Below are 230686 nucleotides of genomic sequence, written 5' to 3' on the forward strand. Positions count from 1 at the left end.
GTTCCTGCTGGCGGTAGCGTTCTACGGTGAAGTGCCTGGTGCGGATAAGATGGTGACCTTTGCGTTTATTTGGGTCGCGCTGGCGATATTCGTGATGGATGCGCTGTATACGCAAAGACGGGGACGTCGGAGCTAAAGCAATGCCGGATGGCGGCTGCGCCTTATCCGGCCTACATTGATGTGCTGCTGTAAGCCGGATAAGCGAAGCGCCATCCGGCACAGCCATTACAGCCAGTTCTTGCGCTTAAAGTACAGATACGGCGCAAGCCCCGCCAGAATCATAAAGATAATCGCCCCAGGATAACCAAAACTCCATCTCAGCTCCGGCATAAACTCAAAGTTCATACCATAGCTGGAAGCCACCAGCGTCGGCGGCAGGAAGACCACGGAAACCACCGAGAAGATCTTGATGATGCGGTTCTGCTCAATGTTGATAAAGCCCATCGCCGCCTGCATCAGGAAGTTAACCTTCTGGAACAGCGATTCGTTGTGCGGCAGCAGAGATTCGATATCTCGCAGGATTTCTCGCGCCTGCTCAAGCTGATTCGCTGGCAGACGCGCCTTACGCACGAGGAAGTTCAACGCGCGCTGGGTATCCATCAGACACAGGCGTACCTTCCAGCCGATATCTTCCAGTTCAGCCAGCGTCGAGAGCGCTTCGTCGTACTCGTCGCCCTGATGCCCTTCCATAATGACGCGGCTCAGCTTTTCGAGATCGCTGTAGATGTTTTCGATTTCATCCGCCAGCTGTTCGATTTTGGTTTCAAACAGGTCGAGCAGCAGCTCGTAGGCGTTACCGTCCGCCATCTCCTGATTACGCGCACGCATGCGGTAAAGGCGGAATGCCGGCAGCTCACGTTCACGCAGGGTAAACAGACGCCCTTCGCGGATGGTGAATGCCACGGTGGAGTTACCCGCGTGATCGTCCGCATCTTCATAAAAGAAGAAGGAGTGAATATGCAGGCCGTCTTCGTCTTCAAAAAAACGTGCGGATGCTTCGATGTCTTCCAGTTCAGGGCGCGTGGCCAGGTTCTGGCCCAAATCCTTTTGCACACGGTTTCGTTCGTCGTCGTCAGGCTCGACTAAATCAACCCAGACCGAGCTGGCAAGATGATCAATCTCATCCGCCTCAAGACGCGTTAAACGATTGTTTTCCAGTTGAAATGCGCTCAGCATGACCGGGACTCCCAATGCAAAAAATTATCGGACAGCCGGTGGGCACACAGAAACTACAGGGGTTTCAGACCATTAAACAGCCTGACTCAATGCGACGGGAAATACGAGTCGCTGACAACCGCTAAGGCTATCAGCATAAGAGGATAGCCTTAGGAGTTGTTCCTGAATGACAGGAAGGTGAGCCAGCATCTACTGGGTGTGTCCAAGGCTTTGTCCTCTTAGCGTAATCGTGCGCGCATGTTACGCCAGCAAAAAAACGCCGTCAACACGCAACGAAACGCTAACCGGGATTAATTACCTTCTGTTCAGTAAGGCTAGCATATGGTTACAAAATAATGATATTTTTCTGAAAGTTATACCATTTCCAGTCTGGCGTAGGCTGCCACCAGCCATTTAATTCCTTGCCCCTGGAACGCCACCTGCAAACGGCTATGTTCACCGCTGCCTTCCAGGTTGACGATAGTCCCTTCACCAAACTTCGCGTGACGTACGCGCTGGCCGAGTTTATAGCCAGTATCGTTCTCCGCCATTGGCGTGCCCATCCGCTGATGGCTCACCGGTCGGCTGACCGTGGCGCGCAGACGAACCTCTTCCACGCAGGCTTCCGGTAGCTCGCCGATAAAGCGCGACGGACGGTGATACACCTCTTTGCCGTACAGGCGGCGCGTTTCGGCATAGGTCAGCGTCAGTTTTTGCATGGCGCGGGTGACGCCAACGTAGGCCAGACGGCGCTCTTCTTCCAGGCGACCGCCTTCATCCAGCGACATCTGGCTCGGGAACATGCCTTCTTCCATGCCGACGATAAACACCTGCGGGAACTCCAGGCCTTTCGCCGAGTGCAGGGTCATCAGCTGTACCGCGTCCTGCCAGGTGTCGGCCTGACCATCACCGGCTTCTAGCGCCGCGTGGGAGAGGAACGCCTGCAGCGGCATTAAATCTTCATCTTCTTCGTTGTAGCTGAACTGGCGCGTTGCCGTCACCAGTTCGTCTAAGTTCTCGATTCGCGTCTGGCCCTTCTCGCCTTTTTCCTGTTCGTACATCATGCGCAGACCGGAGTCCTTCACCACGCGGTCGGTCTGCACGTGCAGCGGCATATCGGCCGTTTCCTGCGCCAGCGCGTCAATCAACTCCATAAAGCGCTGTAAGGCGCTCGCTGCGCGACCGGCAAGGGCTTTCTCTTGCAGCAGTTCGCGGCAGGCCTGCCACAGCGTCAGCTGGCGGTCACGCGAGGTCTGACGCACCACGTCGAGCGTGCGATCGCCGATGCCGCGAGTTGGCGTATTCACCACGCGTTCAAACGCCGCGTCATCGTTACGGTTGGCGATAAGACGCAGATACGAGAGCGCGTCTTTGATTTCCTGGCGTTCGAAGAAGCGCATACCGCCGTAGATACGGTACGGCATGCTGGCCTGCAGCAGCGCCTCTTCCAGCACGCGTGATTGGGCGTTGCTGCGATAGAGGATGGCGCATTGCGTCAGCGCGCCGCCGTTGTCCTGCCAGGTCTTGATGCGGTTCACCACAAAGCGCGCTTCATCGAGTTCGTTAAACGCGCAGTAGAGTGAAATCGGTTCGCCGTCGGCGCCGTCGGTCCACAGCTTTTTGCCCAGACGCCCGTTGTTGTTTTCAATCAGGGCGTTCGCCGCGCTGAGGATGTTGCTGGTTGAACGGTAGTTCTGTTCCAGACGGATAGTTTCTGCACCCGGGAAATCGTTGAGGAAGCGCTGGATGTTCTCCACCTGCGCCCCGCGCCAGCCGTAAATCGACTGGTCGTCATCGCCAACGATCATCACCTTACCGGTGTCACCCGCCAGCAGGCGGATCCACGCGTACTGGATGTTGTTGGTATCCTGGAATTCATCCACCAGGATATTGGTAAAGCGTTCGCGATAGTGCTGGAGGATATGCGGCTTGTTAAGCCACAGCTCATGGGCGCGCAACAGCAGCTCGGCAAAGTCCACCAGTCCCGCACGGTCGCACGCTTCCTGATAGGCTTGATAAACCTTCTGCCAGGTCTGTTCAACCGGGTTACCGTAGCTTTGCAGGTGATGCGGACGCAGCCCTTCGTCTTTCTGGCTGTTGATAAACCACATCGCCTGGCGCGGCGGCCACTGCTTCTCGTCAAGGTTCATCGCTTTGATCAGGCGCTTGAGCAGGCGAAGCTGGTCTTCGCTATCGAGAATCTGGAAATCCTGCGGCAGATTAGCATCCAGGTGGTGCGCACGCAGCAGACGGTGCGCCAGCCCGTGGAAGGTACCGACCCACATACCTCCCTGCGAGGTGCCCATCAGTTCAGCGATACGGTGGCGCATCTCTGCCGCCGCTTTGTTGGTAAAGGTGACGGCCATGATGGAATACGGCGAGCAGTTCTCGACGCTTTGCAGCCAGGCAATGCGATGCACCAGCACGCGCGTCTTGCCGCTACCTGCCCCGGCGAGCACCAGCATATTGGTCCGCTCCGCCGCGACGGCTTCGCGCTGTTTATCGTTGAGGCTGTCGAGCAGGTAAGAAACGTCCATTGGCACCGCCGGAAAAAAAAGAGTCCCAGAAATACACTGGGAATTTATACAGAGTTGCTGATGATTATATCAGCGAGGTCAGAGATGCCAACCGGGAAATCTCGACATGCGGCAACAAACGGCTGTCCGCGGTTTGCATCAGGTCGGCATTTTCCGGTTTGATCCAGCAGGCTTGCATGCCACAGCGAATGGCACCCGCCACGTCGGTGGTCAGGTCATCGCCCACGTGCAGGATCTCGCCGAGCGGCACATTGAGCTTGTCTGCTGCCAGATGGTACATATCGGCGAATGGCTTCGAACGTCCGTCTGGACCAGCACGCAGCACAAACTGGAAGTAGTCGCTCAGGCCGAACAGCTCCGGCTGGGCATTACCGTTGGTGATCGCCACCAGCGGCCATTTTTGGCCTAGTTTCGCCAACGTGTCGTGGGTTTCCTGCGGTACGTCAATCCGGCTGCGCCACTGAGCGAAGTTCGCCATCGCCTCGTCGGCTCCGGCTTTGGCTTCCTGAGCTGTCAGTCCAAGCTGACGCATACCGGACTCCAGCGCACGCCAGCGCCACTCGGTGACGTCATGGTAGATTTCAGGCTCTGTCTTTAACAGCTCGTCGCGCCACTGCTGTAACGTACGGGCGTCGAAGTTTGCCAGCGCCGGATGGTAGCCGCGCACAAAGGCCACCGACTCCTGCATCGTCCGGTCAATCACCGGGCGGTTATCATAAAGAGTGTCATCAAGGTCAAACGTCAGCGCGGCAATAGCGCCCAACGGCCGATAAAAACGCATTATTTCTCCCGTTTGGCGCGCGGATGCGCCGCATCGTACACCGAGGCAAGGTGTTGAAAATCAAGATGGGTATAGATTTGGGTGGTCGATAGATTGGCGTGGCCCAGCAGTTCCTGCACCCCGCGCAGGTCACCGCTCGACTCAAGCATGTGGGTGGCAAACGAGTGGCGCAGCTTGTGGGGATTCACGTGGCTGTTCAGCCCCTGCTTAATGCCCCATTCAGCAAAGCGCTTTTGCACATTACGCGCCGAAATACGCTTGCCGAGCTTCGAGAGAAACAGCGCGTCCTCGTCACTGCCAAACAGCCCGCGCAGGTCGAGCCAGTGCTCAATCCACGTCACGGCGTTGCGGCCAATCGGCAGGCGGCGCTCTTTGCTGCCTTTCCCCATCACCCACACTTCGCCGGTATCGAGATCCAGATGTTTAATATCCAGATTTACCAGTTCAGAAAGACGTAGCCCCGCGCCGTACATCACCTCCAGCATGGCGCGGTCGCGCACCGCCAGCGGGTCATTGAGATCGATATCCAGCAGGCGATTAACGTCATCGACGTCGATATTTTTTGGCAGATGGCGCGGTGCTTTCGGCGCGGCGATGCCTTTTGCCGGGTTCGCTGGAAGCTCGCCCTGACCCACCATCCAGTCAAAGAAGCTGCGCAACGCCGACAGGCGTAGCGCCAGGCTTGCGGCGCCTAGCCCTTTGCGGCGGCTGCGGGTCGCAAAGCTGCGCACCATCGCAGCATCACATTGTTGCCAATTCTGCAGGCCCATTCCTTCGGCCAGTTCAATAATGGCATCAAGCTGACGCTGGTAGTTGAGGAGTGTGATTGGGCTAAGCTGGCGTTCTACGCCCAGATAGCGCAGAAAGCGGGTAACGGCTTGCCCTAGCCCGGTGCCGGTCATACGCGCTCGATCCAGCGTTCCAGCAGACCCGGCAGCATCAGGGCAATTTCCTGCAGCAGCTGTGTGCCCTGTCCCGGCTGATAGTGGTGCGGGTCGCGGCTGCTAAAGAGAATCACGCCTAAATCGCCGTCGCTGCCCATCATCGACATCGCCACTGAACCGACGGCTTTCGCTTCAGGAAGCACCACCAGCAACTCGGGGCCGTTAAGGGTGCCGAGATAGTGGTTGCCCTGGCCTAAGCGTTGAATGCGCAGCGGCTCAAAGGCCTGACGGGAAAGCACCAGATCGGTATGTCTGGAAGGGGCGCCAAGACGCCAGCGGTCAGAGAACAGGCGCAGCGATGCGCCCGCCAGCCCCAACTCGCGCGCCCAGCGATGGAAGCGCAGCAGGAGATCGTCCAGGCTTTCCGCGCAGGCCAGTCGGTTTTGCAGATGCAGCAGGCGATAAAACAGGCTTTCGTTCGCCGTCGCCTGTTCCATCAGCTGGCTCATGTTCTCTTCCAGCATGGCAATGTAGTTGCGCGAACGCGCCATGTGCCACTCAACCAGAGACACCATGCCCCGCACCGGATGCGGGACGCGCATTTGCTCAACGACAGCGGCATTACGTATAAAGAATTCAGGATGTTGCAACAGATAATCCACAACCGCGCCATCATTCAGCGTGGTGATAGCGTCCTGCTGTTCTTCCCCGACGTGTTTCATAAGTGAATAAATCCGTCATAGACATGTGCCGCCGGGCCAGTCATAAACAACGGTTGGCCCGGGCCTTTCCAGGCGATATCAAGTCGCCCGCCCGGCAGTTCCACGCGCACCTCTTCCGCCAACAAGCCCTGCTGGATGCCAACGGCAACCGCCGCACATGCGCCGCTGCCGCAGGCCTGAGTTTCACCGGCACCGCGTTCGTAAACGCGCAGACGGATGTGCTCCCGCTTCACTACCTGCATAAAACCAATGTTAGCGCGTTCTGGAAAACGTTCATGACTTTCCATCACCGGACCTAGCGTTTCCACCGGGGCAGTGTCGACATCATCAACCTGAATCACACAGTGTGGATTCCCCATCGAGACCACGCCGCACAATACTGTCTGCTCAGCAGCACGCATGATATAGGTCTTTTCCGCTTTGTTCGCGCGGAACGGCACCTGAGACGGCTCGAAGTTCGGTTCACCCATGTTCACGCGAACCAGTTCATCATCAGTCACGCTTAAGACCATACGGCCGTTGGCGGTGCTCACGCGGATATCACGCTTGTTGGTCAACCCTTTCAGGCGCACAAAGCGGGCGAAGCAGCGAGCGCCGTTACCGCACTGGGAGACTTCGCTGCCGTCGGCGTTGAAGATGCGGTAGTGAAAATCCAGGTCGGGGTCATAAGGCGGCTCCACGACCAACAGCTGATCGAAACCCACGCCAAGATGCCTGTCCGCCAGTCGGCGGATAAGCTCGGGCGAGAAAAAGACATTCTGCGTTACCGCGTCGACGACCATGAAATCGTTGCCGAGGCCATGCATTTTAGAGAACTGCATCATCTACTCCAGTTGCGCGGAACAGAACGGTAATATTAGTAATTAACCTGCGTCGGGCCGCCGTTATCACCACGGTCGTTACGATCCGGAGAGCTGCTCTGAATCGGTTGAGTGACGGGTTGCGTCGGCGGGGCCGCCGTTTTATCAGCCGGAGGAAAATAGAGCGGGCCCTTCAGGCCGCAGCCTGCAAGGCTAAATAATGCAAGTAACACTGCCAGCGGTCGAAAAATCTTATTCATTCTTAAGATGCCTGTAGTTCAATGCTTTCTATTTTCTATCATCGCAGGAGGAGGCGCAAAAGCAAGCGTTAAGCACCTGACTGCAACGTGATTTGTTTCACGCTATACTGCCGCCATCACTAAATAACGGGAAACAACAATGAACGACAGTGAATTTCATCGCCTTGCCGATACCCTGTGGCTGACCATCGAAGAGCGTCTGGACGACTGGGACGGCGACAGCGATATCGACTGTGAGATCAATGGCGGCGTGCTGACCATCAGTTTTGAAAACGGCAGCAAAATTATTATTAACCGTCAGGAGCCATTGCACCAGGTATGGCTGGCGACCAAGCAAGGTGGCTACCATTTCGACCTGAAGGGCGATGAGTGGATTTGCGACCGCAGCGGCGAAACCTTCTGGGACTTGCTGGAACAAGCGGCGACGCAGCAGGCGGGTGAAGAGGTGAGCTTCCGCTAAACACAACGTAGCCCGGCCGAGCAAAGCGACGCCGGGACAGCTCAGCGCCAAACCCCGGCGTCGCTTTGCTCGGCCGGGCTACAACTTAGCGTGATTTCAGGAAAAGTACTGCTGCAACAACGGGGCGTTGTTATTGTCCTGATTGGACGGCGGCGGCACGATAGCCTGGCTGCGGAACGGAATGACCTGTGCACGCCCGTCTACCTTCACAATCTGGTAGAACTGCGGCAGGTTGAAGTTGATAAAGCTTGAGCCGTAGGTGAAGCGATCGTGTGACGACGAGTAGAAGCGGCTAACGTCACGCACCAGCTCTTCTTTACTGCCCTCACAGTGGTGATACACCTCTGCGCGGTTGCTCTCGTCCAGAATATAGATATTGAAGCCCTGATCTTCGCCAGACTCCTCGAAGAAGAACTGAATAATCCCTTCGCTCGCGAAACCGTCGACCACCTGCGGCAGCTCAACGTGGTTGGTCTCAACCTGAACGGAAAGCCCGTGCAGCTTGTTGTGCGAAATGGCGCCGTAGAACTCGATGGCGTTTTCCAGCTTCTGCACCGACACGTTCAGACGTTCAAAGAACAGGCCCCAGGTCTGCCCGGAGACGCGCAGCGCTTTAAAGCGACCGGTTTCCTGACGGGTGCTGGAAAGGCGCAGTTCGATGCACTCAGACACCAGTTGCTGTACGCGAGTACGGATTAAACCACGCAGGTGCTGGCTATAGCAGAATACTTCTACGCTATCCGGCGGCGCGGCATCCTGGTGCATTTTACCGAGGATGGTTTTCAACGCTTCAATCATTGCCTGCTCGCCGTTGAAGTGCAGCGTACGCACTTCGTTCCACGAGTTGCGGTACAGCAGGTCGACGCTGCCGACCAGGCATTTCTGATCCTCACCAAAGCTGAAGGTATCGAGCTTACGGAAATCGAAATGCACCACCTGATTGCGGAAGGCCGCCGTCGGGTCATATTCGAGGTTAACGATAATCGCCAGATGGCGAATTTCGCAAGGGCTGTAGAGCGCTTTCGGCGTTGGCGCAGGCAGACGCAGCGGGAAGTGGTGCGATACGTCAGCAACCATCTCCTGCAGTTTTGCCAGGTCGACAATACCGTTGCCCTTAATAAACAGGCGCGTACGCGAGGTCAGCAGGCCGTTAAACCAGGCCCAGGCCACCAGCTTATTCAGGTAGCGGTTATATTCCAGCGGCTGATGGCTGACGATGGACTCCATGTTCGGCGCGCGGTTGTAGAGGTACCAACCCGTACGGTTGGCGCGTCCCGGCGGAACATAGATAAAGGTCAGATTTGGTTCGGACAGGTCCGGGGAGATCTGCGGGTTCACCAGCGTTACTTTACCCGGCAGCGCTTCAAACGCGGCGTACAGCTTACGCGTCAGCACGCCAATGTCCTGCGGGCTGGCGGAAACGCTCAGGTTGTTACGACGAGCGAAGCGGATAAGGTTACGGTAGCTCTGCATCATGGCATCGAGCAGTTCGTTGTGCGCTTCGCGGACCTGGTCGATTTTCCAGTTGGCGCGGTTATCGAGCATCGCCAGACGCTCTTCGCTCCAGCCCCACTCTTTCACCAGCTGGCCAACCACTTCACGACGCCAGCCAACGCAGGCGCGCTCACGGCTGAGCTTTTCGCACACTTTCAGATAGAAGCAGCGACGCACGAGGTCGAGGCGGGTTTCATCTTCAATCGCCTTCAGATACTCGGTCACGCGCTCCAGCATCATGCAGTAGGCATCGAGGCCAAAGGAGACGATCTCCCCGTCGTGCAGGCGCTGTTTAATGTCTTTTGCCAGCAGGTGCGTATTTGGGTATTCCCAGGAATAGGCTTCCAGCAGCAGGGTTTTCAGCACCGCTTTATACGGTGAGTCGATGCTCTTATAGAGCTGCCACAGGCTAGCACCGAAGTACTCTTCGGCGGAGAGCGAGCTCAATCCACCGAGGTCGAGCCATTCGTTCGGCGTCAGTACGCCCTGGGCATAAAGGGTCATCACGTAATCGTCGTAATGATCTTCTTCTTCGCCCGGTACCATATTCCACAGAATACGTTTGCCCGCGAGGCGGACCGCCGTGCGGTAAAATTCGTCGAGCAGTAAAATGTGCTGCGTTGAACCGCAGTCTTCGCCGCCGAGGCTGCCGCTTTCGTTATGACGGAAGCGGTTTTCGTCGATCAAGAAGAAGCTGACTTCAACGCCGAGCGATGCCGCCCAGCTTTCCAGCAGGCTGCATTTACGCTGTAACAATTGGCGTTCATCATTATCGAGCCACGACTGGTGGCAGACCCAGATATCCAGGTCGGAAGAGCAGCTTTGGCCTACCGATGAGGTACTCCCCATAGAGTAGACGCCGGTAATCGGCAGTTCACCTTTTGCGGAGGTCTGCGGCGGCATGCCGCGATTCAGCTCGAGCTCATCAAGATAATGGCGTTGGGTTTCATCAGGCGTGTAGAGGCAGATGCCCTTGGGAACGTTACCGTCGAGGTAACCCGGCATCAGCGGATGATGATAATGTAATAATGTCGGCAGTAGACTGTAAACCTGTTGGAAAGCAGGTCCCATGGCAGCAAGCGCGCGATCCACACGCAGTTGATTGATGGCATCCAGTCTCTGTTTCAGTGTCTCAATATAGAGGTACAAGACATATCGCCTGATGTTCAAAACCTCGACGTATCCTGTCAGAGCGGTACGGAGGTTTTAATATTTCAACAAGAAGAACCGTTACCGTTTTTTGTCCGCCGTTGTGATTATCGAATTTTGGACAAAAAATGGTTTAAAACGTGATCAATTTAACACCTTGCCGGTTGACCGTAAAGAATGTTGCACTACAACAAGTGTAGCATTGAATGCAGCTGTAAACCCCGGCATACGATCAAGACAGTGCCAGTAATGAACGGTAAACACAACCCCGTTTATGCTTACCTTCACAGGCTCTCAAGGCACGCTTCGTGCATACCCCTTAATTCCCAGCAAGAATTTTTACGAAGACCGTGAAAACTAACATCATTAGGGCAACAATGTTAGGATGGTCAATGGATGATAACGACGGTAACAAGCATGTTAGACAAAGTTTTGAGAATTGCCACACGCCAAAGTCCGCTCGCTCTCTGGCAAGCGCACTATGTACAAGAACGCCTGATGGCCTGCCATCCAGGGCTTACGGTGACGCTCGTGCCGATGGTCACGCGAGGGGACATCATCCTCGATACGCCGCTGGCCAAAGTGGGCGGTAAAGGGCTGTTCGTCAAAGAGCTTGAGCTTGCGCTGCTTGAAAACCGTGCGGACATCGCCGTGCACTCAATGAAAGATGTCCCGGTTGAGTTCCCGGAAGGGCTTGGGCTGGTGACCATCTGCGAACGAGACGACCCGCGCGATGCCTTCGTCTCCAATCATTACGCCTGCATGGATGACCTCCCGGCAGGCAGTATCGTCGGTACCTCCAGCCTGCGCCGCCAGTGCCAGTTGGCCAAGCGTCGTCCGGATCTGGTGATCCGCTCGCTGCGCGGCAACGTTGGCACGCGCCTCAGCAAGCTGGATAACGGTGAGTACGATGCCATTATTCTGGCGGTCGCGGGGCTAAAACGCCTTGAGCTCAACGATCGTATTCGTCAACCGATGTCGCCGGAAGAGTCGCTTCCGGCCGTCGGTCAGGGTGCCGTCGGCATTGAATGCCGTCTGAACGATGAACAGACCCGCGCCCTGCTCGCGCCGTTAAACCACGATGACACCGCCATTCGCGTTCGCGCCGAGCGCGCTATGAATACGCGCCTGGAAGGCGGTTGTCAGGTCCCTATCGGCAGCTACGCCGAGCTTAACGACGGTGAGCTGTGGCTGCGCGCGTTGGTTGGCGCCCCGGACGGTAGCGAAATGGTGTGCGGCGAGCGACGCGGCAAGCCGGAAGATGCCGAGCGTATGGGCATTGAGCTCGCGGATGAACTGCTGGATAACGGGGCTCGCGCGATTCTTACCGCCGTTTACGACGGAGACGCCGCCGTATGACCATCCTGGTTACCCGCCCCTCCCCGCAAGGTGAAGAGTTAGTCAGCCGTTTGCGCGCGCAGGGCCGAGTAGCCTGGAGTTTTCCACTGATTGATTTCACGCCCGGGCGCGAGCTGAACAGGCTGGCACCCGCGCTGAGCGAGCTGCGGGAAGGTGATTTAGTCTTCGCCCTTTCGCAGCATGCGGTGAGCTTTGCACACGCACAGCTCCAGCAACAGCACCTGAACTGGCCCACGACGCCTCGTTATTTTGCTATCGGCCGTACCACGGCGCTGGCGCTCCATCAGGTGAACAGCCTCGATATTCGCTACCCATTAGATCGGGAAATTAGCGAAGTGTTGCTACAATTACCTGAATTGCAAACTATTGCGGGCAAGAAGGCGCTGATTCTGCGCGGCAACGGCGGACGCGAACTACTGGCCGAGACGCTGACCGCACGCGGTGCCGATGTCTCCCTTTGCGAATGCTATCAACGCTGCGCTATTCACTACGACGGTGCCGAAGAAGCCATGCGCTGGCAGTCGAGAGAGGTCAACACCCTCGTGGTGACCAGCGGTGAGATGCTGCAACAACTCTGGACGCTGATTCCCCTCTGGTACCGCGAGCGCTGGCTGCTCACCTGTCGGCTACTGGTGGTGAGTGAGCGTATTGCAAAACTGGCCCAGGAGTTGGGCTGGCAGGATATTCAGGTTGCCGATGGCGCAGACAACGATGCGCTGCTGCGCGCACTACAATAACTCTCACAATTGGAAGCCATAATGACGGAACAAAAAGAAAACTCCGCCGTGGTTGAAGAGTCCGAAGATGCGGTGAAAACCTCGCCGCAGCCCGAAGCTCGTAAGCCGGAAAATGCTGAGAAGAAAAATAACGGCGGGAAAACCAGTCTGGCGCTTAGCGCCGTCGCTATCGCCATCGCGCTGGCGGCAGGTATAGGCCTGTACGGCTGGGGCAAACAGCAGGCCGTCACCCAGACTCAGACCAGCGATACCCTCGCCAATCAGCTGATTGCTCTGCAAAAAACGCAGGATGCGCAAAAAGAGGCGCTGGAAACCACGCTTAAACAGCAGGCTGAACAGCTGCAGGAAGCCAAAACCCAGCAGGCCGACATGGCAAAACAGCTGGATGAAATGCAGCAGAAAGTGGCGGCTATTTCCGGCACTGACTCAAAAACCTGGCTGCTGGCCCAGTCTGACTTCCTCGTGAAGCTGGCCGGACGCAAGCTGTGGAGCGATCAGGATGTCACCACCGCCGCGGCGCTGCTAAAAAGCGCGGACGCCAGCCTGGCGGATATGAACGATCCAAGCTTAATCGCCGCTCGCCGCGCGATCACCGAGGATATTGCCAGCCTCTCTGCCGTTTCACAGGTGGATTACGACGGTATCATCCTCAAGGTGAATCAGCTCGCCAACCAGGTCGATAACCTGCGCCTGGCAGACAACAATACCGATGATTCTCCAATGGATAACGACGACAGCGAGCTGTCGGCGTCGCTCAGCGAATGGCGCGTGAATCTGCAAAAAAGCTGGCAGAACTTTATGGACAGCTTTATTACCATTCGCCGCCGCGATGAGACCGCCGTTCCGCTGCTGGCGCCGAATCAGGATATCTACCTGCGGGAAAACATCCGCGCCCAGCTACTTTCCGCGTCGCAAGCGGTGCCGCGTCACCAGGATGAAACCTTCAAACAGGCATTGGATAACGTCTCGACCTGGGTACGCGCTTACTACGACACCGACGATGCCGCCACGAAGACGTTCCTCGATGAGATAGACAAGCTCAGCCAGCAGAGTATCTCCATGGACATCCCGGAAACGCTGCAAAGCCAGCCGATTCTGGAAAAGCTGATGCAAACCCGCGTGCGTAACCTGATGGCGCAGCCTGCCGTCACGACAGCGGAACCTGCTGCTGCTCCCGTGCAGCCAGCGCCAGCTCCCGCCCCAGCACAAGGAGAGTAATCGATGCTAAAAGTTCTTTTACTCTTCGCACTGTTAATTGCTGGCGTGGTGGTCGGCCCGATGATCGCAGGCCATCAGGGCTATGTGCTTATCCAGACGGACAACTACAACATTGAAACCAGCGTGACCGGCTTAGTCATTATCATGATCCTGATAATGGTGGTGCTGTTCGCCCTGGAGTGGATTCTGCGCCGTATCTTCCGCACCAGCGCCCACACGCGCGGCTGGTTCGTTGGACGCAAGCGTCGTCGTGCGCGCAAGCAGACCGAACAGGCGCTGCTGAAGCTGGCAGAAGGCGACTATCAGCAGGTTGAGAAGCTGATGTCGAAAAATGCCGATCACGCCGAGCAACCGGTGGTGAATTATCTGCTAGCCGCCGAAGCTGCCCAGCAGCGTGGTGACGAAGCGCGCGCCAATCAGCACCTTCAGCGTGCGGCTGAGAACGCGGGCAACGATCTGATCCCGGTTGAAATCACTCGCGTTCGTCTGCAGCTTGCCCGCAACGAAAACCACGCGGCGCGTCATGGCATTGATAAGCTTCTGGAAGTGGCGCCGCGTCACCCGGAAGTGCTGCGTCTGGCAGAACAAGCCTATATTCAGACCGGAGCCTGGAGCTCGCTGCTGGATATCATCCCATCCATGGCGAAAGCCCACGTTGGCGACGACGCACACCGCGCCGCGCTGGAACAGCAGGCGTGGATTGGCCTGATGGACCAGGCACGTGCCGATCAGGGTAGCGAAGGGCTGCGTAACTGGTGGAAAAACCAGAGCCGCAAAACCCGCCATCAGGTCGCGTTGCAGGTCGCCATGGCCGATCACCTGATTGAATGTGACGATCATGACACCGCGCAGCAGATCATTATCGATGGGCTGAAGCGCCAGTATGACGATCGTCTGGTGATGCTCATCCCGCGTCTGCATACCAACAATCCGGAGCAGATGGAAAAACTGCTGCGCCAGCAGATCAAAACGGTGGGCAATCGTCCACTGCTGTGGAGTACGCTGGGGCAGTCGCTAATGAAGCACGGCGAGTGGCAGGAAGCGAGCCTGGCGTTCCGCGCCGCGCTCAAGCAGCGCCCGGACGCGTTCGACTATGCGTGGCTTGCCGATACGCTTGACCGTCTGAAGCAGCCGGAAGAAGCCGCAGCAATGCGCCGTGATGGCTTGATGCTGACGTTGCAGAATAACCCGCCTGCCTAAGGTGGAGCACTAATTAAGGGGCCGAATGGCCCCTTTTTTTTGGCCGCTGTGCGGCCCCGGCGGCGCTACGCTTGGCCGGGCTACAAGCTGGACATAAAAAAACGCCTGCTCCTTTTGGGAGCAGGCGTTAAACAGGTTTAATTCGACAACATAATGGGTGCTTCACTCAACGTAATGTCCATGGTGTCTGATGAGGCAAAAGCGACATCTGTCAGTGGACGATAAGCACCGTAAACGGCTCTGCGTCATTCCTGAGTTTATGAGGCCTGAGGCGAACATAAGAGGTGGAATGAGCATCTACGCGGCGCATTATGTCACAGTCAGTTACTGATAACATCCCCTTTGTTTCACAACAGGATTAATCTGTAGAGGTAATAAAAATAGATGAGATGGGGCGAGGAGAGAAAACAAAAAACCCCGCCGAAGCGGGGTTCAAAATTGGTCGGCGAGAGAGGATTCGAACCTCCGACCCACTGGTCCCAAACCAGTTGCGCTACCAAGCTGCGCTACTCGCCGAAATACTGCTTTTTGAATTATCGTTCAATTCGGTTTTTATTCAGACATCAAGTCTTGAATAAAAAACCCTGCGCTGCAGGGTCTAAAATTGGTCGGCGAGAGAGGATTCGAACCTCCGACCCACTGGTCCCAAACCAGTTGCGCTACCAAGCTGCGCTACTCGCCGATGTACTGCTTTTTGAATTATTAATTCAATTCATTATAAAGTCGTGGTGCGAGGGGGGGGACTCGAACCCCCACATCCTAAGGACACTAACACCTGAAGCTAGCGCGTCTACCAATTCCGCCACCTTCGCAATTTCACAACTCTATCAAATAATGGGGTGGCTAATGGGATTCGAACCCACGACAACTGGAATCACAATCCAGGGCTCTACCAACTGAGCTATAGCCACCACTGTAAATCTCTTACGCGGTCTTTTAGAACCACCGCAGCTCCAGCACCGGGTAAATGGTGCGCCCGACAGGATTCGAACCTGAGACCTCTGCCTCCGGAGGGCAGCGCTCTATCCAGCTGAGCTACGGGCGCTTAGCGCCGTTGCGGGGTCGGATAATACGGACTTCCTCCCCCGCTGTCTAGTGCCTTTTTAAAGAAAATTATCGTTTGCTCATGCTTTGCGCATTTTGTCTCTTATTTCCGCAAATCTTGCACTTCCGCGCCCTGGCTCATGCCAAAAACCTTATAAACCAGCGTCACAAGAGCCAGGAAAAGCGCACCGACAAACAGCGACATCCGGGTGTCATCGTTGAACCCCATACCGATTAGCACGCAAACCAGGAACGCCATGGTCAGATAGTTGGCCCACGGGAACATAATTGAGCGGAACGGATGGCTGGCAATCGCTTCTTTGTGCGCGCGACGGAAACGCAGCTGGCTAATCAGAATCACAAACCACGGCACCATGCCCGGCAGTACGCTCGCACTATACACATAGACAAACACGCGCTGCGGGTTAGGAATGATGTAGTTCAGGCAGGAGCCAATCAACAGGATAACAATGGATACGCTCACACCCGCTGCCGGAACGCCGCTCTTGGTTACTTTCGCCATCGCCGACGGCAACTGGCGGTTTTTCGCCAGCGCGTAAAGCATACGGCCACAGCTGTACATCCCGCTGTTACAGCCGGAGAGCGCTGCCGTCAGTACCACAAAGTTGATGATCCCTGCTGCCGCGGTGATACCGATTTTCGCGAAGGTCAACACAAACGGGCTGCCGTTGGTGCCAATTTCATTCCACGGGAAGATGGTCACGATAACGAAAATCGCGCCCACGTAGAAAATCAGGATACGCCACAGCACTTTGCCTACCGCGCTGCGCAGCGTTACCTGCGGGTTTTTCGCTTCACCGGCGGTCATGCCGATAAGCTCCACGCCCTGATAGGACGCCACCACAATACACAGCGCCGTCAGGAAGCCTTTCCAGCCACCCGCAAAGAAACCGCCGTGCTCGGTCAAATTGCTAAATCCGATGGACGTCCCACCGTTGCCAAAGCCGAAGAAAATCACGCCGAGGCCAATGACTATCATCACGATAATGGTCGTGACTTTAATCATCGCAAACCAGAATTCAATTTCACCGTACAGGCGAACCGCCGCCAGGTTTGCCAGCGCAACGAGCCCCACGGCAATCAGCGCCGGTATCCACTGCACCATATCCGGGAACCAGAACTGGACGTAAACACCTATCGCGGTGATTTCCGAAATACCCACCGCCATCCACATAAACCAGTATGACCAGGCGGTGAGATAGCCGAAGAATGGGCTCATATAACGGTGCGCGTAAACGGCGAATGAACCGGTCACCGGTTCGATAAACAGCATCTCGCCCATCGAGCGCATAATGAAGAAGACGAATACCCCAGCCAGAATATAGGCCAGCAGCACCGACGGCCCGGCCCACTTCAGGGTGCTTGCCGCTCCCATAAATAGGCCCACGCCGATGGTGCCCCCAAGGGCAATTAATTCGATATGACGGGCTTCCAGACCGCGCTGGAGCTCCGGTTTATTCTCTGCCATAGATCCTCTGTGTTTGCATATGTCCGGTCGATGCCGGTTTTATTTTTTATCGAAAAATAGATGTCTGTCGGATACGGATACCGCCGTAGAAAATACGTAGATATCGTCAGGGCAGGCGAATGGTTTAACAATTTGGCTTAAATGGCAAATATAAATGAGGAATAAAGTATCGGAGTTGTGAATGCATCACGCAGATTATGTGTGATGCATCACCGGTAATACGTAGGAAATTCAGAGATTATTGGTGTAGTGCCAACGTAAATAGCGCAGCAGGCGAAGCTGGCGTTTAATCCGGCTTGGCTGGGACAGCAGGCGATAAAGCCATTCAAGTCCGAGGTTCTGCCACACCTTCGGCGCACGCTTCACATGGCCGGTAAAGACATCATAAGTACCACCGACGCCCATATACAGCGCGTCGGGGTGAACCTGCCGGCAGTCGCGCATCAGGATTTCCTGTTTTGGCGAGCCCATCGCTACGGTGACAATTTTCGCCCCGCTAGCGTGAATACGTTCAAACAGCGCCTGTCGTTGGTCCGGCGTAAAGTAGCCATCCTGGGTACCGACCAGATTCACGTTCCACTGCTTGCGCAGCTTCTCCACGGTCTCCGCCATCACTTCAGGCTTGCCGCCGACGAGAAACACCGGCGTGCCTTCGGCTCCCGCGCGGGCCATCAGCGCTTCCCAGAGATCCGCTCCCGCGACGCGTGAGACGTTAGCTTCGGGATATTTCTTGCGAACGGAGCGCACCACGGAAATACCGTCGGCGTATTTAAACTCCGCCGCGTTAATCAGCTCCCGCACCTCTGCGTTATCTTCCAGCGTCAGCATTTTTTCGGCGTTAATCGCTACCAGCGTGCCCTGTTTCAGATTGCCGTCCGCGTACAGGTAGTCCAGCGCATGCTGCATGTTGCGCCAGCCGATAAGCTTCAGGCCGCGCAGGGTGTAAGTCGGCGCGGTTAATGAGTCAGCCATTTTGTCCTTCTCCAACGTGCGGGGGACGTTTTAGCCGCTGATGAATCAGCCCCGCGCTTTCAAACAACCAGTACAGCAGTTTTGCCACCAGCAAACAGACCCCAAAGATAACCATGAAAAAGACGACGCGAGAGCCGAAAGAGTCCAGCCCTTCACGCGCCAGCACGATCATATTGAAGATCGCGCCAAAGCAGAAACTGTGCAGAATCGCCGATTTATAGCGGTTGGTTTCCCGATTGCCCAACATATACAGCCAGTCGAACCATTTAATAATCAGCCCCACCGCTACCGCGCCCAGCGGCACAAACCACATACCGCCCATCACCACCAGCGAACCGATGAGCGTTGGAGAGATAGCCAGCCCGGAGTGGTTGTTCAGCACTTCCCAGGTAAAGTAGTTAGCGGTGTTCAGCACGATGCTCGGCCGTGATGGCCACAGCCAGCCTGGAATAAAGACATAGAAGTCACGTACCATGGGCGCGAGCCCCTGGAAGTCAATTTTGTCGTAGTTCTGCAGCAGCAGCGCCAGGTTTTCCCACGGCGAGAAGGTATCGCGCGTCAGGTAGAGGAAGGTATAAAACGCTTCGTCGCCGCTGACGTTCATGCCGTAGCGCTTTAGCGCCAGCCAGAACATGCCGATAATCCCCATAACCCCAGCAGCCACCAGCATCCACAGCGAAATCCAGCCGCGAATAATGCCGATGAACAGGAAGATGGCGAAGGCGATGATAATGTTGGCGCGGGTACCACCGACAATCGCGTAGGTCAGCAGGCCAAAGGCCGTGGTCGCAATCAGAAAACCGATCCATCGTTTCCAGGTCGGATTGAGGAAATAGACCACCAGCATTGCCGGAATAAAGAAGTAGAAGAATCGCTTAAGCGCCACGCCCGAGACTTCACTGGAGAAAATCTGGCTATAGGAGTGCAGCTTAAACAGCAGGAAGCCGTTATGCATGAAGAACGTGCCGACCGTAAACAGCGCAATCACCATCAGCAAAACCCAGGTGATGTTCGTTTCAACCCGGTTCATGGTGAACAGCGGCCGACGCGCAGCGCTGGTCTGTGCTGGCCGCAGACGCGTTTTGTAGGTCACGTAGTAGACCGCATAGAAGCAGACCGAAATCAGCAACGTTTGCAGCAGCACGTCCGGCGGCGACACGCCGACGCCGAAACGGAACACCAGCGTACAGGTCAGCGGGAAGCCGAAGAAGAAGGTCAGTAGAAACAGCAACGAGAAGAAGACGTTGAAGTTAAAACGGACGCGGCGGAACTCAAACCAGGTTAAGGTGCCGATAAACAGCGTCGACAACAGCCAGACGGCGAACAGCCCGGTAAACTGCATTTCGCTCATACCGCTTCCCCCGCCGCCAGTTGCAGCGCTCGATGCCACGGCGCCAGATAGTTAGGTTTGAAAAAGGCGATGGCGCTTTTGTCCACCAGCGCCAGCTGGCGCTGCGCTTCACGTACCACCGGCACGGTCAGCGCATCGTCGGTGAATAGCACTGGAATATGCTGCTCGGCCATATCCTGCCAGAACGGGTTCTGACGGTTGAGCACGCAGGGGATCCCCGCCTGAATCAGCAAACAGAGCGTGCCGATACCTTGCTGGCGCGCAAAAATAAAATAGCCCAAATCGCAGCGACGCAACAGCGCAAGATAGGCGTCAAACTCTAGTTTTTCGCGTAAAATCTGCACATTTTCGTTGCTGAACAGCGCCTTTGCGGCGTCGCTTACTTCTGCAATATATAGCTCGTTATTGGCCGGGTAGCCCATCGGGACTATCACATTTACCGTATCGCCAAACTGCTGATGTACCGCTTTCAGTGCCGCAACGTGCTCGTTGCTGCGATCGCCGGAATTGCCCACCAGAATCGTCAGCTTGCCGTCACGCGGCGCGACGTCCGCCAGCGCGTTTAGCGAAGGGTCCATGCGCGTTGGGAAATAAAGCAGCTCACCGGGCACCTGCGGGTGTCGGGTAGCAAAATAGCTGAGATCGCCACGCGTAGCGAAAACGCGCCCTACTCGTCCCTGCGCCATGCGACGCAGCGGGTAGAAGAGACGGAACTTCAGGCCACGGGAGACTTCATACAGATCCGCCCCCCAAATATGCCAGCTCACCTGCGAGGGCTTCAAGCCACCGCTGAGCAGCGCCAGCCAGATACCGGTATTAAACTGACCGTGGAAGAAAAAGCGCTGCTGCCGATTGGCCTTCGCTTTTGCCACCACCGCCTTTGCCAGCGCGGACTTATCGTTAAAACGGTCGATCGCCAGCGAAGGAAACGCCTTCGCCAGGCTTTCGTCACCGCTCACCACCATAAACTGACGGGCGTGCGCGGGCTCTGCGGCCAGCTCATCGGCAAAAAACCGTAGCACCGTCTGGTTGTGGTGAGGGATATCCGATCCCAGAATATGTATCAGTTCGGTCATTGCCGTTTACGCCAAATTAAAAATACGCCGCTACACAGCGTGAAATAGACAATATAGGTCGCCATATAGGCCTGTGCCGCGCCCAGTGCGCCGTGCGCCGGGATAAGCCAGTGGGAGAACGCCGTCAGCAGCGTAAACTGGCTCAGTTCGGCCAGGATATAAAAACGCAGCGAGGCTTTGGCTATCACTAAATAGCCATAAACGTAAGCGCCTACTTTCAACACGTCGCCGACCAGCTGCCATGCAAACAGGTCACGCATCGCGACGAACTTCGATGAAAACAGCAGCCAGATAGCAAAATCGCGCAGCAGCCAGACGGTCAAGCTTGCCGCCGCCACCGCAGGCACCACAAACTTCAGCGAGCGGCCAATTTCACGGCCAATATCCTGCTTTGCGGTCAACCGCGATAACGTCGGTAACAGATAGACGCTGAACGAGGCGGTAATAAATTGTAGGTAAGCATCGGAGATACTGCTCACACCCTGCCAAATCCCGACTTCGTCCCAGCTGTAGTGCTCCGCCATCAGGTTTCGCATCATCACGTAGGCTACCGGCATCGTGACGGAAGTAATCACCGCCATCAGGGTAAATTTACCCAGTTGACCGGCCAGCAAACGGTCCCACTGTGGCTTGAGATAGCCCCAGGGAATGACGCCGCGTTTGGTGAGCATCACCGCCGCAGGAATCACTATCAGCGCCGGCACCAGCGCCAGCCCCAGCAGCGCGCCCTGATAGCCACCAAAACGATAGCAGGCGTAATAGGCCACCACGCCAATCAGACTCCCGGCAATCAACGACAGCGCGTTACCCGCCGCATCGCGGAAGCCTTTCATCAGCGCCAGCAATAGGTTCGCCCAGGCAATACCTAACTGCACCAGCGCGACCAGCCGTACCAGGCCTTGATAATAAGTATGACCAAACAGCCCCTGACTTATCGGCGCTGCCGCGAGCAAAAAGATCACCGCCAACAGCGTGGAGAAGCCAAGCACCATCGCCGATGAGGTGCCCACCACCTGGCGCAGCCGCACCGGGTCATCGTGATGCTGGGCGACAAGTTTCGTCACCCCGTTAAAAATACCCGCTCCAGCAAGCACACCGAGCACGGTGACCAACTGGCGGAAGTTACCTGCCTGTCCGACGCCTGACGGACCAAACGATACCGCCAGCAGCTTGACCACCAGCAGCCCCACGCCAATTTTGACTAGCGTGGACGCGGCGGTCCACACCGAAGCTTTTGCCAGTGACATATCAGGCGAAATAGCTCAGCAGAGTATTAATAACCGTACGCTGGTCGACCGGCGACAGGTTGTAGAACAGCGGCAACCGAAGTAAACGCTCACTTTCTTGCGTGGTGAAACGATCTTCACCGTGGAACTCGCCAAACTTCTCTCCAGCCGGGCAGGAGTGCAGCGGAATGTAGTGGAACACGGCGAGGATTTCAGCCTCTTTCAACCAGCTAATCAGCGCGCTGCGGTCTTCTACATCGCGCAGTTTGATGTAGAACATGTGCGCGTTATGGCTGCAGTTTTCCGGGATAACCGGCAGGTCGATGCGCCCGGCATTTGCCAGCGGCAGCAGCGCGTCATAGTAGGTTTGCCATAGGGACAAACGCTGTTTATTGATACGCTCAGCGGCCTCCAGCTGTGCCCAGAGATAAGCGGCCTGCAGGTCAGACATCAGGTAGCTGGAGCCGATATCGCGCCAGGTGTATTTATCCACCAGGCCACGGAAGAACTGACTGCGGTTAGTGCCTTTCTCGCGGATAATTTCCGCGCGTTCTACCAGCGCGCGATCGTTAATCAGCGTCGCGCCGCCTTCACCACCGGCGGTGTAGTTCTTGGTTTCGTGGAAGCTAAAGCAGCCGATATGGCCAATAGAGCCCAGCGCACGACCTTTGTAGGTCGACATCACGCCCTGCGCGGCGTCTTCCACCACGAACAGATTGTATTTTTTCGCCAGCGCCATGATGGTGTCCATCTCGCAGGCCACGCCCGCATAGTGCACCGGCACGATAGCGCGGGTTTTATCGGTGATAGCCGCTTCAATCAGCGTCTCATCGATATTCATGGTCTCTTTATGCACGTCGACAAACACAATTTTCGCGCCGCGCAGCACAAAGGCGTTGGCGGTGGAGACAAAGGTGTAGCTCGGCATAATCACTTCATCACCCGGCTGGATATCCAGCAGGATCGCCGCCATTTCCAGCGACGCGGTACACGACGGGGTCAGCAGCACCTTGGCGCTGCCGAAGCGCTGCTCCATCCACTGCTGGCAGCGACGGGTAAAGCCGCCGTCACCGCACAGTTTCCCGCTGCCCATCGCGGATTGCATGTAATCGAGTTCAGTACCCACTACCGGTGGGGCGTTAAATGGAATCATGGAGTCACCTGTATAGCCAGTACGCGGTGCTAACCACGTTAGCGCCGCTATGAATATAGCGTTGAAGTGCTGCGGTATTGCCGGCTTGCGTCGCCACCCGTAGCGTCGAAAGGCCGCGGGTATGCGCCCAGCATACCGCCGCCTGCATCAGTTCTGCACCTGCACCGCGACCAGCCAGTAGGCCGATTCTCGCGTCACAGGCGTTTAATTCTCGTAGGGAAACAAAGGCGCGGATAGCCCCGCGTTCATCGCGAAATACCAGGCACTGGTTATCAAAGGTGCCTTTCACCGCGTTTTCAATCCACTGCGCATAGAAACGGCCGCTCGCCTCTGGCGCATACCACGGCGCACGGAAACGGCTTTGGGCAAAAGCTTGGGCGGCAAGGCTGCGCAGCGCGGGAATATCATCGTCAGTGGCAACCTGCGCCAGAGTGGTTCCCCCGGTGGTTACCGGCAGCGCCAGATCAACTTCACCCTCAACCAGCCGAAACCCCAGATGCTGAAGCGCATCAAGGTAATCCACCTGATGCGCGGCTATTTTCGCCTGTACCCGAGACCATTGTGCTAATCGTTCAGCGGTCAGCGGCGGCGCGTCGTCGGCCACGCGAACCATTGCACTGTTCACGCCGAAGAATTGGTTTTCCCACGTCAGGGAGTCAATATTGGCGCGGACGAGCACGAAGCAGCTCCAGCAGATACTGGCCGTAACCAGTTTTCGACAGCCCGGCGGCGGCGCGCTTTACGCCTTCATCGTCGAGCCAGCCGTTGCGCCAGGCGATCTCTTCCAGGCAGGCAATTTTAAAGCCCTGACGTTTTTCTACCGTCTGCACGAACATGCTCGCTTCAATCAGGCTGTCGTGCGTGCCGGTATCAAGCCAGGCAAAACCACGGCCGAGCAGCTCAACGGTCAGCTTGCCGTCGTCCAGATACATCTGGTTGATTGAGGTGATTTCCAGCTCGCCGCGCTCGGAAGGCTTCACGCGCTTGGCGTACTCCACCACCTTACTGTCGTAGAAGTAGAGGCCGGTGACCGCCCAGTTAGATTTTGGCTGCTTTGGTTTTTCTTCCAGCGAGAGCGCGTGGAAATTATCGTCAAATTCCACCACGCCAAAGCGTTCCGGGTCCATCACCTGATAGCCAAACACCGTCGCCCCTTCGGTACGCGCCGCTACATGGCGTAGTTTCGGGCTAAAGCCCTGACCGAAGAAGATATTGTCGCCAAGTACCAGGCACGACGGCTCGCCGTTCAGGAAGGTTTCACCGATGATAAACGCCTGCGCCAGGCCGTCCGGACTTGGCTGTTCGGCATACTGCAATGAAATACCAAATTCGCTACCGTCACCCAGTAGACGCTGGAAATAACTCTTGTCTTCCGGCGTGGTGATGATCAGAACTTCACGTATACCCGCCAGCATCAGCACCGACAGCGGGTAGTAGATCATCGGTTTGTCGTAAATCGGTAGCAGCTGTTTTGATACGCCGCGGGTGATCGGATGCAGGCGCGTGCCCGACCCGCCAGCAAGAATAATGCCTTTCATTGCGTTCCTCCTCCGGGGTGATTAACCCTTCAGACCCAGACGTTCACCCTGATAGCTGCCGTCCTGTACCTGTTTCCACCAGCTTTCGTTGGCGAGGTACCACTGCACGGTTTTACGCATGCCGCTTTCAAAAGTCTCTTCCGGGGTCCAACCCAGTTCGCGGGCAATTTTCGCCGCATCGATGGCGTAACGTAAATCGTGACCAGGGCGATCGGCAACAAACGTAATCAGATCATGATAGTGCGCTATGCCCTGCGGTTTTTCCGGCACCAGCTCTTCGAGCAGGGCACAGATAGTCTCAACCACATCGAGATTTTTTCGCTCGTTATGACCGCCAATATTGTAGGTCTCCCCGATAGCGCCTTCGGTGGCGACGAGGTAGAGCGCACGGGCGTGATCGTCAACATAGAGCCAATCGCGGATCTGCTGGCCATTGCCGTACACCGGCAGCGGTTTCCCGGCCAGCGCGTTGAGGATCGTCAGAGGGATCAGCTTTTCAGGGAAATGGTAGGGGCCATAGTTGTTTGAGCAGTTGGTAATGAGCGTCGGCAGGCCGTAGGTACGCAGCCAGGCACGAACCAGATGGTCGCTGCTGGCCTTTGAGGCCGAGTAAGGGCTGCTTGGCGCATAAGGGGTCGTTTCCGTGAAGAAATCGTCCACTGAATGCAGGTCGCCGTACACTTCATCGGTTGAAATATGATGGAAGCGAAATGCCGCTTTACCGTCGGTATCCAGCGCAGACCACCAGGCACGCGCGGCCTCGAGCAGCGTGTAGGTACCGACGATATTGGTTTCGATAAACGCCGCCGGGCCGTCGATAGAACGGTCAACGTGGCTTTCCGCCGCCAGATGCATCACCACATCCGGGCGGTACTGCTCAAATACGCGGTTCAGCGCGGCGCGATCGCAGATATCAACCTGTTCAAAGGCAAAGCGAGAGTCCTGCGCCACTGGCGCCAACGATGCCAGATTGCCGGCGTAGGTCAGTTTGTCCACCACCACCACGCTGTCCGACGTGTGGTTGATAATATGGCGCACAACCGCCGAGCCGATAAAGCCTGCGCCACCGGTTACCAGAATTCGTTTCAACGCCAGACTCCTTTTGTATCAACCACGTACTGCTGGGTAATCGCGTCACCGCTAACAGTTTTAAATTGGGCGTGATCCACCAGCATCACAATCACGTCAGCGCTGGCAAGCGCGGTCTCAAGCGACACCAGCGTGCACAGGCCGTCGAGTTTTTTCGGCAGCTGATGAATGTTTGGTTCCACCACCAAGGTTTCGCCGCTGTGCCATTGGGCAATCAGCTGCGCAATTTCCATCGCCGGGCTTTCGCGCAGGTCGTCAATGTTTGGCTTAAACGCCAGACCGAAGCAGGCAATTTTCAGCTCGCTGGCGCGTTTATCGCTGGCTGCCAGGCAGTCAGCAACGTTGGCCTTCACGTTGTCGATAACCCAGAACGGTTTATGGTCGTTCACCTCACGAGCGGTGCGAATCAAACGCGCCTGCTCCGGGTTTTGCGCCACGATAAACCACGGGTCGACGGCGATACAGTGCCCGCCGACGCCAGGGCCTGGCTGAAGGATATTCACGCGCGGGTGGCGGTTCGCGAGGCGAATCAGTTCCCAGACGTTAATTCCCTGATCGGCGCAGATAAGCGACAGCTCGTTAGCAAAAGCAATATTCACATCGCGGAAGCTGTTTTCCGTCAACTTGCACATCTCGGCGGTACGGGCGTTAGTCACCACGCACTCGCCCTCAAGGAAGATGTTATAGAGCTCGCTAGCACGCGCGGAGCAGACCGGCGTCATTCCGCCAATTACGCGGTCGTTTTTAATCAGTTCCACCATCACCTGCCCCGGCAGCACGCGCTCCGGGCAGTAGGCAATGTTGATATCCGCTTGCTCGCCCGCCTGCTGCGGGAAGGTCAGGTCCGGGCGCATCTCGGCCAGCCAACCGGCCATCAGCTCGGTCGCGCCCACCGGAGAGGTGGATTCGAGGATCACCAGCGACCCTTTTTTCAGTACCGGAGCAATCGAGCGCGCCGCGGCCTCAACGTAAACCATATCCGGCTCGTGATCGCCTTTAAAAGGCGTTGGCACAGCAATCAGATAGGCGTCTGCGGCTTCCGGCGTGGTCGTTGCGCGTAAGTAACCAGCGGCCACCGCCGTTTTCACTACCCTGTCGAGATCGGGCTCAACAATATGAATCTCGCCGCGGTTGATGGTATCGACCGCGTGCTGATTAATGTCTACACCCACCACCTGCTTTTGCCGTGAAGCAAATGCTGCTGCAGTTGGAAGGCCGATATAGCCCAGACCGATCACCGAGAGGGTTGAGAAACTCATAGCGTTACCTGATTATTTTTTAATGCTGACAAGATACGTTCGCATGCCCGGCCATCCCCATACGGGTTATGGGCCCGGCTCATCCTTTGATATTCTTCTTCGTCACGCAGTAGCCGCGTAACTTCATTCACAATGCGCTGGCTATCCGTCCCCACTAAACGGACCGTACCGGCATCGATGGCCTCTGGGCGTTCAGTGGTTTCGCGCATAACCAACACCGGTTTGCCAAGCGATGGCGCTTCCTCTTGAATGCCACCGGAATCGGTCAAGATAAGCCAGGCATGGTTCATCAACCAGACGAACGGCAAATACTCCTGCGGTTCAATCAGCATGACGTTATCAACATGGCCCAGAATTCGGTTGACCGGTTCACTGACGTTCGGATTCAGATGCACCGGATAGACAATCTGTACATCTGGGTTAGACGCGGCGATTTCCGCCAACGCGTGGCAAATCTTTTCAAAGCCCTGCCCAAAGCTCTCCCGACGATGCCCTGTCACCAGGATCATCTTCTTCCCGGTATTCAGGAAAGGGAAACGTAGGGAGAGGTCTGTATTCAGCGCCTCATCGTTCATCACCCGATCGCGCACCCAGAAGAGGGCATCAATGACCGTATTGCCAGTGACAAAAATGCGTTTATCGGAGAGATTTTCCCGCAGCAGGTTCTGGCGCGAGTTTTCGGTTGGCGCAAAATGATACATTGCCAGATGTCCGGTCAGCGTGCGGTTGGCCTCTTCCGGCCACGGCGAGTAAAGATCTCCCGTGCGCAGGCCCGCTTCCACGTGGCCGACCGGAATACGCTGATAGAACGCCGCCAGGCTTGCGGCGGCCGTCGTAGTCGTATCGCCATGCACCAATACAACATCGGGTTTGAAAGATTCAAGAACAGGTTTTAAACCCTGCAGAATCCGGCAGGTTATTTCCGTTAACCCCTGCCCTGGACTCATGATATTGAGGTCATAATCCGGAACGATGGAGAAGAGGTTTAGCACCTGATCAAGCATTTCCCTATGCTGTGCGGTAACGCATACTTTTGCCTCAAAGTGAGGATCCTTTGCGAGCGCATGAACCAGAGGCGCCATTTTGATCGCCTCCGGACGCGTGCCAAATACAGTCAGTACTTTCACATCGATTCTCTTCTATAGATGAAACAGGCCCATCGCCCTTCATCAAATGATGGGTATTTACTGCGTGCGACGACGCGCCAGTGCTACCCCAGCACCAACCAATGCGCCGACAATGCCCCACATGACCATCAGGAATACACGACGTGGGCTAGTGCGTTTTACCGGTTCCTCTGGCGTACGCAAATACCGGTATGTCTGAAAACTTGGCGCCAGCGTTGGCCCGACATTAAGGGTCGTTAGCATAGCCCTCCCCTGATCGTAATCAAGGTCAAACGTTGGCCCCACCGCCTGCAGGTTTTCCAGACGCGCTTGCAGCATCGGGCGACCAAGCAGTGAGAGCTCAGAATCCGGCAATTCATCAGCCGGAATATCGGTTACGCTGCGGTTGATGTTGTGCTGCTGCGCGATTTTCAGCGCGGCTTCAATGCTGTGCAAACGGCGGTTAAAAATCGCCTGAGCGACCTCTTCCTGGCGTTTCACCTGAGCTTTTACCTGAATAGTGCGGGCAGCCCAGGCGCCTTTGAGTTCATCATTCAGGTGCCCTGCGGCGCGCTGGCTGGCGAAGGCAACATACTGACGCAGCAGGTTATTCGCATCCGGTGCCGTTTCCGCTGTGAGCTTCACGCTATCGCTGATGCTTTTCAGGGCATCGCCGGGAATAAACTGAATGTCGTTAATCAGATCGTCGAGCTGTGCGGCATCGGCACGAGAATTCCCCACCATCCGCTGCTTGTAATAATCCGTCTGCAGCCAGAAGTCACGGCGGGTATCCCAGGACGCCAGCTGCATGACAAACTCTTTGTAGACTTCATCCATAACCGAAGGCGGCGTGGCGGTAGTCGGATTAACCTTTACGTCCAGGTTGCGCAGGAACTGCTGCTGCGAATAGTAGCCGCCAAGCATATTCACAGTCGGACGGTCGGTGATTGCCGTGGTGCTCCACTCCTGTCGGGCGAAAAAGGTATAAATCAGCACCACGGCAGCAAACAGCACCGCGCAGCCGATAATCCAATGTTTTCCCGACCACAACGCGCGAAACAGGCCACGAATATCCAGTTCATTCTCAGCACTTGCCAACGGTGCTTCCGGTAATGGTTGTGTCATTACTACCCCAGTTTTACTTGGTTAATTTTGGATTATTTTCACTGTTTCGGCGCATTCTGCGCTTCATGCGTTTAATAAAACGCGCCACTTTCCAGGCCCGTTTGATGCAGTAACCATAGAGGCCAAACGCCAGCAGGAACAGTATCAGCATGGCCCATTCAGGTACAACACGGGTGTATTCAGCGGCGACGCCAATCGCCGCAAGCAATGCGGCGGCGAGCGTAATCAGTACCAGCGCCTGACGAGAAGTGAAGCCCGCACGCATAATCAGATGATGAATATGTTGACGGTCAGGAGAGAACGGGCTCATCCCTTTGCGTAAACGGCGATACATGATCGCGACCATATCCATTAGCGGAATGGCGACAATCCACAGCGCCGTCACAGGGCTTATCGGGTGGTGTTTACCCTGAGTCGTTTCAAGCAGAATCCAGATAACCGTGAAGCCAATCAGCGTACTGCCGGCATCACCCATAAAGACTTTATAGCGACGCCCCAGGACACCCAGGTTCAGCATGATGTAAGGAAGGATAGTGGCGATCATCGCGAAGCACCACATGGCGAGGCTGGTCTGGCCATCAAACCACAGAATCAGGCCAATTGCGCCGAAGCTGACGCACGACAGACCGCCAAGCAGGCCATCGATGCCATCGACCATATTGAAAGCGTTAATCATCCCCCAGACGGCAAACAGGGTCAGGAAGAAACCAAACGGCCCCAGCACCAGCTCCCACGAACCGAACAGATAGCCCAGACTTTGCAGATACAAATGACCTGCCGTCATCATGACGATGCCTATCACCGCCTGAACGGTGGCACGGATTTTGACGCTGATGTCGTAACGGTCGTCCAGAGCGCCCACCAGCACCAGTACACCGGCACAAGCAAGGTAGAGGAAAGCGTACGGGATATAATAATTAGCAATCGCGAAGGTCAGGCAGATCCCAGCATACACAGAGATACCGCCCACAAGCGGGATAAGCCCCTGGTGACGTTTACGAAAGTTAGGTTTATCCACCAAACCGATCTTTTTAGCCGCTTTACGGGCAAAAAAGAGAAATACGGTGGTGAACAAGAAAATACTGATCAAGTCAGTACCGACGGTCAGTAAACTCACAATTTATACTCGCTGAGAATATTAATAGCGAAAGTATACCCACGATAGCAGCGCTTCAGAAGAGGAAGCCTGATGAATATTGGGAAAACTTGCCTGATTTATAACCGATTTTGCAAACTAACTATCATTGTAGCTGTAAACCACAATTATTCGTGAAAAAAATGTTAACCCCCATTGCCTAAACTCCTAAAAACAAAAACGCCACACAATTGTGTGGCGTTCGTCGGCAAAAATCCGATTTTACGAGCGTTTCATCATATCGAAGAAATCGTCGTTAGTTTTGGTCATTGCCAGCTTATTGATGAGGAATTCCATCGCGTCAATTTCACCCATTGGATGGATGATTTTGCGCAGGATCCACATCTTCTGCAGCTCTTCAGGCGTAGTGAGCAGCTCTTCTTTACGGGTACCAGAACGGTTGTAGTCGATAGCCGGGAAGACGCGTTTTTCCGCAATCTTACGAGAGAGGTGCAGTTCCATGTTGCCGGTACCTTTGAACTCTTCATAGATAACTTCATCCATTTTAGAGCCGGTATCGATAAGCGCGGTCGCGATGATAGTCAGGCTACCACCCTCTTCCACGTTACGCGCAGCACCGAAGAAACGCTTCGGACGATGCAGGGCGTTGGCGTCCACACCACCGGTCAGGACTTTACCTGAAGCAGGAACCACGGTGTTGTACGCACGCGCCAGACGAGTGATGGAGTCGAGCAGAATGATAACGTCTTTCTTGTGTTCAACCAGACGTTTCGCTTTCTCGATAACCATTTCGGCAACCTGAACGTGGCGAGATGCGGGTTCGTCGAAGGTAGAAGCAACCACTTCACCTTTAACCAGACGCTGCATCTCGGTCACTTCTTCCGGACGTTCGTCGATCAGCAGAACCATCAGTACGCAGTCTGGGTGGTTGTAGGCGATGCTCTGCGCGATGTTCTGCAGCAGCATGGTTTTACCGGCTTTCGGCGGCGCCACAATCAGACCACGCTGACCGCGACCGATTGGCGATGCCAGATCCAGGACGCGAGCGGTTAAGTCTTCGGTAGAACCGTTACCACGTTCCATACGCAGACGAGAGTTTGCGTGCAGCGGGGTTAAGTTCTCGAACAGGATCTTGTTGCGCGAGTTTTCCGGCTTATCGTAGTTAACCTCGTTAACTTTCAACAGCGCAAAGTAACGCTCACCCTCTTTCGGAGGACGAATCTTACCTGAAATGGTGTCACCAGTGCGGAGGTTGAAACGACGGATTTGGCTAGGGGAAACGTAGATATCATCAGGGCCGGCGAGGTAGGAGCTGTCTGCGGAGCGGAGGAAACCAAATCCATCCTGCAGTATCTCCAGCACACCGTCGCCAAAGATATCCTCGCCACTCTTCGCGTGCTGCTTCAGGATGGCGAAAATGATGTCCTGCTTGCGCATACGTGCCTGGTTTTCCAGACCCATATTTTCGCCGAGAGTGATCAGCTCAGAAACCGGCGTGTTCTTTAATTCGGTAAGATTCATAATGGTGTGGGTTCTTAAACTCGGGGTAAATCTCGAACTTAATTTGTGAATGGTATGGCAGGGTCATCCGTGCCTGTTTACGGCCATCAACTCATGTCTGTTCGCTGCCTGGTCACAGGAGAGTACGCAGAACTGAAACGACAAGACGGAAAAGAGTGACGAGCCTGGAATTTTTCAACCTCTGACGCTGTTAACGACAACGGGAGGTTTGGGTCAAACAGATTCAAACAAGGTATGTTTAAAACGAAGTCAAAGTTAACTTAGCACGACTGATGGCAAGCGTCCAGAGTTCCGCTCAAATTAAGAACACAGGAACCCTGAACGCTTACGTTGAATCTCTTACGCCAGATTAGCGTCGAGGAACTCTTTCAGTTGGCCTTTAGACAGTGCGCCAACTTTAGTTGCTGCAACTTCACCGTTTTTGAACAGCAGCAGCGTAGGGATACCGCGGATACCGTACTTCGGTGCAGTACCTGGGTTCTGATCGATGTTCAGTTTAGCAACGGTCAGTTTACCCTGATACTCCTCGGCGATTTCATCCAGAATCGGGGCGATCATTTTGCACGGACCGCACCACTCTGCCCAGAAATCGACGAGTGTCAGCCCGTCAGCTTTAAGTACGTCCGTGTCAAAACTGTCGTCAGTCAGGTGAATAATTTTATCGCTCATATATAACTCCACAGGAATAAGCCTGGTGTGTTGGTGTAGCATTAACCAACGAGGTGTTGATGTTGACTTCGCCAACAAAGGTTGACGTTATTTCACCGGATACGCTTTCTTAATGCAATAGTAAGCTGATATTCTACCACACTATGAGCAAAACACATTTAACTGAACAGAAGTTTTCCGACTTCGCCCTGCACCCTAAAGTGGTTGAAGCCCTTGAAACCAAAGGGTTTTATAATTGCACGCCCATTCAGGCGCTGGCTTTGCCGCTGACGCTTGCTGGACGTGATGTAGCGGGACAGGCGCAAACCGGTACCGGGAAAACGATGGCGTTCCTGACGTCGACGTTTCATTATCTTCTTTCTCACCCGGCAATTGCTGACCGCCAGGTGAATCAACCGCGCGCCTTAATTATGGCGCCAACCCGTGAGCTGGCAGTACAGATTCACGCTGACGCAGAGCCGCTGGCTCAGGCGACCGGCCTGAAGCTGGGCCTGGCCTACGGCGGTGACGGCTATGATAAACAGCTGAAAGTGCTGGAAAGCGGCGTCGATATTCTGATCGGCACCACTGGCCGTCTCATTGACTATGCAAAACAGAACCATATCAACCTGGGCGCGATCCAGGTCGTGGTGCTGGACGAAGCGGATCGTATGTACGATCTGGGCTTTATTAAAGATATCCGTTGGCTGTTCCGCCGTATGCCTGCGGCCAACCAGCGTCTGAACATGCTGTTCTCCGCTACCCTTTCTTACCGCGTACGTGAACTGGCGTTCGAGCAAATGAACAACGCCGAATACGTGGAAGTTGAGCCAGAGCAGAAAACGGGCCACCGTATTAAAGAAGAACTCTTCTACCCTTCCAACGAAGAAAAGATGCGTTTGCTGCAAACGCTGCTGGAAGAAGAGTGGCCGGACCGCGCAATTATCTTCGCCAACACCAAGCACCGCTGTGAAGACATTTGGGGCCATCTGGCTGCCGATGGTCATCGCGTCGGCCTGCTGACCGGTGACGTGGCGCAGAAAAAACGTCTGCGTATTCTGGAAGATTTCACCCGCGGTGATATCGATATCCTGGTCGCGACCGACGTTGCGGCACGCGGCTTGCACATCCCTGCCGTCACGCACGTCTTTAACTATGACCTGCCGGACGACTGTGAAGACTACGTACACCGTATCGGTCGTACCGGTCGCGCGGGCGCAAGCGGTCACTCAATCAGCCTGGCTTGCGAAGAGTATGCGCTCAACCTGCCGGCTATCGAGACCTACACCGGTCACTCTATTCCGGTGAGTAAGTACAACCCGGATGCGCTCTTAACCGAGCTGCCGAAGCCGCTGCGTCTGACGCGCGTTCGTCAGGGTAACGGTCCGCGTCGTTCGGGCGCTCCGCGTAATCGTCGTCGTTCAGGTTAAATAAGTTATGCTCACTTCCACCTCGCTATACGCAGCTATCGATCTCGGTTCCAATAGTTTTCATATGCTGATTGTTCGCGAGGTGGCGGGCAGCATCCAGACGCTGACGCGCATTAAGCGCAAAGTGCGTCTGGCCGCCGGACTTAACCGCGACAACACTCTTTCGACGGAAGCAATGGAGCGAGGCTGGCAATGCCTGCGCCTGTTTGCCGAACGTCTTCAGGATATTCCCCCAACGCAAATTCGTATCGTGGCTACCGCGACGCTGCGTCTTGCCGTTAATGCCGATGTGTTCATCGCCAAAGCCCAGGAAATCCTCGGTTGCCCGGTGCAGGTTATCCGCGGGGAAGAAGAAGCGCGCCTGATTTATCAGGGCGTGGCGCACACCACCGGCGGCGACGATCGTCGTTTAGTGGTCGATATCGGTGGTGCCAGTACCGAACTGGTCACCGGCACCGGTGCGCAAACCACCTCGCTGTTTAGCCTCTCGATGGGCTGTGTGACCTGGCTTGAGCGCTACTTTACCGACCGTAACCTGGCCCAGGAACACTTCGACGAAGCGGAACGTGCCGCACGTGAAGTGCTTAAGCCCGTTGCCGATGAACTGCGTCACCACGGCTGGAAAGTCTGCGTCGGTGCCTCTGGTACGGTGCAGGCGTTGCAAGAAATCATGATGGCGCAGGGGATGGATGAACGCATTACCCTCGCCAAGCTTCAGCAGCTAAAACAGCGCGCCATTCAGTGCGGCCGTCTGGAAGAACTGGAAATTGAAGGGCTGACGCTTGAACGCGCGCTGGTCTTCCCTAGCGGGCTCGCCATTCTTATCGCCATTTTCACCGAGCTGGATATCCAGTGCATGACCCTGGCCGGCGGCGCTCTGCGCGAAGGGCTGGTCTACGGCATGCTGCATCTGGCGGTCGACGAGGACATTCGCAGCCGCACGCTGCGTAATATTCAGCGTCGCTTTATGGTTGATATCGAGCAGGCAAATCGCGTGTCTCAACTGGCGGCGAATTTTGTCGAACAGGTGAAAGATAGCTGGGATCTGGAGCCATTAAGCAGCGAACTGCTGTTAAGTGCCTGCGCATTACATGAGATTGGCCTCAGCGTCGATTTCAAACAGGCTCCGCAGCACGCAGCCTATCTGGTGCGCAATCTCGACCTGCCGGGCTTCACGCCTGCGCAGAAAAAGCTGCTCGCCACCCTGCTGCTGAACCAAACCAACACCGTCAATCTGCCAACGCTCCACCAGCAGAACGCCGTGCCGCCGCGCGTCGCGGAGCATCTCTGCCGTCTGCTGCGTCTGGCGATTCTCTTTGCCAGCCGTCGTCGTGACGATCTTCTGCCAGCGATTACGCTGACCGTCGACGGGGAAAATCTGACCCTGACGCTGCCGGACAGTTGGCTGGAACAGCATCCGCTGGGGCGTGAAATGGTCGATCAAGAATGCCAGTGGCAAAGCTATATCCACTGGCCGTTACAGGTTGCTGGCGTCGGGCTACCGGATAGCTTGTAACACCGACTTCGGAAAGGTGCTGTGCATATTCCCGGCGTCGCTTCGCTCGGCCGGGCTACTGGTTAACCCTTTTTCGCTTTCGCCAGCATTTCACGAATATTGGCGACGTTCGCCTGCCCTTTATGCATGCGCTCTTCGGGCGTAATCACTTTTCGCTCCTGCTCCCACATCACATCGTCCTGCGGTAGCTCCAGCAGGAAGCGGCTCGGTTCAGGGCGTACCAACTCGCCATACTGGCGGCGTTCTTTGCAAAGAGTGAAAATCAGCTCTTTCTGCGCGCGGGTGATGCCCACGTAGGCCAGACGACGCTCCTCATCGACGTTATCCTCATCAATGCTGCTCTGGTGCGGAAGCAGCCCTTCTTCCATGCCCACGAGGAAGACGTACGGGAACTCCAGCCCTTTCGAGGCATGCAGCGTCATCAGCTGAACCTGATCCAGTTCCTCTTCACTTTCACCGCGCTCCATCATGTCGCGCAGGGTAAAGCGAGTCACCACCTGAGTCAGCGTCATCGGCTCTTCCAGCTCGCTACCTTCCAGCATTTCCGTCATCCAGCTAAACAGCGTATTGACGTTTTTCATACGCATTTCGGCGGCTTTCGGGCTCGGCGAGGTTTCAAACAGCCAGGACTCATAGTCGATGCCGTGAATCAGATCGCGTACGGCGGCAATCGGCTCGCGCTCCGCCAGACGCTGGATTTCGCCCAGCCACTGGGTAAAGCGAGTGAGAGATTCATAGCCACGCCCGGTTAGCGTCTGGCTCAACCCCATATCAAAGCTGGCGGTAAACAGGCTTTTGTTGCGGGTCATCGCCCACTCACCGAGCTTTTGCAGCGTTGCCGAACCAATCTCACGCTTCGGCGTGTTGACGATACGCAGGAATGCGCTGTCGTCGTCCGGGTTGCTCAGCACGCGCAGATAGGCCAGCAGGTCTTTAATCTCCGGGCGGGAGAAGAACGACGTGCCGCCAGAAATTTTGTACGGGATGCGGTTCTGCATCAGGAATTTTTCAAACACCCGCGACTGGTGGTTGCCGCGATAGAGAATGGCGTAGTCCTTGTACTGCGTCTTATTGACGAAGTGATGGGCGATAAGCTCGCCGGTGACGCGCTCCGCCTCGTGCTCTTCGTGGTTGGCGCTCAGCACTTTAAGCTCCGGGCCGTAGCCCAGTTCGGAGAACAGACGTTTTTCAAACACATGCGGGTTATTGGCGATCAGAATGTTTGCCGCTTTAAGAATGCGCCCGGAGGAACGGTAGTTCTGCTCCAGCTTAATCACCTGCAGCGCCGGGAAGTCCTGGCTCAGTAAGACCAGGTTTTGCGGACGCGCACCGCGCCAGGAGTAGATTGACTGATCGTCGTCGCCCACCACGGTAAACCGCGCACGCTGCCCCACCAGCAGCTTCACCAACTCGTACTGGCTGGTGTTGGTGTCCTGATATTCATCCACCAGCAGATAGCGAATCTTGTTCTGCCAGCGCTCACGCACCTCTTCATTACGTTGCAGCAGCAGCGTCGGCAGCAGGATCAGGTCGTCAAAGTCCAGCACGTTACACGCTTTCATGTGCGCGTCGTACAGGCTGTAGCAGTGGGCAAAAATACGATCGCGCTCACCCTTCGCACTGGCCGCTGCCTGCGCCGGGGTTTTTAGATCGTTTTTCCAGTTGGAGATCGTCGAGATCAGCTGCTGGAAGAGCACCTTATCGTCTTCGATAAGCCCTTCGGTCAGATCTTTAAGCAGCGCAGTTTGATCGGTATCGTCGAACAAGGAAAAGTTCGACTTCATCCCCAACGCCGCATACTCGCGCTTAATGATATCCAGCCCAAGCGTGTGGAACGTGGAGATCATCAGCCCACGCGCTTCTTTGCGCCCCAGCGTTTGCGCCACGCGCTCTTTCATCTCGCGTGCGGCCTTGTTGGTAAAGGTCACCGCTGCAATATGTCGTGCCTGATAACCACACTGGTGGATCAGGTGCGCAATTTTATTGGTGATAACGCGGGTTTTGCCGGAGCCAGCACCCGCCAACACCAGGCAAGGGCCAGTGACAAATTCGACGGCTTGTTGTTGTCCGGGGTTTAAACGCATAGGGGCATTGCTCAATCTGTAAACACGGGGGTGTGGATTGTAGCAGAAAGTCAGGCTGAGATTTACCCGCCGAATGGTAAAGTGTTGGGTAGCAAACCAACGATAAGAGTGACCTTATGGCAAAGAGCGCGGCAGCCCTGCACATCCTGGTAAAAGAAGAAAAACTGGCGCTGGAGATCCTCAGCAAACTGGAGCGAGGAATCAGCTTCGATCATCTGGCAAAACGCTATTCCCGCTGCCCTTCCGGGCGCAACGGTGGCGATCTTGGCGAGTTTAAGCAGGGGATGATGGTGGGGCCATTCGACGCCGCCGTTTTTAGCTGTCCGCTACTTAAGCCTTTCGGGCCGGTTAAAACCAAATTTGGCTATCACATCATCAAGGTGCTGTATCGGCGATAAGCCATGCTAAAATCGCCAGCCTTACAGACTCGCTTATAGAAAGGCTCGATCATGGCAAAAACAGCAGCAGCAGTGCATATCCTGGTGAAAGAAGAGAAACTGGCTCTGGATCTTCTGGAACAGATTAAAAACGGCGCCGATTTCGGCAAGCTGGCGAAGAAGCACTCCATCTGCCCATCGGGCAAACGCGGCGGTGACTTAGGTGAATTCCGTCAGGGCCAGATGGTTCCGGCGTTCGATAAGGTGGTCTTCTCCTGTCCAGTGCTGGAGCCAACCGGCCCGCTGCACACTCAGTTCGGTTACCACATTATTAAAGTGCTGTACCGTAACTAAGGTGCATCCCGGCGTCGCTTCGCTCGACCTGGCTACCGGTCGTTTGTAGCCGAGCAAAGCGACGCCGGTTTTTTTATTTCTGCGATTGCAGCGTCTGCTGGGCGTTATGTTTCATCACATGGGTGCTAACCGCCGCCTGGAATACCTTAAACATCAAGCCGTTAATCAGCGTGGTGATCGTAATCACGATAAATGCCGTCATCACCCAGTCAATCAGCGCAAAGCCACTGTTCAACAGCGTCGGGCGATATACCGCCATCCCGCCAAATACCACCCAGTGACTTAGGCAGTAGAAGCAGTGGAACAAGTGCCCCATCAGCGCGTTCTTTTTGGTCGTCCATTCACGAAACGCGGCAAACAGCTCCGTCTGCGTCACCGTCATCGAAATACTGCTCGCCGCCATCGCAATCATCAGGCAGGTGGTTAAATTTTCAATCATGGTCGTGGCCTTTGTCGTTGAAGTAGCTAATAAATTCGCTGCCGATATCCTGTAGTGTCAGGCGCTTAAAGCGATCGAGGATCAACGTCTGCGCATCGGCGAGCGTCTCTGACATCACCCGGTTTACCCCCTGTTCCACCAGGCACTGCGGGTTTTCGCTGCGGTTGCCCAGCGCAAACAGCGCCGGTTCGCCGAGCGCCATGTAGATATCGTAAAGCGTGATTTCACTGACCGGTCGGCACAGCCGCCAGCCGCCGTGGTGCCCCTTCGTGGCACAGACAATGTTGTTTTCCCTGAGCCCAGCAAGCAGCTTGCGGATGAATGCCGGATTGCCGTCGATAAAGGCGGCCATCTGTTCGGATGTCAGAGGTTTGTCCATCTGCTCCAGATGAAGCAGGATGTGAAGCGTCGCTGAGAATGAGTTGTTTGTTTTCATGTAACTTACAATATTACATAAGATGAGTGTGAGCAATCCCAGAAAAAATAATCTGTACGAATAAAAGCTATCAATATGATAACTAGATGAATTTAGATGATGAGAGAGTGGACTGAGCGATCCCGTCAAGCGCAGATAAAAAAACGGCCCGGTCGCGAGGCGCTGACCGGGCCGGATGATAACGAGGTTTTATTAGCCTGCTACTGCGATACGCTTCATATCGGTCATGTAGCCGCGCAGTTTCTTACCAACCTGCTCGATAGCGTGGCCACGAACCGCTTCGTTCACGTCGCGCAGTTGGGCGTTATCTACCGCACCTTCGGCAATCGCTTTGCCCAGGTCACCGGTCTGCAGAGTGGTCATGAACTCTTTCAGCAGCGGTACGCAAGCGTAAGAGAACAGGTAGTTACCGTATTCTGCGGTATCGGAGATAACCACGTTCATTTCGTACAGACGCTTACGCGCGATGGTGTTCGCGATCAGCGGCAGTTCATGCAGTGATTCGTAGTAAGCAGACTCTTCGATGATGCCAGAATCAACCATGGTTTCGAACGCCAGCTCAACGCCCGCTTTCACCATCGCAATCATCAGAACGCCTTTATCGAAGTACTCTTGCTCGCCGATTTTGCCTTCAAACTGCGGTGCGGTTTCGAACGCGGTTTTACCGGTCTCTTCACGCCAGGTCAGCAGTTTCTTATCGTCGTTAGCCCAGTCAGCCATCATGCCGGAGGAGAATTCACCGGAGATGATGTCGTCCATGTGTTTCTGGAACAGCGGCGCCATGATCTCTTTCAGCTGTTCGGACAGCGCATAAGCGCGCAGTTTCGCCGGGTTAGACAGACGGTCCATCATCAGCGTGATGCCGCCCTGCTTCAGCGCTTCGGTGATGGTTTCCCAGCCGAACTGAATCAGTTTTTCTGCGTAAGCGGCGTCGGTGCCTTCAGCCACCAGCTTGTCAAAGCACAGCAGAGAACCAGCCTGCAACATACCGCACAGGATAGTCTGCTCGCCCATCAGGTCAGATTTCACTTCTGCAACGAAGGAGGATTCCAGTACGCCAGCACGGTGGCCACCGGTTGCTGCAGCCCAGGCTTTAGCGATCGCCATGCCTTCGCCTTTTGGATCGTTTTCCGGGTGAACTGCGATAAGGGTTGGAACACCGAAACCGCGTTTGTATTCTTCACGCACTTCGGTACCCGGGCACTTCGGTGCCACCATCACAACGGTGATGTCTTTACGGATCTGCTCGCCCACTTCGACGATGTTGAAACCGTGGGAGTAACCCAGCGCTGCGCCGTCTTTCATCAGCGGCTGTACGGAACGCACAACGTCGGAGTGCTGTTTGTCTGGCGTCAGGTTAACCACAAGGTCAGCCTGCGGGATCAGCTCTTCGTAGGTACCGACTTTGAAGCCGTTTTCGGTCGCTTTACGCCAGGAAGCACGTTTCTCAGCGATCGCTTCTTTACGCAGGGCATAGGAGATATCCAGACCGGAGTCACGCATGTTCAGGCCCTGGTTCAGACCCTGAGCGCCACAGCCGACGATGACCACTTTTTTACCCTGAAGGTAGCTTGCGCCGTCGGCGAATTCTTCGCGGCCCATGAAGCGACATTTGCCCAGCTGAGCCAGCTGCTGACGCAGATTCAGTGTATTAAAGTAGTTAGCCATGATGGTGTACTCCGTGATGTTGTGTGTCTTATTGTTCGGTTCGCGTTTCAGCGAGAATGAACCCACATTACAACAGGAAATTTATTGCGGAAATTGATATATTCACAACGTCATATTGCAATTTATGCAACGTCAAAAACCGGAGACTCGTCTGTGGATTTACGCGATCTGAAAATGTTCCTGCATCTGGCGGAAAGCCGCCATTTTGGCCGCAGCGCGCGGGCGATGCACGTCAGCCCATCCACGCTTTCACGCCAGATTCAGCGCCTTGAGGAAGACCTCGGCCAGCCGCTGTTTGTCCGCGATAACCGCACGGTGACGCTGACCGAAGCCGGTGATGAACTGCGCGTTTTCGCCCAGCAGACGCTGTTACAGTATCAGCAGCTGCGCCATACCCTCGATCAGCAGGGGCCGTCTCTTTCCGGTGAGCTGCATATCTTCTGCTCGGTCACCGCCGCCTACAGCCACCTACCGCCAATCCTCGACCGTTTTCGCGCCGAGCATCCGTCGGTTGAAATCAAGCTAACCACCGGCGACGCGGCCGATGCAATGGAAAAAGTCGTCACCGGCGAGGCCGATCTGGCGATTGCCGGTAAGCCCGAAACGCTGCCCGGCGCGGTGGCATTTTCCATGCTGGAAAATTTGGCCGTGGTGCTGATTGCCCCAGCGCTGCCCTGCCCGGTACGCAACCAGATTTCGGTGGATGAGCCTGACTGGTCAACGGTGCCGTTTATCATGGCCGACCAGGGGCCCGTGCGCCGCCGCATTGAGCTGTGGTTCCGTCGCCATAAAATCAGCAACCCGTCGATTTACGCCACCGTGGGCGGCCACGAGGCGATGGTGTCGATGGTGGCGCTGGGCTGTGGCGTGGCGCTGATTCCCGAAATCGTGCTGGAAAATAGCCCGGAGCCGGTGCGTAACCGCGTGATGATTTTAGAGCGCAGTGATGAGAAGACCCCGTTCGAGCTAGGCGTCTGCGTGCAGAAAAAGCGGCTACATGAACCATTGGTGGATGCATTCTGGAAGATTGTGTTAGAACGCAAAATCACAGAATAGCATTGATACATCCAGCCCCCAGTCATGCCCCTGGTTCGGGAGATTAATTGGTATCAAAGGTGCCAGGTGTAAACAAGCTCCGCAGGTAAAATCGTCACTAAAGAAACCGGACCTTACAAGAGGGAGTGACGATGCTGAAACCCAAAAAGATCTTCAACAACACCGATAATATTCGTAGCGAAATCATGGAAGGGCTGGTGTACGCCGGGCGCGGAAAGATCCACGCCCTGCCAGACTACTGCGCGGTTTACCGTACGATGGCACAGAATGGCCAGACCGTTATCGTCAGCGGCGGCGGCAGCGGCCATGAGCCGACGTTTGCCGGGTTCGTCGGCGAAGGCGGCATCGATGCCTGCGCGCTGGGCGAAGTCTTCACCTCCCCCTCTCCCGACCAAATCATTGAAGCCAGTCGGGCTGTTCATCAGGGCAACGGCGTGCTGTTCCTCTACGGCAACTACTCCGGCGACGGCATGAACTTTGATATCGCGGCTGAAATCCTTGCGGAAGAAGGCATTGAGTGTCGCACCGTGCGCGCCACGGATGATATTGCCTCCGCGCCACCGGAAAGAATGTCCGACCGCCGCGGGGTGGGCGGGCTGGCATTTTTATATAAGCTTGCCGGTGCCGCGGCTCAGTTCGAGCACTACGGCTTGTCTGAGCTGGAAGCGCTGGCGAAAAAAGCCAACCGTAACACCCGCACCATTGGTGTCGCATTGAGCGGGTGCGCGCTGCCGCAGGCCGACGCCTTTAACTTCACGCTGGCCGATAACGAAATCGAACTGGGTATTGGCATTCACGGTGAGCCAGGGCTGTGCCGTATTCCAATGCCGCAGTCTGATGAGCTGGTCGAGATGATGATTGAACGTCTGTGCAACGACCTACCTTTCGCACAGGGCGACAGCGTATGCGTGAGCGTCAACAACCTCGGCGCACTAAGCAACACCGAGCTAATGGTAGTCACCCGCAAAGTCGGCATAGCGCTAACGGCGCGCGGCATCAAGACCTATGACGTACAAGTCGGTCACTTCTGTACCTCGCTGGAAATGTCCGGTTTTTCCCTGAGCATGCTGCGGTTGGACGACGAGATGCAGCGCCTATATGACCATCCAATCCGCACCCTCGGCTGGAGAAACTAAGATGAACACCACACAATTTATCGCCTGCCTGCAGTACGTTTCTGAGGGGATGATCGCCAGCGAACCGAGGCTGACCGCGCTTGACCAGGTTATTGGCGATGGCGATCACGGTATCGGTATTAAACGCGGCTTTACCGCGCTTAACACGCTGCTCGCCGCACCAGAATTTACCGCCACCGATATTGGCGATGCCCTGTTGCAAAGCGGTACCCGCCTGATGACCAGCATGGGCGGCGCATCCGGGGCCATTTTCGGTACCCTTTTCCGCGCCGGGGGTAAAGGTCTGGCAGGCCCCGCTGAGCTGGATGCCGCCACCCTCGCCGAGTGGTTGGCGATCGGTATGCAGGCCATCCACCAACGCGGCGGTGCCGAGCCGGGAGATAAAACAATGGTAGATGCACTGGCCGCCGCCGCCGAACAGGCCAAAGCAGATATCGCACTACCACTGCCGGATGCGCTCACCCACTGCGCACAGGCAGCCATGGCAGGCGCAGAAGGCACCAGCGCCATGGTTGCCCGCTTTGGGCGGGCGAAAAATCTGGGTGAGCGGGCCATTGGTCACTGCGACCCTGGTGCAGTGTCGATGGCGCTGATCCTGCAGTTTATGGCGGAGTTTGCTCACCAGAAGCACTGATCGGTAGAGCCGGATGAGGGGTGTCTGTACCGACTCCGGCCTACTCAATGACTGCTTTTATGAGCACGATGGGCGTCGTGGCCGTCAATATAAAGAACGCGCTGGATTAACCAGAGAGAGACGATTTTATCAGCCGCTTTTTTTGCATCTGTAGTAGAGAAATTTTTCTCTGTTTGTAGCCAATACTCCATATCCTTGCGAGCACGAGGGATCTCTTTCAATAGCGCTTTACGTTCCTCCAGCGGCCACAACTTTTCATCCCAATCCCCGGTTCGGATATCATTTTCAAGGTCAGCATAGCTGGCAATAAGCTCAGCTCTTTCTGGATGAGTGTTTTCTGGGTCAGACTGCAGGTATTTTTTTGGCAGTACACTCACACGCAGATCCAACAAATCCCAAGAAACATAAAATGAGTATTTAATTGACCCCTTACTATATTGAGATCGTTCGACTGCAGGCTTAATAGCTTTGCGCAATTGGTCCCACGCAGATGATTTGAAAAACGAACCCTGAGGTAAACATATTGGGGAAAAGGCATCCCTGTATGAGGCATGTTGAGGGCCAAAAGCCTTAAGGGCTGCCTCTCCATGCCGTTCAAAGACAAAACAGTGCACATACTTTCTCTGCGTGCCACCAGTGGATTCTTTCTCGTAGCTAGCCGCTTCAATGCCTCTCCGCAACAAATCAAGAGTAGACGTCGTATCTATGGCGGGTACATCGGTTATGTGACGACCTATCACCTCATCAAGAGCATGCTTTTGGTACTGAATGGCCTCGTCAGAAGTCACCCCGCTGTCTGGTTCGAATTGATAGAGATAAACCAGCCAGGCCGATGCTAGCGATGAATGATATTTTCGTAGCGTTTGCGCCGCACTCGCAGGAGTAAAGGGAATAGAACGGATGACATTGTCTAAAGAAGTGGCTCCCGCAATATGAATAAGCGCGAGTTCACGACTTCGCTCCTCAATGCTTTTCATTAGACAGCGGAATAACTCCGCTGGCTCTTCTGCGCAGGCATTTCGTGTTTTTAACCACATCAGTTGCTCTTTACGTAACTCATCCCCCTCGATAACAGGCAAATTAGCGATTGCCCGCTGAAAGTTGCGGTCTAAAGAGTTGTTTGAAACGCCGAGGGCAGATGAACTGCAGATGGCATGCTCAATGTCAGTGCTGGCTTTTGTACAATCAAGAGAAACAGCAAGGGTTGGCGGGGAGAAAAAGTAAAAAAATAATAAGGCTAAAAGAGCAGAACGTTGAGTCATTATTGAAAATCCTTTTCCATAGCATTCGCATCATAATCAGTAAGCAAAATTCGTCGTTCGACGAATACCAAACCACGACAGCCTCTCCATGACCAGCGTAAAAAAGGTTCGTATCCAGACATGAATCCTTTTGCTTTGCGGCCAACACAGAGTCTGACGGCTAAAATCAGTGGTAGATTCAGTATTGGCGCTCCTTTTCTGTATAATGTCGCGATCCATTGTAGTGGGGGGCTTGTTAACCATCGCGTTAAGCAAGCCAGAACAGACGGTGTCATTGCGCACTTGACAGCGAAAATACAAACTTAATTAGCCATCATTATGATAATCAAACCAAAAATTCGTGGATTCATCTGTACAACGACCCATCCGACTGGCTGTAAAGTCAACGTGGAAAAACAGATCGAGTACGTTAAGCAAAACGGGAAAATCGAGAACGGTCCTTCCCGCGTGCTGGTGATCGGTGCTTCCACCGGTTACGGCCTTGCATCCAGAATTTCCGCAGCGTTTGGCAGCGGTGCCGCCACTATCGGCGTATTTTTCGAAAAACCAGGCACGGACACCAAACCGGGTTCCGCGGGCTGGTATAACTCTGCCGCTTTCGATGAAGCAGCAAAGCGTGAAGGTCTGTACGCCAAAAGCATCAACGGTGACGCGTTCTCTGACGAATGCCGCGATGAAGTTATCAAGCTGATCAAAGAAGATCTGGGTCAGATCGACCTGGTCGTTTATTCACTGGCTTCTCCAGTGCGTAAAATGCCAAAAACCGGTGAAATCGTTCGTTCTGCGCTGAAGCCAATCGGCGAGGTTTACACCTCTAAAGCGATTGATACCAACAAAGATCAGATCATCACCGCCAGCATTGAGCCGGCAACCGAAGAAGAAGTGCAGAACACCGTTACCGTAATGGGCGGCGAAGACTGGGAACTGTGGATGGGTGCGCTGAGCGAAGCTGGCGTGCTGGCTGAAGGCGTAAAAACCGTAGCCTACTCCTACATCGGTACCGACCTGACCTGGCCAATCTACTGGCACGGCGCGCTGGGCAAAGCGAAAGAAGACCTCGATCGCGCTGCAGGCGAACTGCGTAACCAGCTGGCTCCGCTGAACGGTTCCGCGAACGTTGCGGTACTGAAGTCCGTTATCACTCAGGCGTCTTCCGCCATTCCAGTGATGCCGCTGTACATCTCCATGGTCTTCAAGCTGATGAAAGCACAGGGGATTCATGAAGGTTGTATCGAGCAGATCAACCGTCTGATGACCACCAGCCTGTACGGCGATAAAGTGGCGCTTGATGACAACCAGCGTATCCGTATGGATGACTGGGAACTGCGTGAAGACATTCAGCAGGCATGCCGCGACCTGTGGCCGCTGATCACCACTGAAAACCTGGCGCAAGAAACCGATTATGCAGGCTACAAGCAGGAATTCCTGAACCTGTTCGGTTTTGGCCTCGACGGCGTGGATTACGACGCTGACGTGAACACCGAAGTTGAATTCGACGTGATCACGCTGTAATTTTCTGCCGCAGTAACAAAAGCAGACGACTGATAAAACCCTGGCCGAAAGCCAGGGTTTTTAACTAATAAAATCTGGACTTAATAACGGCCACTCCTGTACGATTCAATCCAGTTTCAAATATATAATATCAGTTAAGAATTGAATGAAATTAATAAATACCATTCAATTAAATAATATATCAGTGGATAGATTATATTTCCGCATATTGATTTACAGTATGAATTAAAAGAAATACTTCCATTAAATAGTTAGAGCCTATCCTAATAGACATTATTATTGCAGCCAGTTTAAACATGGGCGCATACGTACTTCGCAGGGCTTTAAAGCCCCACCGGCTTTGTGCGAGTGCCTTTTGGTTAAAGTTGCGAATAGAGTGGCTCATTAGGATGGGCTCTGAATCATGCTCATGGATTGGAGCTTAATATTATGCACACAGCAAATCTACATCGGCCGGACCATTCGAGTATTTTATCAGAGCCATTTAAATATATTCCGGAACTGACCATTTCAGCCTCCAAAGACATAGCTTCATCTGTTCCACGCCCATTTATATCAGCAATCATTCCATGTCTGAATGAAGAAATGACGCTTGCCATCTGCATTAATAAAATAATGGCAGCCTTTAACCGTCGAGGTATTCAGGGTGAAGTTATCGTGGGGGATAATGGTTCAACGGACAAATCCGTTGAAATTGCAAAATCACTGGGCGCCCGGGTCATCCACCAGCCCGTCAAAGGCTATGGTGCAGCAATAAGCGCGGCGGCCAGAGCGGCAAAGGGTAAGTATCTCATCATGGCCGATGCCGATGACTCCTACGACTGGAGCCAGATTGATATTTTTGTCGATGCACTGGAAAGCGGCGCAGACTTCGTGATGGGCAATCGATTTGCCGGAGGAATAGAACCAGGAGCCATGCCTCCTCTGCATCGCTATCTGGGTAACCCGCTGCTCTCAGGCATCGCCCGGCTGCTTTACCACTCTCCCATTCGTGATTTTCACTGCGGGATGCGGGCCTTTACCCGCGAGGCATTCCAGAAGATATCTGCCCACGCGACCGGAATGGAATTTGCCTCCGAAATGATCATCAACGCGCATCGTGCGGGCCTCACCATCCGTGAAGTGCCGATCAAGCTCTATCCGGACAAACGCAACCGCCCGCCTCATTTACGCTCGTTTCGCGATGGCTGGCGGCACTTGCGCCTTCTCATTGCCCATGCTCCGGATAGGCTATATTTGGCCCCAGGGATGACGCTGCTGCTGCTCGGAATTATCGGCCTTGCGCTGCTTGCCACAGGCCCCATCGAAATCAACGGCTACTATTTTGGTATTCATTTCGTGGCCCTGGCGACCATGTCAACCTTGATTGGTCTTATCTCAATTCTGCTAGGCGTGCTAGCGAAGGTCGCTATCGCCATTTACCACCCGGTTGCACAAAGTCCGATGATTGGCTGGTTGAGGCGATCGCACCCTCTGGAATGGCTGGTTTTCGGCGGATCGGCTCTTGCCATATCGGGTTTTTGCGCCGACCTCCTTTTGGCTTTTCAATGGCTTTTTACCCGCGGTTCAATGGAGCAGTCGGTACATGCTGTTTTTATCATCAGCACCGTTTGTATCGCTGGTGTGTTAATGGTGCTGGCCGGATTCGTACTGCAGCTGCTGCTGGATATCCTGAACCGACAGGTTTCAGAGATATCAACAAAAGGGTCAGCGGTATGAAAGGGGGAAAGGTCATCGCCTCTCCCTTATCAGCAGCCTTCTTGTCTCAACAAAGGCGGCTACGATGAATATTCGAACCTCTTTTGCCTATCTCTGCGTCTCTGGCACTTGCTTCCTCGGACATAACGGCATCATGATTGCGGCGGAGCGTTTCTACGCGGCGCTCTGGTTAGCCGTCCTGTTATCTTTCGTTATCACCGTTATTATCGGCTATATATTGCACAGCACATTCACCTTCAAACAGCCGCTCTCACTACACGCTTTTGGGCGTTATGCCCTCGGCATGCTGCTGAATATCCCACTGGCTTATGCCACCACCTGGTTTTGGTATCACTGGCTGGAATTTCCAATGCTTGTAGCCGCGCCGCTAGCTTCGTGCTGCATGATCGCGCTGAATTTTTTCCTTAGTCGCTGGGCGATTAGCGCATCAGGCCGTAAGACGCATGTGCCCTTATCCTCCCCAATCGTCTGGAAATAACAATGCGGCAGGAGAAGATTTTACCTTGAATATCCTGACGATAAGCCATTTCTACGAAGCGCACGGCGGTGGAATTGAACGCGTTGCCGGGCACTTGTGTCGTCGGTTCGCCCGCCTGGGCGCAATGCCACAATGGGCGGCCAGCGCTGGCGATGCTTTACCTGACGGCGATATCAAAATCATCGCGTTACGCTGCGTCGACCCGCTGGAAAAACTCACCGGTTTGCCCATGCCATTCCCCGGCCCCGCGGCCATTTATGCGCTGAGAGATGCCGTACGCCGAAGCGACGTGGTGGTGATCCACGATGCGCTTTATGTGACGTCAATCCTTGGCATGATAATGGCCAAGCTCCACGGGAAACCCGTTGTTTTGATTCAGCATATTGCTGCGATTCCTTTCAAATCCCTCTCGCTGCGTCTGCTGATGCAACTGGCAAACCTGATCGTTACGCGCCCCATGCTATGGGCTGCTGATGTCCGAATCTTTATTAGCGATACGGTACGTTACGACCTGCTCGGAACACCTGCACGCTATCCCTATAGGTTGCTGTTTAACGGCGTTGATAGCGCCATTTTTTATCCCCCTACCTCCATAGAAGCCGGACGAAATCCACGAGCAAACTACCATTTCCCTCCCTGTGCCCAGCGCATACTTTTCGTTGGTCGCTACGTTGAAAAGAAAGGATTGGCGGTATTACGCGTCCTTGCAGCAGCCAGGCCGGAGTGCCAGTTCTTACTGGTCGGAAGCGGCCCACTTAGACCCGCAGAATGGGGGTTGGACAACGTTTACGATCTTGGCGTTCAGGCCCCCGACGCGCTGGCGGAACTTTATCGCGGCGCAGATTTGCTGCTATTGCCTACCGTCGGTGAAGGCTATCCCCTCGTTATTCAGGAAGCGATGGCCTGCGGGCTACCGGTTGTCTGCGGCGCTCCGGCACATAGAGCGGACCCCGAGGCGGCAAGCTGGCTACGTGGCGTGAACATCGACCTTAGCGATCCAAAGGGTTCGGCGCAGCGTTGTTCTGCCGCAATAGATAGCTGTCGGCTGACCCACCGCGAACGTGAAGCGATGATCCGTTACGCCAGGGAGCGCTATAGCTGGCAAACCATGGCACAGGAAATACTCAGGCTGGCGCAAAATGCCGTCAGGGCGAAGGACCAAACCGGAAGAGAATAAAATGGATACATCCAGTCTTCACCTTCTTCGCGGCAACCCGCGAAACGCCACACTGCTTCTCGGCGTGAGTATCGCCTTTAAAGTGGCGCTTATTTTCATTTTTGCCTGGCATATTCGTCTGGTCATGGATGAGTTCGCCCAGCTTGGTTACGCCAAATATTTTGCCAATGGGCTATTCGATACCATTCAACCGCCAAAGGCCGTAGGCTTTGCCGTGTTTTATAAACTGGCTCACCTGATTGGTTGGAACGCAACCTCGATTATTCTTGTCGGGAGAATGCAAACGGCTCTGCTCGCCTGCGGAACCCTACTGCTGGTTTACGCCTGCGCGCGGGCCTTGGGTGAACAGCGTTTACGTTCACTACTGATTGTTCTGGTGTTACTGTGCTTTACGAATTTTATGGAGCGCATCTTCCGCACCCGCTCAGAGCCCCTGGCGCTGTTTTTCGCTCTGGCTGCCGTTCTGGTGATACTGCGTAGCACTACCCTCAACGCAAGAAGCATTATCATCGCCGGGATCCTCAGCGGGATGGCGTTTTTGATTACCCAAAAATCAGCGTTCTTCAATCTGGCTCTAGGGCTTGGCTTAGTGATGGACGCTACATTACGCAAAGATTTCATCATGGCTATCGTTCGCGGTTTTTACCTGACCGTTGGATGGATGCTTCCCGCACTAGCCTATTGTTTGATATTCGGCGGCAGCGACCCGCTGCGTATCGCTGAAGGTTTGATTTTTGGCCCGGTAGAAGTAGCAGTAAACGGCAGCGAAGCCTATGACGGACTGCGCGCGTATGTCTTACAAACCCTGGTAGACAATACGGTTCTCTATCTACTCTGTTTTAGCGGCATGATAATCGCGGTGAAACGCTTTCGAGTCTCACCTGAAAAAAAACGTATCGTGCTGATATTTTCGCTCGTCATAACCACGCTGGTGTTCGCTCATAGCCAGCCATGGCCCTATGTATTTATTATGGCACTACCCTTTATATCGCTTTGGTCTCTCACCCCGCTAGATTACATCCTCACCCATAGCGGTAGGCCGATTTTGAGGTTATTTTTCCTGACGATAACCGCATTAGCCCTACTTTCAAGCTACTTTACCAATCTCAGCTACCTGAAAATTGACAATGTACAGCAGCTTGAAATAGTTAGCCGAGCAGAAGCATTGCTCAAGCCTGATGAAAAATACTTTGATGGTATAGGGATGTTACCCAACAGGCTGGAACCGACAACCCTATGGCTCGATAACTGGTATGTATTAAAGACGCTACGGGAAGGGAAAGGCTCCGAAGCCTGGCAGGTGCTAACCCAATCCCCACCGAAAGTTATTTTATGGTCCAACCGATTAACTAAGATCTATTCTGTTATCGCCGAAGCCATCGACAACAGCTATGTCCAGGTGGCACCGAATATCCGGATGGCAGGGCAACGGCTGCACGTAAACCGCCAGACGGTATTCAAGGTGCCGCTAACCGGAAGATATCAGCTTTACAGCGAAACCGGCGCGCCAGTATCTGCACAAATTAACGTGGATGGGATCGCACTCACTCCGCCCATAATCCTGTCGGCAGGCCGCAAAACCATCACCTTGCTCAATGGCCCGGAGACAGCGCTGCTGTTACCCGAAGGTTCCTACATAGGCCTTTTCAAAGAAGGGGATGATAACCGCGACCTGTTTGCTAATGTCTATTATCGGTAAGCACGATTAACCGCCGCGCTAACGGCGGTTTTGGTGAGGCTAATCGAAACCAAAGCCTTCGGCGAACAGCACCTTCAGCTTCGCCATCGCCTCCTGCTCGTCGCTGCCGCTGCAGATGATCTCAAGCGATCCACGCCCTTTGATCCCGGCACCCAAAATGCTCATGATGCTTTTTCCTTTGATGGTTTTGCCATCATAGATCATCTCGATCCGCGACTGATACTGTGCGCATGCCTTTGCCAGTACGCCCGCCGGGCGCGCATGAATACCGTGCAGATTGCTGATTTTCACCACTTCTTTCAACATAATTGCGGTTCCTTACTTACTGTCCGTTTGCCGGGTACATAGCCTGAACGACGTTAAAATAACCCTGAATCAGAAGCTGGGCGACCATCGCGCCCGGGTCGACGAACGCACGGGACCGATCGCCGTGAATGGCCGCACGCCCGTGCTTCGCCACCATCGTGGTGGTCTGCTGCACGCCCTGCTGCGCCGCTAGCAGCGCTTCTCGCGCCACGCAAAGCGGGTCGCCATGGTCACGCAGCGCCACCAGTGCCGGGGCCATGCCATCAAGAAAGGTCTTTTCGCCCGGCTGTGCTTTGCCGCGCTGTTGTACACCTTCATACCAGGCCTGGAAAAAATCACCCGCTTCCCGCAGCGTCATCGCCTCCCGCCCCTTAAAGACTTTTCCCGCCTGCATCAGACCGGAGGCCATCAGCGTACCCATCGTTGAGGGTACCGCCGAGGCCATGGCTTTACCCGCCAGATAGAAAAATCGCCCCAGGTCTGGTTCATCGCTGTGTTGTGCATAGTCCGAGGCCGCAGCAAAACCATCGCTCATGGTAAGGCCCAGATCGCCGTCGCCTACCACGCTGTCCAGTTCAGTCAGCACTGTCTTGTTGCCCTGCATCACCCGTGCCCACTCGGCAAAGAGCGGCCGTAAGCTCTCGCTGCTTAATGTCATAGCGACTCCTTAGGCAGGAAACTGCCGGAACATCGGCGTGTCGGCCTGCGCGTTCAGCAGAGCCTTAAGCTCATCGTCTACCGGCATCAGGCTAATGGACATGCCGGTCATCTCCATCGCCGTGGCGAATTCCCCCACCCACACGCGGAAGACACGGATGCTGCTCTGCGCCAGAATCTGATGCACATGGCGATACATCAGGTACAGCTCTTCCAACGGCGTTGCACCGAGCCCGTTTATCAGCACCGCCACTTCATCGCCCTGCTGGCAGGGGGAATCGGCAATCAGCCAGGACATCATCTCTTCGGCAATATTTTCAGCACTCAGCTGCGGCCCGCGGCGGATGCCGCTTTCACCATGAATGCCCATGCCAATTTCCATCTCATTGTCGCCAATATGAAAGCCTGGCTTGCCGATACGCGGCACGATGCACGGCGACAGCGCCACGCCTAGCGTCCGCACGCGATCCCCGGCCTTCTGCGCAATACGCTGAACGGTGTCGAGATCATCCATTCTGGCCGCCGATGCGCCAGCACATTTGTAGACGAAGAAAATACCCGCCACGCCGCGCCGCGTGGTGGCATTACCGCTCGGCAAGGCACCTGCGGAATCATCGGCGGCAACGACCGTGCTGGTGCGGATATCGCTTTTCAGGTCGGCCATTTCCGCTGCCATGTCAAAATTGAAAATATCGCCGTTGTAGTTGCCGTACAGGTAGAGCACGCCCGCGCCGCTGTCTACCGCCTGCGTAACGGCCAGGATTTGCTCCGGCGACGGTGACTGGAACACATCGCCAATGGCGCAACCGTCCAGCATCCCTTTCCCAACGTAGCCAAGGAACAGCGGCAGATGCCCGGAACCGCCGCCGGTGACAATCCCCACCTTGCCGGGCACCGGACGCGCCGTGGCAAGGCAGTGTAGATCCCCCTTCACAAAGCGGAATTTATCGGGATGCGCCAGATAGATTCCTTCCAGCATCTCCGGGATAAAGTCCTCCGCCTGATTCAGAAATTTTTTCATGCGTTCTCTCCATGAATATCCCGCCCAAACAGGCGGGCACGTCAATTAGCGGGCAAATTTGATCTGTGACGGGTAGGCCCAGCGTTGTAGCTCCTCCGGGGAGAAAGATTCTGGCTCCTTACCACCGTTAATCACCAGCGCGTGGTAGTAAATCTGTGCCATCTCCTCCAGATAAGCGGATTTCAGCACTGCTTCATACGGGTCTTTATCCACGCCGATTGCGCCGTGTTTTTCCATCAGGATGGCATCAGCACGCTTGATAGGTTCGATCACGCTGTCGGAAAGCGCCGGTGTGCCGGGGCGGCCGTACGGTGCGACTGGGATCACCCCGTCTTTCAGGTTGAGAATCGCGCACTCGTACACTACCGCCGGGATAGGCTTATTCAGCACAGCAAAAGAGGTCGCGTAGAGGGAGTGCGTGTGGGAAATCGCGAACACATCCGGGCGCGCTTTATAAATCTCGATATGCATCAAGCATTCGCTGGTTGGGCGCAATCCCGCTTCGCTTTCAATCACATTGGCTTCAACGTCCATCACCACGATATCGCGCGGCGTTAAATGCATTTTGTCGATTGTAGTGGGGGTCACCAAAATAAGCCCTGTTTCTTTATCCCGTACGCTAGAATTACCTGCTTTATGTTTACACAGTCCCCATTGCTGAGCAGTTCTGGCCATTTCAACGACGTGTTTTTTCTGAATGTCTAACATAATATTTGTCCTGTATACGGTTATAGGGGCGAGCGATGTCACGACAATAGTTGCCGGGAAATAACGTTGCAGCTTTTAAGCTGCAACGGCGTTTAATTAATGATTACGAATGTCGGGCGAAGTCTTTTATCAGTACATATTCATCCTGTGCACGGCGAATAATATTGCCGCCATCATAGAATTCGAGAAATTCATTTAATTGCGCGAGCGCCTTAAGATGTTTTTGTGGATTATTCGTCGCCAGGACTATAATAATATCGGCCTGCATATAACTGGCGAAATCAATCTTAGAAGGCAGGCGCAATAGCGCCATCCCCGTCTCCAGCGCGCCATCATCGACGCCCGCGTGGGCAATAATCACACCCTCGGCCAGCATGATATAGGGCTGCTCATCGGCAATTTTATCCAGCATAATTTGCAGATAGCGCGGTTCAATCACCCCACTTTTCAGCAATGATGCTGAAGCCTGAGTAATGGCCTGCTGCCAGCTGCCGGGCAGCGACGTGATAAATTGAACGTGTTCGCGATGCAGTAGGTCCGTTAGTGACGGCGTTGGTGGTTCAATATTACCTACCACGTTCGCGGCGCTGCTCTCATCATAGATGTAGTTGGCAAGCGCGTGCTGTAGCCCTTTATGGTCAGTGATATTACCGAAGCGTTCGAAGATAAGCAGCAGTTGCTCTATCTGGATGATGTTCGGGTCTACGCCCTGTAGCGCGCCGATCACATGATTGCGGAACGCACTTTTGTGAATGCTGCTGATGGACGGATTCACCACGAACACCATCTTATTGGTGTTCAGGTGCGTGGTTGAGAAGACCACGTCGTAGTGTCCGGTATAACGCTCAAACTCACGCCGTGACATCACTTCGGTAAAGTGCAGCTCCGGAAAAAGGACCTGCAGCGTCAGAAACAAATAGGTGGAAATCGTCGCACTGTTTTCACACACCACCACCGCCGTTTTCTGTAGCTTAATCTGATGGATAACCCCTTCTCGGGTCAGCCAGCCGCCAAAGAGTACCGTTAAAAACGCCATCTCTTCGTCCGGAATTTCGCAGTGCAGCACCGTCTCGAACGGCACCGCCGCCCGGCGAACCATCTCGTGCAGGTGGCTGAACTCTTTCACCACCAGATCGTAAACGCTGCTGGTATTGGCCAGATGATAGCGAATACGGTAATAGGCTGGTTTCCAGTGCTGATAGATTTTTTCAATCAGCTCATTTTTCTCTTTGATGGTAACGCAGCTTATTTTCTCAAAATTGTCGACCACCGCCACCACGCTTTCAAGCAGCAGCGTATCAAGATGGAAATATTTATCGGCGACACTTTGAATATTCGAACTTTGGATCAGTGCCGTCAGGAAAACCAATTCATTCTCGCTATTGATATTGATTTTACTGATAACGCTCTGCATCAGCGTAAATTCTCTGCTGCCAATAATATCGGTATAGCTGCTCGGAATATTGACCAGGATTTTCTCCGAATCAATACGATGCAGGACAAAACAGATAAAATAAATAAGCTCCTGAAGCTGGCGGTCGGTAAACTGAATTTTGAATCGCTTTTCAATTTCACTGAAAACGTTGCCAACCTTTTCCAGATAGTCACTCATCACATTGTTGTAGTGAGCGATAATATTTTTTGCGACCGGTATTTCCAGCACCCGACGCAGGCAATGTAGCAACAGGTAGCGTTTTTCCAGCTCCTCACCCAGAATGTGGTAGCCGTTGCCCCGGTCGTAGCTTATCTCCAGCCCGTGCTCAATAACCTCGGTACGGACTTTTTTCAGGTCATTGATAATCGTGTTCTGGCTAACGCCCAATGAAGAAGAGAGATGTAACAATGACAGCCGTTCATTGCGGGTCAGCAGCATAAAGATAATCATCTGCCCACGTTCTTCTTCTGAGTAGAGATAGCGATGCTCGGTTTCCGAGGTCTGATTCTGACGAAAATGCTCGATTACATGGCGTGGGATATTCAGCTTCCCGGTTTTCAGGCGGTTGATCCGGTCGAAGTGGTTCGACTCCAGGTAGTCATTCACCTTTTTCAACGTATAGCTCAACTGTTTGCGCGTCAGGCAAAACTGCGCTTCAAGCTTCGTCCCCGTGATACCGGGATCGTTCACAATGGCATCCAACACTGCAACCACGCGTTTATCCATAGCCATGCTAACTCTCCTGCAATGAAAAGCCTGGCGGCGGCACCTGCCGCCAGACGTGAACATGAAACCCAGCGTTACGCCTGCTGAACCTTCGCCTGCTGTTCGGCTTCCTGCTGCGCAAGATTGCTTTCACGACGCAGTTCGCGGGAGTAGAAGAAGTAGCCGCAGCCCCACCACAGCGCAAACACCAGCGGGATGAAGTTGCCTTCCAGGAATTTGAACAGGAAGGAGAAGGCATAGGTGAAGACTGGGGCATCAATCGAGCTGTTCGAAATCAGCTGTCCTGTCGGGATGGTGATAGCTTTAGTGGCCAACCCAAGGTCGGTAATCATTGGCGCGAACTGTGTGCCGACAAACAGGAAGAACGGCACGCCAATAATGCTCAGGATAACCATACGCAGCGTATTACCGCGCGTCACCAGATAGGCCGGAACAATCAGCGCAATATTGATGATGCCAGCAAACGGCAGGATCTTATTTCCTGGGAGAATCAGCGCCCACAGCAGAGTGAACGGGATGGCGACGATAATAGCAAACCAGATTTCGCTCGCGCCGCCCATAAACGGCCAGTCAATACCTACGAACAGCCTACGCCCGGAGAATTTCTTGTTCATATAGTCGCTGATCGCTTCAGAGATTGGCGATAGCGCTTGCATAAAGAGCTTGGAAATCATCGGGAACAGCACCAGCGCCGTCGAGGCCTGCACGCCCAGCATCAACGTTTTCGCAACGCTGTAGCCCGCGATGACCCCAAACAGGATCCCCAGGATAAAGCCAATAATGTGGTTTTCAGCAAAAACCCCGACTTTGGCACGCAGCGCGCTCGCATCCATCGGTTTATTACAGACCGGGATTTTGCGCAGCAGTAGATCGAACGGGTAATAGATGGCACCAAAGAAGACCATACGGTGCGTACAGGTCACTCCCGGGATCCCCGTAAGCTTCTCGATACGATGCTGGTGAATATCTCCCGCGTTCAGTTCCATAATGATCTGGAAAGCAGCAACGATGAACGCCAGTACCAGACTCCAGACCGGGCCAAACAATGGGGTGGTGACGCTCACCACGATAAACGCGGTAAAGATTTTCCCCCACACGTTCCAGAGGTCGGCGTTGAACGTATTGGTCTTGTTCAGCATCAACATCACAATGTTGACGCCAACCTGAAGCGGGAACATGGCGAACGCGTAGGGCCAGGCCCACGAGATATTGGCCATCGTCGTCCAGCCGCCATCGACGATGCTTAACTCAAGGCCGGTACGGTTCATCATGGTCTGTGCGGCAACACCGATGGCATCGACCATAAAGCCAATCAGCATGCTCATCCCAACGAAGGCCACGCCAAGCGTGATGGCTGCCGAAGCTGCATCGCGGAATTTCATCCGCACCACCAGCCCGGCTAATAACATAATAAAGGGCACAAAAACCGGTGCGCCTAAATTCAGAATATAATTTATAACTACACCAAGAAAGTCCATAGCACTTCTCCACTAAAATAATTAGATACTCTATGGCTTTCGAGTTGCGGGAAGGCGGCAAGTGAGAGAATCCCGATGAGCTTACTTTAGTAAGTGATTCGGGTGAAAGAACGCAGCCAACGCACCTGCAGCTTGAAAGACGACGAGTATACGGATTAAAGAGCTACATCTTATTTACAGGCATCAATGACCTTTTGTAATTCTTGTTCCATTCCCATGCCGGTCAGAAAGGCAATCCCGTTAATTACCGGGATAGGATATTGCTTATCAACTTTGGTAATGGCGATATAAGCCGCACTATCTTTTATATGACTATCAAGCGATTTCAGATCGATGACTTCAACTTTGATATGCGACTGCTGGCGTTCATTCAATAAGCGGGTCACTTTACTGGCAACCGTTTGTGAGGTAGCAACGCCGCTTCCACATGCAACAATGACTTTTTTCATCTTATAAATCCTTATCTAATTGCAGTCTTGATGTGAGGGTACAGAGAAAGGTTTCTACATCGTCTATTTCGCGTAAGGTCTGAACAACCTCTTCATCCGCAAGGCAGTCCATGAGCTTTTGCAGCGCCGTCAAGTGGCTACTGTGGTCAACAAAGCCAAGTAAAACAATAAAATGAACGTAAAGCGTGTTGTCATCATTGCCCATTTCTTGCCAGGCAATGGGCGTAGACAGCCGCGTTACGGAGATAAAGGGGCGAATAATGTGCTGAGGGTCGGTATGAGGAAGCGCGATAGCCACCGGCAGCGTCGGCAGCGCGGTAGGATATGCCTTTTCACGGGCGATGATGGCGTCAAGAAAAGAGTCCTGGACGTAGCCTTGCTTTTTCAGCAGCAAAAATATCGAAGAAAAAAAATCAGTGGAATTATTATAATGTTTATCCAGAAATGTGAGCTGAGGCGTAAAATATTCACATCCTTGCGCACTTTTATGCGGGGCATCAATTATATCCGTTCTCATCCGAATATCCTCTCTAACCGCTAAGAATTAACTAGAGACAATGTTAATTCAGGAGCAGCAAGTGGGCGACAAATATCGCCCCCAAAAGATGTGCGCAGGCTGGCGCAACGCGGTGAGCGTTTTATTATGAATTACGTCACATTTTTATCGTTGAAATTCGTTGGCAACGAAATAATTCGGTGGGTTATGGCAAATAAAAGGAGATTGGGAGATAACCCGGATAGGTTATCTCCCGCTAAGCGGCGCTTAACCCGCCAGGAAGAAGCGGAACGCCGGGTTATTTGTCTCGTCGTGGCAATCGTAGCCCAGCTCATTGAGCCGCGTTTCAAAATCGGGCTCATGTTCGCCCAGCTCAAACGCCGCCAGTACGCGACCATAGTCCGTGCCGTGGCTGCGATAGTGGAACAGAGAGATATTCCAGTGCGTACCTAAGGTATGCAGGAATTTCAGCAACGCGCCCGGGGATTCCGGGAACTCGAAGCTGTACAGACGTTCCTGTAACGGCTTAGACGGACGACCGCCGACCATATAGCGCACATGCAGCTTCGCCATTTCATCGTCGGAGAGATCGACCACGCTGTAGCCGCCCTCGTTGAGCAGCTGCAAAATCTCTTTGCGCTCTTCCAGACCCCGGCTCAGACGGACACCGACAAAAATGCAGGCATTTTTCGCGTCGGCAAAACGGTAGTTGAACTCAGTGACCGAGCGCCCGCCCAGCAGCTGGCAGAACTTCAGGAAGCTGCCCTTCTCTTCTGGAATGGTGACCGCCAGCAGCGCTTCACGCTGCTCCCCCAGTTCGCAGCGTTCGGAAACGTAGCGCAGGCCGTGGAAGTTAACGTTCGCACCGGACAGCACGTGCGCCAGACGCTCACCGCGAATGTTGTGCTGGGCGATGTATTTTTTCATGCCCGCCAGCGCCAGCGCCCCGGAAGGCTCCGCCACCGCGCGCACATCTTCGAACAGGTCTTTCATCGCCGCGCAGATAGCGTCGCTATCCACGGTGACGATATCGTCGAGATACTCCTGGCACAGACGGAAAGTTTCATCACCGATGCGCTTCACCGCCACGCCTTCAGCAAAGAGGCCCACGCGCGGCAGGTCGACCGGATGACCGGCATCCAGCGCCGCTTTCAGGCAGGCTGAATCTTCTGCTTCCACCGCAATCACTTTGATTTGCGGCATTAGCTGTTTAATCAGCACCGCCACGCCCGCCGCCAGACCGCCGCCGCCAACCGGCACAAAAACACGGTCGAGGTGAGCATCTTGCTGTAGTAATTCGAGCGCCAGCGTGCCCTGCCCGGCAATCACCATCGGGTGATCGAACGGCGGAACCCAGGTAAATCCCTGCTGCTGTGCCAGTTCAATGGCTTTAGCTTTGGCTTCATCAAAGTTCGCGCCGTGCAGCAGCACTTCGCCGCCAAAACCGCGTACCGCATCCACTTTGATGTCAGCAGTCGCTACCGGCATGACGATAAGCGATTTCAGACCAAGACGAGCGGAGGAGAACGCCACGCCCTGCGCATGGTTGCCTGCGGAAGCGGTGATCACGCCGTGCGATTTCTGCTCGGGCGTCAGGCCAGCCATCATCGCGTAAGCCCCGCGCAGCTTGAAGCTGTGCACCGGCTGGCGGTCTTCGCGTTTAACCAGAATCACGTTATCAAGGCGCGAAGAGATCTTTTCCATTTTCTGCAGCGGCGTCACCTGTACCGCTTCGTAGACCGGTGCGCGAAGCACCGCTCTGAGGTACTCGGCCCCCTCAGGGGAGCCGGATAGGGGTTGTGAATCTGCCATGATTAGCCACCCAGTTTCGATTTATCGCGCACGGCGCCTTTGTCGGCGCTGGTTGCCAGGCTGGCATAGGCGCGAAGGGCAAAGGAGACCTGACGTTCACGGTTTTTCGGGGTCCACGCCTGTTCGCCGCGGGCTTCCTGCGCTTCACGACGCGCGGCAATTTCTGCATCGCTCAGTTGCAGCTGAATACCACGGTTCGGAATGTCGATGGCAATCATGTCGCCATCTTCAATGATTGCGATATTACCGCCGCTTGCTGCTTCCGGAGAAACGTGGCCGATAGAGAGGCCAGACGTACCACCAGAGAAGCGGCCGTCGGTAATCAAGGCGCAGGCTTTACCAAGACCCATTGATTTCAGGAAAGTGGTTGGATAGAGCATTTCCTGCATGCCCGGACCGCCTTTCGGCCCTTCGTAGCGAATCACCACCACGTCACCTGCCACCACTTTGCCGCCGAGAATCGCTTCTACCGCGTCGTCCTGGCTTTCGTACACTTTGGCCGGGCCGGTGAATTTGAGGATGCTGTCATCAACGCCTGCCGTTTTCACGATGCAGCCGTTTTCCGCGAAGTTACCGTACAGCACGGCCAGACCACCGTCTTTGCTGTAGGCGTGCTCCAGAGAACGGATACAGCCTTCGGCACGGTCGTCATCCAGCGTGTCCCAGCGGCAATCCTGCGAGAACGCTTGAGTGGTACGGATACCGGCTGGGCCTGCGCGGAACATTTTTTTGACCGCGTCGTCCTGGGTAACGGTGATGTCGTACTGCTCCAGCGTCTGTGGCAGTGAAAGACCGAGAACGTTTTTCACATTGCGGTTCAGCAGGCCTGCGCGGTCCAGCTCACCGAGGATCCCCAGCACGCCGCCGGCGCGGTGTACATCTTCCATATGGTATTTCTGGGTACTTGGCGCCACTTTACACAGCTGCGGCACCTTGCGGGACAGCTTGTCGATGTCGCTCATGGTGAAGTCGATTTCGGCTTCCTGCGCCGCCGCCAGCAGGTGCAGAACGGTGTTGGTGGAACCGCCCATGGCGATATCCAGCGTCATGGCGTTCTCGAACGCCTCTTTACACGCGATGTTGCGCGGCAGCGCGGAGGCATCATCCTGTTCGTAGTAGCGTTTGGTCAGCTCAACGATGCGCTGGCCTGCGGTGAGGAACAGTTCTTTACGGTCTGCGTGGGTGGCCAGCAGCGAGCCGTTGCCCGGCTGCGACAGACCCAGCGCTTCGGTCAGACAGTTCATTGAGTTGGCGGTGAACATACCGGAACAAGAGCCGCAGGTTGGACAAGCGGAGCGTTCTACCTGCTCGCTCTGCGAGTCAGAAACTTTCGGGTCTGCGCCCTGAATCATCGCATCGACCAGGTCGAGCTTGATGATTTTGTCAGAGAGCTTGGTTTTCCCGGCTTCCATCGGGCCGCCGGAAACGAAGATAACCGGAATGTTCAGGCGCAAAGAAGCCATCAACATCCCCGGGGTGATTTTGTCGCAGTTGGAGATACAAACCATCGCATCGGCGCAGTGCGCGTTAACCATGTACTCCACGGAGTCGGCAATCAGCTCGCGGGACGGCAGTGAATAAAGCATGCCCCCGTGCCCCATGGCGATACCATCATCCACCGCAATGGTGTTGAATTCTTTGGCAACGCCGCCGGAGGCTTCGATCTGCTCTGCAACCAGTTTACCGAGGTCGCGCAAGTGTACGTGGCCCGGCACGAACTGGGTAAACGAGTTTACGACGGCGATAATCGGTTTACCGAAGTCATCATCGGTCATCCCGGTGGCGCGCCACAGTGCGCGGGCGCCCGCCATGTTGCGGCCGTGGGTGGTAGTGGCGGAACGATATTTAGGCATGCTTTAGTACTCCCAGTCTCTGTCTCGTGAATGGGGCGGTGCGTGCCACCCCATTTTTATTCTTAGTTATTAACCTGATCCAACCAGCCCCATTTATCTTCGGTTTCACCGGTGAAGAGGCCAAAGAATGCTTGCTGAATGCGCTTAGTCACTGGGCCACAGCGGCCTTCACCTACCTGGATACCATCGACGCTACGTACCGGCGTGATTTCAGCGGCGGTACCGGACATGAACACTTCGTCAGCCAGGTAGAGGGATTCACGAGACAGTACCTGCTCGCGGACTTCAATACCGATATCTTTCGCCAGCTTGATGATCGCATCGCGGGTAATACCAGGCAGCGCAGAAGAGGTAAATGGAGGGGTAAACAGAATGCCGTCTTTCACTTCGAACAGGTTTTCGCCCGCACCTTCGGACAGGAAGCCGTTCACGTCCAGCGCGATACCTTCCTGATAACCGTGGCGGCGCGCTTCGCTGCCAACCAACAGTGAAGAGAGGTAGTTACCGCCCGCTTTTGCCGCGGTTGGGATGGTGTTCGGTGCCGCACGGTTCCAGGAAGAGACCATGGCATCGATCCCCTGATCCAGCGCTTCCGCGCCCAGATAAGCCCCCCACGGGAACGCCGCGATGATCACGTCGGTTGTGTAACCGTCCGGCGGGTTAACGCCCATACCCACATCACCCACGAAGACCAGCGGACGGATATAGGCGCTGGTCAGATTGTTTTTACGCAGCACTTCACGGCAGGCTTCCATCAGTTCGTCAACGCTCTGAGAAACCGGGAAGCGATAGATTTTGGCGGAGTCACGCAGGCGCTGCATGTGCTCACGGTGGCGGAAGACAACCGGGCCTTTGTGAGAATCGTAGCATCGGATACCTTCAAACACGGAGGTGCCGTAGTGCAGCGCGTGGGACATAACGTGTACTTTCGCGTCTTCCCAACGTACCATCTCACCGTTGAACCAGATGTAATCCGCTTTTTTCGTCGTCATTTCTCTTCCTATTGCGCTCAAGCGCGAATCTGTTGTTGTGATGTGCTTGTACACTGCTGAACGGCAACCGAGGCCACGTCCACCAGTTTATTTAATTGACTAAACAGTAAGTCGACCGACCGTGGGCTGGCAACGGTCAATTCGATATTTATGTTCTGTGCATCGCTTGCCGTTTCCATATTCATCGCGCAAATCTGAAAGCCGCGATGGCGAACCACACGTAAGACGCGTTCTAAGGTTTCCGGGTTGAAGCGGGCCTGCACGTTGACCTGATGTTGCATCATGATAATTTCTCCAGCATTTGTGAGTTGCTGGCGCCAGGCGGCACCAGAGGCCAGACATTCTCAAGTTCGTCGATTGAGACATGAAGCAGGTACGGGCCTTCGCTTGCGAGCATGGTGTCGAGCGCCGCTTCTACCTGGTCTTTACGGGTGATGTGTTGGCCAGGGATGCCGAAGGCGCTGGCCAGCGTGAGGAAATCGGGGTTATCGGTCAGGGTGGTTTCGCTATAACGTTCATGGAAGAACAGCTGCTGCCATTGTCGAACCATCCCTAACCGCTGGTTGTCGAGCAATACGATCTTCAGCGGTAACTGCTTGCGTTTTACGGTGCCCAGCTCCTGTACGTTCATCATGAAAGAGCCGTCACCGGAGATACAGATAACCGTATCGTTCGGGCGCGCTACCTGTGCACCCACGGCAGCTGGCAGACCGAAGCCCATGGTGCCTAAACCGCTTGAGGTGATGAAGTTTTCCGGACGGGTGTAGGTCATGTGCTGAGCGGACCACATCTGGTGCTGGCCAACGTCAGTCGTCACCACGCTTTCCGCCGGTTTACGATCGGAGAGCTGTTTCAGCAGCAGCGGCGCGTAGATAGCCTCGCCCGGATGATCGTAACGCCATTCATGCTCGGCGCGCATCGCCGCATTATGTTCGCACCAGGCACCGATCGTCAGCGGCTGCTGCAGCGCGGGCAGCAGTGCATTCAGGTCACCCTGCAGGGCAACGTGCACCTGGCGCAATTTGTTCATTTCTGCCGGGTCGATATCCATATGAATAACTTTGGCGTGCGGCGCGAAGGTGTTCAGCTTGCCGGTCACGCGGTCATCAAAGCGCGCGCCAACGGCGATCAGCAGGTCACACTCTTGTACCGCCAGGTTGGCCGCTTTGGTACCGTGCATACCCAGCATGCCGAGGTAGTACGGATAATCCGCAGGCACGGCACCCAGACCTTTCAGCGTGCAGGTTGCCGGCATTTGCGTGACCGCCATAAATTCGCGCAGCGCCGGAACCGCCTGCGCCATTCCCACGCCGCCACCGACGTACAGCATTGGCTTCTGGGATTCGGCCAGCATCTGCTGCGCCAGTGCCATTTCGCTGTGCGGGAAGGTGTCGTCGCTTTCTACGGTGGAGAAGTACGGGTCCAAATCGCCTTGTGCAATCTGAATATCTTTAGGGATATCAACCAGAACCGGGCCAGGACGGCCTGAGTTTGCCACCTCAAAGGCTTCCGCAATCACACGCGGGAGCTCTTCCAGAGATTGCACCAGGAAGCTGTGTTTGGTGCAGGCCAGCGACAAACCGAGGACGTCCACTTCCTGGAAGGCATCGGTACCGATAAACGGTGCAGCAACCTGACCAGTGATAGCAACAACGGGAACAGAGTCGAGCAGCGCGTCCGCCAGGCCGGTGATCAGGTTAGTCGCCCCTGGGCCAGAGGTGGCGATACAGACACCGGTTTTACCGGTAGAGCGGGCATAACCAATGGCTGCCATCGCCGCTCCCTGCTCGTGTCGACACAGCAGGTGCTCTACGCCGCCGTCATACAGCGCGTCGTAAACTGGCATAATGGCACCACCTGGATACCCAAATACCGTTTCGACTCCCTGCGCTCGCAACGCATGTACCACCCACTGTGCGCCATTCATAGTTAGTTCCCCGCCATAGATCGTAAGAAACAGAATTTTGTGCTACTCGTCATTCTCTGCTCCTCGTTATTGTTTTTTAGTCATAAAAAAACCCCCGGACCTTTCGGTGCGGGGGTCTTAGTTCGTTAAGGCTTGATTTCTAAGCCTTTCCTCGTCCAAGTGCAGCCCCGCACGGTGGGATAATAATCACCACCACGCTAATCACGACCAGGCTAATCACTCGTAGAAGGGCTGTCATTTTTGTCTATTCTTGCATCTTGTTCGAAGGAATACCTACAGAGTTACCACAGACATCACAAAATGCACAAGTTTTTTTTATGACGACATTGATTACCACGCTAAGAATCTTTAGAAAAAGATTTGTTTTATATAGAAAAATTATGAAATGAAAATATTTCACCATTTGGCGTTCACCGGGCACAAAAACGGGCGTGGCTGGGCTGCAGCATAAAAAAATGCGGGCATGCTTCCGTGAAAAATGAAAATGCATGAAAAGTAGCGAAAAAACCGGAATAAGCCGCGTAAATTCAAGAAGTGACAGATTAATACGACAGCATGCCGATGCATAATGCTCTTCATCAGGGAGGAGTTATGTCACTATCCGTCGTCTATACGCGTGCAGCGCTCGGCGTGAATGCGCCACTCATTACCATTGAAGTGCATATCAGCCAGGGGCTGCCGGGGCTGGTGATGGTGGGTCTGCCGGAAACGACCGTCAAAGAGTCCCGGGATCGGGTTCGCAGCGCAATCATCAACAGCGGTTATACCTTCCCGGCGAAAAAAATCACCATCAACCTGGCTCCCGCCGACCTGCCGAAAGAAGGCGGTCGATATGATTTACCTATCGCTATTGCGCTCCTGGCGGCTTCTGAGCAGCTTAGCACCCAGAAACTGGGTCAATATGAGTTCGTGGGGGAATTAGCGCTTACAGGCGCATTACGCGGCATTCCTGGAGCCATCTCTGCGGCAATGGAGGCCATCAACGCCGGGCGGCAGATAGTACTTGCTGAAGACGATGCCCCGTTGGTTGGGCTGCTAGGCGGCAACGATTGTCTTATCGCAAGCCATCTTCTGGAAGTGTGTGCGTTTCTGGAAGGGAAGCAGGAATTGCGCCTCCCACCTGCGGAGACACCTGTAATTACCGAGGCGGCTGACGACCTGAGTGAAGTCATCGGGCAGCAGCAGGGGAAGCGCGCGTTAGAGGTGACGGCGGCGGGCGGGCATAATTTATTGCTGATAGGCCCACCGGGCACCGGCAAAACCATGCTCGCTTCCAGGCTCAGAGGTCTACTACCACCGCTTAACGATCGCGAGGCGCTGGAAAGCGCCGCTATCATCAGTCTGGAAAATAGTCGCCGCGTGCAGGCCGAGTGGCGCTGCCGCCCTTTTCGCGCACCGCACCATAGCGCCTCGTTAACGGCAATGGTGGGCGGAGGGTCAATACCTGCCCCTGGAGAGGTCTCTCTGGCCCATAACGGCATTCTATTTCTGGATGAACTGCCGGAGTTTGAACGTCGGGTGCTGGATGCGTTAAGAGAGCCTATCGAGTCGGGTAAGATCCATATTTCACGGACGCGCGCCAAAATCACCTACCCTGCTCGCTTCCAGCTGATTGCTGCCATGAATCCCAGCCCAACCGGACACTATGAGGGAAAGCACAATCGCTGCACGCCAGAACAGACGCTGCGCTATCTCAACCGTCTGTCAGGGCCTTTCCTCGACCGTTTCGATTTATCGCTCGAGATACCCATGCCTCCGCCAGGATTGCTAAGCCAACCCGTTCGTCTCGAAGAGAGTAGTCGGGAGGTACAGCGTCGCGTGATTGCTGCCCATCAGCGTCAGTTTACTCGGCAGGGGAAGCTTAATGCCCATCTCGGTAGCGGTGAGGCAAGGCTGCATTGCGCCCTTTGCGATGAGGATTCACGGTGGTTGGAACAGACGCTCACACAACTGGGGCTTTCGATACGTGCCTGGCAGCGGCTACTTAAGGTTGCACGCACGTTGGCCGATATGGAGGGCGTTGACGCCATCGAGCGTCGACATTTGCAGGAAGCGTTAAGCTACCGTGGGATTGATCGCATGCTTAGCCACCTGCAAACCTTACTGCAATAAAAAAGGGGCCGAAGCCCCTTTTTCTTAATCGTCGCTTTCAGTGTAGTCGTCAGCGCCTTCCATCTGCGGTTTACCACCGGACAGCGTATGGAAACGCTTAGGGCGCTTAATGCGAGTCACATACTTGTGCCATACACGTTCAGCTTCTGAAGCCGGTTCACGCTCACCGCGGCATACCGCGACGAACTGGTGTTCCTCATCGGTTGCAGGCTCACGCTTGCCAAGATCGAGTTCGTTAAAGGCAAAGCCATAACGTTCCAGCAGCTGCGCCTCTTTGATGGTGAAGTCACCATGACGAGAGAACCCGCGCGGATAATTTTTATTATCGAAAAAACGATTAGTCGTCGTAAAGCTTTCCGCCATCCTACACGCTCCTAATTCTTTGGCCGAGCTATTTATGGCGCGGAGTATTAGATACGCTTGACAGAGTGTAAAACAAAAGATTTAAATCATTACGACAAAAAATTTTGCGGAGAAAGCTGTGGATACCGAATTGCTGAAAACTTTCCTCGAAGTGAGCAGAACTCGCCACTTCGGGCGAGCCGCAGAAGCGCTCTATCTGACACAATCTGCGGTGAGCTTTCGTATTCGTCAGTTAGAAAATCAGCTTGGTGTTAATTTATTTACCCGTCACCGCAATAACATACGGCTGACGGCAGCGGGAGAAAAGCTGCTCCCTTACGCAGAGACGTTGATGAGTACATGGCAGGCAGCTCGTAAGGAGGTTGCCAGCACCTCACGGCACAACGAATTTTCGATTGGGGCCAGCGCTTCACTGTGGGAGTGTATGCTCAATGAGTGGCTAGGAAGGCTCTACCAGGCGGATGATGCCCTGCAGTTTGAAGCACGAATTGCGCAACGACAGTCTCTGGTGAAACAGTTGCATGAGCGCCAGCTCGATCTACTGATCACCACAGAAACACCAAAGATGGATGAATTCAGCAGCCAGCTGCTGGGACATTTTACTCTGGAGCTGTTTTGCGCGTCACCGGCCACCATCAAAGCCGATCTCAACTATCTCCGTCTCGAGTGGGGCGCGGATTTTCAGCAGCATGAAACCGGGCTTATTGCCAGCGATGATATTCCGTTGTTAACCACCAGTTCGGCGAGTCTGGCCTATCGACAGCTGCTGCCGTTAAAGGGTTGTACCTGGTTGCCAACGTCGTGGGCACAGGAACAAAACGGCCTATATCCAGTTGCTGATGGTTCATCAATTTCACGGCCTTTATACGCGATCTGGCTGCAAAATAGCGACAAACAGGCGCAAATTCGCGACATATTGAAAAACAACGTTTTTTGATAACCAAGGGAAATGAGTGGCCCGGAGTGAACAGCGATGGGCCTTTAAGAAAGGCAAATTTTGGGCAAAAAAAATCCTTTGCCTAAGCAAAGGATTATATATGGCAGGGGCGGAGAGACTCGAACTCGCGACACCCGGTTTTGGAGACCGGTGCTCTACCAACTGAGCTACGCCCCTAAAGACTTCTTAATTTTTTTTATCATTAAGCCTGCTAATGTAGCAGGCTTAATTTCAAATAAGTGGCGGAACGGACGGGACTCGAACCCGCGACCCCCTGCGTGACAGGCAGGTATTCTAACCGACTGAACTACCGCTCCACCGAATTTCTTTGTCACTACCCGGATTATTCATCCCGGTTTACTGCAATTTGATGCCTGGCAGTTCCCTACTCTCGCATGGGGAGACCCCACACTACCATCGGCGCTACGGCGTTTCACTTCTGAGTTCGGCATGGGGTCAGGTGGGACCACCGCGCTACAGCCGCCAGGCAAATTCTGTTATCAGACCGCTTCTGCGTTCTGATGTAATCTGTAATCAAGCTGAATATCGATGTCTTTTTCGCCAAAACATCTTCGGCGTTGTAAGGTTAAGCCTCACGGTTCATTAGTACTGGTTAGCTCAATGTATCGCTACACTTACACACCCAGCCTATCAACGTCGTCGTCTTCAACGTTCCTTCAGGACTCTCAAGGAGTCAGGGAGAACTCATCTTGGGGCAAGTTTCGTGCTTAGATGCTTTCAGCACTTATCTTTTCCGCATTTAGCTACCGGGCAATGCCATTGGCATGACAACCCGAACACCAGTGATGCGTCCACTCCGGTCCTCTCGTACTAGGAGCAGCCCCCCTCAATTCTCCAGCGCCCACGGCAGATAGGGACCGAACTGTCTCACGACGTTCTAAACCCAGCTCGCGTACCACTTTAAATGGCGAACAGCCATACCCTTGGGACCTACTTCAGCCCCAGGATGTGATGAGCCGACATCGAGGTGCCAAACACCGCCGTCGATATGAACTCTTGGGCGGTATCAGCCTGTTATCCCCGGAGTACCTTTTATCCGTTGAGCGATGGCCCTTCCATACAGAACCACCGGATCACTAAGACCTGCTTTCGCACCTGCTCGAGCCGTCACTCTCGCAGTCAAGCTAGCTTATGCCTTTGCACTAACCTCCTGATGTCCGACCAGGATTAGCTAACCTTCGTGCTCCTCCGTTACTCTTTAGGAGGAGACCGCCCCAGTCAAACTACCCACCAGACACTGTCCGCAACCCGGATTACGGGTCTACGTTAGAACACCAGCCATTAAAGGGTGGTATTTCAAGGTTGGCTCCACACGAACTGGCGTCCGCGCTTCAAAGCCTCCCACCTATCCTACACATCAAGGACCAGTGTTCAGTGTCAAGCTATAGTAAAGGTTCACGGGGTCTTTCCGTCTTGCCGCGGGTACACTGCATCTTCACAGCGAGTTCAATTTCACTGAGTCTCGGGTGGAGACAGCCTGGCCATCATTACGCCATTCGTGCAGGTCGGAACTTACCCGACAAGGAATTTCGCTACCTTAGGACCGTTATAGTTACGGCCGCCGTTTACCGGGGCTTCGATCAAGAGCTTCGCGTTGCCGCTAACCCCATCAATTAACCTTCCGGCACCGGGCAGGCGTCACACCGTATACGTCCACTTTCGTGTTTGCACAGTGCTGTGTTTTTAATAAACAGTTGCAGCCAGCTGGTATCTTCGACTGATTTCAGCTCCATGAGTAAATCACTTCACCTACATATCAGCGTGCCTTCTCCCGAAGTTACGGCACCATTTTGCCTAGTTCCTTCACCCGAGTTCTCTCAAGCGCCTTGGTATTCTCTACCTGACCACCTGTGTCGGTTTGGGGTACGATTTGATGTTACCTGATGCTTAGAGGCTTTTCCTGGAAGCAGGGCATTTGTTACTTCAGCACCGTAGTGCCTCGTCATCACACCTCAGCGTTAAAAGAAGTCCGGATTTACCTAAACTTCCCGCCTACATGCTTAAACCGGGACAACCGTCGCCCGGCTAACATAGCCTTCTCCGTCCCCCCTTCGCAGTAACACCAAGTACAGGAATATTAACCTGTTTCCCATCGACTACGCCTTTCGGCCTCGCCTTAGGGGTCGACTCACCCTGCCCCGATTAACGTTGGACAGGAACCCTTGGTCTTCCGGCGTGCGGGTTTTTCACCCGCATTATCGTTACTTATGTCAGCATTCGCACTTCTGATACCTCCAGCATCCCTCACAGGACACCTTCGCAGGCTTACAGAACGCTCCCCTACCCAACAACACATAGTGTCGCTGCCGCAGCTTCGGTGCACAGTTTAGCCCCGTTACATCTTCCGCGCAGGCCGACTCGACCAGTGAGCTATTACGCTTTCTTTAAATGATGGCTGCTTCTAAGCCAACATCCTGGCTGTCTGAGCCTTCCCACATCGTTTCCCACTTAACTGTGACTTTGGGACCTTAGCTGGCGGTCTGGGTTGTTTCCCTCTTCACGACGGACGTTAGCACCCGCCGTGTGTCTCCCGTGATAACATTCTTCGGTATTCGTAGTTTGCATCGGGTTGGTAAGTCGGGATGACCCCCTAGCCGAAACAGTGCTCTACCCCCGAAGATGAGTTCACGAGGCGCTACCTAAATAGCTTTCGGGGAGAACCAGCTATCTCCCGGTTTGATTGGCCTTTCACCCCCAGCCACAAGTCATCCGCTAATTTTTCAACATTAGTCGGTTCGGTCCTCCAGTTAGTGTTACCCAACCTTCAACCTGCCCATGGCTAGATCACCGGGTTTCGGGTCTATACCCTGCAACTTAACGCCCAGTTAAGACTCGGTTTCCCTGCGGCTCCCCTATTCGGTTAACCTTGCTACAGAATATAAGTCGCTGACCCATTATACAAAAGGTACGCAGTCACACCCCGAAGGATGCTCCCACTGCTTGTACGTACACGGTTTCAGGTTCTTTTTCACTCCCCTCGCCGGGGTTCTTTTCGCCTTTCCCTCACGGTACTGGTTCACTATCGGTCAGTCAGGAGTATTTAGCCTTGGAGGATGGTCCCCCCATATTCAGACAGGATACCACGTGTCCCGCCCTACTCATCGAGCTCACAACACATGCAATTTTGTGTACGGGGCTATCACCCTGTATCGCCGGCCTTTCCATACCGTTCCACTATCACACATGCTGATTCAGGCTCTGGGCTGCTCCCCGTTCGCTCGCCGCTACTGGGGGAATCTCGGTTGATTTCTTTTCCTCGGGGTACTTAGATGTTTCAGTTCCCCCGGTTCGCTTCATTACGCTATGTATTCACGTAATGATAGTGTGTCGAAACACACTGGGTTTCCCCATTCGGAAATCGTCGGTTATAACGGTTCATATCACCTTACCGACGCTTATCGCAGATTAGCACGTCCTTCATCGCCTCTGACTGCCAGGGCATCCACCGTGTACGCTTAGTCGCTTAACCTCACAACCCGAAGATGTTTCTTTCGATTCATCATCGTGCTGCAAAAATTTGAGAGACTCAAACACACCTCAGTCTGTTCTTATTACGGAGAACAGAGTTCAGTGTGCTGTTTCAATTTTCAGCTTGATCCAGATTTTTAAAGAGCAAAACTTCGCAGTGAACCTTTTCAGGTACACTCTGAAGTTTTCTTGGGTTTGTTGCAGTAAAGGATGGTGGAGCTATGCGGGATCGAACCGCAGACCTCCTGCGTGCAAGGCAGGCGCTCTCCCAGCTGAGCTATAACCCCATCGCAAAATGCTAATCTCTGTACCGACAATTCTTGCGAATTTGGTAGGCCTGAGTGGACTTGAACCACCGACCTCACCCTTATCAGGGGTGCGCTCTAACCACCTGAGCTACAAGCCTGCAGAGATTTTTACTGCTAATTTTCATCAGACAATCTGTGTGAGCACTTCAAAGAACGCTTCTTTAAGGTAAGGAGGTGATCCAACCGCAGGTTCCCCTACGGTTACCTTGTTACGACTTCACCCCAGTCATGAATCACAAAGTGGTAAGCGCCCTCCCGAAGGTTAAGCTACCTACTTCTTTTGCAACCCACTCCCATGGTGTGACGGGCGGTGTGTACAAGGCCCGGGAACGTATTCACCGTAGCATTCTGATCTACGATTACTAGCGATTCCGACTTCATGGAGTCGAGTTGCAGACTCCAATCCGGACTACGACATACTTTATGAGGTCCGCTTGCTCTCGCGAGGTCGCTTCTCTTTGTATATGCCATTGTAGCACGTGTGTAGCCCTACTCGTAAGGGCCATGATGACTTGACGTCATCCCCACCTTCCTCCAGTTTATCACTGGCAGTCTCCTTTGAGTTCCCGGCCGAACCGCTGGCAACAAAGGATAAGGGTTGCGCTCGTTGCGGGACTTAACCCAACATTTCACAACACGAGCTGACGACAGCCATGCAGCACCTGTCTCAGAGTTCCCGAAGGCACCAAAGCATCTCTGCTAAGTTCTCTGGATGTCAAGAGTAGGTAAGGTTCTTCGCGTTGCATCGAATTAAACCACATGCTCCACCGCTTGTGCGGGCCCCCGTCAATTCATTTGAGTTTTAACCTTGCGGCCGTACTCCCCAGGCGGTCTATTTAACGCGTTAGCTCCGGAAGCCACTCCTCAAGGGAACAACCTCCAAATAGACATCGTTTACGGCGTGGACTACCAGGGTATCTAATCCTGTTTGCTCCCCACGCTTTCGCACCTGAGCGTCAGTCTTTGTCCAGGGGGCCGCCTTCGCCACCGGTATTCCTCCAGATCTCTACGCATTTCACCGCTACACCTGGAATTCTACCCCCCTCTACAAGACTCTAGCCTGCCAGTTTCGAATGCAGTTCCCAGGTTGAGCCCGGGGATTTCACATCCGACTTGACAGACCGCCTGCGTGCGCTTTACGCCCAGTAATTCCGATTAACGCTTGCACCCTCCGTATTACCGCGGCTGCTGGCACGGAGTTAGCCGGTGCTTCTTCTGCGAGTAACGTCAATCACTAAGGTTATTAACCTTAATGCCTTCCTCCTCGCTGAAAGTACTTTACAACCCGAAGGCCTTCTTCATACACGCGGCATGGCTGCATCAGGCTTGCGCCCATTGTGCAATATTCCCCACTGCTGCCTCCCGTAGGAGTCTGGACCGTGTCTCAGTTCCAGTGTGGCTGGTCATCCTCTCAGACCAGCTAGGGATCGTCGCCTTGGTGAGCCATTACCTCACCAACCAGCTAATCCCATCTGGGCACATCCGATGGTGTGAGGCCCGAAGGTCCCCCACTTTGGTCTTGCGACGTTATGCGGTATTAGCTACCGTTTCCAGTAGTTATCCCCCTCCATCGGGCAGTTTCCCAGACATTACTCACCCGTCCGCCACTCGTCACCCAAGAGCAAGCTCTCTGTGCTACCGTTCGACTTGCATGTGTTAGGCCTGCCGCCAGCGTTCAATCTGAGCCATGATCAAACTCTTCAATTTAAGTTTGATGCTCGTGAATTAAACTTCGTAATGAATTACGTGTTCACTCAGAGACTTGGTATTCATTTATCGTCTTGCGACGTTAAGAATCCGTATCTTCGAGTGCCCACACAGATTGTCTGATAAATTGTTAAAGAGCAGTGCCGCTTCGCTTTTTGTCAGCGGCGCGGGATGTGCATATTACGCTTTCCCGCTTCAGAGTCAAGCATTTAATTTCGCTTTTCTCTGTCGAAGTTCTCAGGAGAACCTCGCTGACCCGGCGGCTTGCTTGCCGTTGTTCCGTGTCAGTGGAGGCGCATTATAGGGAGTTCTGAGACGTTGACAAGCCCTGTTTAAAAAAAACTTTTCAACCGTCTCTTTTTTGCTCAAATCAGGCTGAAACAGGCAGTTTTTCGAGCGTTTCAAAGCCGTAGCGCTGTAAAACGGGTAAAAGTTGCTCAGTTTCTGTCGTCAACGCCATGCAGTAAGCCAGATTCGCCTCGCTGGATTTCGCATCCGGTGCTTCATGTTCTAACAACCAAGCCGTTCGACGTGCAATGGCTGCGCCGGAATCCACCAGGCGGGTACCTTCGGGAAGCACCTGCAGCAACTCATCCTGTAATAGAGGGAAATGGGTGCAGCCGAGCACGACGGTATCCGGTGGTTCCTGCATGCGCAGCCACGGACGCAGAATACGGCGCAGCTCTTCCAAAGGAACCGGCTCCCCGTGCAGCTTCGCTTCCGCCAGCTCCACCAGCTCGGCAGACCCCAGCATCTCGATACGGCATTCATTAGCAAAGCGTGAAATCAGCTCGTGGGTATAAGGACGTTTTACCGTGCCCCGCGTCGCCAGCAATCCTACGATACGATTAGCCGACAGACGTGCCGCCGGTTTAATGGCAGGCACGACGCCCACAACCGGGAAGGCAAACTTGTCGCGTAGCGCTGGTAAAGAGACCGTGCTGGCCGTGTTACAGGCGATCACCGCCAAAGCCAGCGGGTAGCGGGCCTGTACCGCGGTGACGATTTCAATAACGCGCTCAACGATAAACTCCTCGCTCTTCTCCCCATAAGGGAAAGCGACGTTATCGAATGCGTAGATGTAATGGAGATCCGGCAAGAGATGCCGGATCTCATCGTAGACCGACAACCCACCGACACCGGAGTCAAACACCAGTACGGTAGGACGTGGTTCAGAAGGTGTAGCTGCCAGACAAGGTGTATTCCCGTCCTGCAGTTTGGTAGCCATATGCTGTCTCGTAGTCTTTATCGAACAGGTTGGCTATTTTACCACGAACGGTCAGGTGTGAGGTGACAGGATATGACAATCCGATATCCCACAGGCTCACGCCACCCATTTTAACCCGACTAGAGGTGCTTGTTGTCTCGTCGTAGTTGTTGTCATAACGCTGCCCCAAATATTGGTAAGCGATATTCCAGCCGAGATCGTAAACCTGCCCGGTGACTTCATACTTCACCTGCTGTTTCGCGCGACGAGCAAGTACCTGATTGGTTTCGTCATCACGCGGATCAACATACTGCAGCGTAAGGTGATGTTCGACCGGGCCAGTTGTGATGTTCCCCGTCCACTCCACGCCTTTAATGGTGGCCGACTTCACGTTGATGTACTGGCTGTATTGGCTCGAGCTTTTATAATCAATCAGATTTTGAATTTCATAGTGGTATGTAGAGAGCCTCCAATCCAGCGGCCCCGTAATACCGTCAATTCCTGCTTCCCACTGTTTAGATTCTTCAGGCTTCAGATTCGGATTGGCAATGATGCCTCGGTTACTTCCATATGCATAACGCGTTGCACCATACTGCTGCCCCAAAGAAGGTGCCAGGAAGCCGGTACCATAAGAAAGCGTTGCGCGATAACCATCAACAAATTCCCAACCCGCTGCGGTTTGCCACGTTCCGTGCCAACCAAACTGCTCATCGTGGTCCTCACGGCCCGATGCCTCCAACGTAACGGAATCAATCTGCTGCTGCCCGGTCAGGTAAAGACCCGTCGTATCACGTTTATAGGCATCGGTTTTTGTCGTGCTGCCGGAAACCAGTTTTTCCTGCTTCCAGTCAACGCCACCGCTAATCGCCCCGTGCCCAACCTCAAGGTTGTTCCCCCACTGGATATAGCGCTGTTCCATATCATCCAGCGTGGCTTGGCCCGCATAGCGGCCGAGGTTATTCGTGTAGTTATAGTCTTTAAGATGCTGATAGTTAGCGATCAGTTGGGAGGAGTAGATGCCGGAGTTATAGCGCAGCCCCGTATCCCAGGATTGATTGTAGTTCTGAGCTTCGTCATTACCTTCGGGAGAACCATACATCGTATTCTGATCGTAATCGCTGTTAGCCGTGTACCCATAACCACGGAAGAAGCCCGAGAAGTTTTCATCAAACTTATGCTGCACGGCTCCCCAGAACAGTTTATTGCGATAGCCATCTCGGTCACTGTCGCCGCTGTAAGCCGAATCAGGGACAATATTAAACCCCTTGGTCGTCTGATAAGCGCCCGCCGCCGTTATCATCGTGTCGCCAAAGCGCTTATTCACCGCGCCGTCATAGGTCTGGTAACCATTTGAACCCACCCCGGCATTGATTTGTGCGCGTTCATCGTCACTCATGGTAATGATGTTAACTACACCGCCGATAGCACCCGATCCATAAACCGCAGAACGCGGGCCACGGATATACTCAATACGCTGCACCAGTGAGACCGGAATCTGTCCAATATCGACGCCGTTGGAAACACCTGGCCGCGCCATTGGGATCCCATCAATCAGCACCAGCACATGACGCGCTTCGGTGCCACGCACATATAGAGAAGAGCTATTTCCCATCCCGCCTGTCTGCGAAATATCGACTCCCGGCAGGCGACGCATCACATCATTCAGATCTTTGGACTGCCAGCGCTGAATATCATCACGAGTAACCACATCAGTAGGGGCCAGCACCGTATTTACCGGCTGTTGAAAACGGGTTCCCGTCACCACCATCGAGTCAGAATTGCTGTCTTGCGCCCAGCCGGAAAATGCCGTGACGGATAATGCCGTCATCAGCGAAGCTTTTTTAATCATTTTTAAAAGCATCCAAATAGAAAAGGGATGCCGCAGGTTTTATCAGTTGCTCGCGACGATAAAACCCCATGCGACGTTATCCGGCAGGTCTTCGGGCTTGGAGGCTATATAAAGAGGCGATGACTTCCCACGGCACGCCGCAGTGTCTGCATTAAATGCGCTCATCTCTTACCTTCCTAACCGCTGCGCGTCAGCCCCAGATTTACACTGGGTTCCCTTTTAACTCACAGGACCGGTACGGGGATGCTACATTTAGTTACATATAGATGTCCAGACTGCTATTTATGATTTTCACCTTCATCGGCGCTGGACATCCCCTGAACAAGCCCTACAATCCCCGCGTACTTTTATTATTCAGGATGCATCATGACCCCCGAACATCTCCCAACCGAACAGTACGACGCTCAGCTCGCCGAGAAAGTCACTCGCCTGCAAACGATGATGACGCCGTTTAGCGCTCCCGCGCCGGAGGTGTTTCGCTCGCCGGTCAGCCACTACCGTATGCGTGCGGAATTCCGCATCTGGCACGACGGCGATGACCTGTACCACATCATGTTCGACCAGCAGACCAAGAACCGCATCCGCGTAGACGCTTTCCCTGCGGCAAGCCAGCTCATCAACACCCTGATGACCGCCGTGCTCGACGGCGTTCGCGATAACCGCGCGCTGCGCCACAAGCTATTCCAGATTGACTACCTCACCACCCTGAGCAATCAGGCGGTGGTCTCGCTGCTGTACCATAAAAAGCTCGACGACGAGTGGCGCGAACAGGCCGAAGCGCTGCGTGACGCGCTGCGCACACAGGGGCTGAACGTGCACCTGATTGGCCGCGCAACCAAAACTAAAATCGCGCTGGATCAAGACTATATCGATGAGCGCCTGCCGGTTGCGGGCAAAGAGATGATCTATCGTCAGGTAGAGAACAGCTTCACCCAGCCGAACGCCGCGATGAACATTCAGATGCTGGAGTGGGCGCTGGATGCTACGCAGAATTCCAACGGCGACTTGCTGGAGCTGTACTGTGGCAACGGTAATTTTTCGCTGGCGCTGGCGCGCAACTTTAACCGCGTACTGGCGACCGAAATTGCCAAACCGTCCGTGGCGGCAGCGCAGTACAACATTGCGGCCAACCAGATAGATAACGTGCAGATTATCCGCATGGCGGCAGAAGAGTTTACTCAGGCGATGAACGGCGTGCGGGAATTTAACCGTCTGCAGGGCATTGATCTGAAAAGCTACCAATGCGAGACGATTTTCGTCGACCCACCGCGCAGCGGCCTGGACAGCGAAACCGAGAAGATGGTGCAGGCGTATCCGAACATTCTGTACATCTCCTGTAACCCAGAGACGCTGTGCCAGAACCTGGAAACGTTGAGCCAGACGCACAATATTTCACGCCTGGCGCTATTCGATCAGTTCCCGTATACCCATCATATGGAATGCGGTGTGCTGTTAACGAAGAAGTAAAACTGAACGTAGGCCGGATAAGCATCGCGCCATCCGGCAGTTTCTGAGCAGATTGCCGGATGGCGGCATACATGCCTTATCCGGCCTACAACTTACTGCTGTTCCTGCTTGCGGCTACGCATCTTCACGCCAATCCAGAAGACCATCGCCACCGACAGTACCGCCGGGAAGAAGTTAGAGCCGATGTCCGGGTACTCTGCGCGCACCACGGTGCTGTACAACAGCACGCCAAGAATAAAGCAGGCGGCCGCCAGGCCCGGTAACCCGACCGGCATTGTACGGTTCCGATAACGTTGATGCAGGCAGTACACCGTCAGCACCAGCGCAATAATTGGAAATATAGAGAAAGGTACGATGGAGCTGAACAGCGCCGCAAACGTCCCGTTGATCGATAAGCCAGCCAACAGCGCCAGCAGCAGCGTACCTTTATCTTGACCTGACTGTTTCATTGCTCGTCTACCACCTTATTCGGACTGATGTGTCATCTTCTCTTGTTCACGGCGATACCAGTAGTATGCGCCCTTGGAGATCATCCGTAACTGCAGCACCAGCCGCTCTTCCAGCTGTCGACGCTGCTCAAGGCCTACATCCAGAGCCTCCGCTCCCGCGCTAAATACGATAGTCACCATCGCCTCAGCCTGCGCTTCCGTAAAGGCTCGAGGCATATGGTTTTCGATTTCCAGATAGTCGGCAAGTTCCGCGATAAAATGCTGAATCTCGCGGGCGACCGCCGCGCGAAATGCCGCAGAGGTGCCTGAACGCTCGCGCAGCAGCAGGCGGAAAGCGTTCGGGTTATTGCCAATAAATTCCATAAAGGTCGAGACGGAAGTGCGGATAACGCTGCCGCCTTTGGCGATACGCTGGCGTGCCTGGCGCATCAACTGACGCAGCATCAGACCGCTCTCATCGACCATGGTCAGCCCAAGCTCATCCACATCGCGGAAATGACGATAAAAGGAGGTTGGCGCAATCCCAGCCTCGCGCGCCACTTCGCGCAGGCTCAAGCTGGCAAAACTACGCTCGGCACTGAGTTGACTAAATGCCGCTTCCACCAGCGAACGCCGGGTTTTTTCTTTTTGTTGCGCTCTAACACCCATCACGATGACTGAATCCTTCCACAAGCCGTGTTGGCACTATACCAGAGATTAAAACGAATCGACTTACGCAGCTTTGTTAATGATTGTTTACATGCTATTTATGCTATTTCGTATGAAAAAAGCCCAACGATAATTGGGTTATTACTTCGATGATGTTATGATTCTGTTGCTTTTATGTATAAGAACAGGTAAGCCTTACCATGCCACATTCCTACGATTATGATGCAATAGTAATTGGTTCCGGCCCCGGCGGCGAAGGCGCTGCTATGGGTCTGGTGAAGCAAGGAGCCCGTGTCGCCGTTATTGAGCGTTATCATAATGTCGGCGGCGGCTGTACCCACTGGGGTACCATCCCGTCCAAAGCCCTTCGCCACGCCGTTAGCCGTATTATCGAATTCAACCAGAACCCTCTCTACAGCGACCACAGCCGACTTCTCCGCTCCTCATTTGCCGACATCCTGAATCATGCCGATAGCGTTATCAATCAGCAAACTCACATGCGTCAGGGCTTTTATGAGCGTAATCACTGTGAAATGTTGCAGGGTGACGCTCGCTTCGTCGATGAGCACACCATCGCGCTGGAGTGTCCGGACGGTTCCGTCGAAACATTCACCGCCGATAAGTTCGTGATTGCCTGCGGCTCACGCCCGTATCGCCCGGCCGACGTCGACTTTACCCACCCGCGCGTTTACGACAGCGACTCGATTCTCAGCCTGCACCACGAACCGCGCCACGTGATTATCTACGGCGCAGGGGTTATCGGCTGCGAATATGCGTCTATCTTCCGTGGGATGGAGGTTAAGGTTGATCTCATCAACACCCGCGACCGCCTGCTGGCCTTCCTCGATCAGGAAATGTCAGACTCCCTCTCTTACCACTTCTGGAACAGCGGCGTCGTTATTCGCCACAACGAAGAGTACGAGAAGATTGAAGGCGTGGACGATGGCGTGATCATGCACCTGAAGTCTGGCAAGAAGCTCAAAGCCGACTGCCTGCTGTTCGCCAACGGCCGTACCGGTAACACCGATTCGCTGTCGCTGGAAAACATCGGGCTACAGGCCGATGGCCGTGGCCAGTTGAAAGTGAACAGCATGTACCAGACCGCGCTGCCGCACGTCTATGCCGTTGGTGACGTTATCGGCTATCCGAGCCTGGCTTCGGCTGCTTACGATCAAGGCCGCATTGCCGCGCAGGCGTTAATGAAAGGTGAAGCAAGCGCGCACCTGATTGAAGATATCCCAACGGGTATCTACACCATTCCAGAAATCAGCTCTGTCGGCAAAACCGAACAGCAGCTCACAGCAATGAAAGTGCCGTACGAAGTCGGTCGTGCCCAGTTTAAACACCTGGCGCGAGCGCAAATCGTCGGGATGAGCGTGGGTAGCCTGAAGATCCTGTTCCATCGGGAGACCAAGGAGATCCTCGGCATTCACTGCTTTGGCGAGCGCGCGGCCGAAATTATTCATATCGGCCAGGCGATTATGGAGCAGAAAGGTGGCGGTAACACCATTGAGTACTTCGTTAACACCACCTTTAACTACCCGACCATGGCGGAAGCCTATCGGGTAGCAGCGCTAAACGGCTTAAACCGCCTGTTTTAACGCTTTGTCAAAATGGCCGTCCATCGTTTCACGGACGGCCTCTGCCAGCTGCTCATAGCGACCGCGCAGAGGCGATCCCGGACGATAGACCAGGCCAACGGTACGGCGTGGTTCCGGCTTAATGCACGGCAGGTACACCACACCGTCGCGTTGGCGCTCCTGCGGCACGGCTAGCGCTGGCAGCAGCGTAATACCGCTACCCGCCGCCACCATATTGCGCAGCGTTTCCAGACTGGTTGCGCGGAAGTGGGTATCTTCATCCGCACCCGCTTCAAAACAGAAGCCCATGGCCTGGTCACGCAGGCAGTGTCCGTCTTCCAGCATCAGCAGCTTCTCACCGGCCAGATCCGACATCGGCACGCGATCGCGCTCCGCCCACGGGTGATCGGCATAGATCGCCAGCATCATCGGCTCGTCGAACAGCGGCACCTCAATAAAGGCTTCGCTCTCTTTCACCAGCGCCAGAATCGCACAGTCCAGTTTGCCGCTGTCGAGCTGCGCCAGCAGTTGATGGGTCTGCGCTTCATGCAGATACATTTCGAGCTTCGGGAAGGTCTGGTGCAACATTGGGATAATATGAGGCAGCAGGTACGGGCCAACGGTTGGGATCAGGCCGATATGCAACGGGCCGGACATGGTCTCCCCCTGCTGGCTTGCCATCTCCTTCAGCACTTTGACCTCGCGTAACACGGTACGCGCCTGATCCACCAGCAGCAGCCCCGCCTGGGTGAACAGCACTTTGCGGCTGGTACGCTCCAGCAGCATGACGCCCAGTTCATCTTCCAGCTTACGAATCTGCCCACTCAGGGTCGGCTGGCTGACATGGCAGGAATCTGCCGCCCGGCGGAAGTGCCGGTGTTCAGCTAACGCCACCAGGTATTCAAGATCACGAATATTCATTATTCATCCTCCATCGCCACGATAGTTCATGGCGATAGATAGAATAGCAATGAATGATTATCCCTATCAAGGGTTCTGTTCAATAATACACCACAGAAACAGGTGGCCCTTGTTTAACCCTTGAAGTCGTCACACTGATTCGGAGTTTCTCTCAAACTCGACAAATAAAGCCAACATGAACGTTTGCGGGCCCCGTGGCCCGCGTTTTTTGGCCGTAAAAAACCCGGCGTCGCTGCGCTCGGCCGGGCTACAAAGACAAAGATTACGCGAGGCGTGCTTTCGCGTCGCTAATCGCCTGCGCCACCTGCTTCGGTGATACGCCGCCTTTCGCTGCACGCTTATCGAGGCAGGATTGCAGCGACAGAATCGGGTAGACATCTTCGCCAATCACCGCGCTGAATTTTTGCAGGTCGGCCAGCGCCAGATCTTCCAGCGGTTTGCCCTGAGCAATAGCTTCAACCACCGCTTCACCGACAATATGGTGCGCTTCACGGAATGGAACGCCTTTCGCCACCAGATAATCTGCCAGTTCGGTGGCGTTCGCATAACCCTGCTGCGCCGCTTCCTGGCACCGTGGACGTTTCACCTGAATACCGTCCAGCACCAGCGCCGCCATATGCAGGCAGTCCATCCAGGTATCGAGCGCATCAAATACGCCCTCTTTGTCTTCCTGCATGTCTTTGTTGTAGGCCAGCGGCAAGCCTTTTAGGGTCATCATCATGCCGGTCAGCGCACCCTGTACGCGGCCACACTTGCCGCGGATAAGCTCGAGCGCATCCGGGTTTTTCTTCTGCGGCATCAGGGAAGAACCTGAAGTCACGCGGTCAGACAGCTCAACAAAGCCTGCTTCACCGGTATTAAAGAAGATCAGATCTTCAGCAAAGCGCGACAGGTGCACCATGCCAATAGACGCATCAGACAGCAGTTCCAGCACGTGGTCACGGTCAGAAACGCTGTCCAGGCTGTTACGGGTCGCGGACGCAAAGCCCAGCCAGCCTGCCAGCTGCTCACGGTCGATTTCATAGGCGGTACCCGCCAGCGCGCCGCAGCCCAGCGGGCTTACGTCGAGACGCTTAAGGGTATCCTGCAGGCGGCTTTCGTCACGCGCCAGCATCTCAACGTAGGCCAGGCACCAATGCGCGAAGGTTACCGGCTGCGCGCGTTGCAGGTGCGTATAGCCCGGCATCACCGCATCCTGGTTTGCCTGTGCGGTGTCGACCAGCGCGCTTTGCAGCTGGCGGATTGCCGTCAGCAGCTCAGCAACGGTATCTTTGCACCACAGTTTGAGGTCGGTCGCGACCTGGTCGTTACGGCTACGGCCGGTGTGCAGCTTTTTACCCAGTTGACCCACTTTGTCGATAAGCTTGCCTTCAACCCAGCTATGGATATCTTCAGCATCGCTTTCCAGAATCTGCTGCGGGTTTGCCCGCACTTCTTCCAGCAGCACGCCCAGCGCGGCTTCCAGTTGAGATTGCTCATCCGCCGTCAGAACGCCAACCGTCACCAGCGCTTTGGACCAGGCAACAGAGCCAACGATATCCTGCTCCGCCAGGCGATAGTCAAAGCGTAAAGAGTCATTGAACTGTTTGAACCGCTGATCCGCTGCCTGAGTAAAACGCCCACCCCAAAGTGCCATAACATGCTTCCTTAATTTCTTCGATTTCACTGCCGGATGGCGCTACGCTTATCCGGCCTACAGGTTCTGTTCACGTAGGCCCGATAAGGCGTAGCCGCCATCGGGCGCATAAATAGTTAAGCCAGAATACGCGTACCGATCGGCGTGCCGTTAAACAGCGCCGGCAGCTGCTCCGCGTGACGCCATGAAGCGATATCTACCGGACGACCCAGCGTACGTGCCGCATCAAGCGCCGCGTTCACCTTCACAATCATCCCATCGGTAATAATGCCCTGCTCGATCAGCTGTTCAGCCTTCGCCGCCGTCATTTCGGCAATACGCTGGCCTTTACCGTCGAGAATACCGCTCACATCGGAGAGCAGAATCAGGTCTGCGCCAAGCGTTGCCGCCAGCGCGGTTGCCGCCTGGTCAGCGTTAACGTTCATCAGTTGCCCTTCGGCGGTCACGCCAATCGAGCTCACCACCGGCAGGAAACCGCCTTCCAGCAGCAGATTAATCAGTTTAGGTGAACCCGGCTGCGCCAGGCCCACGTGGCCTAGTTCTTCATCCAGCTTCGTCACCTGCACGCTGTCGCCATCGCCGAGGAACAGGCCAACAGAGGCGATATCATGCTTCTTCGCCCACGCCAGCAGCGTTTTGTTGGCGGTACCCGCCAGCGCGCCGGTAATGATGTCGATTTGATCGGCAGGAGTGACGCGCAGACCATTTTTCTTTTTCACCGGCAGGTTGAGCTGCTTCATCAGCTCATCCACCACGCAGCCGCCGCCGTGGACAATCACCAGCAGGCGCTGATGCGACTCGCGGTAGTTGACCAGCGCGGTAAACAGGCGCTCCAGCGCTTCTTCGCTATCCAGTAACACGCCGCCCAGTTTGATAATTAATGGATTCATCGTCGTCACACCTTAAATAAGAGACTGCGTCTCAGCAAAGCCGAAACGGATATTGGCGCACTGCACGGCCTGTGCGGCAGCGCCTTTCAATAGGTTGTCTTCGGTCGCCACGACGATCAGGTGCTCGCCCTGCACCGCAAAACCGATATCGCAGAACGGCAGGCCGACCACGTTTTTCAGTGCCGGAACGCCCTTCTCGTATAAACGTACCATCGGCTTGTCACCGTAGGCCTGTTGTAAGGTTTCCGCCACCTGCGCATGGGTCACGCCCGGCTTCAGACGGCAGGTAATGGTTTCCAGAATGCCGCGCGGGAAGTTGCCCAGATGCGGGGTGAAAATCACCTCTGCGCCCAGGTGGCTAGCGATTTCCGGCTGATGGCGATGGGTGAACACGCCGTACGGTTGCAGGCTCACTTCACAGAAGCTGTTGGAGATTGCCGCTTTACGCCCTGCGCCGCTCACTCCGCTGGTTGCGTTAATCACCGGCCATTGCGTGAGATCCAGCAAATTCCCATCAATCAACGGTTTTAAGGAAAGCTGCGCCGCCGTCGGGTAACAGCCCGGCACCGCAATCAGGTTCGCCTCTTTCAGCGCCTCGGCGCTCCACTCGGCCAGGCCATACACCGCCTGCGCCAGCAGCTCAGGATGCTGATGGGTAAACCCGTAGTATTTTTCATAGAAGGCGCCGTCGTTCACACGGAACGCACCGGAAAGGTCGAACACCACGCAGCCTGCCGCGAGGAACTGCGGGGCCAGATCGTGACTCACTTCGTGGGCGGTCGCCAGGAACACCACATCAACACCGGCGCTGAACTCACTGATATCGGACATCGGCTGCAGCGGCAGATCGACAATCCCTTTCAGCTGTGGATGCAAATCGGAGATTAACTTTCCTGCATCATTGCTTTGCGCTGAGACCGTCAAAGCGGTTATGTTCATATGAGGATGGCGATTTACATAGGTCACAAGCTCTGCGCCAGCGTAACCGCTCGCGCCCACAATCAGCGTATTCAACATCGGGGCCGTTTACCTTCTTATGTCTGTTTGCCTGATTAAGCGTTTTCTATTCACCCTACCGTTGGTGGGTTTTCTTACGCCTAATGATAATGTATTTTTATTCACAAATACTGCATGAATATTGATACTATCATGACCCGAGGTGTGTCAACAATGAAAAACAATTTACCCCCATTTATCGAGATTTACCGTGCGTTGATCGGCACTCCTTCCATCAGCGCAACCGAAGAAGCGCTCGATCAGAGCAATGCGTCTTTAATCACTCTGCTTGCTGACTGGTTCTCCTCGTTAGGCTTCAATGTCGAGGTACAGCCGGTTCCCGGCACGCGCAATAAATTCAACCTGCTGGCCAGCACCGGACACGGCGCAGGCGGGCTGCTGCTCGCCGGCCATACCGATACCGTGCCGTTTGACGACGGACGCTGGACCCGCGATCCGTTCACCCTCACCGAGCACGACAACAAGCTCTACGGTCTGGGTACCGCCGACATGAAAGGCTTCTTCGCCTTTATTCTGGATGCGCTGCGTGATGTTGACGTGACGACGCTTAAAAAACCGCTCTATATCCTGGCAACCGCCGATGAAGAGACCAGCATGGCGGGCGCCCGCTACTTCTCTGAATCCACAGCGCTTCGCCCGGACTGCGCCATCATCGGTGAACCTACCTCACTGCAACCGGTACGCGCGCATAAAGGCCATATGTCGAACGCCATTCGCGTGATGGGCCAGTCCGGCCACTCCAGCGACCCAGCGCGCGGCGTCAACGCCATTGAGATCATGCACGACGCCATTGGCCGCGTGATGCGGCTGCGCGACTCGCTGAAAGAGCGCTATCACTACGAAGCATTTACCGTACCGTATCCAACGCTCAACCTCGGCGCGATCCACGGCGGCGACGCCTCCAACCGCATCTGTGCCTGCTGCGAGCTGCATATGGATATTCGCCCATTGCCTGGCATGACCCTGAACGATCTCAACGGTCTGCTGGATGAAGCGCTGGAGCCGGTAAGCGCACAATGGCCGGGACGCTTGACGGTGAGCGAGCTGCATCCGCCAATTCCAGGCTACGAATGCCCGCCAGACCACCAACTGGTCGAGGTGCTGGAAAAACTGCTCGGTACGAAGACCGAAGTGGTGAACTACTGCACCGAAGCACCGTTTATCCAGACCCTGTGTCCGACCATCGTCTTAGGCCCAGGCTCAATTAATCAGGCGCACCAGCCGGATGAATACCTGGAAACGCGCTTTATTAAGCCGACGCGCGAGTTAATTACCCAGGTCGTGCATCACTTCTGCTGGCATTAATGTGTTCTGCCCGGTGGCGCTACGCTTACCGGGCCTACCCCCACCCGTAGGCCGGATAAGCGCAGCGCCATCCGGCATCTCTAAGCCGCGATCTCCTTCACATTTTCATAAGCATTTCTTATCTGGCACGATACGAATTAACTTTCATAAATTGTCGCGATTTATTCGTTTGCTGAAGCGATTTCGCAGCAATTGACGTACGGGTTTTTACGTGGCTTTATAAAAGAGGTGTCTTTATCTCGCCCTTACGTTCCAGGGGTTGGGATATAACAAAATAAAATGAGATGGGGTGTCTGGGTTAATGAACGAACAATATTCCGCGTTGCGTAGTAATGTCAGTATGCTCGGTAAAGTGCTAGGCGATACCATCAAGGATGCGCTTGGTGAGAACATTCTTGACCGTGTAGAAACGATCCGTAAGTTGTCCAAATCTTCTCGTGCGGGCAACGAAGCCAATCGCCAGGAGCTGCTCACCACGCTGCAGAACCTGTCCAACGATGAGCTGCTGCCGGTCGCCCGCGCGTTCAGTCAGTTCCTGAACCTGGCCAACACCGCCGAGCAGTACCACAGCATTTCGCCAAAAGGCGAAGCGGCAAGCAACCCGGAAGTGATTGCTCGTACCCTGCGTAAACTCAAAGACCAACCTAATCTCAACGAAACTATCATCAAAAAAGCCGTTGAATCCCTGTCGCTGGAGCTGGTACTCACCGCGCACCCAACCGAAATCACGCGTCGTACCCTGATTCACAAAATGGGTGAGATCAACAACTGCTTAAAGCAGCTCGATAACACCGATATCGCCGACTACGAACGCAACCAGGTGATGCGCCGACTGCGCCAGCTGATTGCCCAGTCCTGGCACACCGATGAAATTCGTAAGCATCGTCCAAGCCCGGTTGATGAGGCCAAATGGGGCTTTGCGGTGGTGGAAAACAGCCTGTGGGAAGGCGTACCCAACTACCTGCGCGAACTGAATGAACAGCTGGAAGAGAACCTCGGTTACCAGCTACCGGTCGATTTCGTGCCGGTACGCTTTACCTCCTGGATGGGCGGCGACCGCGACGGCAACCCGAACGTCACCGCAGAAATCACCCGCCACGTGCTGCTGCTCAGCCGCTGGAAAGCGACCGACCTGTTCCTGAAAGATATTCAGATCCTGATTTCTGAGCTGTCGATGGTCGAGTGTACCGACGAACTGCGCGAGCTGGTTGGTGAAGCCGGTGCAACCGAGCCGTACCGCTTCCTGATGAAAAACCTGCGTACCCGCCTGCTGTCAACCCAAGCCTGGCTGGAAGCGCGCCTGAAAGGCGAGCGTCTACCGAAACCGGCGGGCCTTATCAGCCAGAACGAACAGCTGTGGGAACCGCTGTACGCCTGCTATAAATCGCTGCAGGCCTGCGGGATGGGCATTATCGCCAACGGCGAACTGCTCGATACCCTGCGTCGCGTGAAGTGTTTTGGCGTGCCGCTGGTGCGTATCGACGTGCGTCAGGAAAGCACCCGCCACACCGAAGCTCTGGGCGAGCTGACTCGCTATCTGGGCATCGGCGACTACGAAAGCTGGTCAGAAGCCGACAAGCAGGCCTTCCTGATCCGCGAACTGAATTCCAAACGTCCGCTTCTCCCGCGTAGCTGGGAGCCAAGCAACGAAACCCGCGAAGTTCTTAATACCTGTAAAGCGATTGTCGATGCCCCTGTCGGCTCAGTCGCCGCCTACGTTATCTCAATGGCAAAAACGCCGTCTGACGTGCTGGCGGTTCATCTGCTGCTGAAAGAAGCGGGCATTACCTTCGCACTGCCGGTTGCTCCGCTGTTCGAAACCCTCGACGACCTGAACAACGCCGACGACGTCATGACCCAGCTTCTGGGCATCGACTGGTACCGCGGATTTATTCAGGGCAAACAGATGGTGATGATTGGCTATTCCGACTCCGCAAAAGATGCGGGCGTCATGGCGGCATCCTGGGCGCAGTACCAGGCGCAAGATGCTCTGATCAAAACCTGTGAGAAAGCGGGCATCGAGCTGACGCTGTTCCACGGTCGTGGTGGCTCCATTGGCCGCGGTGGCGCACCGGCTCACGCTGCGCTGCTCTCTCAGCCTCCGGGAAGCCTGAAAGGTGGCCTGCGCGTGACCGAACAGGGCGAGATGATCCGCTTCAAATACGGTCTGCCGGAAATCACCGTCAGCAGCCTGTCGCTGTACACCAGCGCCATTCTGGAAGCGAACCTGCTGCCACCGCCGGAACCAAAAGAAGAGTGGCGCGGCATCATGGACGAACTGTCGGATATCTCCTGCGAGATGTACCGCGGCTACGTGCGTGAAAACAAAGATTTCGTGCCGTACTTCCGTTCCGCTACGCCGGAGCAGGAACTGGGCAAACTGCCATTGGGTTCACGTCCGGCAAAACGTCGCGCAACCGGCGGCGTTGAATCCCTGCGTGCAATTCCATGGATCTTTGCCTGGACGCAGAACCGTCTGATGCTGCCAGCCTGGCTGGGTGCCGGTGCCGCGCTGCAAAAAGTGGTTGAAGATGGCAAACAGAGCAAGCTGGAGGCCATGTGTCGCGACTGGCCGTTCTTCTCAACCCGCCTGGGCATGCTGGAGATGGTCTACTCGAAAGCTGACCTGTGGCTGGCGGAATACTACGATCAGCGTCTGGTGAAAAAAGAGCTGTGGGGTCTGGGTACCGAACTGCGCGACCAGCTGGAAGCCGACATCAAAGTGGTGCTGGATATCGCAAACGATGCGCACCTGATGGCCGACCTGCCGTGGATTGCCGAGTCTATCCAGCTACGTAACGTCTACACCGACCCGCTGAACGTTCTGCAGGCCGAACTGCTGCACCGTTCGCGTAAAGCGGAAGAAGAAGGCCAGGAACCAAACCATAACGTTGAGCAAGCGCTGATGGTCACCATCGCGGGCGTTGCTGCGGGTATGCGTAACACAGGTTAATCTCTCCCCCATGTAGCCCGGCCGAGCGAAGCGACGCCGGGAATATGTACAGTGCGGCTCCGGCGTCGGCCGGTCGACCTGCACGCCAAAAGGCCATATTCTTTGTGGCCTTTTTTTATCCTCTCGGTTAAGGTTTCTTCGTTGTTCACTACGACAGGGATCCCCATGCATTCCGACATCAACCCACTGCTTTCCCACATCGCCTCAGGTATCACGCCGCTGCAAAAAATCTGGTTTGCCGGGAATCACTCGCCGGTGCCGGAGATGGCTTTTCAGGTCGATTTTCCCCGGCTGGAGATCCTGCTTGAAGGGCAGCTCACCGACGCTGCGCTGGGTGAGTCCATGCAGGCACTGGATGCACTCTACGTTCCAGCTGGCGGCTGGAATTTCCCACAGTGGCAGAGCCCGGTCACCACGTTAAGCATTCTGTTTGGCAAACAGCAGTTGGGGTTTAGCGTGCAGCAATGGGATGGGCAGCAGTTGAAAAACATGGCTAAGCAGCACGTCGCCCGACGAGGCCCGCGCGTCGGCTCTTTCCTGCTGCAAACCATGAGTGAAATTCAGATGCAGCCGCAGGAACAGCAAACCGCCCGCCTGATAGCCACCAGTCTGATTAGCCACTGTGCCGATCTGCTCAGCAGCCAAATCCAGACCGCATCGCGCAGCCAGGCGCTGTTCGACGCCATTCGCGAATATATCGATAGCCACTTTGCCGAACCGCTGACCCGTGAATCAGTCGCCCAGGCGTTCTACATCTCCCCCAACTATCTGTCGCACCTGTTCCAGAAAAGCGGGGTGATGGGGTTTAACGAATACCTCAACCACACGCGACTGGAACACGCCAGACGGTTGTTGAAGGGCTACGACCTGAAGGTCAAAGAGATTGCCCACGCCTGTGGGTTTGTCGACAGCAACTACTTCTGCCGTCTATTTCGTAAAAATACCGACCGCTCACCGTCAGAGTACCGTCGCCAGTACCACAGCCAGCTGACTACGACAGAATAATATGCGTGTGCTGCGGCGCGGAAAGCAGCTTGCGCACCGCGGTCATGACCTTCTGCGGCTCGCGTAAAAAGGCGCTAATCCCAGACTGCACGTAGCGGCTCTGGGTAAAACGGTCTGCACCGTTCAGCTCAATATCGGTAATCAGGAGCACCGCGTCTGCACGGCGGATATCCTCTTCCGTCAGCGCATTTTCAATGCCGAGCGCACCTTGCGTTTCTATCTTTATCGTCCACTTTTCCTGCTGACAGAGTTTTTCCAGACGTTCCGCCGCCATATACGTGTGGGCAACCCCACTGACGCAGGCCGTTACTGCCACTAGCATTCTTCCGCTCGTTACCGTCATCGTCTCCTCCTTGCAGAAAACAAACGCTGGCGGGCGCAAAAAATCCTTTCGCGCCCGCCAGTTGCTGAGTTTCTATTGTATCGGGGTCAAACTTACGCGCTTTGCGCTAAGTGTGCCTCGATCTTATTCATAATAGCGTCGGCGCGTTTAACCGCATCGCTAATATTAACCCGCACGATGGTTTTCCCTGTAAAACGCTCTTCGGCCTTAATGCCGATGTCTTTGGTCAGAATCACCATGTCGGCTGCGGCTACATCGCTCGCCGTCAGCTCATTTTCCTGACCAATTGACCCCTGCGTTTCTACCTTCACGTTCCAGCCTTTCGATTTTGCCGCACTCTCCAGCGCTTCCGCTGCCATATAAGTGTGTGCTACACCGGAAGGACAAGCTGTTACCGCAATAATATTGGTCATAATCTTCTACCTTCTCAATTAGTTAATTTCAAAATCTAAATCTAAGTCGTCTTCTTTTTCGACAACCGCTTTTTTGTTCTTACGCGCCAGGCTTTTCAGGACGTTGACGCTAACCGCCGTCACTACCGCACCAACCACAATCGCTAGCAGGTAGCCCAGCTTGCCTTCAACCACCGGCAGGACAATCAAGCCGCCCCACCCGGCGTAGCACTGTGCCCCCATCAGCGCGGCGGTGACGGTGCCGCAGACGGAACCCAGCATAATGGAAGGGATGACGCGCAGCGGGTCGGCCGCCGCGAACGGAATCGCCCCTTCAGTTACCCCTACACAGCCCATGACCAGCGCGGCTTTCCCCGCTTCACGCTCTTCATTGTTAAAGTTTTTACGGTTAATCAGCGTTGCCAGCCCCAGCCCCAGCGGCGGAACGCAGATGCCGACGGCGGCAATCGCCACCACGGTATAGACGCCCTGAGAAACGCAGATCAGCATGAAAGCGTAGGCCACTTTATTCACCGGGCCGCCCATATCGAACGCCAGCATCAGGCCCATAATCACCGCCAGCACCACGATGCTGCCAGCCTGCATGCCTTGCAGCCACTGCGTCAGGCTGGAGGTCAGCAGACCCACCGGCTCGCCCAGCCCCCACATCATGACGCCCGCGGTAATAAAGGTGCCGACGATAGGAATCACGAAGATAGGCATCACCGAGCGCAGCACTTTGTGCACCGGAATTTTCTTCAGGTAGTAGACCACGATGCCGCCAATAATCCCGGCAATCAGCGCGCCGAAGAAGCCCGCACCAAAGCTATTACCCACCCATGCGCCGATGGCGCAAGGCGCCAGCGCAGAACGTTCAGCAATGGAGTAACCAATGTAGGCGGCCAGGAACGGTACCATCAGCGTCAGGCCCGCGACGCCAATATCAAATAGCTTTTTCAGGTTAGGGTCGGTTGCTACATCAGGTACGGCCCCTTTGCCGTACAGCATGACGGAGACGGCCAGTAAAATGCCGCCTGCAACAACAAACGGGATCATGTGCGACACGCCAGTCATTAAATGCTGACGGGTGTTTTTGAGTATTTGCACCAATTCTTTCATCAGTCGCTCCTGGGCTTCTTTGGCCCATGTCTATTAGGGTGTTGTGGCAAACAATAGGCAATTGGCGGCGGGACAGACAGTGGATAAAAAGTGCATTTACTGGATTTTTGTAATATCAGAAGAAAAATGCGAGCGACCTCAAAGTTAGCGCAACAACGTGGAAAATACACCAGGCGAGCAACCTGTGAGGTTGCTCGCATTTTCCAGCAGACCATACATTTGTCCAGTTTTTGACATAAATGTCAGATAGCATGGCCCTTCACAAGCCCCCTATTCTGTTACCCATATCGAATGATTTGGGAGAGAAGGTTATGGCATTGGTTGTTGAATTTGTCTGTGAATTACCGAACGGCGTCCACGCCCGCCCGGCCAGTCACGTAGAGACGCTGTGCAACACATTTAGCTGCGATATTGAGTGGCATAACCTGCGCACGGACCGTAAGGGCAATGCTAAAAGCGCGCTGGCGATTATCGGCACCGATACGCTGTCGGGCGATAGCTGCCGCCTGCTGCTGAACGGTGCGGATGAACAGAGCGCGCATCAACGCCTCTCCGCCTGGCTGAAAGAGGAGTTTCCCCTGTGCGATGCGCCGCTGGCGCAGGTTGCCAACGTAGAGCAGGAGGCACTGCCGGAGTCCTTAACTCGCCTCAACCCGACGCTATTTCGCGCGCTGCCGGTCTGCAACGGCAGCGCGGGTGGCGTGCTCACTCGCCTTGCGGCGCTGGATCTCAACAACCTCGGTGAACTGCCGCCCGCCAAAAGCGCAGAGCAAGAACAAGCAGCGCTGGATAGTGGCCTGACGCGGCTGGTCAGAACGCTGGAACTGCGGCTGTTAGACAACGACAGTACCGCCAGCGCCATCCTGGAAGCGCACCGTTCGCTCGCCACCGATACCTCGCTGCGCCAGCATTTACTGGCAGGCGTGAATAACGGTCTGAGCTGCGCGCAGGCCATCGTTGAGAGCGCCAACCACTTCTGCGCCGAATTTGCCCGCTCCAGCAGCAGCTATTTACAAGAGCGCGCGCTGGACGTGCGCGACGTCGGCTTCCAGCTGCTGCAGCATATTTATGGTGAAGACCGCTTCCCGGCACCGGGCCAGCTTACCCAGCCGTCCATCTGCGTTGCGGAAGAATTGACCCCAAGCCAGTTCCTCGAACTGGACAAAACCCTGCTCAAAGGCCTGCTGCTGCAAAGCGGCGGCACCACCTCGCACACGGTCATTCTCGCTCGCTCCTTTAATATTCCAACTCTCGTTGGCGTGGAGATCGAAGCGCTGACGCCGTGGCAGAACCAGCCGGTTTATCTCGATGGCAACGCGGGCGCGGTGATTGTTGCCCCAACGGAGGCCATCTCCCGTTACTACCAGCAGGAAGCACGCGTACAGGCCGCCATTCGCGAACAGCAAAGCGTGTGGCTACGTAAAGAAGCGCGCACCGCCGACGGCATTCGTCTGGAAGTTGCCGCCAACATTGCCCACTCCGTTGAAGCACTGGCGGCCTTTGGCAACGGCGCGGAAGCCGTCGGCCTGTTCCGCACCGAAATGCTCTATATGGACAGAGCCAGTGAACCGAGCGAAAGCGAGCTGTATAACATTTTCTGCCAGGCGCTGGAGTCCGCCGAAGGGCGTAGCATTATTATCCGTACCATGGACATCGGCGGCGATAAGCCGGTGGATTACCTCAACATTCCGGCAGAGAACAACCCGTTCCTTGGCTACCGTGCGGTACGCATTTATGAAGAGTACTCCACACTGTTCACCACCCAGCTGCGCGCGATTCTCCGCGCCTCCGCCCACGGCAGCCTGAAAATCATGATTCCGATGATCTCCTCCATGGAAGAGATTTTATGGGTCAAAGAGAAGGTGGCCGAAGCTAAACAGCAGTTGCGCAGCGAACACGTGCCGTTTGATGAGCGCATTCCGCTGGGCATCATGCTGGAAGTACCGTCGGTGATGTTCATCATCGATCAGTGCTGTGAAGAAATTGATTTCTTCAGTATCGGCAGCAACGACCTGACCCAGTATCTACTGGCGGTTGACCGCGATAACGCCAAAGTGACTCGCCACTACAACAGTCTGAATCCGGCCTTCCTGCGCGCCCTCGATTTCGCCGTGCAGGCGGTGCATCGCCAGGGGAAATGGATTGGCCTGTGCGGCGAGCTGGGCGCTAAAGGCTCGGTACTGCCGCTGCTGGTTGGGCTCGGAATGGACGAAATCAGCATGAGCGCGCCGTCGATTCCGGCGACCAAAGCGCGTCTGGCGCAGCTCGACAGCCGCGCCTGCCGTCAGTTGCTCAACCAGGCAATGGCCTGCCGTACGTCGTTGGAAGTGGAGCATCTGCTCGCCCAGTTCCGCATGAGTCAGCAGGACGCCCCGCTGATTACCCCGCGCTGCATTTCGCTCGACAACGACTGGCGCAGCAAAGAAGAGGTCATCAAAGGGATGACCGACAACCTGCTGCTCGCCGGACGCTGCCGTTACCCGCGCAAGCTGGAAGCCGACCTGTGGGCGCGAGAAGCGGTCTTCTCCACCGGACTGGGTTTCAGCTTCGCCATTCCGCACAGCAAGTCTGAACATATTGAGCAGTCGACCATCAGCGTCGCCCGCCTGCCCGCACCGGTGGCCTGGGGCGATGACGAGGCGCAGTTCATCATTATGCTGACGCTGAACAAACATGCCGCCGGAGACCAGCATATGCGCATCTTCTCGCGCCTGGCCCGCCGCATCATGCATGAAGAATTCCGCAGCGCTCTGGTTAACGCCGCCTCTGCCGACGCTATCGCCAGCCTGCTGCAACACGAACTGGAACTTTAAGAGGAAATAGCATGGAACTGTATCTGGATACCGCCAACGTGCAGGAAGTGGAACGTCTGGCCCGAATTTTCCCGATTGTCGGTGTCACCACCAACCCGAGCATTGTGGCCGCCAGCCGCGAATCCATCTGGGACGTGCTGCCGCGACTGAAAAAAGCCGTGGGCGAAAACGGCACCCTGTTTGCCCAGACCATGAGCCGCACCGCCGAAGGCATGGTCGCCGACGCGCGTAAGCTGAATGACGCGGTGCCGGGAATTGTGGTGAAGGTTCCGGTCACCGCCGAAGGTCTTGCGGCCATTAAGCTCCTGAAAACAGAAGGTATCCCAACGCTTGGCACCGCCGTCTACAGTGCCTCTCAGGGGCTACTGGCGGCGCTGGCAGGTGCAAAATACGTTGCGCCATACGTCAACCGCGTTGATGCACAGGGCGGGGACGGTATTCGTATGGTTCAGGAGCTGCAATCATTGCTGGAACTGCACGCCCCGGAGAGCAAAGTGCTGGCCGCCAGTTTCAAAACCCCGCGCCAGGCGTTGGACTGTTTATTGGCTGGATGTGAAGCCATCACACTTCCTTTAGATGTAGCGCAACAAATGCTCGGCACTCCCGCAGTAGAGTCAGCTATAGAGAAGTTTGAGCAAGACTGGAAAAACGCATTTGGTAATCTGAACCTGTAGGAGAAATGTATGGATCGCATTATTCAATCACCAGGTAAGTATATTCAGGGTGCAGACGTGATCACACGTCTTGGTGACTACCTGAAACCAATGGCCAATAGCTGGCTGGTCGTCGGTGATAAGTTCGTGCTGGGATTTGCCGAAGAGACGCTGCGTAAAAGCCTGACCGGCGCAGGCTTGTCCGTTGAAATCGCGCCGTTCGGCGGCGAGTGCTCGCAGAACGAAGTTAACCGTCTGCAAGACGTGGCAAACAGCGCAAAATGCAGCGCCATTTTAGGCATCGGCGGTGGGAAAACGCTGGATACCGCTAAAGCGCTGGCCCACTTTATGAATCTGCCGGTCGCGATTGTTCCCACCATCGCCTCTACCGATGCACCGTGCAGCGCGCTCTCCGTTCTGTATACCGATGACGGTGAATTCGACCGCTATCTGATGCTGCCGCATAACCCGAACATGGTTATCGTCGACACCAAAATTGTCGCCGGAGCCCCAGCGCGTCTGCTGGCAGCCGGTATTGGCGATGCGCTGGCCACCTGGTTTGAAGCACGCGCCTGCTCACGCAGCGGCGCCACCACCATGGCCGGCGGCAAATGCACCCAAGCCGCGCTGGCGCTGGCCGAGCTGTGCTACAACACGCTAATTGAAGAAGGCGAAAAAGCAATGCTGGCCGCCGAGCAGCACGTGGTGACTCCAGCGTTGGAGCGCGTGATTGAGGCCAACACCTATCTGAGCGGCGTCGGCTTTGAGAGCGGTGGTCTGGCCGCTGCACACGCCATCCACAACGGCATGACGGCGATTCCGGACGCGCATCATTATTACCATGGTGAGAAAGTCGCGTTTGGTACGCTGACTCAGCTGGTTCTGGAAAACGCCTCGGTGGAAGAAATTGAAACCGTTGCCGCCCTGTGCCACAGCGTCGGCCTGCCGATCACCCTGGCGCAGCTGGATATCAAAGAAGATATTCCGGCGAAAATGCGCCTGGTCGCGGAAGCGGCCTGCGCCGAAGGGGAAACCATCCACAACATGCCTGGCGGCGCGGACCCTGACCGCGTTTACGCGGCGCTGTTGGTGGCCGATCAGTATGGGCAGCGTTTTCTGCACGAGTGGGAGTAATGAAATAAAGTAGCCCGGCCGAACGAAGTGACGCCGGGATCTCCCCGGAGTCGCCGCTAACGCGTCTCGTCCGGGCTACCTTAAGCCCACAAACAAAAATCCCCGCTTTCGCGGGGATTTTTTTATTCCATCACGCCCACCTTACAGCAGGTCGAAACGGTCCAGGTTCATCACTTTCACCCATGCCGCCACGAAGTCTTTCACAAACTTCTCTTTCGCATCGCTGGAAGCATAAACCTCAGCCAGCGCGCGCAGTACGGCGTTAGAGCCAAAGACCAGGTCAGCGCGCGTTGCGGTGTATTTCACCTCACCGCTCTCACGGTCACGGCCTTCAAACAGCTCAGACGTTTCGTCAGTCGCTTTCCACTCGGTGCGCATATCCAGCAGGTTGACGAAGAAGTCAGTGCTGAGCGCGCCCACGTTGTCGGTAAAGACACCGTGGTTGCTACCGTCAAAGTTCGCACCCAGTACACGCATACCACCAACCAGCACGGTCAGTTCCGGCGCAGTCAGGGTCAGCAGCTGTGCTTTGTCGATCAGCAGAGATTCGGTGGTCGCTTCGCCCGGTGCCGCACGATAGTTACGGAAACCATCAGCGATCGGTTTAAGCAGCTCAAACATCTCGATGTCCGTCTGATCCTGACGCGCATCTACGCGACCCGGAGTGAACGGCACTTTGATGTTAACGCCGGCCGCTTTCGCTGCCTGCTCAACGCCCACCACACCTGCCAGCACGATGATATCGGCCAGAGAAGCTTTGTGCGCTGACTTATAGATACCTTCCAGCACCGGCAGAACGCGAGCCGCCGTGGCGTTCACTTCCCAATCACGCTGTGGCGCAAGCGCCAGACGAGCACCGTTCGCACCACCGCGTTTATCACCGCCGCGGAAGGTGGAAGCCGAAGCCCACGCAACCGACACCAGTTCGCTCACGGAGAGGCCGGACGCTGCAATATCCGCCTTCAAGCTTTCGATATCTTCGGCGGTCGGGTTGAAGAACGCATGTGGCAGCGGATCCTGCCAAATCAGATCTTCACGTGGCACTTCTGGCCCGATGTAACGCGCTTTTGGCCCCATATCACGGTGGGTCAGTTTGAACCACGCGCGGGCAAAGGCTTCGTTAAAGGCCTGCGGGTCGTTCAGGAAGCGGCGAGAAATTTTCTCGAAGTCCGGGTCGAAGCGCAGCGTCAGGTCGGTCACCAGCATGGTTGGTTTACGTTTTTTCGACGGGTCGAACGGATCTGGGATCAGGTCCGGTGCGTCAACCGCTTCAAACTGGATTGCGCCAGCCGGGCTGCGGGTCTGCACCCATTCGTATTTGAACAGGTTCTCGAAGAAGTAGTTGCTCCACTGGGTAGGGGTCTGCGTCCAGACCACTTCCAGACCGGAAGTGATGGCATCTTTACCCGCCCCGCTGCCGAAGCTGTTTGCCCAGCCCAGGCCCTGAGATTCAATAGGTGCCGCTTCCGGATCCGGACCGACATGCGTAGCCGAAGCCGCGCCGTGGGTTTTGCCCAACGTGTGACCACCGGCAATCAGCGCCACGGTCTCTTCGTCGTCCATCCCCATGTTACCGAAGGTGGCGCGAATCGCCGCTGCCGCAGACAGCGGTTCACCGCTGGCGTTTGGCCCTTCCGGGTTCACGTAGATGAGGCCCATTTCGGTAGCTGCGAGCGGGCGTTTTGCCAGCTCTTCCGGGTCACGGTGTGCCAGCCAGGCTTTTTCATCACCCCAGTTTACGTCCTGATCTGGTTCCCACACGTCTTCACGCCCGGCACCAAAACCAAAGGTACGGAAGCCAGAGTTTTCCAGCGCCACGTTACCCGCAAGGATATACAGGTCGGCCCAGGAAATTTTCTGCCCATATTTCTGTTTGATTGGCCACAGCAGACGACGCGCCTTATCCAGACTCACGTTATCTGGCCAGGAGTTCAGCGGTGCAAAACGCTGTTGACCGCGACCTGCGCCACCGCGACCATCGGTAGAACGGTAGGTACCCGCGCCGTGCCATGCCATGCGGATAAACAGCCCCACATAGCTCCCCCAGTCTGCTGGCCACCAGGACTGCGAATCAGTTAACAGCGCACGAATATCACCTTTCAGTGCGGAGTAATCTAATTTGCTGAATTCTTTGCGATAATCGAAGTCTTCACCCAGCGGGTTAGAGCGATTGGAATGCTGATTAAGTAAATCAACGCGAAGCTGCTTCGGCCACCAGTCCTTGCTACTGGTGCCAGCGCCGGCGCTTAAATCGTGATCACCACCGTGGTGGAAAGGACATTTACCTGCGTTCTGGATATCGTCTGGCGTGCTCATCACTATGCTCCCTTACAGTATTTATCGTTAAGATATACACCCCTGCTGATAAGTTATAGCTGAAATGACCCACGGATTTGATAGTTAATTCCTCTTATTTTTCCCTTGTCAGAGAGGAATTTCTGCGCAGGTCAGCCTTATCCTTACATAATTTGGGGTAAGTTGACTGTGATCGATCGAGAGAAACGACAAGAAACCCCTCAAAATATAAGGAGTTTCTTATTTCTAAGCAGGGAATTTGAACGCGAGCCGCTGCCCGGTGGCGCTTCGCTTACCGGGCCTACAAAATACCAATGTCGTAGGCCGGATACCGGATAAGCGTAGCGCTATCCGGCAAAATATTACGCCGGACGCACGCCCAGCGTGTGGCAAATGGCGTAGCTCATTTCCGCGCGGTTCAGCGTGTAGAAGTGGAAATCTTTCACCCCTTCGCGGCTCAGAATTTTCACCATGTCCATGGCGATGTTCGCGCCCACCAGCTTGCGGGTTTCGGCGTCATCGTCGAGGCCGTCGAACATTGCCGACATCCAGGCAGGAATACGCACGTTGGTCATGTCGGCAAATTTCTTCGCCTGCTTGAAGTTCGACACCGGCAAAATGCCCGGGATAATTTCCACATCGATGCCCGCCGAGACGCAGCGGTCACGGAAGCGCAGATAGCTTTCGACATCAAAGAAGAACTGGGTGATGGCGCGGTTTGCACCGGCTTCCACTTTACGTCGCAGGTTAAGCAGGTCCGCCTGTGCGCTTTTCGCTTCCGGGTGTACTTCCGGGTACGCTGCCACGGAGATATCAAAGTCGGCCACGTCTTTCAGCAAAGTGACCAGATCGGAGGCATACATTTCCGGCTTGCCGCTGCCTGGCGGCAGGTCACCACGCAGGGCGACGATATGACGGATGCCGTTGTTCCAGTAATCCTGGGCGATAGCACGCAGTTCGTCGCGCGTCGCATCGATACATGTCAGGTGCGGTACCGCTTCCAGACCAGTGCGATCTTTAATACCTTTGATGATGCTGTGCGTACGGTCGCGCTCGCCGGAGTTCGCCCCGTAGGTGACCGACACAAATTTCGGCTTCAGGCTGCTTAGGCGATCGATAGAGTTCCACAGGGTTTGCTCCATTTCACTGGTGCGCGGCGGGAAAAATTCGAAAGAAACGTTAATCTGCCCTGCAACTTCGGCTAGACTCTGGTTCAGCGCTTCCCGCTGGTTGGCGTGAAAAAAGCTCATACCTTACCCCTATCAATCACGTGTCATTATTGTTGTGTTGTAAACATCTATCCGTTTAGACGTCTGGATGTAAAAGTGCCCCAAAAGAGGTCAGGCGTCAATAGAAAAATCCGCGTAAAAAGTGAGTTCTCTGCAATCAAGATGAAAAATTTTCACCTCTCCAGTAAATGGAGCAGGCTGTGCTGTCAGAGAACGATTTCCCGCACATAAATAGTTTGGCAACCCTCTCACACGCTCCCCGTCTGGTCACATTAACCACACTTTCACTATGGCATAGAATTTGAGAACTAGATCTCATATTTTTCACGCATTCGCCTACTAAACAAAAATTCAATTGCAGACGTTAATGACTTGTTTCACGATAAGTAGAACGTTCTACTATAACGTTATACCTAATATAAACAGGGTTACTAAAAGCACGCACGAAGAGGCGTCTATCGGGGGAAATCAGTATGAGTCTGATTCAAAGTGTTGTTAAATCGCTTTCCAAACTGTCGATGATTGGCCGCGCGCTGATGCTGCCGATCTCGCTTCTGCCCGCGGCGGGTTTGCTGCTGGCATTCGGGGATAAATTCCATCTGCCGCTGATGATGAACGCCGGTGGGATTATCTTCGACAACCTGCCAATGCTGTTTGCCATCGGCTCTGCCGTCGGCCTGGCCTCCGAATCCGGCATCGCGGCGCTGTCCGCCGCCGTCTCCGTGTTTGTCACCAACATCACTATCAGTACCGTGCTGGGCATTACGCCGGAAATGGCGGGACAAGGCGGGAAATACGCAATGGTGGTGGGGATTCCAACCCTGCAGATGGGCGTGTTTGGCGGCCTGATTTGCGGCATCCTGGCGGCGTGGTGCTTTAACCGCTTCCACAAAATGCAGCTGCCTGAATTCCTCGGCTTCTTCTCCGGCAAACGCTTCGTGGCGATTGCCACCGCGCTGCTGTCGTTCGTGCTCGGTCTGATACTGCCATACATCTGGCAGCACATTCAGGCGGGTATCGATGCGCTGTCTGTGGTTATCAACGGAGATAATCAGGCAGCCTCGACCTTTATCTTCGGGCTGGTTGAACGTGCGCTGATTCCGCTCGGCCTGCACCACATCTGGTATCCGTCGTTCTGGTACTCCTTCGGCGACTACACCACCCACGCCGGTCAGGTTATCCACGGCGACCAGACTATCTGGTTCAAAATGCTGGAAGAAGGGGTGAAATCCTTCAGCAGCGATACCTACCAGAACGCCGGTAAATTCATGCAGGGCGAGTTCCCGCTGATGCTGTTCGCGCTGCCAGCGGCCTGTCTGGCGATGTACCACGAAGCGCACACTAAGAATAAAAAAATCGCCGCCGGTATTCTGTTCTCCGCCGCGCTGACCTGCTTCCTGACCGGGATCACCGAGCCGGTTGAGTTCACCTTTATCTTCGTGGCGCCAATTCTCTACGTCTTCAACGCCATCATGGCCGGTCTCTCCTACATGGTGATGTACCTGCTGCATGCGCATATCGCCAAGTCGTTCTCGGCCGGGCTTATCGACTACATCTCCTTCGGGATCCTGCCGTCGTTTAACGGCTACCAGACCAACTTCCTGAACGCGATTATCGTCGGTATCCCGATGGGGCTGATTTACTACTTCACCTTCCGCTTTGTGATTCGACGTTTCGACGTCAAAACGCCGGGCCGTACGGAAACCACGGTCAGCGCCAACGACAAAACCGACGAAGATCTGGCAACGGAGATTATCGACCTGCTGGGCGGCGAGCATAACATCGCTTCCGTGGGCTCCTGCATTACCCGCCTGCGTCTTGAAGTGGCGGATAAAGGGCCGGTGGACAAAGATGGGCTGAACAATATCGGCGCTCGCGGGGTCGTTTTCGTCGGCGATCACGGAATTCAGGTAATATTTGGCGCACGAGCGCAATTTATCGCAGAAACCATGTCGACGATGATTGGCAAATAATCATAAGATTATGATCGGTTGGAGGTTCCCGTTCTGATGGGAGCCTCCTTGTTTTGTGTGGATTGGCGTGACGGCTCAGGGAGCGATTTTTGAAGAAGGTCAGCATAATTGATGTCGCGAAACGAGCGGGCGTATCGGTTTCTACCGTGTCGCTGGTACTTCGCCAGAAAGGCAAAATCTCCGATGCCACCATCGAAAAAGTGCAGGCCGCCATTCTTGAGCTGGGCTACGTCCACAACGTCGCCGCCGCCAACCTTCGCGCAAACACCTCCAACCTGATTGGTCTTATTCTTCGCGACTTCAGCGACAGCTTTTCCATCAAAGTGATGGCGAGCATCGTGCAGGAACTGGAAGCGCAGGGCTATATGGTTTTTCTCGGTCAGCCGCTGAACGAGCATGAACACCTGGAACGCTGCCTGCTGTCTTTCAAGCAACAAGGGGTTGCCGGGGTTATCTATCTGGCCTCCGATTCCCGCCGCGATACGTTACCCGCACAAATTCGTCAGTGCCCGCTGCCGCTGGTTGTTGTCTCGCAGTCGCCCATTCAGGATGAGTGCAATCGCGTGCTGCGCGATAACCAACAGGCAGCAAGTCTGGCAACGCGCTATCTGCTTGAGCGCGGTCATCGCTATATCGCCTATCTCGGCGGCCTGGAAAACGACCTGATTCGCCAGCAGCGCCTCGTAGGATTTCGCAACACCCTCACCCGTCTTGGGATTACTCACCGCGAAGAGTTTAGCCCTGCCTGCGGCGACGATACCTACGCCGCCAGCGTGGCCACGCGCCAACTGCTGGAAAACAACAACGCGATTACCGCACTGCTTTGCCACTCACCGGATGCCATGATCGGCTGTATTGATGGGATTCATAAGGTGGGACGCACGGTAGGTAAAGATGTCTTCCTGACGCAGCAGGTCGCTCTGATTGGCTTTGAGGATATGCTGCACATCAACCTCACGTCACCGGCCTTTACCTATGTTTCTTCCGCCAGTGAAGAGAGCGGACGGCAGGCAGCCACGTTGATGATCCGCAAGCTCAAAGAGCCTGCACTAGAGAATCAGTCGATTACGCTTTCCGGTCAGTTAGTGACCCGTGAGTCGGCCTGAGCCATCTCCAGAAGCCAGGCAAGACGCGCGGCATTTTCCGGTAACATCACCAGGCCACATTCCACGCAGAGCGCCGTTTCATCAATCGCCCGGAAAACCACGCCCTGGCGCTGAATAGCGGCAAAAGAGGCGGGAAACAGGCTCAGCCCTTCGCCGCGAGCAATACGCGCCAGCAGCACATCATGTTCCAGAGGTTCTTCCAGGCAGGCAGGGACATAGCCAACACGACGGAAAATATCGCGGGTAGAATCGAAGAACGCTGGATTACGTTCGCGTTTAAACCAGAATAGCGGCCTGCCGTTCAGCGCGCTCAGCGTCAGTCGCTCTTGTTCCGCCTCCGCCCATTGTGCGGGCAGCGCCGCAATCAGTGGCTCCTGCCGATTTAGCCGCGTAAGACTGAGCGCCGAGGTCTCCAGCGGTAGCGCGACCAGCGCGGCATCCAGTTTCCCCCGACGTACCTGACGCACCAGCTCCGGCGAGCCATGCCGTACCACGTGCAGCGCCTCCACCTGCGCCGCCAGCACGGCTTCCAGCGAAGCAAAAACGCCCTGCTCAAACGCGGTGGTCAGCCCTATGCGTAGCGACGGTGCTTCTGCCTGTGCGAGTTGGCTTAAGGCCATATAGGTCTCATCCTGCTGCGCCAGCAGCGGGCGAATAATCTCCAGCACCCGCAGTCCATCAGCCGTTAACGTCAGCCCCTTGGTATGCCGGACAAAAAGAGTCACCCCCAGCCGTTCTTCAAGCTGGCGAATATGGCGGCTTAACGGCGGCTGCGACATATATAACCTGTCAGCCGCGCGGCGCATGTTGTTCTCTTCCGCTACCACGGCAAAGTAGCGCAGCAGGCGGATATCCAGACCATGCAAGGGAGATGTAGTCATACCGAAAAGGTATCACGGAATCGGTATTATCCAAATGGAACCACGCGCCCTATCCTCTCGCCATACGCTAACTAACGAGGGGCTTATCATGAATTCAGAACGCTATATTACCGGCCAGAAAATGCTGCAACAGGTTGATGGGAAAGGGGGGGATGCCGTTGTCGATAGCCTGAAGGATATCGCGCCGGACTTCGCCCGCTATCTGCTTGAATTTCCGTTTGGCGATATTTATGCGCGTCCGGGTCTGGACCTTCGCAGTCGGGAAATTGCCACCGTCGCCGCGCTCACCGCCATGGGTAACGCCGCACCTCAGCTTAAGGTACACATCGCCGCTGCGCTGCACGTTGGCTTAACGCAGAACGAGATTATTGAGGTGATTATGCAGATGGCGGTTTATGCGGGATTTCCGGCGGCGCTAAACGGCCTGTTCGCCGCAAAAGAGGTGTTTGCGGCGAACAATGAACGCTAATTACAACAGCTGCGCCAGACGGTTGATATCCGACTGAATCGCCCCGGCGGTCACATCGCGACCGGCGCCCGGCCCACGAATCACCAGCGGGTTATCGCGGTACCAGCGGCTTTCAATCGCAAAGACGTTATCGCACGGCAGCAGCGATGCCAGCGGGTGCTCCTGACGCACGGCTTCTACGCCAACGCGGGCTTTACCGTTCGCATCGAATCGCGCCACGTAACGCAGCACCAGTCCCATCTCCTGCGCCGCTTCCAGGCGCTGGAGCATCTGCTCGTTGAGCTCATCGCCATTTTCAAAGAAGTGGTCGATTGAGCCCTCTTCACAGTGCGCGGGCACCAGAGACTCAACGCGTACCTGGTCCGGCTCGATATCGTAGCCCGCTTCACGCGCCAGAATCACCAGCTTACGCATCACGTCTTTACCGGAAAGGTCGACGCGTGGATCGGGTTCAGTCAGCCCCTGCTGCCAGGCCTGATCCACCAGTTCGGTAAACGGCACGCTGCCGTCGAACTGTAAGAACAGCCAGGAGAGCGTCCCGGAGAAGATACCGCTAATCGCCAGAATACTGTCGCCGCTGTCGATCAAGTCGCGCACGGTGTGGTTCACCGGCAGACCCGCGCCGACGGTCGCGTTATACAGCCAGTGGCGGCCGGTTTTATCGAACGCGTCGTGGATCTGGCGATATTTATCGCTGCTGCTGGCCCCGGCCAGCTTGTTGGCGCTGATCACGTGGAAACCGTGGCTGGCGAAATCAAGATACTGATCGGCCAACTGCGGGCTGGCGGTCACGTCCAGTACCACGAGATCGTCGTACGGGTGGGCGCGCATCCACAGGAACAGCGACTCTTCATCCTGTTCAATAGCTTCATCGTCGAAGAAGGCCAGCGCGCGGCTGGCGTCGAGCCCTTCATAGTTCAGCAGGCTACGGCGGCTATCGACCACCCCGGCCAGCACAAACTCAAAACCAGTGCGGGCAGAAAGCGTGCTTTGCTCACGAGCAAACAGCTCTAGCCAGCGGGAACCAATATTGCCTTTGCCAAACAGCATCAGGCCGATACGTTTTTCCGCACGGAACAGCGACTGGTGCAAACCCTGAATCAGGCTTTCGGTTGGCCCTGCGCGCAGCACGGCGACCAGGCTGATGCCCTCTTCGGACTGCCAGGTAAACTCAACCGGCTGGCCTTTCAGCTGCTGCCAGAAACGGTGGCAGTGCAGTGGGTTACGGGTGACGCCCGCGCCTACCATTGCCACCAGCGCCAGACCCTGACGCAGGCGAAGCTCGCCCGGCAGGCCCGCTTCATCAAGAATTTTCAGCGCGCTGTCGGCCACTTCTGAGGTGTAGCAAAACTGCAGCAGCTTATGGTCAGCGTGCACGCCTACCGCCAGCGGGCGGATTTGGGCGCGCTTGAGTAATTGGTCTATCTCTTTATACGCCAGCTTGAAGTCCTGGCTTGCAGGAACGCGGAACTCAATCAGGCAGACGTCATCATGGCTGGTGACGATACGCGCGCCGGTACCGGAGGCGAGCACGCGCTCAATGCGCGTAGAGCCCTGATCCGGCGTATAGCTACAGCGTAATTGCAGGTCGATATCGCTGCCGGAAACCGGCTGCAAGGTACGAGCGTGGAGCACCGGTGCGGCAAGACGCGCCAGCTCGCTGGCTTCATCCAGACGCAGCAGCGGAAGCAGGCACGCATCTTTCACTTTACGCGGGTCGGCGCTGTACACCCCAGCCACGTCGCTCCAGATGGTGACGCGGGAAACCCCCGCCAGCGCACCGATTTGCGTCGCGGAGTAGTCAGAGCCGTTACGCCCCAGCAGCACGGTTTCACCCGCGTTGTTGCGGCTGATAAAACCGGTCACGACCAGACGTTTTCCCGGATGCTGCGCCAGAAGCTGTTGCAGCAGCGGATAAGAGAGACCTTCATCAACCTGCGGCTGCGCGGAGCGCTCAGCGCGTAAAAACGCGCGTGCATCCAGCCAGGCGGCGTCCAGACCTTGCAGCTTCAGGACTTCCGCCATCAAACGAGCCGACCACAGTTCACCATGACCGACCACTTCCGCATAGACCGCATCGCTGACGCCGTTATCCAGGAGCCCGGCCAGGCGTTCCAGGTCGTGAATGAAGTCAGCAATCATGCCGTCGGCAATCTCGGCAGGCAGCAGGCCGCTAATCAGATCGGACTGATAGCGGCGCAGCGTCTGCTGAACCTGATGCGCAGAGAGGCGGTCGGTCTGGCTGAGTTTCAGCCAGCTAATCAGCTGGTTGGTGGTGCTCCCTGCGGCGGAAACGACCATCATATCGCCGGGCTGAGAGTACTCCGTCATAATACCGGCAACGCGCAGGTAACACTTCACATCCGCCAGACTACTCCCACCAAATTTATGCAGCTGACGCTCTTTCGCCCCTGCCTGCGCAATCACACTCATGTTTACCCCTCTGCTGCGACCCGGAATCCATTTTCCAGATCGGCAATTAAGTCCTGGCTATCTTCAATACCGGTTGAGATACGCAGTAGCGTCTCAGAAATACCTGCGGCCGCGCGCGCTTCCGGGGCCATGCCCGCGTGGGTCATGGTGGCCGCGTGAGAAATCAGGCTCTCTACCCCACCCAGCGATTCCGCCAGCGTGAAGAGCGACAGCCCACTCAGGAAGCGACGCAGCGTCTGTTCGTCACCGTTCAGTTCAAAGCTCAGCATCGCACCAAACCCTTTCTGCTGGCGAGCGGCAATTTCATGCCCCTGGTTATCCGGCAAAGAAGGATGATACAGCTTTTTCACCAGCGGCTGGGTTTTCAGGAAATCGACAATCGCCTGGGCGTTGCGCTGCGCCACGTCCATACGTGGTACGAGCGTACGCAGGCCGCGCAGCAGCAGATAGCTGTCGAACGCGCCGCCGGTGACGCCGATATTATTCGCCCACCATGCCAGTTCTGTGACCGTTTCTGGATCTTTTGCAATCACCACGCCGGCGACCACATCGGAGTGGCCGTTCAGATATTTGGTGCAGGAGTGCAGGACCAGATCCGCTCCGAGCGACAGCGGGTTTTGCAGCGCTGGGCTCAGGAAGGTGTTATCCACCACGCTGACCGCACCGGCGTCACGCGCCAGTTGGCAGATTTTCGCAATATCCACCACGCGCAGCAGCGGGTTGCTTGGGCTTTCGACCAGCACTAGCTTTGGTTTTTCCGCCAGCGCCGCTTTTAACGCTTCATCATTGCCCTGATCGACAAACAGCACGCGATAGCAGCCACGTTTTGCCAGGCTGTCGAACAGACGGTAGCTGCCGCCGTAGCAGTCGTGTGGGGCAACCAGTAGGTCGCCAGGCTTGAGGAATACGGTGGTCACCAGATGAATCGCCGACATGCCCGTATTGGTCAGAACCGCGCCTGCGCCTCCTTCCAGTTCGGCCAGCGCCCGCTGAACCACATCACGCGTCGGGTTACCGCGACGTGAATAGTCATGCGCACGCGGCTCGTTAAAGCCGGTAAAGTTATAGGTACTGGAAAGATGAATAGGCGGGACAACACAACCATACTGCTCGTCGTCATTTAATCCGCTACGCACTGCGATGGTGGCCTGTTTACGGGTCATGAGGATTCGTTCCTGGCAAGGTCGGTGAAAAGTCGGACTCCAGAGTAAACATTGTTACCATAGCCGTCAATACATCTAGACTTCTAAACTTCTTTGCGTATAGATTGAGCTATTGGCAAATAGCCGTTAAAATTATATGCATTAGCGCACATCTGCGAAGCCGAAGCTCGTGTCACAGCAGGGCTCTGTACGGTAAACTACGCGCGATCACGGCCGTGACCCGGCCTGTTAACTTATGACTAGAGGATTAAAGGTATCTCATGGCTGAATGGAGCGGCGAATATATCAGCCCATACGCTGAGCACGGTAAGAAGAGTGAGCAAGTAAAAAAAATTACGGTTTCCATTCCTCTGAAGGTGTTGAAGATCCTCACCGATGAACGCACGCGTCGTCAGGTGAACAACCTGCGTCACGCCACCAACAGCGAACTGCTGTGTGAAGCGTTCCTGCATGCATTTACCGGTCAACCGTTACCTAACGATGAAGACCTGCGTAAAGAGCGCAGCGATGAAATTCCGGAAGCGGCGAAAGATATTATGCGTGAACTGGGGATTGACCCGGATACGTGGGAGTACTGATTTGCTGACAAAGCCGGGAAACGTCAACGTTTTCCGGCTTTTTTATTGGTGGCCCTGAAGCGGAACCCCAGACATAAAAAAACCGCCTCATGAGGCGGTTTTCTATAATTTGTTCAGTGTCTTAGAAGCGAGTCACTTCAGGATGCAGCTCAGACATAGAGATCAGGTAGGAAACAAAAACGTTTTTGATTGCAGTCAGCATAGTCACACCTTTACCCGTATTAATCTTGAGGTCATTTGATGTGCAGATAATAACCGCATCCGGTGTGCCCTGCAACTTTTTTGTGACCAATATCACAAAAAATAGCGTATGCAGCTGCCGTTTGGAAAAATAAAAGGCGGTAAGAGTGCCCCACCGCCTTTTCTACTCTGTATTACTTGCTGATCCCGTTGAATTTATTCAACGTTTCTTCCATTTTGAGCGTCTCTTTACGGTTCAGCGGATAGAAATAAATCAAGATAACGGCCGCCAGGAACAGACATAAGGCTGGTAGCAGGTTCGCCATGGTGTAAATATTTTCCTGCACAATACGGGTTTGTACGGCACCACCTGTTGATGAAGACTGGTAGCCAATGATCGCCAGCATAAAGCCACCAATAGCCCCAGCGCACGCCTGGCCTATCTTACGAGCAAAGAAGTTCACACCATACACGGTGCCATCCTCACGGTCGCCGGTCACATACTGGTGATAATCGCAAACATCGGTCATAAACGCCCAGATCATCAGGTTGAATAAGCCCGCCCCGAGCGTCGCCAGGAACAGGAAAACCAGATAAATTTTTGCATCGGTAATATGGCTGAAATACATCAATACGTACATCACCACCGCAAAGAGCAGCGCACCCACGCTGGCTTCTTTTTTGCCAAACCGCCTGGTGAGCCATGATGCCGATGGCGCCAACAATACCAGAGAACCAAAGGTAAACAGTAAAGCGACGGACATGGCCTCTTTATTGTGGAAGTAGTCGTTGAACAGGTACGTCATATTTGTACCTGAAAGGCCCTGGTTAATCACAATCAGCAGGTCCACAACAACTAATACGATCAGCGCTTTATTACGCAACAGCCCTTTGAGCAAAACAGAAACAGGCATGCTCTCTTTTCTCTCCACCCGCACGCGTTCTGTCGTTAAGTGGCAGGTCAGGCTTAAAAAGATAAAACCCAGCACCGCGCAGCCAATGGCAATCCAGAAAAAGTGCTGTCCGGAAATGACCTGACTGCCGTCAACCAGGGTGGTGTACATCAGGATAGGGATAAAGAAGCCGGTAGCCCCACCACCGATTGCCGACCCAACGCTACGATAGGTTGAGAGCGACACACGATCTTCCGGGTTAGAGCTAATTGCCGCTGACATTGCACCGTAAGGGATGCTGACGGTCGATAGCAGTGAACCGTAAATAAAATAGGAGCAGCAAATATAGATAATTTTCGCCGTATAAGAAAAATCATGTACAAACGGCAAAAACAGGACGACCGCAATAATACAGAACGGATACTTCATGCGACGCACCCAAGGGTTAAAACGTCCATGAGCGGTCAGTTTGGACGTATCACATAGGCGCCCAACGCCAACGTCGACAAACGCATCAAAGAGCTTGGTCACAAAATAGAGCGACCCAACAATCACACCGGAAACCCCGAGTACGTTCGTGTAATAAATCATTAAGAAACTGTTGACCAACCCGAGAATAAAACAGGTTCCCAGGTCACCACATAAATAACCAATTTTGTCTCTGAATCCGAAAGGTCTGACCGCTATATTTTTATTGCAGTCAGCGATATCTCCATCACTCGACATGATGTCAACTCCTTAGACACATTATTCACGCAAATTATGCGCACATCCTGATGCACCGTTAAATAAACGGAATACAGGAACTCATTATTAGAAGTTGTAACCGAGGCCTATACGATAACGCGTCTGGCGATCGTCGGTGGTTGTCGTGTTATAACCGGAAGAAACGTTACCGATTTCAACAAAAGGAATCCACGAATCAATGTTATAAGCGACGCGGAAGTTATATTCGTAATCATCTTTGCCGTTATTGTAGAGATCTTCGCTATCCGCAACTTTATAAATGCCGTTCAGCTCAAACATCCAATTTTCGATGTTATAACCCAACCAGGCCTCTGGACGATAAACGGTGCGGTCATCGCGTCCATCTCCGTTACGACGGGCATACTCCGTACGGTAGCGGAAAGCCGTCCACCAGTTATCATTAATATTATACTGGACGCGGATATAGGGCTTGTAGATTGCCATATCATCACCCATCTCAACGGCTATCCCTGGCTGCCAGATAAAACCCTTCCATTCAAATTGATAGCTAGCCGTATACTCTGCACTATTAGACTCCATATTGTTTAGCGCATGGTTTGACTCTTTCTCATCGGAGCGAGATACCGCTTCAACGGCGACGCCAAAACCAGTCGCAAAACGATTCGACATATACACACGATCGTAGTTACGACCATCATCATAGTACTCATGACGATAGTCTACGTAACCCGCATGCGCAGCGCCGGATAATAGTGGAAGAAGTAATAAGGCATATTTCATTTTCATGGTAATTACTCTTTAAAATAATCAGCAACCAGTCCAATCCTCGCTGAGCTATCCGCGCAATGAGTCAAGGCTATTTATTTGTATTTATTTACGCTGATATTTTATTTTGTAATTTACGGTTACACCTTTTTATTACTGCCAACCAACAATGAAAAATGGCAAAAAACTCAAGATGAATAAGATGCAGATCACCAACAACAATGATTAGTTGCTATAAATAGGTTATCAGACAAATATAATTAAAATGAATCCAATAATAAAATTTACTCAGAAATAAAAATAGCGCTGCTATAAATATATATTTTTCTTATTTATTAAAAAAAGCATTCAGCAATAAAATGGAATGAATTATAAAGATAGGCGGAAAGCCGCGCCGTTTTTCGGGCACAAAAAAAGCGCCCTGAGGCGCTTTTTTCGCTTGGCAACTTACTTGCTGCCTGGGATGCTGAAACGCTTGTTGAAGCGGTCAACACGGCCACCGGTAGCAACATCACGCTGCTTGCCAGTATAGAACGGGTGGCATTTACCGCACACGTCCAGGTTCAGGTCGTGACCAACGGTAGAGCGGATCTGCATGACGTTACCGCAAGAACAAGTTGCAGTAATTTCTTCGTATTTCGGGTGAATATCTTTTTTCATGGGGAAAACCTCGGTTAAGGCCGCGTCGCTCTTCCAGCCCTAACGCCAGACACCACGCGATGTTAATAGTATAGGTCGATGATACAAAGATGCATCAAAGGCCGCGAATCATACAGAATTTGACCAACAGATGCAAACTGATCCGCGTTCCCTTACCACAATGTGTATACTGTCTCGCCAGATTTCAAGTCAGGAAGAAAACATGCCCGTTGCTCACGTTGCCCTGCCTGTTCCGCTGCCCCGCACCTTCGACTACCTGCTGCCTGATGACCTCAGCGCGAAAGCAGGCTGCCGCGTGCGCGTGCCGTTTGGTAAACAGGAGCGCGTGGGGATTGTCGTCTCGGTCAACGAGAGCAGCGAGCTGCCGCGCGATGAGCTAAAAGCGGTCATTGAGGTGTTGGACGGCGAACCGGTCTTCTCCACTTCCGTCTGGCGGCTGCTGCTGTGGGCAGCAGACTATTACCATCACCCTATTGGCGACGTGTTGTTCCATGCGCTGCCCATTTTGCTGCGCCAGGGGAAACCTGCCAGCGCCACGCCGCAGTGGTTCTGGTTTGCCACTGAGCAGGGTCAGGCGGTGGACATTAACAGCCTGAAGCGCTCGCCAAAACAACAGCAGGCGCTGGCCGCACTGCGTCAGGGGAAGATCTGGCGCCATCAGGTCGCGGAGCTGGAGTTTAATGAAAGCGCAATGCAGTCGCTGCGCGCCAAAGGGTTTTGCGAGCTGGGCAGTATTGCGCCGGAAACTATCGACTGGCGCACCACCTATTCCGTACCTGGCGAACGTCTGCGCCTGAATACCGAACAGGCAACCGCCGTAGGAGCGATTCACAGCGCGTCCGACGAATTTTCCGCCTGGCTGCTGGAAGGCATCACGGGTTCGGGAAAAACGGAAGTCTACCTCAGCGTGCTGGAAAACGTGCTGGCGCAGGGTAAGCAAGCGCTAGTAATGGTGCCGGAAATCGGCCTGACGCCGCAAACTATCGCCCGCTTCCGCGAGCGCTTTAATGCACCGGTAGAAGTGCTGCACTCGGCGCTGAACGACAGCGAGCGCATGGCCGCCTGGCTCAAGGCCAAAAGCGGTGAAGCGGCGATCGTCATCGGTACCCGTTCATCGCTGTTTACGCCGTTTAAAAATCTTGGCGTCATTGTCATCGATGAAGAGCACGACAGCTCCTACAAGCAGCAGGAAGGCTGGCGCTACCACGCCCGCGACCTTGCGGTATGGCGTGCGCACAGCGAGCAGATCCCCATTATCCTCGGATCGGCAACACCGGCGTTGGAAACCCTGCTCAACGTACGCCAGCACAAGTATCGCCTGCTGCGCTTAACTCGTCGCGCGGGTAACGCCCGTCCGGCGACCCAGCACGTGCTGGATTTAAAAGGGCAGCAGCTTCAGGCCGGGCTCTCACCGGCGCTGATCAACCGTATGCGCCAGCATTTGCAGGCCGACAACCAGGTCATTTTATTCCTTAACCGCCGCGGGTTCGCCCCTACGCTGCTGTGCCACGACTGCGGCTGGATTGCCGAATGTCCGCGCTGCGACAGCTACTACACGCTGCACCAGGCACAGCATCATCTGCGCTGCCACCACTGTGACAGCCAGCGCCCTATCCCACGCCAGTGCCCATCCTGCGGCTCAACGCACATGGTGCCGGTGGGCTTGGGTACCGAGCAGTTGGAGCAAGTATTAGGCCCGATGTTCCCCGGCGTGCCGCTCTCGCGTATCGACCGCGATACCACCAGCCGCAAAGGCGCGCTGGAACAGCATCTGGCGGAAGTACATCGCGGTGGCGCGCGTATTCTGATTGGTACCCAGATGCTGGCGAAAGGCCACCACTTCCCTGACGTCACGCTGGTTGCCCTGCTGGACGTAGACGGCGCGTTGTTCTCCGCTGATTTCCGCTCGGCAGAACGTTTTGCCCAGCTTTATACCCAAGTTTCCGGCCGCGCCGGACGCGCGGGTAAACAGGGCGAAGTGGTTTTGCAAACGCACCATCCCGACCACCCGCTGCTGCAAACGTTGCTTTATAAAGGCTACAACGCCTTCGCCGAGCAGGCGCTGGCGGAACGCCAGACCATGCAGTTGCCGCCATACACCAGCCACGTGCTGATTCGCGCCGAAGATCACAACAATCAGCAGGCGCCAGTGTTCCTGCAACAGCTGCGTAACCTGATACAGGCCAGCCCGCTGGCGGATGACAAACTGTGGGTGATTGGCCCGGTTCCGGCGCTGGCAGCGAAACGTGGCGGCCGCTACCGCTGGCAGATACTGCTACAGCACCCTTCACGCATTCGCCTGCAGCATATTGTCACGGCGAGCCTCGCGCTCATCAATACGCTGCCGGAATCCCGCAAGGTGAAGTGGGTTCTCGACGTTGACCCAATCGAAGGTTAATGCAGAGTTGCGAGCGGGATCTAGAAATCAAACAAACATCACATTTCTGATGAAAATTCTGTAACGGATCCCCCTAACTATCTGATAAAAGTGTGTCAGATGTCAGGTCACATAGGACGTGCCTGCGCCAGTTAGCGAGGAGAAATCAGGTGAAGGCTAAAAAACCGGTTGTTGCCGCAACCATGAAGGATGTTGCCCTACAAGCGAATGTCTCTACGGCAACCGTATCTCGTGCATTGATGAACCCAGAGAAAGTCTCGCAGGCCACGCGTAACCGCGTAGAGCAAGCGGCGCTGGAAGTGGGCTACCTGCCGCAGATGCAGGGGCGTAACATGAAGCGCAATGAGTCGCGCACTATTCTGGTTATCGTTCCGGATATCTGCGATCCCTTCTTTAGCGAAGTGATCCGCGGGATCGAGGTGACGGCTGCAGCACAGGGCTATCTGGTGCTGATTGGCGACTGTGCTCACCAGAATCAGCAGGAAAAAACCTTCATCGATTTAATCATCACCAAGCAAATTGACGGCATGCTGCTGCTGGGTTCGCGTCTGCCGTTCGACGCCAGCATTGAAGAACAGCGCAATCTGCCGCCAATGGTGATGGCTAACGAATTTGCTCCCGAGCTGGGGCTGCCGACGGTACACATCGACAACCTCACCGCCTCGTTTGATGCCGTTAACTATCTTCACGAACTCGGCCACCAGCGCATCGCCTGTATCGCCGGGCCGGAAGAGATGCCGCTGTGCCATTATCGTCTACAAGGCTACGTGCAGGCGCTGCGTCGCTGTGGTATTACCGTCGACCCTCACTATATCGCCCGCGGCAACTTCACCTATGAAGCCGGCGCTAACGCACTGGAACAGCTGCTGGCGCTGCCTCAGCCACCAACCGCCATTTTCTGCCACAGCGATATTATGGCGCTGGGCGCACTCTCTTACGCTAAACGTCAGGGGCTGAAAGTCCCGGATGACCTGTCCATTATTGGCTTCGATAACATCTCGCTGGCTGAATTTTGCGACCCACCGCTAACCACGGTTTCTCAACCACGTTTCGATATTGGTCGGGAAGCCATGCTGCTGTTGCTGAATCAACTGAGCGGGCAGTTTGTTGATAGTGGTTCGCGTCTGCTGGATTGCGAACTGATCATTCGTGGCAGCACAAGCAAAATTTGATGTAAAGCAGGGTGCTTTAGGACTTGCTTGTCTGGTCAAAGCCCCGTCGCTTAAGTAACATGTCGGGCTAACTAACGGAAAAAGACAGCGAAACGATAGTGGCACAACGAGACTATGTACGCCGCAGCCAACAGGCACCTTCGCGGCGCAAGAACAGCGCTTCACGGAATACACGGAAAAAGCAAAGTAACTTTCCGGCAGTCTCTCCTGCCATGGTGGCGATTGCTGCCGCAGTTGTCGTCGCCTTTATCGGCGGTTTGTACTTCATTACGCACCATAAGAAAGAAGAGTCTGAAGCACTCCAGAGCCGCCAGGTGACCGGGAATGGCCTTCCGCCGGAGCCGGAAGAACGCTGGCGCTATATCAAAGAGCTGGAAAGTCGCCAGCCAGGCGTTCGTGCGCCAACCGAACCGTCTGCGGGCGGGGAAGTGATTAACCCGAATCAGCTAACCGACGAGCAGCGCCAGCTGTTGGCCCAGATGCAGGCGGATATGCGCCAGCAGCCAACGCAGCTGACGGAAGTGCCGTGGAACGAGCAAACGCCAGCGCAGCGCCAGCAAACCTTGCAGCGCCAGCGCCTTGCGCAGCAGGCTCAGCAACAGCAGTGGTCGCAGCAGCAGGTCGTACAGCAGCCACAAACGCGCGCGCCGCAGCCGGTTCAGCAGACGCATCAAACCCAGCAGGCGCCAAAGGCAACGGTCTCCAACAAGGCGCCGTATCAGGATCTGCTGCAAACACCAGCGCACACCGCCGCCTCGCAGCCAAAAGCGCAGAGCAATAACGGTATCCCGGAAGTGCGTGAAGTGACGCCGCCGCCGAAGCCAGAGAAAAAAGACGATCGTCGCTGGATGGTACAGTGCGGTTCGTTCAAAGGTGCTGAGCAGGCGGAAACCGTCCGTGCGCAACTGGCGTTTGAAGGCTTTGATTCCAGAATCACCACCAACAACGGCTGGAATCGCGTGGTCATCGGCCCGGTCAAAGGCAAAGAAAACGTCGATAACACCATCGCCCGTCTGAAGCTGGCAGGTCACGGAAACTGCATTAGGCTCGCCTCCGGGGGTTGAAACCCCCAAAAACTCCCCCATCTATACTTACATTCTGCCCCGTACGCGTGACTGCGATACGGGGCCTGTCTATACACGAAATCATTCGAGCTGCATCACAACATGCTTTAGCATGTTGAACAGCGCTTGCGCTGGCCCCGAAGGGGCGAGGCTGTAAGCCGAGTAACGCGGCAAGAGAACGAATCCCCAGGAGCGTACATAAGTACGTGACTGGGGTGAGTGAACGCAGCCAACGCAGAGGCAGCTTGAAGGATGATGTGTATATCTCGTATTTGCAACAAAGGGGTCTGCTCGTGACAACAATAGTAAGTGTTCGCCGTAACGGCCACGTCGTAATCGCCGGTGATGGTCAGGCCACGTTGGGCAATACCGTCATGAAAGGCAACGTGAAAAAAGTCCGCCGTCTGTATAACGACAAAGTGATCGCTGGTTTTGCTGGCGGTACCGCGGACGCCTTCACGCTGTTCGAACTGTTTGAACGTAAGCTGGAAATGCACCAGGGCCATCTGGTCAAAGCCGCCGTTGAGCTGGCGAAAGACTGGCGTACCGACCGTATGCTGCGCAAGCTGGAAGCCCTGCTGGCGGTCGCGGACGAAACCGCATCGCTTATCATCACCGGGAACGGTGACGTCGTGCAGCCAGAAAACGACCTGATTGCTATCGGCTCTGGCGGCCCGTACGCCCAGGCCGCGGCCCGCGCCATGCTGGAAAACACCGAGCTTAGCGCGCGTGAGATTGCTGAAAAAGCGTTGGATATCGCAGGCGACATCTGCATCTATACCAACCATTTCCACACCATTGAAGAATTACCGTCTAAGGCGTAAGGATCTCCCATGTCTGAAATGACCCCACGCGAAATTGTCAGCGAGCTGAACAAACACATTATCGGTCAGGACGCGGCTAAGCGTTCTGTTGCTATCGCCTTACGTAACCGCTGGCGCCGTATGCAGCTCGACGAAGAGCTGCGCCACGAAGTGACGCCGAAAAACATTCTGATGATCGGCCCAACCGGCGTCGGTAAAACCGAAATCGCCCGTCGTCTGGCGAAGCTCGCCAACGCACCGTTCATCAAAGTCGAAGCCACTAAGTTCACCGAAGTGGGCTATGTGGGTAAAGAAGTGGATTCTATCATCCGCGATCTGACTGATTCTGCTATCAAAATGGTACGCGTTCAGTCTATCGAGAAGAACCGCTACCGCGCAGAGGAGATGGCCGAAGAGCGCATTCTTGACGTGCTGATCCCGCCGGCTAAAAACAACTGGGGCCAGGCAGAGCAGCAGGCCGAGCCTTCCGCCGCACGCCAGGCATTCCGTAAGAAACTGCGTGAAGGCCAGCTGGACGACAAAGAGATTGAAATTGATCTCGCCGCTGCGCCAATGGGCGTCGAAATCATGTCCCCTCCGGGCATGGAAGAGATGACCAGCCAGCTGCAATCCATGTTCCAGAACCTGGGCGGCCAGAAGCAGAAACCGCGCAAGCTGAAAATCAAAGATGCGATGAAGCTGCTGATTGAAGAAGAAGCAGCGAAGCTGGTGAACCCAGAAGAGCTGAAGCAGGACGCAATCGACGCTGTTGAGCAGCACGGTATCGTGTTCATCGACGAAATCGACAAAATCTGTAAGCGCGGCGAATCCTCCGGCCCGGACGTTTCCCGTGAAGGCGTACAGCGCGACCTGCTGCCGCTGGTTGAAGGCTGCACCGTCTCCACTAAACACGGTATGGTCAAAACCGACCACATCCTGTTTATCGCCTCCGGCGCATTCCAGGTGGCGAAGCCGTCTGATCTGATCCCTGAATTACAGGGCCGTCTGCCGATTCGCGTAGAGCTGCAGGCGCTGACCACCAGCGACTTCGAGCGTATCCTGACCGAGCCAAATGCCTCTGTTACCGTACAGTACAAAGCGCTGATGGCCACCGAAGGCGTGAACATCGAGTTCACCGAATCCGGTATCAAGCGTATCGCCGAAGCGGCATGGCAGGTCAACGAAACCACCGAGAACATCGGTGCCCGTCGTCTGCACACCGTTCTGGAACGTCTGATGGAAGATATCTCCTATGACGCCAGCGACCTCAACGGTCAAAGCATCACAATTGATGCGGAATATGTGAGCAAACATCTGGATGCATTAGTCGCAGATGAAGATCTGAGCCGTTTTATCCTATAATCGCGGTCACTGCATTTTCATCTTTAATTGATGGGGCTGAAAAGCCCCATTTTTATTGGCTAATTATTATGACAAATACACCTGTAAGCCGCTCTCAGGCCTGGCTGGAAAGTCTGCGTCCGAAAACGTTACCTCTGGCCTGTGCGGCAATCGTCGTTGGCACCGCGCTGGCGTGGTGGCAAGGGCACTTTAACGCGGGCGTTGCCGTGCTGGCGCTAATCACCGCAAGCCTGCTGCAAATTCTCTCTAACCTCGCCAACGACTATGGCGATGCGGTGAAAGGCAGCGATAAGCCGGACCGCATCGGGCCGCTGCGCGGTATGCAAAAGGGGGTTATCACCAAAGAGCAGATGAAGCGCGCGCTGATCATCACCGTCGGGCTTATCTGCGTCTCTGGTCTTGCTCTGCTGTTTACCGCTTCACAGACTACCGGTGATTTTATCGGCTTCCTGGTGCTGGGGCTGCTGGCGATTATTGCCGCCATCACCTACACCGTCGGCACGCGTCCGTATGGCTACATTGGCCTTGGCGATGTCTCGGTGCTGATCTTCTTCGGCTGGCTGAGCGTTATTGGTAGCTGGTATTTACAAACGCACACCTTGAGCAGCGCCATTATTCTGCCTGCGACCGCCTGCGGTTTGCTGGCAACGGCAGTGCTGAATATCAATAACCTGCGCGATATCGACAGCGACCGGGAGAACGGTAAGAATACGCTGGCCGTGCGTTTAGGGCCGGTTAACGCCCGCCGTTACCACGTCTGCCTACTGATGGGGACGCTGGTCTGCCTGGCACTATTCAACCTGCTCTCGCTGCATAGTCCGTGGGGCTGGCTGTTTATTCTCAGCGCGCCGTTGCTGGTGAAACAAGCGCGTTTTGTGATGCACGAGCGCTCCCCACAGGCGATGCCGCCAATGCTGGAAAGAACGGTAAAAGGGGCATTGTTAACTAACCTGCTGTTCGTCATCGGAATTGTGCTGAGCAAGACGCTGGCTTAACTGACAAATATCAATTAACAATTGATGATTTTGCCAACAATGCGTAGAGCGCGATATACTAAAATCACTCGCAGCGACTGAGCGTTAATCCTATGAAATACGATACTTCCGAGCTTTGCGACATCTACCAGGAAGATGTCAACGTAGTAGAACCCCTGTTCTCTAACTTTGGCGGACGGCTGTCGTTTGGTGGACAAATCATCACCGTAAAATGTTTCGAGGATAACGGGTTGCTGTACGATCTGCTCGAACAGAACGGCCGTGGCCGCATTCTGCTGGTCGACGGCGGCGGTTCTGTCCGTCGCGCGCTGATCGACGCCGACCTCGCCCGCCTGGCCACTCAGAACGAGTGGGAAGGCATCGTGGTATACGGTGCGGTGCGTCAGGTCGATGATTTAGAAGAGTTGGATATCGGCATTCAGGCGATTGCCGCCATTCCGGTTGGTGCCGCGGGCGAAGGCATCGGCGAAAGCGACGTTCGCGTCAACTTCGGCGGCGTAACCTTCTTCTCCGGCGACCATCTCTATGCCGACAATACCGGCATTATCCTGTCGGAAGACGCACTGGATATCGAATAAGCGCCTTACGCGTACAAAAAAGCCTTCTCATTGAGAAGGCTTTTTTTTCACTCGAATCTGCCCGTTTCCGGGTAAACGCGACTTAGTACAGCTGTTTAGCGCATTCCAGCCAGTCACCTTTGAACGGACGCTTCATGTTTTCGATAGCGTCGATGATGTCATGGTGAACCAGTTTTTCGTTCTGAATACCGACACAGCGGCCGCCGAAGCCCTGCTGCAGCAGTTCAATCGCGTACGCGCCCATGCGGGATGCCAGGATACGGTCGTAAGGAACCGGGGAGCCGCCGCGCTGGATGTGGCCCAGAACGGTTGCACGGGTTTCACGGCCAGTTTCTTTCTCGATAAAGTGCGCCAGCTCGTCAACGTCACACATATGTTCGGTAATCGCCACGATCGCGTGTTTCTTACCTTTGGCGATGCCCGCTTTGATTTCGGCAACCAGGTCGTCGCGTTTGAATTCGATTTCCGGAACGACGATAAACTCACAGCCGCCCGCGATAGCCGCAGCCAGAGTCAGGTCGCCGCAGTAACGGCCCATGACTTCCACAACGGAGATACGCTGGTGAGAAGAAGAGGTGTCACGCAGACGGTCAATTGCTTCCACCACGGTGCTCAGGGCAGTGAAGAAACCAATGGTGTAGTCGGTGCCTTTGATGTCGTTATCAATGGTGCCCGGCAGGCCGATGCATGGGAAGCCCATTTCGGTCAGACGCACGGCACCCATGTAGGAGCCGTCACCGCCGATAACAACCAGCGCATCGATACCGCGTTTTTTCAGGTTTTCGATAGCCACGGCACGGATGTTTTCATCACGGAATTCTGGGAAACGCGCGGAGCCCAGGAAGGTGCCGCCACGGTTAATCATGTCAGACACGCTGTAACGGTCGAGCTGTACCATACGGTCTTCGTACAGGCCCAGATAACCGTCATAGATGCCCATGACTTCAATGCCTTCCGTCAATGCTGCGCGCACAACACCGCGAATGGCGGCGTTCATACCCGGCGCATCACCGCCACTTGTCAACACACCGATTTTCTTAATCATGACTACCTCTGAACTTAGGAATGCTAAAAATTAATTCTTCTGCCCGAAGCGCTCCCACAGTTGTAGGGGGGAGAGAACGACTCTATGTAGAGATAGTATATCAAGCGCTTCTTGCTGAATTGATTCAGGTCAGGCTAACCGGCGGTTATTTATACAAATAATGCCGACTTAGCTCACATTTAATACAACCACTGCGAAAGTTCAAACGTCTCTGTTTGCCTGCAGCATAACAGAGCACGGATCCTGATGAATAATCACGTCGGACCCAGGAAAACGATGCAAAATCGCCTGCTCCACCTGATCGGCAACGTGATGCGCCTGAACCAGCGGCAGGTTGTCTTCCATTTCAATATGAATCTGAATAAAGCGGGTCGGCCCTGACTGCCGCGTTCGGAGATCGTGAGCACCGCTTACACCAGGCCAGGTGGTCACGATGTCGAAAATTTCCTGACGTTCTTCATCGGGCAGCGCGCGATCCAATAACGATTGCACCGCTTCGTACCCCATGCGTAACGCGCTATATAGAATATAGATGCCAATTCCTAATGCAAACAGCGCATCGGCACGATGCCAGCCGTACCAGGAGAGGCCGAGCGCAACAAGAATCGCGCCGTTCATCATAACATCAGACTGATAATGAAGCATATCCGCGCGTACGGCCTGGCTCTGGGTTTTTCTGACCACCCATCGCTGAAACGTCACGAGGACTAATGTACTGATAAGCGCAATCACCGTCACTACCACGCCGATGCCCGGCTGGCTCATTGGCGTCGGCCGGGCCAGATGCTGGATCCCGGTCAAAAACAGGAACAGCGCCGAACCCGAAATAAACATACTTTGTGCCAGCGCCGCCAACGATTCGGCCTTACCGTGACCAAAAGTATGCTCCTCATCCGCCGGTTGCAGCGAATAGCGCACCACCAGCAAGTTGGTCAGCGAGGCGGCGATATCCACTAGCGAATCCACCAGCGCCGCCAGAATACTGACCGACCCGGTATACCACCACGCAAAGATTTTAATCACCAGCAGCACGGAAGCCATGACCGTTGCGGCGATTGCTGCACGACTTACCAGTCGTCCATAAGATTGATTCATAAACACTCCTGCTTTCGATCTGCGTAGTATAGCGGAATGTATGAGGGGTGCGCGGTGACGAATTTAAGACAAAAAAACCCCCTCATCATGAGGGGGAAGACAGGGATGGTGTCTATGGCAAGGAAAAACAGGGTTTGTTACTGGTTGCTACGGGTATTGCTACTAAACAGGTTCTGACTCGGTACTGAACCTTGCTGCATCCGTGCAACGTCACGCAGCTGCTCCATACGCTGCTGGTGATTCTCATTTAAAGCCGCTTGCTGCTCCGGCGTTAACAGGCGGTACATCTGGTTGCGTACCCGCGCCATTTCTACCTGGCGGTTAACCTGCTCCTCGGCCATTTTCTCGGCCTGGGCTCGCACGGCGGCTTCATCAAATTTTTCTGCGGTGACAAGGCGATGCATTGTCTCCACTTCGCTAACATTAACAGGTGGACGATCGTGTCGTGCCCGTTGCATCAGATCGCGCATCTGTTGGCGCTGATGTTCGGTTAAACTAATACCGTCGAACATATGGCCCTGGCCGCTTCGCAGCGTATTGCTTTCCGCTGGGTGCCAATTAACGCTGGTGACGACTTCATCGGCCTGGCTATATGCACTGAATGCCAGCGTTGAGGCCATGACGGCAGCGATAACATTGCGCATCACATGCTCCCAAAAACTTTTGTGTCGCGATTCAACGAGAGACAGTTTACGATTCAGGCTGCAAACATGCGTCAGGGGGTGTAAAACAACGTAAAGTCATGGATTCGCTGGCTCTGATGACGTAATTTCTGCCTCGGAGGGATGAAAATATGAATAAAATTTTATTAGTTGATGATGACCGCGAGCTGACTTCCTTGCTCAAGGAACTTCTTGATATGGAAGGTTTTAATGTCCTTGTTGCCCACGATGGCGAACAGGCGTTAACGCTGATTGACGACAGCATCGACCTACTTTTACTCGACGTAATGATGCCGAAGAAAAACGGTATCGACACGCTGAAAGAATTGCGACAGACACACCAGACTCCCGTCATTATGTTAACCGCTCGCGGTAGCGAGTTGGATCGCGTACTGGGCCTTGAGCTTGGCGCGGATGACTATTTGCCAAAACCGTTTAACGATCGCGAACTGGTCGCCCGTATTCGCGCTATTTTGCGCCGTTCACATTGGAGCGAACAGCAGCAAAGTAGCGATACGAGCTCACCAACCGTAGAAGTTGATTCCCTAAGCCTGAACCCAGGGCGTCAGGAAGCTAGCTTCGATGGTCAAACGCTCGAGCTGACCGGCACTGAATTTACCCTGCTCTATCTGCTGGCACAGCATTTGGGCCAGGTGGTTTCCCGTGAACACCTGAGTCAGGAAGTCCTGGGTAAACGCTTAACGCCGTTCGACCGCGCGATTGATATGCACATTTCCAACCTGCGCCGGAAGCTGCCAGAGCGTAAAGACGGTCACCCATGGTTTAAAACCCTGCGTGGTCGCGGATACCTGATGGTCTCTGCTTCATGATAGGAAGTTTAACCGCCCGCATCTTCGCCATTTTCTGGTTAACGCTAGCGCTGGTGCTGATGCTGGTTTTGATGCTACCAAAGCTCGACTCCCGTCAAATGACCGAGCTGCTCGATAGCGAGCAGCGCCAAGGCCTGATGATTGAGCAGCATGTTGAAGAAGAGCTTGCCAACGATCCCCCCAACGATTTGATGTGGTGGCGTCGGCTGTTCCGCGCGATTGATAAGTGGGCTCCGCCGGGCCAGCGTTTGTTGCTGGTCACTAGCGAAGGCCGCGTGATCGGCGCAGAACGCAACGAAATGCAGATCATTCGTAACTTTATCGGCCAGTCTGATAATTCCGATCATCCGCAGAAGAAGAAGTACGGGCGCGTTGAGTTGGTCGGGCCTTTCTCCATTCGCGACGGGGAAGATAACTACCAGTTATACCTGATCCGCCCAGCAAGCAGCTCGCAGTCCGACTTTATCAATCTGCTGTTCGACCGGCCTTTACTGCTGCTTATCGTCACTATGTTGGTTAGCGCCCCGCTGTTGCTATGGCTCGCATGGAGTCTGGCAAAACCGGCGCGTAAGCTGAAAAACGCCGCGGATGAAGTGGCTCAGGGCAACCTGCGTCAGCATCCAGAGCTGGAGGCAGGGCCACAGGAATTCCTCGCCGCCGGTGCCAGCTTTAACCAGATGGTGATGGCACTTGAGCGAATGATGACGTCGCAGCAGCGACTGCTCTCTGACATCTCTCACGAGCTGCGTACGCCGCTGACGCGTCTGCAGCTTGGCACGGCGCTTCTGCGTCGTCGCAGCGGTGAGAGCAAAGAGCTGGAACGTATTGAAACCGAAGCGCAGCGTCTGGATAGCATGATTAACGACATGCTGGTGATGTCGCGCAATCAGCAGAAAAGCGCGCTGGTCAGTGAAACCCTCAAGGCTAATCAGCTGTGGGGCGAAGTGCTGGATAACGCCGCGTTTGAAGCTGAGCAGATGGGCAAATCGTTTAGCGTCGATTATCCGCCGGGGCCGTGGCCGCTTTACGGTAACCCGAACGCGCTGGAAAGCGCGCTGGAGAACATCGTACGTAACGCCCTGCGCTACTCGCATACCAAAATTGCCGTCAGTTTCTCGGTGGATAAAGACGGCGTTACCGTCCACGTGGACGATGACGGCCCAGGCGTAAGCCCGGAAGACCGCGAGCAGATATTCCGTCCGTTCTATCGTACCGATGAGGCGCGAGACCGTGAATCTGGCGGAACGGGGCTGGGGCTGGCGATTGTTGAAAGCGCCATGCAGCAGCACCGCGGCTGGGTGAAGGCTGATGACAGCCCGCTCGGCGGGTTACGGCTCACGCTGTGGCTACCGCTTTATAAGCGAACCTAAAAACCATCGGCCTGCGAATGCAGGCCGATTTTTTTGTATCGTCTAGCCCCACAACCTTCTGCTGTTATCTTCAATCTTGCCGCTCAAACGGCGCTTCTGCATAGTTCTGCTCCAGCTGACCGACAACCCGGCTGCGCTCAGCAGACGGTGATACTGGTCGTCATCGAACGGCATATGCCAGGCAATAGCGGCGGCGTCATACACCGACACATCGCTCAGGCGCGACACCAACTCCAGCGGAGCGTCGGTGGAGACCTTACCCGGCGCAATCACCCGATACAGCCAGCCGACCTTACCGCTGCTCTGCATCAAAGATGCCATATCACTGATAGCAAAGTGGAAATTGAGTTTAAAGCACGGCGAACGCGGCTGGGTGACCTGGATCAGCGTCTCACCCCAGCGGTAAATATCACCGATAAAAACGTTGTGCTCGGTCATCCCTTCCGTTGACAGGTTTTCACCAAACGCCGGGGCGCAAAACAGGGCAGCCTGTTCGGGGAAGTCACGAATCAGGTCTTCATAATGTTCGCGGGGGAACTGGCACAGCGCGCGGTCGGGGCCGCCGTGGATTTTTTTCTCGGCCTGTTCATCACCCAACAGTCCCAGCTCGGTGAGTTCCAGTTCGCCATCCATCTGGACCTTCGCGATGGCGCTTGGGCGACTGCCGTCATAGTCACGGATTTTGCCAATAAACACGTCAACCGGATAATGCATCTGCTGCTCCTTAGGCGGATACAAAAAAAGCGAGTCATCAGACTCGCTTCTACAGACCGGCAATGCAAATTATTTTTTAGCGGCGAAACGCGCTGCTGCTTCGTCCCAGTTCACCACGTTCCAGAACTCTTTGATGTAGTCCGGACGACGGTTCTGGAATTTCAGGTAGTAAGCGTGTTCCCAAACGTCCAGGCCCACGATTGGGAAACCGGAAGCACCGGAAACGGCTTCACCCATCAGCGGGGAATCCTGGTTTGCGGTAGAAACCACAGCCAGTTTGTCGCCTTTCAGCACCAGCCACGCCCAGCCAGAGCCGAAGCGAGTTGCTGCTGCTTTTTCAAATTCAGCTTTGAAGTTATCTACGGAACCGAAATCACGCTCGATAGCCGCTTTCAGGTCACCCTGCAGGGTGGTGCCTTTTTTCAGGCCTTTCCAGAAGAAGCTGTGGTTAGCGTGGCCGCCAGCGTTGTTACGCAGAACGGTTTTCTTGTCAGCCGGCAGCTGGTCCAGTTTCGCGATCAGCTCTTCAGCAGACAGCGCAGCGAATTCCGGCAGGCTTTCCAGCGCTGCGTTAGCGTTGTTAACGTAAGCCTGGTGGTGTTTGCTGTGATGGATTTCCATCGTCTGTTTGTCGAAGTGCGGTTCCAGGGCATCGTACGCATAAGGCAGTGATGGCAGGGTATAGCTCATAATCATCTCCATTATTGTCGGGCGGCAAACCTGTAAACGCCGCGTAATCAGTTGGTTCATTATAGTTAATTAAATGATATTGAAAATGATTATCAATGCCGTAGTTTTTATAAGGTTATAACTTTAGGGCATAGATGTTTTTTTGTGAGCCTGAACAGCTAATTACACCACTTACTGCCAATGTATCTCCCTGGATGGCAACAGCCTGAAGGTTAAAAAAACGCCAAATTTTTATCCTCATCCTGTCGGAAGACGATTACTACGACAAAAAATGGATGAGGATAAAATCAATGAACCATGCAATTACGATGGGTATTTTTTGGCATTTGATAGGCGCGGCCAGTGCAGCCTGTTTCTATGCCCCGTTCAAAAAAGTTCAGCAGTGGTCATGGGAAACCATGTGGTCTATTGGCGGGATTGTTTCGTGGATTATCCTGCCCTGGGCGGTCAGCGCCCTGCTCTTGCCCGACTTTTGGGCCTACTATCGTTCCTTCAGCGCTTCAACGCTCCTGCCGGTGTTTCTATTTGGCGCCATGTGGGGGGTCGGCAACATCAACTACGGCCTCACCATGCGCTATCTCGGCATGTCGATGGGGATCGGTATTGCCATTGGCATCACGCTGATTGTTGGTACGTTAATGACACCAATTATTAACGGCCAGTTTGACGTACTCATTCACACCCAGGGCGGCCAGATGACGCTGCTGGGTGTGCTGATAGCCGTTATCGGTGTCGGGATTGTCACCCGTGCTGGGCAGTTGAAAGAGCGCAAAATGGGCATCAAAGCGGAAGATTTCAACCTGAAGAAAGGGTTGATGCTGGCCATCATGTGCGGCGTCTTCTCCGCCGGGATGTCCTTTGCCATGAACGCCGCCAAGCCGATGCACGAAGCCGCCGCCGCACTAGGGGTCGACCCGCTCTATACTGCGCTGCCAAGCTACGTGGTCATTATGGGCGGCGGCGCGTTGGTTAACCTCGGCTTCTGCTTTATTCGTCTGCTAAAAATCAAAAACCTGTCGATAAAAGCCGACTTCTCGCTGGCAAAACCGCTGATAATCAGCAACATTCTGCTTTCTGCCTTAGGCGGGCTGATGTGGTATTTCCAGTTCTTCTTCTACGCGTGGGGCCACGCCAGCATTCCGTCGCAGTATGACTATATGAGCTGGATGCTGCACATGAGCTTCTATGTGCTGTGTGGCGGTCTGGTGGGGCTGATTTTGAAAGAGTGGAAAAATGCCGGACGCCAACCCGTTAGCGTGCTGAGTCTGGGCTGCGTCGTCATCATTATTGCCGCCAACGTCGTTGGGCTAGGTATGGCAAGCTAAACCGCGAACCTCAGGCGGCAACGCGACTCCGTTGCCGCCACTGCCCTGGCGTCATCCCTATCTCACGGTTAAATACCACCGAGAAGTAGTTACTATCCTCAAACCCGCAGCTCATTGCGACTTCGCCAATCAGCATTTCCGTGTGCTGGAGCAGGTACTGCGCGTGGCAAATTCGCAGTTGGCGCAGGTAGTGGTTAACGGTCATGCCGGTCTGGCTGCGGAACTGCTGACGCAGAGCGCGTTCACTACAGCCCTGCTGCTCGCAGAAGGTATCAAGTACGAAAGGACGATTCAGGCTGCCCGCCAGCACCGTCAGCAGCTTGTCGAGCAAGGCTTCACTCTGCGTCGCCGCCTGGTTATCGGTGGCATAACGGTACCGCTTCAGGCATACCACCAGTTGGGCAAACAGCAGCTCGGACATCTCGTTGGCTAACGCGTCGTCTTTGCGGCTCTCTTGCTCCAACTGAGTCATTATCTGCCGCGCCTGCGTCATGCCGGTACTGCCTATCCGCCAGTGCGGTGCCCAATGCGAGCCGTGCAGCCCGGGAATATGAGCTACCCAATCGAGGTTGAGCTTTAAGCGCTCAGGACAGTAAATAATATTCTGTAAAACCAGATCGTTAACAGAGGCGTAAGAGTGTTTATCCTCGGCGCGAATGTAAAACAGGTCGCCGCGGGTAATACGATAGGGACGGTCGTTGAGAATGTGCAAACCGTTGCCGCGCCAGACCATCACCAGCTCGGAGAATTCATGGGTATGCTCAGCAAAGACATTTTGTGGATAGCGGTCAGCCACCGCCACGGCCTGCGCCGGGCTGGCAAAAAAATCGGCTTTTCGAAGAATTAACTGACCTGACACGCGGGCACCTCACGACTAACAACTCCTTATTATTCGCCGTTTCGAGGCAAAAAACGGTGATTGTCTTCTCGTTACTGAAGCAGGGTATCTCGCCCCTGGCGAATATCGCGTGGCGACCAGTCAAATTCGCGACGAAAAAGGGTAGAAAAGTGGTTACTGTCGCCAAAACCACAGTGATAAGCAATCTCGGTCACACTCTCATCGCTGTGGCGCAGCATATGGCGCGCTTTAATCAGGCGCAGACGGTTAAGGTAGCGCTGTGGCGTCAGGCCGGTGCAATGTTTGAGCTGGCGGTGCAGGGTACGCAAAGAGAGCGAGAAACGTTCCGCCAGCCCCTCCCAGCACACCTCTTCCGCGAAATGCTCTTCCAACCACGCCATCAGCTGATTCAGGCGCGCATCGTTATCCATCGCCCCCTGTTCCTGACTGCCTTTACGCAGCAGCACCAGCAGCTGCATAAACAGAATTTCGCGATTGGCCAGCGACATCATATCGGTGCTGTCGTTCGCCTCTTCCATCTGGCCGACGATCGCCCTCACCTGCTGTAGCGTGCTTTGGTTTACGCGCCAATGGGAAGGATAGTGACCGTCCTGCTCCTGCGGCAGCAGTTTATTCAGACCTGACAAGAACTGGAAAGCATCCGGCGCGCGATATAACACATTCGTCAGACAGAGGTTTTCCGTGTGCTCATATAAGTGCCGGTCAAAGTCGCGAACGAAGCAAACAGTGCCGCCACAAATGGTATGCGGCTGACCATTGAACACATGAATACCCGTACCGTGCTCAACAATAACAATCTCATTAAAATCATGATGATGCTCAGGAAATGCAGCCTGAGGAAGTCGAGGTTCGATAGCCACGGGAAGCTTGCCAGAAGAGAAGAAATCCACGCTGTGTAGTACGGTCATCGCGAGCCTCAACAAATGAGAAAGATTATCAGGATAGTAATATCCGATGAGCGATCTGACCTTGACGTTTTGACAGCAAACCGCGCAAAGCCGGTCGTTTTTTCAAGAAACAGCCGGAAAGATCGGGAAATGCGGTCATCATCACACCCCCTGAAAACCCTGCCATCGGCGGAATTTGTGAACTCTCTCACGTTCATCTTTGCTTTCTTGCCAGCGCCTAATTTCGCCTGTCAGTAACGAGAAGGTTGTGGCATTGCGCTTTTTCTAGACTGTCTGGCAATGACTCATAGAAGGACTCTTGCCATGACTTTTCGCCATTGTGTGGCCGTCGATTTAGGCGCCTCCAGCGGACGCGTAATGCTGGCGCGCTTTGATGCCGAACAGCGTTCGCTTTCACTGCGCGAAATTCACCGTTTCGTGAACAATCTGCATAAGCAGGAAGGTTTCGATACCTGGGATATCGACGCGCTGGAAGCGGAAATCCGCATCGGCCTCAACAAAGTGTGCGATGAAGGCATTTTGATAGACAGCATCGGTATCGACACCTGGGGCGTGGACTACGTCCTTCTGGACAAGCACGGGCAGCGCGTTGGCCTGCCGGTGGCCTACCGCGATAGCCGCACCGATGGCGTCATGGCCCTGGCGATGGAACAACTGGGTAAAGGTGAGATCTATCGTCGCAGCGGCATTCAGTTTCTACCGTTCAATACGCTCTACCAGCTACGGGCGCTGGTTGAACAGCAACCGGAGCTGGTCAGTAAAGCGGCTCATGCGTTGCTGATCCCGGACTACCTTAGCTTCCGCCTGACCGGAAAAATGAACTGGGAATACACCAACGCCACCACCACGCAGTTGGTCAATATTAACAGCGATAACTGGGATGAAGACCTGCTGAACTGGACCGGTGCGCCGCGCGAGTGGTTCGGTACGCCGACCCACCCCGGCAATGTGATCGGTCACTGGATCTGCCCGTTGGGTAATAAAATCCCGGTGGTTGCCGTCGCCAGCCACGATACCGCGAGCGCCGTGATTGCCTCACCGCTGGCAGACCACGATGCCGCCTATCTCTCCTCCGGCACCTGGTCGCTGATGGGTTTTGAAAGTAAAACCCCGTACACCAGCGAGATGGCGCAGCGCGCCAACATCACCAATGAAGGTGGCGCGGAAGGGCGCTACCGGGTGCTGAAAAACATCATGGGTCTTTGGCTGCTACAGCGCGTCCTGAAAGAACAACATGTTGGCGACCTGCCTGAGCTGATTGCAAAAACGCAGGCACTGCCAGCCTGCCGCTACCTGATTAACCCGAACGAAGACCGCTTCATCAACCCGGAAAATATGAGCGCGGAGATTCAGGCCGCCTGCCGCGAAACGGCGCAGCCCATTCCGACCACGCCTGCCGAACTGGCGCGCTGCATCTTCGACAGCCTGGCACTGCTGTATGCCGACGTGCTCAACGAACTGGCGCAGCTTCGCGGCAAACCGTTCAGCCAGCTGCACATCGTGGGCGGCGGCTGCCAGAACCAGATGCTGAATCAGCTTTGCGCTGATGCCTGCGGTATTACCGTGGTCGCGGGACCGATTGAAGCATCAACCCTCGGCAATATCGGCATTCAGCTAATGACGCTGGACGAACTCACTAACGTTGACGATTTCCGCAAAGTGGTGACCGGTAACTACGGCCTCACCACATTCACCCCCAATCCAGACCATGAAATTGCCCGCTACGTTGCGCAGTTTCAGCAAAAACGACAGACAAAGGAGCTTTGCGCATGACCACTCAACTTGACCAAGCCTGGGAACTCGCGAAACAGCGCTATTCCGCTGTAGGTATCGATGTCGAAGAGGCGTTACGCCAGTTGGACCGCTTACCGGTTTCGATGCACTGCTGGCAGGGCGACGACGTCGCGGGTTTTGAAAATCCAGAAGGCAGTTTAACGGGTGGCATTCAGGCGACCGGTAACTACCCGGGCAAAGCGCGCAACGCTACCGAGCTGCGTGCCGACCTGGAGCAGGCGCTGAGCCTGATCCCTGGGCCAAAACGTCTCAACCTGCACGCTATCTATCTGGAGTCTGACACCCCGGTAGCACGAGACCAAATCAAACCGGAGCACTTCAAAAACTGGGTTGAGTGGGCGAAAGAACACAAGCTGGGCCTCGATTTTAACCCGTCTTGCTTCTCGCACCCGCTGAGCGCAGACGGCTTTACGCTGTCCCACGCCGACCCGAAAATTCGCCAGTTCTGGATTGACCACTGCAAGGCCAGCCGCCGCGTTTCCGCCTACTTTGGCGAGCAGCTGGGGACGCCTTCGGTGATGAATATCTGGATCCCAGACGGCATGAAAGACGTGACCGTTGACCGTTTAGCACCGCGCCAGCGTCTGGCCGCCGCGCTGGATGAAGTCATCAGCGAAAAACTGGACCCGGCGCATCACATCGATGCCGTTGAGAGCAAGCTGTTCGGCATTGGCGCAGAAAGCTACACCGTGGGCTCCAACGAGTTCTACATGGGTTACGCCACCAGCCGCCAGACCGCGCTGTGCCTGGATGCTGGTCACTTCCACCCAACCGAAGTTATCTCGGACAAAATCTCCGCCGCCATGCTGTACGTGCCGCGCCTGCTGCTGCACGTGAGCCGCCCGGTACGTTGGGACAGCGACCACGTGGTGCTGCTGGACGACGAAACTCAGGCCATCGCGAGCGAAATCATCCGCCACGACCTGTTTGACCGTGTGCACATCGGCCTCGATTTCTTCGACGCCTCCATCAACCGCATCGCCGCGTGGGTTATCGGTACCCGCAACATGAAGAAAGCCCTGCTGCGCGCGCTGCTGGAGCCAACCGAACAGCTGCGTCAGCTGGAAGTTGACGGTGACTACACCGCGCGTCTGGCGCTGCTGGAAGAGCAGAAGTGCCTGCCGTGGCAAGCGGTGTGGGAAATGTACTGCCAGCGTAACGATACGCCTGCGGGCAGCCAGTGGCTGGAGAGCGTGCGCAGCTACGAGAAAGAGATTCTGAATAAGCGTAAATAATCGAGTGCGATTGCCGGATGGCGGCTTTGCCTTATCCGGCCTACGAAACAACAGCCGTTGTAGGCCCGATAAGCGCAGCGCCATCGGGCATTAAAGCAAACAGGACACAAAGACTATGCAGACCATTACCGATTCCTGGTTCGTCCAGGGCATGATTAAAGCCACCTCTGACGCCTGGTTAAAAGGCTGGGACGAACGCAACGGCGGCAACCTGACGCTGCGCCTGGACGACGCGGATATCGCGCCGTTCACCGCCGATTTCCACGCTAAACCGCGCTATATCGCCCTGAGCCAGCCAATGCCAATGCTGGCAAATACGCCGTTTATCGTCACCGGTTCCGGCAAGTTCTTCCGCAACGTACAGCTCGACCCGGCCGCCAACCTCGGCGTAGTGAAGGTCGATAGCGACGGCGCGGGCTACCATATTTTGTGGGGGCTGACTCACGAAGCTGTACCAACCTCCGAACTGCCGGCGCATTTCCTGTCACACTGCGAACGTATCAAACTGACCGGCGGTAAAGACCGCGTCATCATGCACTGCCACGCAACCAACCTGATCGCGCTGACCTACGTACTGGAAAACGACTCCGCGTTGATTACCCGCAAACTGTGGGAAGGCAGCACCGAGTGTCTGGTGGTCTTCCCGGACGGTGTCGGCATTCTGCCGTGGATGGTGCCGGGAACGGATGAAATCGGTCAGGCGACCGCCGTTTCTATGCAGCAACACTCTCTGGTGCTGTGGCCGTTCCACGGCGTTTTCGGCAGTGGCCCAACGCTTGACGAGACTTTTGGTCTGATTGATACCGCCGAAAAATCCGCAGAAGTGCTGGTTAAGGTGTACTCGATGGGCGGCATGAAGCAGACCATCACGCAGCAAGAACTGATTGCCCTCGGCCAGCGCTTTGGCGTGACTCCGATGGCCAGCGCATTAAATCTGTACAAGTAAGAACATCGCATAACCCCTGCGGGCAACGATCCGCAGGGGAAAAAATTCTGTTACCTGCAAACCAACTAACTCAAAACCGTGGAGTACAAGCAATGAAAATAAAAGCAAGCTTCATCCTCACCGTTGCCGCCCTGGCGTTGTCCGGTTCCGCTTTAGCTGAAGTGAAAATTGCCCTCGTGGCGAAGTCATTAGGCAATGGCTTCTTCGAAGCCGCGAACGTTGGCGCACAGGAGGCGGCCAAAGAGTTAGGCGATGTTAAAGTCATTTACACCGGCCCGACCACCACCACGGCCGAGGCGCAGATCGAAGTGCTCAATGGGCTGATCGCTCAGGGCGTCGATGCGATCGCAATTTCCGCTAACGATCCCGATGCCGTCGTGCCGGTACTGAAAAAAGCCATGCAGCGTGGCATTAAAGTCGTGTCATGGGATTCCGGCGTTGCCGCCGGTGGCCGCCAGATTCACCTGAATCCGTCGAACAATCAGCTGATTGGTGAAACCAACGTTAAGCTTGCCGCCGATGCGCTGAAAGCGCTGAACGTGGAGAAAGGCGATGTCGCCATTCTGAGCGCAACCCCAACCTCCACCAACCAGAATATCTGGATTGGCGAGATGAAAAAGGTGCTGCCGAATTATCCGTCCATCAACCTGGTGACCGTGGCCTACGGCGACGACCTATCGGATAAAAGCTACCGTGAAGCGGTCGGGCTGCTGAAGTCCTATCCGGACCTGAAAGTGATTGTCTCACCGTCTTCCGTCGGCATCGTCGCGGCGGCGCAGGCGGTGAAGGATCAGGGAAAAATCGGCAAAGTTTACGTTACCGGGCTGGGGCTGCCGTCTGAAATGGCCGGGGCGATTAAGTCCGGCGCGAGCAAAAGCTTCGCCATCTGGAATCCGATCGATCTGGGCTATGCCGCGACCTATCTCGCTGATGACCTGGTAAAAGGCACGGCAACCAAAACCGAAGCCAGCATGGGCAAGCTGGGCAAAGTGAAGCTCGATGCTGACGGCAACGGCGCGATGTCCGAGCCGTTCGTCTACGATGCCAGCAATATTGATAAGTTCTCAAAAATCTTCTGATGCGTTTTGTAGGCCGGATAAGCGCTAGCGCCATCCGGCAAAACGGCAGGTGCGCTATGGCTTACCTGCCCTACAAATCCCCAATGATGGAGAACGATTATGGCTACACCTTTGCTGCAGCTTAAGGGGATAACCAAAGTCTTCCCCGGCGTGCGCGCGCTTGAAAACGTACAGCTCGATCTCTGGCCCGGCAAGGTCACCGCGTTAATCGGTGAAAACGGCGCGGGCAAGTCCACGCTGGTCAAAGTGATGACCGGCATTTATCAGGCCGAAGAGGGCGAGATTCTCTACAAGGCCATTCCGATTACCCTGCCCACGCCGGACTCCGCGCACCGGGTAGGGATCACCGCCATTCATCAGGAAACCGTGCTGTTCGATGAACTCTCGGTCACCGAAAATATTTTTGTCGGCCAGTATCTGTATAAGGGCTGGCTGAAAAAGCTCGACTGGCCTGCGATGCACCAGAAAGCGCGGGAAATCCTCACCCGCCTCGACGTGCAGATTGACCCGCGCGCCATCTTAAAAACCCTCAGCATCGCCCAGCGCCACATGGTGGCGATCGCGCGCGCGTTGTCATTTGAGGCGCAGGTGGTGATCCTCGACGAGCCCACCGCTGCCCTCTCCCAGCACGAGATTCTGGATTTTTATCAAATCGTTGAACGTCTGAAGCTGGAAGGCAAAGCCATCCTGTTTATCTCGCACAAGTTTGATGAAATTTTTGAGCTCGCGGATCACTACACCATCTTGCGCGACGGCGTATACGTGGGCTCCGGCGCAATCAATGAGATAACCGAAGAGCGAATGGTCGCCATGATGGTGGGCCGTGCAATCACGCAAACCTATCCGAAAGTGGCGTGCGAAAAAGGCAGCGTGGTGCTGGAGGTCAAAGACCTTTGCCACCCGACCGAATTTGCCCATATCGACTTCACCCTGCGTAAAGGGGAGATTCTCGGCTTTTACGGCCTGGTCGGTGCCGGGCGCACCGAGCTGATGCAGGCGCTTTCCGGCGTGTCGCATCCGTCGTCCGGCGAGATCGTGCTGAACGGCAAACCGGTACGTTTTCGCCAGCCTGCTGATGCCATCAATGCCGGAATCGTCTGCGTGCCGGAAGAGCGACAAAAGCAGGGGGCGATTATCGAACTGCCGATTGCCCAGAACATTAGCCTGCCGCAGCTGAGCAAACTCAACCCGCGCGGCGTGCTCAACGACGCACGCGAATGGCAGCTTGCCGACGAATACGCCCGACGATTGCAGGTAAAAGCCTTTAGCTGGCGACAGCCGGTGGAGACTCTCTCCGGCGGTAATCAACAGAAAGTGGTGATCGGCAAATGGCTGGCAACTCATCCTGACGTGATCATTCTGGATGAACCGACCAAAGGCATCGATATCGGCTCGAAGGCCGCGGTGCATCAGTTTATGTCCGAGCTTGTTGCTCAGGGGCTGGCGGTGATTATGGTGTCATCGGAACTGCCGGAAGTGATGGGCATGGCCGACCGCATTATCGTGATGCATGAAGGGCTGATGGTCGCGGAATATCAGGCCGGTGAAGCCACCGCGGAAACCATCGTCAGTGCCGCCAGCGGCGCGGGGAAGGAGGCAGCATAAATGTGGCAATCCTTATTTAAACACCGCGAAGCGCTCCTCGCCGCGGTCATCATTTTGATGATCGGTGCCATCGGCAGCCGCGTGCCGTCGTTCGTCTCACCGGGTAACCTGGTGGAAATGTTCAACGATACCGCCATCCTAATCATCCTCGCGCTGGGACAGATGATGGTGCTGCTAACCAAAGGCATCGACCTGTCGATGGCCGCCAATCTGGCGCTCACCGGGATGATCGTTGCGCTGCTTAACTTCCATTATCCGACCGTTCCTGTATGGGCGTTACTGCTGCTAGCGACGGCGCTGGGGCTGGTGATGGGCATGATTAACGGCCTGCTGGTCTGGAAGCTCGGTATTCCGGCGATTGTGGTGACGCTTGGCACCATGAGCATCTACCGCGGGATTATCTTCCTGCTCTCCGACGGCGGCTGGGTCAACTCGCATCAGATGAGCGCCGATTTCCTCGGCCTGCCGCGAGCCTCACTGTTGGGCCTGCCGGTACTAAGCTGGTGTGCCGTGGCTGCGCTGCTGCTGGTCGGCTACTTCCTGCGCTTTAGCCGCACCGGGCGGGCGCTCTACACCGCCGGAGGCAACGCCACCGCCGCCTACTACACCGGGATCAACGCCGGGAAAATGCAGTTCGTCAGCTTCTGCCTTTCTGGCGCACTGGCCGGGTTCTGCGGCTATTTGTGGATCTCGCGCTTTGCCGTGGCCTACGTCGACGTCGCTAACGGCTTCGAACTTCAGGTAGTAGCTGCCTGCGTGATTGGCGGGATCAGCACCATGGGCGGCACCGGGCGCGTGGTGGGCTGCCTGTGCGGCGCGCTGTTCCTCGGCATCATCAACAACGCCCTGCCGGTGATCGGTATTTCGCCGTTCTGGCAGATGGCCATTTCCGGCGCGGTCATTGTGATTGCCGTCCTGCTGAACGAACGCGGCAATAAACGTAAAGGACGACTGATCCTGCGCGATGCCGCGCTGGCCCGACAAAAACAGGCGGTGCGCTCATGAGCAAAATAATGATGCCGGACGAGATTAAAACGGAAATCGCTGCGCCGTCGTTCTTCCAGCGTCTGCTGTGCTGGGAAGGCTTTTTACTGGCGGTGACGCTGCTGGTGTTTGTCGGCAACGCGCTGGCTTCGCCCTACTTCCTCAACATCTGGAACCTGTCGGACGCCACCTTCAACTTCACCGAGAAAGCGATCATCGTGCTGCCGATGGCGATGCTGATTATCGCCCGCGAGATTGACCTTTCGGTTGCTTCGACTATCGCCCTGAGCTCCACGCTGATGGGCTTCTGCGCCGCCGCTGGAATGGACACGCCATTGCTGGTTTGCGTTGGGCTAGGGGTCGGCCTGCTGTGCGGGCTGTTTAACGGGCTGCTGGTCACCCGCTTTAACCTCTCTTCCATCGTTATCACCATCGGCACGATGAGCCTGTATCGCGGTATTACCTACATTCTGCTCGGTGACAAGGCGCTGAACAAATACCCGGAGAGCTTCGCCTGGTTCGGCCAGGGCTACGTATGGGGCGCGCTGTCGTTTGAGTTTGCGCTGTTTATCGTGCTCGCCGCAGCATTTGCCTTCCTGCTGCACAAAACCAACTTTGGTCGCCGCACCTACGCCATCGGCAATAACCCCACCGGTGCATGGTTTTCGGGGATTAACGTTAAGCGCCACAACCTGCTGCTGTTCGCGCTGGTCGGGCTGATGTCTGGCCTGGCGGCGGTGCTGCTAACTTCGCGCCTCGGCAGTACTCGCCCCACCATTGCGATGGGCTGGGAGCTGGCGGTGGTGACCATGGCGGTACTCGGCGGCATCAACATTCTTGGCGGCTCCGGCAGCATGGTCGGCGTCATTATCGCCGCCTTTCTGATGGGGCTCGTCACCTTCGGGCTGAGCCTGCTTAACGTCCCCGGCATCGTCATGTCCATCATCATCGGCGCGATGCTGATCGTGGTGATTTCACTGCCGATTATTGCTCGCCGGGTGATGCAACGAAGACGAATTTAAAGATGCTCCTCACCCCACAGGATGAGGGGAAAACAGGATTTCATAAGTTAGGTATTTAAGGAGAAACACCATGAGTTTTATGTTAGCACTGCCAAAAATCAGCCTGCACGGCGCGGGCGCCATTGGTGATATGGTCAACCTGGTTGCCGGTAAGCAATGGGGAAAAGCGCTGATCGTCACCGACGGCCAACTGGTGAAAATGGGCCTGCTGGAGAGCCTGTTCACCGCGCTGGACGAGCATAAAATGTCTTATCACCTGTTCGATGAGGTTTTCCCGAACCCAACCGAAGAGCTGGTGCAAAAAGGCTTTGCCGCCTATCAGGCCGAAAACTGTGACTACATCATCGCCTTCGGCGGCGGCAGTCCAATCGACACGGCGAAAGCGATTAAGATCCTGACCGCCAACCCTGGTCCGTCAACCGCGTACTCTGGCGTCGGCAAAGTGCTGAATGCGGGCGTCCATCTGGTGGCGATCAATACCACCGCCGGTACTGCCGCAGAAATGACCAGCAACGCGGTGATCATCGATTCCGCGCGCCAGGTGAAAGAGGTGATTATCGATTCCAACATCATTCCTGACATCGCCGTTGACGATGCCAGCGTGATGCTCGATATTCCGGCTTCCGTCACAGCCGCCACCGGCATGGACGCGCTGACTCACGCGGTTGAAGCGTATGTCTCCGTCGGCGCACACCCGCTGACCGATGCCAACGCGCTCGAAGCCATTCGCCTTATTACTCTGTGGCTGCCGAAAGCCGTCGACGAGGGTCACAACCTGGAAGCTCGCGAGCAGATGGCATTTGGCCAGTATCTGGCGGGCATGGCGTTTAACAGCGCCGGTCTGGGATTAGTACACGCGCTGGCCCATCAGCCGGGTGCCACGCACAACCTGCCGCACGGCGTGTGTAATGCTATTCTGCTGCCAATCATCGAGAACTTTAACCGCCCGAACGCCGTAGCGCGCTTTGCTCGCGTGGCGCAGGCGATGGGCGTTGATACCCGCAACATGAGCGATGAAGTTGCGAGCATGGAGGCGATCGCCGCCATCCGTAAACTCAGCGCTCGCGTGGGCATTCCTGAAGGGTTCAGCAAACTCGGCGTGACCAAAGCTGATATCGAAGGCTGGCTGGATAAAGCGCTGGCCGACCCATGTGCGCCTTGCAACCCGCGTACCGCCAGCCGCGATGAAGTTCGCGAGCTGTACCTGGAGGCCTTATGATCCGTAAAGCCTTTGTGATGCAGGTGAACGCCAACGCACACGAAGAGTACCAACGCCGCCACAGCCCAATCTGGCCGGAGCTGGAAGCCGTGCTAAAAGCACACGGCGCTCACCATTACGCGATTTATCTCGATAAAGAACGTAACCTGCTGTTTGCAACCGTAGAGATTGAGTCCGAAGATCGCTGGAACGCGGTGGCGAACACCGAGGTGTGCCAGCGTTGGTGGAAGCACATGACCGACGTGATGCCGTCTAACCCGGATAACAGCCCGGTAAGCGCAGAATTGAAAGAAGTGTTTTATCTGGAATAAATAAACGGTTTGTATACCGTGCCATATAAAAAGGCCTCTGTATCCAGAGGCCTTTTTCATTTTTAGAAATAGTATTTGAAGCGGACGCGTGCGCCGTAGCGATCGTCATCAGAGGAGACTTTTTCATCACTCTGGATTTTAGAATAATAAGTCCCCAGATAAATATTAAAGTTCTCCATATTCATTACGTTTTTAATCCAATATGACGCATGGACTGTATGAATATCGTAAGTGCCTTCTTCCTGAATAATGCAGTTGTTATCACAGACTACACCCGCAAAATCGCTAATTTTATTGTGTGCGTAGATATAACCCACTTCAACATTTTTCCACCAGATATTAGTGGCCGCAGTAAAGTCATCTTCGTTAGTGGCGTCCAGATAGGCAGTGTTCAGGTTAAAGATAACGCCATTATCCGGGTCACCTTTAGTGGTATCCCAGGTCATGGTTAAACCATAGCCGGTACGGTCAGACTGATCGACAAACTCGCCTTTGCTGTTGGTATAACCGTAAGCGTTGTTCACCACGTTCGATTCCATTGCCGCGGAGAAAGAAAGCTCAGATGTTGGCTTCCAGTTCACAACCGGACGCAGATAGACGACGTTTTTATCCTGTTCCATCTTACGACCGTGATAGGTACGACCGTCTACATTCACGTTATCGCCGTCAGAAAAAAGAGTAGTACCGTCTTCAATCAGCGAGTTAAGTTCGAAGTACCAGTCATCTACCTGCTTACTCATCAGGAAGTTACCACCCGCATCGGAACGACCGCGGCCTTCTTTCATCATATAGATGTAACCCTGACCATCGGTATACAGATCATTCGCAGTATTCCCCGAATGCTCGACAAAGGTATCCTGATTCAGTGGGAACATGTCGAAAGCTTCGAAACGACCGACTTCCACTTTCCAGTCATTTTCCTGGCCGAAATTGAAGCGCGCATCATCAAGATTCATGGTGCCGTACATATCGGCCAACGGTTGTATAGAGAAGCCCGCGAACTGACCGTTACTCATCTTACGCATCCCATCAAAACCAATCAGGATACGACCGTCCATATCCCATGTTCCAATGGAGTGATCTTCATTAAGTTTGCTCAGCGTACCGCGGCGGCTTTCGCCATCCATATTGAATTCAACGTCACCGTAGATTTTGAGATCGCCATAGCCGCTCAAAACAAGGTTAGGTGTGGCCGCATTTTTCCTGGTTTCTTCAGCTCGCGTTTCACCGTTCACCGGCGTATTGCCCTGAGCAGCTTTAATTTCTTTAATTTCAGCGGCCTGCTGTACCTGCAAATCCTGGACTTTTTGCTCAGCCCGATCGGCCCGATTTTCTGCTGCTTCCAGACGGGATTCTAACTGTTCCAGTCGCTGCTCCAACGTCATTTTCGTTGTTTTAGCAAAACTAGTATTAGCCACTAATAATAATCCAATAGCGACAGCTAATGTCGTTTTCTTCATTATTCACTTTCCTTGAAATAAAGAATAACCTGGAAACCCCAAAAGAGATTTCATGCGCACTTATATAATAGTGATGAATGTTTTTATAATTCCCTTACCAGAATGAATACATTCTAAAGAGAAATTACATTTCTTAGCAGGCACACGAACACTAGCTAATAATTTTTAGCGCGTAAATAAGGGGAATGAAAAGATCGTGAGCGAGATAACATTGAGGGAAGATAAAATAATAATAGTAGGATGAACTATAAATCCAAAATATAAGATATATAAACAAATAAAAATTAAATATTATTTTGATGTTATGATTTTGAAAAATAGATGCAGAATTATATATATCTGCATCTATCCACTTTCAGTTCTGCTCCGCGACCAGAATCGCCAGCGTATCCGGCTCCAGCGCTTTAAAAAGATGTGGCTCATCAGCGGGATAGCAGATGTAATCGCCCGCATTCAGCTCTTCCGGCGCTGCGGTCAGGCCAACCAGTGCTCGGCCCTGCGTGACAATAATATGCTCAATTGAACCCGGCGGGTGCGGCTGCGAGATACGGTCTGCACCAGGCTGCGTCGTCAGCAGATAGATATCGCGGCGCGCGCCCGGTGGGCAGGTCGCGAGTAATGTGGCCTGATAGTTGGCCTGCTCGGCAATCACCTTCGTCCCCTCACCCCGGCGAATCACCTGGGTTTTGTTGGGCTGCGGCTCAAGCAGACGGGCAAAAGGAATATCCAGCGCGACACAAAGTGCCCATAAAGTTTCCAGGCTAGGGTTACCGTTCCCGGCCTCAAGCTGCGAAAGCGTTGATTTGGCAATACCGGCGCGACGGGCGATTTCGGCCAGAGATAATCCGGTTCTTGCGCGCTCACGCACCAGGCTTTGAGCAATCACGCTGATTGGCTGTGTCATACACAACTCCATCGTTTTATTTATCGAACGAAACGTTCATCTTGAACTACCACACTGATTCGTTCATTATAATGGATATATCGTTCGATATGGTAAAATTCGATGTCATTAAAAATGTTCTCCTGTCTGAAAGGCAGCACAATTAAGGCCGTCTTTCTTGTTTGTCTCGCTGTCGGCGTAGTCGGCGTCTCTTATGGTTCGCTAGCAATGGCGTACGGCTTCCCGCTGTGGGTACCGCTGCTGCTCTCGGTCTCCGTCCTCGCGGGGGCGTCAGAATTTATGTTTATCGGCATTGTTGCCAGCGGCGGAAACCCGTTGGCCGCGGCGGCGGCGGGTCTGTTAGTCAACGCTCGTCATATTCCTTTTGGCGTGACGGTGCGTGACCTGGTGGGCAAACGCGCCGCCAGTTTTATTGGCTGCCATATCATGAACGACGAAAGCGTGGTCTTTGGCTTATCGCAACCCACCCCTGAACAGCGCAAAGCCGCTTTCTGGCTCTGTGGTCTTGGCGTCGCACTCTTCTGGCCGCTCGGAGCACTTTTTGGCGCAGCAGTCGGGAGATTATTGCCCGCACCAGAAACCATCGGGCTGGATGCCGTATTCCCGGCCATTCTGCTGGCGCTGGTGATCCCGGCCTTTAAAAATCGCACCACGCTTATCCGCGCCTGCAGCGGCGCGGCGCTATCGCTTGCCGCCGTACCGTTCGCGCCGGTTGGGCTGCCGGTTCTGCTCTCACTGTTTGGTCTGCTGGCGAGGAAAAAATAATGGGTAACATGACGCTGTTTATCGCCGGAATCGCCATTCTTTCCGTGGGGACCTATCTGATGCGTCTTGGCGGCGCGAAGCTGGGTAATCGCCTGGCCTTTTCCGAGCGCTCGCAGGCGCTACTTTCCGATGCCGCCACGGTGCTGCTCTTTTCCGTTGCGCTGGCGACTACGTTTTATGAGGGGGAGCATTTCTCCGGTGCGGCGCGCGTGCTGGGGGTAGGTTTTGCGGTATTTCTGGCCTGGCGCAAAGCGCCGCTTATCGTCGTGATTATTGCTGCTGCGGTAGTTACCGCACTGCTGCGTCTGGCAGGTATCAACTAATCCGGCCTACTGCTAAAACGAAAAAAGCGCCCCTGGGGCGCTCTTTCTACAGTTGCTTAAGCTTATTTGTTCAGTTCAGCGGTCATGTGCACGCGGTTACCGGAATAAGCCTGGGTAATTTTGTAGGAGCTTGCACCAGCCTGTTCAGCCTGAGCTGCAATTTTCGCTTCTGCACCGTCAATGGTAGAGGCGGTTGCGGTCACGGTCTGAGCTGCGAAAGTACCGAAAGAAGCGGCAAGAGCGATAACTGCGACAAAAGTTTTGATGCTTTTCATGATATAAACCCTTTAAGTTGATTGTTTGTGTAAGGCGTGTTGCCTTGATGTGATAAATAATAGTCCTCACATCGTTCAACTAAAAGCGGAAGGATTTGTTGTCATCATTCAAATAAATTGATTAATATTACGGCGCTATCGCACCTGTGCATCAATCCAGTCGCAGACCTCTCCAATATCGGGCTGCACCTGTTGATCGACACAGTACACGGCCCCCAGACGCATGGGCTCGGCTCGCTCGGCCAGCAGCGCCAGTTCAGGTAGATACTCTTCTCCTGGATGACCCGGCAAGCGCTGCGCTAACCGCTGCGCGTAGCGTGCTACCGCGACCTCAGGAGGGATCTGGTTCCAGACTTCGATAACCCGCCCAACCCCGGCGTCCTGGGCTAATCGCTGCAGCATCTCTTTAGGCTGGAAACCAAACCAGGCATCAATTACCCAGACACAGCCCGCCGGAGACTGTCCCACAATCGACCAGATAGCCTCGTAGGCAGCGCAGCCGAGCTGGCGGTTGAAGGGGCGGTCGATATCGGTAAAGCGCGCCATAAAGGGCTCTTTGATTCCGTCGATTGTCAGCAGCGGCAGGCCAAAAGTCTGAGAAAGCTGCCGGGCAATGGTGCTCTTGCCAGAGGCGGGTATGCCGTTCACCAGAATGACAGTTTTACAGTTTGCCGTAAGATCTCTTTTCATAGCAGCGCCACGACCTCCTCTTTCGAGTTCGCCGCACGCAGTTTGGCCATGCGCTCATCGTTATCAAGCAGCGAGATAATGGCGCGGATCCCCTCTTCAATATGCGCATTACTGTCCTGCGCGCCGAACATAATGACAATATCAGCGGCTTCACTTTCGGCAAACCGGATCGGTTTTTCTAACAGTACCAGGCTAAAACAGTTCCGCTTCACGCCGCACTCAGGGCGCGCATGTGGAATGGCAACCCCTTCGTCAAACACGTAATACGCGCCGTGGTTCAGGGTGTTCTCAATAACGGCCTGGCCGTAATTAGCCGAGATATAGCCGTTTTCAATCAGCGGCGTGGCCGCTAGCTGGATCACCTTCTGCCAGTCTGACTCAGTGACACCAACCTGAATCGCATCGGCTTCGATGAGTAGCTCTTTTATCGTCATACCTACTCCCTAAATATTACGGCGAATAATGTTGCGTAATTCATCGATACGAATAAACAGTGCGTCAATTTCCTGTCGATGCGTCTTACTTTTGGCGTATACCGACAACGCTCGGTTATAAATCAACATTAATGCTTTCTGTATTTCACCATCACTCGGGTTACCCTGTAATTCACCTTCTAATCGGGATATTTCAGCCGACAGCAGAAGCGACTGCTCATCATAATCTTCCGATGAAGTATTTTGTTTTTTCCACAACGTTTTCAATGAGTCAAACATAGCGAATCCCCTCCCTGATGAATAACAGGGTAACGAAATATCGAGTAATAAAGAGATGTTTATTTAAATAAAGCGATCTTTTCCATTAATACATGAGTGACAGCATTATTTGCTGGAATTAAAAACTTCCGCACGCTGTCATTTACTTTGCCTTTTTCAAAGGCGGTTTTGCATTGATCAACCCACTGCACATTCATTTCTGTGCCGACGTTGACTTTGTTAATTCCCTCAGTCACCGCCAGGCGCATATCCTCGTCACTCACGCCAGTGCCACCATGCAACACCAAAGGTACGCCGGTAGCCGCGCTAATCTCCTTAAGCCGCTGGTGCTGTATTTTCGCCTTGCCAGTATACAGCCCATGCACCGTCCCGACGGAAACCGCCAGCATATCGACCCGAGTTTCATCGACGAAGCGTTTGGCATCCTCTACCGTGGTGAAACAGATATCCTCTACCGCAACGGCTTTGCCGTCTTCGGAACCACCAATGGCACCCAGTTCACCTTCCACGGTAATATTGCGTGGGCGCGCCATTTCAACCACTATGCGCGTGTTACCGATATTTTCCTCCAGGTTGAGATGGGAACCGTCATACATAACCGACGAGAACCCGGCGTTCATTGCCGTTTCAATAGCGCTGATGTCTGAGCAGTGATCCAGATGCAGGCAGGTTGGCACATTTTCACTTTCTGCCAGCGAGCTAACCGCATCGACTAATAAACGATAACCTAGATATTCCGCCGTTCCAGTGGAGATTTGGATCATTAGCGGGCTATTACTCTGCTGTGCGGCTTTGAAAAAAGCGGGCAGCATTTCAATACAGTGCAAATTAAACGATCCGATAGCTTTAAAATTTCTCTGCTGGGCAATTTTAAGAATATCGTTGAAGTTATACAGACTCATGAATGTTTTCCCCTTTCGGCTTAGCTGATTTACCGTTTACAAACCATGCCAGTGCGGCGACAAAGACAATAAACAACGCGACAAATAACCAGTTATTCTGGAAGGCATGTCCTAATACCAGCCCTGAACTAATCACATCCGAATCGCTGAACGTCACGCCGGTAAAGCCGTAACTTTCAAGCATCGGCACCAGGATGGCGGGCAGGAAGGTGATAAACAGTCCGTGCACCACTCCGCCGATCATCGCCCCGCGACGACCTCCCAGCGCATTGCCGAATACGCCCGCCGTGCCGCCCGCAAAAAAGTTAGTGAGCAGGCCGGGCAGAATCATCGCCAGACCGAACATCGGGAAGACCAGCATGCCGATGATCGAACCGACAGTGGTCGCCATGAAGCCGACAATCACTGCGTTAGGCGCATAAGGGAACAGCACCGGGCAATCCAGCGCCGGCTTGGCGTCGGGGACGATGCGCATCGCAATACCGCGAAACGCTGGCACCAGTTCATTGAGCAGCAGGCGCACACCGCTATAGAGAACAAAGACCCCAGCCACAAATTGAATGGACTGCATAAAGGCGTACATCAGGTAGTTAATCCCGTTAGAAAACTGGCCGATATACGCCGGGCCTGCCGCCAATGCCGGGATGAGGTACATCGGTACCATCACCACCGCCATGGCGAGATAGGTGTCCTGCAGAAACTTGAAGTTATCCGGTAATTCAAGATCTTCCGTAGAGCGAGAGCCTTTGCCGACCACTTTTGCGACCGCCGCCTGCACCAGGTAACCAATGGTGCAGAAGTGCCCCAACGCGACATCATCCGAGCCGGTGATACGCCGAACCACCGGTTGTGCCAGCGCGGGCATCAGTACCGCCATTACGCCACCGAAGATCCCACCGGTTAAAATCAGCGGCAGCCCCGTCAGCCCGGCTTTATAGCCGATAACTGCGCCAATAGTCGCCATCCACAGCAGCGCCTGGCCGGTCAGGAAGATATATTTCAGCGGCGTCAGACGAGCGATGATGATGTTGACGGCAAAAATCACCAGCAGGGTCAGCGCCACTTCAGATCCCAACTCACGGTTGGCCAAACCGGCAATCGCCGCGACATCGGTAATGTAGCCCTTCATACCAAAGCCCTGAGTGAAGATGTCATTCAGAAACGTCAGCGTAGCCACAATGATGTTGATACCCGCCATCATGATTAAAAAACCGAGCAGGGTTTTAAACGTGCCCTCAGCCGTCTTGCCCGGTGATTTTTTCTGTAGGATAAGCCCCAGCATCGCAATAAAGGCAATGAGTATTGAAGCCTGCCCGAGCAAATCTTTGACGATAAACTCAACGACGCTATTCATAGTCGGCTACCTGTAAATTACGTTCATTTAAAAACGCGACAATCTTTTGTTCGATCTCATCTTTGTCCGTCAGTTTATTTAATATCACCACGCGTTTTATCTCTTCTTCGCTGGCATCGGCTGTCAGAATATCGGCAAAGGTTTTTTGCGTCAGAATCATGTCAGATTTAAATGCCCCGGCCTCAGAAACCGTGGTGTGTTCAATATGTGCCGGAATTTCCAGCTTCTTTAAAACGGCCTTGGCGGTCATTTCAATAGCAAAGCTTGAGCCGAGGCCGCAGCCACATACGCAGAGAATTTTCAGCATGTAGGGTCTCCTCAAATTATATTGAGTTGTTTGGCAAGTTTATAATAATGTCCGTCGGTATCAACCAGACGTTTTTTCATACTGGCTAAATCAATCGGAATAGGTTTATTGCTTGAATTAATAATAACAGCTTTATTTTTCATACCAGATTGAATACAGCGAACCACTTCATTCGCCATAATTGTACCCTGATAAATTTCCTCACATGTTGGGTCGCCACTGCGTAAACCGTACCCAATAATAGTTTTACGAATACGGACGCCAATACGCGGTTCAAGTTGTTTTATCATGGTATCTATTGCGCCCTGAAAGCCTGGAGAGTACTCTCGTGTGTAACCTTCCGAACACAGAATGACGACACTATTTTGGCTAGCCAGTTTTTGCTTAACGCGCTTAGCAAGAGCGTCCAGAGGGATCTGCGCTTCTGGGATCAGCGCTATATCGGCGTTTGATTTTATCGCCGATTGCAGCGTTAGCTCACCGCAATATCCCCCCAGAATCTCTGCCATAAAAACACGACCAGGAAGTGCCCTACCGGTATTTCTTAGGCGCGATACTTCTTTGATAATTTGCTCACAGGCGGTAGAAAAACCAATTGTGTAGTCGCTGCCATAAACATCATTGTCGATCGTCATACCCACGCCAAAGCAGTTAATATCAAATTCGCTGAGCGTATTCAGGAATTGCAGGCTACCATCACCTCCAGCCATAATCAGCACATCAATACGTAGCGACTTTATTTTTCTCGCGATGGTTTCGTACTCACTTCTCTGTAAATTTCGTGCCGTACGTCCGGATGTAATAATAGGAATAGAGGAAATGGAAAAATCTACTAAATCTGACCATGAGACCTCTCGGTGATCTTTATCTAATAAACCCGGTATGCCGCCGTTAAATAGTGTGATCTGTGCACAGGCGAGTCTCGCGACCTGGAAAATAAAATTATTTATTCCGGAGACATCTCCGCCGCTAATGACAATACCGATTTTCATCTTCTGCCCTCACCTGTTTCCGTGAAAGCATTTTTCCCTGACTTCAAGACCTCTATTTGCAACGAAGATCACATAATTGCGATAATTAAAGCCAGACCTAATATTGACACATAATAAAAACCGGTGTTTTTTGTGATTTAAATCTCATTTTTAAAATGAGATCAAAGCGACATTTATTAGTTAAAAACTTTAATTATCAGGAAGTTATTTTATGGATTAATACCCATAAATAAAAAAATGGTTTTTAGAGTTGATGGCGCTTTTATGAGAGCGCAAAAATGTGAACATCGACACATATTTTTATCTTAAGAAGGGAGCGATGCGTGGGGATCTATGGCAGAAACAAAAAAAGCGCCTCAAGGGCGCTCTTTCGACAGGTGCTTATCGCTTATTTGTTCAGTTCAGCGGTCATGTGCACGCGGTTACCGGAATAAGCCTGGGTAATTTTGTAGGAGCTTGCACCAGCCTGTTCAGCCTGAGCTGCAATTTTCGCTTCTGCACCGTCAATGGTAGAGGCAGTTGCGGTCACGGTCTGAGCAGCGAAGGTACCGAAAGAAGCGGCAAGAGCGATAACTGCGACAAAAGTTTTGATGCTTTTCATGATGTAAACCCTTTCACTTGGTTGTTTGGGTAAGGCGTGTTGCCTTGATGTGATAAATAATAGTCCTCACATCGTTCAACGAAAAGCGGAAGGATTTGTTGTCATCATTCAAATTAATTGAATATTAATTACTCACCGATAAGACGCTGTGGATGCGTGTAGATTGTCGCTCTGCCCGGCTTACAAAAACCCACCAGCGTCAGGTTGCAGCGTTCGGCAACTTCTACCGCCAGCGTGGTGGCTGCGGAAACCGCAAACAAAATCTCGACGCCGCACATGGCTGATTTCTGCACCATCTCGTAGCTGGCACGGCTGGAAACCAGCGCTGCGCCCAACTGCCAGCGCGACCCTTCCTGCGCACGATGGCCCAGCAGTTTATCCAGCGCCACATGGCGACCCACGTCTTCATGCCCGCCCACCAGCTCACCCGATGGCATAACCCAGGCTGCCGCGTGGGTACAACCCGTCTCACGGCCAACGGGCTGAACATCGTTTAAATGCCTTAACGCATGATCGAGGTAAGCCAGATCAAAGGTCTGGCTGAAAGGCAGAGGCTGGATAGGTTTGCCAATATCGTTGAGCTGCTCGACGCCGCAAACGCCACACCCGGTTCGCCCGGCAAGCGCACGACGGCGCTCTTTCAGCCCCATAAAGCGACGGCTGGAGAGCTCAATTCTGACTTCCATGCCGTTGCAGGCCGGCACAACGTCCATCCCGAATATTTCACGCGGATGTTCAATGATGCCTTCAGACAGGGAAAAACCTATGGCAAAGGCTTCGAGGTCTTTCGGCGTCGCCATCATGACGACGTGAGAAATGCCGTTGTAGACCAGCGCAACGGGAACTTCTTCAGCGAGAATATCCTGTGTGGGTTGCATAATCTTTGGCCTTCTGAAGACAGCACGCTCGGCTGCACCAATCAGCTGCAACGAGGGTTCGACTTCATCTTTAAAATTAAACACGGCAAATACTCTGAACGACATCGAAATAAGGGGCATCTATTCCATCACAACTGGAGGGAATTGAGGCTTATTATGGATCAAGTTGTGGTGCAATAACGCACAATACGCATTTTTCGCGGCATTCTGCTACAAAACGACTGATTAAACCAGAGGTACTACCTTATGGTTATCTTCGCTAATCACGCGCGAAATCAGCGCGATATGCAGGGTTAAATGTGATAAATATCACGATTCAATGTTAACCCCGGCAAAATCCATTCACCTGTTGTTAACCGCGTTAGAACAAGCCTACCGATATTGTGGTATTCTGAACCAAAGCCCTCCAGGAACTGAGGGCATCGCAGTATTCAGAATCTTCGTCTGACTACGACGAAGAACAATTACAAGCAATGACAATGTCGAAACAAGGAGCTAACCATGCAGGTCAGCAGAAGGCAGTTCTTTAAGATCTGCGCTGGCGGTATGGCAGGAACCACGGCAGCCGCACTGGGCTTTGCCCCAGGCATCGCACTCGCGGAAACACGGCAGTATAAATTGCTGCGCACCCGTGAGACCCGTAACACCTGCACTTACTGCTCTGTCGGTTGTGGGCTTTTAATGTATAGCCTCGGCGACGGCGCAAAAAACGCGAAAGCCTCAATTTTCCACATCGAAGGGGACCCGGATCACCCGGTCAACCGCGGCGCGCTGTGCCCGAAAGGCGCAGGTCTGGTGGACTTTATCCACTCTGAAAGCCGTCTGAAATACCCTGAATACCGCGCACCTGGCTCCAATAAATGGCAGCAAATCAGCTGGGACGAAGCGTTTGACCGCATCGCTAAACTGATGAAGGCCGACCGTGACGCCAACTTTATTGAGAAAAACGAAGCAGGTACCACCGTTAACCGTTGGTTGACCACCGGGATGCTGTGCGCCTCTGCTTCCAGTAACGAAACCGGCTTCTTAACCCAGAAATTCACCCGCGCGCTCGGTATGCTCGCGGTCGACAACCAAGCGCGTGTCTGACACGGACCAACGGTAGCAAGTCTTGCTCCAACATTTGGTCGCGGTGCGATGACCAACCACTGGGTTGACATTAAGAACGCCAATCTCATCGTTGTGATGGGTGGGAACGCGGCAGAAGCGCATCCGGTGGGGTTCCGCTGGGCGATGGAAGCCAAGATCCATAATGGCGCGAAGCTGATTGTTATCGATCCCCGCTTTACGCGTACCGCGTCAGTGGCGGATTTCTACGCCCCTATTCGCTCCGGCACCGACATTACCTTCCTGTCGGGCGTGATGCTGTACCTGTTGAATAACGAAAAATTCAACCGCGAGTACACCGAGGCCTACACCAACGCTAGCCTGATCGTGCGCGAAGACTTTAGCTTCGACGACGGCCTGTTCAGCGGCTATGACCCGGAAGCCCGTAAGTACGATAAAACCTCGTGGAACTACGAGCTGGACGAGAACGGTCACGCCAAACGCGATACCACCCTCAGCCATCCTCGCTGCGTCTGGAATCTGCTGAAACAGCACATTTCCCGCTACACGCCGGACGTGGTTGAGCAGATTTGCGGTACGCCAAAAGCCGACTTCCTGAAAGTCTGTGAGTACATTGCAGAAACCAGCGCCCACGATAAAACCGCCTCGTTCCTGTATGCACTGGGCTGGACGCAGCACTCCATCGGTTCGCAGAACATCCGTACCATGGCGATGATTCAGCTGCTGCTCGGCAACATGGGCATGGCAGGCGGCGGCGTGAACGCCCTGCGCGGTCACTCTAACATCCAGGGTCTGACCGACCTCGGCCTGCTGTCGACGAGCCTGCCTGGCTATATGACGCTGCCAAGCGAGAAACAGGCTGACCTGCAAACCTATCTAACCGCCAACACGCCTAAACCGCTGCTGGATGGTCAGGTGAACTACTGGGGCAACTACCCGAAATTCTTCGTCTCGATGATGAAGACCTTCTACGGCGATAAAGCGACGGCGGAAAATAGCTGGGGCTTTGATTGGCTGCCGAAGTGGGACAAAGGGTATGACGTCCTGCAGTATTTCGAGATGATGAACGAGGGCAAGGTCAACGGCTATCTGTGCCAGGGCTTTAACCCGGTTGCGTCATTCCCGAACAAAAACAAAACGGTCGCGGCGCTTTCTAAACTGAAGTTCCTCGTCACCATTGACCCACTCAACACTGAAACGGCGACCTTCTGGCAAAACCACGGCGAGTCAAACGATGTTGACCCGTCGAAAATCCAGACTGAAGTCTTCCGCCTGCCATCCACCTGCTTCGCCGAAGAGAACGGTTCTATCGTTAACTCCGGTCGCTGGCTGCAGTGGCACTGGAAAGGCGCGGACGCCCCAGGGGATGCCGTCACCGACGGTGAGATCCTGGCCGGTATCTTCTTACGCCTGCGTAAGATGTACGCCGAAGAGGGCGGCCCGGTACCTGAAGCGGTGCTGAACATGAGCTGGAACTACTCAACGCCGGATGAACCAGCGTCTGAGGAAGTGGCGATGGAGAACAACGGTAAGGCGCTGGCCGATATTATCGACCCGGCAACCGGCGCGGTTATCGTGAAAAAAGGCCAACAGCTGAGCTCGTTCGCCCAACTGCGCGATGACGGTACCACCGCCAGCGGCTGCTGGATCTTCGCCGGTAGCTGGACGCCGGACGGCAACCAGATGGCGCGTCGTGATAACGCCGATCCATCCGGCCTTGGCAACACGCTGGGCTGGGCCTGGGCATGGCCGCTGAACCGTCGCATCCTGTATAACCGTGCTTCCGCAGACCCGCAGGGGAACCCGTGGGATCCAAAACGCCAGCTCATCAAGTGGGACGGCGCGAAATGGGGCGGCGTGGATATTCCGGACTACAGCACCGCGGCACCGGGCAGCAACGTCGGGCCGTTTATCATGCAGCCGGAAGGGATGGGTCGCCTGTTCGCCCTCGATAAGATGGCAGAAGGTCCGTTCCCGGAACACTACGAGCCGTTTGAAACGCCGCTGGGCACTAACCCACTGCACCCGAACGTCATCTCGAACCCTGCCGCCCGTATCTTTAAAGGCGATAGGGAAGCGTTGGGTAAAGCGGACAAGTTCCCGTACGTCGGTACCACCTACCGTCTGACCGAGCACTTCCACTACTGGACCAAACATGCGCTGCTTAACGCCATCGCACAGCCGGAACAGTTCGTGGAGATTGGTGAGAAGCTGGCCGATAAGCTCGGCATCGGCCACGGCGATACCGTGAAGGTCTCCTCCAACCGCGGCTATATCAAAGCCAAGGCGGTGGTGACCAAACGTATCCGCACGCTGAAAGTTGACGGTAAGGATATCGATACCATCGGTATTCCAATCCACTGGGGCTATGAAGGCGTGGCGAAGAAAGGGTTTATTGCGAACACCTTAACTCCGTCCGTTGGCGATGCGAACTCGCAGACGCCGGAATTCAAGTCCTTCCTGGTGAACGTGGAAAAGGTGTAACGGAGACGACCTATGGCTTATCAATCGCAGGACATTATCCGTCGTTCCGCCACTAACGGTTTCACTCCCGCGCCTCGCGCGCGGGATCACCAGGAAGAGGTGGCGAAGCTTATCGACGTGACCACCTGTATCGGCTGTAAAGCCTGTCAGGTGGCCTGTTCAGAGTGGAACGATATCCGTGACGAGATTGGCAGCAACGTCGGGGTGTATGACAACCCGGCAGATTTGACCGCCAAATCCTGGACGGTGATGCGTTTCTCGGAAGTGGAACAGAACGACAAACTGGAGTGGCTCATCCGTAAGGATGGCTGTATGCACTGCGCCGACCCGGGCTGCCTGAAAGCATGCCCGTCAGAAGGGGCTATCATTCAGTATGCCAACGGCATCGTCGACTTCCAGTCCGAGCAGTGTATTGGCTGTGGCTACTGTATCGCTGGCTGCCCGTTCAACGTGCCGCGACTTAACCCGGAAGACAACCGCGTGTACAAATGTACGCTGTGCGTTGACCGCGTGAACGTTGGGCAAGAACCGGCATGCGTGAAAACGTGCCCAACCGGCGCTATCCACTTTGGTTCCAAAGAGGATATGAAAGTGCTGGCGGGCGAGCGCGTGGCCGAACTGAAAACCCGTGGTTACGACAATGCGGGCCTGTACGATCCGGCAGGCGTTGGCGGTACGCACGTGATGTACGTGCTGCACCATGCCGACAAACCGAATCTGTACCACGGTCTGCCGGAGAACCCGGAAATCAGCGCTACCGTGAAGTTCTGGAAAGGCGTCTGGAAACCGCTAGCCGCTATCGGCTTTGCTGCTACGTTCGCCGCGAGCATCTTCCACTACGTTGGGGTCGGTCCGAACCGTGCGGAAGAGGAAGAAGACAATCTGGATGAGAAAGACGATGAGGTGCGCAAATGAAAAAACGTGACACCATCGTGCGCTACACGGCGCCGGAACGCATCAACCACTGGGTCACCGCCTTCTGCTTCATGCTGGCGGCGATAAGCGGGCTGGGATTTTTCTTCCCATCCTTCAACTGGCTGATGCAAATCATGGGGACTCCGCAGCTGGCGCGTATTCTGCACCCGTTTGTCGGCGTCATCATGTTTGCCTCGTTTATCATCATGTTTTTCCGCTACTGGCACCACAATCTAATCAATCGGGATGATATCTTTTGGGCGAAGAATATTCGTAAGATCGTCGTCAACGAGGAAGTAGGTGACACCGGGCGTTATAACTTCGGCCAGAAATGCGTATTCTGGGCGGCGATTATCTTCCTGGTGCTGCTGCTGGTGAGCGGTGTGGTTATCTGGCGTCCGTACTTTGCGCCTGCTTTCTCAATCCCGGTGATCCGATTTGCGCTAATGCTGCATTCATTTGCCGCAGTAGCGTTAATTGTGGTTATCATGGTGCATATCTACGCCGCCCTTTGGGTGAAAGGCACCATTACCGCGATGGTGGAGGGATGGGTTACCAAAACGTGGGCGAAGAAACATCACCCGCGCTGGTACCGTGAAGTCCGCCAGAAACAGGAAAAGTCATCTGAATGAGTATTCGCATAATCCCGCAAGATGAGCTGGGTTCGAGCGAGAAACGTACGGCGGAAGTCATTCCGCCGTTGTTGTTCCCCAGACTCAAGAACCTCTATAACCGCCGCGCCGAACGTCTGCGCGAGCTGGCAGAGAATAATCCGCTGGGCGATTACCTGCGCTTTGCTGCGCTGATTGCCCATGCTCAGGAAGTGGTGCTCTACGACCACCCGCTGAAAATGGATCTTACCGCACGCATCAAAGAAGCGAATGACCAGGGCAAACCGCCGCTGGATATTCACGTTTTGCCGCGCGACAAGCACTGGCACACGCTACTGCACTCGATGATTGCCGAGCTGAAGCCAGAGATGAGCGGCCCGGCGCTGGCGGTTATCGAGAACCTGGAGAAAGCCTCCGAGCAAGAGCTGGAGCTGATGGCGAGCGCGCTGTTTGCCTCTGACTTTGCTTCCGTGAGCAGCGATAAAGCGCCGTTTATCTGGGCTGCACTGTCGCTCTACTGGGCACAAATGGCCAGCCTGATTCCAGGCAAGGCCCGTGCGGAATACGGTGAGCAACGCCAGTTCTGCCCGGTATGCGGCTCAATGCCAGTTTCAAGCATGGTGCAAATCGGCACCACTCAGGGTCTGCGTTACCTGCACTGCAACCTGTGTGAAACCGAATGGCACGTGGTGCGCGTGAAATGCAGCAACTGCGAGCAAAGCCGCGACCTGCACTATTGGTCACTGGATAACGAGCAGGCAGCCATCAAAGCCGAAAGCTGCGGCGACTGCGGCACTTACCTGAAGATTCTGTATCAGGAAAAAGACCCAAAAGTCGAAGCGGTTGCCGACGACCTGGCCTCACTGGTACTGGACGCGCGAATGGAGCAAGAAGGGTTCGCCCGCAGCTCTATTAACCCGTTCCTGTTCCCGGGAGAAGGGGAGTAATTTCCGCGTTAAACCGGGCTATTTTTGGCCCGGTTTACAGCGCGTAGGGTAAAATCACGCCCGGAAGCCCCGCAAAATCCTTTGTGTTACGCGTCACCAGTTCCCGGCGATGAACATGCGCCGTGGCCAGAATAATGGCATCGGGCAACTTCATGCCGTACTCCTGCCGCAGATTCACACTCTGCTCAGCAATTTCTTCTGTTACACCAATAATTTCGAATGCGCTCAAGGCAATTCGCGTTCGCTGCTCCTGATGAAAGCGCTTTGCGCCTATCATGACCTCCATCCAGGTGATCAGGCTTATCGCATGTTGCGGAGGGTAGGAATCCATCGCCCGCTTCGCCTCCATCCGCCCGCTGAAGAGATCGATTAAAATATTGGTATCAAAAAGAACGGGTCTTTTCATCGCGGCCACTCTTCCCGAAGTTTTCTTTCATACTCAACGCTATCTTCTTCACACCCTTGCCAGATGCCAAGCGCGCCAGAAATAGTGAGCTCAGCCTGACTCTGCTTTTCAAGATATTGCTCAACGGCTTCACGCAGCAGTTCCGCACGAGGCAGATTTCGCTGCTGTTTAAGTATGTCGAGGCGCTTAATCACCTCGTCCGACAAATCGAGAAGTATTCTGCCCATGTCCCTTTCCACCATCATGCTCATATATGCCTCAAGTATATCATCCATGCTCAATAAGCGAACAAGATACACGCATTTTAAATGTGGTTATAGGCTGAAATGAAGAAATCGTTCGTTTTTGCGAGCCGCTATCCACAATCACTATCCCACCCAATTTCCCGTTTCCATTCGCGATAAACCAGGCTATAAGCTGTATGTTTATACAGCGAAAAGGACATCATCATGGCATTGGAAAACGGTATTGCGCGGCTAGTTGCTGAGTTTATTGCGGCCGGTCGCCCTTCTTCACGTGAGCAGAATATTGATGACCGGAGAAAGGGGTATATTGCCAGCACGGCGCTGGCAGGCGAGAAAGAGATTCGCGTCAAATCAGAAGATATCGTGCTGGAAGGGATGACATTTCGCGTCATTTCGCCGCTAAATTCAGCATCATCACTCCCCTGCATTCTCTACTTTCATGGCGGCTGTTTTGTCAGCGGTGGGTTTATCACGCACGACAACCAGCTACGGCAGCTAGCCTGGCACAGTGGATGCCGGGTGATTGCGGTGCAGTATCGTCTGGCACCAGAACACACTTTCCCCGCCGCTCACGATGACGCCGAGCGTGGCGCGAACCTGGTTTATAAATATGCTCAGCAGCTTGGTATCGACCGCAAGCATATCACGCTCGCTGGCGATAGCGCTGGCGGCCATCTGGCACTGGTCACCGCGCTACGCCTGAAAGCCAACGCGGCATGGACACCGTCAAAACTTATGCTGATTTACCCGATGCTCGACGCTACCGCCAGCTTTGCCAGCTACATCAGCAATGGGCAGGACTACATTATTACTCGCGATACGCTACTTTCAGGTTTTGAGATGTATCTGCAGGGAAACGATCCACTGCACCAGGAAGCTAGCCCACTCTGGCGCGACGATTTTAACGGCCTTCCGCCGGTGCATATCATTACCGCCGAATACGATCCGCTCCGCGATGAAGGTGAGGCGCTCTATGAACGGCTAACCCGACAGGGCGTAACCTGCACCTGCCAGCGCTATCATGGCGTTATTCACGGATTTTTCCAGCTTGGCGGCGTGAGCCAGGCGGCGCGGGATGCAATGGAGGATGTGGCCCGCAGGGTGGCAGGCCACTGAAGATAGCGAGGCTGGGAGATACCCTACTCCTCTTCGTTACCGCCCTCTTCGTACGAACCGAATGGCTTCGCAGGCAGCACGATATAGGTCCCCTCGAACACCACACCGGGGGTGTCATCGCCGAACAGCTCAACTTGCATCTGCACGCGAGCTTTGCGTCCTCGGGCCAGTCGGTCCAGGTCGCCGCTAAGCGAGCCGAGGTCTGCAATGGCGGTCGGTTTACCGGCGATAGGTTTTCGGTAGCGGATATGGGCATCGGCCAGAATAATGGTGCCGCCCAGGTGGCGCTCACGCAGCATCAGCCAGATAAGCCCCCAGCCGGTGAGCGTTGCCAGCGAAAAGAGGCTGCCGGCAAACAGCGTATGGTGCGGGTTCTGGTTGCCAGTTTCTGGCATGGTGGTAATGAATTTCTGCCCGGTGTACTGCTGGATGCGCACGCCCATCTTCTCGCTGAGCGGAATATGATCGTACCAGGCCTGCTGTAGCTGTGCACACCAGTCGCCGCGGTGCAGAATATCGTCCAGCGAGGCAACGGGTTTAATCATCAGGAAATGGCGAACGGGGGTGGTCTGCGGGGTAGTAATCTCCCCTTCGTTCTTGAATCCTAGCTTGGAAAAGAACGGCACGGCATCTTCACGTGCGCTACAGGTGACGCGTTTAACCCCTTCCTGACGCGCAACGGACTCCAGGGTCATCGCAATAAGCGTTCCCAGGCCTTTATCCTGAACGTCAGGGTGTACCGCCATAAAACGGATAGACGCTTCATTATCCGCGTTGATGTATAGCCGCCCTACGGCGACCAGCTTTCCCAGCTCATCAACCACCATCTGATGGTGCGCCATGGCATCCCAGGCATCACGCTCGGAACCTTTTGGCTGATGCAGGGGTTTACGCAGCATTTCCCAGCGGAACTGGTAATACTGCTCTAACTCTTCTTCAGTCTGCGGTACTCGGAGATGGTACATAATGGCACTCTCTTTTGTCGCCCACGTCCTAACGGGAAGCGTGGTCATACTTGTAACCAGAACGTCACGGGGCCGTCATTGACCAGCGACACCTGCATATCCGCTGCGAATCGTCCTGTTTGCGTGTTCATGTCCTGTTGGCGACAGCGTTGTACAAAATAGTCATAGAGCGCTTCGGCGCGATCTGGCGCGGCACCTTTTGAGAAGCTCGGGCGCATACCGCGTTCGGTGTCAGCCGCTAGCGTAAACTGCGACACCACCAGCACGCTGCCGCCAGCCTGCTGCACGTTCAGGTTCATCTTACCGTCTTCATCGCTGAAGATGCGGTAGCCCAGCACGCGCTCACACAGACGGTTTGCCTTCTGCTCATCGTCGTCTTTCTCTACGCCCAGTAACACCAGCAGCCCCAGGCCAATTTCTCCCGTCACTTCGTCCGCGACGCTAACGCTCGCACGGGTGACTCGCTGAATTAATGCAATCATGATTCTTCGGCTTCTTGTTGTTCTGTTTTCAATTTTCGGTATTCACCGAGAGTGACAGTTATTTCAGCACCTAGCAAGACGATACACCAGGTCCAGTAGACCCAGACAAACAAAATGGGGATCACCGCCAGTACGCCGTAAATCAACTGATAGGACGGGAATGCAGTGATGTAGAGGGAGAACGCTTTCTTACCCAATTCATGCAGCAGCGCAGCAACCAGCGCGCCAATCACCGCATCACGGTTCGGTACCTGAGTCGTGGGCACAATGCTGTAGAGCAGCCAGAACGACAGCCACGAAAGCAGCAGCGGGAAGACGCGCAGCACGTTATCAATCACGCCGTGCAGCTCGCTGGCCCAGCGTAATGAAAGTAAATAGGAGCTGATTGCGAGGCTAACACCGGCTAACAGCGGCCCCAGAGTCAGGATCATCCAGTAGACGGCAAACGAGTACACCTTTGGGCGTACACGTTTACTCCGCCAGATGGTATTCAAGGCGCTGTCGATAGAGTACATCAGCAGCAGCGCGGTAATAATCAGGCCACAGGCGCCAAAGGCAGTCATCCTGTTGGAGTTGGCAACAAACTGCTCGATATAACGCTGAATAATATCGCCGGTTGCGGGCAGGAAGTTAGCGAACACAAAGTGGCGAATCTGCAGGCTGACTTCCGAAAACATGGGAAATGCCGCGAACAGGGCAAAAATCACCGCCACCAGCGGCACAAGGGAAAGCAACGACACGTAGGCCAGGTTACCCGCCAGTGTCGTCATGTTGTCTTCTTCGATACGCCGCCAGAGGAATTTGCTCCACACCACCAGCGGCCGGGTATGATGAATCACTTTTTGATGAACGGTTTTTAACATAACGACTTCATAAAGTAGTCGGGTAGGGTTTCTCTCCCGGTCACCAGTACGCTGGTGATCCCCAACTGGTTAGCGCCCTCTATATTATCGGCGTTATCGTCAAAAAAGACCGCATCGGCGGCAGAAAAACCTTCAGATTCCAGTACGCGCTGGTAAATCCGCGCCTCCGGTTTACGCATTCCCATCTCCTGGGAAAGATAAACGTGGTCGGCGGCGGCGTAGATTTCCGGGTATTCGCCCGGCCAGAAAGTGGTGTGAAGCGCGTTAGTATTAGACAGCACCACCACACGATGCCCCTGCTCGCGCAGCGTTTTCATGATGTCGATGACTTCGGGGCGAAGGGCCACAAAAACCGCCTGCCAGCCGTGGGCAAACTGCTCGTAGCTGAGCGGTAGCTCCATGTCATGGCACATGGCTTTCGCAAACTCTTCATCCGATATTTCACCGCGTTCGTGCTGATGAAATACCTCTCCCATGGTGAAACTTTGCTTTAGCCGGGCCAGCGGCACGCGGGCGAGATCGCTCCACGTTCCCAGAACACGGTTGAAATCAATGTCGACAATCACATTACCTAAATCAAAGATATAGAGCATTTTTGCCTCCGTTCACGCCGTGGAAATTTCACTCTAGCGGGAAAGGCGAACTTTGACCATGAACAAACGCTCTCTATTTCAAAAAGAAAAACCCCGCCATATAGGCGGGGTTTCAGGTCACGACAAAAGAGAGAAATTAATCTTCTTTCGGACCACGCATAGCGCGTTTACGGTCGTTTTCAGTCAGGTGACGTTTACGGATACGGATAGAGGTTGGGGTAACTTCTACCAGTTCGTCGTCATCGATGAACTCCAGAGCTTGTTCCAGAGTCATTTTCTGAGCTGGGACAAGAGTCGTAGCTTCATCAGTACCGGAAGCACGCATGTTGGTCAGTTTCTTACCGGTCAGGCAGTTTACAGTCAGGTCGTTAGAACGGCTGTGAATACCGATGATCTGGCCTTCGTAAACTTCTGCGCCGTGGCCCAGGAACAGCTTACCGCGGTCCTGCAGGCTGAACAGTGCGAACGCAACCGCTTTACCCTGACCGTTGGAGATCAGTACGCCGTTCTGACGCTGGCCAACTTCACCCGGACGAACGTCGTCGTAGTGGCTGAAGGTGGAGTACAGCAGACCGGTACCGGAGGTCATGGTCATGAATTCTGAACGGAAGCCGATCAGACCACGGCTTGGGATCACGTAGTCGAGACGTACGCGGCCTTTTCCGTCTGGATTCATGTTTTTCAGGTCGCCTTTACGCTCACCCAGTGCCTGCATGACAGAACCCTGGTGCTGCTCTTCGACGTCCAGCGTTACGTTTTCGAATGGCTCTTGTTTACGACCATCGATTTCGCGGAAGATTACTTTCGGACGGGAAACCGCCATTTCGAAACCTTCACGACGCATGTTTTCAATCAGAACGGACAAGTGCAGCTCACCACGGCCAGAAACGCGGAATGCGTCTGCATCCGGAGTTTCTTCAACGCGCAGCGCAACGTTGTGAACCAGCTCTTTCTTCAGGCGATCCAGGATCTGACGAGAAGTAACGTATTTACCTTCTTTACCGCAGAACGGAGAGGTGTTGACGTTAAAGAACATGGTTACGGTTGGTTCATCTACGGACAGCGCTGGCAGCGCTTCAACATTCTGCGGGTCGCAGATGGTGTCGGAGATGTTCAGCTCGCCCAGACCGGTGATCGCGATGATGTCGCCAGCTTCAGCCAGGTCGCTATCGATACGCTCCAGACCCAGGTGAGTCAGCACTTTACCGACTTTACCGTTACGGGTTTTGCCTTCGCTATCAATGATAGTGATCTGCTGGTTTGGCTTCACTTTACCGCGTTTGATACGGCCGATACCGATAACACCAACGTAGTTGTTGTAGTCCAGCTGGGAGATTTGCATCTGCAGCGGGCCATCCAGGTCTACGTCTGGAGCCGGTACACGATCAACGATGGTCTGATACAGCGGGGTCATGTCTTCCGCCATATTTTCGTGATCCAGACCTGCGATACCGTTCAGCGCGGAAGCGTAAACGATAGGGAAGTCCAGCTGTTCGTCGGTCGCGTCGAGGTTAACGAACAGGTCGAATACCTGGTCAACAACCCAATCAGGACGCGCGCCTGGACGGTCAACTTTGTTGATAACAACAATTGGCTTCAGACCATGAGCAAATGCTTTTTTGGTCACGAAGCGCGTCTGCGGCATCGGGCCATCCATTGCATCAACTACCAGCAGCACAGAGTCAACCATGGACATGACGCGCTCAACTTCACCACCGAAGTCGGCGTGCCCTGGGGTATCAACGATGTTGATACGGTAATCATTCCATTTGATTGCGGTGTTTTTCGCGAGGATGGTAATCCCACGCTCTTTCTCCAAATCGTTGGAGTCCATCACACGTTCTTGAGTTTCAGCACGTGCATCAAACGTACCGGATTGCTGCAGCAGCTTATCAACCAGGGTAGTTTTACCATGGTCAACGTGCGCGATGATGGCGATGTTACGCAAATTTTCGATCACAACTTTGCCTCGGGCATTAGAAATAGCGCGTTATTGTACACGGATTAATCGCACTACAAAACAGGATCACAGAGATCCTCCGCAAACAAGTATTGCAGAGTTTCTTTGTGATCGCTTTCACGGAGCATAAAAAGGGCACCTGGACACAATTTGCACCAATATGGTGCTCATCGCTTCATGATAAGCACTATAATGGTGCAAAGACGCTATCGTGGTGCAGCCCTTTTGCACTATGGTGCGCATGATAACGCCTTTTGGGGGTGATTTAAAAGTTGGCACAGATTTCGCTTTGTATATTTCAAGGCAACAACGCCACTTTAAGCAGTGATTGAAGACCTCGTTACCACGACGACAATGATAAATCCGGGAGATGTTAAGTATGTCCGCTGAACACGTTTTGACGATGCTGAATGAGCACGAAGTGAAGTTTGTCGATCTGCGCTTCACCGATACCAAAGGTAAAGAACAGCACGTCACTATTCCTGCGCACCAGGTAAATGCCGAATTCTTCGAAGAAGGCAAAATGTTTGACGGCTCCTCTATCGGTGGCTGGAAAGGCATTAACGAATCCGACATGGTTCTGATGCCAGACGCATCTACCGCTCTCATCGACCCGTTCTTTGAAGAGTCTACCCTGATTATCCGTTGTGACATCCTGGAACCAGGTACCCTGCAGGGCTACGACCGTGACCCGCGCTCCATCGCTAAACGCGCTGAAGAGTACCTGCGCGCTACCGGCATCGCAGACACCGTTCTGTTCGGGCCAGAGCCAGAATTCTTCCTGTTTGATGACATCCGCTTCGGCGCATCCATCTCCGGTTCTCACGTGGCTATCGATGACATCGAAGGCGCATGGAACTCCTCCACCAAATACGAAGGTGGTAACAAAGGTCACCGTCCAGGCGTTAAAGGCGGTTACTTCCCAGTTCCTCCGGTTGATTCCTCACAGGACATCCGTTCTACCATGTGTCTGATCATGGAAGAGATGGGCCTGGTTGTTGAAGCGCATCACCACGAAGTTGCGACTGCTGGCCAGAACGAAATCGCAACCCGCTTCAACACCATGACCAAGAAAGCGGACGAAATTCAGATCTACAAATATGTTGTGCACAACGTCGCTCACCGCTTCGGTAAAACCGCGACCTTTATGCCAAAACCAATGTTTGGCGATAACGGTTCCGGCATGCACTGCCACATGTCCCTGTCCAAGAACGGCGTAAACCTGTTCTCCGGCGACAAATATGCTGGCCTGTCCGAGCAAGCACTGCACTACATCGGCGGTGTTATCAAACACGCTAAAGCTATCAACGCCCTGGCTAACCCGACCACCAACTCCTACAAGCGTCTGGTCCCAGGTTATGAAGCACCGGTAATGCTGGCTTACTCTGCCCGTAACCGTTCTGCATCCATCCGTATCCCGGTTGTTGCTTCTCCGAAAGCGCGTCGTATCGAAGTGCGCTTCCCGGACCCAGCAGCTAACCCATACCTGTGCTTCGCAGCACTGCTGATGGCTGGCCTGGACGGCATCAAGAACAAAATCCACCCTGGCGAAGCCATGGACAAAAACCTGTATGACCTGCCGCCAGAAGAAGCGAAAGAGATCCCACAGGTTGCTGGCTCTCTGGAAGAAGCGCTGCAGGCTCTCGATGCTGACCGCGAGTTCCTGACTGCAGGTGGCGTGTTCACTGATGAAGCTATCGACGCTTACATCACGCTGCGCACCGAAGAAAATGACCGCGTACGTATGACTCCGCACCCGGTTGAGTTCGAACTGTACTACAGCGTCTAATCGTATTTTGAGTTGTACTTTCCAGCTGTAGCGGCGCCATTGCCCTTGGGTTCTGGCGCACTCCCTGGAATTAAGTTGCCGTGGAAACTTTCAGCCCATCTCAGGATGGGCTTTTTTCTCCACCAACAACCTGATATCTCGCGCTTTTTACTCGTAAAAAGCTATACTGCACTAAAATAGTGCAAGCCTTTTCAGGAGACTGCTAAATGGCAACAGGCGCACTGCCCGATGCTGGGCAGATCCTTAATTCGTTAATCAACAGTATTTTACTGGTCGATGATGACCTCGCCGTTCACTATGCGAACCCTGCTGCACAGCAGCTGCTGGCGCAGAGCGCGCGCAAACTCTTTGGTACGCCTTTACCCGAGCTTCTAAGCTATTTCTCGCTGAACATTGGCTTGATGCAGGAGAGCCTGCAAACGGGTCAGGGGTTTACCGATAACGAAGTGACGCTGGTGATTGACGGACGCTCGCATATTCTTTCGCTGACCGCACAGCGTTTGCCAGACGGTTTTATTCTGCTGGAAATGGCGCCAATGGATAACCAACGCCGCCTCAGCCAGGAGCAGCTCCAGCACGCTCAGCAAATCGCGGCGCGCGATCTGGTACGAGGGCTCGCCCATGAGATTAAAAACCCACTGGGTGGCTTACGCGGCGCTGCACAGCTACTCAGTAAGGCACTGCCTGACCCGGCGTTGACCGAGTACACCAACGTCATCATTGAGCAGGCCGACCGCCTGCGTAATCTGGTCGACCGCCTGCTTGGCCCACAGCATCCCGGTACGCATATCACCGAGAGCATTCATAAAGTGGCAGAGCGCGTCGTCAAGCTGGTCTCTATGGAACTGCCGGAGAACGTCACGCTGGTGCGTGATTACGACCCAAGTTTGCCGGAACTTCCGCACGATCCAGACCAAATCGAGCAAGTTCTGCTGAATATCGTGCGAAATGCACTGCAGGCGCTTGGCCCGGAAGGGGGCGAAATTGTCCTGCGCACCCGCACCGCATTCCAGTTAACGCTGCACGGCGTGCGTTATCGGCTGGCCGCCAGAATTGATGTCGAAGATAACGGCCCCGGTATTCCATCACATTTGCAGGATACGCTGTTTTACCCAATGGTCAGCGGCCGCGAAGGCGGCACCGGGCTGGGTCTGTCGATAGCGCGCAGCCTTATCGATCAGCACTCCGGCAAAATTGAATTTACCAGTTGGCCAGGCCATACCGAGTTCTCGGTTTTCCTGCCAATCAAAAAATAAGGTGTGTTTATGCAACGAGGGATAGTCTGGGTCGTTGATGACGATAGCTCCATCCGTTGGGTGCTTGAACGCGCGCTCACCGGCGCAGGATTAACCTGCACCACGTTTGAAGGCGGAAAAGAGGTGCTGGATGCGCTGGCCACCAAAACGCCTGACGTGCTGATGTCCGATATCCGCATGCCCGGTATGGACGGTCTGGCGCTGTTAACACAAATCAAGCAGCGCCATCCGATGCTTCCGGTCATCATAATGACGGCGCACTCAGACCTGGATGCCGCCGTTAGTGCCTATCAACAAGGCGCTTTTGATTATTTGCCAAAACCGTTTGATATCGATGAAGCCGTAGCACTGGTAGAGCGGGCGATTAGCCACTACCAGGAGCAGCAGCAGCCGCGCAACGTGCAGGTCAATGACCCGACCACCGATATCATTGGTGAAGCACCAGCGATGCAGGATGTGTTCCGTATTATCGGTCGTCTCTCACGTTCGTCTATCAGCGTGCTGATTAACGGCGAGTCCGGTACCGGTAAAGAGCTGGTTGCTCATGCGCTGCATCGCCATAGTCCTCGCGTCAAAGCGCCGTTTATCGCGCTCAACATGGCGGCCATTCCAAAAGACCTGATTGAGTCCGAGCTGTTTGGTCATGAGAAAGGGGCGTTTACCGGTGCCAATACCGTTCGTCAGGGCCGATTTGAGCAGGCCGACGGCGGCACGCTGTTCCTTGATGAAATCGGCGATATGCCGATGGACGTCCAGACCCGTCTGCTTCGCGTACTGGCCGACGGCCAGTTCTACCGCGTGGGCGGCTATGCGCCGGTGAAGGTCGACGTGCGCATCATCGCGGCAACGCACCAGAACCTCGAACAACGCGTTCAGGAAGGCAAATTCCGCGAAGACTTATTCCACCGTCTGAACGTCATTCGCGTCCATCTGCCGCCGCTGCGCGAGCGTCGGGAAGATATTCCGCGCCTGGCGCACCACTTCTTGCAGGTTGCCGCGCGCGAGCTGGGCGTTGAAGCCAAGCTGCTGCACCCGGAAACCGAAGCGGCGTTAACGCGTCTGGCCTGGCCGGGCAACGTGCGCCAACTGGAAAACACCTGCCGCTGGCTTACGGTGATGGCCGCCGGGCAAGAGGTGCTGATTCAGGACCTTCCGAGCGAGCTGTTTGAAGCCAGCATGCCGGACAGCACCACGGCAACCTCGCTGCCGGATAGCTGGGCAACGCTGCTGGCGCAATGGGCCGACCGCGCGCTGCGATCCGGTCATCAAAACCTGCTTTCCGAAGCACAGCCGGAGATGGAGCGTACGCTGCTGACCACCGCGCTGCGATACACGCAGGGACACAAACAGGAAGCGGCTCGCCTGCTGGGCTGGGGTCGCAATACCCTGACGCGTAAGCTGAAAGAGTTAGGAATGGAGTAAGGCCAACGTGAAGTGTAAATATTGCTCGATTCGCGCAAGTTGCTGCAATTTTATACTTTACTGTTTCGATGAGTCAGTATTATTCAGCCCGCAAATTCGAGGGGACGATAATGTTTGAATCATTGATTAATTTGGCTTCAAGCGGCGCCGCCGGTCATTCACCACAGACGGCCGTTGCTGCCGTGCTGTGTGCCGCGCTGGTTGGGCTGTTTAGCTAAGCCGGATGGCGCTTGCGCTTATCCGGCCTGTAGGCCCGGTAAGCGTAGCGCCGCCGGGCAATATCAACGCTAAATCACCCGCGAGAACTGCTGCATCCGCGCTTTCTGCCGCAGATAGGCATCAAAGCACATACAGATATTACGAATTAACAGGCGACCCTTCGCCGTCACCTTAATCCCTTTATCATCTACATCCACCAGCCCATCCTGCGCCAGCGGTGCCAGAAGCTTCAGGTCTTCGGCAAAGTAGTCGCTGAAATTCAGCGTCCACTGCGTTTCTATCGCCGCGAAATCGAGGCTGAAGTTACAGATAAGCGCTTTGATCACATCGCGACGAATACAGTCATCGCGGGTTAACGCGATGCCGCGCCACAGCGCATTACCCTGCTCGGCAACCTGCTGATAATAGAGTTTCAGCTCTTTTTGGTTCTGCGCATAGCAGTCGCCAATCATGCTGATCGCCGATACGCCCATACCCAGCAGGTCGGTATCACCCTGAGTGGTATACCCCTGGAAATTGCGATGCAACACGCCTTCACGCTGGGCCACGGCCAGTTCGTTATCCGGACGAGCAAAGTGGTCCATACCGATAAACTGGTAGCCTGCCTGCGTCAGAGAGCCGATGGTTTCCTGCAAAATATCCAGCTTTTGCTGTGCCGACGGCAGGTCGGCATCTTTGATTTTGCGCTGTGCGGCGAACAGCGTCGGCAGGTGCGCGTAGTTAAACACGCTTAAACGGTCGGGGTTCAGCTCAGCGACGCGCTGGAGCGTGAAGGCAAAGCTCTCCGGCGTTTGCTTCGGCAGGCCGTAGATAAGGTCGATATTGGTCGAGGTGAAGCCAATTTCGCGCGCGTGGTTGAGCAGCGCAAAGATAAAGTCTTCATCCTGCTCACGGTTCACCAGCCGCTGCACTTCTTTGTTGAAGTCCTGTACGCCCATGCTCAGGCGGTTAAAGCCCTCGGCGCGCAGGTGGTCGATAACGTCCAGCTCAATTTCGCGCGGGTCAACTTCAATAGAGATTTCAGCATCGGCATCAAAGTGAAAATGCTCGCGCAGCAGCGTCATCAGGCGGCTAATTTGCGCCTTGTTCAGATAGGTTGGCGTACCGCCGCCCCAGTGAAGCTGGCTGACGTGACGGCCGGTAAACAGCGGCGCGCGCTGGCGGATTTCCTGCTCCAGCACATCAAGATATTGGTCAGCTTTATGCTGCTGGCGGGTGACGATTTTATTGCAGCCGCAGAAATAGCAGAGCTTGTGGCAGAACGGAATATGCACGTACAGCGACAGCGGACGCTCAGGGTAACGCGCGACGGCGTGGTGAAACTCAGGCTCGCCAAAGGCGTCAGAGAATTCCAGTGCGGTGGGATACGAGGTATAGCGCGGCCCGGAATAGTTATATTTCTGGATCAGGGCCAGATCCCAGTCGATTAACTGCTCAGACATGCTCACTCCTTCCGATGGTGTCGAGAACGACGACGGCGTGCCGGTCTGGCTCCATTTCGGAGCAACAGCCGGTTGCGCAGCCACTTTTGACGCCGCGACAACCGTCGTAGTTTAACGAATAACCACACCAGATAACATACAACCAAAAGGGTTATAAGCAGGACTGGCAAGCCAATCGGGTGCAAACGTTAGTTTCCGCCTCTCAGCAGACGCATCATGTCTGCCTTGCCCTCTTCTTCCTCTTCTTCTTCGTCATCATCGTAAGAGAGGCCGAGTTGCTGCATCAGTTCATCGATGCGATCCAGTTTAGCGTCGACCCATTTCTGCTCTTCAGCAGTCAGGGTTTCGTCATTTTCCAGACGTTCCAGCAGCGCATCCAGGCGCTCATCACTCTCCAGCATATCCAGCTCGGCCTGCGGTGAAAGCATAGGTTTCTCGCTCTTCGGTTTGGGCTGTTTAATGACCGGTGCGTCAGTAACGCCCAGCGCAATTGGTTTTTTACTGCCAATACGAGGATCTTTTTGCTGCTTTTGCTTATTGGAGCCGGATGCACCGTTAGAGCCAGTCGCACGGCTACCTGCCGCGTTACCACGGTGCTTTTTATCGTTTTTACGTTCGCGAGCTTCCAGGTCCAGTTCTTCGCGCGTTTTACGGCGCTGTTTGCCCGGAGCTTTACTGCGCGGTGCAGAGGTTGGTTTTTTCATGATGTCTGTCTTTAAGCCGTTTTATTCAGTATAGAATTGAGCCGGAATCTAGCAGAAAGCAAACAAAGAAAAAAGGCGACAGAGTAATCTGTCGCCTTTTTTCCTGACTCACAACCCTCTACGGGTTATACATTCCATGTTGGCTCTCAACGCGCCCTGTCTATCCGTTAGCTCTATAACAGTCCCTGTTATGGTCCTTATCCGTGTTCAACGTCTCCAGACGTTCGCCTTCCTGGCTAATTCCTTCGGTCTTCGCCTCCTGGCGTTCCTGACCGCTCATCCTGAGTCTGAATTCCTTCCGGCTCCCTTGCCGATGCGTGCTACTTTACCTTGTTGGATTAAACTAACAAGCAACGAAACGGTGGAAGATGAACAATTCAGAATATTGCCCAACATTAACTATATGATTCCAAATAGTTTGAATATTATGTCGCCTCCGTTTTCTCCTAAATTTCGCATAGTAGCAATGGCAAATGTCTTACAAACGAAGGGGCATCGTCTTACAGTCGATGCTCAACGAGGAAAACCAGTCTTTTTTTGCCGATCGGGTATAATCGCCCACATTGCCTTATTTAACGGAGATGACCGTTTTGACTAACTGGAATTATCAACAGACGCACTTTGTGACCAGTGCGCCTGATATCCGCCACTTACCTTCCGATACCGGAATCGAAGTGGCATTTGCTGGCCGTTCTAACGCGGGGAAATCCAGCGCCCTGAATACGCTGACCAACCAGAAAAGCCTGGCACGTACTTCAAAAACGCCCGGCCGTACTCAGCTGATTAACCTGTTTGAAGTCGCCGATGGCAAACGTCTGGTCGACCTGCCGGGCTATGGCTACGCGCAGGTTCCGGAAGAGATGAAAATCAAATGGCAGCGTGCGCTGGGTGAATACCTGGAGAAGCGTCTGTGTTTGAAAGGATTAGTGGTGCTGATGGATATCCGCCATCCGCTGAAGGATCTCGACCAGCAGATGATCGAATGGGCTGTCGCGAGTGAGATTCCGGTACTGGTACTGCTGACGAAGGCGGATAAGCTGGCAAGCGGTGCGCGCAAAGCGCAGCTAAACCAGGTTCGTGAAGCGGCGCTGGCCTTTAACGGCGACGTGCAGGTTGAAGCCTTTTCTTCACTGAAAAAACAGGGAGTCGATAAGCTGCGCCAGAAGCTGGACAGCTGGTTTAACGACATTCCGCCACAGGAAGAAGTCGAGGCAGCAGAAGAGTAACCCCCGCATTTATCCCGGATAGCGGCGCGCTGCGCCCTGTTCCGGGCTCGCCACATCCCGCTGATTTAACTCAATATCTTTTAAATTTATCGTGACGAAAACTTTTCTTTCGCCCAATAAAAAACGCCCCAGTCATTACTGACTGGGGCGGCTAAAATATTCAGCCAAATCCGATTACGTGAAGTAAAAGGTCTGAAAGATAGAACATCTTACCTCTGTACCCTACGAGATTAACTCTACTCTTTTTTACCCCGTACAGAAAGCACTTTTTGTAGTTTTTTTTCATTTGTTACATAACGAATTCTAATGTTCATCACAAAACTAGATAAGTTATGTTGCTTACTTACAAAAAAGAGCGTTATTCATCGGATACTTAATGAGCTTGATCCCAGTTTTCACCGCTGCCGACTTCCACCAGCAATGGCACGTCCAGAGTCGTACTGTTTTCCATTAATTCATGCACCTTCTTCGATACCGCATCCAGATCGTCTTTATGCACTTCAAAGACCAATTCATCGTGTACCTGCATGATCATACGGACGCGCGGTTTCTCGCTTTCTAACCATTTATCCACCGCAATCATCGCGCGTTTAATGATGTCGGCAGCGGTTCCCTGCATCGGGGCGTTAATCGCCGCACGTTCAGCACCTGCACGGCGAGCGCCGTTGCTGGATTTGATGTCCGGCAGATAGAGGCGACGACCATCGAGCGTGGCAACATAGCCCTGCTCTTTAGCCTGCTGGCGAGTACGTTCCATATAGTCCAGCACGCCAGGATAACGCTCGAAGTAGAGGTCCATATATTTCTGGGCTTCTTTACGCGGGATATTAAGCTGGCGAGCCAGGCCGAAGGCGCTCATGCCGTAAATCAGGCCGAAGTTAATCGCCTTAGCGCTGCGACGCTGTTCATTACTCACGCTTTCCAGCGGTAAGCCAAATACCTCAGCCGCGGTGGCGCGGTGGATATCCTTACCTTCGGCAAATGCTTTCAGCAGGCCTTCATCGCGAGACAGGTGCGCCATAATACGCAGTTCGATTTGCGAGTAGTCGGCAGAGACGATGAGGTAATCTTCAGGGGCAATAAACGCCTGGCGAATACGGCGCCCCTCTTCATTACGCACCGGTATGTTCTGCAAGTTTGGATCGGTTGAGGACAAACGCCCGGTTGCGGTGACCGCCTGGTGATAGGAGGTATGAACACGGCCAGTTTTCGGGTTGATCATCAGCGGCAGCTTATCGGTATAAGTCGATTTCAGTTTCGCCAGACCACGATACTCCAGAATCACTTTCGGCAGCGGGTAGTCGAGCGCCAGCTCTTCCAGCACTTCTTCCGATGTCGACGGCGCGCCGCCCGGCGTTTTCTTCAGCGGCTTGATGCCCTGCTTTTCAAACAGAATGGTCTGCAGCTGCTTCGGCGAGGAGAGGTTAAACTCTTCACCGGCAATTTCGTAAGCCTTTTGCTCCAGCTCTACCAGGCGCTTAGCAATCTCCTGCGAGTGCGCATGTAATACAGCAGGATCAATCTTCACGCCGTTGCGCTCAACGCGTGACAGCACCGGCACCAGCGGCATTTCAATCTCGTTAAAGATGCGCAGAGGTCCTTCATGCTTCTGCAGCTTCGGCCACATCTTCAGGTGCAGTTGGAGCGTCACATCGGCGTCTTCTGCCGCATAGCGACCGGCTTCTTCCAATGCAATCTGGTTGAAGGTCAGCTGGTTTTTACCTTTGCCAGCAATCTCTTCAAAAGTGATCGTTTTGTGTTTCAACCAGCGGTCAGAGAGGCTGTCCATATCATGGCGGCCGACAACGCTATCCAGCGTATAGGACTCCAGCATGGTGTCATAGGCGATACCGCGCAGCTCGATGCCGTAGTTAGCAAGGATACCGCGGTCGTATTTCAGGTTCTGGCCAACCTTCAGCAGCTTTTCGTCTTCCAGCAGCGGCTTGAGAAGTTCCAGTGCGCGTTCCCGGGAGATCTGGTCTGGAGCATCGAGGTAGTCATGCGCAACTGGCACATAGGCAGCGATGCCCGGCTCGGTCGCAAACGACAAGCCCACCATATTGGCAGAGATATTGTCCAGGCTATCGGTTTCGGTATCGAAAGCGAACAGCGGTGCTTTTTTCAGCTTCTCAATCCAGCTTACCAACGTGGCTTCATCGAGAATGGTGACATAGTTTTCGGATGACAATGTGGCTGCCGTTTCTTCAACTTCAACCTCAATTTCAACGTCGGCGGCTTTACCAGCAGGCTTAACGGCTGGTTTCGAGCCCTTGGCCTGCATCCAGGTGCCGGACTCTACATCGGTGATCCAGCGCTTAAATTCGTATTTTTTGAACAGCGTTAACAGCTCATCGGCCGCAGGCTCCGCAACAATCAGCTGCTCACAGCCCAGCTCCAGCTCAACGTCCGTTTTGATGGTTGCCAGCTTATAGGAGAGGTAGGCCAGATCTTTGTTCTGCTCAAGCTTCGCCGCCATGGTCTTCGCACCACGGAAGGTTAACCCGGCGATTTTTTCCGGTTCACCGTAGAGCGTATCCAGGCCACCCAGCCCTTGCAGCAGCGCCTGCGCGGTTTTTTCACCCACGCCCGGCACACCCGGAATATTATCCGAGGAGTCGCCCATCAGCGCGAGGAAATCAATAATCAGCTCCGGAGGCACGCCGTACTTGGTCACGACTTCATCCGGGCCGAGAATGGTATTGGTCATGGTATTGATAAGCGTAATGCCCGGTGTGACGAGCTGCGCCATATCTTTATCCCCGGTGCTGATGAGCACCGGACGGCCCGCTTTTTCGGCTTCACGCGCCAGCGTGCCGATCACGTCATCCGCTTCAACGCCAGAGACGGCCAACAGCGGAAGTCCCATGGCTTTCACCATCGTGTGCAGCGGTTCAATCTGCGCACGCAGATCGTCCGGCATTGGCGGGCGATGGGATTTGTAGTCTTCAAACAATTCGTCACGGAAGGTTTTTCCCTTCGCATCAAATACCACGGCGGCGTGGGTTGGCTGATACTGGAGGATCAGGCTGCGCAGCATGTTTAACACGCCGTACATCGCACCTGTCGGCTCTCCCGCACGGTTCGTCAGCGGTGGGAATGCGTGATATGCCCGATAGAGATAAGAAGATCCATCAACGAGGATGAGAGGGTTTTCAGGGATCTGAACCATAATTTCCGTGCCTGTTTATCAGATTATGGGTAAAGGATGCCACATACGGCATGAAAACATGAGTTTTTCGCCAAAATAACGCGAAAAGATTTGCAGATCCTCGCGATCGCACGCAAAACAAATTGTGGATAAGTTTGTGAATAGTTTTATTTTACTGATAACAAATGATATGTAACCAGCGATAAAGTAAAAATTACCTAAATAATTTCAATTAGTTAACTCAAGATCAAGGTTAGTGAGAGCGATCTGGTGGTAATTCACACAGTGTGGATAGACACTATGACCATTTTTCTATTCCGGTAAGACCCGTCATTTGGCGCGTTTTCTGTTAAAATCAGCCCCTTGTGCTCTTTTATATACGCACGTTATATAACTAACTATCTGAATAAACAAACTATGTCGAGATTGCTCGCTGCGATAACGTTGCCCATCAGTATCGCACTCACCATTTTATTGACCATATTGTGCTCAATACCGATTATTCTCGCCGGCATTATTAAATTGATTTTACCGGTACCGGTGATCTGGCGTTCCGTCTCGGTATTCTGCAACTTTATGATGTACTGCTGGTGTGAAGGGCTGGCAGCGCTGCTGCATCTCAACCCCTGGCTCAAGTGGGATATTGAAGGGCTCGAGACGCTCAATAAAAAGAACTGGTACCTGCTTATCTGCAACCACCACAGCTGGGCAGACATCGTGGTGCTATGCGTGATCTTCCGCAAGCATATCCCAATGAACAAATACTTCCTCAAGCAGCAGCTGGCTTGGGTGCCCTTCATGGGGCTGGCATGCTGGGCGCTGGATATGCCATTTATGCGCCGTTATTCACGCAGCTATCTGATTCGCCACCCGGAACGCCGCGGTAAAGATGTAGAAACGACTCGCCGTTCCTGCGAGAAATTCCGCGCGCACCCAACAACCATCGTCAACTTTGTCGAAGGCTCACGCTTTACGCCTGAAAAGCGCCTGCAAACCCGTTCGCCCTATCAAAACCTGCTGCCGCCAAAAGCTGCCGGTATTGCGATGGCGCTGAACGTGTTAGGCACCCAGTTTGATAAGCTGCTCGACGTGACGCTCTGCTACCCGGAAAACGATAAGACACCGTTCTACGATATGCTCAGCGGTAAACTGACGCGCATTGTGGTTCGTGTGAATCTGCGTCCGATTGACCCGGAGATGCATGGTGACTACGTGGGAGATAAGAACTTTAAGCGACGCTTCCAGCTATGGCTGAATGCGCTGTGGGAAGAGAAAGATCATCAGATTACAGACATCAAAGCAGAATACAAAAACGCCGGTCATTGACCGGCGTTTTCTTTTTTTATTTCTTCTCAACAAGCTGTTTTACGGTATCAGCATACTGAGCGACAAAGACGTCCATATTGCTGGTGTCCATGCCCTGCGGGTTCAGCTGGTATTTGCCGTTAACAAACATTGCTGGCACGCCCTGCAGCTGCAGATCGGCTGCCGCTTTTTCCTGCTGCGCGACCAGAGATTTCACCACGAAGCTGTTCCAGGCGGCGTCATAATCTTCGCCCTTCACGCCAGCGTCGGTGAAGACTTTACGGATATCCGCAACGGTCTGCACGGTCTGGGTTTTCTGTACCGCTTCAAACATCGGTGCAGTAATCTGATCTTCAACGCCCAGCGCCATCGCTACCGCCCACGCCTGAGTCAGGTCTTTGCCCAATGGGCCCAGGAACTCAACGTGGTATTTGATCATTTTAGTGCCTTCCGGCAGCTTTTTCTTCACGTTGTCAGAAACGTGCAGAACTTCTTCAAACTGATAGCAATGCGGGCAGTAGAAGGAGAAGAACTCCAGCACCTGCGGCTCACCTGCAACCGGCTTATCAATCGTAACGTATTGTTTGCCGTCGGTAATCTGAGCAGCGGATGCGCTGAATGCCAGAATCATACCTGCCAGCGCAAGCCAAACCTTTTTCATAACTCACTCTCTCCTGACTGTGTCGAATTAATACATTGGCGTTAACTGAAGAGGGGGTTCCTGTAGAACCTTCACCTGCTCTATAAAAGTTGCGATCTGCCGATGCCAGAAATCTTCCCCGGTTAACCAGGGAAAATTTTTCGGAAATGCAGGGTCATCCCAACGCCTGATAATCCAGGCAAGATAATAAACCAACCGCATTGCACGTAAAGGCTCAATCAGCGCCAATTCGTCTGAATTAAAGCTGCTGAATTCTTCGTAAGCCTCAACGATGGTTTCAAGCTGCATACGTCTCTCTGCCTGAGAGCCGTTAAGCAACATCCAGAGATCTTGAACCGCGGGGCCGTTGCGCGCATCATCGAGATCGACAAACAGTGGACCATCGCGCCAGAGAATATTTCCAGCGTGGCAGTCACCGTGTAAGCGCAAGGCATCGAAACGCCCGTGCCATAGCCCCATAACCGCATCGATCAAATCGTCGGTCGCTTTCAGGAAACGGTCTTTTAAACCAGCAGGAATGAGCGCCGAATGCTCAAAGAGAGCTCGCGGTTCAATGAGATACTCTTTAACACCAATAGAAGGACGCGCGGTAAAGCGGGATTTGCGGCCCGTCTGGTGCATACGCCCAAGATAGCGCCCAACCCACTCCATCTGATCCAGGTTATCTGATTCAAATTGGCGGCCACCCATGCTCGGGAAGACGGCAAAATAGAACCCCTCATGCATGAGCAGAGTCTGACCATTAAATAGGATAGGTGCAGCAACCGGAACCTCATCCTCGACTAGCTCCAGCGCAAACTGGTGCTCTTCAAGAATCTGCGCAGCCGACCAGCGTTCCGGACGATAGAACTTCACCACCATGCGGCGGCGATCTTCATCCTGAAACTGATAAACCCGGTTCTCATAGCTGTTAAGAGGGGTAAGTCCAGAATCAACCCGGATACCCTGCTCGAATAGGGCATCGATGATAGTATCCGGGTGGAGAGTCTGGAATGTGAAAGCCTTGTCGTTCATCCTGACATCCGATAACGATACGAATGATTCAGGATATCATTTCACAGTGATTTGAGTGGCTCTGCTTACAACCTTTTACTCTTTTATTACACCGCGAGCGCGTAGCAGCGCGGTTTTAAAGTCTTCTTCATAATCTTTCTGAATACCCGGAATGACCGCATCTTTGGCCGAGTCACGCATTTTCAGATGATAGATCAGAATATCATCCGTTAAATCGGCCAATTCGCCGTCATAGCCTGACTCCTTCGCCAGTTTCTGCAAAAATTGCAGTAAATTCAGCTCAGGCTCTTTCTGCCAGGCTGGCTGGAGGAGTTCGATAACTTCATTCAGACGTTTACATTTCATGGTCGTGCTCCTTACGCTTGATGGAGACACGTTAGCAGGGTAAACCACACAATAAAAGAGGCGATAGCGGTGAATGCACAGAGCCAGATAACCGGCGTGGTATTAGCAGGCGGTAAAGCCTCAAGAATGGGCGGTCAGGATAAAGGATTAATGCTGCTTAACGGTAAACCATTGTGGCAGCACGTTGCAGATTGTCTGTGTTCGCAGGTAAATGATGTCGTCATTAGTGCTAATCGCAATCTGGATATCTATCGGCAGAGTGGATTAACGGTCATTGCTGATACGCTGTCGGGTTATCCAGGGCCGCTTGCCGGGCTGTTATCGGTTATGCAGCAGAGAACCGCCGAGTGGTTTCTGTTTTGCCCCTGTGATACGCCGTTTATTCCCAATAATCTCGTTGAACGCCTGGTGGCAGGACGTCATGACGCGCCCGTCGTTTGGGTGCATGATGGCGATCGCGATCACCCTGCAGTGGCGCTTGCCCACCGCAGTCTCGCCCCGCAGATCGTAGATTATCTTGCTAGCGGTGAACGCCGCGTGATGGTATTTATGCGCCAGGTTGGCGGCCATTCTGTCGATTTTAGCGACATGAAAGCGGCATTTCGCAACATGAATACGCCGGAAGATTTGCAGCTCAATCAGGAAAAATCATGATTCCATTGTTGGCCATTGCCGCCTGGAGCGGGACGGGAAAAACGACGCTATTGAAAAAGCTCATACCAGAGCTTTGCCAGCTCGGGATTCGCCCTGGCCTCATCAAGCATACTCATCACAATATGGATGTCGATAAGCCGGGTAAGGACAGCTATGAACTCCGTAAGGCAGGGGCAGCACAGACTCTGGTGGCGAGTAAACAACGTTGGGCACTGATGACGGAAACTCCGGAAGAAGAGGAGCTCGATCTGGCTTTTCTGGTGAGTAGGATGGACGCATCGAAGCTGGATCTTGTGCTGGTTGAAGGCTTCAAGCATGAATCCGTCGCCAAAATTCTGCTATTTCGCCAGGATGCCGGACATGCAGTGAGCGAGTTGACTATCGATGAACATACGATTGCTGTCGCCAGCGATATTCGGCTAAACGTTGATGTGCCGGTGCTGGATTTGAATAATTTGCAGGAAATAGTGGCGTTTATTGTGGCGTGGTTAGGGACAGAATAGTAGGTAGGATAAGGCGTTTTCGCCGCCATCCGGCAGCGTGCGCCACCGCACTTTCCTTTTCCACACACGCAAAAAAGCCCATCCGTCAGGATGGGCTTCTTCACTTAATTGATGCCTGGCAGTTCCCTACTCTCGCATGGGGAGACCCCACACTACCATCGGCGCTACGGCGTTTCACTTCTGAGTTCGGCATGGGGTCAGGTGGGACCACCGCGCTACAGCCGCCAGGCAAATTCTGTTATCAGACCGCTTCTGCGTTCTGATGTAATCTGTAATCAAGCTGAATATCGATGTCTTTTTCGCCAAAACATCTTCGGCGTTGTAAGGTTAAGCCTCACGGTTCATTAGTACTGGTTAGCTCAATGTATCGCTACACTTACACACCCAGCCTATCAACGTCGTCGTCTTCAACGTTCCTTCAGGACTCTTAAAGAGTCAGGGAGAACTCATCTTGGGGCAAGTTTCGTGCTTAGATGCTTTCAGCACTTATCTTTTCCGCATTTAGCTACCGGGCAATGCCATTGGCATGACAACCCGAACACCAGTGATGCGTCCACTCCGGTCCTCTCGTACTAGGAGCAGCCCCCCTCAATTCTCCAGCGCCCACGGCAGATAGGGACCGAACTGTCTCACGACGTTCTAAACCCAGCTCGCGTACCACTTTAAATGGCGAACAGCCATACCCTTGGGACCTACTTCAGCCCCAGGATGTGATGAGCCGACATCGAGGTGCCAAACACCGCCGTCGATATGAACTCTTGGGCGGTATCAGCCTGTTATCCCCGGAGTACCTTTTATCCGTTGAGCGATGGCCCTTCCATACAGAACCACCGGATCACTAAGACCTGCTTTCGCACCTGCTCGAGCCGTCACTCTCGCAGTCAAGCTAGCTTATGCCTTTGCACTAACCTCCTGATGTCCGACCAGGATTAGCTAACCTTCGTGCTCCTCCGTTACTCTTTAGGAGGAGACCGCCCCAGTCAAACTACCCACCAGACACTGTCCGCAACCCGGATTACGGGTCTACGTTAGAACACCAGCCATTAAAGGGTGGTATTTCAAGGTTGGCTCCACACGAACTGGCGTCCGCGCTTCAAAGCCTCCCACCTATCCTACACATCAAGGACCAGTGTTCAGTGTCAAGCTATAGTAAAGGTTCACGGGGTCTTTCCGTCTTGCCGCGGGTACACTGCATCTTCACAGCGAGTTCAATTTCACTGAGTCTCGGGTGGAGACAGCCTGGCCATCATTACGCCATTCGTGCAGGTCGGAACTTACCCGACAAGGAATTTCGCTACCTTAGGACCGTTATAGTTACGGCCGCCGTTTACCGGGGCTTCGATCAAGAGCTTCGCGTTGCCGCTAACCCCATCAATTAACCTTCCGGCACCGGGCAGGCGTCACACCGTATACGTCCACTTTCGTGTTTGCACAGTGCTGTGTTTTTAATAAACAGTTGCAGCCAGCTGGTATCTTCGACTGATTTCAGCTCCATGAGTAAATCACTTCACCTACATATCAGCGTGCCTTCTCCCGAAGTTACGGCACCATTTTGCCTAGTTCCTTCACCCGAGTTCTCTCAAGCGCCTTGGTATTCTCTACCTGACCACCTGTGTCGGTTTGGGGTACGATTTGATGTTACCTGATGCTTAGAGGCTTTTCCTGGAAGCAGGGCATTTGTTACTTCAGCACCGTAGTGCCTCGTCATCACACCTCAGCGTTAAAAGAAGTCCGGATTTACCTAAACTTCCCGCCTACATGCTTAAACCGGGACAACCGTCGCCCGGCTAACATAGCCTTCTCCGTCCCCCCTTCGCAGTAACACCAAGTACAGGAATATTAACCTGTTTCCCATCGACTACGCCTTTCGGCCTCGCCTTAGGGGTCGACTCACCCTGCCCCGATTAACGTTGGACAGGAACCCTTGGTCTTCCGGCGTGCGGGTTTTTCACCCGCATTATCGTTACTTATGTCAGCATTCGCACTTCTGATACCTCCAGCATCCCTCACAGGACACCTTCGCAGGCTTACAGAACGCTCCCCTACCCAACAACACATAGTGTCGCTGCCGCAGCTTCGGTGCACAGTTTAGCCCCGTTACATCTTCCGCGCAGGCCGACTCGACCAGTGAGCTATTACGCTTTCTTTAAATGATGGCTGCTTCTAAGCCAACATCCTGGCTGTCTGAGCCTTCCCACATCGTTTCCCACTTAACTGTGACTTTGGGACCTTAGCTGGCGGTCTGGGTTGTTTCCCTCTTCACGACGGACGTTAGCACCCGCCGTGTGTCTCCCGTGATAACATTCTTCGGTATTCGTAGTTTGCATCGGGTTGGTAAGTCGGGATGACCCCCTAGCCGAAACAGTGCTCTACCCCCGAAGATGAGTTCACGAGGCGCTACCTAAATAGCTTTCGGGGAGAACCAGCTATCTCCCGGTTTGATTGGCCTTTCACCCCCAGCCACAAGTCATCCGCTAATTTTTCAACATTAGTCGGTTCGGTCCTCCAGTTAGTGTTACCCAACCTTCAACCTGCCCATGGCTAGATCACCGGGTTTCGGGTCTATACCCTGCAACTTAACGCCCAGTTAAGACTCGGTTTCCCTGCGGCTCCCCTATTCGGTTAACCTTGCTACAGAATATAAGTCGCTGACCCATTATACAAAAGGTACGCAGTCACACCCCGAAGGATGCTCCCACTGCTTGTACGTACACGGTTTCAGGTTCTTTTTCACTCCCCTCGCCGGGGTTCTTTTCGCCTTTCCCTCACGGTACTGGTTCACTATCGGTCAGTCAGGAGTATTTAGCCTTGGAGGATGGTCCCCCCATATTCAGACAGGATACCACGTGTCCCGCCCTACTCATCGAGCTCACAACACATGCAATTTTGTGTACGGGGCTATCACCCTGTATCGCCGGCCTTTCCATACCGTTCCACTATCACACATGCTGATTCAGGCTCTGGGCTGCTCCCCGTTCGCTCGCCGCTACTGGGGGAATCTCGGTTGATTTCTTTTCCTCGGGGTACTTAGATGTTTCAGTTCCCCCGGTTCGCTTCATTACGCTATGTATTCACGTAATGATAGTGTGTCGAAACACACTGGGTTTCCCCATTCGGAAATCGTCGGTTATAACGGTTCATATCACCTTACCGACGCTTATCGCAGATTAGCACGTCCTTCATCGCCTCTGACTGCCAGGGCATCCACCGTGTACGCTTAGTCGCTTAACCTCACAACCCGAAGATGTTTCTTTCGATTCATCATCGTGCTGCAAAAATTTGAGAGACTCAAACACACCTCAGTCTGTTCTTATTACGGAGAACAGAGTTCAGTGTGCTGTTTCAATTTTCAGCTTGATCCAGATTTTTAAAGAGCAAAACTTCGCAGTGAACCTTTTCAGGTACACTCTGAAGTTTTCTTGGGTTTGTTGCAGTAAAGGATGGTGGAGCTATGCGGGATCGAACCGCAGACCTCCTGCGTGCAAGGCAGGCGCTCTCCCAGCTGAGCTATAACCCCATCGCAAAATGCTAATCTCTGTACCGACAATTCTTGCGAATTTGGTAGGCCTGAGTGGACTTGAACCACCGACCTCACCCTTATCAGGGGTGCGCTCTAACCACCTGAGCTACAAGCCTGCAGAGATTTTTACTGCTAATTTTCATCAGACAATCTGTGTGAGCACTTCAAAGAACGCTTCTTTAAGGTAAGGAGGTGATCCAACCGCAGGTTCCCCTACGGTTACCTTGTTACGACTTCACCCCAGTCATGAATCACAAAGTGGTAAGCGCCCTCCCGAAGGTTAAGCTACCTACTTCTTTTGCAACCCACTCCCATGGTGTGACGGGCGGTGTGTACAAGGCCCGGGAACGTATTCACCGTAGCATTCTGATCTACGATTACTAGCGATTCCGACTTCATGGAGTCGAGTTGCAGACTCCAATCCGGACTACGACATACTTTATGAGGTCCGCTTGCTCTCGCGAGGTCGCTTCTCTTTGTATATGCCATTGTAGCACGTGTGTAGCCCTACTCGTAAGGGCCATGATGACTTGACGTCATCCCCACCTTCCTCCAGTTTATCACTGGCAGTCTCCTTTGAGTTCCCGGCCGAACCGCTGGCAACAAAGGATAAGGGTTGCGCTCGTTGCGGGACTTAACCCAACATTTCACAACACGAGCTGACGACAGCCATGCAGCACCTGTCTCAGAGTTCCCGAAGGCACCAAAGCATCTCTGCTAAGTTCTCTGGATGTCAAGAGTAGGTAAGGTTCTTCGCGTTGCATCGAATTAAACCACATGCTCCACCGCTTGTGCGGGCCCCCGTCAATTCATTTGAGTTTTAACCTTGCGGCCGTACTCCCCAGGCGGTCTATTTAACGCGTTAGCTCCGGAAGCCACTCCTCAAGGGAACAACCTCCAAATAGACATCGTTTACGGCGTGGACTACCAGGGTATCTAATCCTGTTTGCTCCCCACGCTTTCGCACCTGAGCGTCAGTCTTTGTCCAGGGGGCCGCCTTCGCCACCGGTATTCCTCCAGATCTCTACGCATTTCACCGCTACACCTGGAATTCTACCCCCCTCTACAAGACTCTAGCCTGCCAGTTTCGAATGCAGTTCCCAGGTTGAGCCCGGGGATTTCACATCCGACTTGACAGACCGCCTGCGTGCGCTTTACGCCCAGTAATTCCGATTAACGCTTGCACCCTCCGTATTACCGCGGCTGCTGGCACGGAGTTAGCCGGTGCTTCTTCTGCGAGTAACGTCAATCACTAAGGTTATTAACCTTAATGCCTTCCTCCTCGCTGAAAGTACTTTACAACCCGAAGGCCTTCTTCATACACGCGGCATGGCTGCATCAGGCTTGCGCCCATTGTGCAATATTCCCCACTGCTGCCTCCCGTAGGAGTCTGGACCGTGTCTCAGTTCCAGTGTGGCTGGTCATCCTCTCAGACCAGCTAGGGATCGTCGCCTTGGTGAGCCATTACCTCACCAACCAGCTAATCCCATCTGGGCACATCCGATGGTGTGAGGCCCGAAGGTCCCCCACTTTGGTCTTGCGACGTTATGCGGTATTAGCTACCGTTTCCAGTAGTTATCCCCCTCCATCGGGCAGTTTCCCAGACATTACTCACCCGTCCGCCACTCGTCACCCGAGAGCAAGCTCTCTGTGCTACCGTTCGACTTGCATGTGTTAGGCCTGCCGCCAGCGTTCAATCTGAGCCATGATCAAACTCTTCAATTTAAGTTTGATGCTCATGAATTAAACTTCGTAATGAATTACGTGTTCACTCAGAGACTTGGTATTCATTTTTCGTCTTGCGACGTTAAGAATCCGTATCTTCGAGTGCCCACACAGATTGTCTGATAAATTGTTAAAGAGCAGTGCAACACGGCTTTCGCTCACTGTTGCGAGGTGGCGTATATTACGCTTTCCTCTTTCAGAGTCAAGCGTTTAATTTCGCTTTTCTCTGCCGAGATTCTCAGGAGAATCTCGCTGACCCGGCGGCTTGTTTGCCGTTGTTCCGTCTCAGTGGGGCCGCATTATAGGGAGTAATTGAGATCCCGCAAGCATAAATTTAAAATAATTTACCGCTCGCTTTCTTTTTCAACAAATCGTGCAGCAATGCGTCGTAAAAAGCCTGAACTGCTGTTTTTAACACCGATTCAGCACGTCAAATGGCATACTAAAGAAAGATAAATAATAGGAATGGCATTTATGTCTCTAAGTGCACAGCAATTGGCAGCTCAAAAGAACATCTCCTGGGTCCTGGCTGAGAAAATAGCCCAGAAGATACTCACCGGCGAATATCCACCAGAAAGCATTCTCCCCGGCGAGATGGAGCTAGGTGAAATCTTCGGCGTAAGCCGAACCGCCGTTCGTGAAGCGGTTAAAACACTTTCAGCAAAAGGCATGTTGCTTCCTCGCCCACGCATCGGCACGCGCGTCATGCCACAGGCACACTGGAACTTCCTCGACACCGAGCTCATCTCCTGGTGGCTCACTACCGATAACTTCCAGGCGGTGATGAAACACTTTCTGGTGCTGCGTCGTAGCCTTGAGCCGCAGGCGTGCATGCTGGCCGCCACATTAGGTACCGCCGAACAAAAGGCCCATCTCAATACATTAATGGAAGAAATGGCCACCCTCGAGAAGGCATTTGACCGTACTCGCTGGATTGATATCGATACCTCCTGGCACGAGCACATCTATGAAATGAGCGCCAACCCGTTCCTGACCTCTTTCGCCAAACTCTTCCACTCCGTTTACCACATCTATTTCACCTCTATTACCGAGGATGAAGTGATTGAGCTTGCCAGCCACCAGGCAATTGTCGATGCAATACAGGACGGCGATGGTCAGCAAGCGTTTCTGGCATGCCAGGCTTTATTAAACGCACCGCATATCCGGGAAGCGGTATAAAGGACATCGAATGACAGAAAAGAAAGCGCGGAGTATGGCTGGCCTGCCATGGATAGCGGCAATGGCCTTCTTTATGCAGGCGTTGGATGCCACTATCCTTAATACTGCACTTCCCGCCATCGCCCATAGCCTTAACCGTTCACCGCTGGCCATGCAGTCGGCCATTATCAGCTATACGCTTACCGTCGCGATGCTTATCCCGGTTAGCGGCTGGCTGGCCGACCGTTTCGGGACCCGCCGCGTCTTTATGTTAGCGGTGAGCCTGTTCACCCTGGGCTCTTTGGCCTGCGCACTCTCTTCCTCGCTGACTGAGCTGGTGATCTTCCGCGTGATTCAAGGGATTGGCGGCGCCATGATGATGCCCGTCGCACGACTGGCGTTGCTACGCGCTTATCCGCGAAGCGAACTGCTGCCGGTACTGAACTTTGTCACCATGCCAGGGCTGATTGGCCCGATTCTCGGCCCGGTACTCGGCGGCGTATTCGTTACCTGGGCAACGTGGCATTGGATTTTCCTCATTAACATACCGATTGGCGTTGTTGGGATGCTGTATGCCCGAAAATATATGCCGAACTTCACCACGCCACGCAGACGCTTCGATTTCTCCGGCTTTCTGCTCTTCGGGCTAAGCCTGGTGCTGTTCTCCATCGGTATGGAGCTGCTAGGGGAGCAAATCGTATCGGGCTGGGTGGCCTTAATGATAGTCCTGCTCAGCATCATTCTATTGCTGGCCTATATCCGCCATGCGCGCAAACACCCTACGCCGCTGATTTCGCTGTCGCTATTCAAAACGCGCACCTTTTCTGTCGGCATTGCGGGTAACCTGGCCACGCGTCTGGGCACCGGCTGCGTACCGTTCCTGATGCCATTGATGCTACAGGTGGGCTTCGGTTATCCGGCGCTGATCGCGGGCTGCATGATGGCGCCGACGGCAATCGGTTCGATTATTGCTAAGTCGACCGTCACTGCCGTACTACGTCGTTTGGGCTATCGGAAAACACTGGTGGGGGTCACGCTGTTTATCGGACTGATGATCGCGCAGTTCTCGCTGCAATCGCCGTCGATGCCGATATGGATGCTGATTCTGCCGCTGCTCGTTCTGGGGATGGCGATGTCGACGCAGTTCACGTCGATGAATACGATTACGCTTGCTGACCTGACGGACGATAACGCCAGCGGCGGCAACAGTCTGCTCGCGGTAACACAACAGCTGTCGATTAGCCTCGGCGTTGCCATCAGCGCCGCGGTGCTGCGTTCGTATCAGAGTATCGTGGGCTCAACCATCGATCAGTTCCACTATACCTTTATTACCATGGGCGTGATTACGGCGATATCCGCGCTGATGTTCCTGCTACTGCGGCCGAAAGATGGCCGCAACTTAATAAAAGAAAAGCACTAGCCTCACACGGAGCCGCGAACCACCAGCTCGGGCGTCAGCTGCATACGCTGCTGTTTCTGCCCGGGCTGCGCGATGCGATGAATCAACACATCAATCGCCAGCTCGCCAAGTTCATCTTTCGGTTGATGAATAGTGGTCAGCGGTGGCGTCATGTAGCGCGCCAGCTCGATATCATCATAGCCAATCACCGCCATGTCCTGCGGAATACGCAAACCGGCCTGATACAGTGCCTGATAAGCACCGACCGCCATGGCGTCATTGCCGACAAAGACCGCATCCGGACGCTCAGGATGCTTCAGCAACTGTTGCATCGCCTCCAGACCGCCGCCGAATTCGAAGTTGCTGGTAATTTCATAGCCGTCCGGAATGGGCAGCTTCGCGTTATGCATTGCTTCCCGGTACCCCTCCAGCCGCAAACGCGCTGGCGTTTTATCTAATGGGCCAGCAATGCAGGCAATTCGCGTATGGCCGCGTTCAATCAGGTAGCGGGTCGCCATATCGCCGCCGAGCAGCGAGTTATCCTGAATCAGGTCGCTGTCACCGTCGAAGGGTGCCCAGTCCATCATCACGGAAGGAATAGAAGGGTAGCGCTGCATGATCTCCAGCGACGGCTGGTGCGTTTCGGTGCACAGCAACAGTAGCCCATCGACGCGCTTTTGCATCAGCGTCTCAAGATTACGATTCATTCGCTGCTCGTCGCCTTCGGTGTTGCACAGCACCAGGCTGTAGCCGCGCTCAAAACAGCTGCGTTCTACGCCGCGCACCAGCTCAGAGTAGAACGGGTTGGTACTGGCGGTGATCAGCATGCCGATGGTATGGGTTTGATTCAACTTGAGGCTACGCGCCAGTGCAGACGGCGCGTAGTTCAGCGTTTTGATGGCCGCATCAACTTTCTCGGTGACCGCCTCGCTGACGAACCTGTCTTTATTGATGACGTGCGATACGGTTGAGGTGGAAACGCCCGCCAGGCGAGCAACATCCTTCATCGTGGCCAAGCATTACCCCTGTTGACGTAAGAATTCGTCGATCTCTTCACGCCACGGAACCGATGGCTGAGCGCCTTTACGCGTAACCGCAATAGCTGCGGCTGCATGAGCAAAGCGCAGCGCCTCCGCCAGCGGCGTATTTTCCAGCAGCGCAGTCATCAGCGCACCGTTAAAGGTGTCACCCGCCGCAATGGTATCGATGGCCTGGACTTTAAAGCCCGGTACGCGGCGCCCTTCGCCCTTCACGCTGGCCCATACGCCACGGCTGCCGAGGGTGATAATCACCGTATCGATACCTTTGGCATGCAGCACCTGCGCGGCTTTCGCAGCGTCTTCATCGTTTTCTACCCGTACGCCCGTCAGCTTCTCAGCTTCGGTTTCATTCGGGGTAATGATATCCACCAGCGACAGCAACTCATCCGACAGCGCGCGCGCCGGGGCCGGGTTTAATACCACGGTGGTCTGGTGCTGGTGGGCAATCTGAGCGGCCAGCAGTACGCTGTCCAGCGGGGATTCAAGCTGCATTAGCAGCGCGTCAGCCTGGGCGATACGCTCGCGCTGCGCGTCGACTAATGAAGTTGATAATGCGGCGTTGGCTCCGGCATGGATACCAATGACGTTTTCGCCTTCACCGTTCACGAAGATCAGCGCTACACCTGTCGACTCGCCCGCCACGGCGCTCACCGGCGCGGTATCGATGCGGTCAACCTGTAACTGTTTACGGATACGCTCGCCGATATCGTCGTCGCCCGTACAGGCAATAAACGCAATATCCGCGCCGCTGCGCCCGGCAGCAACCGCCTGATTAGCACCTTTACCGCCAAAAGCGACCTGATAATGGCTACCGGTGACAGTTTCGCCAGGCGTCGGGAATGATTCAAGATTGAGAATGTGATCGGCATTGATGCTGCCAAGGACGACGAGTTTGCCTGCGGTTTTCATTTTCGGTATGTCCGGTAAGATGCGCCACCGGCTGACTAACCGGTGGCGCGTGCCCTGCTTTTATTTTTGATGTTGTCCCTCAGGCTGCGAGAGCCTGAATCGCATTCGCGTTATTACTGCTTAATTACCAGCTTCAGGTCAACAGGATATTTCGCCTGAACCTTTTCGCCTTTCAGTACTTTGTCAGCGGTTTCCACGCCGGTCGCACCGATCTGGTCAGGTAACTGCGCGATAGTCGCCGCCAGTTTGCCATCTTTTACCGCTTTCTCGCCATCTGGCGTACCGTCAAACCCAACCACCATCACATCGGATTTACCGGCGGTCTGCAGCGCACGCAGCGCGCCCAGCGCCATTTCGTCGTTCTGCGCGAAGACAGCTTTCACGTCCGGATGCGCGGTCAGCAGGTTCTGCATGACGTTCAGACCTTTAGTACGGTCGAAGTCGGCAGGCTGGCTCGCCAGAACGTTAAATTTGTGAGCAGCAACGGCCTGCTGGAAGCCTTCGCCACGCTCACGCGCTGCGGAAGTCCCGGCAATCCCCTGCAGTTCGATAACCTTTGCGCCTTCACCGGCTTTCTTCGCGATGTAATCACCAGCGATTTTGCCGCCCAGCACGTTATCGGAAGCGATGTGGCTTACGACTTCACCTTTAGAGGCAACACGGTCAAGGGTGATAACCGGGATTTTCGCCTGGTTAGCCATCTTAATAGCGTTACCTACAGCATCGGAATCCGTTGGGTTGATCAGCAGAATTTTGGTGCCACGAACCGTTAAATCCTGAACGTTTGCCAGCTCTTTCGCCGGGTTATTCTGTGAATCCAGAACCACCAGGTTGTAACCCAGTTTATCGGCTTCTTTCTGCGCGCCATCCTTCAGGGAGACGAAGAACGGGTTATTCAGGGTAGAGATAACCAGCGCAATGGTGTCTTTCGCCATCGCGTTCGCACTCACGGTGGCGCTCAGCGCAACCGCAGAAACCAGGGTAGCCAGTTTTTTCATGTTCATATCTAAGATGTCCTGTAGTGTCGTGAATTACTGCTTTTTGTTGTCCACCAGCACCGCCAGCAAAATGACGACTGCTTTAACGATCATCTGGTAATAAGAAGAAACGCCTAACAAGTTCAAACCGTTGTTCAAGAACCCAAGAATCAGCGCACCGATAAGCGTGCCGACGATACGACCTTTACCGCCTGCCAGGCTGGTACCGCCCAGCACCACCGCTGCGATAGCATCCAGCTCATAGCCGGTACCCGCCGTCGGTTGCGCAGAGGAGAGACGCGCCACTTCGATAATCCCCGCCAGCGCCGACAGCAGCCCGCACAGAGAGTAGACGATAATTTTGACTTTATTAACGCTGATACCGGAAAGACGCGTTGCCGCTTCGTTCCCGCCCAGCGCATAGATATAACGACCCAGACGGGTGTGATGCAGCATGTACCACGCGGCGAGGAAGACAATCCCCATGATCCATACCGGGGTCGGAATGCCCAGCGGACGACCAATCCCGAACCAGCCGAAGACGTCGGCGTTATCGGTAAACCCGGTATTCACCGGGCTTCCGTTGGTGTACACCATGGTCACACCACGCAGCAGCAGCATCATCACCAGAGTGGCGATAAACGCCTGAACGCGCCCTTTGGCAACGATAACGCCAGTAACGGCCCCGATTGCGGCACCTAATGCGAGTGCGGCAGCAACCGCCACCAGCGCATTAACTTCGATGCCGACAATCGACGCGGCGACCGCGCCGGTCAACGCCAGCAGAGAACCGACGGACAGGTCGATCCCCGACGTTAAAATGACCAGCGTCATCCCGACCGCCATGATCGCATTCACGGAGGTTTGCTGCAGGATGTTGAACAGGTTATTGACGGTAAAAAAGTTCGGGCTCATGGTCGATACAATCGCTATCAGCACCAGCAGGGCTATCAGCGATTTTTGCTCCAGCAGCCACGCTTTAGTGAAATAGCGGCGACCCGCCACAGACTGGGTTGTCATCTTTTTTACTCCTGGTTCACGCGGTTAAGCTTGCCCACAGCGGCAGCCATTAATACTTCCTGGGTGGCCTGCTCGCGTGAGAACTCACCGCCGAGATGCCCTTCATGCATCACAATAATGCGATCGCTCATCCCCAATACTTCCGGCATCTCCGAGGAGACCAGAATGATGCTCAGGCCGTCGGCCTTGAACTGGTTGATAAGCTGATAAATCTCTTTCTTCGCCCCCACGTCGACGCCGCGCGTCGGTTCATCGAGGATCAGCACCTTCGGACGGGTCATCAGGCCACGGGCAATCGCCACTTTCTGCTGATTACCGCCGGAAAGCAGGCCGATAGCCTGTTCCATGGAAGGCGTTTTAACGTTAAACAGGCGGATAAAGTCGCCGACCGCCTGCTGTTCATCTTTATGTTTCAGGCCGCCGCCGGCACGGCTGAAGTAGCGCAGCGCGGTTAGCGACATGTTCTCTTTCACCGACATGCCCAGCACCAGACCATCGCGCTTACGGTCTTCGGAGATATAAACGATGCCGTTTGCCAGACCGTCCTGCGGTGAACGGGTCACCACTTCATGACCGTCGAGAGTCACGTAGCCGCTGGTGCGCGGCAGTGCGCCGTACAGCACCTTCATCAGTTCGGTACGTCCAGCGCCCATCAGCCCGGCAACGCCAAGGATTTCGCCTTTGCGCAGGGTGAAGGTGACGTTTTCCACGCCCGGCCCACACAGTGCATCTACCTTCAGGCGGATCTCACCCGGCGTTTTATCAAGATGCGGGTACTGATCTTCAAGTTTGCGCCCTACCATCATTTCAATCAGACGGTCTTCGTCGAGGCTCGCCACTTCACGCTCGGCAATAAACTGCCCGTCGCGGAACACGGTGACGTCGTCGCAGATCTCGAAAATCTCTTTCATGCGGTGGGAGATATAGACAATGCCGCGCCCCTGCGATTTTAGCTCGCGGATGACGCGGAAGAGGGACTCGGTTTCCGTATCGGTCAGCGCATCGGTCGGTTCATCCATTACGATGACCTTCGACTCAAAGCTCAGCACCTTGGCAATTTCCACCATCTGCTGATCGCCAATAGAGAGGTCGCCCACCAGGCGGTCGCTCTTAAAACGCAGATTGAGTTTTGCCAGCAGGATATCGGCTTCGGCATACATCTTCTTCCAGTCGATTTTGCCAAAGCGATTCACGAACTCACGGCCGAGGAAAATGTTCTCGGCAATCGTCAGCTGCGGGATCAGGTTCAGCTCCTGGTGGATGATGCCAATACCGGCTTCCTGGGAAGATTTTGGACCGTTAAAGGTGGTCTCTTTACCCAGCCATAATAGTGAACCCGCGTCGCGGGCGTAGATCCCGGTCAGCACTTTCATCATGGTGGATTTGCCCGCGCCGTTTTCGCCCACCAGCGCCATCACGCGGCCGGAGTATACGTTCAGCGCGGCGCCAGAGAGCGCCTTTACGCCCGGGAACGATTTATCGATCCCTTTAAGTTGTAAGAGTGCGTCCATGATGGCCTCAGAAGGTGACGCCAGCACAGAGAATGATATTCGCATACGGGGAACACTCCCCGCTGCGAATCACCGCCTGACTGTCTGCGGTTTGTTGTTTGAACTGTTCATGTGAGACGTAACGAACATCAATGGTGTTTCCCTGGTGTTGCTGCAGCTGCTCAATGTGTTTGAGCAACGCTTCGTGAAGCTGCGGATTATTTTGTTGAATTTCCGCGGCGAGAATGGCGGCCTCGACCTGCATCTCCTGCGTCACCACGCCCAGCACCTGCATAAAGGTGGGAACGCCCTGGGTCAGCGCCATATCAATGCGCGCCGTGCTGCGGGGAATAGGTAAGCCCGCATCGCACACCACCAGCGTATCGGTATGCCCCAGACGGGAGATAACCGACGAGATTTCAGAGTTGAGTACCGTGCCTTTCTTCATTTTGTTTTCTTGCTCCACTAGCGAAACGTTTCGCTAGCATCAGTTTAGTCTGAAGAGCGAACATAAAACCACCATCAGGTTATAGAAATGTGATCGCCATCGAAACGTTTCGCGAATGAAGGAGAGGGGATAAAAAAACGCCCTCCGTCAAAATGAGGGAGGGCGTTGATAGCGTTAGATTTCGACCTGGGTGCCCAGTTCGATAACGCGGTTCGGTGGGATCTCGAACTGATCCGGCGCGCGAAGCGCGTTGCGCTGGAGCAGCAGATAGAGCTTGCCGCGCAGGCGCAGGTACCACGGACGCTTGCCGACAATCAGCGACTCGTGCGACATAAAGAACGACGTTTCCATCATTCGGCAGCTTAGGCCTTCCAGACCACAGCGGTGGAACACCTCTTCCACGTTTGGCGTTTCACGCCAGCCGTAGCTGGCCACCACGCGCCAGAAGGTCGGCGAAAGCTGCTCAATCTGCACGCGGCGGACGTTATGCACGTACGGCGCATCTTCGGTGCGCAGCGTCAGCAGGATAACCCGCTCGTGCAGCACCTTGTTGTGCTTGAGGTTATGCAGCATGGCAAACGGAATCACGTTCAGCGCACGAGACATATACACCGCGGTGCCCGGTACGCGTACCGGCGGTGATTTCTCCAGTGAGGCGATCATGGCCTCCAGAGAGTTACCATGTTCATGCATACGACGCAGCAGGCGGAAACGCTCGCTTTTCCAGGTGGTCATGATGGTGAACATGATCAGCGCCAGCGTCAGCGGCAGCCAACCACCGGAGACGATTTTATCGAGGTTCGCCGAGAACAGCGGGATGTCGATGCACATAAATGCCACGAACAGCAGCGCCACAAAGAACTTATTCCAGCGCCAGTTCTTCCTTGCCACCGTAGTGAACAGAATTGTCGTCAGCACCATGGTCCCGGTCACGGCAATACCGTACGCTGCCGCCAGGTTTGAGGAGTGCTCAAAGCTAACGATAACCACTACCACCGAGATATAAAGCAGCCAGTTGATAAACGGGATGTAGATCTGGCCGGACTCCATTTCTGAGGTGTGAATAATGCGCATCGGTGACAGATACCCCAGGCGCACAGCCTGGCGAGTCAACGAGAAGACCCCGGAGATAACCGCCTGAGAGGCGATAACCGTCGCCAATGCCGCAATCACCAGCATTGGAATCAGCGCCCAATCAGGAGCCAGCAGGAAGAACGGGTTCTTAATGGCTTCCGGGTGCTTTAACAGCAGCGCGCCTTGACCAAAGTAGTTCAGCACCAGCGAAGGCAGCACCACCGAGAACCAGGCCAGACGAATCGGCAATTTCCCGAAGTGACCCATATCGGCATACAGCGCTTCCACCCCGGTAATCGACAGCACCACCGCGCCCAACGCGACGAAGGAGACCGTTTTATATTGCAGGAAGAAGTTCACCGCCCAGTAAGGGTTCAGCGCGTGCAGGACATCCGGGTTCGCAATAATGCTCCGCGCACCCAATACCGCCAGCAGCAGGAACCAGATAAGCATAATTGGCGCGAACAGTTTGCCAACCATGCTGGTACCGTGCTTCTGGATAGCAAAAAGCAGCGTCAGGACAATAATCGAAATGGGGACAATCCAGGTATCGAGCGTAGGCGCGATGATCTCAAGACCTTCGATCGCCGACATCACCGAGATGGCCGGGGTAATCACCACTTCACCATAGAAGAAGCTTCCCCCAATCAGTCCGAGGATCACCAACACCGAGGTCGTTCTTGCAGAGGTATTACGCCCGGCAAGCGACATCAGCGTGAGGATCCCACCTTCACCGGCGTTATCCGCCCGCATCACGAAGGTAATGTATTTGAGTGATACTGTAAAAATCAGCAGCCAGAAAATTAATGACAGAAAGCCAAAAACCGCGTCACGTTCGACGCCAAAACCAAACTGCCCAGATAAACATTCACGAAGCGTATAAAGAGGGCTGGTACCAATATCGCCGTATACCACGCCAATTGCAGCGAGTGTAATCGCTGATAAAGATTGTTTCTTATCAGTGCTCATAGACTAGTCTTTCGTTTACGAAACAAATGTGTGCCTAGTCCCTTGGCCCACCAAAAGCGCACAGTATGCACGATTAACGTCAAAATCGTACCCCTTAATTGCGTCATCTTAACCTGCCTCAAGAAATAGCGAGGTACTATTCAGGCTATTCACCTAAAGAGTTATACGTCTATACTCAGCCAGTTAGCAGAATAAACGATGAAAGGACGCAACTTAATTATGGCGCAACCACATTTATTAGCAGAAAGAATTTCGCGCCTGAGCAGCGCGCTGGAGAAAGGCCTTTTTGAGCGTAGCCACGCCATGCGGCTGTGCCTGCTGGCGGCCCTGAGCGGTGAGAGCGTGTTTTTACTCGGCCCTCCCGGCATCGCCAAAAGCCTGATAGCCCGCCGCCTGAAGTTTGCCTTCCAGCACGCCCGCGCCTTTGAATACCTGATGACCCGTTTCTCTACGCCGGAAGAGGTATTCGGCCCGCTCTCTATTCAGGCCTTAAAAGATGAAGGGCGCTATGAGCGTCTGACCGCGGGTTATTTGCCCGAAGCGGAAATCGTCTTTCTTGATGAGATCTGGAAAGCTGGCCCGGCGATTCTGAACACCCTATTGACCGCCATCAACGAGCGTCACTTTCGTAACGGCGCCAGCGTCGAAAAAATTCCAATGCGCCTGCTGGTGACCGCCTCCAATGAACTGCCGGAAGCGGAAAGCAGCCTTGAAGCGCTGTACGACCGTATGCTGATTCGCCTGTGGCTCGATAAAGTGCAGGATAAAGGCAATTTCCGCTCGATGTTGATTAGCCAGCAGGACGAGAACGACAACCCGATTCCAGCCAACCTTCAGGTCACTGATGAAGAGTACTTCCAGTGGCAGAAGGATATCGGCAATGTGAAGCTGCCGGATGCGGTGTTTGAACTGATCTTCACCCTGCGCCAGCAGCTCGATAACCTGCCGAATGCGCCTTACGTTTCCGACCGTCGCTGGAAAAAGGCGATCCGCCTGCTTCAGGCCTGCGCCTTCTTTAGCGGCCGCGATACGATCGCGCCAATCGATCTGATCCTCTTAAAAGAGTGTCTCTGGCATGATGCAGAGAGCCGAAATCTGCTGCAACAACAAATAGATATTTTGATGACCGGGCACGCATGGCAGCAACAGGCCATGCTCAACAAGCTGGGCGCTATCACCCAGCAGCGTCTGCAAATTCAGCAGCAGCAAAGCGATAAAACGGCGCTCAAGGTGACGCGCCTGGGCGGTATGTTCAGCCGCAAACCGCACTACGAGCTGCCACCTGAGGTGCAGTCGCCTACGGTCACGCTGCTGCTGCAAAAACCGCTCAAGCTGCACGATATCGAGGTTATTCACATCACCTTTGAACGTCAGGCGCTGGCCAACTGGCTGGAGAAAAGCGGTGAAATCCGCGGCAAGCTCAACGGCATCGGCTTTGCGCTGGCGCTGAATATGGAAGTCGATGCCAGTCAGCACCTGGTGGTGCGCGATGTCAGCCTTCAGGGAACACGTTTATCACTGCCTGGAACGGGAACGACGGAGAATATGCCGGCGGAAATCCGCCAGCAGCTGCTCGCGCTGGATGAAGAGTGGCACCAGCAGCACAACCGCTTTAGCGAACAACAAAAATGCCTCTTTATTAATGAAGAGTGGCTCGGCCGTATTGAAGCCAGCCTACAGGATGTGGCCGCGCAAATTAAGCAGGCGCAGCTTTAATGCTGACTATCGATACGCTCAACGTCATGCTGGCGGTCAGCGAAGAGGGGATGATCGAAGAGATGATCATCGCCCTGCTGGCTTCTCCGCAGTTGGCTATCTTTTTTGAAAAGTTTCCTCGTTTAAAAACGGCCATCACCGACGATCTTCCCCGCTGGCGCGAGACCTTTAAAGGCCGCCTGAAAGGGGCGCCGGTTCCGCCAGAGCTGGAAGAAGAGGTTATCTGTTATCAGCAGAGCCAGCTTCTCTCTACCGCACAGTTCATCGTCCAACTACCGCAGATTCTGGCGCTGCTGACACGTTTGCGGTCACCGTTCGCCGCCCAGGCTCAGCAGCTGGTTGCCAACAACGCCACCTTTACCCCCGCGCTGCACACCCTGTTCCTGCAGCGCTGGCGCCTGAGCCTGGTCGTTCAGGTGACGTCACTTAATCAACAAATGCTGGAAGAAGAGCGCGAACAGCTGCTGAGCGAAGTACAGGAGCGCATGACCTTGAGCGGCCAGCTGGAACCTGTGCTGGTAGAAAACGACAGCGCGGGCGGGCGGCTATGGGATATGAGTGCCGGACAGCTCAAGCGTGCCGACTATCAGCTGATCGTCAAATACGGCGAGTTTCTCAGCCAGCAGCCGGAACTGATGCGCCTGGCGGAGCAGCTTGGGCGTTCCCGCGAGGCGAAATCGGTGCCAAAGAAAGACGCGCCGATGGAGACTTTCCGCACCATGGTGCGCGAACCCTCAACCGTACCAGAGCAGGTCGATGGCATTCAGCAAAGCGACGATATCCTGCGCCTGCTACCGCCAGAGCTGGCAACGCTGGGAATGACCGAGCTGGAGTATGAATTTTACCGTCGGCTGGTGGAGAAGCAGCTGCTGACCTATCGGCTGCATGGCGATGCCTGGCGTGAAAAGGTCACCGAACGCCCGGTGGTTCATCAGGATGAGGATGAACAGCCTCGCGGCCCGTTTGTGGTCTGCGTGGATACCTCTGGCTCAATGGGCGGTTTCAACGAGCAGTGCGCCAAAGCGTTTTGCCTTGCGCTGATGCGCGTGGCGCTGGCGGATAACCGACGCTGCTACATCATGCTGTTCTCAACGGAAGTCGTGCGCTACGAACTGACGGACCGTCAGGGGCTGGAGCAGGCGATCCGCTTTTTAAATCAGCGCTTTCGCGGCGGTACCGATATGGCGAGCTGCCTACGTGCGGTTATCGAGCAGCTGCAAAACCCGCAGTGGCAGGATGCCGACGCGGTAGTCATTTCCGATTTTATCGCCCAGCGGCTGCCGGATGAGGTGGTGAAGAAGGTAGGGGATCTGCAGCACAAATATCAGCACCGTTTTCATGCGGTGGCGATGTCTGCACATGGAAAACCCGGGATCATGCGCATCTTCGATCATATCTGGCGCTTTGATACCGGGTTGAGAAGCCGCCTGCTAAGACGCTGGCAGCGTTGATTTAAGCATTACAGCAGAGCAGAGACGCTCTCACGAACCTGTGCTGGCCATACGCCGCACTGCACCTGCCCGATATGGGAGAGCTGCAGCAGCAGCATCGTCAAACGAGACTGACCAATGCCGCCGCCGATAGTCTGCGGCATTTCACCGCGCAGCAGCGCCTGATGCCATTCCAGCTTCAAACGATCTTCGTCACCGGTTAACGCCAGCTGATGCTTCAGCGCTTTGGCATCGACGCGGATCCCCATAGAGGAAAGCTCGAAGGCGTCTTCCAGTACCGGGTTCCACACCAGAATATCGCCGTTCAGACCAGAGAGGCCGGACGCCGTTGGCGTGCTCCAGTCGTCATAGTCCGGCGCACGAACGTCGTGGCGCTCGCCATCAGAAAGTTTACCGCCGATACCCATCAGGAAGACCGCGCCCAGCTCTTTAGCAATCGCGCGCTCACGGCCTTTCGCATCGAGGCCCGGGTAGCGGCTCAGCAGCGTTTCGCTATGAACAAAGTGGATCTGTTCTGGCAGGAACGGTGTCAGACCAAATTCTTTGCTCACGGCAATTTCAGTTTCTTTAATACCCGCCCAGATTGCCTTCACGGTGCTTTCCAGCGTACCCGCATGGCGCTCTTCATCACCCATTACGCGTTCCCAGTCCCACTGGTCAACGTAGACAGAGTGAATGGCGGTGAGTCGGTCTTCATCGGGGCGAAGGGCCTTCATGTGCGTGTATAGCCCTTCGCCCGCGCTGAAGTCGTGTTGTCCCAGGGTTTGACGTTTCCACTTCGCAAGGGAATGAACCACTTCGAACTGGGCTTCTGGCAGTGTTTTCACTTTCACCTGAACCGCTTTCTCGCAACCAGACAGGTTGTCCTGTGTCCCATCTCCCACGCGGCTTAAGATCGGCGCCTGAACTTCTACGAGCCCTAGCTTCTCTTCCAGCTGACGGGAAAAATAGGATTTAACGAAACTAATCTGGCGTTGTTTTGCGATGTATGCGGTTTTCATTATTTTTACTCCTGCGTCCTGTTGGTATTGATTAAGCAACAAAACCGGGCACCAATTCAATAATCAAACAATAAAAAGCCTAACACACTTTTGATTCAATAAAATAACAGGCTAAAATAGAGTGAATCATCAATCTTCATAAGAAAAAGCTATGGAAAATTATCAAATCGACAATCTGGATCGCGGCATCCTTGAGGCGCTGATGGCCAATGCCCGTACCGCCTATGCCGAACTGGCCAAACAGTTCGCCGTAAGCCCCGGCACTATTCATGTTCGCGTAGAGAAGATGAAGCAGGCGGGCATTATTACCGGCGCGCACGTCGACGTGAGCCCTAAGCAGCTGGGTTATGACGTGGGCTGCTTTATCGGCATCATTCTGAAGAGTGCGAAGGATTACCCTTCGGCACTAGCAAGACTGGAAAGCCTGGATGAAGTGACCGAGGCGTATTACACCACCGGGCACTACAGCATCTTTATTAAAGTCATGTGTAAATCCATCGATGCCCTCCAGCAGGTACTTATCAACAAGATCCAAACAATTGATGAAATTCAGTCCACGGAAACCTTGATCGTCCTGCAAAACCCGATAATGCGTACCATCAAGCCCTGATCGTTTTTTTTAATCCCACATTTTTCCACAGGTAGATCCCAGCTCGTTCACAGCGTACAATGCGCCTTCTATATAAAGGTGGGCGAGCATGGCAGACATTACTCTTATCAGCGGCAGCACGCTTGGCAGTGCGGAATATGTAGCAGAGCATCTGGCTGAAAAACTGGAAGATGCCGGTTTTACCAGCAAAATGCTGCACGGACCGATGCTTGATGAAGTGCCAACTGAAGGGATCTGGCTGGTTATCAGTTCTACGCACGGTGCCGGAGACATTCCTGACAACCTGCTGCCTTTATATGAAGCGTTACGTGAGCAAAAACCGGATCTCTCCCAGGTTCGCTTCGGCGCAATCGGGATTGGCAGCCGCGAATACGACACGTTTTGCGGCGCGATCGACAAGCTGGATGCCGAACTGAAGGCCTGCGGGGCCAAACAGATTGGCGAAACGCTGAAGATCAACGTACTCGAACATGAGATTCCTGAAGATCCGGCCGAAATTTGGCTGGGATCGTGGCATCTTTTGCTCAGAGATTTGTAAAGATCGGAATTTATTGTGTGGATAACTCTGGTTAAAAGCTTGGATCAACCGGTAGTTATCCAAAGAATAACTTCTGTCTGGTTTTTGACCTGTGTATAACCCTTCGTTTTGATCCCAGCTTATACTGACCAGGATCACCGATCATTCACAGCTAACGATCCTTCTTAAACGGTTGATCTTAAAATCCGGATCGGACTTATCCACAAAGGTTGGCGATCCTAATAAGAGATCACAATAGAACAGATCTCTAAATAAAAAGATCTTCTTTTTAATACCCAAGATCCGAACCCTTTCTCCATCGACTAAAGTTGAGTAGAATCCACGGCCCGGGCTTCAATCCATTTTCAAACCGCTTTACGCGAGGCAAACCACCATGTTTTATCAGGATCCTTTTGACGTCATCATCATTGGCGGGGGTCATGCAGGCACTGAGGCCGCGATGGCCGCAGCGCGAATGGGTCAACAGACTCTGCTTTTGACACACAATATCGACACGTTGGGGCAGATGAGCTGCAACCCGGCGATTGGCGGCATTGGGAAAGGACACCTGGTAAAAGAAGTGGATGCCCTTGGCGGCCTGATGGCTACAGCGATCGACCAGGCTGGCATTCAGTTTAGGATACTAAACGCCAGCAAAGGCCCGGCCGTTCGCGCTACTCGTGCACAGGCGGATCGCGTGCTCTATCGTCAGGCGGTACGCACCGCGCTGGAGAACCAGCCGAACCTGATGATCTTCCAGCAGGCGGTTGAAGATCTGATTGTTGAGAACGATCGCGTCGTTGGCGCCGTGACCCAGATGGGCCTCAAATTCCGCGCTAAAGCGGTGGTGCTCACCGTAGGGACATTCCTGGACGGTAAAATTCATATTGGTCTGGATAACTACAGCGGTGGCCGTGCTGGCGATCCGCCATCTATCCCGCTGTCTCGCCGTTTGCGTGAACTGCCGCTGCGCGTCAGTCGCCTGAAAACCGGTACGCCGCCGCGTATCGACGCGCGCACCATCGACTTTAGCGTCCTTGGTCAGCAAAACAGTGATAATCCACTGCCGGTCTTCTCCTTCCTGGGGAACGCCTCTCAGCACCCTCGTCAGATGCCGTGCTACGTCACGCATACCAACGAGAAAACACACGAGGTGATCCGCAATAACCTCGATCGCAGCCCAATGTACGCTGGCGTGATCGAAGGGATCGGCCCACGTTACTGTCCATCGATCGAAGATAAAGTGATGCGCTTTGCCGATCGTAACCAGCATCAGGTCTTCCTGGAGCCGGAAGGACTGACGTCCAACGAAATTTATCCAAACGGCATCTCCACCAGCCTGCCGTTTGACGTGCAGATGCAAATTGTCCGTTCCATGCAAGGGATGGAAAACGCGCGGATCGTTCGCCCTGGCTACGCCATTGAGTACGATTTCTTCGACCCGCGCGATCTGAAACTCACGCTGGAAAGCAAATTCATCCACGGTCTGTTCTTTGCTGGTCAAATCAACGGCACCACGGGCTACGAAGAAGCGGCCGCTCAGGGCATGCTGGCCGGACTTAACGCCGCTCGTCTGGCTGCCGACAAAGAAGGCTGGGCGCCGCGTCGCGATCAGGCTTACCTCGGCGTGCTGGTGGACGACCTCTGCACGCTCGGTACCAAAGAACCGTACCGCATGTTTACTTCCCGCGCGGAATATCGCCTGATGCTGCGTGAAGATAACGCCGATCTGCGTCTGACCGAAATCGGCCGTGAGCTGGGAATGGTGGATGACGTTCGTTGGGCTCGCTTCAACGAGAAGCTGGAGAACATCGAGCGTGAACGTCAGCGCCTGAAATCCACCTGGATTACACCGTCATCTGAGTCTGCAGCCGAAGTGAATGCTCACCTGAGTGCCCCACTGACCCGCGAAGCCAGCGGCGAAGATCTGCTGCGTCGTCCGGAAATGACCTACGAACAGCTGACCGCTCTGACTCCGTTTACGCCAATGCTGGAAGACGCGCAGGCGGCTGAACAGGTAGAAATTCAGGTCAAATACGAAGGTTATATCGCTCGTCAGCAGGATGAAATCGAGAAACAGCAGCGCAACGAAAACACCTTGCTGCCTGCTACGCTGGACTATCGCCAGGTTAATGGCCTGTCCAACGAAGTGATCGCCAAACTCAACGATCACAAACCGGTCTCGATAGGCCAGGCATCTCGTATCTCCGGGATCACGCCAGCGGCAATCTCCATTCTGCTGGTATGGCTCAAAAAACAAGGGCTGCTGCGCCGCAGCGCTTAATGCACCGAACATTGCCCGGCGGCGCTACGCTGACCGGGCCTACAACCTAAGCCGGATAAGGCGAAGCCGTCATCCGGCAGATTATCGCTAACAGGTATTCGCCGTGCTCAACAAACTCTCTCGACTGCTGAATGAAGCAGGAATTTCCCTCTCCGATCACCAGAAAAACCAGCTTGTGGCCTACGTGGATATGCTGCACAAGTGGAATAAAGCCTACAACCTGACCTCCGTACGTGACCCTAACGAGATGCTGGTTCGCCATATTCTCGACAGTATTGTGGTCGCGCCTTCGCTTGAGGGTGAACGCTTTATCGATGTGGGTACGGGTCCAGGTCTGCCGGGGATTCCGCTGTCGATTGTGCGCCCTGATGCCCACTTCACTTTGCTGGATAGCCTGGGCAAACGCGTCCGCTTTCTACGCCAGGTGCAGCACGAGTTAGCGCTGACTAACATCACACCGGTGCAGAGCCGCGTTGAAGATTTTCCGGCTGAACCGCCGTTTGACGGTGTGATTAGCCGTGCTTTTGCCTCACTGACCGACATGGTGACCTGGTGTCATCATCTTCCTGGTGAAGCTGGGCGCTTTTACGCATTGAAGGGACAGCTGCCGGAAGAGGAAATAGCCCAACTTCCAGCGCCGTTTAGCGTTGAGAGCGTGGTGCCGTTAAAAGTTCCTCAGCTGGAAGGGGAGCGTCATTTGGTTATTATTACAGCAAATAAAATTTAATTTTTATCAAAAAAAGTAGAGAAAAAGTGGGGTCTCTGGTGTTAACAAATGCGCGACAATTAGCGCCAGCGACCTGCTATATTTAACCAGCAATTAACTTTACTTTATCTTCATCTTAACGCGGCTTTTTTTGTTAAGACTTAAAATAGTCAACATGGAAAATATCAGTCTGCTAAAAGTCAGCCCGTTCGTCTTTTTGTCATGTTAATAAATTATTATAAATGTCAATGAATGGTTTTTGTTCTGTATCGCGGTGTTTTTAAAAGAGTGGGCGAATTAAGTCTTAGATATCAGAATGATGGGCGTATCCGTTTTGCTACAATGATTTATGCGTTTTGCTCGAAAATGTTTAATATGTGATCTCGTGCACGCTTTGTAGCCACTATTTTCGGTGTATTTGCAGTTTTGTACGATCGTTCACACTTTGGCGAAAAGTAGAAAAATAGCGCGAATGAAAAATAATTAAATATTTATTCACGTTTTGGCTACTTATTGTTTGAAATCACGGGGTGTCACCGTATAATTTGACCGCTTTTTGATGCTTGACTCAGAGCATTAAAGAACGTTTTATACGACACGCGGCATACCTCAAAGGGAGCAGGAGTACAAACGTGATGTCTATGTCGTTCGTGAGTCGCAATGTTGCTCGAAAGCTTCTGTTCATTCAGCTTCTGGCAGTGATAGCAAGTGGATTGCTGTTCAGCCTTAAAGACCCCTTCTGGGGCATCTCCGCCGCGTGTGGAGGCCTGGCAGTGTTACTGCCTAATATGTTGTTTATGATTTTTGCCTGGCGTCACCAGGTACATACACCCGCTAAAGGCCGAGTGGCCTGGACGTTCGCCTTCGGGGAAGCGTTCAAAGTGCTTGCGATGCTGGTGTTACTGGTCGTGGCGTTGGCGGTTTTTAAGGCGGTATTCTTACCGCTGATCGTTACATGGATTTTGGTGCTAGTGGTTCAAATACTGGCGCCCGCTGTAATTAACAACAAAGGGTAAAAGGCATCATGGCTTCTGAAAATATGACGCCGCAGGAATACATAGGACACCATCTGAATAACCTTCAGCTGGACCTGCGTACTTTCTCGCTGGTAGATCCGCATAACCCCCCAGCCACCTTCTGGACGCTCAATATTGACTCCATGTTCTTCTCGGTGGTGCTGGGTCTGTTGTTCCTGCTTACGTTCCGTAGCGTTGCCAAAAAAGCAACCAGCGGCGTACCGGGTAAATTTCAGACCGCGATTGAGCTGGTAATCGGCTTCGTTCATGGCAGTGTCAAAGACATGTACCATGGCAAAAGCAAGGTTATTGCTCCGCTTGCCCTGACGATCTTCGTCTGGGTCTTCCTGATGAACCTGATGGACTTACTGCCTATCGACCTGCTGCCGTATATTGCTGAGCATATACTGGGCCTGCCGGCGCTGCGCGTGGTTCCGTCTGCGGACGTAAACATTACCCTGTCTATGGCACTGGGCGTGTTTATCCTGATTCTGTTCTACAGCATCAAAATGAAAGGCATCGGTGGCTTCACTAAAGAGCTGACACTGCAGCCGTTCAATCACTGGGCATTTATTCCTGTCAACTTAATCCTTGAAGGGGTAAGCCTGCTGTCCAAACCGGTATCTCTCGGTCTGCGACTTTTCGGCAACATGTATGCCGGTGAGCTGATTTTCATTCTGATTGCTGGTCTGTTGCCGTGGTGGTCACAGTGGATTCTGAATGTGCCGTGGGCCATTTTCCACATCCTGATCATTACGCTGCAAGCCTTCATCTTCATGGTTCTGACGATCGTCTATCTGTCGATGGCGTCTGAAGAGCATTAATTTACCAACACTACTACGTTTTAACTGAAACAAACTGGAGACTGTCATGGAAAACCTGAATATGGATCTGCTGTACATGGCTGCCGCTGTGATGATGGGTCTGGCGGCAATCGGTGCTGCGATCGGTATCGGCATCCTCGGGGGCAAATTCCTGGAAGGCGCAGCGCGTCAACCGGATCTGATTCCTCTGCTGCGTACTCAGTTCTTTATCGTTATGGGTCTGGTGGATGCTATCCCTATGATCGCTGTAGGTCTGGGTCTGTACGTGATGTTCGCTGTCGCGTAGTAAGCGTTGCTTTGAATTAAGTAAGAGCAATATCAGAACGTTAACTAGATAAAGAGGCATTGTGCTGTGAATCTTAACGCAACAATCCTCGGCCAGGCCATCGCGTTTGTCCTCTTCGTTCTGTTCTGCATGAAGTACGTATGGCCGCCTTTAATGGCAGCCATCGAAAAGCGTCAAAAAGAAATTGCTGACGGCCTTTCTTCTGCAGAACGAGCTAAAAAGGATTTGGACCTTGCACAGGCCAATGCGACCGACCAGCTGAAAAAAGCGAAAGCGGAAGCCCAGGTAATCATCGAGCAAGCGAACAAACGTCGCTCTCAGATCCTGGACGAAGCCAAAACTGAAGCAGAGCAGGAACGTAACAAAATCGTGGCACAGGCTCAGGCAGAAATTGATGCTGAGCGTAAACGTGCCCGCGAAGAGCTGCGTAAGCAAGTTGCTATCCTGGCTGTTGCTGGCGCCGAGAAGATCATCGAACGTTCCGTGGATGAAGCTGCTAACAGCGACATCGTGGACAAACTTGTCGCTGAACTGTAAGGAGGGAGGGGCTGATGTCTGAATTTGTTACGGTAGCTCGCCCCTACGCCAAAGCAGCTTTTGACTTTGCCGTCGAACACAAAAGCGTAGATCGCTGGCAGGACATGCTGGCGTTTGCCGCCGAAGTGACGAAGAACGAACAAATGGCAGAGCTTCTGTCTGGTGCGCTGGCACCGGAAACGCTCTCTAAGTCGTTTATCGCAGTATGCGGTGAGCAACTGGACGAAAACGGCCAGAACCTGATTAAGGTTATGGCTGAAAATGGTCGTCTTAAAGTGCTCCCGGATGTTCTCGAGCAGTTCATTCATCTGCGCGCCGCGAGTGAAGCTACCTCTGAGGTAGAAGTCATCTCCGCTAATGCGCTGAATGAAGAACAGCTTGCGAAAATCAGCGCCGCGATGGAAAAGCGTCTGTCACGCAAAGTTAAGCTGAATTGCAAAATCGATAAGTCTGTAATGGCGGGCGTTATCATCCGTGCGGGTGATATGGTCATTGATGGCAGCGTACGCGGCCGTCTTGAGCGCCTTGCAGACGTCTTGCAGTCTTAAGGGGACTGGAGCATGCAACTGAATTCCACCGAAATCAGCGAACTGATCAAGCAGCGCATTGCTCAGTTCAGTGTTGTGAGTGAAGCTCACAACGAAGGTACTATTGTTTCTGTAAGTGACGGTGTTATCCGCATCCACGGCCTGGCCGATTGTATGCAGGGTGAAATGATTTCCCTGCCGGGTAACCGTTACGCTATCGCACTGAACCTGGAGCGCGACTCCGTAGGTGCTGTAGTAATGGGTCCGTACGCTGACCTTGCCGAAGGCATGACCGTCAAGTGTACTGGTCGTATCCTGGAAGTTCCGGTTGGCCGTGGCCTGCTGGGCCGTGTGGTTAACACCCTGGGTGCACCAATCGATGGTAAAGGCGCGCTGGACAACGACGGCTTCTCCGCCGTTGAAGCTATCGCACCAGGCGTAATCGAACGTCAGTCCGTTGATCAGCCAGTTCAGACTGGTTATAAATCCGTTGATGCCATGATCCCAATCGGTCGTGGTCAGCGTGAACTGATCATCGGCGACCGTCAGACCGGTAAAACCGCGCTGGCAATCGACGCCATCATCAACCAACGTGATTCCGGCATCAAGTGCGTATACGTTGCTATCGGCCAGAAAGCGTCCACCATTTCTAACGTGGTACGTAAACTGGAAGAACACGGCGCGCTGGCTAACACCATCGTTGTTGTGGCAACCGCGTCTGAATCCGCTGCACTGCAATACCTGGCACCATATGCCGGTTGCGCAATGGGCGAATACTTCCGCGACCGCGGCGAAGATGCGCTGATCATTTACGATGACCTGTCTAAACAGGCTGTCGCATACCGTCAGATCTCCCTGCTGCTTCGTCGTCCACCAGGACGTGAAGCATTCCCGGGCGACGTATTCTACCTCCACTCCCGTCTGCTGGAGCGTGCTGCGCGTGTTAACGCCGAATACGTTGAAGCCTTCACCAAAGGTGAAGTGAAAGGGAAAACCGGTTCACTGACCGCTCTGCCGATTATCGAAACCCAAGCGGGTGACGTTTCTGCGTTCGTTCCGACCAACGTAATTTCCATTACCGATGGTCAGATCTTCCTGGAAACCAACCTGTTCAACGCCGGTATTCGTCCTGCGGTTAACCCGGGTATCTCCGTATCCCGTGTTGGTGGTGCAGCTCAGACCAAGATCATGAAAAAACTGTCCGGTGGTATCCGTACCGCTCTGGCACAGTATCGTGAACTGGCAGCGTTCTCCCAGTTCGCATCTGACCTTGACGATGCAACCCGTAAGCAGCTGGACCATGGTCAGAAAGTAACTGAACTGCTGAAACAGAAACAGTATGCGCCGATGTCAGTCGCGCAGCAGTCTCTGGTTCTGTTCGCAGCAGAACGTGGTTATCTGGCGGATGTAGAACTGGCGAAAATCGGTAGCTTCGAAGCCGCTCTGCTGGCTTACGTTGACCGTGATCACGCTCCGTTGATGCAAGAGATCAACCAGTCCGGTGGCTATAACGACGAAATCGAAGGCAAGCTGAAAGGCATCCTCGATTCCTTCAAAGCAACCCAATCCTGGTAAAGTCTGACGGCCTGTCTTAGGGCAGGCCGTAGGCATTGAGGAGAAGCTCATGGCCGGCGCAAAAGAGATACGTAGTAAGATCGCAAGCGTCCAGAACACGCAAAAGATCACTAAAGCGATGGAGATGGTCGCCGCTTCCAAAATGCGTAAATCGCAGGATCGCATGGCGGCCAGCCGTCCTTATGCAGATACCATGCGCAAAGTGATTGGTCACCTTGCGAACGGTAATCTGGAATATAAGCACCCATACCTGGAAGAACGCGACGTTAAGCGCGTGGGCTACCTGGTGGTGTCTACCGACCGTGGTCTGTGCGGTGGCTTGAACATTAACCTGTTCAAGAAACTGCTGGCGGATATGAAGGCATGGACCGAAAAAGGCGTTCAGTGCGACCTCGCAATGATCGGCTCTAAAGGTGTGTCCTTCTTTAATTCCGTAGGTGGCAACATTGTCGCTCAGGTAACCGGTATGGGCGATAAACCTGCCCTGTCCGAACTTATCGGTCCGGTAAAAGTGATGTTGCAAGCCTACGACGAAGGTCGTCTGGACAAGCTTTATATTGTCAGCAACAAATTTATTAACACCATGTCTCAGGTGCCGACGATCACCCAACTGCTGCCGTTACCGGCTTCAGAAGATGATGATCTGAAACGTAAAACCTGGGATTACCTGTACGAACCCGATCCGAAAGCGCTGCTGGATACCCTCCTGCGTCGCTATGTCGAATCTCAGGTCTATCAGGGCGTGGTAGAAAACCTGGCCAGCGAGCAGGCCGCACGTATGGTGGCGATGAAAGCCGCGACCGACAATGGCGGCAGCCTGATTAAAGAGCTGCAGTTGGTATACAACAAAGCTCGACAGGCCAGCATTACTCAGGAACTCACCGAGATCGTCGGTGGTGCATCCGCGGTATAACCAGGTTAATTCGTAGAGGATTCAAGATGGCTACTGGAAAAATTGTCCAGGTAATCGGCGCCGTAGTTGACGTCGAATTCCCTCAGGATGCCGTACCGCGCGTGTACGAAGCTCTTGAGGTGCAGAATGGTAATGAAGTTCTGGTGCTGGAAGTTCAGCAGCAGCTCGGCGGCGGTATCGTACGTACCATCGCTATGGGTTCTTCCGACGGTCTGCGTCGCGGTCTGGATGTTAAAGACCTCGAGCACCCAATCGAAGTTCCGGTAGGTAAAGCAACACTGGGTCGTATCATGAACGTACTGGGTCAGCCAGTAGACATGAAAGGCGACATCGGTGAAGAAGAGCGTTGGGCTATCCACCGCGCTGCACCTTCCTACGAAGAGCTGTCTAGCTCTCAGGAACTGCTGGAAACCGGTATCAAAGTTATCGACCTGATGTGTCCGTTCGCTAAGGGCGGTAAAGTCGGTCTGTTCGGTGGTGCGGGTGTTGGTAAAACCGTAAACATGATGGAGCTGATCCGTAACATCGCGATCGAGCACTCCGGTTACTCCGTGTTTGCGGGTGTAGGTGAACGTACTCGTGAGGGTAACGACTTCTACCACGAAATGACCGACTCCAACGTTATCGATAAAGTATCCCTGGTATATGGCCAGATGAACGAGCCACCGGGAAACCGTCTGCGCGTTGCTCTGACCGGTCTGACCATGGCTGAGAAATTCCGTGACGAAGGTCGTGACGTACTGCTGTTCGTCGATAACATCTATCGTTACACCCTGGCCGGTACTGAAGTATCTGCACTGCTGGGTCGTATGCCTTCAGCGGTAGGTTACCAGCCGACTCTGGCGGAAGAGATGGGCGTTCTGCAGGAACGTATCACTTCCACCAAGACCGGTTCTATCACCTCCGTACAGGCGGTATACGTACCTGCGGATGACTTAACTGACCCATCCCCAGCAACTACCTTTGCTCACTTAGATGCAACCGTAGTACTGAGCCGTCAGATCGCTTCCCTGGGTATCTACCCTGCGGTTGACCCGCTGGACTCCACCAGCCGTCAGCTGGATCCGCTGGTTGTTGGTCAGGAACACTACGATACCGCTCGTGGCGTTCAGTCCATCCTGCAGCGTTATCAGGAACTGAAAGACATCATCGCCATCCTGGGTATGGATGAACTGTCTGAAGAAGACAAACTGGTGGTAGCACGCGCACGTAAAATTCAGCGCTTCCTGTCCCAGCCGTTCTTCGTAGCAGAAGTATTCACCGGTTCTCCGGGTAAATACGTTTCGCTGAAAGACACCATCCGTGGCTTTAAAGGCATCATGGACGGCGAATACGATCACCTGCCGGAGCAGGCGTTCTACATGGTCGGTTCCATTGACGAAGCAGTGGAAAAAGCCAAAAAACTTTAACGCCTTAATCGGAGGGTGATATGGCAATGACTTACCACCTGGACGTCGTCAGCGCAGAGCAACAAATGTTCTCTGGTCTGGTCGAGAAAATCCAGGTAACGGGTAGCGAAGGTGAGCTGGGTATTTACCCGGGCCACGCCCCGCTGCTCACCGCCATTAAGCCTGGTATGATTCGCATCGTTAAACAGCACGGTCACGAAGAGTTTATCTATCTGTCCGGCGGCATTCTTGAAGTGCAGTCTGGCAGCGTGACCGTTCTGGCTGATACCGCAATTCGCGGTCAGGACCTCGACGAAGCGCGCGCGATTGAAGCGAAGCGTAAGGCTGAAGAGCACATTAAGAGCTCTCATGGTGACGTGGATTACGCTCAGGCGTCTGCGGAACTGGCCAAAGCTATCGCTAAACTGCGCGTTATCGAGTTGACCAAAAAAGCGATGTAACACCGGCTTGAAAGTCCAAAAGCCAGCCTGGTTTCCAGGCTGGCTTTTTTTATGTCTTGTTTTAATTTAAATGAAACTGAAAAGGTATTTTAAATATTTTGTGATTTGAGTCACAAAAATGTTGATCGATAAAAATGGGAGGAGTAGACTTCTTTTTGTGACATGAGTCACAGAAAACACCACTACTATCGCAGGATTAAAATCATGAAACTGATCAACAAAATCATCGCCCTTTTCAGCGCTATGAACATCTCTTTCGGTACTTTCAACCAGTAAGGTTGATGACCGCACTGGCCGCCTCACCTGTAGGTCAGATGCCGTTCTGTTAAGCGCTGTACCGCTAACGAAAACCACAACACATGCGGTGTAAACAGAACCAAAAATGAAGAAGGTCGCCTCACGGCGACCTTTGTATTTTGTAGGCCGGAGAGTTTCCCGGAGTCGGTGCTAGCGTACCTCGTCCGGGCTACCCAATCATGTAGCCCGGCCAAGCGAAGCGCCGCCGGGAAAGTGGTTTCTCAATCCTTAGTCAGGAAATTCCCGGTATCAAAACTCCCGTCCGCATTGCGCTTCAGCGGCTGCGGTAATGACAGCGACTGGAAATCTTCCGCGCGCAGTTCCTTCCCTTCCGTATTCATGCTTTTTCCCTTCTCGATGAAGTAGTTGGTGGCATCAACGTTCCCCACTACCGCATCGTCATATTTCCCCGGCTGGCTGCGCAGAGAAATATTGTCGCTGAACACGCCCTGAGTTGCGGCATCCCCGTACGGGCTTGGGCGGAAGATAAAGTTGAAGCGCTGGTTATCTACGGCAACGTTATTCACCACCACCAGCTTGCCCGGGTTGAAGTTATCGGTGAAACCATCGAGATGGTTGCCAATAGCAATGCTATTGCGGATTTCGTGGGCCACCGGCTGGCCTTCGCCACCGAGCTTAAAGCCGTTGCTGGTGTTATTGCGGGCAATCGAGTTCTCAATCACCACCACGCCGTTGGCGCCATCTTCAATCTTGTTGAACAGATCGAAACCGTCGTCGATGTTATCGTGGGAATAGCACCCTTCCAGGCGGTTACCTTCGCCCACGCGCATCTTCACCGCAAAACCGTCGGCGTTGATCTTACCCGGATCTTCATTACTGTAAGACTCTGAGTTCACCACGCGGTTATGGCTTGCCCAGAGCGGGCGACCGATCTTATCGGCGGAAGAGATCTGAATTCCGGTATCGTCGTTGTGATAGGCCGTGACGTTTTCGATAAGGTTATGGCTTCCCTGAATACGCAGGCTCTTGTCGGTAATATCGATACCACGAATCGTCCAGTAGTGACCGTCCAGCAACATACCGTGGATAACCGCTTTACCGTTGGCTTCCAGCGTTTTACGTCCATTCTCAAGGCCGCTTGCGGAGAGTGGGATATCCGTTTTTGCATAGTCGCCTGCTGCCAGCACCACTTTACCGCCCGGTGGCACAAGCGCGATGGCGGTGGTTAAATCCAGAGGCGCTTCTGCCGTGCCTTTGGCATCGGCTTTACCATTTGCAGCGGCGTACAGCGTGCTGTTTGCCGCTGCTTTGTGCTGGCTGACGGTAAGCTCCTGCTCAACCGGCGAACGATCGCTGCCGCTGGTGGGGGTAAATGTAATCTGGAAGCTGTTATTGTCTTTAAGCGTGGTTGGCAGGGTAAACATCTCGCCGGCTTTCACCGGTTTATTCTCCCCGATCACCACTTCGTTCTGGCGCACTGAGAACAGACCATCGTAGTTAGCTCGCGCCTGTAAGGTATAGTTTAGCCCGGCGCTCTGACTGCCGGATGCGACCTGCATCACCACCGGCCAGGATTTTGCTATAAACGGCTTCGAGGCGACGGTCTGGGCTGCCGACGTGGTCAGCGAAGCATCACTCACGGTGATTTTCGCGTTACGGGAGGCAAAGAAACCTACGTAGTACTGCTTTTTATCCTGAACCGAAATCAGATCGGCATTCGGTACCTGTTGAGTTATCCACTCTTCGCTGCCAACCGGCGCCCAGGCGGTAATAAAGCCCTCGTTGGTTCGCTCGAGCTTAAGGCGGAAGGCCGGAGACTCTCGCAGGTCAACGCCTTCCTTGTAGCTTACCTTTTTAATCTCAGAGCCCGCATTACCCCACGGTTGGGTGATGCCGTTGCGCGAGATAGCCTGTAGCTTCACGCGATAATCGTCTTTTTTATCCTGGGTCATAATGGCGTTCATCACCATATTCGATGCCGCAGGAAACTCTTCATAACCCTCTTTCAACGGCTCCTGGCGGGGAATGCCAATAATGTCGCGCACGAGTAGCCCAGCACCTTCCTGGGCCGCAGGTTTTGCCCCATTCTCCGGGCCAAACTGATCGACGGTTACCGTGGCGGAGAGAACAAAATTCTCATCGCTCGGCAGCGCGGTGTAGAAAAAGGTCAGACCGTCATGTGAGTTGGCAATCTTACCGCCACGGCTTTCAATGGTGATAGGTTTGCTGAGTGAGGCAATCTGCTCTGATGTCAGTGTCTTACCGTCAATCGTCACGTTGTTAACTCCCACTTTCTCCGGCAACACGTTAGAGGAGAAATTGAGATCAGTGGATTGTCCAAAAGCGATCGCCTTCCATTGCTGGGGCGCCTGGGCGTGTGCCGAAAGAGAGAGTGCTGCGCTACAAAGCGTCAGAGCCAGAGGTATTTTCTTTTTCATATCATCTTCCTGAATGGTTGAGCGCCGTAATTATCAACAAATCAAAACGCTGTTTCTTTTTTGTTCGTCACAATAATGAGTAAATAAAACGGCGTTTTAAATTACGGATTTCTTTATTCAGGTATCAAAAAAACAATATAAGCAGAGAGATAGCGCGCTATCTGGCGATTGAGCCGAATTCTTACAAGACAAACGCGTTTGATATGGACGAAAATAAGGGAAGAAAATCAGTTCGAAAGGGGATGTTGAACGTTTTATCATCAAGCCATTTCATGGCGAAAAATATGTAGAATTTTCAACGTTAACCCGGTTTACTTCATACTTAATCTACAGACAGGATACCTATGTCTAACCGTACCATGAGCGTTGTGATCCTTGCCGCAGGCAAAGGCACGCGTATGTATTCCGATCTCCCAAAAGTGCTGCACACCCTGGCAGGCAAGCCGATGGTGCAGCATGTTATTGATGCCGCGAATCATGTTGGCGCGAACCGGGTTCACCTGGTGTACGGTCACGGCGGTGATTTACTTAAGCAAACCTTATCCGACGATAACCTGAACTGGGTGCTACAGGCTGAACAACTGGGTACCGGTCATGCGATGCAGCAGGCTGCGCCGTTCTTCGCGGATGACGAAGATATTCTGATGCTCTACGGCGACGTGCCGCTGATCTCCGTTGAGACGCTGCAACGCCTGCGCGAAGCCAAGCCGCAGGGCGGAATTGGCCTGCTGACGGTGGTGCTGGACGATCCGAGCGGCTATGGCCGCATTACTCGTGAAAACGGCAAAGTGACCGGCATCGTCGAACACAAAGATGCCACCGACGCACAGCGTCAGATTCAGGAGATCAACACCGGTATCCTGATTGCTAACGGCGCGGACCTGAAGCGCTGGCTGGCGAAACTGAACAACAACAATGCACAGGGCGAGTTTTATATCACCGATATTATCGCCATGGCATACCACGAAGGCCGTGAAATTGCCGCGGTTCACCCGGCACGTATCAGCGAAACTGACGGCGTGAATAACCGCCTGCAGCTTTCCCGTCTTGAGCGTATTTATCAGTCCGAGCAGGCAGAAAAACTGCTGCTGGCTGGCGTGATGCTGCGTGACCCGGCGCGCTTTGACCTGCGTGGCACTCTGTCTCACGGGCGTGATGTCGAAATTGATACTAACGTTATCCTTGAAGGCAACGTGGTGCTGGGCCATCGCGTCAAAATTGGTGCAGGCTGCGTGATTAAAAACGCCACCATCGGCGACGACTGCGAAATCAGCCCGTACAGCGTGGTGGAAGATGCTCATCTGGAAGCCGCTTGCACCATCGGCCCGTTTGCCCGTCTGCGTCCAGGCGCTGAGCTGCTGGAAGGTGCGCACGTGGGTAACTTCGTCGAAATGAAAAAAGCGCGTCTGGGTAAAGGCTCGAAAGCTGGCCACCTGACCTACCTTGGCGACGCGGAAATTGGCGACAACGTGAACATCGGTGCGGGTACCATTACCTGCAACTATGATGGCGCCAATAAGTTTAAAACGATTATTGGCGACGATGTCTTTGTCGGTTCCGACAGCCAGCTGGTGGCGCCGGTCACCATTGGTAAAGGCGTGACCATCGCGGCTGGCACTACCGTAACCCGCGACGTTGCTGATAACGAACTGGTGCTGAGCCGCGTACCGCAGGTACACAAGCAAGGCTGGCAGCGTCCGGTGAAGAAAAAGTAGTTTTTTGTAGGCCTGATAAGGCGTAGCCGCCATCAGGCAGACAGGGGTGAGGAGATAACATAATCTCCCGCCCAAAAGCAGTACCTATAAAAATAACCCCACTCTCTACAAGGCTCGGGGCGCCCGGAATACGGGCAACAGGTTGACCGACAACGCATGGCATAATGCCAAAATCGGAATAGAAAACTATGTGTGGAATTGTTGGCGCAGTCGCGCAACGTGATGTAGCTGAAATCCTTCTCGAAGGTCTCCGTCGTCTGGAATACCGTGGTTATGACTCTGCGGGTCTGGCCGTGGTGGACGCCGAAGGTCATATGACCCGTCTGCGTCGTCTGGGGAAAGTCCAGATGCTGTCACAAGCCGCGGAAGAACATCCGCTGGTGGGCGGCACCGGTATTGCTCATACCCGTTGGGCAACCCACGGCGAACCGTCGGAAGGCAACGCGCATCCGCATGTTTCTGACCACATTGCGGTGGTGCATAACGGCATCATCGAAAACCACGAACCGCTGCGCGAAATGCTGCAAGCGCGTGGCTATGTTTTTGTTTCAGCGACCGATACCGAGGTGATCGCTCACCTGGTGCACTGGGAGATGGAACAGGGCGGTACGCTGCGTGAAGCGGTACTGCGTGCTATCCCGCAACTTCGCGGTGCCTACGGCACGGTAATCATGGACTCCCGCGACCCAAGCACGCTGCTGGCTGCGCGCTCCGGTAGCCCGCTGGTTATCGGCCTCGGCATGGGCGAGAACTTTATCGCTTCTGATCAACTGGCGCTGCTGCCGGTCACCCGCCGCTTTATCTTCCTGGAAGAGGGCGATATCGCCGAAGTGACGCGCCGTTCGGTCGCGGTCTTCGACAAATCCGGTGCCAGCGTGAAGCGTCAGGAAATCGAATCTAACCTGCAATACGATGCGGGCGATAAAGGTATCTATCGCCACTACATGCAGAAAGAGATCTACGAACAGCCTAACGCCATCAAAAACACCTTAACCGGGCGAATTAACCACGGCGAAGTGGATCTCAGCGAGCTGGGCCCACAGGCCGACGCGCTGCTTTCTCGCGTTGAGCATATCCAGATTATCGCCTGCGGCACTTCCTATAACTCCGGGATGGTCGCACGCTACTGGTTTGAATCACTGGTCGGCATGCCGTGCGACGTCGAAATCGCCTCGGAATTCCGCTATCGCAAATCGGCCGTTCGCCCGAACAGCCTGGTCATCACCCTGTCGCAGTCTGGCGAAACAGCCGACACGCTGGCAGGCCTGCGCCTCACCAAAGAGCTGGGTTATTTGGGCTCATTGGCGATTTGTAACGTTGCTGGCTCATCGCTGGTGCGTGAGTCCGATCTGGCGATTATGACCAATGCCGGGGCGGAAATTGGCGTGGCGTCCACCAAAGCGTTTACCACTCAGCTGACGGTACTGTTGATGCTGGTGGCGAAGATGGCGCGCCTGAAAGGGGCGGATGCCTCCGTCGAGCATGAGATTGTTCATGCGCTGCAGGCGCTGCCAAGCCGCATTGAGCAGATGCTGTCGCAGGACAAACGCATTGAGCTGCTTGCAGAAGATTTCTCCGACAAGCATCACGCGCTGTTCCTGGGACGTGGCGATCAGTATCCGATCGCGCTAGAAGGTGCGCTGAAGCTCAAAGAGATCTCCTACATTCACGCGGAAGCGTATGCCGCAGGCGAGCTGAAACACGGCCCGCTGGCGCTTATCGACGCGGACATGCCGGTTATCGTGGTTGCGCCAAATAACGAACTGCTGGAAAAACTGAAATCCAACATTGAAGAGGTGCGCGCGCGCGGCGGTGAGCTGTACGTGTTTGCCGACAAAGATGCGGCGTTCAGCAACAGCGACAATATGCACATCATCGAGATGCCGCATGTGGAAGAGGTGATTGCACCTATTTTCTACACCGTGCCGCTACAGCTGCTGGCTTACCACGTGGCGCTGATTAAAGGCACCGATGTGGATCAGCCGCGTAACCTGGCGAAGTCGGTTACCGTCGAATAAGTTCGTTTAGTTAAAACGATCCGGCTCTGCTTTAGGCACAGCCGGATTTTTTTTATCGCCAGAAGCTGTCATAAACCATGACTTTTGGGCTGTCATAAAAAGAAAATTTTGCCGTAATTTCATTGTAAATTATTTTTGTAACCAACTGATTTATAATTATTTAATAATATTATTTTTCGCATGGTTTTCGTTGTCATTAAACTGTAATAAACCTTACATATAACTGTCACCTGATTGTCCTATTTTGCTCCTCGTAGCCACTAAACAATCATTTACGGATTCTTGCAGGAGACATTATGAAAGTTATGCGTACCACTGTCGCAACTGTTGTCGCCGCGACCTTATCGATGAGCGCTTTCGCAGCTGGAGCTGCAGCAAGCCTGACGGGTGCTGGTGCAACCTTCCCGGCGCCAGTGTATGCCAAATGGGCAGATACCTATCAGAAAGAGACCGGTAGCAAAGTAAACTACCAGGGTATCGGCTCCTCCGGTGGCGTAAAACAAATTACCGCTAACACCGTTGATTTCGGCGCATCCGATGCTCCGCTGTCTGACGAGAAACTGGCTCAGGAAGGCCTGTTCCAGTTCCCGACCGTTATCGGCGGTGTCGTTCTGGCTGTTAACATCCCTGGCCTGAAATCCGGCGAGCTGGTGCTTGACGGTAAAACCCTGGGTGACATCTACCTGGGTAAAATCAAGAAGTGGGATGACGAAGCCATCACCAAACTGAACCCAGGCGTTAAGCTGCCTTCTCAGAACATCGCCGTTGTGCGTCGTGCTGATGGTTCCGGTACCTCCTTCGTGTTCACCAGCTACCTGTCTAAAGTGAACGAAGAGTGGAAATCCAAAATTGGCGCGGGCTCTACTGTAAACTGGCCGACCGGTCTGGGCGGTAAAGGTAACGACGGTATCGCGGCATTCGTACAGCGTCTGCCAGGTTCCATCGGCTATGTTGAATATGCTTACGCTAAGCAGAACAACCTGGCTTACACCAAACTGGTTTCTGCCGATGGCAAGCCGGTTAGCCCGACTGAAGACAACTTTGCTAACGCCGCTAAAGGCGTTGACTGGAGCAAATCCTTCGCGCAGGACCTGACTAACCAGAAAGGTGACAACGCGTGGCCGATTACCTCTACCACCTTCATCCTGGTTCATAAACAGCAGCAGAAACCTGAGCAGGGTGCTGAAGTGCTGAAGTTCTTTGACTGGGCGTATAAAAACGGCGGCAAACAAGCGAACGAGCTTGATTACGCCACTCTGCCTCAGAGCGTGGTTGAGCAGGTTCGTGCTGCATGGAAAACCAACGTAAAAGACAGCAGCGGTAAAGCGCTGTACTGATTACGGTAGCCCGGCGGAAACGCCGGGCAACTAGTAAACGTCGTGGCGGATTTTAAACTGGAAAGAGTGATTTATGGCTGCAACTAAGCCTGCTTTTAACCCACCGGGTAAAAAGGGTGACATGATATTCAGCGCGCTGGTAAGACTGGCTGCGCTGATTGTGCTATTGATGTTGGGCGGGATTATCGTCTCTCTTATCATCTCTTCATGGCCAAGTATGGAGAAGTTCGGCTTCGCCTTCCTGTGGACCAAAGAGTGGGATGCGCCTAACGATGTCTTTGGTGCGCTGGTACCGATTTACGGTACGCTAGTGACCTCCTTTATCGCGCTGCTGATCGCCGTTCCGGTGAGCTTCGGTATCGCACTCTTCCTGACTGAACTGGCACCCAACTGGCTGAAACGCCCGTTAGGTATCGCGATTGAACTGCTGGCGGCCATTCCCAGCATTGTTTACGGTATGTGGGGCCTGTTTATCTTTGCTCCGCTGTTCGCGACCTACTTCCAGGAGCCAGTCGGCAATATTCTTTCTAACATCCCGTTTGTCGGTGCGTTGTTCTCCGGCCCGGCGTTTGGTATCGGTATCCTGGCGGCAGGGGTTATCCTCGCCATCATGATAATCCCGTATATCTCCGCCGTTATGCGTGATGTGTTCGAACAAACCCCGGTGATGATGAAAGAGTCGGCCTACGGCATCGGCTGCACCACCTGGGAAGTTATCTGGCGTATCGTGCTGCCGTTTACCAAAAACGGGGTGATAGGCGGCGTCATGCTCGGCCTGGGCCGTGCGCTGGGTGAAACCATGGCGGTGACCTTTATCATCGGTAACACCTACCAGCTCGACAGCGTTTCGCTGTATATGCCGGGCAACAGCATTACCTCCGCGTTGGCGAATGAATTCGCTGAAGCGGAATCTGGTCTGCATGTCTCCGCGTTGATGGAACTGGGGCTTATCCTGTTTGCGATTACCTTTATTGTGCTGGCGGCATCGAAGTTCATGATTATGCGCCTGGCGAAGAATGAGGGGGCACGCTAATGACGACGCTGGAAATGCAAAGCACCGCCGCGCTGGCTGAGTCTCGCCGCAAGATGCAGGCGCGTCGACGCATGAAAAACCGCATTGCGCTGACGCTCTCAATGGCCACCATGATCTTCGGCCTGTTCTGGCTGGTATGGATCCTGATGTCCACCGTGACTCGCGGCATCGACGGTATGTCGCTGGCGCTGTTTACCGAAATGACCCCGCCGCCAAACACCGCGGGCGGTGGTCTGGCTAACGCCCTGGCGGGCAGCGGCCTGCTGATCCTGTGGTCGACCGTTATTGGTACTCCACTGGGCATTATGGCGGGCATCTATCTGGCGGAGTATGGCCGCAAGTCCTGGCTTGCTGAAGTTATCCGTTTTATTAACGATATTTTGCTTTCCGCGCCATCCATCGTGGTCGGTCTGTTCGTTTACACCATCGTGGTGGCGCAGATGCAGCACTTCTCCGGCTGGGCGGGCGTGATTGCGCTGGCGCTGCTGCAGGTGCCTATCGTTATTCGTACTACCGAGAATATGCTCAAACTGGTGCCGGATAGCCTGCGTGAAGCGGCCTACGCGCTGGGCACGCCAAAATGGCGAATGATCTCCGCGATTACGCTGAAAGCGTCTATCTCCGGGATTATGACCGGTATCCTGCTGGCTATTGCGCGTATTGCTGGTGAAACGGCTCCTCTGCTGTTTACCGCGCTCTCCAACCAGTTCTGGAGCACCGACATGATGCAGCCCATCGCCAACCTGCCGGTGACCATCTTTAAATTTGCGATGAGCCCGTTTGCTGAGTGGCAGCAACTGGCCTGGGCCGGGGTGTTGATTATCACTCTGTGCGTACTGCTGCTGAACATTCTGGCGCGCGTTATTTTCGCGAAGAAGAAACACGGTTAATTTTTTACGGCGCGGCCAACGACGGCGGCGCTGGATGAGGAAGAGATTGAGATGAGTATGGTGAACACAACTCCGGGTAAAATTTCAGTACGTGACCTGAACTTCTACTACGGCAAATTCCATGCCCTGAAGAACATCAACCTGGATATCGCCAAAAACCAGGTGACAGCGTTTATCGGCCCGTCAGGCTGCGGGAAGTCAACGCTGCTGCGTACCTTCAACAAAATGTTTGAACTGTACCCAGAGCAGCGCGCGGAAGGTGAAATTCTGCTGGATGGCGACAATATTCTCACTAATACCCAGGATATCGCCCTGCTGCGTGCCAAAGTGGGTATGGTGTTCCAGAAGCCAACGCCGTTCCCGATGTCTATCTACGACAACATCGCCTTCGGCGTGCGCCTGTTTGAAAAGCTGTCGCGTACCGACATGGACGAACGCGTGCAGTGGGCTTTGACCAAGGCCGCATTATGGAACGAAACCAAGGATAAACTGCACCAGAGCGGGTACTCTCTCTCCGGTGGTCAGCAGCAGCGTCTGTGCATCGCGCGCGGTATCGCGATTCGCCCGGAAGTTCTGCTGCTGGATGAGCCGTGTTCAGCCCTTGACCCGATCTCTACCGGGCGTATCGAGGAGCTTATCACCGAGCTGAAAGAGGACTACACCGTAGTTATCGTGACCCACAACATGCAGCAGGCTGCACGTTGCTCCGATCACACGGCATTTATGTACCTGGGCGAGTTGATTGAGTTCAGTAACACGGACGATCTGTTCACCAAGCCTGCGAAGAAACAAACTGAAGATTACATTACTGGCCGCTACGGTTGATCGGGAGAGAACTGTGGATAATTTAAACCTTAATAAACATATTTCCGGCCAGTTCAATGCAGAACTGGAAAGCATCCGCACCCAGGTGATGACCATGGGCGGCATGGTAGAGCAGCAGCTTTCTGATGCGATTACCGCCATGCACAACCAGGATAGCGAACTGGCGAAGCGCGTCATCGACGGCGATAAGCACGTCAACATGATGGAAGTGGCGATTGATGAAGCCTGCGTGCGCATCATCGCCAAGCGCCAGCCAACGGCGAGCGACCTGCGTCTGGTGATGGCGATTATCAAAACCATCGCCGAGCTGGAACGTATTGGTGACGTCGCGGATAAAATCTGCCGTACTGCGCTGGAGAAATTCTCCCAACAGCACCAACCGCTGCTGGTCAGCCTGGAGTCATTGGGCCGCCACACCGTGCAGATGCTGCATGACGTGCTGGATGCGTTCGCGCGTATGGATCTCGACGAAGCGGTGCGTATTTATCGTGAAGATAAGAAAGTTGACCAGGAATATGAAGGCATCGTGCGTCAGCTGATGACCTACATGATGGAAGACTCGCGCACCATTCCAAGCGTGCTGACCGCGCTGTTCTGTGCACGCTCTATCGAGCGTATCGGCGACCGCTGCCAGAATATCTGCGAATACATCTTCTACTTCGTGAAGGGGCAAGACTTCCGTCATGTGGGCGGCGATGAGCTGGACAAGCTGCTGGCGGGGAAAGATCCTAAAGAATAAGCGGTCCGCCGGGAACGCCCGGCGCCGCTGTTGTAGGCCGGATAAGGCGTTACGCCGCCATCCGGCATTCTGCGTAATGCTGCCTGATGGCGCTTCGCTTATCAGGCCTACGGTTTAACCGACGATGTTCCACCCGCGCGCTTTCCACAGCGCAGGCAGTTCCGCGAGATCGGTAAACGTCGTCACCTTTGGATGGTTAATCGGTTTGTTGTGCGGGTCGGCGCAGAAATAGAACACTTCCATACCCGCATCAATCCCCGACTGTGCACCAGCGGTAGAGTCGTCCACCAGAATGCATTTCTCCACATCCACGTTCATCGCTTTTGCCGCATGGTGCATCAGCGCCGGGTCAGGCTTCCAGCGTTGGATGTCGTAGCCGCTGAATAGCTTCTCCGGGAAATGATGCAACATCCCCAGCTTGCCCAGCGAATGCTGCATTTTGCTGACCGGGCCGTTTGATACGACGCACATCGGCACGCTAACTGCGTCGAGCAGCGCATTCGCCCCGGCGATCGCTTCCAGCTCGGTGTCGAACAGGCGTGCGACCTCGGCGCGGTAAACCGGTTCTAGCTCAGCTTTTTCTAACTGAGTACCGTGCTCATCGTTGATGATGTCGATAATCTCGTAGAGCTTTACGCCCTTGAAACGTTTAAAAATCTCTTCCAGATCGAGCGTGATGCCAAATGTTTTAAACATATGGACGTAGGCCCGTGAACAGATCACTTCGCTGTCTACCAGCGTACCGTCACAGTCGAAAAAAACCGCTTCAACTCCGGACATGTCATTTCCTTTTTAACAAGTTTAACGTTTACGTAATGCCGAATTGGGAGACGCAATCGTTGCCGTATAAGCAAAATCAATGAAAAAAAGTATCTCACAACCGCGCCTATTGTCGCATTTTGGTATAGGATAGCGACGAATTTTCCTTCCATGTCTGCGGAAATTAATAATGAGTCAACAACACACCACCCCGGCTTCCGGTCAGGGGATACTGGAGCGCGTGTTTAAGCTGCGCGAGCACGGCACGACAGCACGTACCGAAGTGATCGCCGGTTTCACGACCTTCCTGACGATGGTCTACATCGTTTTCGTTAACCCGCAAATTCTTGGCGTTGCTGGCATGGACACCAGCGCGGTGTTCGTCACCACCTGCCTGATTGCGGCGCTGGGCAGTATCCTGATGGGCGTATTCGCCAACCTGCCGGTAGCACTGGCACCGGCAATGGGCCTGAACGCATTCTTCGCGTTCGTGGTGGTGCAGGCGATGGGCTTGCCGTGGCAGGTAGGTATGGGTGCCATCTTCTGGGGCGCTATCGGTCTGCTGCTGTTGACGATTTTCCGCGTGCGTTACTGGATGATTGCCAATATCCCGGTGAGCCTGCGAGTGGGTATCACCAGCGGTATCGGGCTGTTCATCGGCATGATGGGCCTGAAAAACGCGGGCGTTATCGTCGCGAACCAGGACACGCTGGTTTCTATCGGTAATCTGACCTCTCACAGCGTACTGCTGGGCGTGCTGGGCTTCTTTATCATTGCGATTCTGGCCTCCCGCAATATTCACGCGGCGGTGCTGGTCTCTATCGTGGTGACTACGCTGCTGGGTTGGATGCTGGGTGATGTGCACTATAGCGGCATCGTTTCGGCGCCACCGAGCATTACCACCGTGGTCGGCCACGTTGACCTTGCAGGCTCCTTCAACCTGGGTCTGGCTGGGGTTATCTTCTCCTTCATGCTGGTTAACCTGTTTGACTCCTCCGGTACGCTGATTGGCGTGACCGATAAAGCCGGCCTGGCCGATGCGAAAGGCAAGTTCCCACGCATGAAGCAGGCGCTGTTCGTGGATAGCGTCTCCTCGGTTGCGGGCTCTTTTATCGGTACCTCTTCCGTTACCGCGTATATCGAATCCTCCTCCGGTGTGTCCGTAGGCGGTCGTACCGGTCTGACGGCGGTCGTCGTCGGTCTGCTGTTCCTGCTGGTTATCTTCCTGTCGCCGCTGGCGGGGATGGTGCCGGGCTACGCGGCTGCGGGTGCGCTGATTTACGTGGGTGTCCTGATGACATCCAGCCTGTCTCGCGTGAAGTGGGATGATCTGACCGAAGCCGTTCCAGCGTTTATTACCGCCGTGATGATGCCGTTCAGCTTCTCAATCACTGAAGGTATCGCGCTGGGCTTTATCTCTTACCTGGTGATGAAGATTGGTACCGGCCGCTTCCGCGACCTCAGCCCGTGCGTGATTGTTGTCGCACTGCTGTTTATCCTGAAGATTGTGTTTATTGACGCACATTGATGGAAATGACCCTCACCCCGCCGGGGTGAGGGTATCAAGGATTATGCTTTAACGCGCTGAATATACTCGCCAAATGCGGTCAACTGACCGGTCAAATGATCCAACGTCCCTTGTTCAATCACTTCACCCAATTGCGGGTCGACTTTATTCTGAATCACACCGCCCATAAATTCCGGCTTGTTCATCACCATCGCATCCAGGAACACCAGAATCTGACGCAGATGGTACTGGCAGCGTGCGCCGCCAATCGCGCCCATGGAGCTGGTCTGAATCAGGACTGGTTTGCCGGAAAGAGGCTGATCCGGTAAGCGAGAAAGCCAGTCGATGGCGTTCTTCAGGCCACCCGGCACAGAATAGTTGTACTCCGGTGTTACGATGACCACGCCATCAGCCTGACGAATTTGTTCTGCCAGCGCTTCGACGCTCTGCGGGAAACCGTCTTCCTGCTGGAGGTCAGCGTCATACAGCGGGATATCGCCGATGGACGGCAGGGCGGAAACGTTCATACCCGCCGGGGCAATTTTAGGCAGGGTACGAGCGACCATACCGTTGAATGAGCCTTTGCGCAGGCTTCCCAGTAACGTAACAACGTTCAACGTTTCAGACATGACTACTCCTTTCCATCTTGGCGGCTGAAATCCAGCCGAATCAGTTGAGTATAAGCGCTTTCTCCGCCGGTAGGCTGGTGAATCTCATCAGGCGTGCCGAAGGTTCATTGGCCCGGGTCTGGGCATCAGGCAGGCTACGCCAGCCGTACTTACCATCAAACTCCCAAACCTTTAGTTTGTCGATAGACGGTGAAGCCGCCAGCGACCAGACCAGTACATCCTCCGCATCGCAGATAACCTCGAGCTGGTCGGTTAATGCCGAGCGCAGACGGCCTGAGCCTGGCAGGAGCTGGAGTGTTTGCGGGGAGTCGTGGTGAACGTCGCCTGACAGCTTGAGGACGCTCTGTCGCAGCGTGATGAGCTGCGCGCGCGCTTCATGTGGATCGTTCTGGTTGTTGATCCACAGATTCTCATTACTGGTAAAGCGGTAGCTTTCCATCATCGTGGCCTGCGGCGTATTGCGCAGCGTGCGCAGCAGTTCCATATCGAGGCCGCACTGGCCTTCGGTAGTCAGAGCAACGCCGACGATGTTGCCCGCATAAGCGATAGAAAAATCAGGCAGATGGCTATCCTTAAAGTACGGTTTACCTTCTTCCTGAGTCTCGATTTCAGGCAGTTCGCTGATGCCGTACAGCATAAACAGCAATTCCGCCAGCAGCGCGCGGGAAGCCAGGTAGCGGGTCCGTCGATGGGCCGGCAATTGGCGTGCGATATTATGGCTGGTGGATGAGAGCCTGACCGATAGTAGATGTCCGTCCTTAAGGATCCCTCTTGCAAAATGCGTCGCCATTTTTCGCTCCGTGATTAATGGACTGTGGATATGACGAGATTAACATTTACGTCAGTTATGATCAGGTTTTACTGCCTAAAAATGCGATTGAAAAGGGGTATTACGAGACTTTTACACTTCGCCTTAACTGAAACGAATTATTTTTACGAATAATGAATCAGGAAACAGTGAGGTATAAGGCTTTGAGGGTATCACGGAGCCAAATAATTTTCGGGTTGTGACTATTTCGTTTATGCCAGAGAAGGGTAAACGGCACCTGCAGTTTTTCCCGTTGAACGGCATCGAACGGCAGAGGGCGAGCGACTAATGGCAGATTATGCAGCTGGTTGTAGTGCTGGCAATAACGTGGCGCAGTCGCAATCATCTGGTGGTCTGGCTGGGCGGCCATAAATAGCGACTGTTCAAAACCCGGTAGGCTTAAGGCGATATGGCGCTCGCGTCCCATCTCCTGTAACACGTCGTCCAGCGCCCAGGTATCGCTCTGCTCCCAACAGATGCTGATATGCGGGTAGCGCAAGAACGTTTCCAGATTCCACTCTTCCTGAAGCGCTGGATGGTCTTCACGCAGCCAAACCCAGGGCAGGTCGGTAAAGAGTACCTCGTAGTCTATCGACAGCGGCAGCAGGCTCAGCAGCTCGCGTGAGCGAGGGTGGCTTTCGCGTCCGGTGAAGCCAATGTCGACCTCGCCGCGAATAATCGCATCCAGCGAATCATAATCCCAATTACGCACTTTGATGGTCGCTTGGGGATAGCGTTGGTAGATCTGGCTGGAGAGTTCGTTGAACATGATCATGACTAGCGGTGTCTCGGCAACCAGATCGAACTTCAGCCCGCGCGGCGTTTCGTGATGCGGCTTATCCAGCAGTTGATTCCCCATCTGCATCCACTCGGCCAGACTTTGCTCCATGCTAACCATCAGCGGCGTTGGCGTTAGCCCTAGCGGGGTGTTCACAAACAAGGGATCGTCAAACCAGGCGCGCAGCTTCGACAGCGACTTACTGACCGCCGACGGCGTGACGTTCATCCGTTTGGCGGTTTTGGTGACGCTACGCTCCTGCATCAAAAGCTGCAGGCAGAGCAGTAAGTTAAGATCGAGACTGGTGAGGGACTTCTTCATGTGTTGGCGCAGACCGGTTAGGAGCAACTGAGATAATCAGCATGATGCTCACTATGCTACAGCCAATCAGAATCCCGATCAGCATATTCAACGCATCGAGACCGAGGATAGCCGACAGCCATATCCATAGCGACGACCCGCAAACCTGAGCAATACCCAGCGCTGAACTGGCAACGCCGGCCCGTAGCGTAAACGGCCCCAGCGCCTGACTCATGGCAACGCCAAAGCCAACCGAGAAGCCTGCGCATATTAAGGTGAGCCCGAAGAGCGTCACGGTATGCGTGCCTGCAAGCGTCAGTACAATGCCTGCCGCCAGGAACAGTACCTGTGACGTCAGCATCAGGGTTCGTGGCTTAAACAGGCTCAGGGCAAATGGTGTCGAGAACGACACTGCCATGCTGACGCCTGCGGTCATCGCCATGGTCGTGGCGTATTCGCCACGGTCGAAGCCCATCACTTCCATCAGCAGCACCGGTGAGGTGTTCACAAAAGTGAGGATCACCGACACGCTCAGCGTGGTGATGGCCAGGCGGCTGAGGAAAAAGCGGTTAACCAGCGACTCTGCTCCCGACGTATAGCCTGCCGAGGCAGGAATCGTCGCCGGGCGCGATTCTCGCAGCACAAATACCGACAGCAGGCAGACCACGATGCCCATGCCGATCATCGTGTAGAACAGGCTCTGCCACGGGTATTTGAGCATAATCAGATGCCCCATCACCGGTGCGAGCACCGGCACGATACAGGTGATGCCATTAAGCAGCGACAGTACCTTGGCTCGGAGACGATCGTCGAGCGTATCACGCAGGATTGCGAAGGCCACCACATAACAGCAGCCAGCCCCCACGCCTTGAATAAATCGGCCGACCAGGAAGGGCGTGCCGCTCTCCGCCAGCGAACAGATAGCAGAAGCGACGATGTAGATCAGCGCCCCGACAATGGCCACCGGCTTGCGACCTGATTGGTCTGCCACTTTTCCGGCGAATAGCATGGCGGTTGCCATCCCGGCCAGATAGACCGAAAACGCGATGTGCAGCTGTGCTTCGCTGGCCTGTAAATCAGCGGCGATGCGGGGCAATCCCACCAGATACATATCAATACCGGCGGGATAGAGTAAAACCAGGGCAAAACAGCAGACGAGAAAGCGTGTCATGGCGACCTCACGAGAAATGTGGCGCTCAGCATACTGGGGTGTATGAGATGACACGAGTTGCCATTTGGACAACAGTGATTTCCTGCAAGGAAACTTACTTCCAGACCCTCGCCATGCCTTCGCTTTCCGGGCGTACGGATTCGAAGCCGAATTTGGCGTACAGCTCCGGAACGTCGGCGACGAGTGAGACATAGCTGCCTTTAAACGCATGGGCATTCAACCAGGACACGAGCGCTTCCATAATTTTACGCCCCAGGCCTTTTCCCTGATGCTCAGGATCGACGGCGATATCGACGATTTCAAAATTCAGCGCACCGTCGCCGACGATCCTCCCCATGCCTACCGGTGTGCCCTGCCAAAGGATATGAACGCCGTAGCAGCTACGTGGCAGGCCGATTTCGGCCGCCGCAAGCGGGCGAGCAGACAAGCCAGCTATTTTGCGCAGGCGGCAGAAGTCTTCAGCAGATGGAGTGGTTTCAATCAGCGTGTATTCAGTTGTCATGGCGGTGGCCTGTTTAACAAGAAAAGAGGACTGTTAACCAGTTTAGCCGAAGGTGAGGGATTAGTGCGGCACGAGAGAAAAGAAAACCAGAATTAACAACATGTTAATTCTGGTTTGATAGCTTACTTACCAATACAGAAGCTGGAGAAAATCCTACCGAGTAGATCGTCGGAGGTAAACTCACCGGTTATCTCACTCAGGCTCTGCTGTGCCAGGCGCAGCTCTTCTGCCAGCAGCTCCCCGGCCCAGGCACCAAGCAGCTGGGCTTTACCCTGCTGGAGATGCTCGGCGGCATCGGAAAGCGCCTGAAGGTGACGACGGCGCGCCAGGAAGCCACCTTCCATGTTGTTTTCAAAACCCATGCTCTGTTTGAGATGGTTACGCAGCACGTCGACACCTTCGCCGGTGCGCGCGGAAAGGCGCACAAGTGAGTGGCCATTTACTTCGCTCAGCCCTAACGTCTCGCCGGTAATATCGGCTTTGTTACGCACCACGGTGATCGGCAGGTTTGCCGGCAGACGGGCGATAAAGTCCGGCCAGATATCGGCGGGATCGGTCGCATCGGTGGTGGTGCCGTCAACCATAAACAGTACGCGGTCGGCCTGCTCAATTTCCTGCCAGGCTCGCTCGATGCCGATACGTTCAACTTCATCGTTGGCGTCGCGCAGACCGGCGGTATCGATGATATGCAGCGGCATACCGTCGATGTGAATATGCTCGCGCAGCACGTCGCGGGTAGTGCCCGCGATGTCGGTGACGATAGCCGCTTCACGGCCCGCCAGGGCGTTCAGCAGGCTCGATTTCCCGGCGTTCGGGCGACCGGCGATCACCACCTTCATCCCTTCACGCAGCAGGCTGCCCTGACGCGCTTCGGCGCGAACGGCATCGAGATCGCCAATGACGTTGTTGAGCTGCGCTTCGATTTTACCGTCAGAGAGAAAGTCGATTTCTTCGTCCGGGAAGTCGATGGCCGCTTCCACGTAGATGCGCAGGTGAGTAAGTGCTTCCACAAGGTGGTTAACGCGCGCCGAGAAGGCACCCTGCAGCGAGTTCAGCGCCGAACGTGCCGCCTGCTCGGAGCTGGCATCAATCAGGTCGGCAATGGCTTCTGCCTGTGCCAGATCGAGCTTATCGTTTAAAAACGCGCGCTCGGAAAACTCACCGGGGTTGGCAATACGTACGCCCGGCAACGTCAGAATACGTTTCAGCAGCAGATCGAGGATAACCGGGCCGCCGTGGCCCTGAAGCTCCAGCACATCTTCGCCGGTGAACGAGTTCGGGCCCGGGAACCACAGCGCAATGCCCTGATCCAGCGCGCTGCCGTCGCTGTCTTTGAACGGCAGATAATCGGCGTAGCGTGGCTTAGGCAGCTTGCCCAGCACCGCCTGCGCGACATCTCTCGCCTTCAGGCCGGAGATGCGCAGAATGCCCACACCACCGCGTCCCGGTGGGGTTGCCTGGGCGACGATAGTGTCGTTTTGGCTCATGGTTTGTCTCTACTGTGTCGCAATAAAAAAGGCGGTCATTCGACCGCCTTCCATTTTAGCTCGTGCTCAACCGAATCAGGATTTTTTCTTCTCGCGGCTATGCAGGCCACGTTTTTCCAGACCACGGTAAATCAGCTGCTGCTGAATGATGGTTACCAGGTTGCTGACGATGTAGTACACCACCAGACCAGACGGGAACCACAGGAAGAACACCGTGAAGATGACCGGCATAAAGGTCATGATCTTCTGCTGCATCGGGTCGGTCACGGTGGTCGGAGACATCTTCTGAATGAAGAACATCGTCGCGCCCATGATGATCGGCAGGATGTAGTACGGGTCTTGTGCAGACAGGTCGTGGATCCACAGGATAAACGGCGCATGACGCAGTTCAACCGAGGCGCTCAGCATGTAGTACAGCGCAAGGAAGATTGGCATCTGAATAATCAGCGGGAAGCAGCCACCC

The 230686-nt window shown here is 54.3% G+C and carries 204 protein-coding genes, 11 tRNA genes, 6 rRNA genes, 1 pseudogene and 1 riboswitch (2 of these 223 running past the window's edge); of the genes and pseudogenes, 91 read left to right on the forward strand and 131 right to left on the reverse strand.

Features of this window, described 5'->3' with window-relative positions:
- Nucleotides 1–136, forward strand: partial view of an EamA family transporter RarD gene (gene rarD, locus MY052_RS23040; protein WP_248537925.1) — the end only. Its footprint begins 758 nt before the window's first position; the window shows 136 of its 894 coding nt (coding positions 759–894); its start codon lies beyond the left edge, outside the window; it ends in the stop codon at nucleotides 134–136.
- Nucleotides 137–225: 89 nt separating this feature from the next.
- Here the strand turns inward: rarD and corA are convergent, their stop codons facing one another.
- From corA to lptM, 8 genes are all read right to left on the reverse strand, one after another.
- Complete coding sequence (gene corA, locus MY052_RS23045; protein WP_035896467.1) at nucleotides 226–1176, reverse strand: magnesium/cobalt transporter CorA; 951 nt, start codon at nucleotides 1174–1176, stop codon at nucleotides 226–228.
- Between the two features lie 149 nt (nucleotides 1177–1325).
- Nucleotides 1326–1382: a YsgD/CorL family protein gene (gene ysgD, locus MY052_RS24365; protein WP_368301982.1), complete on the reverse strand. Its 57-nt coding sequence runs from the start codon at nucleotides 1380–1382 to the stop codon at nucleotides 1326–1328.
- A 147-nt stretch (nucleotides 1383–1529) separates the two neighbouring features.
- Entirely contained in the window at nucleotides 1530–3692 is a 2163-nt protein-coding gene (gene uvrD, locus MY052_RS23050; protein WP_035896466.1) for a DNA helicase II, read from the reverse strand.
- Between the two features lie 64 nt (nucleotides 3693–3756).
- On the reverse strand, nucleotides 3757–4473 hold the full coding sequence (yigB, locus tag MY052_RS23055; RefSeq protein ID WP_123651771.1) for a 5-amino-6-(5-phospho-D-ribitylamino)uracil phosphatase YigB: 717 nt from the start codon (nucleotides 4471–4473) through the stop codon (nucleotides 3757–3759).
- Nucleotides 4473–5375 carry a tyrosine recombinase XerC gene (gene xerC, locus MY052_RS23060; protein WP_035896464.1) on the reverse strand — a complete coding sequence of 301 codons (903 nt, stop codon included), beginning with the start codon at nucleotides 5373–5375 and terminating at the stop codon, nucleotides 4473–4475. Before xerC ends, yigB begins: the two co-directional genes overlap by 1 nt.
- On the reverse strand, nucleotides 5372–6079 hold the full coding sequence (locus tag MY052_RS23065; protein WP_035896463.1) for a DUF484 domain-containing protein: 708 nt from the start codon (nucleotides 6077–6079) through the stop codon (nucleotides 5372–5374). Before MY052_RS23065 ends, xerC begins: the two co-directional genes overlap by 4 nt.
- Nucleotides 6076–6900 carry a diaminopimelate epimerase gene (dapF, locus tag MY052_RS23070; RefSeq protein WP_035896462.1) on the reverse strand — a complete coding sequence of 275 codons (825 nt, stop codon included), beginning with the start codon at nucleotides 6898–6900 and terminating at the stop codon, nucleotides 6076–6078. The genes MY052_RS23065 and dapF overlap by 4 nt, the downstream gene beginning before the upstream one ends.
- A 35-nt stretch (nucleotides 6901–6935) precedes the next feature.
- Nucleotides 6936–7139, reverse strand: coding sequence for an LPS translocon maturation chaperone LptM (gene lptM / locus MY052_RS23075; RefSeq protein WP_035896461.1), 204 nt, complete (start codon nucleotides 7137–7139; stop codon nucleotides 6936–6938).
- A 139-nt stretch (nucleotides 7140–7278) separates the two neighbouring features.
- Between lptM and cyaY the strand changes: the two genes are divergently transcribed.
- A complete protein-coding gene (gene cyaY, locus MY052_RS23080; RefSeq protein WP_035896460.1) occupies nucleotides 7279–7599 on the forward strand; it encodes an iron donor protein CyaY in 321 nt (106 codons plus the stop codon).
- 96 nt (nucleotides 7600–7695) lie between these two features.
- On the opposite strand, the gene cyaA is transcribed toward cyaY, so the two are convergent.
- On the reverse strand, nucleotides 7696–10242 hold the full coding sequence (gene cyaA, locus MY052_RS23085) for a class I adenylate cyclase (RefSeq protein WP_248537926.1): 2547 nt from the start codon (nucleotides 10240–10242) through the stop codon (nucleotides 7696–7698).
- 417 nt (nucleotides 10243–10659) lie between these two features.
- Here cyaA and hemC point away from each other — a divergent pair, with 417 nt between their 5' ends.
- The 4 genes from hemC to hemY are packed head-to-tail and all read left to right on the forward strand — an operon-like array spanning nucleotide 10660 to nucleotide 14756.
- Nucleotides 10660–11601 (forward strand): hydroxymethylbilane synthase, encoded by a 942-nt coding sequence (gene hemC, locus MY052_RS23090; RefSeq protein ID WP_248537927.1) that lies wholly within the window; start codon nucleotides 10660–10662, stop codon nucleotides 11599–11601.
- The gene (hemD, locus tag MY052_RS23095; RefSeq protein ID WP_248537928.1) at nucleotides 11598–12338 is read left to right on the forward strand and encodes a uroporphyrinogen-III synthase; all 741 of its coding nucleotides are present in this window, start codon (nucleotides 11598–11600) and stop codon (nucleotides 12336–12338) included. The genes hemC and hemD overlap by 4 nt, the downstream gene beginning before the upstream one ends.
- 21 nt (nucleotides 12339–12359) lie before the next feature.
- Nucleotides 12360–13556 (forward strand): uroporphyrinogen-III C-methyltransferase, encoded by a 1197-nt coding sequence (gene hemX, locus MY052_RS23100; protein ID WP_248537929.1) that lies wholly within the window; start codon nucleotides 12360–12362, stop codon nucleotides 13554–13556.
- A gap of 3 nt (nucleotides 13557–13559) precedes the next feature.
- Nucleotides 13560–14756 (forward strand): protoheme IX biogenesis protein HemY, encoded by a 1197-nt coding sequence (gene hemY / locus MY052_RS23105; protein ID WP_248537930.1) that lies wholly within the window; start codon nucleotides 13560–13562, stop codon nucleotides 14754–14756.
- Nucleotides 14757–15195: 439 nt separating this feature from the next.
- Here the strand turns inward: hemY and MY052_RS23110 are convergent.
- The 21 genes and pseudogenes from MY052_RS23110 to trxA form a co-directional block, all read right to left on the reverse strand.
- Nucleotides 15196–15272 (reverse strand) — tRNA-Pro (locus MY052_RS23110).
- A gap of 89 nt (nucleotides 15273–15361) precedes the next feature.
- Nucleotides 15362–15438, reverse strand: a tRNA-Pro gene (locus MY052_RS23115).
- 44 nt (nucleotides 15439–15482) lie between these two features.
- Nucleotides 15483–15568: transfer RNA gene (locus MY052_RS23120), tRNA-Leu, on the reverse strand.
- A gap of 23 nt (nucleotides 15569–15591) precedes the next feature.
- Nucleotides 15592–15667 (reverse strand) — tRNA-His (locus MY052_RS23125).
- A gap of 57 nt (nucleotides 15668–15724) precedes the next feature.
- Nucleotides 15725–15801: transfer RNA gene (locus MY052_RS23130), tRNA-Arg, on the reverse strand.
- Between the two features lie 102 nt (nucleotides 15802–15903).
- Nucleotides 15904–17289: a bifunctional threonine/serine APC transporter ThrP gene (gene thrP / locus MY052_RS23135; protein ID WP_035895760.1), complete on the reverse strand. Its 1386-nt coding sequence runs from the start codon at nucleotides 17287–17289 to the stop codon at nucleotides 15904–15906.
- Nucleotides 17290–17520: 231 nt separating this feature from the next.
- Nucleotides 17521–18261, reverse strand: a complete 741-nt coding sequence (gene wecG / locus MY052_RS23140) for a lipopolysaccharide N-acetylmannosaminouronosyltransferase (protein ID WP_248537931.1) — start codon at nucleotides 18259–18261, stop codon at nucleotides 17521–17523.
- Nucleotides 18254–19612, reverse strand: coding sequence for an ECA oligosaccharide polymerase (gene wzyE, locus MY052_RS23145; protein WP_035895763.1), 1359 nt, complete (start codon nucleotides 19610–19612; stop codon nucleotides 18254–18256). Before wzyE ends, wecG begins: the two co-directional genes overlap by 8 nt.
- On the reverse strand, nucleotides 19609–20688 hold the full coding sequence (locus MY052_RS23150) for a TDP-N-acetylfucosamine:lipid II N-acetylfucosaminyltransferase (RefSeq protein ID WP_035895764.1): 1080 nt from the start codon (nucleotides 20686–20688) through the stop codon (nucleotides 19609–19611). The genes wzyE and MY052_RS23150 overlap by 4 nt, the downstream gene beginning before the upstream one ends.
- A complete protein-coding gene (gene wzxE / locus MY052_RS23155; protein ID WP_248537932.1) occupies nucleotides 20685–21935 on the reverse strand; it encodes a lipid III flippase WzxE in 1251 nt (416 codons plus the stop codon). The genes MY052_RS23150 and wzxE overlap by 4 nt, the downstream gene beginning before the upstream one ends.
- A 1-nt stretch (nucleotide 21936) precedes the next feature.
- A complete protein-coding gene (gene rffA, locus MY052_RS23160) occupies nucleotides 21937–23067 on the reverse strand; it encodes a dTDP-4-amino-4,6-dideoxygalactose transaminase (protein ID WP_035895767.1) in 1131 nt (376 codons plus the stop codon).
- Nucleotides 23068–23071: 4 nt separating this feature from the next.
- Entirely contained in the window at nucleotides 23072–23746 is a 675-nt protein-coding gene (rffC, locus tag MY052_RS23165) for a dTDP-4-amino-4,6-dideoxy-D-galactose acyltransferase (protein ID WP_248537933.1), read from the reverse strand.
- Nucleotides 23724–24605 (reverse strand): glucose-1-phosphate thymidylyltransferase RfbA, encoded by an 882-nt coding sequence (gene rfbA / locus MY052_RS23170; RefSeq protein ID WP_035895770.1) that lies wholly within the window; start codon nucleotides 24603–24605, stop codon nucleotides 23724–23726. The genes rffC and rfbA overlap by 23 nt, the downstream gene beginning before the upstream one ends.
- Nucleotides 24606–24626: 21 nt before the next feature.
- Entirely contained in the window at nucleotides 24627–25694 is a 1068-nt protein-coding gene (gene rffG, locus MY052_RS23175) for a dTDP-glucose 4,6-dehydratase (RefSeq protein ID WP_123651783.1), read from the reverse strand.
- Nucleotides 25691–26953, reverse strand: coding sequence for a UDP-N-acetyl-D-mannosamine dehydrogenase (wecC, locus tag MY052_RS23180; RefSeq protein WP_202216806.1), 1263 nt, complete (start codon nucleotides 26951–26953; stop codon nucleotides 25691–25693). Before wecC ends, rffG begins: the two co-directional genes overlap by 4 nt.
- Nucleotides 26950–28080 (reverse strand): non-hydrolyzing UDP-N-acetylglucosamine 2-epimerase, encoded by a 1131-nt coding sequence (gene wecB, locus MY052_RS23185; RefSeq protein WP_248537934.1) that lies wholly within the window; start codon nucleotides 28078–28080, stop codon nucleotides 26950–26952. The genes wecC and wecB overlap by 4 nt, the downstream gene beginning before the upstream one ends.
- Before the next feature lie 57 nt (nucleotides 28081–28137).
- Nucleotides 28138–29184 (reverse strand): ECA polysaccharide chain length modulation protein, encoded by a 1047-nt coding sequence (gene wzzE, locus MY052_RS23190; protein ID WP_202216808.1) that lies wholly within the window; start codon nucleotides 29182–29184, stop codon nucleotides 28138–28140.
- A gap of 13 nt (nucleotides 29185–29197) precedes the next feature.
- Nucleotides 29198–30301, reverse strand: a complete 1104-nt coding sequence (wecA, locus tag MY052_RS23195) for a UDP-N-acetylglucosamine--undecaprenyl-phosphate N-acetylglucosaminephosphotransferase (protein WP_202216809.1) — start codon at nucleotides 30299–30301, stop codon at nucleotides 29198–29200.
- A gap of 240 nt (nucleotides 30302–30541) precedes the next feature.
- Complete coding sequence (gene rho / locus MY052_RS23200) at nucleotides 30542–31801, reverse strand: transcription termination factor Rho (RefSeq protein ID WP_035895778.1); 1260 nt, start codon at nucleotides 31799–31801, stop codon at nucleotides 30542–30544.
- 86 nt (nucleotides 31802–31887) lie between these two features.
- Nucleotides 31888–31950 (reverse strand): annotated as a pseudogene (locus tag MY052_RS23205) (rho operon leader peptide); the annotation flags it as partial.
- A gap of 190 nt (nucleotides 31951–32140) precedes the next feature.
- Entirely contained in the window at nucleotides 32141–32470 is a 330-nt protein-coding gene (trxA, locus tag MY052_RS23210) for a thioredoxin TrxA (protein WP_002883224.1), read from the reverse strand.
- Between the two features lie 143 nt (nucleotides 32471–32613).
- On the opposite strand from trxA, the gene rhlB reads away from it, so the two are divergent.
- Both rhlB and gppA read left to right on the forward strand, forming a co-directional pair.
- On the forward strand, nucleotides 32614–33879 hold the full coding sequence (rhlB, locus tag MY052_RS23215) for an ATP-dependent RNA helicase RhlB (protein WP_035895780.1): 1266 nt from the start codon (nucleotides 32614–32616) through the stop codon (nucleotides 33877–33879).
- A gap of 7 nt (nucleotides 33880–33886) precedes the next feature.
- Nucleotides 33887–35395 carry a guanosine-5'-triphosphate,3'-diphosphate diphosphatase gene (gppA, locus tag MY052_RS23220; RefSeq protein WP_035895782.1) on the forward strand — a complete coding sequence of 503 codons (1509 nt, stop codon included), beginning with the start codon at nucleotides 33887–33889 and terminating at the stop codon, nucleotides 35393–35395.
- A 62-nt stretch (nucleotides 35396–35457) separates the two neighbouring features.
- Here gppA and rep read toward each other — a convergent pair whose 3' ends face one another.
- Entirely contained in the window at nucleotides 35458–37479 is a 2022-nt protein-coding gene (gene rep, locus MY052_RS23225) for a DNA helicase Rep (protein WP_248537935.1), read from the reverse strand.
- Between the two features lie 116 nt (nucleotides 37480–37595).
- Here rep and ppiC (MY052_RS23230) point away from each other — a divergent pair, with 116 nt between their 5' ends.
- The gene (gene ppiC, locus MY052_RS23230; RefSeq protein WP_035896545.1) at nucleotides 37596–37877 is read left to right on the forward strand and encodes a peptidylprolyl isomerase PpiC; all 282 of its coding nucleotides are present in this window, start codon (nucleotides 37596–37598) and stop codon (nucleotides 37875–37877) included.
- Between the two features lie 51 nt (nucleotides 37878–37928).
- Complete coding sequence (gene ppiC / locus MY052_RS23235; protein ID WP_003017999.1) at nucleotides 37929–38210, forward strand: peptidylprolyl isomerase PpiC; 282 nt, start codon at nucleotides 37929–37931, stop codon at nucleotides 38208–38210.
- Nucleotides 38211–38283: 73 nt separating this feature from the next.
- Here the strand turns inward: ppiC (MY052_RS23235) and MY052_RS23240 are convergent, their stop codons facing one another.
- The 3 genes from MY052_RS23240 to ilvC form a co-directional block, all read right to left on the reverse strand.
- Complete coding sequence (locus MY052_RS23240) at nucleotides 38284–38649, reverse strand: DUF1360 domain-containing protein (RefSeq protein WP_123651790.1); 366 nt, start codon at nucleotides 38647–38649, stop codon at nucleotides 38284–38286.
- Nucleotides 38642–39085 carry an Rrf2 family transcriptional regulator gene (locus MY052_RS23245; protein WP_123651791.1) on the reverse strand — a complete coding sequence of 148 codons (444 nt, stop codon included), beginning with the start codon at nucleotides 39083–39085 and terminating at the stop codon, nucleotides 38642–38644. Before MY052_RS23245 ends, MY052_RS23240 begins: the two co-directional genes overlap by 8 nt.
- 192 nt (nucleotides 39086–39277) lie before the next feature.
- Entirely contained in the window at nucleotides 39278–40753 is a 1476-nt protein-coding gene (gene ilvC, locus MY052_RS23250; RefSeq protein WP_035896549.1) for a ketol-acid reductoisomerase, read from the reverse strand.
- 84 nt (nucleotides 40754–40837) lie between these two features.
- Here ilvC and ilvY point away from each other — a divergent pair, with 84 nt between their 5' ends.
- The 3 genes from ilvY to dhaL all read left to right on the forward strand — a co-directional run bounded on the left by ilvY (nucleotide 40838) and on the right by dhaL (nucleotide 43579).
- On the forward strand, nucleotides 40838–41809 hold the full coding sequence (gene ilvY / locus MY052_RS23255) for an HTH-type transcriptional activator IlvY (RefSeq protein WP_248537937.1): 972 nt from the start codon (nucleotides 40838–40840) through the stop codon (nucleotides 41807–41809).
- A gap of 131 nt (nucleotides 41810–41940) precedes the next feature.
- Nucleotides 41941–42945, forward strand: a complete 1005-nt coding sequence (locus MY052_RS23260; protein ID WP_035896554.1) for a dihydroxyacetone kinase subunit DhaK — start codon at nucleotides 41941–41943, stop codon at nucleotides 42943–42945.
- A gap of 1 nt (nucleotide 42946) precedes the next feature.
- Nucleotides 42947–43579 (forward strand): dihydroxyacetone kinase subunit DhaL, encoded by a 633-nt coding sequence (gene dhaL, locus MY052_RS23265; RefSeq protein ID WP_248537938.1) that lies wholly within the window; start codon nucleotides 42947–42949, stop codon nucleotides 43577–43579.
- A gap of 44 nt (nucleotides 43580–43623) precedes the next feature.
- Here the strand turns inward: dhaL and MY052_RS23270 are convergent, their stop codons facing one another.
- Nucleotides 43624–44841, reverse strand: a complete 1218-nt coding sequence (locus MY052_RS23270) for a lysozyme inhibitor LprI family protein (protein ID WP_248537939.1) — start codon at nucleotides 44839–44841, stop codon at nucleotides 43624–43626.
- A gap of 318 nt (nucleotides 44842–45159) precedes the next feature.
- Here MY052_RS23270 and fabV point away from each other — a divergent pair, with 318 nt between their 5' ends.
- From fabV to MY052_RS23295, 5 genes are all read left to right on the forward strand, one after another.
- Nucleotides 45160–46353, forward strand: a complete 1194-nt coding sequence (fabV, locus tag MY052_RS23275; protein ID WP_248537940.1) for an enoyl-ACP reductase FabV — start codon at nucleotides 45160–45162, stop codon at nucleotides 46351–46353.
- Between the two features lie 429 nt (nucleotides 46354–46782).
- Nucleotides 46783–48072, forward strand: coding sequence for a glycosyltransferase family 2 protein (locus tag MY052_RS23280; RefSeq protein ID WP_081918583.1), 1290 nt, complete (start codon nucleotides 46783–46785; stop codon nucleotides 48070–48072).
- Between the two features lie 64 nt (nucleotides 48073–48136).
- Nucleotides 48137–48550, forward strand: a complete 414-nt coding sequence (locus tag MY052_RS23285; protein WP_248537941.1) for a GtrA family protein — start codon at nucleotides 48137–48139, stop codon at nucleotides 48548–48550.
- 25 nt (nucleotides 48551–48575) lie between these two features.
- Nucleotides 48576–49727 (forward strand): glycosyltransferase family 4 protein, encoded by a 1152-nt coding sequence (locus tag MY052_RS23290; RefSeq protein ID WP_248537942.1) that lies wholly within the window; start codon nucleotides 48576–48578, stop codon nucleotides 49725–49727.
- A 1-nt stretch (nucleotide 49728) separates the two neighbouring features.
- Nucleotides 49729–51426 carry a DUF7055 domain-containing protein gene (locus MY052_RS23295; protein ID WP_248537943.1) on the forward strand — a complete coding sequence of 566 codons (1698 nt, stop codon included), beginning with the start codon at nucleotides 49729–49731 and terminating at the stop codon, nucleotides 51424–51426.
- A gap of 39 nt (nucleotides 51427–51465) precedes the next feature.
- On the opposite strand, the gene MY052_RS23300 is transcribed toward MY052_RS23295, so the two are convergent.
- The 14 genes from MY052_RS23300 to ilvL form a co-directional block, all read right to left on the reverse strand.
- Complete coding sequence (locus MY052_RS23300; RefSeq protein ID WP_035896560.1) at nucleotides 51466–51732, reverse strand: HPr family phosphocarrier protein; 267 nt, start codon at nucleotides 51730–51732, stop codon at nucleotides 51466–51468.
- Between the two features lie 16 nt (nucleotides 51733–51748).
- Entirely contained in the window at nucleotides 51749–52390 is a 642-nt protein-coding gene (locus tag MY052_RS23305) for a dihydroxyacetone kinase family protein (protein ID WP_248537944.1), read from the reverse strand.
- 9 nt (nucleotides 52391–52399) lie between these two features.
- Nucleotides 52400–53410 carry a dihydroxyacetone kinase subunit DhaK gene (locus tag MY052_RS23310; protein ID WP_248537945.1) on the reverse strand — a complete coding sequence of 337 codons (1011 nt, stop codon included), beginning with the start codon at nucleotides 53408–53410 and terminating at the stop codon, nucleotides 52400–52402.
- A gap of 45 nt (nucleotides 53411–53455) precedes the next feature.
- Nucleotides 53456–54118, reverse strand: a complete 663-nt coding sequence (locus MY052_RS23315; RefSeq protein ID WP_035896398.1) for a class II aldolase/adducin family protein — start codon at nucleotides 54116–54118, stop codon at nucleotides 53456–53458.
- Nucleotides 54119–54221: 103 nt separating this feature from the next.
- Entirely contained in the window at nucleotides 54222–56285 is a 2064-nt protein-coding gene (locus MY052_RS23320; protein WP_248537946.1) for a BglG family transcription antiterminator, read from the reverse strand.
- 68 nt (nucleotides 56286–56353) lie between these two features.
- Nucleotides 56354–57757: a PTS galactitol transporter subunit IIC gene (locus tag MY052_RS23325; protein ID WP_035896400.1), complete on the reverse strand. Its 1404-nt coding sequence runs from the start codon at nucleotides 57755–57757 to the stop codon at nucleotides 56354–56356.
- A gap of 170 nt (nucleotides 57758–57927) precedes the next feature.
- On the reverse strand, nucleotides 57928–58206 hold the full coding sequence (locus MY052_RS23330) for a PTS sugar transporter subunit IIB (protein WP_035896401.1): 279 nt from the start codon (nucleotides 58204–58206) through the stop codon (nucleotides 57928–57930).
- 1 nt (nucleotide 58207) lies between these two features.
- Nucleotides 58208–58723 (reverse strand): PTS sugar transporter subunit IIA, encoded by a 516-nt coding sequence (locus MY052_RS23335; RefSeq protein WP_123651801.1) that lies wholly within the window; start codon nucleotides 58721–58723, stop codon nucleotides 58208–58210.
- 246 nt (nucleotides 58724–58969) lie between these two features.
- Nucleotides 58970–60514: a threonine ammonia-lyase, biosynthetic gene (ilvA, locus tag MY052_RS23340; protein WP_035896403.1), complete on the reverse strand. Its 1545-nt coding sequence runs from the start codon at nucleotides 60512–60514 to the stop codon at nucleotides 58970–58972.
- 2 nt (nucleotides 60515–60516) lie between these two features.
- Nucleotides 60517–62367, reverse strand: a complete 1851-nt coding sequence (gene ilvD, locus MY052_RS23345; RefSeq protein ID WP_035896404.1) for a dihydroxy-acid dehydratase — start codon at nucleotides 62365–62367, stop codon at nucleotides 60517–60519.
- 62 nt (nucleotides 62368–62429) lie between these two features.
- On the reverse strand, nucleotides 62430–63359 hold the full coding sequence (locus MY052_RS23350) for a branched-chain amino acid transaminase (RefSeq protein WP_202216821.1): 930 nt from the start codon (nucleotides 63357–63359) through the stop codon (nucleotides 62430–62432).
- A 17-nt stretch (nucleotides 63360–63376) separates the two neighbouring features.
- Nucleotides 63377–63643, reverse strand: a complete 267-nt coding sequence (ilvM, locus tag MY052_RS23355; protein ID WP_035896406.1) for an acetolactate synthase 2 small subunit — start codon at nucleotides 63641–63643, stop codon at nucleotides 63377–63379.
- Entirely contained in the window at nucleotides 63640–65286 is a 1647-nt protein-coding gene (gene ilvG, locus MY052_RS23360; RefSeq protein WP_248537947.1) for an acetolactate synthase 2 catalytic subunit, read from the reverse strand. The genes ilvM and ilvG overlap by 4 nt, the downstream gene beginning before the upstream one ends.
- Before the next feature lie 139 nt (nucleotides 65287–65425).
- Nucleotides 65426–65524: an ilv operon leader peptide gene (ilvL, locus tag MY052_RS23365; protein ID WP_001311244.1), complete on the reverse strand. Its 99-nt coding sequence runs from the start codon at nucleotides 65522–65524 to the stop codon at nucleotides 65426–65428.
- Between the two features lie 353 nt (nucleotides 65525–65877).
- On the opposite strand from ilvL, the gene MY052_RS23370 reads away from it, so the two are divergent.
- Nucleotides 65878–67398, forward strand: coding sequence for a YifB family Mg chelatase-like AAA ATPase (locus MY052_RS23370; RefSeq protein WP_035896408.1), 1521 nt, complete (start codon nucleotides 65878–65880; stop codon nucleotides 67396–67398).
- Between the two features lie 24 nt (nucleotides 67399–67422).
- Here MY052_RS23370 and MY052_RS23375 read toward each other — a convergent pair whose 3' ends face one another.
- Nucleotides 67423–67761 carry a MaoP family protein gene (locus MY052_RS23375; RefSeq protein ID WP_035896409.1) on the reverse strand — a complete coding sequence of 113 codons (339 nt, stop codon included), beginning with the start codon at nucleotides 67759–67761 and terminating at the stop codon, nucleotides 67423–67425.
- A 118-nt stretch (nucleotides 67762–67879) separates the two neighbouring features.
- Between MY052_RS23375 and hdfR the strand changes: the two genes are divergently transcribed.
- Nucleotides 67880–68698, forward strand: coding sequence for an HTH-type transcriptional regulator HdfR (gene hdfR / locus MY052_RS23380; RefSeq protein WP_035896410.1), 819 nt, complete (start codon nucleotides 67880–67882; stop codon nucleotides 68696–68698).
- Between the two features lie 101 nt (nucleotides 68699–68799).
- Here the strand turns inward: hdfR and MY052_RS23385 are convergent.
- The 9 genes from MY052_RS23385 to btuB form a co-directional block, all read right to left on the reverse strand.
- Nucleotides 68800–68875 (reverse strand) — tRNA-Trp (locus MY052_RS23385).
- A gap of 63 nt (nucleotides 68876–68938) precedes the next feature.
- Nucleotides 68939–69015: transfer RNA gene (locus tag MY052_RS23390), tRNA-Asp, on the reverse strand.
- Nucleotides 69016–69070: 55 nt separating this feature from the next.
- Nucleotides 69071–69186, reverse strand: a 5S ribosomal RNA gene (gene rrf, locus MY052_RS23395).
- 94 nt (nucleotides 69187–69280) lie between these two features.
- Nucleotides 69281–72188: ribosomal RNA gene (locus tag MY052_RS23400) — 23S ribosomal RNA — on the reverse strand.
- A gap of 210 nt (nucleotides 72189–72398) precedes the next feature.
- Nucleotides 72399–72474, reverse strand: a tRNA-Ala gene (locus MY052_RS23405).
- 42 nt (nucleotides 72475–72516) lie between these two features.
- Nucleotides 72517–72593: transfer RNA gene (locus MY052_RS23410), tRNA-Ile, on the reverse strand.
- Nucleotides 72594–72662: 69 nt separating this feature from the next.
- Nucleotides 72663–74202 (reverse strand): 16S ribosomal RNA (locus tag MY052_RS23415).
- Together the 16S, 23S and 5S rRNA genes with 4 tRNA genes alongside form the textbook arrangement of a ribosomal RNA operon.
- 370 nt (nucleotides 74203–74572) lie before the next feature.
- Complete coding sequence (gene murI / locus MY052_RS23420) at nucleotides 74573–75430, reverse strand: glutamate racemase (protein ID WP_202216823.1); 858 nt, start codon at nucleotides 75428–75430, stop codon at nucleotides 74573–74575.
- Complete coding sequence (gene btuB / locus MY052_RS23425; RefSeq protein ID WP_248537948.1) at nucleotides 75375–77258, reverse strand: TonB-dependent vitamin B12 receptor BtuB; 1884 nt, start codon at nucleotides 77256–77258, stop codon at nucleotides 75375–75377. Before btuB ends, murI begins: the two co-directional genes overlap by 56 nt.
- A 65-nt stretch (nucleotides 77259–77323) precedes the next feature.
- Nucleotides 77324–77510: riboswitch (cobalamin riboswitch) on the reverse strand.
- 114 nt (nucleotides 77511–77624) lie between these two features.
- Between btuB and trmA the strand changes: the two genes are divergently transcribed.
- On the forward strand, nucleotides 77625–78725 hold the full coding sequence (gene trmA / locus MY052_RS23430; protein ID WP_248537949.1) for a tRNA (uridine(54)-C5)-methyltransferase TrmA: 1101 nt from the start codon (nucleotides 77625–77627) through the stop codon (nucleotides 78723–78725).
- Between the two features lie 92 nt (nucleotides 78726–78817).
- Here trmA and MY052_RS23435 read toward each other — a convergent pair whose 3' ends face one another.
- Both MY052_RS23435 and fabR read right to left on the reverse strand, forming a co-directional pair.
- A complete protein-coding gene (locus tag MY052_RS23435) occupies nucleotides 78818–79174 on the reverse strand; it encodes a YijD family membrane protein (protein ID WP_035896644.1) in 357 nt (118 codons plus the stop codon).
- A gap of 15 nt (nucleotides 79175–79189) precedes the next feature.
- On the reverse strand, nucleotides 79190–79825 hold the full coding sequence (fabR, locus tag MY052_RS23440; RefSeq protein WP_035896647.1) for an HTH-type transcriptional repressor FabR: 636 nt from the start codon (nucleotides 79823–79825) through the stop codon (nucleotides 79190–79192).
- Between the two features lie 197 nt (nucleotides 79826–80022).
- Here fabR and sthA point away from each other — a divergent pair, with 197 nt between their 5' ends.
- A complete protein-coding gene (gene sthA, locus MY052_RS23445) occupies nucleotides 80023–81423 on the forward strand; it encodes a Si-specific NAD(P)(+) transhydrogenase (protein ID WP_035896650.1) in 1401 nt (466 codons plus the stop codon).
- Here the strand turns inward: sthA and oxyR are convergent.
- The 4 genes from oxyR to argC all read right to left on the reverse strand — a co-directional run bounded on the left by oxyR (nucleotide 81406) and on the right by argC (nucleotide 85866).
- The gene (oxyR, locus tag MY052_RS23450; RefSeq protein ID WP_035896652.1) at nucleotides 81406–82323 is read right to left on the reverse strand and encodes a DNA-binding transcriptional regulator OxyR; all 918 of its coding nucleotides are present in this window, start codon (nucleotides 82321–82323) and stop codon (nucleotides 81406–81408) included. The two genes, sthA and oxyR, sit on opposite strands and share 18 nt — an antisense overlap.
- Before the next feature lie 262 nt (nucleotides 82324–82585).
- Nucleotides 82586–83959: an argininosuccinate lyase gene (argH, locus tag MY052_RS23455; RefSeq protein WP_248537950.1), complete on the reverse strand. Its 1374-nt coding sequence runs from the start codon at nucleotides 83957–83959 to the stop codon at nucleotides 82586–82588.
- Nucleotides 83960–84075: 116 nt separating this feature from the next.
- Nucleotides 84076–84849, reverse strand: coding sequence for an acetylglutamate kinase (gene argB, locus MY052_RS23460; protein WP_248537951.1), 774 nt, complete (start codon nucleotides 84847–84849; stop codon nucleotides 84076–84078).
- Nucleotides 84850–84861: 12 nt separating this feature from the next.
- A complete protein-coding gene (gene argC / locus MY052_RS23465) occupies nucleotides 84862–85866 on the reverse strand; it encodes an N-acetyl-gamma-glutamyl-phosphate reductase (RefSeq protein WP_248537952.1) in 1005 nt (334 codons plus the stop codon).
- Nucleotides 85867–86019: 153 nt separating this feature from the next.
- Between argC and argE the strand changes: the two genes are divergently transcribed.
- From argE to MY052_RS23480, 3 genes are all read left to right on the forward strand, one after another.
- On the forward strand, nucleotides 86020–87171 hold the full coding sequence (argE, locus tag MY052_RS23470) for an acetylornithine deacetylase (RefSeq protein ID WP_248537953.1): 1152 nt from the start codon (nucleotides 86020–86022) through the stop codon (nucleotides 87169–87171).
- A 301-nt stretch (nucleotides 87172–87472) separates the two neighbouring features.
- Nucleotides 87473–90124, forward strand: coding sequence for a phosphoenolpyruvate carboxylase (ppc, locus tag MY052_RS23475; protein WP_123651636.1), 2652 nt, complete (start codon nucleotides 87473–87475; stop codon nucleotides 90122–90124).
- A 165-nt stretch (nucleotides 90125–90289) separates the two neighbouring features.
- On the forward strand, nucleotides 90290–91129 hold the full coding sequence (locus tag MY052_RS23480; protein ID WP_115073652.1) for a helix-turn-helix transcriptional regulator: 840 nt from the start codon (nucleotides 90290–90292) through the stop codon (nucleotides 91127–91129).
- On the opposite strand, the gene MY052_RS23485 is transcribed toward MY052_RS23480, so the two are convergent.
- From MY052_RS23485 to MY052_RS23495, 3 genes are all read right to left on the reverse strand, one after another.
- Nucleotides 91116–91472: a PTS fructose-like transporter subunit IIB gene (locus MY052_RS23485; RefSeq protein WP_115073653.1), complete on the reverse strand. Its 357-nt coding sequence runs from the start codon at nucleotides 91470–91472 to the stop codon at nucleotides 91116–91118. The two genes, MY052_RS23480 and MY052_RS23485, sit on opposite strands and share 14 nt — an antisense overlap.
- A gap of 92 nt (nucleotides 91473–91564) precedes the next feature.
- Complete coding sequence (locus MY052_RS23490) at nucleotides 91565–91885, reverse strand: PTS fructose-like transporter subunit IIB (RefSeq protein ID WP_035897728.1); 321 nt, start codon at nucleotides 91883–91885, stop codon at nucleotides 91565–91567.
- Between the two features lie 18 nt (nucleotides 91886–91903).
- A complete protein-coding gene (locus tag MY052_RS23495; protein ID WP_123651633.1) occupies nucleotides 91904–92983 on the reverse strand; it encodes a PTS fructose transporter subunit EIIC in 1080 nt (359 codons plus the stop codon).
- Between the two features lie 311 nt (nucleotides 92984–93294).
- Here MY052_RS23495 and ptsP point away from each other — a divergent pair, with 311 nt between their 5' ends.
- The 3 genes from ptsP to gldA are packed head-to-tail and all read left to right on the forward strand — an operon-like array spanning nucleotide 93295 to nucleotide 97583.
- Nucleotides 93295–95796 carry a phosphoenolpyruvate--protein phosphotransferase gene (gene ptsP / locus MY052_RS23500; RefSeq protein WP_248537954.1) on the forward strand — a complete coding sequence of 834 codons (2502 nt, stop codon included), beginning with the start codon at nucleotides 93295–93297 and terminating at the stop codon, nucleotides 95794–95796.
- 11 nt (nucleotides 95797–95807) lie between these two features.
- Nucleotides 95808–96470 (forward strand): fructose-6-phosphate aldolase, encoded by a 663-nt coding sequence (fsa, locus tag MY052_RS23505; RefSeq protein WP_248537955.1) that lies wholly within the window; start codon nucleotides 95808–95810, stop codon nucleotides 96468–96470.
- Nucleotides 96471–96479: 9 nt separating this feature from the next.
- Entirely contained in the window at nucleotides 96480–97583 is a 1104-nt protein-coding gene (gene gldA, locus MY052_RS23510; RefSeq protein WP_115073656.1) for a bifunctional L-1,2-propanediol dehydrogenase/glycerol dehydrogenase, read from the forward strand.
- 141 nt (nucleotides 97584–97724) lie between these two features.
- Here the strand turns inward: gldA and katG are convergent, their stop codons facing one another.
- Both katG and metF read right to left on the reverse strand, forming a co-directional pair.
- The gene (gene katG, locus MY052_RS23515) at nucleotides 97725–99899 is read right to left on the reverse strand and encodes a catalase/peroxidase HPI (protein WP_248537956.1); all 2175 of its coding nucleotides are present in this window, start codon (nucleotides 99897–99899) and stop codon (nucleotides 97725–97727) included.
- 341 nt (nucleotides 99900–100240) lie between these two features.
- Nucleotides 100241–101128, reverse strand: coding sequence for a methylenetetrahydrofolate reductase (metF, locus tag MY052_RS23520; protein WP_035892378.1), 888 nt, complete (start codon nucleotides 101126–101128; stop codon nucleotides 100241–100243).
- A 452-nt stretch (nucleotides 101129–101580) separates the two neighbouring features.
- Between metF and MY052_RS23525 the strand changes: the two genes are divergently transcribed.
- Together MY052_RS23525 and malI are read left to right on the forward strand one after the other, a co-directional pair.
- A complete protein-coding gene (locus MY052_RS23525; protein ID WP_035892377.1) occupies nucleotides 101581–103080 on the forward strand; it encodes a PTS transporter subunit EIIC in 1500 nt (499 codons plus the stop codon).
- Between the two features lie 89 nt (nucleotides 103081–103169).
- Complete coding sequence (gene malI / locus MY052_RS23530; protein WP_035892376.1) at nucleotides 103170–104186, forward strand: Mal regulon transcriptional regulator MalI; 1017 nt, start codon at nucleotides 103170–103172, stop codon at nucleotides 104184–104186.
- On the opposite strand, the gene MY052_RS23535 is transcribed toward malI, so the two are convergent.
- Nucleotides 104159–105067 carry a LysR family transcriptional regulator gene (locus MY052_RS23535; RefSeq protein ID WP_248537957.1) on the reverse strand — a complete coding sequence of 303 codons (909 nt, stop codon included), beginning with the start codon at nucleotides 105065–105067 and terminating at the stop codon, nucleotides 104159–104161. The genes malI and MY052_RS23535 overlap by 28 nt on opposite strands.
- 88 nt (nucleotides 105068–105155) lie before the next feature.
- Here MY052_RS23535 and MY052_RS23540 point away from each other — a divergent pair, with 88 nt between their 5' ends.
- Nucleotides 105156–105536 (forward strand): carboxymuconolactone decarboxylase family protein, encoded by a 381-nt coding sequence (locus MY052_RS23540; RefSeq protein WP_035892374.1) that lies wholly within the window; start codon nucleotides 105156–105158, stop codon nucleotides 105534–105536.
- Here the strand turns inward: MY052_RS23540 and MY052_RS23545 are convergent, their stop codons facing one another.
- Together MY052_RS23545 and metB are read right to left on the reverse strand one after the other, a co-directional pair.
- Nucleotides 105537–107969, reverse strand: a complete 2433-nt coding sequence (locus MY052_RS23545; protein ID WP_202216835.1) for a bifunctional aspartate kinase/homoserine dehydrogenase II — start codon at nucleotides 107967–107969, stop codon at nucleotides 105537–105539. It lies immediately after the preceding gene.
- A 2-nt stretch (nucleotides 107970–107971) separates the two neighbouring features.
- Complete coding sequence (gene metB, locus MY052_RS23550) at nucleotides 107972–109132, reverse strand: cystathionine gamma-synthase (protein WP_035892372.1); 1161 nt, start codon at nucleotides 109130–109132, stop codon at nucleotides 107972–107974.
- Nucleotides 109133–109392: 260 nt separating this feature from the next.
- Between metB and metJ the strand changes: the two genes are divergently transcribed.
- Nucleotides 109393–109710, forward strand: coding sequence for a met regulon transcriptional regulator MetJ (gene metJ / locus MY052_RS23555; RefSeq protein WP_202216836.1), 318 nt, complete (start codon nucleotides 109393–109395; stop codon nucleotides 109708–109710).
- 374 nt (nucleotides 109711–110084) lie between these two features.
- On the opposite strand, the gene MY052_RS23560 is transcribed toward metJ, so the two are convergent.
- The 3 genes from MY052_RS23560 to rpmE all read right to left on the reverse strand — a co-directional run bounded on the left by MY052_RS23560 (nucleotide 110085) and on the right by rpmE (nucleotide 112916).
- Nucleotides 110085–111509, reverse strand: coding sequence for an MFS transporter (locus MY052_RS23560; RefSeq protein WP_248537958.1), 1425 nt, complete (start codon nucleotides 111507–111509; stop codon nucleotides 110085–110087).
- A gap of 87 nt (nucleotides 111510–111596) precedes the next feature.
- Complete coding sequence (locus tag MY052_RS23565; protein WP_035892367.1) at nucleotides 111597–112277, reverse strand: oligogalacturonate-specific porin KdgM family protein; 681 nt, start codon at nucleotides 112275–112277, stop codon at nucleotides 111597–111599.
- Nucleotides 112278–112703: 426 nt separating this feature from the next.
- Complete coding sequence (gene rpmE / locus MY052_RS23570; RefSeq protein WP_035892364.1) at nucleotides 112704–112916, reverse strand: 50S ribosomal protein L31; 213 nt, start codon at nucleotides 112914–112916, stop codon at nucleotides 112704–112706.
- A 202-nt stretch (nucleotides 112917–113118) separates the two neighbouring features.
- On the opposite strand from rpmE, the gene priA reads away from it, so the two are divergent.
- The 7 genes from priA (at nucleotide 113119) to rraA (ending at nucleotide 121288) form a co-directional block, all read left to right on the forward strand.
- Nucleotides 113119–115314 carry a primosomal protein N' gene (gene priA, locus MY052_RS23575; RefSeq protein WP_202216839.1) on the forward strand — a complete coding sequence of 732 codons (2196 nt, stop codon included), beginning with the start codon at nucleotides 113119–113121 and terminating at the stop codon, nucleotides 115312–115314.
- A gap of 149 nt (nucleotides 115315–115463) precedes the next feature.
- Entirely contained in the window at nucleotides 115464–116486 is a 1023-nt protein-coding gene (gene cytR, locus MY052_RS23580; protein WP_035892361.1) for a DNA-binding transcriptional regulator CytR, read from the forward strand.
- A 98-nt stretch (nucleotides 116487–116584) separates the two neighbouring features.
- A complete protein-coding gene (gene ftsN, locus MY052_RS23585; protein ID WP_248537959.1) occupies nucleotides 116585–117550 on the forward strand; it encodes a cell division protein FtsN in 966 nt (321 codons plus the stop codon).
- Between the two features lie 293 nt (nucleotides 117551–117843).
- Nucleotides 117844–118374 carry an ATP-dependent protease subunit HslV gene (gene hslV, locus MY052_RS23590; protein WP_035892358.1) on the forward strand — a complete coding sequence of 177 codons (531 nt, stop codon included), beginning with the start codon at nucleotides 117844–117846 and terminating at the stop codon, nucleotides 118372–118374.
- Between the two features lie 9 nt (nucleotides 118375–118383).
- Nucleotides 118384–119715 carry an HslU--HslV peptidase ATPase subunit gene (hslU, locus tag MY052_RS23595; protein WP_123651619.1) on the forward strand — a complete coding sequence of 444 codons (1332 nt, stop codon included), beginning with the start codon at nucleotides 118384–118386 and terminating at the stop codon, nucleotides 119713–119715.
- A 68-nt stretch (nucleotides 119716–119783) separates the two neighbouring features.
- Nucleotides 119784–120710, forward strand: coding sequence for a 1,4-dihydroxy-2-naphthoate polyprenyltransferase (gene menA / locus MY052_RS23600; protein ID WP_248537960.1), 927 nt, complete (start codon nucleotides 119784–119786; stop codon nucleotides 120708–120710).
- A 92-nt stretch (nucleotides 120711–120802) separates the two neighbouring features.
- Nucleotides 120803–121288 carry a ribonuclease E activity regulator RraA gene (gene rraA, locus MY052_RS23605; RefSeq protein WP_035892355.1) on the forward strand — a complete coding sequence of 162 codons (486 nt, stop codon included), beginning with the start codon at nucleotides 120803–120805 and terminating at the stop codon, nucleotides 121286–121288.
- An 82-nt stretch (nucleotides 121289–121370) separates the two neighbouring features.
- Here rraA and pfkA read toward each other — a convergent pair whose 3' ends face one another.
- The 3 genes from pfkA to cpxP form a co-directional block, all read right to left on the reverse strand.
- On the reverse strand, nucleotides 121371–122333 hold the full coding sequence (pfkA, locus tag MY052_RS23610; RefSeq protein WP_035892353.1) for a 6-phosphofructokinase: 963 nt from the start codon (nucleotides 122331–122333) through the stop codon (nucleotides 121371–121373).
- A 201-nt stretch (nucleotides 122334–122534) separates the two neighbouring features.
- Nucleotides 122535–123428: a CDF family cation-efflux transporter FieF gene (gene fieF / locus MY052_RS23615; protein ID WP_035892352.1), complete on the reverse strand. Its 894-nt coding sequence runs from the start codon at nucleotides 123426–123428 to the stop codon at nucleotides 122535–122537.
- Nucleotides 123429–123565: 137 nt separating this feature from the next.
- Entirely contained in the window at nucleotides 123566–124072 is a 507-nt protein-coding gene (gene cpxP / locus MY052_RS23620; RefSeq protein WP_035892351.1) for a cell-envelope stress modulator CpxP, read from the reverse strand.
- Nucleotides 124073–124221: 149 nt separating this feature from the next.
- On the opposite strand from cpxP, the gene cpxR reads away from it, so the two are divergent.
- Both cpxR and cpxA read left to right on the forward strand, forming a co-directional pair.
- Nucleotides 124222–124920: an envelope stress response regulator transcription factor CpxR gene (gene cpxR / locus MY052_RS23625; RefSeq protein ID WP_035892350.1), complete on the forward strand. Its 699-nt coding sequence runs from the start codon at nucleotides 124222–124224 to the stop codon at nucleotides 124918–124920.
- A complete protein-coding gene (cpxA, locus tag MY052_RS23630; protein WP_035892349.1) occupies nucleotides 124917–126290 on the forward strand; it encodes an envelope stress sensor histidine kinase CpxA in 1374 nt (457 codons plus the stop codon). The genes cpxR and cpxA overlap by 4 nt, the downstream gene beginning before the upstream one ends.
- 42 nt (nucleotides 126291–126332) lie before the next feature.
- Here cpxA and yiiM read toward each other — a convergent pair whose 3' ends face one another.
- Together yiiM and sodA are read right to left on the reverse strand one after the other, a co-directional pair.
- Nucleotides 126333–127067 (reverse strand): 6-hydroxyaminopurine reductase, encoded by a 735-nt coding sequence (gene yiiM / locus MY052_RS23635; RefSeq protein WP_202216855.1) that lies wholly within the window; start codon nucleotides 127065–127067, stop codon nucleotides 126333–126335.
- A 6-nt stretch (nucleotides 127068–127073) separates the two neighbouring features.
- Nucleotides 127074–127694, reverse strand: coding sequence for a superoxide dismutase [Mn] (gene sodA, locus MY052_RS23640; protein WP_035892347.1), 621 nt, complete (start codon nucleotides 127692–127694; stop codon nucleotides 127074–127076).
- Nucleotides 127695–127984: 290 nt separating this feature from the next.
- On the opposite strand from sodA, the gene rhaT reads away from it, so the two are divergent.
- Entirely contained in the window at nucleotides 127985–129019 is a 1035-nt protein-coding gene (gene rhaT, locus MY052_RS23645; RefSeq protein ID WP_248537961.1) for an L-rhamnose/proton symporter RhaT, read from the forward strand.
- Between the two features lie 10 nt (nucleotides 129020–129029).
- On the opposite strand, the gene rhaR is transcribed toward rhaT, so the two are convergent.
- Together rhaR and rhaS (MY052_RS23655) are read right to left on the reverse strand one after the other, a co-directional pair.
- On the reverse strand, nucleotides 129030–129878 hold the full coding sequence (gene rhaR / locus MY052_RS23650) for an HTH-type transcriptional activator RhaR (protein ID WP_035892345.1): 849 nt from the start codon (nucleotides 129876–129878) through the stop codon (nucleotides 129030–129032).
- Between the two features lie 71 nt (nucleotides 129879–129949).
- Complete coding sequence (gene rhaS, locus MY052_RS23655; protein WP_035892344.1) at nucleotides 129950–130786, reverse strand: HTH-type transcriptional activator RhaS; 837 nt, start codon at nucleotides 130784–130786, stop codon at nucleotides 129950–129952.
- A 303-nt stretch (nucleotides 130787–131089) separates the two neighbouring features.
- On the opposite strand from rhaS (MY052_RS23655), the gene rhaB reads away from it, so the two are divergent.
- From rhaB to rhaM, 9 genes are all read left to right on the forward strand, one after another.
- Nucleotides 131090–132559 (forward strand): rhamnulokinase, encoded by a 1470-nt coding sequence (gene rhaB / locus MY052_RS23660; protein ID WP_035892342.1) that lies wholly within the window; start codon nucleotides 131090–131092, stop codon nucleotides 132557–132559.
- Nucleotides 132556–133815, forward strand: a complete 1260-nt coding sequence (rhaA, locus tag MY052_RS23665; RefSeq protein WP_202216858.1) for an L-rhamnose isomerase — start codon at nucleotides 132556–132558, stop codon at nucleotides 133813–133815. Before rhaB ends, rhaA begins: the two co-directional genes overlap by 4 nt.
- Nucleotides 133816–133930: 115 nt before the next feature.
- Nucleotides 133931–134761: a rhamnulose-1-phosphate aldolase gene (gene rhaD, locus MY052_RS23670; RefSeq protein WP_202216859.1), complete on the forward strand. Its 831-nt coding sequence runs from the start codon at nucleotides 133931–133933 to the stop codon at nucleotides 134759–134761.
- A gap of 92 nt (nucleotides 134762–134853) precedes the next feature.
- Nucleotides 134854–135840: a rhamnose ABC transporter substrate-binding protein gene (gene rhaS / locus MY052_RS23675; protein ID WP_035892339.1), complete on the forward strand. Its 987-nt coding sequence runs from the start codon at nucleotides 134854–134856 to the stop codon at nucleotides 135838–135840.
- A 99-nt stretch (nucleotides 135841–135939) separates the two neighbouring features.
- The gene (locus MY052_RS23680) at nucleotides 135940–137445 is read left to right on the forward strand and encodes a sugar ABC transporter ATP-binding protein (RefSeq protein ID WP_248537962.1); all 1506 of its coding nucleotides are present in this window, start codon (nucleotides 135940–135942) and stop codon (nucleotides 137443–137445) included.
- Complete coding sequence (locus tag MY052_RS23685; RefSeq protein WP_202216861.1) at nucleotides 137446–138450, forward strand: ABC transporter permease; 1005 nt, start codon at nucleotides 137446–137448, stop codon at nucleotides 138448–138450.
- Nucleotides 138447–139451, forward strand: coding sequence for an ABC transporter permease (locus MY052_RS23690; protein WP_248537963.1), 1005 nt, complete (start codon nucleotides 138447–138449; stop codon nucleotides 139449–139451). The genes MY052_RS23685 and MY052_RS23690 overlap by 4 nt, the downstream gene beginning before the upstream one ends.
- A gap of 70 nt (nucleotides 139452–139521) precedes the next feature.
- Entirely contained in the window at nucleotides 139522–140670 is a 1149-nt protein-coding gene (gene fucO / locus MY052_RS23695; RefSeq protein ID WP_115073660.1) for a lactaldehyde reductase, read from the forward strand.
- On the forward strand, nucleotides 140667–140981 hold the full coding sequence (rhaM, locus tag MY052_RS23700; protein WP_035892333.1) for an L-rhamnose mutarotase: 315 nt from the start codon (nucleotides 140667–140669) through the stop codon (nucleotides 140979–140981). Before fucO ends, rhaM begins: the two co-directional genes overlap by 4 nt.
- A 62-nt stretch (nucleotides 140982–141043) precedes the next feature.
- Here rhaM and MY052_RS23705 read toward each other — a convergent pair whose 3' ends face one another.
- Together MY052_RS23705 and MY052_RS23710 are read right to left on the reverse strand one after the other, a co-directional pair.
- On the reverse strand, nucleotides 141044–142441 hold the full coding sequence (locus tag MY052_RS23705) for a carbohydrate porin (RefSeq protein ID WP_248537964.1): 1398 nt from the start codon (nucleotides 142439–142441) through the stop codon (nucleotides 141044–141046).
- Nucleotides 142442–142796: 355 nt separating this feature from the next.
- Nucleotides 142797–143345: a helix-turn-helix domain-containing protein gene (locus MY052_RS23710; RefSeq protein ID WP_248537965.1), complete on the reverse strand. Its 549-nt coding sequence runs from the start codon at nucleotides 143343–143345 to the stop codon at nucleotides 142797–142799.
- A gap of 114 nt (nucleotides 143346–143459) precedes the next feature.
- Between MY052_RS23710 and MY052_RS23715 the strand changes: the two genes are divergently transcribed.
- Together MY052_RS23715 and MY052_RS23720 are read left to right on the forward strand one after the other, a co-directional pair.
- Entirely contained in the window at nucleotides 143460–144110 is a 651-nt protein-coding gene (locus MY052_RS23715) for an AzlC family ABC transporter permease (RefSeq protein WP_115074394.1), read from the forward strand.
- Nucleotides 144110–144433, forward strand: coding sequence for an AzlD domain-containing protein (locus MY052_RS23720; RefSeq protein WP_035892330.1), 324 nt, complete (start codon nucleotides 144110–144112; stop codon nucleotides 144431–144433). The genes MY052_RS23715 and MY052_RS23720 overlap by 1 nt, the downstream gene beginning before the upstream one ends.
- A 62-nt stretch (nucleotides 144434–144495) precedes the next feature.
- On the opposite strand, the gene MY052_RS23725 is transcribed toward MY052_RS23720, so the two are convergent.
- The 10 genes from MY052_RS23725 to fdhD all read right to left on the reverse strand — a co-directional run bounded on the left by MY052_RS23725 (nucleotide 144496) and on the right by fdhD (nucleotide 151145).
- Nucleotides 144496–144708 (reverse strand): YdgH/BhsA/McbA family protein, encoded by a 213-nt coding sequence (locus tag MY052_RS23725; protein ID WP_035892326.1) that lies wholly within the window; start codon nucleotides 144706–144708, stop codon nucleotides 144496–144498.
- Nucleotides 144709–144843: 135 nt separating this feature from the next.
- A complete protein-coding gene (locus MY052_RS23730; protein WP_202216865.1) occupies nucleotides 144844–145398 on the reverse strand; it encodes a P-loop nucleotide/nucleoside kinase family protein in 555 nt (184 codons plus the stop codon).
- Entirely contained in the window at nucleotides 145395–145832 is a 438-nt protein-coding gene (locus MY052_RS23735) for a PTS sugar transporter subunit IIA (protein ID WP_202216866.1), read from the reverse strand. Before MY052_RS23735 ends, MY052_RS23730 begins: the two co-directional genes overlap by 4 nt.
- 9 nt (nucleotides 145833–145841) lie before the next feature.
- The gene (locus MY052_RS23740) at nucleotides 145842–146111 is read right to left on the reverse strand and encodes a hypothetical protein (protein WP_248537966.1); all 270 of its coding nucleotides are present in this window, start codon (nucleotides 146109–146111) and stop codon (nucleotides 145842–145844) included.
- A gap of 59 nt (nucleotides 146112–146170) precedes the next feature.
- Nucleotides 146171–147013 carry a class II fructose-bisphosphate aldolase gene (locus MY052_RS23745; protein WP_248537967.1) on the reverse strand — a complete coding sequence of 281 codons (843 nt, stop codon included), beginning with the start codon at nucleotides 147011–147013 and terminating at the stop codon, nucleotides 146171–146173.
- On the reverse strand, nucleotides 147000–148367 hold the full coding sequence (locus MY052_RS23750) for a PTS sugar transporter subunit IIC (protein ID WP_248537968.1): 1368 nt from the start codon (nucleotides 148365–148367) through the stop codon (nucleotides 147000–147002). Before MY052_RS23750 ends, MY052_RS23745 begins: the two co-directional genes overlap by 14 nt.
- Nucleotides 148360–148674 carry a PTS sugar transporter subunit IIB gene (locus tag MY052_RS23755; protein ID WP_185668838.1) on the reverse strand — a complete coding sequence of 105 codons (315 nt, stop codon included), beginning with the start codon at nucleotides 148672–148674 and terminating at the stop codon, nucleotides 148360–148362. The genes MY052_RS23750 and MY052_RS23755 overlap by 8 nt, the downstream gene beginning before the upstream one ends.
- Nucleotides 148675–148685: 11 nt before the next feature.
- A complete protein-coding gene (locus MY052_RS23760; protein ID WP_248537969.1) occupies nucleotides 148686–149666 on the reverse strand; it encodes a 6-phosphofructokinase in 981 nt (326 codons plus the stop codon).
- Nucleotides 149667–150054: 388 nt separating this feature from the next.
- Nucleotides 150055–150267: a YdgH/BhsA/McbA family protein gene (locus MY052_RS23765; protein WP_035892326.1), complete on the reverse strand. Its 213-nt coding sequence runs from the start codon at nucleotides 150265–150267 to the stop codon at nucleotides 150055–150057.
- 128 nt (nucleotides 150268–150395) lie between these two features.
- Nucleotides 150396–151145 (reverse strand): formate dehydrogenase accessory sulfurtransferase FdhD, encoded by a 750-nt coding sequence (fdhD, locus tag MY052_RS23770; RefSeq protein ID WP_220182503.1) that lies wholly within the window; start codon nucleotides 151143–151145, stop codon nucleotides 150396–150398.
- 501 nt (nucleotides 151146–151646) lie between these two features.
- Between fdhD and fdnG the strand changes: the two genes are divergently transcribed.
- Genes fdnG through fdhE form a run of 4 tightly spaced genes read left to right on the forward strand, consistent with a single transcriptional unit; the run spans nucleotide 151647 to nucleotide 157170 of the window.
- The gene (gene fdnG / locus MY052_RS23775; protein WP_202216871.1) at nucleotides 151647–154697 is read left to right on the forward strand and encodes a formate dehydrogenase-N subunit alpha; all 3051 of its coding nucleotides are present in this window, start codon (nucleotides 151647–151649) and stop codon (nucleotides 154695–154697) included.
- 12 nt (nucleotides 154698–154709) lie between these two features.
- Nucleotides 154710–155612, forward strand: coding sequence for a formate dehydrogenase subunit beta (fdxH, locus tag MY052_RS23780; protein WP_035892321.1), 903 nt, complete (start codon nucleotides 154710–154712; stop codon nucleotides 155610–155612).
- Nucleotides 155609–156244, forward strand: a complete 636-nt coding sequence (gene fdoI, locus MY052_RS23785) for a formate dehydrogenase cytochrome b556 subunit (RefSeq protein ID WP_035892320.1) — start codon at nucleotides 155609–155611, stop codon at nucleotides 156242–156244. Before fdxH ends, fdoI begins: the two co-directional genes overlap by 4 nt.
- Complete coding sequence (gene fdhE, locus MY052_RS23790; protein WP_035892319.1) at nucleotides 156241–157170, forward strand: formate dehydrogenase accessory protein FdhE; 930 nt, start codon at nucleotides 156241–156243, stop codon at nucleotides 157168–157170. The genes fdoI and fdhE overlap by 4 nt, the downstream gene beginning before the upstream one ends.
- 34 nt (nucleotides 157171–157204) lie before the next feature.
- On the opposite strand, the gene MY052_RS23795 is transcribed toward fdhE, so the two are convergent.
- Nucleotides 157205–157576, reverse strand: coding sequence for a type II toxin-antitoxin system VapC family toxin (locus MY052_RS23795; RefSeq protein WP_202216873.1), 372 nt, complete (start codon nucleotides 157574–157576; stop codon nucleotides 157205–157207).
- Complete coding sequence (locus MY052_RS23800; protein WP_202216874.1) at nucleotides 157573–157821, reverse strand: ribbon-helix-helix domain-containing protein; 249 nt, start codon at nucleotides 157819–157821, stop codon at nucleotides 157573–157575. The genes MY052_RS23795 and MY052_RS23800 overlap by 4 nt, the downstream gene beginning before the upstream one ends.
- A 204-nt stretch (nucleotides 157822–158025) precedes the next feature.
- Between MY052_RS23800 and MY052_RS23805 the strand changes: the two genes are divergently transcribed.
- A complete protein-coding gene (locus tag MY052_RS23805) occupies nucleotides 158026–158937 on the forward strand; it encodes an alpha/beta hydrolase (RefSeq protein ID WP_248537970.1) in 912 nt (303 codons plus the stop codon).
- Nucleotides 158938–158960: 23 nt separating this feature from the next.
- On the opposite strand, the gene fabY is transcribed toward MY052_RS23805, so the two are convergent.
- From fabY to typA, 5 genes are all read right to left on the reverse strand, one after another.
- Nucleotides 158961–159902, reverse strand: coding sequence for a fatty acid biosynthesis protein FabY (fabY, locus tag MY052_RS23810; protein WP_185064490.1), 942 nt, complete (start codon nucleotides 159900–159902; stop codon nucleotides 158961–158963).
- Nucleotides 159903–159946: 44 nt separating this feature from the next.
- Nucleotides 159947–160384 (reverse strand): D-aminoacyl-tRNA deacylase, encoded by a 438-nt coding sequence (gene dtd, locus MY052_RS23815; protein ID WP_035892312.1) that lies wholly within the window; start codon nucleotides 160382–160384, stop codon nucleotides 159947–159949.
- Complete coding sequence (locus tag MY052_RS23820; RefSeq protein ID WP_035892311.1) at nucleotides 160381–161247, reverse strand: virulence factor BrkB family protein; 867 nt, start codon at nucleotides 161245–161247, stop codon at nucleotides 160381–160383. The genes dtd and MY052_RS23820 overlap by 4 nt, the downstream gene beginning before the upstream one ends.
- Nucleotides 161241–161840, reverse strand: a complete 600-nt coding sequence (gene yihX, locus MY052_RS23825) for a glucose-1-phosphatase (protein ID WP_248537971.1) — start codon at nucleotides 161838–161840, stop codon at nucleotides 161241–161243. The genes MY052_RS23820 and yihX overlap by 7 nt, the downstream gene beginning before the upstream one ends.
- A 136-nt stretch (nucleotides 161841–161976) precedes the next feature.
- The gene (typA, locus tag MY052_RS23830; protein WP_035892308.1) at nucleotides 161977–163800 is read right to left on the reverse strand and encodes a ribosome-dependent GTPase TypA; all 1824 of its coding nucleotides are present in this window, start codon (nucleotides 163798–163800) and stop codon (nucleotides 161977–161979) included.
- A 379-nt stretch (nucleotides 163801–164179) separates the two neighbouring features.
- On the opposite strand from typA, the gene glnA reads away from it, so the two are divergent.
- The 4 genes from glnA to MY052_RS23850 all read left to right on the forward strand — a co-directional run bounded on the left by glnA (nucleotide 164180) and on the right by MY052_RS23850 (nucleotide 168485).
- Complete coding sequence (gene glnA, locus MY052_RS23835; RefSeq protein WP_035892307.1) at nucleotides 164180–165589, forward strand: glutamate--ammonia ligase; 1410 nt, start codon at nucleotides 164180–164182, stop codon at nucleotides 165587–165589.
- A gap of 206 nt (nucleotides 165590–165795) precedes the next feature.
- Nucleotides 165796–166845 (forward strand): nitrogen regulation protein NR(II), encoded by a 1050-nt coding sequence (glnL, locus tag MY052_RS23840; protein WP_035892306.1) that lies wholly within the window; start codon nucleotides 165796–165798, stop codon nucleotides 166843–166845.
- A 9-nt stretch (nucleotides 166846–166854) separates the two neighbouring features.
- The gene (gene glnG / locus MY052_RS23845; protein ID WP_035892305.1) at nucleotides 166855–168267 is read left to right on the forward strand and encodes a nitrogen regulation protein NR(I); all 1413 of its coding nucleotides are present in this window, start codon (nucleotides 166855–166857) and stop codon (nucleotides 168265–168267) included.
- A 110-nt stretch (nucleotides 168268–168377) separates the two neighbouring features.
- Nucleotides 168378–168485: a YshB family small membrane protein gene (locus MY052_RS23850; protein WP_147281518.1), complete on the forward strand. Its 108-nt coding sequence runs from the start codon at nucleotides 168378–168380 to the stop codon at nucleotides 168483–168485.
- 69 nt (nucleotides 168486–168554) lie between these two features.
- On the opposite strand, the gene hemN is transcribed toward MY052_RS23850, so the two are convergent.
- Entirely contained in the window at nucleotides 168555–169928 is a 1374-nt protein-coding gene (hemN, locus tag MY052_RS23855; RefSeq protein WP_248537972.1) for an oxygen-independent coproporphyrinogen III oxidase, read from the reverse strand.
- Nucleotides 169929–170116: 188 nt separating this feature from the next.
- Entirely contained in the window at nucleotides 170117–170632 is a 516-nt protein-coding gene (gene yihI / locus MY052_RS23860; RefSeq protein WP_248537973.1) for a Der GTPase-activating protein YihI, read from the reverse strand.
- Between the two features lie 590 nt (nucleotides 170633–171222).
- Between yihI and yihA the strand changes: the two genes are divergently transcribed.
- Nucleotides 171223–171858 (forward strand): ribosome biogenesis GTP-binding protein YihA/YsxC, encoded by a 636-nt coding sequence (gene yihA, locus MY052_RS23865; RefSeq protein ID WP_035892382.1) that lies wholly within the window; start codon nucleotides 171223–171225, stop codon nucleotides 171856–171858.
- 160 nt (nucleotides 171859–172018) lie between these two features.
- Here yihA and spfP read toward each other — a convergent pair whose 3' ends face one another.
- A complete protein-coding gene (gene spfP / locus MY052_RS24380; protein ID WP_071892919.1) occupies nucleotides 172019–172066 on the reverse strand; it encodes a small protein SpfP in 48 nt (15 codons plus the stop codon).
- A gap of 165 nt (nucleotides 172067–172231) precedes the next feature.
- Complete coding sequence (gene polA / locus MY052_RS23870; RefSeq protein WP_035892301.1) at nucleotides 172232–175027, reverse strand: DNA polymerase I; 2796 nt, start codon at nucleotides 175025–175027, stop codon at nucleotides 172232–172234.
- Nucleotides 175028–175423: 396 nt separating this feature from the next.
- Between polA and MY052_RS23875 the strand changes: the two genes are divergently transcribed.
- Nucleotides 175424–176332, forward strand: coding sequence for an acyltransferase (locus tag MY052_RS23875; protein ID WP_035892300.1), 909 nt, complete (start codon nucleotides 175424–175426; stop codon nucleotides 176330–176332).
- Between the two features lie 16 nt (nucleotides 176333–176348).
- On the opposite strand, the gene dsbA is transcribed toward MY052_RS23875, so the two are convergent.
- The 3 genes from dsbA to MY052_RS23890 all read right to left on the reverse strand — a co-directional run bounded on the left by dsbA (nucleotide 176349) and on the right by MY052_RS23890 (nucleotide 178331).
- Nucleotides 176349–176972: a thiol:disulfide interchange protein DsbA gene (dsbA, locus tag MY052_RS23880; protein ID WP_248537974.1), complete on the reverse strand. Its 624-nt coding sequence runs from the start codon at nucleotides 176970–176972 to the stop codon at nucleotides 176349–176351.
- 27 nt (nucleotides 176973–176999) lie between these two features.
- Entirely contained in the window at nucleotides 177000–177986 is a 987-nt protein-coding gene (locus MY052_RS23885; RefSeq protein WP_248537975.1) for a serine/threonine protein kinase, read from the reverse strand.
- 75 nt (nucleotides 177987–178061) lie between these two features.
- A complete protein-coding gene (locus MY052_RS23890; protein ID WP_035892297.1) occupies nucleotides 178062–178331 on the reverse strand; it encodes a YihD family protein in 270 nt (89 codons plus the stop codon).
- A 69-nt stretch (nucleotides 178332–178400) separates the two neighbouring features.
- On the opposite strand from MY052_RS23890, the gene mobA reads away from it, so the two are divergent.
- Nucleotides 178401–178985, forward strand: coding sequence for a molybdenum cofactor guanylyltransferase MobA (gene mobA, locus MY052_RS23895; protein WP_123651580.1), 585 nt, complete (start codon nucleotides 178401–178403; stop codon nucleotides 178983–178985).
- A complete protein-coding gene (mobB, locus tag MY052_RS23900) occupies nucleotides 178982–179488 on the forward strand; it encodes a molybdopterin-guanine dinucleotide biosynthesis protein MobB (RefSeq protein ID WP_035892294.1) in 507 nt (168 codons plus the stop codon). The genes mobA and mobB overlap by 4 nt, the downstream gene beginning before the upstream one ends.
- A gap of 113 nt (nucleotides 179489–179601) precedes the next feature.
- Here mobB and rrf (MY052_RS23905) read toward each other — a convergent pair.
- From rrf (MY052_RS23905) to MY052_RS23925, 5 genes are all read right to left on the reverse strand, one after another.
- A 5S ribosomal RNA gene (gene rrf, locus MY052_RS23905) occupies nucleotides 179602–179717 on the reverse strand.
- 94 nt (nucleotides 179718–179811) lie between these two features.
- A 23S ribosomal RNA gene (locus tag MY052_RS23910) occupies nucleotides 179812–182719 on the reverse strand.
- 210 nt (nucleotides 182720–182929) lie between these two features.
- A tRNA-Ala gene (locus MY052_RS23915) sits at nucleotides 182930–183005 on the reverse strand.
- Nucleotides 183006–183047: 42 nt separating this feature from the next.
- Nucleotides 183048–183124 (reverse strand) — tRNA-Ile (locus tag MY052_RS23920).
- Between the two features lie 69 nt (nucleotides 183125–183193).
- Nucleotides 183194–184733, reverse strand: a 16S ribosomal RNA gene (locus MY052_RS23925).
- A gap of 474 nt (nucleotides 184734–185207) precedes the next feature.
- Here MY052_RS23925 and MY052_RS23930 point away from each other — a divergent pair.
- Together MY052_RS23930 and mdtD are read left to right on the forward strand one after the other, a co-directional pair.
- A complete protein-coding gene (locus tag MY052_RS23930) occupies nucleotides 185208–185912 on the forward strand; it encodes a FadR/GntR family transcriptional regulator (RefSeq protein ID WP_035893654.1) in 705 nt (234 codons plus the stop codon).
- 10 nt (nucleotides 185913–185922) lie between these two features.
- Nucleotides 185923–187311 carry a multidrug transporter subunit MdtD gene (gene mdtD / locus MY052_RS23935; protein ID WP_035893652.1) on the forward strand — a complete coding sequence of 463 codons (1389 nt, stop codon included), beginning with the start codon at nucleotides 185923–185925 and terminating at the stop codon, nucleotides 187309–187311.
- A gap of 2 nt (nucleotides 187312–187313) precedes the next feature.
- Here the strand turns inward: mdtD and rbsR are convergent, their stop codons facing one another.
- The 7 genes from rbsR to kup form a co-directional block, all read right to left on the reverse strand.
- Nucleotides 187314–188306, reverse strand: coding sequence for a ribose operon transcriptional repressor RbsR (gene rbsR, locus MY052_RS23940; protein WP_202216884.1), 993 nt, complete (start codon nucleotides 188304–188306; stop codon nucleotides 187314–187316).
- Between the two features lie 3 nt (nucleotides 188307–188309).
- Nucleotides 188310–189239, reverse strand: coding sequence for a ribokinase (rbsK, locus tag MY052_RS23945; RefSeq protein WP_248537976.1), 930 nt, complete (start codon nucleotides 189237–189239; stop codon nucleotides 188310–188312).
- 113 nt (nucleotides 189240–189352) lie between these two features.
- On the reverse strand, nucleotides 189353–190243 hold the full coding sequence (gene rbsB / locus MY052_RS23950) for a ribose ABC transporter substrate-binding protein RbsB (protein WP_035893648.1): 891 nt from the start codon (nucleotides 190241–190243) through the stop codon (nucleotides 189353–189355).
- A gap of 27 nt (nucleotides 190244–190270) precedes the next feature.
- Nucleotides 190271–191236 carry a ribose ABC transporter permease gene (rbsC, locus tag MY052_RS23955; protein WP_035893646.1) on the reverse strand — a complete coding sequence of 322 codons (966 nt, stop codon included), beginning with the start codon at nucleotides 191234–191236 and terminating at the stop codon, nucleotides 190271–190273.
- Between the two features lie 5 nt (nucleotides 191237–191241).
- Nucleotides 191242–192747, reverse strand: coding sequence for a ribose ABC transporter ATP-binding protein RbsA (gene rbsA, locus MY052_RS23960; protein ID WP_035893644.1), 1506 nt, complete (start codon nucleotides 192745–192747; stop codon nucleotides 191242–191244).
- Nucleotides 192748–192754: 7 nt separating this feature from the next.
- Nucleotides 192755–193174, reverse strand: a complete 420-nt coding sequence (rbsD, locus tag MY052_RS23965) for a D-ribose pyranase (protein ID WP_202216887.1) — start codon at nucleotides 193172–193174, stop codon at nucleotides 192755–192757.
- Nucleotides 193175–193348: 174 nt separating this feature from the next.
- Entirely contained in the window at nucleotides 193349–195217 is a 1869-nt protein-coding gene (gene kup, locus MY052_RS23970; RefSeq protein WP_035893640.1) for a low affinity potassium transporter Kup, read from the reverse strand.
- Between the two features lie 219 nt (nucleotides 195218–195436).
- Between kup and ravA the strand changes: the two genes are divergently transcribed.
- Both ravA and viaA read left to right on the forward strand, forming a co-directional pair.
- Nucleotides 195437–196933, forward strand: coding sequence for an ATPase RavA (gene ravA / locus MY052_RS23975; RefSeq protein ID WP_123650959.1), 1497 nt, complete (start codon nucleotides 195437–195439; stop codon nucleotides 196931–196933).
- The gene (gene viaA, locus MY052_RS23980) at nucleotides 196933–198384 is read left to right on the forward strand and encodes an ATPase RavA stimulator ViaA (RefSeq protein ID WP_248537977.1); all 1452 of its coding nucleotides are present in this window, start codon (nucleotides 196933–196935) and stop codon (nucleotides 198382–198384) included. The genes ravA and viaA overlap by 1 nt, the downstream gene beginning before the upstream one ends.
- A gap of 8 nt (nucleotides 198385–198392) precedes the next feature.
- On the opposite strand, the gene asnA is transcribed toward viaA, so the two are convergent.
- Nucleotides 198393–199385, reverse strand: a complete 993-nt coding sequence (gene asnA, locus MY052_RS23985; protein WP_035893633.1) for an aspartate--ammonia ligase — start codon at nucleotides 199383–199385, stop codon at nucleotides 198393–198395.
- Nucleotides 199386–199536: 151 nt separating this feature from the next.
- Here asnA and asnC point away from each other — a divergent pair, with 151 nt between their 5' ends.
- From asnC to MY052_RS24050, 13 genes are all read left to right on the forward strand, one after another.
- On the forward strand, nucleotides 199537–199995 hold the full coding sequence (gene asnC, locus MY052_RS23990; RefSeq protein WP_035893632.1) for a transcriptional regulator AsnC: 459 nt from the start codon (nucleotides 199537–199539) through the stop codon (nucleotides 199993–199995).
- Nucleotides 199996–200083: 88 nt separating this feature from the next.
- Nucleotides 200084–200533, forward strand: a complete 450-nt coding sequence (gene mioC / locus MY052_RS23995) for an FMN-binding protein MioC (protein ID WP_248537978.1) — start codon at nucleotides 200084–200086, stop codon at nucleotides 200531–200533.
- A gap of 373 nt (nucleotides 200534–200906) precedes the next feature.
- Nucleotides 200907–202796 (forward strand): tRNA uridine-5-carboxymethylaminomethyl(34) synthesis enzyme MnmG, encoded by a 1890-nt coding sequence (gene mnmG / locus MY052_RS24000; protein ID WP_035893629.1) that lies wholly within the window; start codon nucleotides 200907–200909, stop codon nucleotides 202794–202796.
- Between the two features lie 103 nt (nucleotides 202797–202899).
- On the forward strand, nucleotides 202900–203523 hold the full coding sequence (rsmG, locus tag MY052_RS24005) for a 16S rRNA (guanine(527)-N(7))-methyltransferase RsmG (RefSeq protein ID WP_035893627.1): 624 nt from the start codon (nucleotides 202900–202902) through the stop codon (nucleotides 203521–203523).
- Nucleotides 203524–204137: 614 nt separating this feature from the next.
- Nucleotides 204138–204518, forward strand: a complete 381-nt coding sequence (gene atpI / locus MY052_RS24010) for a F0F1 ATP synthase subunit I (RefSeq protein WP_123650961.1) — start codon at nucleotides 204138–204140, stop codon at nucleotides 204516–204518.
- Between the two features lie 8 nt (nucleotides 204519–204526).
- Complete coding sequence (gene atpB, locus MY052_RS24015) at nucleotides 204527–205342, forward strand: F0F1 ATP synthase subunit A (RefSeq protein WP_035893623.1); 816 nt, start codon at nucleotides 204527–204529, stop codon at nucleotides 205340–205342.
- 46 nt (nucleotides 205343–205388) lie between these two features.
- Nucleotides 205389–205628, forward strand: coding sequence for a F0F1 ATP synthase subunit C (gene atpE, locus MY052_RS24020; RefSeq protein WP_000429386.1), 240 nt, complete (start codon nucleotides 205389–205391; stop codon nucleotides 205626–205628).
- Nucleotides 205629–205694: 66 nt separating this feature from the next.
- Entirely contained in the window at nucleotides 205695–206165 is a 471-nt protein-coding gene (gene atpF, locus MY052_RS24025) for a F0F1 ATP synthase subunit B (protein WP_035893620.1), read from the forward strand.
- A 14-nt stretch (nucleotides 206166–206179) separates the two neighbouring features.
- Nucleotides 206180–206713 (forward strand): F0F1 ATP synthase subunit delta, encoded by a 534-nt coding sequence (gene atpH, locus MY052_RS24030; RefSeq protein ID WP_035893618.1) that lies wholly within the window; start codon nucleotides 206180–206182, stop codon nucleotides 206711–206713.
- A gap of 12 nt (nucleotides 206714–206725) precedes the next feature.
- Nucleotides 206726–208267 carry a F0F1 ATP synthase subunit alpha gene (gene atpA, locus MY052_RS24035; RefSeq protein WP_035893616.1) on the forward strand — a complete coding sequence of 514 codons (1542 nt, stop codon included), beginning with the start codon at nucleotides 206726–206728 and terminating at the stop codon, nucleotides 208265–208267.
- A 49-nt stretch (nucleotides 208268–208316) separates the two neighbouring features.
- Nucleotides 208317–209180, forward strand: a complete 864-nt coding sequence (gene atpG, locus MY052_RS24040) for a F0F1 ATP synthase subunit gamma (protein WP_035893615.1) — start codon at nucleotides 208317–208319, stop codon at nucleotides 209178–209180.
- Nucleotides 209181–209206: 26 nt separating this feature from the next.
- Nucleotides 209207–210589 (forward strand): F0F1 ATP synthase subunit beta, encoded by a 1383-nt coding sequence (gene atpD / locus MY052_RS24045; RefSeq protein WP_035893613.1) that lies wholly within the window; start codon nucleotides 209207–209209, stop codon nucleotides 210587–210589.
- Between the two features lie 20 nt (nucleotides 210590–210609).
- Complete coding sequence (locus MY052_RS24050) at nucleotides 210610–211029, forward strand: F0F1 ATP synthase subunit epsilon (protein WP_035893612.1); 420 nt, start codon at nucleotides 210610–210612, stop codon at nucleotides 211027–211029.
- Between the two features lie 518 nt (nucleotides 211030–211547).
- Here the strand turns inward: MY052_RS24050 and MY052_RS24055 are convergent.
- Entirely contained in the window at nucleotides 211548–213725 is a 2178-nt protein-coding gene (locus MY052_RS24055; RefSeq protein ID WP_248537979.1) for a right-handed parallel beta-helix repeat-containing protein, read from the reverse strand.
- Nucleotides 213726–214069: 344 nt separating this feature from the next.
- Here MY052_RS24055 and glmU point away from each other — a divergent pair, with 344 nt between their 5' ends.
- From glmU to phoU, 7 genes are all read left to right on the forward strand, one after another.
- Nucleotides 214070–215440 carry a bifunctional UDP-N-acetylglucosamine diphosphorylase/glucosamine-1-phosphate N-acetyltransferase GlmU gene (glmU, locus tag MY052_RS24060; protein WP_035893609.1) on the forward strand — a complete coding sequence of 457 codons (1371 nt, stop codon included), beginning with the start codon at nucleotides 214070–214072 and terminating at the stop codon, nucleotides 215438–215440.
- Nucleotides 215441–215628: 188 nt separating this feature from the next.
- Nucleotides 215629–217458, forward strand: a complete 1830-nt coding sequence (gene glmS / locus MY052_RS24065; protein WP_248537980.1) for a glutamine--fructose-6-phosphate transaminase (isomerizing) — start codon at nucleotides 215629–215631, stop codon at nucleotides 217456–217458.
- Between the two features lie 296 nt (nucleotides 217459–217754).
- Nucleotides 217755–218795 carry a phosphate ABC transporter substrate-binding protein PstS gene (gene pstS / locus MY052_RS24070; RefSeq protein ID WP_035893606.1) on the forward strand — a complete coding sequence of 347 codons (1041 nt, stop codon included), beginning with the start codon at nucleotides 217755–217757 and terminating at the stop codon, nucleotides 218793–218795.
- A 73-nt stretch (nucleotides 218796–218868) separates the two neighbouring features.
- Nucleotides 218869–219828 (forward strand): phosphate ABC transporter permease PstC, encoded by a 960-nt coding sequence (gene pstC / locus MY052_RS24075; protein ID WP_035893604.1) that lies wholly within the window; start codon nucleotides 218869–218871, stop codon nucleotides 219826–219828.
- Nucleotides 219828–220718 carry a phosphate ABC transporter permease PstA gene (gene pstA, locus MY052_RS24080; protein ID WP_035893603.1) on the forward strand — a complete coding sequence of 297 codons (891 nt, stop codon included), beginning with the start codon at nucleotides 219828–219830 and terminating at the stop codon, nucleotides 220716–220718. Before pstC ends, pstA begins: the two co-directional genes overlap by 1 nt.
- A gap of 51 nt (nucleotides 220719–220769) precedes the next feature.
- On the forward strand, nucleotides 220770–221543 hold the full coding sequence (gene pstB, locus MY052_RS24085) for a phosphate ABC transporter ATP-binding protein PstB (protein ID WP_035893601.1): 774 nt from the start codon (nucleotides 220770–220772) through the stop codon (nucleotides 221541–221543).
- A gap of 13 nt (nucleotides 221544–221556) precedes the next feature.
- Nucleotides 221557–222282, forward strand: coding sequence for a phosphate signaling complex protein PhoU (gene phoU / locus MY052_RS24090; protein WP_012907987.1), 726 nt, complete (start codon nucleotides 221557–221559; stop codon nucleotides 222280–222282).
- A gap of 114 nt (nucleotides 222283–222396) precedes the next feature.
- Here phoU and yieH read toward each other — a convergent pair whose 3' ends face one another.
- Nucleotides 222397–223062 (reverse strand): 6-phosphogluconate phosphatase, encoded by a 666-nt coding sequence (yieH, locus tag MY052_RS24095; RefSeq protein WP_248537981.1) that lies wholly within the window; start codon nucleotides 223060–223062, stop codon nucleotides 222397–222399.
- 169 nt (nucleotides 223063–223231) lie between these two features.
- Between yieH and adeP the strand changes: the two genes are divergently transcribed.
- A complete protein-coding gene (gene adeP, locus MY052_RS24100; protein ID WP_035893596.1) occupies nucleotides 223232–224569 on the forward strand; it encodes an adenine permease AdeP in 1338 nt (445 codons plus the stop codon).
- 41 nt (nucleotides 224570–224610) lie between these two features.
- On the opposite strand, the gene MY052_RS24105 is transcribed toward adeP, so the two are convergent.
- The 7 genes from MY052_RS24105 to yidC form a co-directional block, all read right to left on the reverse strand.
- Nucleotides 224611–225177: an NADPH-dependent FMN reductase gene (locus MY052_RS24105; protein WP_035893594.1), complete on the reverse strand. Its 567-nt coding sequence runs from the start codon at nucleotides 225175–225177 to the stop codon at nucleotides 224611–224613.
- Between the two features lie 40 nt (nucleotides 225178–225217).
- Entirely contained in the window at nucleotides 225218–225967 is a 750-nt protein-coding gene (locus MY052_RS24110) for a 4'-phosphopantetheinyl transferase family protein (protein WP_035893592.1), read from the reverse strand.
- Nucleotides 225968–226124: 157 nt separating this feature from the next.
- Nucleotides 226125–227084, reverse strand: coding sequence for an HTH-type transcriptional regulator YidZ (gene yidZ, locus MY052_RS24115; protein ID WP_248537982.1), 960 nt, complete (start codon nucleotides 227082–227084; stop codon nucleotides 226125–226127).
- Entirely contained in the window at nucleotides 227053–228234 is a 1182-nt protein-coding gene (locus tag MY052_RS24120; RefSeq protein WP_035893590.1) for an MFS transporter, read from the reverse strand. Before MY052_RS24120 ends, yidZ begins: the two co-directional genes overlap by 32 nt.
- 94 nt (nucleotides 228235–228328) lie before the next feature.
- A complete protein-coding gene (locus MY052_RS24125) occupies nucleotides 228329–228736 on the reverse strand; it encodes a GNAT family N-acetyltransferase (RefSeq protein WP_035893589.1) in 408 nt (135 codons plus the stop codon).
- A gap of 122 nt (nucleotides 228737–228858) precedes the next feature.
- Nucleotides 228859–230223 carry a tRNA uridine-5-carboxymethylaminomethyl(34) synthesis GTPase MnmE gene (gene mnmE / locus MY052_RS24130; RefSeq protein WP_035896451.1) on the reverse strand — a complete coding sequence of 455 codons (1365 nt, stop codon included), beginning with the start codon at nucleotides 230221–230223 and terminating at the stop codon, nucleotides 228859–228861.
- Nucleotides 230224–230298: 75 nt separating this feature from the next.
- Nucleotides 230299–230686: the end of a membrane protein insertase YidC gene (gene yidC, locus MY052_RS24135; RefSeq protein ID WP_035896450.1), read on the reverse strand. Its footprint extends 1259 nt past the window's final position; the window shows 388 of its 1647 coding nt (coding positions 1260–1647); the start codon falls outside the window, past its right edge — the gene reads right to left on this strand; the stop codon is at nucleotides 230299–230301.

Origin of the sequence: Kluyvera ascorbata (assembly GCF_023195735.1) — a bacterium.
GTDB lineage: Bacteria > Pseudomonadota > Gammaproteobacteria > Enterobacterales > Enterobacteriaceae > Kluyvera > Kluyvera ascorbata.

Coding starts and splice junctions, on each gene's coding strand:
- glnL (WP_035892306.1), top strand. CDS start 165,796: ATGGCAACAGGCGCACTGCCCGATGCTGGGCAGATCCTTAATTCGTTA.
- mobB (WP_035892294.1), top strand. CDS start 178,982: ATGATTCCATTGTTGGCCATTGCCGCCTGGAGCGGGACGGGAAAAACG.
- pstA (WP_035893603.1), top strand. CDS start 219,828: ATGACGACGCTGGAAATGCAAAGCACCGCCGCGCTGGCTGAGTCTCGC.
- wzzE (WP_202216808.1), bottom strand. CDS start 29,184: ATGACACAACCATTACCGGAAGCACCGTTGGCAAGTGCTGAGAATGAA.
- MY052_RS23690 (WP_248537963.1), top strand. CDS start 138,447: ATGAGCAAAATAATGATGCCGGACGAGATTAAAACGGAAATCGCTGCG.
- ilvG (WP_248537947.1), bottom strand. CDS start 65,286: ATGAATGGCGCACAGTGGGTGGTACATGCGTTGCGAGCGCAGGGAGTC.
- MY052_RS23490 (WP_035897728.1), bottom strand. CDS start 91,885: ATGACCAATATTATTGCGGTAACAGCTTGTCCTTCCGGTGTAGCACAC.
- fdxH (WP_035892321.1), top strand. CDS start 154,710: ATGGCTTATCAATCGCAGGACATTATCCGTCGTTCCGCCACTAACGGT.
- yihI (WP_248537973.1), bottom strand. CDS start 170,632: ATGAAAAAACCAACCTCTGCACCGCGCAGTAAAGCTCCGGGCAAACAG.
- MY052_RS24105 (WP_035893594.1), bottom strand. CDS start 225,177: ATGTCTGAAACGTTGAACGTTGTTACGTTACTGGGAAGCCTGCGCAAA.
- thrP (WP_035895760.1), bottom strand. CDS start 17,289: ATGGCAGAGAATAAACCGGAGCTCCAGCGCGGTCTGGAAGCCCGTCAT.
- MY052_RS23540 (WP_035892374.1), top strand. CDS start 105,156: ATGAATTCAGAACGCTATATTACCGGCCAGAAAATGCTGCAACAGGTT.
- MY052_RS23485 (WP_115073653.1), bottom strand. CDS start 91,472: ATGACGGTAACGAGCGGAAGAATGCTAGTGGCAGTAACGGCCTGCGTC.
- MY052_RS23755 (WP_185668838.1), bottom strand. CDS start 148,674: ATGCTGAAAATTCTCTGCGTATGTGGCTGCGGCCTCGGCTCAAGCTTT.
- metB (WP_035892372.1), bottom strand. CDS start 109,132: ATGACCCGTAAACAGGCCACCATCGCAGTGCGTAGCGGATTAAATGAC.
- MY052_RS24120 (WP_035893590.1), bottom strand. CDS start 228,234: ATGACACGCTTTCTCGTCTGCTGTTTTGCCCTGGTTTTACTCTATCCC.
- cpxA (WP_035892349.1), top strand. CDS start 124,917: ATGATAGGAAGTTTAACCGCCCGCATCTTCGCCATTTTCTGGTTAACG.
- dhaL (WP_248537938.1), top strand. CDS start 42,947: ATGAACACCACACAATTTATCGCCTGCCTGCAGTACGTTTCTGAGGGG.
- hemC (WP_248537927.1), top strand. CDS start 10,660: ATGTTAGACAAAGTTTTGAGAATTGCCACACGCCAAAGTCCGCTCGCT.
- MY052_RS24110 (WP_035893592.1), bottom strand. CDS start 225,967: ATGGCGACGCATTTTGCAAGAGGGATCCTTAAGGACGGACATCTACTA.
- rhaA (WP_202216858.1), top strand. CDS start 132,556: ATGACCACTCAACTTGACCAAGCCTGGGAACTCGCGAAACAGCGCTAT.
- fieF (WP_035892352.1), bottom strand. CDS start 123,428: ATGAATCAATCTTATGGACGACTGGTAAGTCGTGCAGCAATCGCCGCA.
- MY052_RS23720 (WP_035892330.1), top strand. CDS start 144,110: ATGGGTAACATGACGCTGTTTATCGCCGGAATCGCCATTCTTTCCGTG.
- MY052_RS24050 (WP_035893612.1), top strand. CDS start 210,610: ATGGCAATGACTTACCACCTGGACGTCGTCAGCGCAGAGCAACAAATG.
- atpA (WP_035893616.1), top strand. CDS start 206,726: ATGCAACTGAATTCCACCGAAATCAGCGAACTGATCAAGCAGCGCATT.
- atpI (WP_123650961.1), top strand. CDS start 204,138: ATGTCTATGTCGTTCGTGAGTCGCAATGTTGCTCGAAAGCTTCTGTTC.
- MY052_RS24055 (WP_248537979.1), bottom strand. CDS start 213,725: ATGAAAAAGAAAATACCTCTGGCTCTGACGCTTTGTAGCGCAGCACTC.
- murI (WP_202216823.1), bottom strand. CDS start 75,430: ATGGCTACCAAACTGCAGGACGGGAATACACCTTGTCTGGCAGCTACA.
- MY052_RS23705 (WP_248537964.1), bottom strand. CDS start 142,441: ATGAAGAAAACGACATTAGCTGTCGCTATTGGATTATTATTAGTGGCT.
- cpxR (WP_035892350.1), top strand. CDS start 124,222: ATGAATAAAATTTTATTAGTTGATGATGACCGCGAGCTGACTTCCTTG.
- MY052_RS23280 (WP_081918583.1), top strand. CDS start 46,783: ATGCACACAGCAAATCTACATCGGCCGGACCATTCGAGTATTTTATCA.
- MY052_RS23850 (WP_147281518.1), top strand. CDS start 168,378: ATGTTTGAATCATTGATTAATTTGGCTTCAAGCGGCGCCGCCGGTCAT.
- fdoI (WP_035892320.1), top strand. CDS start 155,609: ATGAAAAAACGTGACACCATCGTGCGCTACACGGCGCCGGAACGCATC.
- MY052_RS23435 (WP_035896644.1), bottom strand. CDS start 79,174: ATGAAACAGTCAGGTCAAGATAAAGGTACGCTGCTGCTGGCGCTGTTG.
- rhaS (WP_035892339.1), top strand. CDS start 134,854: ATGAAAATAAAAGCAAGCTTCATCCTCACCGTTGCCGCCCTGGCGTTG.
- MY052_RS23495 (WP_123651633.1), bottom strand. CDS start 92,983: ATGAAAGAATTGGTGCAAATACTCAAAAACACCCGTCAGCATTTAATG.
- argB (WP_248537951.1), bottom strand. CDS start 84,849: ATGAATCCATTAATTATCAAACTGGGCGGCGTGTTACTGGATAGCGAA.
- MY052_RS23065 (WP_035896463.1), bottom strand. CDS start 6,079: ATGAAACACGTCGGGGAAGAACAGCAGGACGCTATCACCACGCTGAAT.
- wecC (WP_202216806.1), bottom strand. CDS start 26,953: ATGAGTTTCTCAACCCTCTCGGTGATCGGTCTGGGCTATATCGGCCTT.
- MY052_RS23680 (WP_248537962.1), top strand. CDS start 135,940: ATGGCTACACCTTTGCTGCAGCTTAAGGGGATAACCAAAGTCTTCCCC.
- rpmE (WP_035892364.1), bottom strand. CDS start 112,916: ATGAAAAAAGATATTCACCCGAAATACGAAGAAATTACTGCAACTTGT.
- fabY (WP_185064490.1), bottom strand. CDS start 159,902: ATGTACCATCTCCGAGTACCGCAGACTGAAGAAGAGTTAGAGCAGTAT.
- rbsC (WP_035893646.1), bottom strand. CDS start 191,236: ATGACAACCCAGTCTGTGGCGGGTCGCCGCTATTTCACTAAAGCGTGG.
- MY052_RS23735 (WP_202216866.1), bottom strand. CDS start 145,832: ATGACGATAAAAGAGCTACTCATCGAAGCCGATGCGATTCAGGTTGGT.
- MY052_RS23740 (WP_248537966.1), bottom strand. CDS start 146,111: ATGTTTGACTCATTGAAAACGTTGTGGAAAAAACAAAATACTTCATCG.
- rhlB (WP_035895780.1), top strand. CDS start 32,614: ATGAGCAAAACACATTTAACTGAACAGAAGTTTTCCGACTTCGCCCTG.
- trxA (WP_002883224.1), bottom strand. CDS start 32,470: ATGAGCGATAAAATTATTCACCTGACTGACGACAGTTTTGACACGGAC.
- rffA (WP_035895767.1), bottom strand. CDS start 23,067: ATGATTCCATTTAACGCCCCACCGGTAGTGGGTACTGAACTCGATTAC.
- MY052_RS23565 (WP_035892367.1), bottom strand. CDS start 112,277: ATGAAAATGAAATATGCCTTATTACTTCTTCCACTATTATCCGGCGCT.
- rbsB (WP_035893648.1), bottom strand. CDS start 190,243: ATGAACATGAAAAAACTGGCTACCCTGGTTTCTGCGGTTGCGCTGAGC.
- oxyR (WP_035896652.1), bottom strand. CDS start 82,323: ATGAATATTCGTGATCTTGAATACCTGGTGGCGTTAGCTGAACACCGG.
- hslU (WP_123651619.1), top strand. CDS start 118,384: ATGTCTGAAATGACCCCACGCGAAATTGTCAGCGAGCTGAACAAACAC.
- katG (WP_248537956.1), bottom strand. CDS start 99,899: ATGAGCACGCCAGACGATATCCAGAACGCAGGTAAATGTCCTTTCCAC.
- MY052_RS23305 (WP_248537944.1), bottom strand. CDS start 52,390: ATGACATTAAGCAGCGAGAGCTTACGGCCGCTCTTTGCCGAGTGGGCA.
- argC (WP_248537952.1), bottom strand. CDS start 85,866: ATGTTGAATACGCTGATTGTGGGCGCGAGCGGTTACGCTGGCGCAGAG.
- pstS (WP_035893606.1), top strand. CDS start 217,755: ATGAAAGTTATGCGTACCACTGTCGCAACTGTTGTCGCCGCGACCTTA.
- ptsP (WP_248537954.1), top strand. CDS start 93,295: ATGGCATTGGTTGTTGAATTTGTCTGTGAATTACCGAACGGCGTCCAC.
- MY052_RS23310 (WP_248537945.1), bottom strand. CDS start 53,410: ATGAAAAAATTTCTGAATCAGGCGGAGGACTTTATCCCGGAGATGCTG.
- pstC (WP_035893604.1), top strand. CDS start 218,869: ATGGCTGCAACTAAGCCTGCTTTTAACCCACCGGGTAAAAAGGGTGAC.
- adeP (WP_035893596.1), top strand. CDS start 223,232: ATGAGTCAACAACACACCACCCCGGCTTCCGGTCAGGGGATACTGGAG.
- MY052_RS23480 (WP_115073652.1), top strand. CDS start 90,290: ATGCATTCCGACATCAACCCACTGCTTTCCCACATCGCCTCAGGTATC.
- MY052_RS24125 (WP_035893589.1), bottom strand. CDS start 228,736: ATGACAACTGAATACACGCTGATTGAAACCACTCCATCTGCTGAAGAC.
- glmU (WP_035893609.1), top strand. CDS start 214,070: ATGTCTAACCGTACCATGAGCGTTGTGATCCTTGCCGCAGGCAAAGGC.
- fdhD (WP_220182503.1), bottom strand. CDS start 151,145: ATGCAACCCACACAGGATATTCTCGCTGAAGAAGTTCCCGTTGCGCTG.
- fabV (WP_248537940.1), top strand. CDS start 45,160: ATGATAATCAAACCAAAAATTCGTGGATTCATCTGTACAACGACCCAT.
- hemX (WP_248537929.1), top strand. CDS start 12,360: ATGACGGAACAAAAAGAAAACTCCGCCGTGGTTGAAGAGTCCGAAGAT.
- MY052_RS23295 (WP_248537943.1), top strand. CDS start 49,729: ATGGATACATCCAGTCTTCACCTTCTTCGCGGCAACCCGCGAAACGCC.
- rhaS (WP_035892344.1), bottom strand. CDS start 130,786: ATGACCGTACTACACAGCGTGGATTTCTTCTCTTCTGGCAAGCTTCCC.
- MY052_RS23930 (WP_035893654.1), top strand. CDS start 185,208: ATGTCTCTAAGTGCACAGCAATTGGCAGCTCAAAAGAACATCTCCTGG.
- ilvA (WP_035896403.1), bottom strand. CDS start 60,514: ATGGCAGATTCACAACCCCTATCCGGCTCCCCTGAGGGGGCCGAGTAC.
- wecG (WP_248537931.1), bottom strand. CDS start 18,261: ATGGCTGACTCATTAACCGCGCCGACTTACACCCTGCGCGGCCTGAAG.
- MY052_RS23300 (WP_035896560.1), bottom strand. CDS start 51,732: ATGTTGAAAGAAGTGGTGAAAATCAGCAATCTGCACGGTATTCATGCG.
- atpB (WP_035893623.1), top strand. CDS start 204,527: ATGGCTTCTGAAAATATGACGCCGCAGGAATACATAGGACACCATCTG.
- MY052_RS23525 (WP_035892377.1), top strand. CDS start 101,581: ATGAGTCTGATTCAAAGTGTTGTTAAATCGCTTTCCAAACTGTCGATG.
- wzxE (WP_248537932.1), bottom strand. CDS start 21,935: ATGTCACTGGCAAAAGCTTCGGTGTGGACCGCCGCGTCCACGCTAGTC.
- MY052_RS23710 (WP_248537965.1), bottom strand. CDS start 143,345: ATGACACAGCCAATCAGCGTGATTGCTCAAAGCCTGGTGCGTGAGCGC.
- fdhE (WP_035892319.1), top strand. CDS start 156,241: ATGAGTATTCGCATAATCCCGCAAGATGAGCTGGGTTCGAGCGAGAAA.
- argE (WP_248537953.1), top strand. CDS start 86,020: ATGAAAAACAATTTACCCCCATTTATCGAGATTTACCGTGCGTTGATC.
- MY052_RS23890 (WP_035892297.1), bottom strand. CDS start 178,331: ATGAAATGTAAACGTCTGAATGAAGTTATCGAACTCCTCCAGCCAGCC.
- viaA (WP_248537977.1), top strand. CDS start 196,933: ATGCTGACTATCGATACGCTCAACGTCATGCTGGCGGTCAGCGAAGAG.
- MY052_RS23260 (WP_035896554.1), top strand. CDS start 41,941: ATGCTGAAACCCAAAAAGATCTTCAACAACACCGATAATATTCGTAGC.
- polA (WP_035892301.1), bottom strand. CDS start 175,027: ATGGTTCAGATCCCTGAAAACCCTCTCATCCTCGTTGATGGATCTTCT.
- rbsA (WP_035893644.1), bottom strand. CDS start 192,747: ATGGACGCACTCTTACAACTTAAAGGGATCGATAAATCGTTCCCGGGC.
- MY052_RS23750 (WP_248537968.1), bottom strand. CDS start 148,367: ATGAATAGCGTCGTTGAGTTTATCGTCAAAGATTTGCTCGGGCAGGCT.
- atpG (WP_035893615.1), top strand. CDS start 208,317: ATGGCCGGCGCAAAAGAGATACGTAGTAAGATCGCAAGCGTCCAGAAC.
- MY052_RS23795 (WP_202216873.1), bottom strand. CDS start 157,576: ATGAAAAGACCCGTTCTTTTTGATACCAATATTTTAATCGATCTCTTC.
- pstB (WP_035893601.1), top strand. CDS start 220,770: ATGAGTATGGTGAACACAACTCCGGGTAAAATTTCAGTACGTGACCTG.
- yidZ (WP_248537982.1), bottom strand. CDS start 227,084: ATGAAGAAGTCCCTCACCAGTCTCGATCTTAACTTACTGCTCTGCCTG.
- mnmG (WP_035893629.1), top strand. CDS start 200,907: ATGTTTTATCAGGATCCTTTTGACGTCATCATCATTGGCGGGGGTCAT.
- atpH (WP_035893618.1), top strand. CDS start 206,180: ATGTCTGAATTTGTTACGGTAGCTCGCCCCTACGCCAAAGCAGCTTTT.
- MY052_RS23350 (WP_202216821.1), bottom strand. CDS start 63,359: ATGACGACGAAAAAAGCGGATTACATCTGGTTCAACGGTGAGATGGTA.
- sodA (WP_035892347.1), bottom strand. CDS start 127,694: ATGAGCTATACCCTGCCATCACTGCCTTATGCGTACGATGCCCTGGAA.
- asnA (WP_035893633.1), bottom strand. CDS start 199,385: ATGAAAACCGCATACATCGCAAAACAACGCCAGATTAGTTTCGTTAAA.
- sthA (WP_035896650.1), top strand. CDS start 80,023: ATGCCACATTCCTACGATTATGATGCAATAGTAATTGGTTCCGGCCCC.
- ppc (WP_123651636.1), top strand. CDS start 87,473: ATGAACGAACAATATTCCGCGTTGCGTAGTAATGTCAGTATGCTCGGT.
- uvrD (WP_035896466.1), bottom strand. CDS start 3,692: ATGGACGTTTCTTACCTGCTCGACAGCCTCAACGATAAACAGCGCGAA.
- MY052_RS23885 (WP_248537975.1), bottom strand. CDS start 177,986: ATGAACGACAAGGCTTTCACATTCCAGACTCTCCACCCGGATACTATC.
- mnmE (WP_035896451.1), bottom strand. CDS start 230,223: ATGAGCCAAAACGACACTATCGTCGCCCAGGCAACCCCACCGGGACGC.
- fucO (WP_115073660.1), top strand. CDS start 139,522: ATGAGTTTTATGTTAGCACTGCCAAAAATCAGCCTGCACGGCGCGGGC.
- MY052_RS23245 (WP_123651791.1), bottom strand. CDS start 39,085: ATGAAAACAAACAACTCATTCTCAGCGACGCTTCACATCCTGCTTCAT.
- MY052_RS23335 (WP_123651801.1), bottom strand. CDS start 58,723: ATGAGAACGGATATAATTGATGCCCCGCATAAAAGTGCGCAAGGATGT.
- mioC (WP_248537978.1), top strand. CDS start 200,084: ATGGCAGACATTACTCTTATCAGCGGCAGCACGCTTGGCAGTGCGGAA.
- MY052_RS23760 (WP_248537969.1), bottom strand. CDS start 149,666: ATGAAAATCGGTATTGTCATTAGCGGCGGAGATGTCTCCGGAATAAAT.
- hemY (WP_248537930.1), top strand. CDS start 13,560: ATGCTAAAAGTTCTTTTACTCTTCGCACTGTTAATTGCTGGCGTGGTG.
- MY052_RS23765 (WP_035892326.1), bottom strand. CDS start 150,267: ATGAAAAGCATCAAAACTTTTGTCGCAGTTATCGCTCTTGCCGCTTCT.
- rbsD (WP_202216887.1), bottom strand. CDS start 193,174: ATGAAGAAAGGCACGGTACTCAACTCTGAAATCTCGTCGGTTATCTCC.
- MY052_RS23545 (WP_202216835.1), bottom strand. CDS start 107,969: ATGAGTGTGATTGCGCAGGCAGGGGCGAAAGAGCGTCAGCTGCATAAA.
- dsbA (WP_248537974.1), bottom strand. CDS start 176,972: ATGAAAAAGGTTTGGCTTGCGCTGGCAGGTATGATTCTGGCATTCAGC.
- menA (WP_248537960.1), top strand. CDS start 119,784: ATGACAAATACACCTGTAAGCCGCTCTCAGGCCTGGCTGGAAAGTCTG.
- pfkA (WP_035892353.1), bottom strand. CDS start 122,333: ATGATTAAGAAAATCGGTGTGTTGACAAGTGGCGGTGATGCGCCGGGT.
- MY052_RS23800 (WP_202216874.1), bottom strand. CDS start 157,821: ATGATGGTGGAAAGGGACATGGGCAGAATACTTCTCGATTTGTCGGAC.
- cyaY (WP_035896460.1), top strand. CDS start 7,279: ATGAACGACAGTGAATTTCATCGCCTTGCCGATACCCTGTGGCTGACC.
- rbsK (WP_248537976.1), bottom strand. CDS start 189,239: ATGAAAACCGCAGGCAAACTCGTCGTCCTTGGCAGCATCAATGCCGAT.
- MY052_RS23315 (WP_035896398.1), bottom strand. CDS start 54,118: ATGTTAGACATTCAGAAAAAACACGTCGTTGAAATGGCCAGAACTGCT.
- MY052_RS23820 (WP_035892311.1), bottom strand. CDS start 161,247: ATGTTAAAAACCGTTCATCAAAAAGTGATTCATCATACCCGGCCGCTG.
- MY052_RS23375 (WP_035896409.1), bottom strand. CDS start 67,761: ATGGCGGAAAGCTTTACGACGACTAATCGTTTTTTCGATAATAAAAAT.
- ppiC (WP_003017999.1), top strand. CDS start 37,929: ATGGCAAAAACAGCAGCAGCAGTGCATATCCTGGTGAAAGAAGAGAAA.
- yihX (WP_248537971.1), bottom strand. CDS start 161,840: ATGCTCTATATCTTTGATTTAGGTAATGTGATTGTCGACATTGATTTC.
- atpD (WP_035893613.1), top strand. CDS start 209,207: ATGGCTACTGGAAAAATTGTCCAGGTAATCGGCGCCGTAGTTGACGTC.
- ilvM (WP_035896406.1), bottom strand. CDS start 63,643: ATGATGCAACATCAGGTCAACGTGCAGGCCCGCTTCAACCCGGAAACC.
- MY052_RS23875 (WP_035892300.1), top strand. CDS start 175,424: ATGTCGAGATTGCTCGCTGCGATAACGTTGCCCATCAGTATCGCACTC.
- rho (WP_035895778.1), bottom strand. CDS start 31,801: ATGAATCTTACCGAATTAAAGAACACGCCGGTTTCTGAGCTGATCACT.
- priA (WP_202216839.1), top strand. CDS start 113,119: ATGCCCGTTGCTCACGTTGCCCTGCCTGTTCCGCTGCCCCGCACCTTC.
- glnG (WP_035892305.1), top strand. CDS start 166,855: ATGCAACGAGGGATAGTCTGGGTCGTTGATGACGATAGCTCCATCCGT.
- MY052_RS23730 (WP_202216865.1), bottom strand. CDS start 145,398: ATGAAAAGAGATCTTACGGCAAACTGTAAAACTGTCATTCTGGTGAAC.
- ppiC (WP_035896545.1), top strand. CDS start 37,596: ATGGCAAAGAGCGCGGCAGCCCTGCACATCCTGGTAAAAGAAGAAAAA.
- MY052_RS23745 (WP_248537967.1), bottom strand. CDS start 147,013: ATGAGTCTGTATAACTTCAACGATATTCTTAAAATTGCCCAGCAGAGA.
- MY052_RS23330 (WP_035896401.1), bottom strand. CDS start 58,206: ATGAAAAAAGTCATTGTTGCATGTGGAAGCGGCGTTGCTACCTCACAA.
- yigB (WP_123651771.1), bottom strand. CDS start 4,473: ATGCGTTTTTATCGGCCGTTGGGCGCTATTGCCGCGCTGACGTTTGAC.
- glnA (WP_035892307.1), top strand. CDS start 164,180: ATGTCCGCTGAACACGTTTTGACGATGCTGAATGAGCACGAAGTGAAG.
- lptM (WP_035896461.1), bottom strand. CDS start 7,139: ATGAATAAGATTTTTCGACCGCTGGCAGTGTTACTTGCATTATTTAGC.
- trmA (WP_248537949.1), top strand. CDS start 77,625: ATGACCCCCGAACATCTCCCAACCGAACAGTACGACGCTCAGCTCGCC.
- MY052_RS23240 (WP_123651790.1), bottom strand. CDS start 38,649: ATGATTGAAAATTTAACCACCTGCCTGATGATTGCGATGGCGGCGAGC.
- ravA (WP_123650959.1), top strand. CDS start 195,437: ATGGCGCAACCACATTTATTAGCAGAAAGAATTTCGCGCCTGAGCAGC.
- rhaB (WP_035892342.1), top strand. CDS start 131,090: ATGACTTTTCGCCATTGTGTGGCCGTCGATTTAGGCGCCTCCAGCGGA.
- dapF (WP_035896462.1), bottom strand. CDS start 6,900: ATGCAGTTCTCTAAAATGCATGGCCTCGGCAACGATTTCATGGTCGTC.
- cpxP (WP_035892351.1), bottom strand. CDS start 124,072: ATGCGCAATGTTATCGCTGCCGTCATGGCCTCAACGCTGGCATTCAGT.
- ilvC (WP_035896549.1), bottom strand. CDS start 40,753: ATGGCTAACTACTTTAATACACTGAATCTGCGTCAGCAGCTGGCTCAG.
- metF (WP_035892378.1), bottom strand. CDS start 101,128: ATGAGCTTTTTTCACGCCAACCAGCGGGAAGCGCTGAACCAGAGTCTA.
- MY052_RS23560 (WP_248537958.1), bottom strand. CDS start 111,509: ATGTCGAGTGATGGAGATATCGCTGACTGCAATAAAAATATAGCGGTC.
- gldA (WP_115073656.1), top strand. CDS start 96,480: ATGGATCGCATTATTCAATCACCAGGTAAGTATATTCAGGGTGCAGAC.
- rhaT (WP_248537961.1), top strand. CDS start 127,985: ATGAACCATGCAATTACGATGGGTATTTTTTGGCATTTGATAGGCGCG.
- atpE (WP_000429386.1), top strand. CDS start 205,389: ATGGAAAACCTGAATATGGATCTGCTGTACATGGCTGCCGCTGTGATG.
- glmS (WP_248537980.1), top strand. CDS start 215,629: ATGTGTGGAATTGTTGGCGCAGTCGCGCAACGTGATGTAGCTGAAATC.
- hemN (WP_248537972.1), bottom strand. CDS start 169,928: ATGTCTGAGCAGTTAATCGACTGGGATCTGGCCCTGATCCAGAAATAT.
- xerC (WP_035896464.1), bottom strand. CDS start 5,375: ATGACCGGCACCGGGCTAGGGCAAGCCGTTACCCGCTTTCTGCGCTAT.
- yieH (WP_248537981.1), bottom strand. CDS start 223,062: ATGTCCGGAGTTGAAGCGGTTTTTTTCGACTGTGACGGTACGCTGGTA.
- MY052_RS23715 (WP_115074394.1), top strand. CDS start 143,460: ATGTTCTCCTGTCTGAAAGGCAGCACAATTAAGGCCGTCTTTCTTGTT.
- MY052_RS23285 (WP_248537941.1), top strand. CDS start 48,137: ATGAATATTCGAACCTCTTTTGCCTATCTCTGCGTCTCTGGCACTTGC.
- ilvL (WP_001311244.1), bottom strand. CDS start 65,524: ATGACAGCCCTTCTACGAGTGATTAGCCTGGTCGTGATTAGCGTGGTG.
- MY052_RS23685 (WP_202216861.1), top strand. CDS start 137,446: ATGTGGCAATCCTTATTTAAACACCGCGAAGCGCTCCTCGCCGCGGTC.
- rep (WP_248537935.1), bottom strand. CDS start 37,479: ATGCGTTTAAACCCCGGACAACAACAAGCCGTCGAATTTGTCACTGGC.
- rfbA (WP_035895770.1), bottom strand. CDS start 24,605: ATGAAAGGCATTATTCTTGCTGGCGGGTCGGGCACGCGCCTGCATCCG.
- MY052_RS23370 (WP_035896408.1), top strand. CDS start 65,878: ATGTCACTATCCGTCGTCTATACGCGTGCAGCGCTCGGCGTGAATGCG.
- dtd (WP_035892312.1), bottom strand. CDS start 160,384: ATGATTGCATTAATTCAGCGAGTCACCCGTGCGAGCGTTAGCGTCGCG.
- MY052_RS23150 (WP_035895764.1), bottom strand. CDS start 20,688: ATGACCGAACTGATACATATTCTGGGATCGGATATCCCTCACCACAAC.
- asnC (WP_035893632.1), top strand. CDS start 199,537: ATGGAAAATTATCAAATCGACAATCTGGATCGCGGCATCCTTGAGGCG.
- MY052_RS23325 (WP_035896400.1), bottom strand. CDS start 57,757: ATGGACTTTCTTGGTGTAGTTATAAATTATATTCTGAATTTAGGCGCA.
- ilvD (WP_035896404.1), bottom strand. CDS start 62,367: ATGCCTAAATATCGTTCCGCCACTACCACCCACGGCCGCAACATGGCG.
- MY052_RS23805 (WP_248537970.1), top strand. CDS start 158,026: ATGGCATTGGAAAACGGTATTGCGCGGCTAGTTGCTGAGTTTATTGCG.
- MY052_RS23270 (WP_248537939.1), bottom strand. CDS start 44,841: ATGACTCAACGTTCTGCTCTTTTAGCCTTATTATTTTTTTACTTTTTC.
- fsa (WP_248537955.1), top strand. CDS start 95,808: ATGGAACTGTATCTGGATACCGCCAACGTGCAGGAAGTGGAACGTCTG.
- wzyE (WP_035895763.1), bottom strand. CDS start 19,612: ATGAGCGAAATGCAGTTTACCGGGCTGTTCGCCGTCTGGCTGTTGTCG.
- MY052_RS23320 (WP_248537946.1), bottom strand. CDS start 56,285: ATGGCTATGGATAAACGCGTGGTTGCAGTGTTGGATGCCATTGTGAAC.
- rraA (WP_035892355.1), top strand. CDS start 120,803: ATGAAATACGATACTTCCGAGCTTTGCGACATCTACCAGGAAGATGTC.
- btuB (WP_248537948.1), bottom strand. CDS start 77,258: ATGATTAAAAAAGCTTCGCTGATGACGGCATTATCCGTCACGGCATTT.
- hemD (WP_248537928.1), top strand. CDS start 11,598: ATGACCATCCTGGTTACCCGCCCCTCCCCGCAAGGTGAAGAGTTAGTC.
- rhaD (WP_202216859.1), top strand. CDS start 133,931: ATGCAGACCATTACCGATTCCTGGTTCGTCCAGGGCATGATTAAAGCC.
- kup (WP_035893640.1), bottom strand. CDS start 195,217: ATGAGCACTGATAAGAAACAATCTTTATCAGCGATTACACTCGCTGCA.
- metJ (WP_202216836.1), top strand. CDS start 109,393: ATGGCTGAATGGAGCGGCGAATATATCAGCCCATACGCTGAGCACGGT.
- rhaM (WP_035892333.1), top strand. CDS start 140,667: ATGATCCGTAAAGCCTTTGTGATGCAGGTGAACGCCAACGCACACGAA.
- corA (WP_035896467.1), bottom strand. CDS start 1,176: ATGCTGAGCGCATTTCAACTGGAAAACAATCGTTTAACGCGTCTTGAG.
- argH (WP_248537950.1), bottom strand. CDS start 83,959: ATGGCACTTTGGGGTGGGCGTTTTACTCAGGCAGCGGATCAGCGGTTC.
- mdtD (WP_035893652.1), top strand. CDS start 185,923: ATGACAGAAAAGAAAGCGCGGAGTATGGCTGGCCTGCCATGGATAGCG.
- MY052_RS23535 (WP_248537957.1), bottom strand. CDS start 105,067: ATGACTACATCTCCCTTGCATGGTCTGGATATCCGCCTGCTGCGCTAC.
- MY052_RS23725 (WP_035892326.1), bottom strand. CDS start 144,708: ATGAAAAGCATCAAAACTTTTGTCGCAGTTATCGCTCTTGCCGCTTCT.
- gppA (WP_035895782.1), top strand. CDS start 33,887: ATGCTCACTTCCACCTCGCTATACGCAGCTATCGATCTCGGTTCCAAT.